Source organism: Pseudomonas yamanorum (assembly GCF_900105735.1).
GTDB lineage: Bacteria > Pseudomonadota > Gammaproteobacteria > Pseudomonadales > Pseudomonadaceae > Aquipseudomonas > Aquipseudomonas yamanorum.
This window is the reverse complement of record NZ_LT629793.1, coordinates 955,915-1,179,855: the sequence shown is the minus strand read 5'-3', so window position 1 is coordinate 1,179,855 and position 223,941 is coordinate 955,915. Positions and strand designations below refer to the sequence as shown.

The following is a 223,941-nucleotide window of genomic DNA, read 5'->3' as shown; positions in this document are numbered from 1 at the left end:
TTAAAAATGATCTCCTGCAGCAATCGTGGTCTTGCTGGAATGAACAAATCTCAACGAGCGCCTTGCTGCAACGGCAGCTGTGCATGATCAGGCACGTTGTACGGCACCTAAGTTTGGCCAGACATCGTCGGGTGCTAGTTCAAGGGCGAAGTATGCCAGCAGTTGGAATTGGTAGAACGCTGCTGAGGCAGAAGTGGTCGGCGGTCTGAAGGAGCCGAAAGCGTAGCCTGAGCTCGTATAGGCTTGAGCCTTAGCTTTGATGGTGCAATGGGTTCCGTATACGGCGCCGTGTCGTTGCTTGCTGTGAGACGTTACTGGTAATGCCATCAGGGGGTAGATAGCCGTGGTTATCGTTCGGCTATGGAACTGAATGGCGATGAGTCACCACCTATACAATGCGTCGATCATTGCACTTAGGGTGAGATGTGCTTGAACCGTCAACCCGTCGGAGGTGGATCATTTGTCTGAACAAGCTTGGCAAATCTGGTGGGTCAGGCCTTGGCTTGATCTAGGGGCGGGCTGGCTGCCTGCCCCATTGAGTGAACTGTCCCTTGACGCCTTGCATTGCTGGGCGGAGATGCACCCGTTGGTCTTAGGTCGCGCGCTGCAGGTCTCGGTGGAGAATGCCCCGATTGTGGCCCCTTGGCTCAGGCAATTAATGCTGGCCACCCCCAGCGTTCGTCGTGAGGCTTTTGAGCGCATGCGTGGGATATATTGCGTTCGCGCGCGCGACCAAATGGATTATAAGGCGCGTGAGTGGTGCGAGCGTGTAGCACGTGGAGTGCGGCCGGCGCCGTTGAGCACGCCGATTAGCGGCGAAGTGTTGCTGTGTCGCGCAGTTGGGCCTTGGTTATGGTCGCGCGTGCGTTTGAGCTTTGCTCGCGAGGATGCCTGTTTCGAGCTTCAGGCCGCGGCTGACAAACTGCCGTTGCTTTGGGCTGCCGCGTTGTGGCAAGCGCAGTATCGCGATGGGGGGGGGCGTGTTCGTAAAACGTCAACTGCAAAGTGGGGCTGTGACCCCGCTACTGCTGCCGGCACTTCTTAGTCGCCAGCATATACATGGCTTTGTCCAAGCCGAAGCTGTTCGGGCGGAAGCGCAGGTGCAGGCGGAGGCTGGGATGCACGCTCAGGTCGCACAGGCCAATCAGGCCCAAGCCGATTTTTTGCGACGTGCGCTGGCCTGCAGTGAGTCCTGGGATAGAGCGCATCAACAGCACCAGCAATCTTATCAGGAAACAGCCGTGCACCTAGTGAACAAGGCGTTACGACTGCTGTTAAGTAAAATTCCAACGGCTGAGCGGATTGAGGGATTACTTATGCAACTGTTTGATGAGTGTCCCAGCGGGCCCTCGCTGCAAGTCTGCTGTCATCCCGCGGTACAAGATCAAGTTCAGCATTGGCTGAATCATCAGACTAATTGCACCTGGATCTTGTCGATCGATAGCGCGCTAGCTGAAGATGCCTTGTATTTAGTGATGGAGGGCGGAGAGCTGCACCTCAATTGGAACGACTGTATCGCTCAGTTGTTGTTACCAGAAGCAGTTTGAGTCGCATATGAGTCGCTCGGGCTTTAGCGGGCCGGGGCAGAAGGAAACTTTCGGTTATACTTAATGAGATGCCATTGTATTAGCTTGCATGTGTCAAGAAAATTAGATGGGATAATTTAAGGTGAAGGCATTGCCTGTATAGCCTAGCGGACTTTATACCTTTTTTTAAATACTCTGGAGTTTAATGATGTACCTTGAAAGTGCAGCCACCCAGCGGGCGATAGATCGACGCTTTGAGCGTAACTATGAAGACAATCAACGGATCGCACTTGAAGCGTCGAATGACGGAATGGTTACTCTTCAGGATATGGCCGATTTTTTAATTTCCACGCAAAATTTGTCAAGTAGCACTTTCGCCGTCAACCAGCATGTAAGAATACAGCATAACCTCACCAAGGCGATTATTGATGCTATACCGTGATCTCGCATACGCCATCATGTTTTGGGCCAATGCAGGAGGTACTGCGTTGTTGCACAGAATTTATGGGCTGGGTCACGATTTTTACGATTAAGTCAAGGGGGGTGACCTTAATAATGCGGCTCATTCAGCCCCGTGACTTCGAACGCTTTCTGCAACTGCAAACGTTGGCTCAGGCCGAGTTCGGTGGTCAGCTCACGGCCACCGTGGATCTCGAAAAGTTTGGACTCTTCAAGTATGTTCCCGGGGCTGTAGATGCCAGCTTGCTGAACGATGCATTTGGGCGCCTATTAAATCAACGTGATTCTTTAATCTATGGTGTGGCCCAGCTTGAGTGAAGTAAATGATCTTGCGTAATCTACGACGGTGGTGCCAGTGCGTGCTGCTAAGTGTGCTTGGTTTCGGTTCGTGTCTCCCGATGCCACTGCTGGCTGCGCCGCTCGTCAATAAGTGGCGTGAAACTGCTTATGCCTACGACGCGGAGTACGAACCGCTCGAACAGGTTCTGCAGCGTTTCGCCGACGGGTTTGGTTTTCGCTTGGCATTGAGTGGTGAATACGGCAGGGTGAATGGTTACTACCGTAGCCATCAGGCTAGTCAAGTGCTTGACCGCTTGGCTCTGGAACAGCGCTTTGACTGGTTTTTTTATAAAAATACGCTGTTCATCAGTCCTGGTGGTGAGTACGTTTCGGCGCGCCTGTTGGTGCAAGAAGATGCCGCTGAGCTCCGCCTGGCCTTGACTGAGATTGGCCTGCTGGATGTAAGGTTCGGATGGGGTGTACTCGATAGTGGAAAATCCGTGCTGGTGTCTGGGCCGCAAGCCTATATCGAGTTGATTCAGAGCTTCGCGGACGAGCAGTTGCACACAGAGGAGAATGAGCCACAGGAACCGGTTTTGATCAGCTTGCCGCTGCGCTACATCAATGCCGATGATCGCAGCGTCCAGTACCGCGCGGAAAAGGTCTTGATCCCTGGCGCCGCGACCTTGTTGCGGCGGTTATTAGACGATACTTCTTTCGAAGAGCTTTCACTCCAGAATATGAATCGCGGGGATAATATGAGCGACGCTTTAATCATGGCTAAGGCCGGGGCGTCAAAGAGCTCGCGATCGGCAGCAATCCGCCCGAAGACATACTTTCGAGTAGAGCCGGACATACGCAACAATGCGGTTTTAGTGCACGATCAGGCCAGCCGGCGGCCTATGTATGAGGCACTGATTGCCCAGATCGATCAACCGAGCCGTTTGATTGAAATCGATGCATTAATCCTAGATATAGATCGGCGGGATTTATCGGGTTTGGCGGTTGACTGGCGCACCAATAATGGCCAGGAGCTTGGAGGTGTTAGCCTTTTGCCTTCGGGAGCTACGTCGACTTTTTTTATTGGCAATCGAAAGCGCTTTATGGCGCAGTTACACGCATTAGAGGAGTTTGGGCGGGCGTCCTTGATCGCCAGCCCATCGGTGCTTACACTAGAAAACCATCCTGCCATCATTGACTTCAGTCGGACTGAGTACCTGTCGAATGTTGGGGAACGGGTAGCTAGCCTCGAGGCGGTAACTGTTGGCACCAGTTTGCAGGTAACCCCGCGTATAATCGAGGGAGGCCGACGCAAGCAGATGCAATTGCTGATCGACATTGAAGATGGCCAGTTTGAACCGCGTGCGCAAGGTCCGGTGCTCTCGAGTACGCATAAAAGTGTAGTCAGCACCCAAGTGTTGATCGAGGAGAGTAGGGCGCTCGTAATCGGTGGGTTGCAGCAGCAACAAAACCTTGAAAGTGCGCGCCGAATCCCGTGGCTCGGTCGCATCCCGGTGCTAGGCCCGTTGCTGTTCTCCGACCGTGAGCATAGTCAAAGTCGACGGGAGCGCTTGTTTATCCTGGTTCCGCGCTTGATCGGCGATCAACACGACCTGCGCCGCTATGTGGACAGCGGCGAGAGGCCGCTGGAGCGCGAAGTGGTTGAGTCCGTGCAGGAACTTCTGGCGCCGCGCGGCCGAGTCCAATTCATTGAGCTGAAGGGCGAATGAGGTCGGGAGGCGACTAATTTAAGTCATCCGACCTCAATAGAACTGTTTTCTTATATGTTCAGAGTCTTACCACCGGGCTTACTCGGCGGGCTGATCTGCAGGCGTTTTAACCGATGGTAGAACGTTCGGCTGGGGATGCCCAGTTCGTCAATGACGTCGGCAATCGATTGATTATGACGCTTGAGCGACTCCTCGATTAAATTTTTCTCTACTTGCTGCAACTGGTCTCTAAGATTGGCAGGTGCCGGGCTTTGGATTGCGGCGTCATTACCTTGCAACGGTGGCAGGCCCAGAGCATAGCGGCGTGCCGCCGAGCGAAGCTCGCGCAGATTGCCTGGCCAAGGATGACTAACCAGCTCGCTCAATACATTAGAAGGGGGCGGTAGAAAAGGACAATTCAATAGGCTCGCTTCGGCTTCAAGCATTTTTAGAAAGCACGGGATAATGCGCGCTTTTTGAGTTCTCAATGGCGGTAATTGGATGGTCAGTGCGTTGAGCCGGTAAAACAAATCGCTACGAAAGCGCTGCGTTTCGACCAAGTGATTCAACGATCCTTGTGCGGAGGCAATTATACGCAAGTCCAAAGATATAAATTCAGTCGAACCAAGTCGCTCAACGCCGCGAGTTTCGATGGCTCGCAGTAGTTTGGCTTGGGTGTGCACTGGCATACTGTCGATTTCATCCAAATACAGAGTGCCTTGATGGGCGGCTTCAAAGTAGCCAGCGCGTGCACGGGTGGCGCCGGTGAACACGCCGCTGACTGTTCCGAACAGCAGGCTCTCGGCCAGACTTTCGGGAATAGCGGCACAATTTATTGGAATAAATTTACCGGTGCGCCCCGATCGTTCATGAATGCGTCGCGCCATATTATCTTTACCGGTACCGGTTTCACCACACAAAAAGATGTCCAACGGTAGGGGGCCGACTTTATCGACCAGGAGATTGACTGAAGATTGTTCGGGCTGAGTTGGCTGTGCTTTTAAAAGACTCTTCATAAGTTCTATTGTTACCGCTGACTATATACCGTGAGAAGTGGACAATCCCTGCCGTCATTGCATAAGCGTTCAGCTTAAGATTTGACATCAATTGCTTCAGTTAGTTCGATCTCCATGGCTACATCGCTTTCTAATGGATCGAATGGAGCATGATTGGCGGTCGATAGTGGCGGGGCGCTTGTTTTCAAACTCTTTGATAAGGGGATTAGTGTATCCATGTCCAGCGGCCCGTGAAAACTATTGCGGTCGAGGGTTTTTAAGGTTTGATAGAGAGTGGCGAGGATGCGGAGTGTCTCACGCGGAATGTAACTGCCGAGTGCGCCAGGATAGAGAGTGCGCGCTAGCCATCGGTAGCGGATGACTGGAACTTTCGCCTCATTAGCGCGCGCTATCAAAGCCAAGCAGCCTCGATCTTCACCCTTCGCCGTGATCTGTGGCAGCGGCGTCTGCCCAGGTCGGTAATACAACGCAACCGCAAGGTGGGTGGGGTTTACGATGAGCATGTCCGATTGTTCTAATGACGGTGGCGCGATGAGAGGCTCCTCCAGCCATTGTGCCATGAGTGACCTGCGATGCGACTTCAGGCTGGCGTCGACTTCGGATTCCTTGTATTCCTTTTTCACCTCTTCATGGGTCATGCGTTGACGTTTATTATAAAAATAACGTTGCATCAACATATCAATCAGGGCTACTACCGCCAAGGCCCCGAAACAAGCGCGCAGAATACGCTGAAAAAGCAGTAGCGCTCCGTGCAAGTAGTCGTATAAGTCGGTCTCCACCAACATGATCAGCGTCCCTACTGCCGGTAGACTCAAGCTTAATACCAAGCCGCTGATAAGCGCGGCTTTGAGCAGCCCTGCAATTAAGTTGAATAGGGCTTGCGCGGAAAACATTTGCTTAAGTTGGGCCAGCGGATTGAGTCGATTAATGTCCGGGCGCAGCGCTTCAGGAGCCCACAAAAAACCGAACTGCATCCATCCACCGATTAGCCGAATCGCCACTGCGGGTGCCAGCGTGGCAGCGAAAAAATATAGCAGGACACCTCCGGCCTGCGCGCTTACCTCCAATAGGCTGCTAGGTGTCAGCGGGGCGAGGCGCCCCAAACCATAATGGATGAATCCGTTCAGTCGGTTCAGACTATCGTTGGCCGAGTACAATGACAGCTCGCACATTAGGCTCAGGGCTAGCAGACGAATCAGATCTTGGCTCTGGGCCACCTCGCCTTTTTTGCGCGCATCGCGCAGACGCTTAGGTGTGGCGGGTTGATTCCTTTCCCCACTCATCCTACCGTTCCCAGCAGCACCTTTATGCTCGGTATCAGATCCGTGAACGTCTGCAGGCGCAGGCTCATGTGTTCCCACAGGGTAGGTAGGTAAATAACCAAAAAAGCCAGTCCAATCAGGCACTTGGCTGGAATGGCGAGAACAAACACTTGCAGCTGCGGGCTGTACACGCTGAGCATGGCCATGGAAAAATCCGCAATTAGCAATACTGCAACAAACGGCGCCGAGTATAATATTAAGTAAGTAAATGTTCCGTTAATAAGGGCCATAAGGCCCGCAAAACCGCCGGCGGGCAAGGGCATCCAGGCCATTGCCGGCCAAACTTCATAACTGCTCCACAGCACCTGCAGAAGCACGTCGAAACCAAGCAGCGTCATCATTACAACCACAGTCATCTCTTTAAACAGGTGTCCCAATGGCGTTGCATCGGCGCCTAGTGCAGGGTTGAGTTGCCCTCCCGTAAGCGCCCCTCGCTGGTTGTCGAGCAGTGCGCCTACGCTTTCGAAAAGCCAGAATGGCAGGCTCAGTATCACGCCAATCAGCAGTCCTAGCGCGACCTCCTTGAGCAGCAAGGCTATCCAATAGTAACCAGGCTCGGCGAAGGCGAACGCTAGCTGGCCTTGCAACGACACCGCGGGAAGTACCGCTAAGGCTACGACAATGGCGTGACGCGCTAGCCCGCGAATCAGCGTAAAGCCGAAAGCAGGCACTAAATAAGCACAGGGGTATAACCGCGCCATACTCAGTGCCAGCGCCAACAGGCCCTCGAAATAGCTGCTCATGAGCGCGTCCAAGCTCGACATCGGCTCAATGACCCCGTATGGCGATGCTGTCAAATGCGATCGTGGTTAGGTTTAGCAGCTCTACTCCCATCCAGCGGCCAGAAATCAGCAGTGCCATCCCCACCGCTGTGAGTTTGATCGCATATGGGAGCGTCTGATCCTGAACTTGCATTAAGGCTTGCACCATCGAAATAAGGATCCCGCTGAGCACTGCAGTAATCAGTGCCGGAGCCGAGAGCAGAACCACCAAGAACATTGCTTGCTTGAACAATTCTAGACTTTCCATGGCTACAGATACGAGTAGAACAGGCCGTCGAGCAGTCGCGTCCAGCCCTCGGCAAGCACGAACAGCAGCAGCTTCAATGGCAGCGAGAGGGTCATAGGAGCCACCATCTGCATACCTAGGGCGAGTAAAAGGTTCGAGACAATTAAGTCAATGACGATGAAGGGGATGTAGACGATAAAGCCTATGTGAAACCCGGCTTTGAGTTCTGACAACATAAAACCGGGCATCAATAGATATAACGCGTCAGGCTTTAAGTCGGCGGTCATTTGCGCCGGCCACATGGTCAGGGCGTTGTCGTGAAGGTGATTGAGGATATCGGGATCGGTATTGCGTTGCATAAAGCGAACCAGTGGGGCGACCACCGCGCTCGCAGTACCCATTAACGTATCGCTCGTGGTGAAATCCAGAGGCGCACGCTGCCCGACCTGCACCATTTCTTGGCCCACCGGCGCCATAATAAAGAGGGTCGCCGCGAGGGCAATACCATACAGGGCCAAATTAGGGGGGACCTGTTGAATGCCGATCGCGTTTCGGGTGATCATGAGTACGATAACGACTTTTAGAAAGGCCGTGCTGGTCATCAGCAATAATGGAATCAGTGATAGGCTCGCTAGCAACAACGCAAGCATCATTGGGTCAAGGCCTTGCGATGTCATGCTAAGGTATCCAGCCGGGTGATCTGCATCCCCAAGCCATCATCAATTTGTACCAGCTCGCCGTACGCTAGGCGTCGTTCGCCATGATATAGCGCCGCTTCACCTGGCGCAGCACCTAGGATAGGTAATACGCTGCCAGGAGCCAGACGTTGGAGTTCGTAAAGTGACAACTGCAGGTGGCCGCAGCGAATGCTGAGGGGCAGCAATAGGTCACTAAAGTGCCCGAGCGCGCTTGACTCCCATGGCTTGTTGTCCTCAATGTCGGCGTGATCCTCGTTACTAACGTGTCCGTCTTGCGGGTACGCTTCGTGGGTCATATCAGCGTAGGGCTCATACGCCGCTTCGTTGGCCTGAATCATTTCGGGATCGAATGCCGGATCCATATGCGTGTCTCCTGTTGTCAGGTGCAGCCACACTTGCTGTCGCGCGTGGGTAATACGAACCGGCCAAGGGGTGCGGCTGGGCAGCCAAACCCCCACACCTTGGGGAGTGAAACGTAGATGCTCGGGCATGAGCACATCACCCGGACGTAATCGCTGAAGCTGTCCCATGCTCAGGTGTAATTCCCCAATAATTACAGGCAAGAAGACGCGTAAAAGTAGATTGGAAGCTGGGATCATCGGCCTCCAGCATGCACGAGTCGTCATTGCAATAAGGGTTGCCGCCGGTAGTTGAATCGTGCATTCATGGCGCTGTGTACCAAGCTGGACTTGGAGGCGACAGGGGGGGCCGTGAAACGGGCCGTCGGCGGCGGCGCCTAACGACCCGAATAGCTCCTGTAGTACAGGGCTGAGGCCTGTGTTATACAGCGCCCATACCCAGTCGTCAGCAGCGGCGGGTAAGCGAATTGGACAGCGGCCAAGCAAGCTCAGCACCTGGCCGTTGTCGTGCAGAATTAGGGGGCCGCAGATACTGCTGATTCGGCTGCCCGTTATCGACTCGGTGCCACTGCTGACGTTGTCGAGGAGTAACTGACCGTCTAAACCGTCGACTTCGAAGGGCAGAGATAGGCCGCGTCCTATGGTGTTGAAGACTTGCATTTCGCTGCGCGCCAGTCGGCGAAGAGGGAGGTGCACCTGACTCATGCGAGCTGTTCCTGCAAGATGCTCAGATACACCGGCGCATCCAGCGCGCGTGAGAAAAGTGCCTCGTAGGTGTCCCGATGCTGCTCCAAGTGTTGGCAACAGCACGCCTGTGTACTGCGTATCAATAGTAGCCATAGACCAGGCTTGTATTCGCACGCCCTCAGGGTCAAGCGGCCCAGCAGGGGAAGGCAAACCGTCATCTCAATGCTACGAGTGCTGCTCAGCAGCGGAGCCAAGGTCGCGCACAAGGCTTCGATACTGTCGGCGTTCCATGCTGCTGCCTCGCTTTCGCTGCCAGCATGCGCGATGGTACTCACGGGGGGTACCGCCCTACATCGATTGGCGGCTTTGGCAGCACTTATGTGTACGCGTTCATGCCGCCACATTGGTTCAATCCTCTTGATTATCGCTGTCTGATCTTTCATAGACCAGTTGTTCGATTAGCTTTTTGAGTGCCTCATGAGCACGTGTTCGGTCTCGTAATAAGTGGTTAAGCTGAGCAATCTGGTTCCCTTGCTCGTCATATTGATTACCTAATTGCTTCAGCTCAGTAAGTCGTTTGTGATGCATCAGCAGCGTCTGCTGGTGTGCGTCCTCTTGTTGCTTCAGAGCGGTACCGCTGAGCGGGGCCGGGGCGAGGCTGACGATAGGGGAGTGCAGGGCTGCTCGTAATGTCTCGATATGAAGTTCCATCGCCTGAAGTGCTAGGTCGGCCCGACGGCAGTCTTGTTCGGCGCGGGCGCGTCGGTACTCGCGGAGCTTCAACAGCGCCTGCGCTTTAGTCAGGGACATCGGAAGTCAGCATGTGTAGTTCATGTACGGTGCTGTCGGGAGCGCTGGGCCGTCGCAACGCCTGACGTAAAAAAGTCAGCGTCGCCGGGCGTGTATCTACCGCCAGATCCGTCAATGGATCGCCACCGCTCTGGTACTCACCTAAACGCAGCACAAACTCGACCTGCTGATAAGCGCTGAGTAATCGCCGCAGTCGTCGCGAAGCCTCGATGTGCGCGGTGTTGACGACCTGCGCCTGTACCCTCGACAAACTCGCCAGCACATCTATGGCCGGAAAATGCCCCTGCTCGGCCATAGCTCGTGAAAGCACCAAATGACCATCAAGTAACGAGCGGGCCTCTTCGGCAATCGGATCGCGCATTGAGTCCCCCTCGACCAGAACGGTGTACAGCGCAGTGATGGCCCCGCTGCGGGTCTGGCCTGCGCGCTCAACTAGGCGTGGAAGCAGCGTGTAGACTGACGCCGGAAGTCCGCTGCGGCCAATGGGCTCGCCCACCGCCAAACCGATTTCACGCTGAGCGCGCACAAACCGCGTTAAAGAGTCGATCAGTAGCAGCACATGCTGGCCTTGATTACGCAGCCCTTCGGCAATAGTGGTCGCTGTAAAGGCCGCGCGGGCGCGCTCCATGCTGGAACGGTCGGATGTGGCACATACAATAATTGAGCGTTGGCGTAGTTCATCATCCAGCTCATTGTCGAGGAATTCGCGCAGCTCGCGGCCGCGCTCACCGATTAGACCAAACACGATGGTGTCGCATTGGATATTGCGCGCCAGTTCGGCCAATAGAACGGTTTTGCCACAGCCTGGGCCTGCGAATAATCCGACTCGCTGGCCTTCGGCCAGGCTGTTGGGCCCATCAATGGCGCGAATGCCAGTGATCAGCCAGCGTTTTAACGGGGGCCGCTCGGCCGGCATCGGAGCTTCAGCGATGACAGGCATCAAGATGCCGGCGTCGGGCTGATCGGAAACAGAATCTGCGCCCAGCGGTGCGCCGAAGCCGTTGAGCACTTTCCCTCGCAGGTGCGAACCCACGTGTAGTTGATGGGGTTGACCCAGTGGTAGGACGGCGTCACCCGCCGCGATGCCTTCCAAGTGGCCGAGGGCGCACAACAACGCCAAGTCTTGTTCAAAGCCGATGACTTCGGCCAGTACTGGCGGTTGTCCGAACTTGAGCAGTTGGCACAGCTCACCAATGCGAGCGCGCGGCAGTCGGCAGCGCAGCAGGATGCCCTGCACCGAATGTACACGCCCCCGCCACTGCGCCGGGGCATACCGGATCCAGTGTGCCAGCTGACGCTGGCGCCATGCCGCATGCATGTCAGTGTTGGACTGAGCGCTCACCAGTCCACTTCCAGCGGTGGGCTGCCGTCAAAGCGTAATTTTGTGGGGTCGATGGCAATGAGGCGAACGCCCTCTGATTCATCGCCAATAAACATACGCGTTCCTTGATCCGTCAACAGGTGAGGGATTCCGCCGGCAACCACCTGGACTACCCGGAAAGGTAGAGTCTGCACGGTAGGACGCAGATCCAAGGAAACCGCTATTGCGCTCCTGTAGCGCTGCTGGAAGACTCTGAGTACCCGCCTCAGAATCGGTTCCTGGGTAGGGTCGGCACTGAGTAATACAACTTTATCCGCGTCGTTCAGGGTCACCGTATGCAGGCCTCGCTCGTCGAGTAGCAGCCGCAAGGCCGTGCGTACCTGCTCGGCGGTTTCCAGCGCCGGCTTGGACGGGGACAGTGCTTGCGGCATTAGCGGCGTTACCTGCGTTAGCGGAGTGGGCGTCCATAGCATCCCTCCGGCCGCCATTACAGCCATCAGAACTGGCAGCAGTACCCACAGCCAAGGCCAGTGAACTAGAGGTTGTGCGGACGACGGCGCTAGCGGTGGCACGGGCTTGAGCGCTGGCATCTCAAGGGGGACGGTTTCGCTTGCCCAGGGCGCATCGCATGGAGCGACGCATAGCCAAATATTCGCCGCGCGGAAGAGCTGTTCGGGGAGGATGGTGCCAATCAAAACCTCGCCCTCGGCATCGTAAAATGCCCCTGCGTGCGCCTCAAGCCGCCACTGCTCTGCTTGCAGGTGCAGCGCGCCATGGTGGGCTTCGATCCCGGGATCGAACAGGGCCAAATCCGCCTCTTCGCGAGCCCCGACGTACCATTCATCTCCCACCAGTGGCAGCGCAGCCTGCTGGTGAAGGCCGCTTAATACGCGCAGTTCAAACACCGTGGTATCCACGCTCGCCACTATTACGCCGCATCGTGCGCACCCGGGTCGTCAACGTCTATCCGCCCGAGCACTTGCACTTTGGCACTGCCGAGCAGCTCGGCAAAAGATAAGACGGGAATGTGATTAAATTCGTCGCAGATCAAATCGCGCAATGGGCTACGTATGTCTTGAGCGACCAGCAGCACGCATTTTAACGTGGCCGGCTGCGGGAAGGCATAACGCAGTTGATGTGCCAGCATCTGCGATTTTTCGGCTTCGAGGGCGAAAAATGTTTCGGTCTGCGTCTGCCGTCTGAGTTCGCGCAGCGATGCCTCTGCTTCGGGCGACAATAACCACGCGTTCAAGCCTTCTAGCTCTTTAAACTCGTCGTAGATTTGTGCTTTGAGTGCAATTCTCGCGTAATCGGTTAGGGCGGGCACTGAACGCTCATGAGGGCCGTGCTCAATCAGGACATCGGCAATTAACCCTATTGCCCTAATTGGCACACGTTCTGAAACCAGGCGTTGAAGAACGGCCGCAAACCGGCTCAGTGGTAGGGTGCGCTGAAGTTCCTGTGCCACTTCTGGGTGTTTGGACTCCATCCAGTTCAAGATGTGCTTGGTTTCTTGCAACCCCAAAAACTGCGGCCCGCTTTTCAGCATGCACTGCTCCATACGCTCGGCGAGTAAAGTCAGAGCAGTGCGCGGTTCAAGGGTCGCCAAGATGGGGTGGTCGGGGGCCAGCCACATCCACTCCTCTTCCTGACGCTCCTCTTGCCCTAACAGGACACCTTCAGGTGGTTCGTCCAGCGCGGTCAATGGCACCGCGACCATAGGGCCAAAGGTAGCGGTAAGTACGGCAATCTCGTGTACCAGAAACACAAAGGTGTTCTCCGCCAGTTGATTGTTGTATTCAATTTCGAAACTCGGCAGGGTCAGGCCGTAATGTTGAACTAGCCGGTTGCGGGTCAAGCGTATGGCGTGCAGCAACTCAACCACCGACTCGGAGTCTCGCTGGGAAGCGGGCAAGTGAATTAGAAATGCCCTGGCGGCGTTGAAATTCCGGAGATCCTCCACTCCGTTGTCCCGCATTGAAAGCGTTTGGACAATCTGGTTTGCTTGCCGGTACTCCTTTAACAACTGGTAGCCACCGATTGATGCCGCCAGCGCGGCAATTACGATAAAAGTTGAAGTTGGCATCCCTGGCAGCGCGGCAAACCCCAGTGAACCTAATGCCGAGCCTATCCAAGCCTTGGGCTCACTCGTTATCTGCTGCGCAATCTGTCGTCCTATATCAGTGCCTTGGTTTGTCGCGTCGGGTGAAACGCGTGTAATCATCATCCCTGCCGTCAAAGAAATCATTAGTGCAGGAATTTGAGCGATCAAGCCATCGCCAATGGTCAGTACCGAATAAAGGCGGGCTGAATCACCTGCGCTCATGTCGTGCTGAAGCATGCCAATGCTGAAACCTGCAATCATGTTGATCAGCACGATAACTATGCCGGCGATCGCGTCCCCTTTAACGAACTTGATAGCGCCATCCATCGCGCCGAACAGCTGGCTCTCCCGCGCGAGTGTCTCACGTCGCAAAATGGCAGTCTCAGCCGTGATAAGGCCGCCGCGCAAATCGCTGTCGATCGACATCTGCTTACCGGGCATGGCATCGAGGGTGAACCGCGCAGCCACTTCCGCGACACGTTCGGAGCCCTTAGTGATGACCAGAAAGTTGACTAGGGTCAGGATCAGAAACATGACTAGGCCGACGGCCAGATTACCGCCAACAACAAAGTTGCCAAAAGCCTCGACAATGCTACCGGCATCCTGCTCAAGCAGAATCAGGCGGGTGGTAGCTACTGATAGGGCAAGGCGGAAAAGGGTCGAAAGCAGCAAAACCGCCGGAAAAGAGGAAAAGGACAGAGGGCTGGGTAACAGTAATGCCAACACCACCAACAGCGTGGCAAAGCTGATGTTCGCCGCGATCAATACGTCCACCAGCCACGTTGGTAGCGGAATAATCATCATGAATACGATCGCCAGCGCTAGGCTGCCGGTGACCAGCTCGCTGCGCTGGGCGGCTAGCAAGGCAAACCGATGCAATGGGACGATGTATGGGGGCATTCGCCTAGATCCTCGACCGGTCTTCGAACAGCGTTTGTATCGCCGCAAGGGAGCGCTGCCGATGATTCAGGTCACTCCACAAACTCAGCGGCAGGCTTCGCATCAGTCCGTACACCGTGGACAAAGTCTGCTGTTGATTCGCATGCTCACCACCATTGAGTTCTTTGCTCAGACGTTCAGCTTCGAACGCGTTTACGCCACTGAGGGGCAAACCCACCACGCGGCGGCTGAGGGTCACGGGGGTGTAGGGCACGCTTTCTGGGCAGCGCGCCAGCACGGCCCGACAGGCGTGAATTAAACTTGACAATTGTCCGGCAGATTCCAAGCCGGCCAATAATTTGCGCAATCTTACACTGGGTCGAGATGGCGTTTCTGAGGCGATATCGTCTGCCAACGCGCGGCGTAAAACCTTCAAGCCAGTTTCAAAATGTTCTTCTAGGAACAATTCAAGTAGCTGCTGTAACAACTCAACCAATGATTGTTTGAGCACAATTTTGTCGTAATACAGGCGAAGCACGGACTGCCGTAAGGTTGGGTCGTCTAGGCCTGCTAGTAACGCCCCGCCGATATTTAGTCCCGCCGTAATTTCGGCTCCATGGGCTTTGTGCAACCGTGCGAGACAAGCCCTGAGCCTCAGTGCTTCAGTTTTGCGCGCGTTTGCCTCCGCTTGCTCGGTCAGTCGCTCCAGTAGTATATGGGCCTGTGCTGGGTCACCGTCGGCCAGATGGACGATCCGATCCACCGGTGTGCATCGTTCAGCTAGTTGCTGCACCGCCAACAGCCGTTGAGCGACTGTACTTGCATCCAGATGCGATAACTGCTCACACCAGGGCCTTAAGTGCTCCGGCGCCGCGATCTGAGGCAAGGCCTGTTCCAGTTTGGGCAGTTGAATGCGACGCTGATGCAGAGCCTTACTACTGCGTTCTACGTGCTGGCTAAAGACCATGGCGATTTCCTCCATGTTCTGACCAGTCCCCGGTGGCTTCGGTTGCGGCACATGGGGGGGAATAAGCGCGCTAGGAGGAGGGGCGGGACGCGGCGCATCGGTTTTCATAGTCACACTTGGTAATTAATCAGGGTTTGAGTAAGTGGTTCTAGGAGCCAAAGCGGTTCCATCGGAATGAGACAACTGTATAAGCGATTTGGGGTGGTGTGCGATAAGTGGCGACATGGTCGCGTCCAGTACGCCGCTTCTGGCGTGAAATTGATGTACAACATCAGTATTTTACCTTGGTTACTGGGCAGCTGAGGGCTTGGCACGCATCTTGTGTAGAGGCACAGTCCAACTAAAGGACATGTCTATGCAACAGAAAAAAGTAAAGCCCGCCGAGCGCGATATGCCGATTACATTTGAGCAACAGGTTGTTAGAGTTTTTTTATCCAGCTATAATCATGAAAGTTTGCGTAAGTTTATTCGCAGTCGCGTCATGAATCCCGAGGATGCGGAGGATCTGTTGCAGGGGACTTACGTGGAGGCACTGCGAAATTGCAATAAATTCAATGGCGATTCCAAGCCGGAAACATGGATGTTTGGCATTGCACTCAATTTAATTCGCAGTCATTTCCGTCGAGCGTATACGCGTCCTCCGCTGTGCGAGCTGGATACATTGGATATGGAATCGAATGAACTGGCGTTCGACTTGGATCGCCAGGTCGACGCGCTACGACTGTTAGAGCGTACGGCGCGCGCCACTGCGGCATTGTCGCCGGACATGCGTCGGGTGCTCACCGTGATGCTCGAAAATCCGGGTAACTACCATGCTCTAGCTGAACGCTTGGGCATTCCAATAGGAACGGTGCGCTCCCGCCTTTCTCGCGCGCGAGCCATGCTAAGGCGCGAAGTATTTACGTGAATTTTCCACAAATATTGCCACATCTTGCGTCCACTGATGACGAAAAATGGCCGACGACTTGGTGTATTTCGGTTGTTGTCTCAGGCAAATAAAGTGCTAGAGGTTCAGGGTTACAGTTCCAAGAATTGGGCTGTAACCCGTGTTTGCCTCTGAAAGAAACTGATCCAACCTATTGGATTCAGATACAAGGGTAACTTTCGTAGCGCTTTCCAGGCAACTACAGGGGCCTTATAAAGGCTTTTGAGTTCGCCGGCCGCCAGTGATCATAGCCCGCGCACCAAATGCTCAGTCACAATTTAATATTTCGCGGCCTCACGGTTTGACGGTTGAAGTTGTCGATCAGTTGAACCTTCAAGAACTGCGCTTGTCGGTCAATCAGTCGTCCATTATATCCATCGACAAACAATGGTTCCTGATGCCTGGATTAGCAGCAGTTCGGGTCTCTCGCGTATGAGATATTTACGCTGTTTGATGCTTAGACTCATTTCTAACGCGCTGTAAATCTGTCACGCCCACCTTTGATTACAGTAATGAACATCCACTGCCCTAGTTTGCAAAGAGCAGGGCAAAAACACTATTTTTCTGATAGGTCGAGAGGTGGAGAAAGGGTGGGCGTCACGATGTAAGCATGCGTCGAGTCCGAGTTATTGCGATAATAGGAGACATTGATCGCGAAGGTAAATCTCCTAAGCTGATGCTGTGGCATGACCTAGCCGCGTCCTACGCCTGCTCTTTTGGCCGACATTACGAATGATTTTCATAGTTTTCTAAGGTGGTTCTAATAATTTTTTCGAATTTGGCAAAATCACGGGACACCAATTCCGAATTTTTTGATGATGAAGCAGTTAACCTTCACTGGTGCAGATTCGCGATCAAGCAGGAGCCCCCGCAAGGGACAGTTTCTGATCAAGATGGATCGAGTAATGCTCTTGAAAGATTTAGCCGCTCACACGCACCCTCCAGTAATTGAGGGGGGGCAGTCGTCGAGCATACCTTTTGATGGCCATGCGTCGAATTAATGCAATGCATAACTGCTTCGGTTGCCGCGATCCGGCAGTGCAAGAAGAGGAGCGAAACCACGATTCTGCGAAGTTTATAGGGTGGTATTTAAATTACTGATAAATGCGACATCCTTTTCGTGCGTGGTTTTCTGGAAAAGCATAAGTTGACCGTCGGGATTCCAGATCCGATCAACGGTGAGCCAGGCTGTTACGCCAGCGCACCTTCGTCGATTACGCATTGATCCGTGCGCCCAACGCGACCAAGGAAGCGGATGGTAAACCCGGACAGATGTCAGACGGAAACGGGTGCAAAGCGCATGTCGGCGTCGACTCTCCGTCGGAGTGGCGTTCTGCATTGTGGGCAACGCGTCCGCGTCGCGATGTGACTTGAGTCGAAAACGATTTACGAGTGCCGAGATCTTGCACTCAAACCTCACTAGATGCTGCTGTGTGGCTTATTGGAATCAATGAAATGGCAATGTCCCTGCATGCTCCGGTAGACGGCACTACGTACTCAGAAGGCCTTCGTGCAGTAGTTCATTGTCCGTCGTCAGCGGTAGTCTGAACCGCGTAGGCGTTGCATTGTGGCGGCCTACTGGTCTCGATCAACCTGGGCGGCGTTAAACTTCATGTCGGATCAGAGGGTGAGACAGCGTGCTGTGGCCAGTCACGTTAAGTGTTGCCTCTCTATTGCTTAGATTTTATCAGCTGCCGGTCAACATTATTTGATGGGATTTTCTTCGCCTGAGGAGATCCTTCCCGACGCGGGGAGATAGCAACTGGCGCGTATGAAGGACTGGTAATGGAATAAAACTTTGAAGCCAAGCCGATGATAAAGCGAACGGGCTTGCTCCGAGGATTCGAGGAAACACCAGCGTGCCCCCAAATCTGTGGCATGGACTAATGCGGCGCATATCAACCGCGTCGAATAACCTTTGCCCCGATGGGCGGGGTCGGTACCGACATCATTAAGGCGTGCCAGCCCGTTGTGCAGCGTAAGGGTCAACGAACAGACAGAGTTTCCGTCGAGTGACATGATGAAGTGGTACAAACACTCACCCTTGTCAAGTGCACGCTTGTGTTGGGTTTGGTAGTGCACTGCAGCTTCGGAGCTAATTCCAAATGCGCTTACGATGGGAGTCGCCCAATCGTCGAGATTGTCAGTTAATCGGATTACCCCTTGGTCAGACAACCGAGGATATATGAGAAGCCTTCTCATATCCAGAACCATGGCTGTGGTCGTCTCGGTCGCAACACACCCCCACGCGTTTAAGCTGTGGGCTAAGGGCTCAATCTTTTCCTGCCGCACTACTACGGCAACTGGTATCACGCTTCGCCGTATTAATCTGTCGGACGCTACAAGGGCCTCGCCTAACGGCGCGCTCCCCACGCGGATAAATAGCAGGTTCCATGGGCTCGGGCCGCTATCAGTCTGATATGCATTCACGCAGCTATTGATGCGCAAGTGCACGGACGTGGTGACTGCAAAAAAATGTTCTTCAGTTAAGTGGAAGCGCTCTTCTTCGATAGTAGGCATCGGCTGGTCTCAGCAACAGCTTGGTGTGTGTGGGGGGGGGCATTCACACACAAGTGGCTGGGCACGGGGTTGGGGGTGGGTTAAGTGTATTAATTAAGACCGTCATGAAAATCAGAATTGCCTCAAAAACTGGTAAAGCCTCAGTCTGCGGCGCCTTCAAGAGCAGCGCCACAGTCTGAAATAACCGCGTGGTGTTGTGTTGACCACGTCCAGAAGTCGGAATAGGCCGTCGTTGGCAAAAAAGCGTTCATCTGCACAATGTAGAAAGGCTGCGCGTCACTGCTGCTAACCACTGGCATAGTTCAAGCGAGCCTCGGTGTGCCCCCGCGCGACAAGCGTCACGAAAACAAATACTGACCGGTAATCCGCGCACTGTTACACCATTGCGAGGTATAGCACTTCTTGGAATTCATTAGGTAGGAGCTATTGGTAGGAGGCATCTCCACTGTCCGCCCCTATACGGTATCGCTCTGCGGGGTCTCTGCTTTTTTGTGTCGATGGTGCTGAATATCCGAGTGAGGTGCGCCAGTTAAAGTTGGCGGAGTATAGTCGGTAAAGTTTTGATATTGGCAGGAACTGGCGAATCAACCACACTAGATCTAAGCAAGTTGAGTCATGTGATTCAAAGCAAGGCATTGGCAGCGGAAACAGGTAAGTCAGCCTATGATCCGACTAATCAGGTATTCGGCATTTCTATGCTTTCGAGTGAGGTAGAATGCAGGTCAGGATGCGGGGTTGTTTGCCAATAGCAAACATTTGCTTGGCCGTGCATTTGTCAAAAGCAGCCCGCCTTGTACTGTATTTTGATAATTCTTTCCAGGCGTAAATTGGCAAGCTCATGCGAGGGTTTTTTTTCATCTTCCGAAAAAAAGTGTCTTTTGGGCTGAGTGGCTTCTGAGGAAAAGTTTCGATTTTGCCGCAGACGATATCGCCGCCGGGCATTGCTCTATGCTAACGACTTGGTTTCTTGTCATTACTGCGCCTATCGCAGCAGCATAATTTTCCAGTACGATCAAAGGTTGTTTGAGATTCTTCAGCTCGTTGAGCAATCCAAATTGATCGTAAGATAGATGAGCTGACGTATGATCCGCACTCATCAATCGCAGCTGAAATGAATCTGTCTTGTTAGTGAGTTTATAGTGAGACTTCGGTCACTACATTGCATCGATGTTGAGTAAATAAAAAGCCCGCACTAGGGCGGGCGCATGATCAGCACTGTTATAGGGGGTAGTTTGAATGGTCTAGAGTGATTCAATCTCTTGGGCTTTCGGGCATTCAGCCGATCAGATATAGCACCGGGACGCTGAGTATAGGGAAAAGCGTCATGAGAGCGAAATAACTAGATCTGTTCGGTAAATCCCGTGTCGATGATAGTCATCACCTCATCCGTCCTGTTCATTTCTCCGGCCCGACATAGTGCTGAAGTTATGCAAGGTTGCGGCGAGGTCGTACTTAGAGGTAGTCAACATTGTTGTGGTCAACCTAGCGATTTAAAACCGGTCGACTCATAAGCTCTCGAGCCATATAGATACCCATATCTTTAGCAAACTGCCCGGTCTCTGGTTGATTTGCAATACTGCGAAGATTTGACTGTGACATATGGTTAGTCCAGTAACCATCATTGAAATCGTCAAAATTGTTGATAAACGCATTGGTCAGCGTTCGATCTGACATCTCACTGACTGCGCGCTGAAGTGATGAAGGGGGCATCGCTTGAAGGTTCTGCAGAGGCTGCATCCCATGCATGCCTAGCATACTTATCAGGGCGTGAAGGCCCTGCTCGATGCCATGCATGCCCTGCTGCGTGCCCTGAATAGCCTGCAAAACCTGCATGAGATCCATGGCGCCTCTAGACATCCCCTGCATGTTTTCACCATGAGGAGACGCATGCAGTTCGAGAGGGGGGCGGGGTGAAGGGGGCGTGTCATTCGCGTTATGAATTGCGATATCTAGATTTGAAGAATGTATCCAGCCGTCATGCACCTTACTTCCGTGGAAGTCATTATCAAGCGCGTCGTTTAAGCCCGGGCGGCTCAAAATTTCTTGCGCCAACCCTGTGAGACGATCCTCAGAAAACTGTCCGGTGACAGATCTGTTCGCGAACTCACGTAGCTTGCCCTGGGTCATATAACCCGTCCAACTGCCGTCTCTAAATACATCAAAATTGTTCCGCAGCTCCATTAAGAGTGATTTATCTGAATACTGCTTGAATCCCTGTATTTGGCTGCTTCCGTGCGCCACATGGTCGCGAGTCGTGACCGACAATAGGCTTGTCAAGTTATTATACTGGCTCCTTAGTGCCCCTTGGTTGCTGGGTGCGTCTAGCGTAGTTCCATTTGTTTGGTGATAAAGCGGGTTCAGCACTGGTATTTGAAAAGACATGGTATTCTCCGACGAAAGAATGGCGACAACCAAAAGGGGGGCATCGCTCCAATAGTGAGTGGAATATTTTAGAAAGTGGTTCCCGATCGGATGCGATTGCGCCGGCAGAATCCGCTGAATAAATGAGAGACCCCTGCGCTTAGGGTTCGGAGGTGATGCTGACGCTGAAGTGGTATGTCTCGAAGCCATCATCGGCCCACCATTGCCCAATGCCGGACGACCATCGTTACGTATGCCCACTTCCTCTGCGAGAATCTGATAAGTAAACAACTTGGGCGTTCGCTCTTTTTCTAATCTGTCAGGCAGGTCGCCCAAAAAAAAGTAAAATGTACGGGTGTCATATTCGTTAGCTTCGGTAGTTCACTGTGTTTCTAAGGCTGGCGCGTCTGCGCACTGAAAGGCGAGCCGCCAGTCGCACGCGCCACAGCAACTGCGAAGACTTTTTAAGCAGCGTGTACTCGGGCTAGTTGGCGCATTGTTTTCCGAAGCGACGCCGTGCTCGCGGTCTTACTGGCAAAATACAATTACGTGAAGCTCAGTGGCGGGCCGGCGCGCTGCTCGTTTGAGCGAGCCTAGGTGCGGATGTTAGACTGCCGGCTGATCTGGCGGAGGCTATCAAATACGCTTAATGTGTGTTGGAAATGTGGTAATCCCCCCTGAAAAAATACTCATCAGAAGTAGAATTTTCTCCTAATCGGATCAAGGAAATTTTGCGTGAAGAGATCACGTTTTTCAGACAGCCAAATCATGGCCATTCTCAAGCAAGCCGAGGCTGGAAGCCCGGTGCCAGAGCTATGTCGCGAGCACGGTATCAGCTCGGCCACCTTCTATAAGTGGCGCACCAAGTTCGGCGGCATGGACGCATCGCTGATGGCTTGGTTACGCGAGTTGGAGGATGAGAACCGGCGTCTCAAAAAATGTACGCCGAGGAGCGGCTCAAAGCCGAAATCATCCAGAGGCCATGGCAAAAAAGTGGTGAAGCCATCGCGGCGACGAGAGATGGCGCAGGAAGCGGTTCGTTCAGGTCGCGATGCAGTATCAAGCTCGCGTGCCTGGCCTTCGGGGTCAGCATCACGTGCTATCGCTATCAATCGCGCCTATCGCCTGAAAACGCCGAGATCGCCGATCACCTGATCCGACTCACGCATAACCAGCGCAATTGGGGGTCTGGCTTGTGTTTTCTGTACCTGCGCAACGTGAAGGGCTATGGCTGGAACCATAAACGGGTGTATCGGATCTACCGCGAGCTGGAACTGAATCTGCGGATTAAGCCGCGTAAGCGCATCGTGCGCGAGAAGCCTGAACCGCTGGCCGTTCCGCCGGCAGCCAACCAGTGTTGGTCGATGGATTTCATGCACGATCAGTTAGCTGATGGACGCAGCTTTCGGGTTTTTAATCTGATTGACGACTTCAACCGCGAAGCCCTGGGCATGGAGATTTATTTATCGCTACCAGCTGAGCGCGTGGTGCGTACTCTGGATCAGGTCATTGAATGGCGTGGTAAACCGCAGGCGATCCGCAGCGATAACGGCCCAGAATTCATCAGTGCCAAGCTCGCTGAGTGGGCGAAGAAACGAGGCATCCGTCTGGACTTTATTCAACCGGGTAATCCACAGCAGAATGCTTACGTTGAACGTTATAACCGGACTGTGCGCTATGACTGGCTGGGACATTACTTGTTTGAGTCGATAGCCGAAGTTTAGGACTATGGTACGAACTGGATCTGGACATACAATCACGAGCGCCCGAATATGGCCCTCGGCGGCATTACCCCAAAACAGAAGTTGGCCCTGGTGGTCTGAGGTCTACTTCCGGTGAGGTTTAGGAATTGGGGGATTACCGCCCCATATTGATCCAAGGTGGATTCAGTCAGCACGTACACTCGATTGCATGCTTGAGTTGAACTCTGCCTTGTCAGTACGACGAGCGATGTCCATCGTGTGTGGACGGTACGTTAGTGAGAATTTGTTGCTTGCCCGTCCCGTTGGTCTGGCGTATGAGCTAACCATTTTCAATGGTTCAAGTGTCCCGATGTATGAGCGATTTAAATTAGTGGCTGATTGACTTTGCAGCAGCAACAATTTAGTCGGCGCTATAGCGTGAGCTTTCCAATCATCAGGAGAGCTAGGTGCAGTATTGGGTATGAGGTCGCAAGCCATTGTGCTGCCGTCCTACGAGTCTATCGGCACGTTGCGCACCAAAAGTAACAAACACCCTGATCGGGAGGGGTCATTGATCATCTAAGTACCTGCGGTTCGGATATCCCTTAGCTAGCCGTTAAAACGCAGACTTGGTCAAAGCGCAGCGTCCCTGTCATGCCTCTTGCGTCCGCCAGCTCTTATGTACGTACGTCCGGTAAATGCACCAAGCTAAGCCTGACAGCTAGATCCCAAGGTTTGTTTTAAGATGCAGGCGATATTCGGTGCTATCCGCTGACCATTTCAGATCAGATGAGTTGCTATTTACGCTAGTCGGAACTTCAGGCGCCCGGTACGCCGGTGAGACATGCCTTTGAGCGAAATTTCTGAAAGTAAAGATTGCTGAGAGTAAACCGCGTTGGCAATGGCAGATCTACGCGATAACAGGTTGAATGCGGCTGTCAGCGTTTGCCGTGTGATTACTCATACATGGTTGCCATATCTAAACGATCACGCTTGGCCGCTCCGTCAAAATGAGAGACACGAACTGCTGCACTGAGCGCTGAAAGCATCGGGATTACAGGCACCTGCGGAGAGTGTGGAAAGTCAGTCTTAGTCTTTGAATATTTCATCCAAAACTTCTACGGGCTCGACCGCACGTAATCATTGTTCAAATGAAGAGTTTTAATGGGGCTAGCTCATTTCAGGGAAGGGCGCTAATCAACTGAAGGAGGTGGCTGATGTGTGCCGGAGACTGTGTCTCTGCAGCTTATGTTTGGGGAAATTTTTGATGTTAGCGCAGAAGGCCTAATGAAATAACATTGTTTGCCGCGAGCTTGAACAAACGAGAAAATTCAAATCAGTTAGCGATTGATAGCCTATATGTTAGGCAAAGTGAAAGGGCTCGCTTAGTGCCGGAGATGAATGAGTCATTGCCCTGTCTATAGAGATTCCGACCCTACCCTGCCTCTGAGCGATAACTTCTTCTGCTTAGTACAGCTTGTTTTGGGGTTGTGTGTAAACTTGTTTTGGCTGCTGGGAATACCAGTTGCGGATAGGTCGATCTGATGTTTATATCCTCAAACTTTATCATTACTTTCGGGCTGAGCCTGGAGGCGACTATATTCAACCACAGCTTTGTCCGAAATCCTGGCGTACAGACTGTCGGCACGTGCTTATAACTTTTGGATCTGAGGTGTCAGCTGCAGGTCGGCTGGTTGCATTTAGTGCTACCAGAGGTCCCAGCAATGGTTGTTAGAAAAGTTATTGCCTTTTACTTACTTTCGAGAAAAGGCCGTCCTTAGAAACAAGGACGGCCTTTTGCCATACGCTTACACAAGCCACCGTCCTTGGGAGGCAGCAGCAGTATTGCTTACATCAGAGGGGAGGGCTATGAGACCTGTCTTGATTTGTTTGTTGGCGCTGATGCGGGATTGCCCCACTGGGTCAGTTTTCGGTCAGCGGCAACAGCTATGCTGTCGACACGCCAAGACGCGCCGCCACATCAGCGACAGGCAGCTTTTTTTCGGTCACTTGATTGACCGCTTGGATTTTGAATTGTTCGGGATAACGTGGGTTGCTCATGGCACCTCCTGATTGGCCTCAGTTTAAGGCAAACAGGTGTCTACGAAACTAGGGGCGATTCATAGTTGGGATAGGAGCTTTATTCTTACGCCTTTGTTTAAACCATGACCATGCTTCAACGTAGTTGCCTTTTTCAAGTGAAGTCATGACATTTGCTAGGCTTTCAGCAGCGCATTCTTTTGTAATTTTACTTGTTTTGTAAGCTTCTAGCAGTTTCCCAAGAAAAGCGCCCGTGTTTTCGTAGTCGCAATTGCTGAGTTCAGTTTTGCTGGTCATGTTTTTTCTTTTTCAGTAATCAGCACACTACAAGGATTCTGGTTCGATTGGCCCTGCCGGGATCCGGCAGGGGGGGGGGGCGATATCTCAATGAGAGGGTCTATTGTGTTGGTTTTAAGCCGAAGTTCAACTCCAGTCGCTCGATGTAGCTCTCCAAAGTATCTTTCAGCCCAATTACGTGAAAAACAACGATGTCTTAGCGTGAACTTTTGGGATGCGTTCGGCTTGAAATCCTCTCTCAAGATTGCAGGTGATGCGCGCCCCGGCGATCGCCTATGAGAACTACAATTTACATATCCACACTAAGGGCTGAGCTAACGTTCAGTGATGGAATTCATTGAATGAACCTGGCGGGGAGTTCGTATCAGGTTCTGCAGGTGCAAATCCATCTCAATAATCAATAACTCTTGATGTGGAAAGAAAGGCTAGCTTCAAGATATGTTGCATCGTGTGTCCGTAGATCAGCGCTGGGAACTGAGGGCTCAATTTCGACTTGCACAGATAGTACCGAACCCACAGCGGGAAGCCCCGCGCTGATGGGAATCACCACATCATCCGGCTGCACTTCAATCGAGTGGTCGGATGTGCCATGGATTACAGTGCCTAGCTGGTACTGAGCGAGTTCGACCGCTCGGCCGTCGAGTAGGGCACTGCTTAAGCGCACGTGCACCTTCCCATTTCTAGAGAATTTAAATGTATTATTTGAAGAGGCTCCGTTCAACGTCAGCAACAGCTTAGTAGGTCTCGGGCAACTGGCGTGGAGACCGATTACGCGCCTACCTATCACTTGCTGAGCACCCGGCTTCAGAGCATCATTCGAATTTAGTGGTATGATTTGCCCAAAATCCACGGTTGGATCACTTAAGCTAATCTTGCATTCCTGCGCCCATATTTGTCCTGTTGCGGACAAGCCAACAATGAAGCTGGCAAACGATATAATCTTTTTGAAATCCAGCAAAATTGAGTTCATAATAATTCCTACGCAGGCTGGCTGTCAATTAATCAGGTGTACAGGTGGCTTTCGCCATTTCAAAATAGACATTCAAATCTGGCTGGTCCGAAAGTTTAAAATCTACTTTGCAGGATTTTCCATTTCCCAAGCTAATATTTAATGCCTTGTCCAATTTGACGTTAGTAATGAAGATATTTCCACCGTCCACAACAGTCGTGATAAAGTTCCCATCTGCGTCAAGCACGACAGCCCCCTTGTTGAGAGGTTCTCCCAAGGAGTTGGAAACTTGCAGTAATGCACGTCGAGATTTAATCACATCAAATTCTAGCTTGTTAACCGAACCACGTCCGGCGGATATAGCTTGGAACCCATTTTTAATATCTATATTACGTGGTAAGGACTTAGTTTCGACTTCCACCCGAGTGTTCCGATATGCATTGATCTGAGGAATAACTGCGTTGCCCCACGCATCGGTCCATACTGGGCCGACGGGTGTTCGGAGCTTAACCCCGGCCAGATCCCCTACCTTCGCCACCCCAAAAGTATCGGTCAATGGATAAGGAGAGAATGTTACGCCATTATCATGAACTGCTATTCCACCTCGTAGCTGACCACTATAAGTATTGCTATAAGAACCGCTCTGTGAATATCCAAGATTGACTTGAGCAAATTTTGGCAATAGTTTTATACTGCCGCTGAAGTCTTTCGCTTTATCATTGCTATTAAGTTCCGCGCTTAGACTGTACATCGCTAAATTGTTGGTGTTGTTGTCGTAGGTCGTGCCGAATCGTGTTGCACCATTACGTTTTCTGGCATAGCCTTTTATACTTTTATTGTTACCCAAGGGTATACTAATATTAAAATAGATAGTAGTGTCTTTACCGTATAAATTACGACTGTTGCGAAAGTTACTGTCGTTACCGTCATGCTCTGAAATATCACGCTCTAGGTTCAGACTGATAGTTGCATGTTTAAAAGGCTTGCTCCATGAAGCGCTCAGGTGGCTGGACATAGCGCTGTCGAACCCTTTGGAAACTGAATAACCAGCTGTCCAGCCTCCAAATATTTCATCGTTCCAAGTAAGATAAGCGCCATATTCGTCCTTGCGAGCACTATCGACGATGCTAGGTGTCCGTTTACGCGTTGTATCGAGCAAAGTACGAAAGCCACGTGTTTGGCGGGTGTAATTTATATTTGCACTTATTTTTTCAGTAAGGGGAGTAGTAATGCTGAGGCTTCCTTGGATGCCCCTGGCCTCTTCGTCACTGGTACTTGATATAGTATTCCGAAAACTAACCGAAGTGTTTGGGAGAGCCGTCGAAAATAACGTCAACCCCGCCGCATGATAATTATTGCTACTCGTTAGTAAACCAACTGTGAGCAGATTGCTGCGATTCAGGTTCCAACCGTCACTCGCTGTTACTACGAAAGGAGCGTCCATCTCTCGGCTTTCAAATGTACGAACTTTACCCGCAGCGAGGGATAAGCCTGGCGCGATCATTAAATTTTGATTTAGTGACGCAGCAGGCACGGTAAAATTGCGCTGTTGGCCGCTGGTTTCAAAAACCCGTACATCCAGATCTGTGAAATTATTGAGCAACTGTACATTAGACAAAGTGAAAGGGCCGGCTGGTACCAGCGAAGTATGAATTACTGCCCCAGCCTGTCGAACTTCGACCCTAGCCTGACTCTGTGCGATACCCTCAACGACTGTACCAACTAAGCTTCTGCCCAGCAAAGCTTCTTCTGGCGTCACTTGCAAGCCTGTTATAGCCGTCCCAGGGAATACAGAGTTACGGATGTTGATTTCCCCAAATTGGAGTATCTGTTTCGAAGTTACGATAGTTTTTTGGGCGTAAGTATATAAAGATTGAAAATTACTTACTCCGCTATTGACTGAAAAGGTCTGGCGACTACGTATTATCCAGTCGTCAGCGTTGAACCCCAGCTCCACATTACTTAAATAAAAATCACTCGACGAATGAGAGAGTCTGCTGGATTGCCCCAGAACTTCATAGTTTAGCAGACCACCAACTCCACCATTTTGGAAAACGCCGATGTCTTCTTTTGCCGGGCAAATGGCGTCGGCACTGACGACGATAAAAACCTCTTCCAGACTGGGCCTCAGTGTTACTTCGGTTTGAGGATGCGCTGAGTTGAAGTCGTAACAATTCCCTTCACTGCCTAGTTTGAACCGATCGTCCGGGACTCTTAAGTTTGCTTGTTTCATCAGTGCTTGATTAAAACATAGTTGGCCATCGTCATCGAATTGCACTTCCACACTGCCGCGTGGGCTACCATTGACAACCAATCCAACCCTGCGATTCCCCCCGGGAAAACGCGACTCTCGACTGAATAGTTCAGCGATCTTTGGGTCTAGGCCGCGGCTCTTCAGCATGGCAAAATCGAACGCAACTGAAGGGGCGACATCATTAGTGGACGAATTTTCCGACGTTGAACCTTTAATTGATGCTGCATTTGCGCTTTGCGCCCCCAAAATGGCGAGCCCCGCGAGGTGCATGCTCAGATGAATAAGGAGCCGAAATGTAATTTTCGGGATACTCGTAATTAGTTGAGCTAAATTGAAATAAGCAATATTCGAAATCACGAAAATCACCGCTCTAACGTTCCGACTTGTCCTTTGTCAAGCCTCACATCAAAAGGTTTTACTGCGAAACCATAATTACTTACTGGATAAATACGAAGAATGGCATCCGATCTCAACAATTTATCTGTTGGTAATGGAAGATATACCGATTGCCCTGGCAGTATATATGTTCTCGGCAATAATAAACGAATTTCGGACGGTGTTATATTTAATTGTTGATTCAATCGGACAACGTAACGGCTATCATTTTTAACTACAAGATTTTTATCTTCTATAGTCCATTTCAACAGGGTCCAAGGGTCGGCCTTCAGTGGTAAGTCGCTTGGAGTAATTAAAACAGGTAAGTTTTGGCGCACAGTAACACCTACCTTTGCGTTCGAATCAAAGAGCTTCTGTGGAATTCCTTCAAAATTCACCCGTTTGAGGCGCTGCGTAGTTATTGGTTTTTCTGATTGGAGGATGAATCTGACCAGCTGCTTTTCCCCAGCTTCGACCCGAGATATAGGGGGGGTCACCAGAACTAGGTTCTCCTGATCTTCAGGTACATTGTCCATCGAGACATAGAGTAAGGCGGCCTTGTCATCCGTATTTGTCACATTGATTGTTCCTTCTCCATCTCCAGCGTTGATTAATACAACAGAAGTTTCAGGCACCATTCCCGATGCATGTATGATTCCACTAAATAATGTCCATATCCCAGCCAATACAAAACGATTTTTGCTAATGTATGAAAAGCTCATAATTCACTCTGCGAAATCAATGCGTCATAAACTTGCCACCAGAAAACTCAGTTAAATATCTTCTGACAAGATTGTTATGTTAGTTGTAGGGCTGGACTCACCTTTCATGAGTACAGCCCCGACATGCTTACAAATAATTAACGATCATCGTCGAAAGTCCGTCAAGTTGGATGGCAGTGTTCAATTCGAGCCTGTCGGTTCGGCCAATAGACGCAGTGACGATCAAGCCGCCTGAGATAACTCTATAAGCGCCAGGTGCAATCGTGCCAGGTGGGGCGAGGGCAAAGGTACGAGCACCGTTAGGTATAACGTGTCCCGTACTAGCTGAAGGGGCCCAGACACCATCCTTACCAATGCGGTAAATCAAATCTGCTTTTTCGCCATCTGCAATGGTGCTAGTCCCGTCAAAGGCAATGTCATACCGCCCAATTTTCACGCCCTCATGCAAACCTAAACCAAAATCAGTAGCATAAATATGTTCATCGTCGTTTACTGTGGGCCCACGCGAATCTAGCCAAGATAGACCAATACTGATCGGTGCATCACAAGTAACGGTATAAGAGATATTCTTAGGCGCAAGTTTTGTCATGGCTGTTGGACTGAGGTCTGTGAGAATTATGGTGCCATAATCAACCACCCCCCCACCTGAAAAAACTGGTGTACATGCGGTTGGTACAATGGAGCCAATGACTTTCAAGTCCGCGGTATCAGCCGCAAATGCGCTTGTTGCAATAAGTGAGGCCAACGTCAATAGTAGTGATTTTTTAACATAGCTCATGGTCGATTCCGAGTTAGTAGTTTTGCATTAAAGAAAGGGGCGTCTTTGGTATGGGCTCTTACATATACTTACAAAAGACACCATATTCGGGTGCTTTTTACATGATCCCCTTGAGATAGGAGGGGATAACATGAGACTTGTCTTAAAAATTTGCTGGCCGTCTCCCATACGTATGGAAAGGGTTGCATCAGATGGTTGAACGAGCCCCATGAACGAGCCCTATGAAAGACAGGACACCGTTTCCCCCTTACGATAAGGGATAGGCAAACGGTTATGTTTATGACTAACAGCAACGATAAGAGTGGGGAGCTTTTGGGCCAGTAGCGGCGGCGCCGCTGGAGCCCGGAGCAAAAGCTGGCGATGGTTCGCGAGAGCCTTGAGCCAGGACAAAGTGTGTCGGTCGTCGCTCGGCGCAACGGCATCAATGCCAACCAGTTGTTCCTGTGGCGCAAGCTCTATCAGGACGGCAGCCTATCGGCGGTCAGTGCTGGCGAAGCCGTCGTGCCTGCCTCCGAGCTGAGCGATGCGCTCAAGCAGATCCGTGAACTGCAACGGATGCTGGTCAAAAACGATGGAAGCAGAAATCCTCAAAGAGGCCGTGGAGATCGCCCGGTCGCGAAAATGGATTGCGCACTCATCCTTTTTGCCGGGGGACGACCAGTGAAGCTGGTCAGCGAATGTCTCGGTTTGGCGCGCTCGCAATTAACGGTTCGAATCAAGCAATCGGTATCGCCCAAGACACGGCGAAGCAGGCCTGTGGACGATGCTGAGCTGGTGGTTGAAATTCAGCATCAGGCGTTGGTGCTCGGACGGCTTTGAGTTTCGTTGCGAGGACGGCGCCAAACTGGCCGTGACCTTCGCCCTGGACTGCAGTGATCGCGAAGCTATCGGCTGGGTCGCGAGCCCGACCGGTTACAGCGGCGATGATATCCGCGACCTGATGCTGGAAAGCGTGGAGAATCGTTTTGGTGATCAACTGCCCGCCACGTCAGTTCAATGGCTCAGCGATAACGGTTCGGTCTACACTGTCGAGCAGACGCGCTTGTTTGCTCGACAGATCGGCTTGCATCCGGTGACCACACCGGTTCGCAGCCCGCAGAGCAACGGCATGGCCGAGAGCTTCGTGAAGACGATCAAGCGCGATTACGTGGCGCAGATGTCCAAACCGGATCGAGAAACGGCGCTGCGTAACCTGGCAATTGCCTTTGAACATTACAACGAGCAGCATCCGCACAGTGCCTTGAACTATCTCTCTCCGAGGGAGTTCAGGCGCTTGGCAGTGGCATCAATTTAACGGGGAGTTGGTGTCCGGCTTTGTAGGGGCAAGTCCAATGGTCAACACTCGCTGATAGCTGATAGCTGATAGCTGATGGCTGATGGCTGATAGCTGATGCTTGCCCTTCTAACCCGCTCAAAAAGCACATACTGCTGGAGGAGAAACGTGTTCATTTTATTGGCGCCGAATATTTCATTTATGGCGGCTGAAAGCTGTTTTTTCGCACTTTTGGCATCAGCGTCATGAATTCCCAGTTGATTTCGGGCGTAGCAATGGCCTATCAGTATGTTAGAGGGGCATCTTTGAACTCGACGACAAGGCCAGGCTAATGCGTCTTCAAATAGAGCCTACCTTTTTTGGTGTTGGCAAGTGGCTTCAGGCTGAAGCAAGAGATAGAAGCGTAGCTGGTTGCGGTACCGCTCCTTGATCAAGGTTGTGTCAGGGTTGCGTCTCTGTTTCAATCAACCTCATCAGAAGTACAAAGTGTTATTCCGCAGTGCAGGGCGCTGATGTCTGTGCAGCAGAAAATACAGGAATTGGCAGCTCTAACCGCTCGCCTACGACTGCGAGAGATCCTTTTAGCTACCGTGCGCTTGATTTCGGAAGAGTACGAGGACAGCAGTAATTGATTAACTGAGCCCCCAGAAGCCGTTCAATTGACTTTGTGCGTTCTCTGATACCTCTCGCTCGTGTTACTATGTCTATCGCCTCAGGCGCCGAACTGTAGACGTTAATCGGCTTCGGTCACGCATTCGGGCCAACGAACTTTTTTACGCGCAGTCGAAGAGCCTCCGGTAGCTGGAGCATCGAATCGATGATGTAGGATGACGGTTAGCAGATGGGGATTCTCAAGGAGCGAAGCGCTGTGCCGGAAGTGCAGTTTGTCCGCAATCAAATGGGATCACATGCCTACAAACAAGCAACGGTTGAACGGCCTGACATTCCGAACATTTGAATCGGGAGTTAGATGTGCTGGTACCGAATCAAGCCTGGAGGGGGCACGTCACTTTCATCTGGGCTCAATGGGAATGGCATTCACTGACTGGCGTTCTGAATCTCGGCCGAAGTCGAAGAAGAGTCAGGTGTACGAGTGGGAAGTTATGCTGGAGTTACAAATGGTGTCAATGGCTATGCGATCATCTCAAGTGCTCAGCCTTACCGCTCCAACTGGGTAAGCTTGGGCACAAGTGATCTCGGGGAAGATATCAAATTGGAACGACCAGTCGGCGAGTAGTTTCTAGGCGGGCGCGGTTGGTTGATCACTATAACTCACTTATCTTTCATTTTTTTATTCGTCCTGTATTTAATTTCTACTTGCGTCAGCAACAAATTTTACTGTTTCTTTCCCCTGACGCTATAGTTACGGGAATGTTGATGGCGCTATAGCTAACGTCTGCTTAGTTTTTTCTTTGCTGGAGGCGGCTCCCACATCCCTGTGTGCACCAATTGCTGGACTTGTCCAGTATGTTTCGTGGTCAGGGCTCATAGAAGAGTGAGGGGAATCAATCTGCCGTTGACCCACCTGTCGATCGCAGGAAAATACATCTTAATGAGATCCGCATATTAAGCAGATTTAGCTTCTCACACGCGGTATGGCTATAGCCGCCGTTTCCAGTAGTGCTTTTGCTGAAGCCGGTATGCTGACATTCTCTGGCAACCTGAACACTTCGACCTGCGCCGTCACCCCGATTGTGACGCTGACTCTGGCGGCGGCGCAGGTATGATCGACGATGCTATGGGGGCTTTTCAGAAAGGCAATCAATATTTCTTCGGGATAAAAGCGTACAGCGGTGTCGATGCCGAAATCCCTTTGGTGCGTGGCGTGGTGGATACGGCGGAGAATGTAGCGGGCGTAGCTCCGGTCGATCATTTACTGCGCGTAGGAGAAAATTACGTCTCTGGCGACGCTGGTTACACCGGCGTCCAAAATCGTCCCGAGCATCATGATTGCCGGATAATCTGGTCGATTGCAGCGCAACCCAGCTGTAAAAAAGTCATGCAACGAGGAGTCTGATCGGGTGTATGCGTCGCAAAAACGAATACGCGAAAGCCCGGGTGCGCGCTAAGGTTGAGCATCAGTTAGGGTGATAAGACGCCAGTTTGGTTATACGAAAGTACGCTTCCGAGGTCTGCTGAAAAGCACTGCGCAGCAGACCACGCTGTTTGTTCTGTCGAGCCTGTGAATGATGCGAAAACGATTAGTGAATGCAGGAGAGGTGCGCCTGTAATTCGGACAATGGGCACTGAAAGCATCTTATCGCCGAAAAAGGGATTATTGAGAGAGGGGAAGGTCTGGTTTACGATTGAATCGACGTTTTTTGAAACTGAAGCAGCGGGCCATTTAAAGCGGCTGTCTACCTCAGGCCTTCTTTAGATCGCGGCCTTCACATACAATTTGCTACAAAAGTTAGACAAAAAAATAAGGAACGAAAAGTGCACTTCTTTTGCTGATATTGACACAATCCCATGGATCTTTAAGTTCAAACCAATTGAAATCTAAGCGTTTGGCACGAGTGCTACCTAGCGCCCAAGCCTATCCGGATTTTTGCCGTCCTAACGTAAGGATATCGCTTTAAGACGCGAACGGAGACAGCGCGTATCAGAAACAATACATTCGGCTTGCGTCTTCTCTGACATCCATCACATTGACATCAGAAAGGCGTGCCAATGGAGTTTTAGTGTGCAATGCTATTCTATGGCTCAACTGTAAGCGTCCGGTGAAGTCGCCTTTACTGTCCAAACATCAAGACAATGGTGTCCACTTCAGTTTTCCGGACTGGTCAATTAATTGGCTGGGGCTGGCAAGTCAAGAACTGGGGAGCGGCTGGCTCATAGGTCTTGCACCTCAGTCTTTTAGGATTGCATCCAGCAAATGGGTCGGCTGCTCGACTAGCTTGTCGGCACCGCACTCGATCAGCTCATTGCGGGTGCCGTAGCCCCAGAGGACGCCAATGGCAAGTAACCCGTTTTGATGGGCGGCGATAATATCATCGCGTTTGTCACCGATCATGCAGGCGGATTTAGGAAGGATCGCTTCTTTCGCCAGCATTGTATCCAGCAAGTGGGATTTGTCGTCCAGTTTACCGTCCGGCGAAGTACCGAAAACGCTTTGGAAATACTCTCGCAGCCCTGTATCGCTCAGAATGCGCTCGGCAAACCCCTGACGTTTAGAGGTAGCAACGTACAACGCATATCCTTGTGTAGCCAGCGAATCAATAACTTGTCTTATTCCCGTGTAAGCCACTGATCCAGAGATACCGTCCTGCCCATAATGTGTCCGGTACAGCTCGACGCCCTCATCGACCCGGTCATCTCCATAAGGCTCTAGCAATTGCGCCATTACCTGAGTCATCGGCGGCCCCAAAAGGTGCGTGATTCCGGCATAGGGCGTGAAGTCATGACCTAGAGCCCGAACAGCGTGAGTCAGACTGACGACAATACCTGGTGCGGAATCAACAAGAGTGCCGTCTAGGTCGAAGATGAGTTTTTTCATAGCTTTCCTTTGTCGAACTGTGCGCTCTTGGGTGTGCGCCGGGCATAATGTCTTGCTTGATTAAGCCAGTTGCCACTTATGCGGAAGCAGTTGCTCGATCTCGCTGGCCCGCTGCGTCGGCAGCCGCGTCAGTACATCCTTGAGATAAACATACGGATCGTGCCCGTTGATGCGCGCTGACTGGATCAAACTCATGATCGCCGCCGCCCGTTTACCACTGCGCAGCGATCCAGCGAAGAGCCAGTTCGACCTACCAAGCGCCCACGGCCTGATCTGGTTCTCCACGGCATTGTTGTCGATGGGCACGGCACCATTATCCAGGTAGCGCGTCAGCGCTACCCAGCGTTTCAAGCTGTAATCCAGTGCTTTGGCCGTGGCCGATCCCTCGGGCACAAGCGCGCTCAGCCAGCATCCACTCATACAGTTTTTCAGCGATGGGCACCGCTATTTTCTGACGTAATTGCCTGCGGTCTTCATCGCTCATTTCTTTGGCCTGCCGTTCGACTTCGTACAGGCCGCTGATGGAGTGCAACGCTTGCTCTGCCAACTGGCTTTTGTTCGCCACATGCAGGTCGAAAAACCTGCGCCGGGCATGGGCCATGCAACCGATTTCGGTGATGCCTTGCTCGAAGCCGGCCTTGTAGCCTGCGAAGTCATCGCACACCAGCTTGCCGTTCCAGGTGCCCAGGAAGTTGCGCGCATGTTCGCCTGCACGGCTGGGACTGAAGTCGTAGGCCACCGATCTAAGTGCCGAGAATGGTGTCGTGCAGTAGGCCCAGACGTACGCTCGATGTGTTTTCTTTTCGCCCGGTGCCAACATCTGCACCGGTGTTTCATCGGCATGGACGACTTGCTGTGCCAGCACGGCTTCGCGCAGTGCATCTACCAACGGTTGCATTTGTACGCCAGTTTGGCCGACCCACTGAGCTAGCGTCGAACGCGGAATCGCCAGACCGGCACGGCCGAAGATCTTTTCCTGCCGGTACAGCGGCAAATGGTCTGCGAACTTCGCCACCATCACACGGGCCAACAGGCCTGCGGTCGGGATGCCCTTGTCGATTACTTGGGCCGGCACCGGGGCCTGGATCAGTGTTTCGCACAGACGGCAGGCCCACTTTCCACGCACATGTTGCTCAACCGTAAACACGCCAGGGGTGTAATCCAATTTCTCGCTGACATCTTCGCCGATGCGTTGCAACTGGCAGCCGCAGGCACACTCGGTGTTCTCCGGCTCGTGATGAATGACGGTAGGTGGAAACTGCGTTGGTAACGGCGTGCGCTTGGGTTGTTGGCGTGCTTCGTCCGGTGCCGGGGCGGGACGAAGTGCTTTCAACTCGGCGTCGATGGCTTCGAGGTCGGTGTTAAGCAAGTCATCCAGCAAGCTGCCTTGCGCCGGGCTGATCTGCTCACTGCGCTTGACAAACTTGTGGCGTTTGAGGACGGCGATCTCGTGAGAGAGCTGCTCGATGACGGTCTTGTCGCGGCGGCTCTCTCGGCCCATGATATCGACCTTCGACAGCAACTGCGCTGCGAGTGCACGCAGTTGATCGGGGGGCATTTGGTTGAGATCGGGCAAGGAAGTCATGCCGTGGATTTTACCAAAGCAGCCCACCCGACGCAGCTGGAAGACCCGATTCAGAGCAACGTAATTACGCCGTTAGCGCCAACCCGCTGCCAGGGCAGGCCCAGCACTAGCGCTTGAAGTTGTTCGGCGTCGAGTTCAATTTCGTGGCCTCGATGCGTGCCAGGCCAACGGAACTTGCCTTGGTTCAGGCGGCGCGCTGCCAGCCAGATCCCCACGCCGTCATGTACGAGCACTTTCATTCGATTGGCGCGGCGATTGGCAAACAGATAAGCGCAGTGCGGCTTCGCAGCTCCGAACACCGCGACCACACGAGCCAGCGCCGTATCAGTGCCAGCACGCATGTCCATAGGTTCAGTGGCGAGCCAGATGGCGTCGATGCGGATCATTGGAAGAGGCTGTTGATAAAGCGGGCACAGCCGTCCGGGTCGCAGGTCGGCCAGTTCACAGTGACTGTTCGCTGTGCGCAAGAAATATCGATGCGGGCTACATCGTGCTGAGCAGGCGTCGCCACAGCGGTCTCAAGCTTCAGCGGTACAAATGCGGGCAAGGCAGAAGCCTGCCGGTCACGATAGATAGGAATCTACTTGCGAACCAGATTGGCGTTGATGCCGTGCCGCAGGGCCACGCTGGCGATGGACACGTCAGGGTTGAGGTATTCCTGGACAACTTGGTTCTTAAAGGGTTTGGGATAAGAGGTGCGCTGGCGCATGGTGTTCCTTGAATTAAGGACAATGGTGTCCACGTATTTTTAGGTGGACACCATCGCCCCTAATCTGGGGATTTTGAAGGTGTGTTCGCCATCCGCTTACGCTCAACTCGTCAAAACGCTAAATTGTAATTTTTCGAGGTCAAAAATCTCAAATGCTTATCATGAAATCTTAACTAGACCACCATGTCTATTTCAAATAGACCCAACCTAGCACCTAGCACCTAGCACCTAGCACCTCTAAAGTAAGGGCTCAACATTCGGAACCTAAAGCTGCACATATATGCAATCACGTCAACTATTACTTAAGGGTGCTGGCACCACCGTAGCCTATTTTTCTTGCGCTCTGTCGTCACGCAGGTGTGGTTGTGCAGCGGCGTTGTCAGCGCTAGAAACGAAAAAGTTATTACGAACTTAACCGGCCTGCAGTACTAAGCATTTTAAGTAGCGATGGTTGACGCAAACGACTTGTATATCTTGTACATGGCTAGCGTGGAGTGCAAGTGCTTAGATGGCTAGCTGCTAGTGTAAAAGATGTGGTTGCCTATTTTTTGCGTGCGTTGTAATTCATTCCTCCATGCCGGGCTCACGCTCGGAGTATGGAAATGCGTGGCACCTTGTGTATTGTCGCTGTATTCCCCCTCAAGAATAGCGCGAGCAACGCGCCGCGCATTTTGCCAAGCATAGGGTTCTTTCAACTGGCTATTTCGAAGTGTTCGGGTCCAAGAAAACTGATCAGGCGCATAGACCACTTCGCACACAGCGTCTGAATCCCAGAGGGCTCGGTTCATTGTCACCATTCCAACTGCGATCTGCCCCTGTTTAGGTTCGCCGCGCGCTTCGTGGTAAATATTTAAGGCTAGACACAGCAAGGCACTGGTTGCAGGCATTTTGCTCATCTCGGTTATTGAAAAGTTGTCGGGAAATTGTCCCTAGGGATAGCGATAGAAGGTATAATTTTGCGCAGGACTTCGGGTGGCCGCCATGGGATTTGTCTGGATTGCTCCCTGCTGAGCCAAAGTGGATTCAGTCAGAACGCTCATTCGATTGCGTGCTCGAGTTGAACTCAGTATTGTCAGCACGACGAGCGATGTCCACCGTGTGTGGGTGATACGTTAGTGATAAGCTTTTGCTAGCCAGTCCCATCGGACTGGCGGATGGGCTAACCATTTCCTAGGTTCAAGAGTTCCGATGTATGAGCGACTTAAGTGGGTGGCTGATTGAATTTACGGCAGCAACAATTTAGTCGGCGTTATAGGGTGAGACGTCCAATCATTAGGAGTAAGTGGTGCAGTACTGGCATGAGTGATTTGGTGGCGCAATCGCAAACCGTTGTACTGCCCTCATCTAACGCCTTACGAAATTATCGACACGGTGCTCACAAAAAATAACGAACATTCTGCTCAAGAGGGATCATTGTTCGTATGAGTACCTGCGGTTCGAATCTCTCCTTCACCGCCAAATTTGGGTCGTAGGTGGTGGCACGGCTGGTACTGTTCCAACCGCTCATGATCCGGTTCAGTGCTTGCGCCTTGATGATCGCGTCACGAATACGCGCCTGGAAGTCCTTGAGTTTCGCCCACTGATCCTGCTTCTGATAGCGCAGAACGGTATCGAAGTTGGTCTGGGTGAACACATCCCGCGATTGTCCAGACCGCTTGGGTCACGTGGCACACGGTCTTTCAGGGGGGGCGGTGGTACTCGCGACAGTCCCGTCGATACCGATGTCGACTTTTTCACCTGACTGCTCAGACACACCGTAGATATTGATGGAGCGCAGAAACGCGCTGGAATCCTGAATACGGGTTTCCAGTGTCTGGGCAACGCTTGGCTCGGCGGTGAACTTGGTGGTTACGTCGCTCACGCCATGCAGCTGTGCAAGCTGTTTCAGGTAGGCGTTGAATAAAACTCGTGTGTCATTACGCATAGTGATCGTCCTTCGTGATTCGGGGGGGGGGCGGTAGTAAGCTGACTGTCAGCAGTCGGTTACGACCAGGTCGCGGCCGCGCCGGACACCTGGGGGGCGTTCTTGTTGGCTGTGGTCCTGGGTGTTGGAAAGTTTGGTTTTCAGGGCCTGAAGATCAGTGCTGACCTGATCGAGCTGAGTTTTCAGCACTCCTGAGAATTTCTTCTCGGCTGCCAGTTGCTCGGGCAGATCCTTGACGTGCTCGGCGAGGGTTTGTACGGCTTCGCCGATCTGGCTGAATTCTGTGTCGTCCTTTGCCTGCTTGCCGGTGGGCAGCCCTTTGACGGTGCTGAGCAGTTGGGCGCCGATGCCGGGCTTTTCTTCGAACTCTTCGAAAGTAAGTTCGGTTTCGACGGCCTCGGTGAACATGGAGGTCGCGGAGTAATGGCGGTCCTTGAACGGGCTGCTATCGGGTTTTTGCGCAGAGAAGGCCAGCACGTCGGTGCCCAGGCTGGCAGGGGAGTCGGTCACCGCCAGACCTGCGATGTAGGCCTCTCCGGTGTCGGCGAAGCTCTCGTCGATTTCGATGGAGGTGTAGACCTTCTGCTTGGCCTTGTTCATAGCGATCAGCTCGGGCGTCGGCTCGACCTTGGCGAACATAGCCAATTTCTTCTGGCCGTTGATTTCGACCTCTTCGGTATTGACCGCCAGCACGTCGCCGTAGGCTTTGAATGGACTGTCGTACAACAGGCTACGGAAGTGCTCCAGCCAGATGCGGGCGCCATAGGTGGCAGGGTTGAAGTTTTTGGACGCCTGTTCGAGCCAGCTGCGTTTGATGGTGCGTTTGTCCGAGGTAGCGCTCTCGACGGCGACACGGAACCAATTGCTGCGAAATTTTTTCATGCCGGGAATCCTCAATGCTTGGGCGCTAAGTGCGGTGCAATGAGGGGCATGGTCGGGAGGCGTGCGAGTTGCGGCAACGGGGGCGGGGTTGTAGGAGGCGATCCTACAAGGGGCGGCACTACTGACTCGTAGGCGCGGGCGGCAGCATCGCGGCCATGACTACGACTGAACTGCTCGCTATCGATCCACGGCGCCAATCCAAATTTCTGTACTGGATGGGCTGGCGCATCTGCGAGATTGCAGAGGCTACGGGCGAAAAGGAAAAAACGCTACACAGCTGTAAGGTCCGTGACGAGTGGGACCGGGCCGATAACGTGGCGCTTATCGGCGGGGCGCTGGAGGCGCGCCTGGTGCAATTGATCCTCAAGGAGCGCAAGTCTGGCGGCGACTTCAAGGAAATTGACCTGCTGCACTGCCAGCTAGAGCGCCAGGCCCTATACACCGCTTCCAGAGCGGCGGTACCGAAACCGAACTCAACCCGAACCTGGCTAAACGCAACGAAGGCCCGAAGAAAAAGACCCCGAAAAACGACATCAGCGAAGAACAGATTGAGCTGCTGCGCGAAGCGTTTATCGACGGCTGTTTCGACTACCAGAAAGACTGGTACCGGGCTGGCAATCAGCGCACCCGCGTCATCCTCAAGAGCCGGCAGATCGGCGCGACCTACTATTTTGCCCGTGAGGCGTTTCTTGATGCTCTGGAGACCGGGCGCAATCAAATCTTCTGGTCCGCATCGAAAAACCTTGCCTATCTGTTCCGGGGGTATATCCAGGCATTTGCCCGCGAGGTGATCGGCGTCGAGCTGACGGGCGATCCCATCGTATTGCCCAGCGGCGCCGAACTGCTTTTCTTGGGCACCAACGCACGCACCGCCCAGGGCTACCACGGCAATTTCTACTTTGACGAATTTTTCTGGACGTTCAAGTTTGAGGAGCTGAACAAGGTTGCCTCGTGCATTGCGATGCACAAGAAGTGGCGTAAAACCTACTTTTCGACGCCGTCCAGCATGGCCCATGGCTGAGCGCCGAGAAATCCGACATGGCGCAGGTAGTACGCGCCCGGTACCGGATTGCCCGGTGCATCGGGGTGATAGAAAGAGGCGGAGATTTTTTTGTAGCTGCCTTTGCTCAACTGTTCAGCGAACGCGGCGTCCACCTGTTGTGGTTCGGCGTTCAACCCTTCGGCGGTGGCGGACAACGACTTGACCCAACCGGCTGCGGGCGCATCGTGTTTGGGGTGACCAATGACCAGAGGTGCTTCGTGCAAGATCGGGTCGTAAGCCCGAACCGTGGCGGCGATATCGGACTCGCTGAACTCGAAGGCGACACCACTCATGGCGGTGTGCGTTCCCGGCTTGAAAATGTGCAGTGGTTTCATGGCTGTGCGCTGCCTGGAAGTGATACGCACAGCCTGAACCGCTGAGGGACGCGGGGCTTTTAAACGAGTTTAAAGGGTGAACGTTGAATCGACGGACAGGCGTCACCAAAGTGAAATATGTAACCCAAGATTTAGATGGCGATGTTTTGGGACGTGTCTGGGAGAGCAGCAGGGCTTTGCGGATCTAGGGTGACCGTTCATCCACTGTGTAGTCCGAGATAACAATGAAGCCACAACCTCCGACATTACTCGCAGCCCTCGTTATTTTATTCCTGATTTGGTTCGAAACTTTTCTCAGGTGTCCGCTATGACTGAACGTCAGCCCCCCACCAGACCTGTTCTGAGCCCTGCAAGGTTTTATAAAGCGTTTACAGCAACATTCTCCCCTCAGGTTCGATGAACCGCAGCCGCTCGCTGACAGCGAGGCCACAAAAGGCCTCACAGGCGAGCGGCTTTTTCCAGATGGCCCAGCGCCAAATCCAGAAGCGCTTCCTCCGTCTCCGGTTGCAGCTGCCCCTCGGTATCCATGGGCAGATACGGACGCCCCGGTATATCGCCCCACAGGTGCGGGAAGTCGGACTGACTTCCACCGAACTGCATCATGGCGGCATAGGGTTTGTTGCTGCCAACCATCGCCGAGCTGTCATCGGACTGCGTGCTAATCGAAGCGGCGAGACCTGCCGAGCTGACCTGCAGGATCTGTCCCGGCCAGTTACCCCGCTTGGCCCGGCGTTCCGTGGTGACATCGGACAGTGGCTGCCACTCGGGGCGTCCTTGCTCCTCGAAGTTTTCCTCGGTCTGGCTGAGCAGTTCGGTGGCCATGCCACGCATCAGCGGCGCAACGTCACTAATGGCCCACTCGACTTGGCGCAATGTCTCCAGCAGGCGTTGGTGATCCAAATTGACTGTGAGCATTTCAAATCTCCTAAGCGGCGTCTTCTTTGCGTTTGAGCATGTCGGCCAGTCCGGTACCGGGCGCATGGTTGAAACCCGGATCGGTACGGAATGTGATGGGCTTGCCTGCCGCATCGGTTAAACGAATGCCAGTGACCGGCGCGGTGCGGATCTCACCAGTGCGCTTGTCGACGCCGGTTTCCACAGTCTCGGTGAACATTCGGCCTTCACTGGAGACCACCTTCAAACCACGACGGCGTACCGCCGCCTCGCTCAGCGCTACCACTCGACAACGGCAGTTGAACCCGTTGGGCGGGAAGATCGCGGCCCAGATCGGGTCGTCATGACGAAACACCTGGCCATGCAGCGCGCGGTGACTGGGCCGGGTCTTGCCATCGAGGATGGCGATGTACATCCAGTACGGATGGGTGTCGGCGCTTTCTTCCATGTTGGCCTTACGACCGGCCATGTAGGCGCTCTGCAGGTTGGTCTGGTAGATGGTGCGTAAGCGGCGCGGGCTGCCCAGTTGCACCAGCTCGCCGTTGCCCTGACTGTCGACGATGACCTGTTTACCCCACCAGCCCTGGGCTTCCAGTACCGGTTGCAGGTTGGCCGTGAACTGGGTGAGGGTCTGGCCGTCCAGTGCTGCCGTTTCCAATGCGGCGCGAATATCCGACAGCAGATCCAGGCGCATCGCCTTGGCCACGGTGAAGGACTGGTCATGTGCCTGGTCGAGCATGTCGCGCCAGTCCCAGGTGATCGTGTACCCCTTGGATTTCAGGTAGGCAACTGCAGCGGCGGGCTCCAGTCCGAAGATGGCTTTCAGATCCGCAGGGTTCGGGGTTTTGAAGTTGGCCATGTCAGTCTTCCCGATCCGCCAGAGCGCTGAGACGGCCCCTGGTGTTGGCGATGAACAGCAGGTTGGTCAGCTTCTGCTGCAGCGCCTGATCGTCCAGTGTCGGAAAGGCTTCGGCGAGCAAACCCAAGGCATCGCTATCGGATCGGGCCTGCAGCAGGGCATCGATCAGCGGCGCCATGATCTGCTCGGCCTGCTCCTGCAGCAGCTCGGCGGGCAAGCTGTCGATGGCCTGATCAAGGGCGAACTGATCGAGTACAGGTTTGAGGCCTGACTCGGCAAACTCCGCCGTCTGGGCCACCGGTGCCGGTGGCTCGATCAGATCACCTTCCTGCAGGTTGTAGGTGCGCATCCAGTACTGGGTGGTGAACTGCACGCCGGACTCGGTCAGCGACTTGTCCCGGTCGGCCAGTACCTTGTCGATTTCCTCCTGTTCCCAAAGCTGGTACACGGGCGCCGCTACGTCCGTGCCAAAGTTCAGGTCGACCACCAGGCGGATAATGGCGTTCATCGTGGCCGTGACAATGCCCTTGTCGCCGTCACGAATATCCTTGGTCACCTCAAAGCCTGCCGTGGCGCTGGCCTTGTTGGCCGAGGCTTCGGTGGTCTGGTTCTGGCCCAGCAAGGCGATGTTGATTTCGCTGCGGCAGTACATCAGCAGGTTTTCATAGACGTCGGCGCTGGCACCTTTGCCCGAGGCTTCCTTGATCTCGACACTGGAATCGTTGGGGATCACTGCCACGGCGTCCTGCACCATGGCCTCCAGGCTGTCGAGCAGCAGATCGGTCTCGCTGGTGGTCGCCCCGCGTGGATGCTTGCCGATCAGCCAGGGCGAGCCGTATTTCTCGGTGAACTGCACCCAGAACTTCAGGCCACCCTTCATGAAAATCACCGGCCAGAAGCACATCGACAGGTCGGCAAAACCGTAGGGATTGTTGTAGGTCGCATCCTGACGTGCCACGACAAAGCGTTTTGGGTCGCACAGCTCACCGCTCAACCCGGCGTCATCTACATGAACATTTTCATCGCAATGATTACAAACAAAACCATCTCAGTAGAGTGTGACCCTTCCGATACGATCGAGAATATCAAAGCAATAATTCAGGACAGGGAGGGGATACCGCCAGATCAGCAACGGCTGTATCTTTCTACAAGGTTGCTCGAAGATGGATACACGTTGTCGGATTATAGTGTGGGGGGCAATGCGACATTACTCTGCAAGCTGCAACTGTGAGGATGAAACTAGTAGGCGGCGCATTGAACTCCCCCCAGTAAGGTGATGACCATGGACGGTGTGGGTGATCATCTGACTTGACTGTCCTGCTGATATGACAACGAGCCGCCCATGAGGCGGCTTTATGCTGGCCGTATTGAATATGGCAACGTAGAGGGTATCCCCCCATTCCTAAACCTCACCGGAAGTAGACCTCAGGCCACCAGGGCCAACTTCTGTTTTGGGGTAATGCCGCCGAGGGCCATATTCGGGCGCTCGTGATTGTATGTCCAGATCCAGTTCGTACCATAGTCCTAAACTTCGGCTATAGACTCAAACAAGTAATGTCCCAGCCAGTCATAGCGCACAGTCCGGTTATAACGTTCAACGTAAGCATTCTGCTGTGGATTACCCGGTTGAATAAAGTCCAGGCGGATACCTCGTTTCTTCGCCCACTCAGCGAGCTTGGCACTGATGAATTCTGGGCCGTTATCGCTGCGGATCGCCTGCGGTTTACCACGCCATTCAATGACCTGATCCAGCGTACGCACCACGCGCTCAGTTTGTAGCGATAAATAAATCTCCATGCCCAGGGCTTCGCGGTTGAAGTCGTCAATCAGATTAAAAACCCGAAAGCTGCGTCCATCAGCTAACTGATCGTGCATGAAATCCATCGACCAACACTGGTTGGCTGCCGGCGGAACGGCCAGCGGTTCAGGCTTCTCGCGCACGATGCGCTTACGCGGCTTGATCCGCAGATTCAGTTCCAGCTCGCGGTAGATCCGATACACCCGTTTATGGTTCCAGCCATAGCCCTTCACGTTGCGCAGGTACAGAAAACACAAGCCAACCCCCCAATTGCGCTGGTTATGCGTGAGTCGGATCAGGTGATCGGCGATCTCGGCGTTTTCAGGCGATAGGCGCGATTGATAGCGATAGCACGTGATGCTGACCCCGAAGGCCAGGCACGCGAGCTTGATACTGCATCGACCTGAACGAACCGCTTCCTGCGCCATCTCTCGTCGCCGCGATGGCTTCACCACTTTTTTGCCATGGCCTCCTGGATGATTTCGGCTTTGAGCCGCTCTTCGGCGTACATTTTTTTGAGACGCCGGTTCTCATCCTCCAACTCGCGCAACCAAGCCATCAGCGATGCGTCCATGCCGCCGAACTTGGTGCGCCACTTATAGAAGGTGGCCGAGCTGATACCGTGCTCGCGACATAGCTCTGGCACCGGGCTTCCAGCCTCGGCTTGCTTGAGAATGGCCATGATTTGGCTGTCTGAAAAACGTGATCTCTTCACGCAAAATTTCCTTGATCCGATTAGGAGAAAACTCTACTTCTGATGAGTATTTTTTCAGGGGGGGATTACCAATCTGCTTCCACACGTATAGCCCTACACCGATATACTTACCCCGTTAGTTCGACCTGCCACTGCCCACTGGCGATCGGCTCAATCATGAAGAAGGGCAGGTCAGCATTCCACTGTCCGTCGTTCACGATGGCACTGTAGGCGCATTTCTCTAAGCCATGCTCATCAACCACCCGCCAGCCTTGGCGCTCGCCATGGGCCTTCCCACTGGTGCCACGAATGGATTGATAGCTGGCATTACTCCCCACATGAAAACTTTCGCTCCGCCATCGAATCGGCGGATGCGATGGGAAAGGGACAGCGTTGTGAAAATCAAACATATCGTCGTGGTTTAGTACGCTCCGGCTGAGCGTTGGCCAAACGAGCTCTCGCAGAAACATCTGGTCAGCAAATCGGGTAACGTCAGTCTGTTGTGCCAGCCAGGCTTGCATGAGTGGCTTCAGTGTCATCAACCCACCTCGACAGCCTCCCCACAAACCTGCTAGAATCAACTCAGTATGGGTGAAGTAATCGCGCATATGATGAAACCAAAAGTCGCTAACGACCCATTCTTCCACTGCGGCTTGCTCGCGCTCAGACAATAACGAATCCGCGTCCCGAATCAAGTAACGATCAACGTTTGGATCATCCGCCACTAGAAAGCGCCACATTAAGGGGTGTATGCCCTGTTGAGCGGCGCCGCTCATGTCTACGATTTGAGCGCCTGCGCTGTGCAGGCGCTGTCGAATAGATATCGGAACCGTATCGTCAAGGTAAATCCGACAGCGCCAATGAGGAAATAGTTCCTTGGCGACAAGAACGTTGGCAACTGCCGACTCACTATAACGCGGGCTTTCACCGAATAAGGTGAAAGCGATGATATTGCGTTGCGGTTGCCCATGCTGGAATGCGGGTGGGTTTGTAGTCAATGCGTTATACGGGGTATTAGCATGACGCAAGCTTGAGCGCTCCAGCGATTGTTTGCCGTAACGCCGGGTATCCTCGTGTAGGCCTAGCCAGCCACAGACCTCGGTAAGGCCGTCAAGCCAGGTTTGACTGGCTTGGGCCTGGAGCGCCGGCGAAGCAGCGTAAATGCGCATGTACAATGTATGGGCACGGGTGTACTGCTGTTGACGCATCAAGCATAAAGCAAAGTCAGACATCACTCCCATATGTTGAGGCACGATCTTTAGTGCATTCTGCGCTGCGATAGAGGCTGCGTCGTAATCTCGGCATGCCATGGCGGCTGTAAAGCTACGCGCAAGTTGTTCGAATTTTCGTGCGTTGGGGAGTTGATATTTTTTTGAGCGGGTCAGTAGTCCGCCTGATTTGCATTTGCTCATGATTCACCTTAGAAATAGCAGGCCTTACCAGCAGGCTGGCGGGCAAAGATATCTACTTGGTTGTCAGCAATCGTTGTTCCAATGATTGCATGATTAAAATGATTGTCTCAATTTGTTGACCGCATTCATCGGTATCGCCCTTATGGACAAACGATTCCAGCTGTACACAGGCTCCTATCAAATCCTGCGCATCGGCAAGCTGGGCGCCCCCCTTGATTTTGTGGGCCAAACCACCGAGTTTTTTTAGCTCTCCATCAGCCAGCAGTTGTTGCAGGCGTTCAGCATCTTGATGGTTGGTATTGATCAGTTCATCTACAAGTGGGGCATAGGCATCCGGACAAAGGACTCGGAGCTTCTCCAATTCTCCGCCAGTGCTGCGCGAAGCGATAATCTGGCGATCAATCTGTGCGGTGACCACGTTGATTTGCTCGGTAAGTATTTCGATGCCTATGGGTTTGAACAAGCACTGGGTCATTCCTGCATCAAGACAATCTTGGATAATGTGTGATTGAGCATTCGCCGTGAGACCAAAGATGGGGTGCATGCTGAGGCCATGCGACTGTTCAAGGGCTCGGATACGGCGAGTAAGCTCGTAGCCGTCCATGCGGGGCATGTTACAGTCGGTAATGGTTAAATCGAAGGGAGGGGTCGCAGCCTTCCACTGGACTAGCGCGGCTTCGCCGTCATCGCAAGGAACTACCCTATGCCCAAGGTATTCGAGTTGCTGACACAACAGCAAACGGTTGGCGGCATGGTCTTCGGCCACCAGAATTTTAAGGCGCGTGCCTGCTGCTGCCTGCGACTGGCTTACTCCGGGGTTGTCTACCATCAGTGTGCGCTCCGCCTCAAACGCCAGTCGGAAGCATGAGCCTTTTTCCAGCTGGCTGTTTACGCTCAACCTCGCATTGAGTAGCTCCGCTAGACGTACACATATGCTCAAGCCCAGACCGGTGCCGCGCGCTGTCGTAGCTGATACCACCTGAACGAAGGGTTCAAAAATAGCCTTTTGCTGCTGGTCACTTAAGCCGATGCCAGAGTCCCGTACTTCAATGACATAGTGTGATAAGTCCGATGCCGATTCAAATTGTAATTGTTTGAGTGTCAGATTTATGAAACCTTGATCGGTGAATTTGATCGCGTTGCTGACTAGATTGGAGATGATTTGGTTAAGCATCAGCGCATCAATGATGACGTCCTGATCCTGGACGTCAATCACCAAGTCGAAAGCCAGCTGCTTGTTCCTGGCATTGATTTCAAATAGATTGTGTACTGAATGGAGCAACTCGCAGAGTCGGGTAGGGCGGGGCGACAGAACCATGGCGCCTGCCTCGATTTTCGATAGGTCGAGAATGTCACCGATTAATAACAGCAACGACTGTGCAGAGTTATGGGCGACCGCTAGATTTTCATTGATTTGCTGTGGCGTACCACCCCGCACGCGCAGCATTTCTATCAGGCCAATGAGGGCGCTGATAGGTGTGCGAATTTCGTGGCTCATGCTGGCCAGGAAAATTGATTTGGATTCGTTCGCCTCATCGGCAGCTTGCTTGGCTATACGCAGTTGCTCAACCAGTTGCTCGCGCTCGCTGATGTCCAGCCATCCGCCAATGACTCCGGAGAACTCCCCTGCACTGCTCTGGAACGGAAGTGTCCAGTGATAAATGCGGCGCGCCAGCCCATTTACTTCGATTTCCAGATCGGCAAAAACGGGCTCGGCACGCTGCTCACTAGCTTGGTAAATGTTGTGATATTGCAGGCTTAACTTCGTGGGTAAAACTTCAGCGTCTGGTAGTGTCTTGCCCAGCACGTCCTCATGAGTGGTATGCAAAAAATCGAGATAGGCACGATTGCAATGAACCAGCTTTCCCAATTTGTCGCGAACGTACAAAGCAATGGGCGACCCGTCGATCAGCGTCTTGCTGAAGGATAACTGGTCGCTGAGGGCGGTTTCGGCCTTCTTACGTTTCTTGATTTGAGCCTGCAAGTAATAATTCCAGATCAGGAACGCTAACAGGAACAACAATGCCGCGCCAATGACTTTATAAACGCTGCTCTTGTAAGTGCTCCAGGAGCTGGCTACAGCAGGCGCCGCATGATTACGCCATCGGTCACTCAGGGTTTTGAATTCTTCAGGAGGGATTTCAAGCAGTACCTTATTGATAATGCCTTTCAATGGCATGTCTTCATTTGAAACAACCATGCCAATGCGAGCAGGATTGGGGCCAACCATGGAGGAAATCACCAGATCGTTTTGAAAATGGTGCTTGATGAAATAGTTGGCGCCCAGCTGAGTATGGACACTGGCGCTGACATCCCCGCTGGAGACGAGCTCGACGCCGAGAGTTGCTGTTTCCACGGGTACCAGAATGACTCTCGGGTACTGCTGTTGAAGCCATGTAAAAAGCGGGTTGCCTACGGGAATCGCCAATCTTTTACCGTTGAGTTCATTCATGTCTCGGATGAGGGAGTGATGTTTGGTTATTACGACGAAAGGGCTGACGGTATAGGGGCGTGTGTATTGCCATGGATCGAGACGTAGATCTCCGATACTCAAGGCGGCGATCAAGTCTGCGTCATTGTCTTTCAGTCGATTAAGCATGTCCGACACGCTATCACTTCGCACGATTTCTAATTCGAGCCCGGTACGCTGCGCAAGGATGGTTAGCAAGTCTGCGGTCAAACCTTGTAGCTTGTTATTTTGGTCGTAAAACGACAGAGGAGCATAAGAGGCAGCCAAGAGAACTTTGATTTTTTTGTGAGCTTGAATCCACGCTAACTCCTCCTGATTCAGTTGAAGCGGCGACCTATCCGCAACGAAATGGTCACCCAATCCCCATCGACTTGTAATTCGCTTCATATCGTTTTGCGGGAGCGCATTGAGAGTGTCGTTAATGGTTGCTAGGAGCAGGGGCTTTCGATCGCTCACAGCGAAATTGATGTCTGCGGACATCGTTGTCGCGTCACCGACGATATAAATATCATTGCTGTACAGCATTCGGATCAGGTACTCGGCAACAATGTTGTCGGTCCAGAACGCGTCAGCTTGATCGTAAATCAAAGAAGTCAGGCCGTTCAGGTGGTTGGAGTAACGGATCAAAGTGGCTTGCGGATATTGCTGTCTCAGCCTCTCGCCGATTGCATCGTTGCCCACATACCCGAGACGCTGTCCGGCGAGATCGGACGATGGCTGACGGGTTTCGCTTATACGTCGAGCAACGACTTTGTTGTTAAGCAGGTACGACCTGGACTGGGTGATCGCACCTTCCTGGCCCTCGCTCACCTCGTGCAATGCCAACATATCGACACGCCCTTGCAGCAAGGCTCGCCTTGCTTCGGTACGTGTGGCAAAACGCAAGATTTTCAGGCGGATCCCACTGGCTGCTTGTATGACGCCAAGGTAATCAGCCGCTACACCCTCGAATTGGTTCTGCTCAAAGCCCATGTGCAAGGGGGGCCATGCGCCCGTCCAGATCGCGGCTTTAACCTCTGGACGAGTGCTGAGCCAGGCGCGGGTTTGAGGAGCGAAAGTGACCTTAGGTGTGTTGACCGGAGCATGAACCTGCAGTTCCGCCAGTTCCGGTTCCACTGCGAACAGCGAGGGTGCCAAGAGACACGTTATCAAGCCCAGCGACCGGACGAACAACAAACGAAGGGTTTTCAAGGGGTTGATTTCCGTTGAGAGCAGTAATGACCAGGCGGTTCCTGGAAAAGTCGAGTGGGTATGCGTAACCCAGTCTGAGAGACTATAGTCTCAAACCCTGAATCGCTGTGTTAAGAGGATTCTTACAGATTTAACCTGTGCAGATGAACGGGATTTGTCCCAAAGGCTTATTCCACAGGGTGTTTCCTTGGCTTGCTGCGCTGGAGTGTGTAGATCACAAGGACTGATGTTTATTTCCAGAAATGGATGAGCTATCGTGCAGCTGCGGGGCAGTTTGTGGGGTTAGGTTGATATCATGGTAGTAAGAATAATGGAGTTCTAATAATGCAATGGTCGGTCGTGTCCCCCCTCCGTATTTTGATACTTGATGACCACGCATTGATTCGTGAGGCTCTCAAAATTCGACTGAGCAACGAAGCGGATTTCCGCGTGGTTGGCGTTTATCCCGGCAGCCCAGCATTGCTTGCGGGCGTGCGCACCGTTGATGCTGATTTACTCATACTCGATTACCAATTGGCAGATGGGGAGTTGGACGGATTACGGTTAATCCAGCTGTTGCGCAGCCATTACCCGAATTTACGCATCCTGATTTTTTCCTCCATTGAACGACCTGCCACGATCAATATGGCAATTCGAGCGGGAGCTAATGGCTTTTTCGGCAAGTCGCAAGCCACTGAAGAGCTGGTGAGAGCGATCCGTATGGTCGCTTTGGATCGGTTATACCTTTCGCCCGCTATGTCCGCAGAACTCGATTCCGCACCGGTCATGTCAGCAGCTGCACCAAAGGGACTGGCGGGTGCAGATGTTGCACAAGCGTTGATCAATTACCCAGCACTGTCACCCAAGGAGCGTGAAGTCTTACGCTGTTGTCTGGGAGGGATGTCGGTATCGCAGATTGCTGAAAAATTTCTGCGCAGCCGAAAAACTATCAGTGGCCAGAAGCAGGCGGCAATGCGTAAATTGAATGTTCGGACTGACTCTGAGTTATTCAAGTTGCACTTGGACTTGCGAGATATCTAGGTTCGTATGAGGCTTAATATCTCTTCGGCGACAAGTCACCTAATATAATCCTGGTAGTGGCAAGCATTAAGTTTAACCAGTAGTCGTGCTTTGCACGCAATGATGGTTTTTTTGCTCAGCGACATACGCTCCGCGATCTGCTGGCTAGACAGGCCTTGAGACAATTTTTGCAGCACATTGAGTTCGCGTTTGGAGAGTTTTTTGAAAAAAGCCTCTTGCCCCTGTTGAGGTAAATCGATACAAGTCCAGGATAACGCCTTTTGCCCTAGGAGGTTCGCGGCGCCAATGGCTTTGACCAGTTCAAAGAGATCTTGATGTTTGTTGACAAAGCCGTGAGCGCCGGCTCGCATGCAGTGGATTGCAATATTACTGGACTCTCTCGCTGTAAGGACAATGATCTTAACTGGTAGGCGCAGGGCGGTCAGCTGATGGATAAACGATAGATCATCAACGTTAGGTGAGCCGATACCCAGCACGAGTGTATCCGGTTGCCGCGCATGAGTAAGGCGCAGAGCATCTGTGCTGTTGTCGGCCTCCCCAACGATAGTGCATCCTTCATTTTCCAACAGGTGACGCACTGTCATGCGCACTGCCGGGTGGTTATCGATGATTAATATTTGATTGTCCATGTGACTGAGTCGCTTGCGAAATAAAGAATGATCGAAGTTAGACGTATGTTCGAGGATTAGCAATTCCCAAATTTTGTTTTCAGACAAATCTCGGCGAGGGCTCTTGATAAAGTTTGTATGATGCTCGCGCGGGTAGTGGGGTTAGCAGCTTAAGTGTTTGATTATATGATGAAACGAAAGGGGAGCTTCAGGCAAGTGCCCGCTCGTCGAGCTATCTTCAGTCGAATGGGAGCTGAGATAAATCCTATTTTGCGTGTTGCGTACTATCACTACCATGTGTCCGTCTTTTTCTAATTAATTGGCGGATACCTATTGTGTCGAAAGTGAAATTTATCATTGCGTTGTATGGTTTGTTCTCGGGGGCTGCACTCGCGTCTCCGAAGTCGGCTGACCCAATCAATATAGCTTCTACAATTCTTGGCTTCGGTACTTCTTCCTTCAAGTCACCCAATCATGCTGGCATGATGGTGCGCCGTGCGCACGAACTTATCGGTACCCCCTACAGCTGGGGTGGCGCTTCGGTCAGTAAAGGGTTCGACTGCAGTGGATTGCTCGTATATCTATTCAAAAGTAAAGCGGGCATCCATATTCCGAGAACAACGTCCTTAATGCTTGGCTCGGCATCAAAAATGGTTGATCGAGCACATTTGAAATCGGGTGATATAGTTTTTTTGAGCATAATGGCCCTCAGCGCACGAGTCATGTAGGTATGTATATTGGTGGTAATAAATTTATTCACGCTCCGAGAGCGGGGGGGGGCATGTTCGTATCGACTCGTTGAGCAGTAAATATTGGTATAAAAGCTACTTAACGGCTAAGCGATTCCATTGAAAGTTACTCTAGTCTTCAACGAATAGGGCTATGGAGGCGGTATGCGATGTGATAGTCATTGCCACATGCTTGGCTGTCATCGTTCAGCGTGAGATACGATAACAGGCGTTATTTTATACTTTTTCAACGTTGATTCTTTCAAGCACTCCTACGGTGATGGGTGGGTGACCCTTGCTGTTCTATGTTGCTGTCGTCTACAAAGACGGTTTTCATGTTTGTCTGGTTTTCTACTAATAGCTATTAGCGACCGTTGCTTTAAAAGTGTAAATGATGTCTTGATTTGTGCGCGTAAGTCGCCAGGGTGTTGAATGGGCAGAATTCAAAAATATAGCGTGCACTGTTTAAAGTGTTCATGATTGCCGCCGCCCGTTTACCGCTGCGTAGTGATCCGGCGAATAACCAATTCGAGCGTCCAAGAGCCCACGGCCGTATCTGGTTTTCGACCGCGTTATTATCTATGGGCACTGCCCCGTCCTGGATATATCGAGCCAGTGCGCCCCAGCGCTTTAGGCTGTAATCCAGCGCTTTGGCGATAGCCGATCCTTCGGGCACAAGATCGCGTTGGGCCAGCATCCAGGCATGCAGTGCATTGAGTATTGGCGCCGCTTTTTCCTGACGTATTCTCCAGCGATCTTCGTCAGTCATATCTCGCGCTTGCCGTTCGATTTCGTACAACCCGCCAATCGAGTGAAGCGCCTGTTCGGCCAGCTGGCTTTTGTTGGTCGCATGCAGATCGAAGAACTTGCGGCGGGCATGCGCCATGCAGCCGATTTCAGTGATGCCTTGCTGGAAGCTTGCTTTGTAGCCGGCGAAGTCGTCGCACACCAACTTGCCATTCCACTGGCCAAGGAAGTTGCGCGCATGTTCGCCCGCACGGCTCGGGCTGAAGTCATAAACCACTGCCTTGAGCGGCGAAAACGGCGTAGTGCAGTAAGCCCAAACGTAGGCACGATGGGTCTTCTTCTGGCCCGGCGCGAGCATCTGCACCGGCGTTTCGTCAGCGTGGATCACGCCTTGGGCAAGTACCATCACGCGTAACGCATCGACAAGCGGCTGGAGCTGCACGCCGGTTTGGCCGACCCATTGCGCCAGAGTCGAGCGAGCAATTGCCAGGCCGGCACGGCCAAAGATTTTCTCTTGCCGATACAGCGGCAAATGGTCAGCGAACTTGGCCACCATCACATGAGCCAACAGGCCTGCGGTCGGGATGCCTTTGTCGATCACCTGCGCCGGTACCGGTGCCTGGATAAGCGTTTCACACCCGCGGCAGGCCCATTTTCCACGTACGTGTTGCTCGACCGTGAACACGCCCGGCGTGTAATCCAGCTTCTCGCTGACGTCTTCGCCGACGCGCTGAAGCTGGCAGCCGCATAAGCACTGGGTGTTCTCTGGTTCGTGACGGATCACAGTTCGTGGAAACTGCGGCGGCAACGGCGCACGCTTGGGCTGCTGACGCGGTTCGGCTGGTGAGGCAGGCGGATTGACCGCCTTTAACTCAGCCTCGATTACTGCGATATCAGTATCAAGCAGGTCGTCGAGCAGGCTGCCCTGATCAGGGCTAAGTTGCTCGCTGCGCTTGGCGAACTTGTGCCGTTTGAGCAGTGCAATTTCGTGGGTGAGCTGTTCGTTGACCGTTTCGATCCGCTGGATCTTCTTGCCCATCGTGTCGACCTGCGACAGCAACTGCGCAGTGAAGGCACGCAGTTGATCGGGGGTCATATGATCGAGATTGGGCGAGAAAGTCATGCCGTGGATTTTACCAAAGCAGCTCGCTTGCGGCAGTAGGTCAAGGCGCGAATTACAGCCTTTTAAAGCAGTGTGATTGCACCGCCAGCCCCAACCCGTTGCCAAGGTAGGCCGAGCACCAAGGCATGAAGTTGCTCGGCGTCCAGCTCGATTTCACAGCCTTGTCGAATGCCTGGCCAATGAAACTTGCCTTGGTTCAACCGCCGTGCAGCCAGCCAGACGCCAATCCCGTCATGCACCAGAACTTTCATGCGGGTACCTAACTCGGCAAGTACGTCTCTGGAACGTTTTAGGTCGCGTTCAACTCGCTGGCGACCGCCCTCACCAATGTCCGGGCAATGGAGTAGCCCTTTCAGATCATCATAGAGTCGTTGATAAATGGGCGCGTGGCTGAGCCCGATTACAGCGTTGTGGCAGCCGCCGCCACAGCGGGTGCGCTCAAGGGTATTACCGACGCAACCATCACTATCCGCCGTGCACCAGGCATGGCCGTTGCTGCGAATTGCGGTACTCTCTGAAATGGACTTCAGTATTGAAGCGTGATCCTTGAAAATCAGTAAATTCTGCGGCTCCCGCTGCCATTGTTTGATCGCGCCGCCATAACCACCGGCAAGGGGGGCATCACCTAGCCACGTATCGACGACGCCGAGTTTTATACCCTCCAACTCACCCTGAATATCGGCATACAGCTCAAGGTCAAGATGCTGTCCCCAGGTATCGTCCATGGCATAACCCAAACTCATGTCCAGCGTCCAGTGCGCGTAATGCTCTTTGAGGTAGCGCAGGTCGCCGAAGCGGCTGTGCGCAGCGTAGTTGGCGAACTTGCGGCGGAACTGGTGGCTGGCGAGCTTCCAGTCCAGTCCGCAGTTCTTGGCGAATATTTTGAGTTTTACATCCCAAGTCATGCCAGAAAGCGTACGTACTTGGTTGCCCTCATTTGCATAAACACCGAGAAAGAGCGAATGGCGGTGCTTCTGTGCCTCTGCGATCTGCGGATCATGCACGTTAACTCGGCGGCGCTGCATGATCTCGGCGGAGATCATGGCTTGATAGGGCATACACCAACGTTCCATGAGACGCAGGGCACGCACAGCGACCTCCGGGATCATCCAGTCATGGATACCTGCATCCGTCTTGTCAGATTTAGATCGCATCCAGTGATAGATGGTGCCCTCGCTGTCGTGAGTACGGTGGTGTGCGCCCGCCTGAACGTTGGCCAGCTCGTGGTTGCGGCAACCGGAGGTGCTGGCCAGGACGATGTAGCATGCTGTGCGCAGTTCGGTCAGTGTTGAGTTGAATGTCCTCAAACTGCCCTCCCAGCCAAGGGCGTTCAGGTGGCTTGCCTTGGCCCGACTAATGTAATCTTTTGTTTGCCCCTTTCGGTACAACGCAGTAGCGTCCAGCGCATCGCGAAGATCAAGCAATTGTTGTCCGCGTTCAATTTGTTCGTAGGCTGGGTTGAACAGGATGCAAAAAACATCATCGGGGATCAGTTGCGTCTTGGCACCTTGAGTGATACTGCCGCGAAGCTGCCCTGCCATTGCCTTCGCGGAAGTCTCGGGCCAAGGGGGCTGAGACATCCGGTCGTCGGTGTACTGGCTCAGCTCGTGGAGTGCTTCGACCGCGCTAAAACGAGCTTCCAACCCACGCGGCGATAATGGCTTTCCTTTAGAACGGTTGGTCTGGAGGTGCGCCTTGCAGGATGCCACATAGGTTGTACAGACCAGAGGCGTCACTGCGCTTAAGTGATCGAACTTCAGCCCTTCTAGGTAGCGCAAGAATGGCATTGCATTTGAGAAGACGCTTCGAACAACCGCGCCTTTAGGCCTAGCCGACCCGACACGCCCTCGTCGAAGGTAACGGTACAGCATCGCCTTCATTACCGACCGAAATGCCGGTGGTACTCGGTCGAAGTCCAGCAGCTTCTGATTGGCCTGTACGTTGCTGCTGAAACCGTCGAGCTGCCAGATGTCGTCGCCGTAGCGGCTAATTATGATCCAGTGCCTATCGACCTGAGTAGCGGTGATGATCAGGGCGTTGCATTCGGATTCGGAGAGTCGACGTACATCGCTTGGCTGGACTGTAACGGGTGCATAGGGCAGCGCTGTCAGTGTGTTGTCGTTCATGTGAAGACCTCCAGGCTGACGATCAGATCAACCGACCAAAACGGGTGCGGTTGGGATCGGGCGTGCTCACGAGCTGTCTCAACAGCTGCGGTCTTGAAGGTTCCACGCCTTAGTCCCTCAGCGACGATATAGTGGTCAATCAGGCGAGGAATGTGGGCGTAGTCTCGTGCCCAGCGCCGCTTGTCCATTCGAGAACGCTCGGCAAGCACGCGGAAGTAGAAGCTGAACAGCTTGTACAGGTCCTCGGCGGTTACAGCATATTGTTTACAGCGCAGGCAGTTAACGAAGCTCATACAAGTTGCATCCTCACGCTTCGGCGCGAACTGACCGTTTACCGGATCCGTGCATCGTCCTAGGGGGGTATCCTTATAAGTCGCTCCGATGGTTACAGTCAGCAACTCCTGCACCAGTAGCTCACCCATGAACTGCCAGTTGCGACGGGTATTCTCGCTGGGCGCCAAATAGTTTCTTTCGGCCACCCGTGCGGTATTGCCAAGGGCTGCGGCTGTGGTCGCGAGATCGCCATCGGTCAGTTCGAAGATGCGGTTGGCAAAGGTCTTGCGCAATCGAGAGATGTTCATGCGCATTGGCTTCCCGTCGCTATCGGTCAGACCGTACTGAGCTACAAGTTTGCTTGTAGCCTTTTTCAACATTCCGTCGCTCAACGCTGTGACTTGACCCTCTGATATCGAAGCGCGACTACGATAAAGCCAAACACGCCCCTTGATCTCGTCCGGAGCCTCTGAGTCGAGGGGCTCGGTTAAATCCATTACGCGACGTATCAGACGCTCCACATTGGTTCTCACGCGGGGCGTAGATTCTTGAAGGCGTTCGGCATCCGATGCTGGACGCAGTGCCACTTTGCTGGCGTTGTAGCCGCGCCGCTTCCATAGAATCAGGAATACAGTGTTGTCTTTGGGGGGCGGATGCAAGCAATCGCGGCCCATTTCAAGCAGTGGCGTGGTATTGCGTCCGGTGTACAGCGCCACGACCAGGAGAGCAAAGACCAGCAGCTCGCCGGTCACAGTTATGTTGTCGATCCATATTGGCTTGATGGCCTGTTGCAGCGCCACAGTGAACTCTTGCTGCTCGCGCTTCGATAGCGCAGTCTCGCCCTTTGCCTTACGGCCGCTATTTGGAAAGGGGTTGCGTGGGAAGGTGCCTGCATCGCCGGAGATGACCAAGGGGAACAGCCCTCTCCACGCCATGGCGCGAAGCACGGATTTGGTTTTTGAATAGAAACTGCACTGAGTGGTAGTCGACACTCCCAGCCCAGCTAAGTAGCTGAGGTAGCCGTCGATCAGGTCCCGTGTCACATCGGCCAAGACCAAGTCGCGGCTAAAAGCCGTCCTCCGAAGCATGCAGTAGTTGAGGAAGTTAGGCAGCGCATTCGTGCAGTAAGAAATCACTGTATTGACTGTGAGGGCGCTCTCCTGTCCGGCGAGAAACCGCTCAATTTGACGCTGGCAGGCATAGGTAATGGGATCGATGCCTACACCATACCAGCGTGAAAGCTCGAATTTTCTGCTGTAATTTTTATTTTCTCTAAACTTGATTATGGTGTTCGCCGGAGGGATAGCCTCGGGCAGAATGAGCACGTTTCCTATGGCGTCGTGGCTGTGCTCAACTTGCGGGATGCTGAGGTCGGTCTTGGTAAATACCTTGCGTTTGCCCATCAGGGTGCCTCAGCCATCGCGTTTAATTCATCGTCGTAAGCCAGCACCGCCTCGTCAGCCATTTCGTTGACCAAGTGCAGATACACCATTGTCGTCTGAATCGAGCTATGGCCGAGTTGCCGCTGGACGAAGACCAGAGGATCCAGCCCGTTCGCACGGTCGCGCTGGAGGCTAACCAGGGTATGGGTGGCAAAGGTGTGCCGGAGGATATGCGTATGCACTTTGAAACCAGCCCGTTTGCCGGCCTGACTGATGATCCGGTTGAGGCTCTTCCCATCCATGCCATAGCGTTCCCCTGCCTGGTTAAGGAGCATCGACTTTTGCGGGAGCTTGTTCAATGACGCGCGCTCGCCACGCACCTTGGTGACATAGCGGTAGAGTTCAGCCATAAACTTACGGCTGACGTAAATATCTCGCGGTTTACTACCTTTGGTTACCATGCCGTTGCCGTCGGACGGATCGAGCCGAATGCGGAGGTTGCGTTCCGTTCGTCCCGCCTCGTCGGGGTTGAAGACATAAACTAGTGGGAAAGCAGCGACTTCCTCACGGCGCATGCCAGTATGCAGCGCCAGACATATGATCATTCGGTGATGGGGGTTTTCAGTTGCCGCCAGGAGGGATTTGACTTCGCCCATGCTCAAGAATTTGGGTATGGATTTGTGGCTACGTGGCATCACGTCGTTTGCTATTGCTTTGCCGCCGCTGGCATCGATATGTCTAAGGACGTTTGGTTCACGCTTTACAGGGCGCTCTTCATAGTTGAACGGCAGGCGCGTCACCCATCTTTCCCTCAGGGCGAACTCGTAGAATTTGCAGATGTAAGTGAGGCGTTGGCGAGTGGTGTTTAGTGCCAACTCGCATGTCACCAAGCAGTAGTCCCGATAGGCCGCGACAAGGCTTTTGGCCTCACCACGATCCACGTCGCGCCAGTCAATCTCATGGGCCTGTAGAAAACTGAAGAAGTCGTACAGTGCACGTCCGGTGTTGGGCCAGGAATCATTGGAGCCAATGGCCCCGCGAAGCAAGTAGTAGCGAAAGAACTGATTAGCCTCAGTGCAACTCTCCATCGAATCCCACAACAGGATGGGAAATCCTGGGTAAGGTTGCCCAGCGATCACGAAGTCTTCAGATGCCCACACAAGCTCCATCTGCGGTTCCCCTGCACTTGCCGCCCGGCTCTATAAGGTTGCTCTCTCAAGCTCCAGCTCAGCGCCATACCTGCGAGCTTGTAAGAACCTAATTCTTATATAGTACAGATCTAACACCTGCAAGGAGCCGGATCAGAACACAACTTTCCAAGGCAGGGCTTTCCATGAACATCAAACGGCTGTCGAGACCCTATCGATGGGGCGCGCTTGTTCTGCTTTCCAGTGCAGCACTTAATGCAATGGCAGATTGCGGAGAGATTCTGGAGTCAGGGTTGAGGAATACCTATTCGTTGACTCAAGCGGGGAATTTTAAGAACTCATTCAGTAATAATTTTTGCAGTTCGAATTTGCAGAAGGGCACCAACAGTGCAGGAGGGAATGCCGATGTCGCACTCAAGATTCCAGGGGTTGGGCCTATCGGATTCGGGGGCGGTTACAATGAAAAACAAGCCAAGGAACTTCAGAACAGCGCTTGTGGTGGTGGTACTGGTGCCCTGAGTAATGAGCAGTATTTGAACGTTCTCCAGAGGATTGCTGATCCCAATATCGTCCGCGCCTGGTCCGAGTGCAACAAGACAGCGGGAGGTCTTTTGTTGAATGGCGAATTACTCGATGCCACCAACATAGAAGTCAGCCTGGAGTTTCGAAATGCTGCTGCAATCCATCAGGCAACGCTTACTGGCAAGCCAGGCGTAATCGGCGCAACGTGTCCGAACATGACTTGGGATAAGGGGACGTTGATTACCGGTAGTCGCCAATACGTACAGTGCACTCGGCAGGGCAACAGCCCTGTTTCATTCATCGTGAATTCTGATTACAACGGTGCGAGGTTCTATCTGCCGCAGCCGCAGACAATCACCATCGCCGGCCCTATTAGTCAGAACGACGATATTCCCCCACCACCACCGCCAGCACCTCAACCGACTCATGACGATGGATATACTGTGGATGCTTTGATCTGCGTTCCCAGCAATGCAGGCCCTGGGCCAACATTCCCTAATACGATGCCACGGTGCCCAGCCGCTTGTAACGCAACTGTGGGTTCCGCCTGCTCGTGTAAAAGTCCCGGTTTCTCAGGGCGTGTCGCAAAAATCAGCATTTCTGGAGTGTTGAGGGCGCCTGGCCAACCGCCTACAGGTTCGGATTGCCCTTAGGATCTGCCTTCCAAACGGGTGTTGAGCCGGGCCCGGACTCAATACGTGTAAGCACGAAGCGGTGATCCAGGAGAACGAGCCCCCGGCCACTGAACCATTCTGGGAATGAATCCGGAGTTTGGCTGAACGTTATACCCGACCCGGTCTTGGCCGGGTCTTTTATGCTTAATGCAAAATTGAATTCCACTTGACCATCTACTTACAACCGATCTAACCAGTCAATTGCATTCATTCTGACCGTCGATTACATCGGATTGACCAACGCGCTTTGCAACAATGATCGGTAGGAACTGCCAGAAGCGGTCACTGGAAGTGCCTGGAAAACTAGTCGACTCACTGGGCATTAGAAATGACTGTGTGGGCCGACACGATGGCTGATATGTTTCCCGCGGACCTGATCGCGCTCAATCGACGCCGACCCATCATGGAAGATACAAGCAATGAAAACAGTACTTGGCGCCCTGTTCCTTATCTGTCTGAACATAAACGCTTTCGCTGGCGACAACCCTATCGGCTTCCGGACCTCGACGTTGCCAGGCAAGCAAAATGACCGTCCGCTGGAATTGGTCGTCTGGTACCCGAGCGCCACCACAGCCACACCGCATTTGATCGCTGATACTCCGGTGTTCGTCGGTGCGCTTGCCCGTGCCGACACTGGTGATCGCAGCAGGCGCACCCTCTGAAGACCTTCCCGCACAGTTGGAGTCCGCCGACCTAAGCAAGCGTTTGCCTCCGACGACGAATCAATACGTTGAGATCATGGACGCCAGCCACTTCAGTTTTTTGTCTATGTGCAAACCTGGCGCGGTAGCGTTGCTCGAAGAAGACGCACCTGGCGATGGCATCATTTGCAGAGATGGCGACAACGCTCGACCACGGTCGTTGATTCAACTGCAGATTGCATCGCTGATCACCGCGTTTTTGGCGCAGTCATTTCGCAACTAAGAATGGGTGATTCAGTTAGCGGTTAGCGCGTACTGCCTGCGTACAGATGGGTGGACGTGCCTCAGGAAAGGAAGACTTGTGATCTTCGGACATAGTGATTTCCTTGCGTGATGCACGTTTGTGGCGCTAACAACATGGCCTGGTACAGGTCGACTTGGCATTTGATAAAAAGGCTTCGTTCAGAAGCCTATGCCAGCGTTTTTTACTGGGCCAGCCAGCTTTCGACTTCGGCAGAACCATACTCGGCTTTCCAGCCTTTAAGGGTGCGATGATTGCCTCCTTTGGTTTCGACAATTTCTCCTGAATGCGGGTTTTTGTAGACCTTGACCTGCCGTGGCTTGCGAGTCGATTTTTCTGCTGTTCCCGATGCGGTGCGGCCATGAGAGGTCTGCGGATCGAGAATGCTAATGATGTTTTTCAAACTGAAACTATATTCCGCCAAGAGACCACGGAGCTTGGTTTCAAATTCAATCTCTCGCTTTAGCCCCGAATCGTTTTTTAATGATTCCAGCTCCGCAAGCTGAGCTGCAAGCTGCTGTTCCAGTTGGCGAAACTCTGCAAGTTTAGACATGATCGTCTCCGATAAAATGAGTGATTATTATGGATTTTTGATTCTTGCGCAGTCCACCTGGCCACCATAGAAGCGCGAGGAAATGACACCGACACGCCCATTATGGAGTAGTCGTTGCGACCCGTGGATATGCTTTGGTTTCGGCGGCATCAATTTTGTAATGTCGAAGTTGATCACAGCTGGCGAGCGTCTCAACGCTTATCGCCAAGGGCGGATGATCCGTCGTCTGTTGGAGATCGAAACCTACCGGATGATGGCCTCTTTGTCCTTGACCATGGCGAAGACTTTGAGCTCGCAACTCGATGTTTTTGACAAGACCTTAGTCACTCTCTCCGAACGTAATGCCGACGCTGACAGTGATAACGCAAAAGCTCTGCTAGCGGATATCTCCAGTCTTTCAGCTCAAGTGGTCAGCAGTACTGCGAAAAGCCGTCATCGTTTTAGCGCTACGCACGCATATGCTCAACTGGTATTCGAGCGCATGGGCGAGTTACGGGAAAGTCACGTGGGAGATTGCCAGCGCCTTGGAGTATTCATTGAGCGACGTTTCAAACCTACCCTCCGATACTGCACCGCTACGGAACAGCGGTTGGAGCACCTGGCAAAAAGCGTGGCCAATCTCGGCGATCTTTTGCAAGCCAGGATCCAGGTGGAAATGGAGGAGCAGAACTCGGAAATTCTCAAAAGCCTGAATGCTCGTGCCGATGCTCAGATAAAGATTCAGCGTGCCGTGGAAGGCCTGTCGATTATCGCCATTACCTACTATCTGCTGAACCTGCTCAAGCTTGTCTACTCGGGGTTGCACATGCTCGGCGCTAAGGTTGAACCACGGGAAGCTATGCTTGCCATGACGCCCATCGCGATCGCAATTCTTGCGTTAATCTTACTTCGTATCAAAAAAGTAAAAGAGCATTGACGCTAGTTTCCTTAATTGGGCAATTCTGACATCTGAGCGAATGCAGCAATGTAGCGAGCCACCCCTAGCGAAACGGTATACGCATATCGCCAGAGCTATGGATGGCTGTGTGCCGCCGGTTTTATATTTCAATAATCGTGAAAAATTTTAATTTATCTTGAAAATGACCGTCAAGGGCTTGACGAGCCAGGCGTTCATCCCTACCGCCAGGCAACGAATGCCTTCCTCGCGCATGGCGTTCGCGGTGACCCCTATGATCGGCAACTGAGGGTCATGCTCCCTGAGTGTACGCGCCAGGTCGTAGCCGTTCATCAACGGCATATTCACGTCCGTCAACACCAGGTCGAAGGCGTTGGGTTGCCACAGGTGCATCGCCTGCTCGCCATTGGATGCCAAGGTCACCGTGCAGCCGAGTGCTTCCAGTTGTTCCTGGATAATGGCCTGGTTCACCGGGTTATCCTCGGCGACCAATATGCGCAGCCCCAGTGGCCCGGCGCTCTGTTGTTCGGGCTGCAGAGGTGGTTCGTGCTTGCCTTGTTGCGCCAATGAAACGGTGGCCGCAACGGCGCGCACATCGTGCATGTCCACTTCCCAGCCCTGTGCGGTGTACAGCGGCGGGCTATGGGCCCCGGGCACGCACAGCACGCGCTGGCCGGCCCAGGGTTGCAGCGGGCCGGTGGGTAGCACATCCACCAGCACCGCCTGGGGCGATTGTTGTTCCAGGGGCAACGCGGCCAGTGCCGCTTGAATGCCCAGGCGGTTGAGCCAGTCGCACATCGACTCTGCCAACTCACGCACCGGCGCCTGCACATACACCGGTGCTGCGCCTGGCTCAATCGGCGGCAGCCCCGGCACCTCGCTGGCGCACACCAGCAAGCTCATCTTCAGGGTGAAACTGCTGCCGAGGCCGGGTTCACTGACCACCTTGATCTCGCCGTCCATCATCTCTGCCAGCCAACGGCAAATCGGCAGGCCCAGCCCGGCGCCGCCTTGGCCTGCGGTGTCTGGGGCCTGGTAAAACAGGTCGAACAGCTTGATCTGCTGGGCTTCGCTGATCCCAACGCCGGAGTCGGTGATTTGCCACTCTAGGTCGACCTGGTCCGTACCGCGCCGGGTCGCCCTGGCACGAATCACCACGCGGCCGATGTCGGTGAACTTGAGGGCGTTGCTCACCAGGTTGTTCAGGATCTGGCGAATCCGCATCGGGTCGCCCAGTACGCAGTCCGGCAGTTGCGCATCAATGCAGGCATAGAATTGCAGGCCCTTGCGCTGGGCGAACGCGGCGTAGGTATGCAGGGTGTCTTCGAGCATGTCCAGCGGGCAAAATTCGACGGCTTCGATTGCCATCTGCCCGGACTCGATTTTCGACACGTCCAGCACATCGCTGATCAACTGGAACAAGGTGGCAGACGAACGCTGGATGGTGTTCAGGTAGGTTTTCTGGCGCGGGTCCAGCGGCGTCAGGCCCAGCAACTCAAGGGTGCCGAGCACACCGTACAAAGGCGTGCGAATTTCATGGCTCATGGTTGCCAGGAACAATGTCTTGGCCTCGTTGGCCGCGTCGGCGGCGCTCCTGGCCTCTTCCAGGGCCTGCGCGTCCTCGATATGCCGGGTGACGTCATTGAACGCATACAGCCGCACATCCTGGCCCTGATAGCGGGTCGAGACGAAGCCGATTTGCAGGTGGCGGCCGTCGATTTCCAGATGGGTCTCGCCGGTGTCGGCGCTGTCGTTATAACGGTTGAGCGAGGCCACCAATTTGGTGGTGCCCGGCCATTGCTGGGCGCGCTGGTTCTCGATCAACACCTGTTTATCTTCACGGCGCACCACACACAGCCCGGTGGGGGCGGTATCGATGATCACCCGGCTGAATGCAACGGCTTCGGCGATGCGTTCATGGGCCTGGCGCGCCGGGCGAATCACTTGCTTCCTGTACCAGCGGCTGCCGGCCCAGCCCATCGCGAGCACACTGCACAGCACCAGCGCCAGGCTGCTCAGTGGCCACAATGCAGAACGGAAAAAATGCCTGAAACTGATCCCGTAGATCGCCGTCCACTGCGGCCCGGCGCTGCTGGTGATCTTGAACGCCAGGCCGTCAGGGCGGAAGTTGAGGCCCTCACCCAGTGACGCTTGGTCAGCCGGCGGCCCGGTCAGGGTCTGGCCGGCGGGTGAGATCAAGGTGAAACGGTCATAGGTCGACCACTCCATGGTGCGTTCCATATCGTTGACTTGGGCCATGTCCAGCAGGGTGGCAACCACCACCTGGTGGTTGCCTTCGCCTGCACGTAGCACCTGCGGGGTCAGCGGGATGCCGATGTACGCCAGCAGCCGGGGCGGCGCTAGGGCGCTCTCGGCTGGCCGGTAGGTTTCCCAGTACAACTGATCCTCGGCCAAGGGTTGAGAGAGCTCGCTGAGCTGATCAAGCGCGGCTTCAACGTTTGCGTCGGCCGGGGCACCGGCGGCGATTTTGTCCCAGCTCCGGAACCCGATTGCCGGCACCGCCAGGCGGTAGTGAACGAGACGGTTGGTGATAAAGGCCTGTGGCGACTGATAGGGCGACGATGACCAGAACGCACTGTAGTAGTTGGCCAGGTGGGCCCCCAGGGCAAAGATCTTCTGCTGCTCGCTGGCCGTGACGTGTTGTGCATCGAACTGGGCGCTGAACGGCACCGAAAAGCCAAACTCGCGGCCTTCATACAGCGTACCGCGGGCGTCGATGCGCTGGTTTTCAAGGGTGAACTGGACGTTCTTGTCACTCATCAGTTCGCGCTGGGTAGCGGGCTGCGCCAGGATCCTCAGGAAGGCCTCCTGTTCATGGATGTTTTCCATCAGCCGTGCGAAGTGAAAACGCACGGCCGCGTGCTGCTCGTCGATCACCCGATGCAATGCCCAGTAGCTGGTGCCCGCCAGCAACAACGCGAGTCCAAGCACCACCATCAGCCCTTTGTTCAGGCGCAGCGAACTGCGGGTGAATGCTTCCAGGATCGCGTTGTTGTGCTTCATTGATGATTTCCGCAGACGGATGAGAAATCGGCGCTGGATGGAGCTTACTCCTTTATAGATTAAACAAAGCCAGGCCGCGGACTAGTGAGATGTCGCGGGGCCATCATTGTTCAATAGTTGCTGGAATTGGTCTGAAGAGACCGCGTGGGAGATCAGGAAACCCTGCACCTGGGTGCAGTCGATTTTGCGCAAAAGGGCCAGTTGCTGGGGCGTTTCGACACCTTCGGCAACCACCGTCAGTCCCAGCTTGCGGCCCAGTGCGATGATGCTGGCCAGGGCCGACGCCATGCCTTCGTTGTCGTGGCAACCCTGCACCAGCGCCTGGTCGATCTTGAGCTCGGTAAACGGGGTCGAGACCAGGTTCAGGTAAGAACTGTAGCCCTTGCCGAAATCGTCCTGGGACAGGCCGAACCCCTTGATGCGCAAGCGGCATGCGCCAGCGTAGAAGTTGCTGATGTCCTGGGGCACCGAACACTCCATCAGCTCAAAGCAAATCATCCCCGGGATGCCCTGGTGGTGCAGCACAAACTCCAGCAGGCGGTCTGCCAGGTCGTGGCTGTTGAGCAAATGGGTCGGCAAGTTGATCGACACCGGAATCTCGTAACCGCGCTGGCGCCAGCGTTCCTGGGCATGGATGGCCTGTTTCAGCACGATCCACAGCAGGCGCTCTTCCAGCTCGAAAGCTTTGATGGCCGGTAAAAACGAGGCCGGCAGCATCACGCCTTGCTCGGGATGCATCCAGCGCACCAGCGCTTCGGCGGCGACGATGCGGCCGTTGGCCAAGGATTTTTTCGGTTGGAACCAGGCCTGGAATTGGCCGTCGCCCATCGCCTGGATGATCGTCTGCCGGTCTATTTCCAGGTGGGCGGGGAGCATCGGCGGCGAAGGGCTGCGGTCCTTGTCGTTGAGTTGATTCACCAGGTTGCGCAGGGCTTCGGCCGCCACCGGTTTTGAAATCAGCCCTATCACTTCCACGTCGAGGTTTTTCGCCACCAGGCTGGCCGCCATCAACATGCGCCGGGACGCGGCACTCATGATCGCCAGGGCGGGCTTGCACCGCAGGCTCGCCAGGCTCTGGATAAACTGCACGCCATCCATGCCCGGCATCAGCAGATCCGTCAGCACAAGGTCGAAATCGCGCTGGCGCAACCGCTCCAGCGCTTCCTTGCCATCTTGGGCCGCTTCAAGGAGGAAATCCCCCAGCTCACTGAGCAGGTTCTGCAGGTAGATGTGCTGCAGGGGATGGTCCTCGACGATCAAAATACTATAAGGCTTCATGGGGGATCCGTGCGTAAGGCGCCAGGGAATTGAAGAGGGCCCGCAACGCAAAGGGTTTGACCAGGCAATGGTTCATCCCGGCGGCCAGGCACAGGTCGGCCTCGCCTCGCATGGCGTTGGCGGTGGCCCCGATGATGGGCAGCGAACAGCCTTGACGGCGCAGTTCCCTGGCTAACTCGTAACCGTTGACCCGGGGCATATTCACATCCGTCAGCACCACGTCGAAACGTGAGGCTTTGCACAGCAGCAACGCTTCATGACCATCGCCGGCCAGCTCAACGGTGCAGCCGAGCTCTTCGAGTTGGTCGCGCAAAATCAATTGATTGATGACGTTGTCCTCGGCCACCAGCACGTGCAGGTTGAGCTTTTGCAGTTCACGCTTTTTTGACTGCTCATCGACCCGCGCGACCCACAACCCTTGTACCTGGCTGACCGCCTGGTGAATCGCGCTCAATTGGTTGAGGTTGACGTGCCACGCGCCGGCCTCGGTCTGCTGGGTGTTGCAACTGCTGCTGCTCACCAGGATTACCGGGCCCGGCCAGTCAGGCACCAGCGGTTGTTCGACGGTGCCGGGATGCAGCTCCAGCAGCAGTTGGCCGTCCGGCTGGGTGGGTTGGCCGGTCTGTGCACGGGCGCCCCAGCGCCGCAGCCAGCCGCTGATGGATTGTGCGAGTTCGGGAATCGGCGAGACCACGTAAATGGTCTCTGCCAGCAAGCTGCTCATCGGTGGGCTGGGCGCTTCTTCGAGGGGCAACGTCAGGCTGAAACTGCTGCCCAGGCCCAGCTCGCTGACCATGCGAATATGCCCGTTCATCAATTGCGTCAGGCGCTGACAGATCGGTAACCCAAGCCCGGTACCGGCCACCACATTGGTGTTGCCTTCGGTTTGATAGAAAGGCTCGAAAATCATCGACTGATCTTCCTGGGCGATACCTTTGCCGGTGTCGGAGACTTGCCACAACACGCTGGAGCGTTCGTCATCGCGGTCGAGCAATTTGACCCGCAACACCACACGCCCGTAATCGGTGAATTTCACCGCGTTGTTCAGCAGGTTGTTGAGGATCTGGCGGATGCGCGTGACATCGCCAATCAACCGCTCAGGCAGCTTGGGGTCGAAGCAGGCATACAACTGCAAACCCTTGCCGAGCGCGGCAGCGGCATAGCCCTGGATGATTTCATTGACCAGCTCCAGCGGCGAGAACTCGCTCAGTTCCAGGGCCAGTTGCCCGGCCTCGATCTTCGATACATCCAGCACGTCGCAGATCAATTGCAGCAGGGTTGCCGATGAGCCTTCGATGGCATGCAGATAGTCTTTCTGCTGGGCGTCGAGTCGGGTACGGGCCAGTAGTTCCAGGGTGCCCAGCACGCCATACAGCGGCGTGCGAATTTCGTGGCTCATGGTTGCCAGGAACAAGGTTTTTGCAGCATTCGCCGCGTCCGCCGATTGCCGGGCTTCTTCCAGTGCGGCCTCCACTTGTTTGCGTGCGCTGATGTCGCTGAACGCACAAAACAGCACGTCCTCACCCCGGTAACGGGTGGGCGCGCTGCTGAGGTAAAGGTGGCGGCCGTCGATGGTTTCGAAATAATCGCTGTGCTCGGACGCAATGCTGTGGAACGCCTGGCGAATCCAGCCGGCGCACAACGCCTCGCGCTCCGGGCCGTCCCCCAGCCACTGCTGGGCCAGGGTGTTTTCCAGCACCACCTGGCCATCGGTGCGGCGCAGCACACACAGCGCGACCGGCGCGGTCTGGATCACGTCACGGCCGAATGCCTCGCTTTCAATCAGCGCCTGGATGCGATTGATCGAGGGGATGATGAAACGCTGATCAACCCGGCGCATCACCAGCCAGATCAGGGTCACACTGAACAGGCAAAATACCAACGACCCCAGCAGTTCCCGCCACAGCCCGCGCACTACGTCCCGCAGGTTGATCGAGTACACCAACTGCCAGTCCGACGACTTCAGGTGTTTGCGAATCACCAGGTGATCAGGCACCAGGCCGCTGCCCACAAAGCCGAAAAAATTATCGCCCTTGGGCTTGAGCAGTATCTCGCTCAGCCTGGCGTCGTGGCTGTTGGTAAACACCAGCATGCCCTGGGAGTTGAGCATCATGAACTCGCCCGCACTCTGGTCATTCAGGGTGCTGGAGACTTCCCGGCTTTCCATTTCCAGGCCCAGCCAGCCGGACTCGGGGTCGCGTTCATCCAGGCGAATGAACAGGTACAGGTGCGCGTGCTCTTCGGTCTGGTCGCTCAGCCACAGTTCGCCAACGTCCGACAGGTCGCTGACCCGCAGCGCTTTGAGCCGGTCGAGCATGCACATGGAAAACGGCAACACCTGCGTCGTGGAATTGTAGAGGCGCGTCACTTGTGGGTTTGGGCCGGCGTTCACGTAGAGCAGGTTGACCTGCTTGGCCTGCAGGTAATCACGCATGCGTGAGGTCAGCCAGATGCTCCATTGATTGCCCGGCGTGTCCCCCAGCAGCAGGCGCTGTTCTTCGCTGGAGGCCGGGTAAATCTGCGACTTGGCCTGCCTGGATTTGCGTACCGCCGACAGGCTCAAGCTCTCCAGCAGCGCTTCACGGTTGGTGAAAAACGTATGGGCTTCGGCAATCGCGCTGCTCATGTAGCCGCGTCGCTGGGAGATGTCATTGTTGAAGGTGGACAGCAGGAACGTGTAGACACCGCTCAGGATCCCCACCAATAGCACGGTCGCAAACGTACGAAGCAGCCTTCTGGCTGCTTCGGGTCGGGAGAGGACGGGATTGAGTTGGAGCAGGTAACTTTTAAATCGCATCGGCGGATTTTAAAGGTCCGCCTACGGCGTGGGCATAAGACGATCCTTAAAAGCTGCCGCGCGGTTACTTGTAAAACATGTCGACAATCACCGCTGCGTCGAAGGCTCCAGGGATCGGTAACGTACGCCACTTCAAGTCGGCCCTGAAGTCATGCCGGGTCTGGCCGGAAGCATTCAATTTGGCCAGGGCGAACCACTGATTGAAGGCCAGGGTTTGGCTGGTGTCTTCGCGGGACAGTGAGATGCCCACGGAGCTGTTGTTGTCCGGCACCAGCAAACCATTGATCAAGCTGCCGCCTCCCGGTGTGGTGGCGAACCGTGCGTCCACCGTGTACGGAGTGTCGCAGGCTTTGCGCAGGCTCAAGTTGAACGTGGCGGTACTGGCCACTTCGCCGATCTGTGCCTTGCGCGACGGTGTGGGGAAGTTGACCACGCTGGGGGTGATGGTCAGTTCGGGCGCGCAGGGCACGAAGCGGATGTCGTTGACCCCGGTGACGATGTAGTTGAGGTTGCTGTTGGGTTTGTTGTTGAGGCCCTGGATACCGTCGAGTTGAAACACTCGATATTGAGTGAGGTTACTGGCCTGGCCGTTTTGTGGGGTGGTGCCAAACTTTTCGATAAACACGCTGAAGTTGAGGGTGAACCGAGCTTGGTCCCAGCCTGTGCAATTGGCCCAGGTGCAGCCCCGATCGGAGAAGAAACCGGTGCCGTACTTGCCGGTGCTTTGGGTGATGGGCACCGATTTGTAGCGAATCCCGGCGCGTATGCCCTGGCCGATGCTGACGTTCGCCGGGTTCAGGTAGAAGTAAACTTCCTCGCGCCCGTGGTTAAAGTCGTCCTTGCAGATCACGTTGGTGGAGCGTGGGCCCGACTCCCAGATAATTGTGCCGTCCGGCGCATCGGCGCTCACCGCCAATGCCGTGCCGAGGGGCGCGATGTCGACGGTCGATCCGCTGCCGTCTTCCCGGCAGGCCAGCGCATAACTGGTGGCGGGGAGGGCGGCGCAAGTGCACAGGGCGGCCAGTAGCAGGTGTTTAACGTGTGGCATGGGTCGGTGTTCCCCGCGATCTATCACTTGAGGGCTGCGCTATGGCGCGCCTGCAAGCCGATATCGGTGATTTCGGTAAAGTGGATTTGGGTCCCGGCATTGATAGGCGCTTGGGTGTCGAGGACCTTGCGCTCCCCGGGCTTGAGCAGCAGGTAGTCGTCCAGCGCGTGAGTCTTGCCGGCGGTATCGGTCTGGAGATTCACCAGGGACAGGTGAAAGGCACTCTGGTTGGTCACGGCAATGGAGTGCCCGTCAGAGCTGCTCCACGCCAGTTGCCGCACGGCTTGTGCCGAGCCGCCCGCGAGCCCGGGCGGGCGATAGAACAGCTTGAGGCGCTGGCGCACCGCAAACTGCACGCTGTTGGGGCTTTCCGGCTTCAGCGGGATTTCCATGACGTTGAGCCAGAACAGCGACTCCCTATCACCGGGCAACCCTTCACCGGCATACAGGACCCGCAGCACGTGATGTTGCCCGGCATCCAGTTGCACCAGCGGCTGCACCACGGCGAAGGGTACCGCCCGGGTTGCATCTTCGTCTTCGCGGGTGATCCAGCTTTGCACCACCACCTGGCGCGGCTGCTGATTGACCACGTTGAGGCTGGCTTCTTTATCCTGGCCAAAGTAGATCAGGCGCGTGCCTTCAATCTTCACCGCCGACTGCGCGCAGGGCGCCACGGCCAGCAGTGAGGCGATCAGCGCAGCGGCGAACAGCAGGGCCCGGCAGGCCCGAAAAGTGGACGAATGATTGAGCGATGACATGTGGGTGTGCTGCGTCCCGGGAGTGACTTCGGGGCGCATGTTAAGGGGCAGGCGAGGAGGGTTTCTCTCAGGCGATTCTTAAAAACCGGCCCGGGTGCGTGGTTATTTCCAAAGGCGTTGAAAAAACACGGCTTAACATCAGACAAATCTTAAAAGAACCCGCCGACCGGCCGATAGCCTGACTAAGATCTGTTCACCTCGGGAGTATCGGTATGAGCATCAAGGGAATGCCTGCAATCTGTGCGGGCCTGTTGTTCGGCGTATCCGGTGTCTGCATGGCTGCCAGCTCGGCGGGCCAAGGTGTCATTTACTTCCACGGCAGCATTGTCGAGCCGTCTTGCACGCCGCTCGCCGTGGCCAATGGATTGAAGCTCAACGACTGCCCGGCATTGGCCCGCGGCAGCGCCATCAGCGTGCGCAGCGTGGAGCCGGTGAGTTCGGTCAGTGCCCTTGATCACAGTGCCGTGAGTGTGAAGCTAGTGTCCGATAGCGGCCGCGAGAACTCTTATTACCAGCAGCAATACTCGCTGGTGGATAGCCAGGGGAAACCCGTGAACTCAGGAAAGTACCTGGTCACACTGACTTCGCCTTGAAGAGGGCGGTGGTTTCAGAATCGCCTTAGAGTCAGGTGCGTGGCGCAGGGTTAACTTGGCGGCTGGTGAATGATTACTGAACATTCATGGGCCCAGCTGTCAGGTTTTCCCTATGTCAAATAAAGCGCTACGCATATTGATTGCTGATGGAGAGCTGTTCCAGCGGATCAAGATCGAGAAAATGCTCAACCAGCTGGGCTACTTTCGAATTGCGCCCATGAGCTCATTCAATGAAGTCCAGTCGATCGCCCGGATTCAGGGGGTGGCGATTGACCTGTTGATTATCAACGCGGCACTGGTGCGGTCGATGGAAGTGAACTTGCTGAAGTTCTGCCATGAGAATCCGCAGATCCGCCACGCCCTGATCTACGACGGCCAATGCGCACAAAGCTCGGTGGTGTCGGTGTCCGTCAGTGTGGCGATCCACCTGTCCCTGTCCCAATCCCCCGACTTCGACTCGCTGCGCCGCTGCCTCGACGTGGTTGACGCAGCGCGCTGCATGCCAACCGTGGAGCGCACCGGGGGGCCGGCGACGGTGACGCCGTTGATGGTGGCTGATACTCAGCAGCGGCGGCTTCCGTCAAACATCGCGAGCTTGCGGTCGCGTCGGTGAGTCTCAACTGCCCTTAACGAGCATGTACTTGTTGAAATTGTTGATGTGATCATCAAGATTATCCTCAAGCATCATCCGGTACTGATCACAGAAATACTTCAGCATCGCCTCACGCGCCTGGGCCATTTCTTCGCCGGATTTAAAGCTGCGTGCGCTGACCCAGGCATTGAAGCGTGTGGTGCCGAACATCATCGAGGCGCTGACTTTGCCCAGGTCGGCGAACGCCCTGAACTGCTCGTTGGACAGCTCGATGTGCGCGTCCGCGCGATCATAGAAGCCGTTGTCGGTGGTGTCTGGCATTGCGGTTACCTTCCTGTTCGTGAGTGCGGCGAAGGTACCGCCGCGCTCCACAGGAAGGCAACCACGTCGGCCGTTTCAGGCCTTATTTATTGCGCGTCACCCTCCACACCGTGTTGGCCAGGTCATCGGCAATGATCAGCGCACCCTTCGGATCAACCGTGACCCCCACCGGCCGCCCGCGAGTCTTGCCATCGTCCCCGCGGAAACCCGTGGCGAAGTCCAGCGGCTCACCGGCAGGCCGGCCATTGCTGAACGGCACGAAGATCACCTTGTAGCCCACCGGATTGTCCCGGTTCCAGCTGCCGTGCTCGCCGACGAAGACGCCGTCGGCATATTTCTCGCCCATGGCCGGGATGGAAAAATCGACGCCCAGCGCGGCGACGTGGGAACCCAGGCTGTAATCCGGCTTGATCGCGGCGGCGACCTTGGCCGGGTTCTGCGGTTGGGCGCGGGTGTCGACGTTCTGGCCCCAATAGCTGTAGGGCCAGCCGTAGAACTCGCCTTCGCGCACCGAGGTCAGGTAATCCGGCACCAGGTCCGGCCCCAGTTCATCCCGCTCGTTGACCACCGCCCACACCTGCCCGGAGCCCGGTTGAATGGTCAATGCCGTCGGGTTGCGCAAACCGGTTGCATAAGGCTTGTGGGCACCGGTGGCGGCGTCGATCTGCCAGACCATCGCCCGGTCGATCTCGACCTCCATGCCGCGTTCGGTGATGTTGCTGTTGGACCCAATGCCCACATACAGCGAGCGGCCGTCGGGGCTGATCGCCAGGGATTTGGTCCAGTGGTGATTGATCGCGGCGGGCAGCTCGGTGACGGTGGTGGGCGGGCCACCGGCCTTGGTCTGGCCGTCTTCGTAGTCGAAGCGCACCAGCGCATCCTGGTTCGCCACGTACAGCTTGCCGTCGGCAAAGGCCAGGCCGTAGGGCGCGTTGAGGTTTTCGGCGAACACGGTTTTCAACTCGTAGGTGCCGTCACCGTCGGCATCGCGCAGCAGGGTCAGGCGATTGCCGCCCTTGACCTTGGTGTTGCCTTCGGCCTTGATCACGCTGGCGATCACATCCTTGGGCTTGAGTTTCGCTGCGCTGCCGCCCCGGCCTTCGGCGACGAGAATGTCGCCGTTGGGCAGCACCAGGGTCTGGCGCGGGATCCGCAGGTCGGTGGCGATGGCGGTGACGCTGAAACCCTCGGGCACGGTGGGTTTCTGCTCGCCCCAGGCCACCGGTTCGGCGATCTTCATGCTGGGCAACAGGCCGCGTTGAGGTTCCGGCAGCTTGGGGTCGGGGCCGCGAGCCTGGGTGCTGTCGGCTTCGCCACCACAGGCGCTCAACAACATCGCCATGCTTAAAACGGTCAGCGTGCTGGAAGGCTTCATTGGGCACCTCCCGAGCGCAGGTTGGTCAGCCCGACCCACGTGGTCACGCAGGCCAGCAGGGTCACGACGGAAGACAGCACCAGGCCCGAAGGCATTACGGCCCAGGCATCCTTCGCATGCTCAAAGGCATTCACCAGGCCCAGCGCCCAGGTCACCAGCAACAGCAGGAAGTACACCGTGGGGCGCCCGGCCTTGCGGTCGGCACGCAGCAGGTTGACCAGTGCAAACAACCCCGCCAGCCCGCAGAACAGCAGGGCGCCGGCAATCAGCCAGGCGGCGAAGTTGCTCCATTGGATCTGGTAGGTCTGGTAGTAGGCAATGTCACTCAGCAGAGCGCCGAGAAACAGCGGGACGGTACCGGCAAGCAAGGTCGCGTGAAGCGGGCCAGGCGTGCAGCGGTAGGTGAGGGTGGTGGTGACGGTCACGGGCGGCTCCTTATCGTTGAGCGGCCCTGATGAGGCTCATCAGGGCCGCGCTGACTGCGCTTAAGGAAGGAGCGTGCTGCTTGCGCGTTAGTTCACCGTCTATTCGTTTCTAAATATTTTGCGTCAGTTGATGCGGGGATGCTGCTGCACCAGGTTTTCGCGCTTGGCTTCCAGTTCGGCGATTTGCGCGTCGATGTCTTCGATCTTCTGCTCGATATTGTCTTCGTGCTCCTGCAGCAGCTCCTTGGCTTCCTCGATATCCGACGCCGCCGGTGCCGCACCGCGCAGGGGTCTGTTGGCGGTTTCCTTCATGGTCAGGGCGGTGAAAAGCCCCAGCACCGCGAACACCATCAGGTAGTAGGCCGGCATGTACAGGTTGTTGGTGGTCTCTACCAGCCAGGCCATGGCAGTTGGCGTGAGGCCGGCAATCAGGATCGAGATATTGAAGGCGCTGGCCAGCGCGCTGTAGCGGATGTGGGTAGGGAACATCGCCGGCAGGGTGGACGCCATCACGCCGATAAAGAAGTTGAGCACCACCGCAATGATCAGCAGCCCCGAGAAAATCAGCCCGAGCTTGCCGCTGTTGATCAGCATGAACGCCGGAATGGCGAGGAAGAACAGCGCGATGCTGCCGAACAGAATGAAGGGTTTGCGCCCGATCTTGTCGCTGACAAAGCCAATCATCGGCTGCACGAACAACATGCCGACCATGATCGCGATGATGATCAACACGCCATGGTTTTCGCTGTAGTGCAGGTTGTGGGACAGGTAGCTCGGCATGTAGGTGAGCAGCATGTAATACGTGACGTTGGTCACCACCACCACGCCGACGCAGGTCATCAGGCTGCGCCAGTGCTTGGTGGCGACTTCCTTGAACGACACTTTCGGGCCACCGGCCAGGCCTTCGCGATCGCCTTGTTCGAGTTGTTCCACATGCTGTTGGAAGGCGGGTGTCTCTTCCAGGGCGTGACGCAAGTACAGCCCGATCATGCCCAGCGGCAGCGCGAGGAAGAACGGCAGGCGCCAGCCCCAGGACTGGAACGCCTCTTCGCCGATCACCGCCGAAATCAACACCACTACACCGGCGCCGAGGACAAAGCCGGCGATGGAGCCAAAGTCCAGCCAGCTGCCGAGGAAGCCGCGCTTGCGGTCCGGGGCGTATTCGGCGACGAAGATCGAGGCGCCGGTGTACTCACCGCCCACCGAGAAGCCCTGGGCCATCTTGGCCAGCAGCAACAGGATCGGCGCCCAGATGCCGATCGAGTCATAGGAGGGGATCAGCCCGATGGCGAAGGTGCTCAGGGACATGATCACGATCGTCGCTGCCAGGACTTTTTGCCTGCCGTATTTGTCCCCTAGCCGGCCGAAGAACAGGCCGCCCAACGGGCGAATCAGGAACGGCACCGAGAAGGTCGCCAGGGCGGCGATCATCTGTACGCTGGGGGATGCCTCGGGGAAGAACACCTTGCCGAGTACATAGGCGACAAAGCCGTATACGCCGAAGTCGAACCATTCCATGGCGTTGCCCAGCGCAGCGGCGGTGATCGCCTTGCGCATCTTGGCGTCGTCGACGATGGTGATGTCATCCAATCCAATCGGATTGACGGTTTTCTTGCGTGATTTCATGGGAATACTCAGCCGCAGGTCCATTTCGATGCCACTGTTTTGGTGGCATGCGCTTAATGGGTCAGATACATGCGGACACTGAATAATTCACCGTTGGCTGGATTTTTTTGTTAACGGCCCGGCAAGGATTAACGGATCCGCTCGCCCCCCAGGGAATCACGCTGCATCGACTGCAGGTTTTTCTCGATGGTTTCGCAAAGGGCTTCCATCTGGATCTGGTGCTCGCTGTCACGGAACGGGCTTTGCAAATCGGTGCCGATGCGCTCAATGGCCAGCAGCATGAAACCCACTACCGTGGACGCCAGCGGGGTGAACCAGCCCAGGGATTCCACCAGGCCCACCGGCACGATCAGGCAGAACAGCGAAATGAACAGCCGTGGGAAATACACGTAAGGGTAGGGCAGCGGCGTGTTGGCGATGCGCTCCATGCCGCCCTGGCTGTTGGACAAATCCACCAGGGTCGATTCCAGCCGCGCCAGGCGAATGCTGTCCAGGCGCCCGGCCTTGTATTCCTGGGCCAACAGGGCGGCGGAGCCGTTGAGGATGTCGTTGGAAAAGTTATTGGTACTGGTGCTGCGGGCGAACTCGTCGGCCGGCAGGAAGGCGCGGATTTCCTCCGGGCAAGGCTGGCCTCGCAAGTGCGCCGCCAGGCAGTTCACATACGCCACGTGACGGCGCAGCAAGGTCGACTTTATCGGGTTGACCTCATTGTCCGGGTCATCCAGCAGCGTCAGTACTTGCCGCGCAAAGCTGCGGGAATTGTTGACCATCGCGCCCCATAACGTGCGTGCTTCCCACCAGCGGTTATAGGCGCTGCTGTTGCGGAAACTGATCAGCACCACCAGCGCCGAGCCGAGCAGGGTGAGTGGCATCAGCGGCAGGTTGATCTTGCTGTTGAGGAACAGCATGAAGTCCACGGTGACAGCGATATCCCAGAGCAACAGCCAGAACAGCGCCCAGCCTACATAGCCCATGGTCTTGATGATCAGGCGGTATTTTTTGATGATGGCAGCTTTCAAACGGAAACCTCGCGGCGAGCGGTAAACATCAATGCCCTAGCTCGGACGGTGTTTACCGGGTAAAGGTTCGCCGGGGTGCTGCGTGTTCAGGCTTGAAGCGACAGGACGAAGCGTTTTTCGCTGTGGGGCATGCCGTCTGGTGCGGGCTGTTCAGGCACGAAACCGCAGCGGCTCAGGACTTTTTGTGAGCCGACATTCTCCGGGTACACGTACGCCACCAATTGCTTGAGTGCCCAACGCGCCTGTGCCTCGTGGATCAGATGCTTCAGCGCCAGGGTTGCCAGCCCTTGCCCGCACGAGCGCTCGCCCACGCGGTAACCGACTTCGGCAGAGCCCTTCGGTGAGTCGATGCTTTTCAGATTGGCGCGACCGACGATTTCGCCGCTGGCGTCCTCGATCACGAACGGGTGCCAGGCACCGGTGGCAAGGCCAGATAGATAGCCTTCAATATGCTCGGCGACGCCCTGCATCGAGTAAAACGATGGGTCGCGCGCCTCGATATGCGACTCGAACCACTCACGGTTACGGGTTTCGAAGGTCAGCAATGCTTCAGTGTCCGTACTGCTCAGCTCGCGAACGCGAAATGACGTCATTGCTCAAATCTCCCGGGTTGTTCTGTGCATTTAGTCATGTTTTCGTCATAAAGGCGTGTGAAATTTGCCTGCCAAAAATATGAAATCATGGAGTTCTTCCGATGAGGGTAGTCACCTCCGGTTCGGCGTATTTGGACATCGATGCGTACGCTTGTTGCATTGCGTACGCCGAGTTGTTGAATCGCCAGGGTGTCGAGGCGCGTGCCGTCAGCAGTGCTCCGCTGAATGCCAGCATCTCCAGGACCGTGCTCGGCTGGCCATCGTCACTGGATGACTACCGGCCCGAGCCCGGTGATGAGTTTGTGTTGGTGGATATCTCTGACTTCCACCACTTCGACCCGGTGGTCGTGCTCGATCAGGTGGTGGAGGTGATTGACCATCACCCGGGGTTTGAAACCTATTGGGCGCAGAAACTCGGACCTCACGCCGATATCCGATCCATTGGCGCGGCGGCGACGCAGGTGTTCCTGCGTTGGGAGGCGGCCGGTTTGCTGCCACTGATCAGTGAACACAGTGCCGCGTTGCTGGCCACGGCAATCCTGGACAATACCCTGAACTTTAGTGGGCAGTTGACCACCCTGGCGGATGTTCGGGCTTATGAAAACCTGGCGCTGCGGGCGAAACTCGCGGTGGACTGGCCTGAGCGATATTTCCATGAGTGCCAGGCCACTATCGAGTCAGACCTGACAGGCGCGTTGGCGGGTGACATGAAGTGGCTGAAAGCCGACAGCAAACTGCCGCAGGTTTTCGCGCAGATGACGGTGTGGGATGCCGGTGCGCTGATCCGAAAGCATCACTCGACCATGGTTCATTGGTTGGCGGCCCAGGGTGAGGACTGGCTGGTGAATATCATCAGCATCCGTGAGTGCAAAAGCTATTTCCTGGCTGAGCCCAAGGTCAGCCAGGAAAAAGTGAGCCAGTTGCTTGCCATTGACTGGCAGGCCGGGATGGCGGTGCTGGAGCGTTCGCTGTTGCGCAAGGAACTGGTAAGGCTGGCGGCCACTGATTGACGGCGCTCACCAAAGTGACGTTCCTCTTTGGTCAACCCGCAATACAATGGCCAGGGTATTACCGAAAAGGAACGGCAGTTGAACGAACACACATTGTCCATGCGCCTGGAGCGTGTGGCGGCCCATATACCCGCCGAGGCGCGCCTGGCGGATATCGGCTCTGATCACGGCTACCTGCCGGTGGCGTTGATGCGTCGTGGCGCCATCACGGCGGCGGTGGCGGGCGAGGTGGCCTTGACGCCATTCCGCGCAGCCGAGCGCACGGTGCGCGAGAACGAGCTGGAGCAGCACATCACCGTGCGCCTGGCCAGTGGCCTGGCGGCGATCGAGTCGGCAGACGGGATCACCGCGATCAGCATCTGCGGCATGGGCGGCGAGACGATCCGCGACATCCTCGACAGTGACAAGGCACGCCTCAACGGCAAGGAGCGCCTGGTGTTGCAACCCAACGGCGGTGAGCAACCGTTGCGCCAATGGCTGATGGAAAACGGCTACCGCATCGTGTGCGAAGAGCTGCTGCGGGAGAATCGCTTCTTCTACGAAATCATCGTTGCCGAGCGCGCCGGGCCGGTGAGTTATACCGCCGAGGAGCTGTACTTCGGCCCGCTGCAAATGCAGGCGCGCCGCCCGGAATTCCTGCTCAAGTGGCAGCACATCCTGCGCCACAAACAGCAGACCCTCAGCGACTTTGCCCAGGCGCGGCAGGCGGTGCCCGAGGACAAGGTGCGAGAGGTTGCCCAGCAGGCGCGGTGGATTACCGAGCTGCTCAGCACTAATGTGAATAGTGATGGTCAATAAGCCCCGCACGGAGCCGGCCGGCTCCGCATTGGTATTTTTGATCAAGGACAATGACAGAATGCTCGCCGCAAAGTGATCAGCCACTGCCCCCATCTGACCCTGTAAATCGGGCCTCGCCTTACGTTTTTCCTTCCTACCATTTGAAGATTTAACCCATGCACCTACGCAAAATTGCAGTTGGGCTGTCAGCCCTTGTTTTGCTCTCCACCGGGGCAGAAGCCCGTGGCCTGCTGGACCTCATCAAGCTGCCTGCCGAGCATCAGCAACACACCTCCCGCTCGGGTTCCATCAGCCAGAGTGCCGCTCTAAATCTCTATTCAAACAAACAGCAACGGGCTTCCTTCGATGGCTGCGCCGATCTGTTCCCGTCCGCGCAACCGATCAACACGGCCACGGTGCCGGCCACCCTGAAACCCCTGGCGCTGTGCTCGGATAATTTTGCGGTGCTGTACTCGCAAACCAGCAAGACCCCGTTGGTAGTGGTCGAACGCCTGAATGCCCGCCAGTTGCAGGACGCCAAAGGCGAAGAACGCACCAACCAGTTCTACCCCGACCCGCGCATTCCCAAGGGCGCGCGCGCCGAGTTGAGCGACTACCGTGGCCAACACCCGGCGGTGGACCGTGGCCATCAATCCCCGGCCGCCGATGCGCCGAGCACCAACGCCATGGCCCAATCCTTCGCACTGTCGAACATGGTGCCCCAGGACCCGACCAACAATCGCAAGATCTGGAGCAAGGTCGAGGCGGACGTGCGCAAGTTTGCCAAGCGCGCCGACGGCAACGTGTTCGTGTTCACCGGCCCGTTGTTTGACCCTGGCTACAGCACCATCGGCGACAACAAGGTCTGGGTGCCGACTCGCCTGTTCAAGCTGGTGTATGACGTGTCGTCCAAGCGGGCTTGGGCGTATGTACTGCCCAACGCTGAAACCCGTATCCAGAAGCCGATGGATTACGAAACGTTTGTGAAGACTACCGGTCTCAAGCTGCTGGGGAATTTGCCGGTTACCGGTTCGGTGGGCCGTACTTGATGGCTTGACGTGTTGGTGTCACTTGCCCTTTTTCAACGCCTTCAACCGCAACGTTGCGCGCTGCACAGCGGCCATCTTCTCTGGCCGCTTCATCTTTTTCCATTTGCGAATATCGTCCTTGGTGCGTCCACAGCTGACGCACAGCTCACCACTGAGCTGGCAGATTGAGACACATGGATTCTCGATATCCTTAGCCAAGGCTTCGCCCCTTTACCGCATACAGTTTGGCCAGGCGCAGACGCCAATTGCCGCCATGCTGGAGGTGACATTCTTCTTCGGAGTCGAAGCGCACGTAGCGGTCTGAAGAGGGGAGATCCACCCTGGCATCCTCCAGCGCGGTGGCTGTCAGCTCGCGCATCCGCAGGTCCAGCCCGGTTGAAAGGGCCAGTTCCCTGTTTGCCCGGGTATCGAAGACCCAGATGACCACCAGGCTTTGCGCAAAGGCCTGGTAGTCGACTTCGTGGGTCAGCCAGTCGAAGCCGGTGATTTCCGCCTTGGCGATTTCACAGGCTTCGGTCAGGGTCGCGACCAGGCGACGCTCGATGCGTGCGCTGTCGCGTTTGGTTGAAGACATGGGGATTCCTTGAGGAGCGAGGAGGGTGATGATACGCGAGAGATCAACTGAGGGAGCTGTCGAGGTGATCGTTCCCACGCTCTGCGTGGGAACGCCGTCTCGGACGCTCTGCGTCCAGCTGACGATGCAAGGTTCAAGTCCTGCGCAATGGTGACGCGGAGCGTCACAGGATGTATTCCCACGCAGAGCGTGGGAACGATCAACTGTGCGAGCCTGCGAAGATCAACTGTGGGAGCTGTGTTGCCCATCAGCTATTTTTGGGCCGATCCAGCTTGCGCGTCATGGTGTACACCGCCACTCCGGCGGCCAGGATGCCGGAGGCGGCGCCGACCGCCAGTGCCCAGCGTGGGCCCAGGTGGTCGGCCACCCAACCCACTATCGGTGCTCCAATCGGTGTGCCGCCAAGCGCCACGCCCACCCGCAGGGCGATCACCCGGCCGCGCATGGCGGGCTCGGTGGTGAGTTGCATCAGGCTGTTGGTGGTGTTGCTGAAGGTCAGGGCGCCCACGCCGATGATCACCAGCGCCCCGGCGAACAGCCAGTAATTCGGGGCAATCGCCGCCAGGGTACAACCCACCCCGAACACCAGCGCGCCGTAAAGCAGCGACTTGAAGTGCGGCCGCTCGCGACCGGCGGCGATCAGGGCCCCGGCGATGGTGCCGATGGCCAGGGTCGACGTCAGCAGGCCATAGCCACGGGCATCGGCGTGGAACACGGTGACGGCCATGGTCGAGATAAAGATCGGAAAATTCATGCCGAAGGTGCCGATCAAGAACAGCATGATCAGGATCGCCATCAGGTCCGGCCGCGCCCACACATAGCGCAGGCCTTCAGTCAGGCTGCCCTTGGTGCGCAGCGCCCGCAGGCGGGTGTGCAGCCCGGAAACCCGCAGCAGAAACAGCGACGCCAGCACCGCGAAAAAGCTCGCACCATTGAGCAGGAAGGCCCAACCGGTGCCCACCGACGCGATGGTCACACCGGCCACCGCCGGGCCAATCATGCGTGCCATGTTGAACGAGGTGGAGTTGAGCGCGATGGCGTTGGACAAGTCTGCCTCGCCCACCAGATCCGCCACGAAAATCTGCCGCACCGGCGCATCGAACGCCGAGGCGCAGCCGGACAACAACGCGAACACATACACGTGCCACAGCTGCACGATGCCGGTCAGGGTAAACACCCCCAGCATCAGCGCCAGCACACCCATCACGCCCTGGGTAACGATCAGCAGCTTGCGCTTGTCGTAGTGGTCGGCGGCGAAGCCGGTCCAGGGCAGCAACAGCAATTGCGGCCCGAACTGCAACGCCATGACGATGCCGACGGCCGAGGCGTTATGCGGGGTGAGCTGGGTCAGCACCAGCCAGTCCTGGGCCGTGCGTTGCATCCAGGTGCCGATATTCGACACCAGGGCGCCGGCGGCCCAGATGCGGTAGTTGACGCTGCGCAGCGAGCGGAAAATGCCCATCGAACTCACACCGGCCTTGAGGGATGACCACCATTGAAGCGCCCGAAATGCTGCGCCAGGAAAACACTCAGCGCCAAGGCCCCAAGCCCGAGGGCGAGCACATCAGCGGTGCTTTTGAGGTCGAAATCCCCGACCCGGCAGACCAGCACGTAGCCGATCACCAGGTTGAGAAAACCCCAGAGCACATTCAGCGTCGAGGAAGACCGCCCTTCGCCGCGCGGCTTGGCAAACGGCGTCTGGAAAGACTGCCCCATCAAACCACTGACGCAATGGGGCAGCGCGTTGGCGAGCAATACGCCGCCGAAGAAGTAAGACACCAGCTCATGCCATTGCATCGTCACGCACCCCTTGTTTCAAGCAAACCGATGATGTCTTGCGCCGTGCCGGTTTCCCCCAGCTTCGGGAATACCTGGTTCAGGCTGTAGTGATGGGCCTCGGCGTTCGCGTCGGTCATGGCGTCGACGGCCAGGGTCACGTTGAAGCCGGCCTCGTAAGCCTGGCGCGCGGTGGACTCCACGCCGGTTCCGGTAGCAACGCCGGTGATCACCACTTGGGTCACGCCGAGTGCTTTGAGTTGCGCCTCAAGATCGGTGCTGGCGAAGGCGCCCCAGGTGCGTTTGGTCACCCCAATGTCGCCGGGTTGCTGATCGAGTTCGGGCAGCAGGTCGGCCCATCCCGGTGGAAATACATCGCTGCGCCGTGGCCGCTCGGTGCGCCCGGGGGCGAAGCCTGTGACGTTGACCAGCACCACCGGCATCCCGCGCTCACGGAACGCGTTGAGCAGCGCACGGGAGCGTTCCACCACGCCGTCGATGGGGTGAATGAACGGGTATTCGGCGATGCCTTTTTGCAAGTCCACGATGATCAGCGCGGTGTTGGGATCCAGCAAGGTGACGGCCATGGGATGTCCTCGAACGGGTGGAGAGGTTCAGAAATCGGCGAGGCGCTCCAGCAGCTTTACCGCTGCCGCGAGTTCAGCTTGTTCTTCGGCAGACAGTTGCTCCTGCAGCGCCCGCAGCAGCCAATCGTCCTTGGCTGCCCGGCTGGCGATCAGGTGCTTACGAAAGCCGGGAGTCAGCTCGATCAGGGTTTGCCGCCCATCGCTGGGATCGGGTTTGCCCCTGATCGCTTTCATGGTCTCAAGCCCGGCCACGGTGATGCGCATGGACTGCGGCCGCACGCTCTCCGCCCGGGCCAGGGCCGATACAGTGCTGGGCCCGTCACGGTCCAGGCGCAGCAGCACCGACTTCTGGGCCGAGGTGAAATCATTGGGATGGGTCTGTTCCCGCAGCCGGCGTATCAGCTTGCCCAGGGAGATGCGCAGCTCGGCGGCCAGGGCGGCGGATTGGGTTTCGGAGGTGATGGAGGGTTTGTTCATGCTCGGACGTTAGCATGCGTGCAGAAAAACTGTACAGTTTAGCTGTATGAATTTTTTGTCATAAATTCGGCTCTAACCGCAAAGCTCCGACAAAATGGCTACCCCAGGTTTGCCTTACGGTATTCATCGGGTGTCTCGCCCGTGAGCTTGCGAATTTCGGCCTTTACGGTGGCCAGCCTGGCCTTCCAGATCCTGACACCACCGCCTCCCTTAGATCGCCTGTCGCCGGCTGGCCCCCGGCGGCTGCCCGGTAACGCGCTTGAACGCTCGGCTGAACGCCGCCTGGGAGTTATAGCCAAGGCGCTGCGCCACGGTTTCGATCGGCAGCCGTTCCAGCGTCAGCCACTGGCTGGCCAGGCGCATCCGCAGTTCGGTGGCGTAGCGCAGCGGTGGCGTGCCGATGGTGGTTTGAAAGTGCTGGGCGAACACCGAGCGTGAGGTATGACATTGCGCTGCCAGCTCCTCCACCGTCCAATCGCGCCCGGGTTGCTGATGCAACGCCAGCAGGGCCTTGGCGAGGCGTGGGTCGCGCAACGCCGCCACCAGGCCGGACGCATTCCCGCACGCACATTCAACCCAACCCCGAACTACCATGGCCGCCACCACCTCAGCGAGGCGCGCCAGGATGCCGGCGAAGCCAATGCGGGCGCTGCTGACTTCACGCTCCATGGCCGCCAGGATCGGCATCAGCCCCGGATAACGCTGGCCCTTGGCGTCGATCAGCATCAGGTCCGGCATCAGGCGGCCAAGGCCGTGCAAACTCCCCAGTTCAAACTCCATGCAGCCGCTGAAGAGCAGGGCGCTTTGCGTCACGGCCACATCGGCCCGGGCATCCACGGCACACACCGCATCACCGAGGGCTGCCGCGTTGAAGCTGTCGATGTCCTGTACCGGCACGTCCGGGCTGGAGAGCAACTCATGGGCACCGCCATGGGAGATGAACACGGCATTGCCTGGCGTCAGTTCATACAGGGTGCCGTCCTCGGTACGCAGGGTGACGCAACCGGCAGCGATAAGGTGGAAATAGGCGTGCCCGGGCTTGGCCGGGAAGCCCAGGCCAAACGCCGGTCCAGTCTGGATACGCCGGTACTCGACACCCCGCAGGCGCATGCCGCGCAGCAGTTCGTTGATGAGGTCAGAGGACTGGTCGAACGGATCGGTGGGCATCATTTCCGGGGTTTCGGTAAAGGATTCGAGATTTTGCATCATAGATCATCCCGATCGTCGCACCTAGACTGCCGGTCGCAATAACTTTTGAAGGATGACCGTGATGAGCAGTTGTGTGTGTGACGCCGTAACCGGTGCAGATGTAGCGCCCGCGACGCCGGCCTGGATGGCGGTGTTTTCGTTGGCGATGGGCGTGTTCGGATTGCTGACCGCGGAGTACCTGCCGGCCAGCCTGTTGACGCCGATGGCAGCCGAGCTGGGTGTTTCGGAAGCCTTGGCAGGGCAGGCGGTGACCGTCACGGCGGTGGTCGCCTTGTTCGCCGGGTTGCTGGTGCCGGGCCTGACCCGCGGGATCGACCGCCGCGTGGTGTTGCTGTGCTTCAGCGCATTGATGATCTGTTCCAACCTGCTGGTGGCGGTCTCGTCGAGCCTCACGGTGTTGCTGCTGATGCGTATCCTGTTGGGCATCGCACTGGGTGGCTTCTGGAGCATGGCGGCGGCGGTGGCGATGCGGCTTGTACCGGCGGCGTTGCTGCCGCGTGCCCTGTCGATCATCTTCAGCGGCATCGCGGTGGGCACGGTGGTGGCGGTGCCGCTGGGCAGCTTTTTAGGTGGGCTGTACGGATGGCGCAGCGCTTTCTTGGCGGCTGCCGCAGTGGGCGGCGTGACCCTGGTGTTCCAGCTATTCACCCTGCCGCCACTTGCACCCCGCCGGACGGCACGCTTGAAAACAGTGCTTGAGGTGCTGCTGCGTCCAGGCATTGCCGTGGGCATGTCGGGATGTGTGCTGGTGCATACCGGACACTTTGCGTTGTTCACCTACATCCGGCCATTCCTGGAAAGCACCACCGGCGTCGGCGCCGAAGGGCTGGCGTTGATGTTGCTGGGTTTCGGCGTTGCAAACTTCGCCGGCACGCTGCTGGCCGGGTGGCTGCTGGTGCGTCTGCCGCGCGGCACCTTGGTGTTGATGCCGGCCCTGGTCGGTGTGGCAGCACTCGCCCTGGCGCTGTTGCCGGCGACGGTGACGGGCCAGGTGTGGTTGTTGATGCTCTGGGGCCTGGCGTTTGGCGGCGTGCCGGTGGCCTGGTCAAACTGGGTTGCACGGGCAGTGCCTGATCAGGCCGAAAGTGCCGGCGGCATGGTGGTGGCTTCGGTGCAGTCTGCGATTGCAGCGGGTGCGGCGGCGGGCGGTGCGATGTTCAGCTTCAGTGGTATCGACGGTGTGTTTGTCGCGGCAGGTATCTTGATGCTGCTGGCGGCAGTGTTGATTGCGTTGAGGGTGAAGGTAGAAGCGCCTCCACAAGGTGCAGAGGCGGGGCCGGTGTTTCATCTCTGAAACCGTGTTAGAGGCAGGGGGCGAGAATAAACGCATGCGCTTCGCCCCCTTTCAGTTCGCTTGATCAATCTTGCTGGTTTTGGGCTCAGGTCCAGCTCCGAGCAATCGTAGCTGAACAACCGCCTGCTGATCATTGTCCTGCAGCGACCCTCGTATCTCTCTTTACTTCAGTAGCTGCGCAAAATAACCTCTGCCTCGCAGGCACCGTCCTGCCCCTTCAGGTTTGGCAAGGCGCCTCACACTCACCAGCACCGCCTGGCAGGTGTCATGGTGCTTGCACGTTGAGGTTCTGCGATGAGCGCAGTCGTTGATCATGGCGTCCGTTTCGGACGAATTGCAGTAACGCTTCCCGTAAAGGACATGGGCAGGGCCCATAATTTTTACACCAGGGTCCTGGGGTTTACGAAAACCTTCGAAAACGGAAACCCGGTCGGCTTCATGATTCTGAAACGCGACCAGGGTGAGCTGCATTTGACCTTGCAACCCAACCACCCAGCCGCCGCTTTCGCGATTGCCCATCTGATGGTGGCGGATGTCGACAGGCTGCACGCCGCTTGCGTGCAGCATGGAGTGAGGATCATCAAGCGCCTCAAAGACCAGGATTACGGGTTGCGGGCGTTTGTGTTCGAAGACCCGGACGGGAATCGTATTGATGTAGGTCAGCCGCTCTAACCGAGCATTCAGGGAAGATAATGTTGACGACTACCGATGTTGTTCACACGCTGCGTGCACCGTCAGAGCTTGATTACTACGACACCCGGTCAGCCCCGCTGCCTACTGAAATCACCGCGCTGGATGCCTGGAACATCATGACCGGCGAACCGGGGCCGTTGATGCAGGTGGCTTTCCGAATCAGGGATGCCATTTCCTCGCTGTTTGATGTGAAGCGTATCGGTGGGTTCTCCGGCACCTTGCGCGAGGCTGTGCAGGTCGGCGACCGGCTGGACTTCTTCCTGGTGGAACGCAGCGCGCCCGACATGCTGGTGCTGACCGAGCGTGACCGGCATCTGGATGTGATGATCTGCCTTTCAATCGCTGACCGTGTACTCACGATCACCTCGTCGGTTGTCACCCATAACACCTATGGGCGCCTCTACATGCTGCTGGTGGGGCCAGCGCACAAACTCATCGTGAATGCTCACCTACGACGACTTAAACGAACGCTGCAAGAGACAGCCGCAACGCCCGGCGGGTAGGCGCGTTCACCGCCCGCCGGGAGGTGGATCAATTGCCTTTTTCAGCCGCCAAAAAGTACGCAACCAACGCATTGGCGTGACCATGGCCCATGCCGTGTTCAGTCTTGAGCAAGGCCACAAGCTCCATATGCTTCCTGGAACTGGCGGCCTTGAGCAGATCCAGCCAGTGGCTAATGGGCTGCCCATAGTTTTTTTCGATGGAGGGGAAGTACGACGCTGGCCCTTTTGTTTTTGTATCGTCGGTCATGATGCAAACTCCCTTTTTGCTGAGGTGATAATGCCCGGATAACGTTACCGCTCTGGACTCACCGGGTCCACCGTACGGCCCGTCACTACACGCCTCCGCTGGCCTCGCCAATCAAAATATCCTCGAAGAACGCCCCGATCGGTTGTGTGGGATGGCACAGCTGAATCTCCAAAACCCAGACCATCTCGCTCGGTACGATCTCGACCTCAGCCAGCTTGTCCTGCCCGAACAGGGCATGCGGGAAGTCGGCGATGCGGTGTCCTGCCAGGTTGCGCTCAAGGCGCCAGCCCTTGGAGAGGGCGCTACCCTCAGCGAAGTCATACAGCTCGCGTCCGGTCAGCCCGTGGTGCCAGGCGTCGCGGGTTTCGTCGAACACTTCATGCAGTGCCTTCACGCAGGCGTCGTGCAACCGGTGCTCGCCGAAGACGAAGGTGTCGCCATAATCGCCTTCATAGCCATCCCAAACCGGGCCAAGGTCGACCACGGCGATGTCGGTGGCGCGCAGCTTGCGTTGCGGGTCGATGCCTTGGCGCGGTGTGCGGATGGTGTCGTCGCCAAAGCGGATATAGGTGGGGTGCCAGGTGTGGGACGCGCCCATGGCCTGCAAGGTTTGACTGGCCATGTCGAGGGCTTGCGCGGTGGTCATGCCGACTTTCAATTGGTCGGCGATGGCGGCCAGGGCTCTTACCGTCTGCTCGCGGGCAGCAAGCATGCCGTCCAGCGAGTAGCGCGGGCCGACTTTTTCCAGCACCGGGTGGCGCGTGTTGAGCGACTCCGCCTGGGTCAATGCGCCGCTGGGGACGAAGGCTTCGGCAACAAAACGATGAGCCTGGGCGCCCGTTGCCAGACAGGTTTCGCGGACTTGGCTGATCATCTTGCTGTTGCCGCAGGCATAGATCTGGCTCTCCGCCCAGTGGTGGGGCTGTGTCAGCGCGACCTGTTGCACGCGGGCGTCTACCGACTGCACTCGATGCCAGTGAAAGCGTGGATGTGCCTGGCTGACGCGCTCGAGAAACTCAGCGTCGTAGAAGTCCGCCGGCGACGAGTTCCCCCAATACAGGGTGACTTCGGCCTGGCGGGCCAGGGCCGTCAGCAACAAGGGCTTGATGCCGGCATAACCGGTCCCGGTGGCGAACAGCACAACAGGGCGCTCATCGTCGTGTTGCCAGGTGCAGGCGCCTACGGGGCCTTCGAGTTTCACCGCATCGCCCACTTGCAGGGTCGGCAGGATGCGTTCGGAAAATAGCCCGCCGGGGACCTGGCGAATATGAAACACCAACCGGCCTTGGTCCTGCGCGGGCAGATTGGCCACGGAGAAACAGCGGCTGTCGCCATCGTCGAGGCGAAACCTGAGGTATTGGCCGGCTCGCACGTCGAGTGGCTGGGCGGTCAGCAACACCAGCTCGACGATGTCGGCGCTCAATGCGTGCTTGCTGATCACCTGTGCGCTGACTTCCAACGTTGGCGTGTCCAGTGACCAGCCGGGAATTTCCAGGCGCATATCGCTGCAGGCATGGCTCTGACACAGCAACATCTCGTCAGCCGCGAGTGGGTAGGAGGGCGCCGGGGTGTCGGGTGTGAGCACCTTTTCGCGGAACTCGCCCGACACCACCTTGACCTTGCACGACCCGCAGGCGCCGCGCCGGCAGGAGAAGGGGACGGCAAGACCGCTGGCCAGCATGGCGTCGAGCAGCAATTGGTCGGCGGCTTCGAAGGATTTGCCCGAGGGCAATAATTCAACGACATGGCGGTTGTGCATAAACACCTCGGGGCAATTGAGGTTCGATTGTTGCGTTAGACTAGGACCAGAAGAACCTCCAGTTTTGGATAATTCACATGGTCCAGCTCCGCAAATGGCGCCCGCTGCTCAAGCTCGATGGCGCGCAGCCGCAGGCGTCGTACAGAAAGATCATCGAAGGATTGGTAAGCGCGATTGCCGAGGGCCGCCTGCGCCCCGGAACGCTGTTGCCCGGCACGCGGGAAATGGCGCAACTGCTGGACGTCAACCGCAAGACGGTAATCCTTGCCTACGAAGAAGCGGTGACCAAAGGCTGGCTGGTCAGCATTCAACGTCGCGGCACTTTCGTCAGTACGCAACTGGCGACAGGCGCGGTGACTGTCGCCGGCGCGCCGAAGTCGTTTGCCCCGGCGTTGCGGGGCGTGCCTGCGGCTGCCTATTTCACCCCGGGCGAGCAGGTGACAAAACTGCAACACCGGCCGGGCGCGCTGTTTTTCGATAATGGCGCCTGTGACCATCGTCTGCTGCCCCAAGCCGTCCTGCATCGCTATTACCGCAACGCCTTGCGCAACAGCTTTACCACCAACACCGTGCGCCATGGCACCGAAGGCAGCGGCCAGTACCTGCGCAACGCCCTGGCCGAAATGTTGCGCCACAATCGCGGCCTGAATGTCGATGCGCAGCAGATCTGCCTGACCCAAGGCGTGCAGATGTCGCTGTACCTGACCGCCAGCGCGCTGCTCAAACCCGGTGATGTGGTGGTGGTCGAACGCCTGAGTTACCCACCGGCCTGGGAGATTTTCCGCCAGTTGGGCGCGCAACTGGTGACCGTGGACCTGGACGACGAAGGTTGCCGGGTCGACCAGCTCGACGAACTATGCCGCCGGCACAACGTGCGGATGATGTATGTCACCCCCCATCACCAGTTTCCTACCACCGTCAGCCTGCGTGCCGGGCGTCGCCAGCAACTCCTGGAATTGGCCCGACTGCATGATTTCTGCATCATCGAGGAAGATTACGACCACGAGTACCACTTTGCCGGGCGGCCCTATTTGCCCCTGGCCAGCGACAGCGCGCAGCGTCATGTGATCTACATCGGCTCACTGTCCAAGTCCCTGGGCAGCACGTTCCGTTGCAGCTATATCGTTGCCCCGTCGAACCTCATCGAAGTGCTCGAGCGCACGGCGGCGGTGAGCCTGGGCCAGGGCGATGCCGTCATGCAGCGGATGCTCGCGGACCTGATCAACGATGGCGAGTTGAAGAAGCATCTGCGTCGGGTATCCAAGGAATACCGTCGGCGGCGGGAGACACTGCTGAGTTGTTTGCTGGAGGCGTTTGGCGAGCAGATAGCCGTGCAGGAGCCGGAAGGCGGGCTGGCGTTGTGGGTCAGGTTCTGCGACTCAATCGACGTCAATCAACTGGCTGAAAAAGCCCTGGAGCTGGACCTGGTGGTGCGCAGCGGTCGCCTGTTTTCACCCTTTGATCATCCCGAGAATGCCTTGCGCCTGGGCTTCGCCTCGCTCAACCCGGAGGAAATCCGCGCCGCCACGCAGCGCTTGGCTCAGGCGGCGCGGGCGATTGGGGAAGCGGCTAAATAATGATGCCGGCTGAAAGGTGAATGTGTAAGGATATGTTACTTAGCTTTTGATACTGCCCATTACAGGAACCGACTCTGATGCTCGCTGCCTTCAGACACTACCCGTTTTCGGTCAATCTGCTGCTGTCGTCTGCGTTGTTCCTGACACTGGGGCGCGCCATTACCCTGCCGTATATGGTGATTTATCTGTCATCCAACTTCACGTTGGGCATCAGCGAAATCGGCCTGGTCGTGGGCGGTGCAATGCTGGTCGGCTCGTTGCTAAGCCTCTACGGCGGCTACCTGACTGACAAAATCTCCAGCTACCGATTGATCCTCAGCTTCACGGGTTTTTTCACCGTTGGCTTCATCGGCATGTGCGTCACGTCCCACCTGTGGCTGTTTTTCCTGTTTCTGGTGTCGTTCAATTTTGCCTATTCGGTAATCGATATCGTGGTCAAAGCCGCGTTTGGCAAACTGCTGCCGGAAGCCGAACGCGGCAAAGTGTTTTCGGTGCGCTACACCCTGATCAACGTTGGCTACGCGGTGGGCCCGTTCATTGGCGCCGGGCTCGCGCACATGGACATGAAACTGCCGTTCCTGGTGTCTGCGATCCTGGGCATGGGCTTCTTCCTGACCTATATGGTGTGGGGCGACAGGAGCCTCAGCTCCGCCGACCCGGCCAATGCCCCAGTGTCGTTTGTCGCGGTGGGGCGCATCCTACTCAAGGACTATCGCCTGGTCTGCTTCACGGTTGGCGGCGCGTTGAGCGCCGTGGCGTTCGGCCAGTTCACCGGCTACATCTCTCAATACCTGGTGACCACAAGCACACCGGAATTTACCTACCGGGTCATCAGCTCGGTGGTGGCCGTTAATGCGACGGTGGTGATCTGCCTGCAGTACATCGTGGGCAAGCGCATTACCAATGAGTATTTGAATCAATGGCTGACGGCGGGCTTCAGCCTGTTTCTGCTGGGCGTCGTCGGTTTTGCGTTGTCCACCACCGTGCTGCATTGGGCGTTGGCCGTGGCGATCTTCACCGTGGGCGAAATCATCGTCTTCCCGGCCGAGTACATGTTCATCGACCGCATCGCGCCGGACCACTTGCGCGGCATGTATTACGGCGCGCAAAACCTGTCCAGCCTCGGCGGCGCGCTGGGGCCGGTGTTATGCGGGTTTGCCCTGGCAACGCAGTCGGCGCATTTCATGTTCTACATGCTCGCGGCGTTTATCGTGGCGGGCGGGTGCTTCTATCTGATGGGCGCCTCGTATTCCAAGCGTCACGACACTGCAGGCGACGATCGCGGCCAATGAGAAAAATAGAGAAGGAAAAAGCGCACGCTGAAGCTGGCTATCTTGCAGGTGCGTAGTGTTTGATTGACCGTTACCTTCCCTCGAAATCGCGTAATAAGGACGACGCACATGGATGTTGGAATGGCTCATGCGATCGAGACCGCAGAAAGCGAGTATCTGTGTTCCCGCGTTGAGAGTTTGTCTCGGATAAGTGGAAACCCTTTTGGTGCTCGTGTGTTTTTCAACGAAGCGTTTCCCTGCTTTCAAGTGAAGGCATCGCCCAGTCCGATGTCCTTAAAGCTGATGGACAGGTGGTTTCAGGAGCGTTGATGTACCTGATTTGCAGCGTGCAGGGCTAGGGGCATCTCACGCTCAAGCGCTGTATCGCTTGGTGGGTAGTTGAGGTGTGTCAGCGTGGGAGCGCCTGATTTGGCCGATCGCTGCCTATCCTAAAGAGTCGCCACCGCCTCATTACTCAGAGCCCCAGCCATCCGATGCCGGTAGATCAGGTCATCAAACACCTGCCCATTAATTTGATAAGCATCGCCCTCACGTTGCTCAAACACGAAACCGCACTTCTCCAGCAGCCGGCAAGAAGCCGCATTACCCTCTGTCACAACAGCCTTCAGCACCTTCAACCCAAGTATGTCGTGGGCGTAATCCATAACCCGTTGCAGCGATTCAACGCCGTATCCCTTCCCGTGTTGCCCGCTGAGGAACAAGTAGCCGACTTCTGCCGTCGCTTCTTCATCCGGCTCCAGCTTCAATCCCGTGACCCCAACGGCACAACCACTTTGCCGGTCGAACACGACCAGGCACAACCAGTGCCTGGAGCCAGGCAACCAGTGCGGTAACCGGGATTCAAATCTCTCGCGGGTTTCGGCTTCGGACGGGGCGTCGCAGACGTACTGGATCACCGTCGGGTCGGTGTGCAACGTGAGGAATAAATCCCAGTCGCCGGCTTCCAGTTGCCGCAGGTAAAGCCGCTCGGTGTATAGCTCCATGATTTGACGCCCCCTGTTGATCCTGGCTCAAGCGGTTAAACAAATCGGGTATCTTTAGCCGCCTCAGCCGCCAGTCTGCCTCAGGCTCAGCGCATGATCGATAGTTTAGGGAAAAATGGAATGACACTCAGGGTGATGGTGGTCGGTGGCTACGGCAATTTCGGCAGCATCGTTTGCCGGCATTTGGCGGTAGCGCCGGGCATTGAACTGGTGATCTCGGGCCGCGACCCACACAAGTTGCAGCGCAAAGTGGATGAGCTGAAAAGCCAGTCGGGCACTGGGTGCGAAGGCTGGTGTGGCGATGCCATGGGCGCCGGGTTCGCGTCCGTGTTGCGGTCGATGAACATCCAGTGGGTGATCCACACCGGCGGGCCGTTCCAGGGGCAATCCTATGCGGTCGCCCAGAGCTGCATCGACGCGGGCGTGAACTACTGCGACCTTTCCGACTGCCGCACCTTCGTCAACGGCGTGAGCGTGCTGGATGCACAAGCCCGGCAGGCAGGCGTGGCGATCCTCAGTGGTTGCAGCTCCGTGCCGACGCTGTCGTCCGCCATCATCGATCAGTACCGCTACCGCTTCACCCGCATCGACGCGATCGAACACGGCATTTCCTCCTCGGCCAAGATGCCGGGCCTGTCCACCGTCGAAGGCGTGCTGGCTTACGCAGGCAAACCGATCAAGCAACTCCGGCATGGCCAGGTGCATGAAGTGCTGGGCTGGCAGGACCTGACGCTGCGCAAGATGCCCGAGCTTGGCATGCGGGTGTTGGCGAATGTGGACGTGCCCGACATGGACATCTTCGCCAGTCGCTATGGCGCCCACACTTTGAGCTTCAAGGCTGGCGCGGGGCTCAAGCTGGGTGGTGTCGCCAACTACCTGCTGGCCCAGGCGCTGCGCACGGGAATCGTGCGAGACCATGTCGCCTGGGCCGCGCGCCTGCATCGGCTGGGCACCTGGTTCGAGCGCTTTGGCGATGGCAAAAGCGCGATGTACATCGACGTGAAGGGCCTCGGCACTGAAGGGCAACCGCTGTCCCTGGCGGTGCAACTGACGGCCCTGAATGACAAAGGCCCGGAAATCCCCAGCTGCGCCGCCGTTGCCCTGGCCCTCAAAATCGCCCAAGGCTACGTGCCTGAACCCGGTGCGCGGCCGTGCGTTGGCGAAATCACCGTCGACGAATACATGGCTGCCATCAACGACCCGGCGAACCTCAGCCTGGCCGTCCAATTCTCTGACGGGCAGGGCTGACCCATGCTCTACCTGGGCCTGAAGTACATTCACATCATCGCGGCGATTTTCCTGTTCGGCTTCGGCATGGGCTCCTACCTGTACCTGATCGCCGCAAGCCGCACGGCCAACCCGCAAGTGATCGCCCAGGTGGCGCGGATGGTGGTGCAGTTCGATACCTGGATTACCACGCCGGCGGGTTTTATCCAGATCATCACCGGCTTCCTGCTGATCAAGCTAGCCGGGCTGCCGTTGACCACTGAATGGGTGCTGACGTCGCTGATCATCTTCCTGTGCGTGGGCGCGCTTTGGCTACCGGTGCTGGTGCTGCAGAAGCGGTTGCAGCAGATGGCGCTCAGTGCGGTCGAGGCGGGCAGGGCGCTGGATGATGGATACTGCGGCGTTTACCGAAAATGGTTCTGGATGGGCGTTTTCGGGTTTTCGGGGATGTTTGTGATCGTGCTGATCATGGTGACGAAGATGACGCCGTGGCAGTTGATCGGGCTGTGTTGCTGATAAGAGGAACTGCCAATGAGTGAAACCGAAGTCCAATCCACCTCACCGGATGATCACTACCGGGTCGAGGTGGCGCCCTGGGAGGCGCGGAATACGCAGTGGGTGTGTTCACCGAGGATTGTGGATACGTGGCAGGGGAGCTGTGTTTTTCAGTTTGAGGACGCTCGTTGGTCGGCGGATCAGTCGGTGTGGTTAAACCCGACCACAGTGGAGCTCAAGTTGCGCAAGTTCCCGGGAGATAAAACGGGGCAGGGCGTGTGTGTGGTGATTGATTGTGCGGGGCTTGTTGCACGCTTGGGCGATGGCAGCGTGGTTGAGTTATCAGTGCTGGAAGCTGCGCTTGATGCCATTGAGCTGAAATAAACACCCGTTCAGGGCTTGGTATTCCAAGCCACTGCACACAACGCCAACCCCGCCACATTCAGCGACACCGGATTAAACGCCTCCCTGAGCATCAGCCGGGCTGAACACCGCCACATCCACCAGCAGCCCCGCCAGCGCCAGCGCAGCCACTGCAATCGGCCAGGCGCTGCGTGGTGAAAGCAGTATCCATACCGCCAGGACAATTTCCCCAACCCCCGCCAGCGTGGCGAACACCTGCACTTGCTCGATCCCGTGAGACTGGATCATCGTCCGCTCGCCCTGGCTCAACCACAGCAGCTTCGGTACCAGCCCATGGTAGGCAAACATGAACGCCAGACCGCCTCGGGCGATCCAGTTAATGCGCACCAAGGTATTCATGGCTGTTCCTTCAAAAAGCGCTGCTCATGATCCGGATCGGGCAACAGGCAGGTGTCGTATTTCCCGAAGAGCCGATAGCGATTACGCGCGATGCGGTCGTAAGCCCAATCCCGAAGAAAGCGCGGGATGGCGCGCAGGAGCAGCAATGGGCGCCAGCGGGCAGGCAGTTGCGCAATGATTTCGAACACCGCCTCCGAACGCTCCCAGTAATGCCTGTCGCGGATCACTGCGATGGTGTCGAACTGATCCAAAGGTAACCCGGCCCAGGCCAATAGCGCCTGACCTTCGGGCGACTGAACGGCCGCCAACCGCACACGCCGGTCGTGGTCGTGGCGAATCAGGAACCTTGCCCAGCCGTTGCACAGCTTGCACACGCCGTCGAACAGCACCACGGTTTCGCCGGGCTTGAGGAGTGGTGCGGGAGTAGGGCGGGTGTGGGAGGCGGGCATGTGTGTGGGTCCAGTCGGGCCGGTTTAGCCTGGATCATACCCGCGTTCACCCACCTGTTCAGTCCGAAAGTGGAGATCTAATAGGAAAAGAAAATCCAGTGTGGGAGCGGGCTTGCTCGCGAATGCAGTGGGTCAGTCAGCACATTTTTCACTGACAGACCGCATTCGCGAGCAAGCCCGCTCCCACAGTTGATCTTTGTTGGATTGGGCATTGTGTTCACAACAGTCGAACCTAACGCGACAACACCGGCGCCGCGCCTTTTTCCTCCGCGCCCACCTCATGCAGCGAAATCCGCGAGGTCTCCGGCAACGCCAACCCACCCGCCAGCGCCAGCAACGCCACCGCAATCAGATAAAACGTCGGCGACAGATTGCTGCCCGTGGTGCTGATCAACCACGTCGCCATCAACGGCGCCGTACCCCCAAAGATCGTATAAGCCATGTTGTAAGTAATCGCCGAAGCGGTATACCGCGTGCGGGTCGGAAAGGTCTCCGACAGCAGCGCCGCCGTCACCACCCCACACAACACCGCGCCCACCGCCAGCAACATCACTCCGACGACCGACGCCGCGAACGAGCCGGAACTGGCCATCAGGAACGACGGATACACCACCACCATCAACAACACACACGCCGTCATCACCGTGACCCGACGTCCCACCCGATCCGAATACAACCCCGCCAGCGGGCAAATCGCTGCCGCGAAGATCAGTGCAATCAGCGACACCAGCAACGCCATTGCACGGCTCAGCCCACCCGCCACCTGCAGATACGTCGCGAAGTAGGTGGTGAACATATAAAACGACAGCGCCGTGAGCGACACAAAAGCGCCCAGGCAGCAGATTGCCGCACCATGGTTGCGCAGGGTTTCCTTGAGCGGGGAGTGGGCGACCGCGTGTTCCTGCTTCACCGCCTGGAACGCCGGCGTCTCATCCAGCTTCCAGCGCAGGTAAAGCCCCACCAGACCCAGCGGCGCGGCAATCAGGAACGGCAGGCGCCAACCCCAACTGCCCATCGCCTCGGCGGACAACGACGCTTCAAGTGCATAAGCCACCACCGCTGCAGCGGCGAACGCGGAAAAGGTCGACACCGGCACAAAGCTGCCATACCAAGCGCGCTTGTCGCTCGGCGCGTGCTCCATCAGATAGGCACAGGCGCCGGCGTATTCACCCCCAGCGGAGAAGCCCTGGGCGCAGCGGATCAGCGACAACAGAATCGGCGCCGCTACACCAATGGCGGCGTAGGTGGGCAGCAGGCCGATCAGCGTGGTGGCGCCGGCCATCAGCAAAATCGTCATGGCCAGCGTGCGTTTGCGGCCGATCCGGTCGCCGAGCATGCCGAAGAAAATCCCGCCCAGAGGCCGAAACGCGAAGGCCACCGCGAACACCGCGAAGGTCTTGAGCAGCGCCGCGCTGGCGTCGCCGCTGGGGAAGAATTGTTGGGCGATGGTGGTGGCGAGGAAGCCGTAGACGGCGAAGTCGAACCACTCGACGAAGTTACCGATGCCGGCGGCGATGATCACTCTTCGCAGGGTTTGCGGGCTGACCTGTTCGGTGGAGGGGCTCGTCATGGGGGAAGGCCTCGGCGGTGGTAGGGGGATGCTTGATTATCGGGGGCGGCCGTTGGGCGGCGGGGCTCAAAAGAGTCGTCCGCGTAGTCAGTAGCGACTTGATGGGGTAGGGCAGAGGCAGGAATTGGGCCAATACATGTGGCCCGCAGGGTGAAATGATTTGAATCCAGCGCGCGCCTTGTAGAGAATCCCCGCCTTTGGCTCGAAATGATGCGTGCGATGAAGTTCGATGGGACTTTCCAATACCTGGGCAATCACGGGATCGTTTTCAACGTCTCGCAGATCACCCTCACCGACAGCGACCGCGGACGCCTGAGCGAGCTGCATTTTGGCGAAGCGAAAAGCGCCCACTATGAGGTCAACCGTAAGGTCGTCGAGGTGTACGACAAGATGTTGGCCAAGAACCTGCCGTGCCAGATGATGATCGGCATCTCCAAGCCGCTGACCCGGCAACAGGGCGATACCCTCAATGCCCAGCGCACCAAGATCGCTAACCTTGCCGCCACCGCCTTCGGCTCTGCCGCCACTGTGGCCTCCCCCTACGCGGTTGCTCCTGTAGGGGGCGGTGTGCGGATGTACGTGAATGAAATCTTGCCCACCTATCATGCAGGCGACGTATTGGTCAGCATCGAGGCGCAGGTCAACGGCGGTATCGGTCCGCAGCGCACCGTTTCGACACTGATCATCAAGACCTGACTGGAGAAACACATGTCCGAAATTATCCAGTTGGTCATTGCCCTGGTGCTTTACTTTCTGTTGGATCGTTTTTTAAAGCCGTATCTGCTTCGCAAGTGGCTGGGGATGTTGCTGGTAGCGGGTGGTGCGGTGGGCTGCGTTGCTGCAAGTCAGATCCACTTATCAGGGTTTGATCTGGGGCTGATGTCGATCTTTGCCGTTCCGCTGGGTTTAGGTTTGTTCAAGAGGCGGCGACGGTTCGAGCCGATTGGCTGACGAGAGGCAGGCATTTCCGCTGATTGGCGCCTGTTCAACCTTGGTATTACTCAACCCGGCCCCATAACTAGGGCTGTATCCATCCAGGGGAAGAACACGCCATGAGCAACCAAACTGAAACCGCCATCCTCGCCGGCGGCTGCTTCTGGGGTATGCAAGACCTGTTGCGACGCTACCCCGGCGTGCTGCAAACGCGCGTCGGCTACACCGGCGGCGATGTGCCGAACGCCACCTACCGCAACCACGGTAACCATGCTGAAGCCATCGAGATTGTTTTCGACCCGGCGGTGATCACCTACCGGCAGATCCTCGAGTTCTTTTTCCAGATTCACGACCCGAGTACGCCTAACCGCCAGGGCAATGACCTTGGCCCCAGCTATCGTTCGGCGATTTACTACCTCAGCGAACAGCAACGCGACGTGGCGGAAGACACCGCCGCGGATGTGGATGCCTCGGGGTTATGGCCAGGCCGTGTCGTGACGGAAATCGAACCGGCGGGGCCGTTCTGGGAAGCGGAGCCGGAGCATCAGGATTACCTGGAGCGTATCCCCAACGGCTACACCTGCCACTTCATCCGCCCCAACTGGAAACTGCCGAAACGCGGTTAAAAATGTGGGAGCGGGCTTGCTCGCGAATGCGGTGGGTCAGTGAAGAATTTGCTGACTGACACACCGCATTCGCGAGCAAGCCCGCTCCCACATAAAGCAGCTCCTGCATAAAGCGCCTCTCTCACAAGGCGCCTTTCCCCTCAGCGCATCTGCAGAATGATCGGGCTACTGCTCGCCGGGCCCGTGTGCTCACGCAACTTGCCCACCGCCTTCGCATCCACCGCACCGCCCTGATTGCCCCAAGTACCGCGCACAAACGTCAGCACTTCAGCAATCTCCTGATCCGACAACTGCTCCCTGAACGCCGGCATGCGATAAGCATCCGCCACATTCGCCGCTACCACCCGCTGTGAGCCATTCAGGGTGATGTTGATCGCCGAGGCATTCTCCTTGGCCAACGCCGAAGTCGCACCCGCCAGCGGCGGCATCCAGTCCGGCTGCCCTTTGCCTTCCAACCCATGGCACGAAGCACAACGGGTCACATAGGTATGGGCGCCCGGCGCATCCAGGCGTTCCGCAGCCGACACTGCCTGATACTGCCAGGCCTTACCATCACGCTGCTCGTCACCCGGCAACGACCTGAGATAGCGCGCAATCGCCGCCAGGTCATCGTCGGTCATGAACTGAGTGGAGTTGTTGAACGCCTCGGTCATCGACCCATAAACCACCGCATGCTTATTGCGACCGGTCTTCAGGAACTGCACCACCTCCGGCTCGCTCCAGTGCCCCAGGCCCGTGTTGTGATCGTCCCGCAGGCTCGGTGCGTACCAGCCATCCAGCAAACCACCGGCCAGGTACGGCTTGCCGCTTTCATCCAGCGCCTTCTCGTTAAAGGCCAGGCCCCGTGGCGTGTGGCAACTGCCGCAATGCCCCGGCCCCTGCACGATGTAGGCGCCGCGGTTCCACAGTTCATCCTTCCCGGCCTTCGCTACGTACGGCTTGCTGTCGGTAAACACGCCATTCCACAGCGCGATGGGCCAACGCATATTCAATGGCCAAGGGATCGAACTCTCGATATTCGCCTGCCGCACCGGCGCCACGCCCTTCATGAAGAACGCATACAAGGCACGCACATCATCGTCACTGAGCTTGGCGTAGGACGGATACGGCATCGCCGGATACAGCCGCCGCCCACCCGGCGCGACACCCTGGCGCACCGCGCGGTCGAAGTCGGCGAGGCTGTAGTGGCCGATACCCGTTTCCGGGTCCGGCGTGACGTTAGTGGCATGGATCGCCCCCAGCGGCGTGGCCATTTCCAGCCCACCGGCAAAAGGCGCGCCGTTGGGCACGCTGTGGCACGCCACACAGTCGCTGAGCCGGGCGACATACTCGCCTCGGGCGATCAGCGCCGGGTCTGCGGCGACAGGCTCGGCGCCCAGCGGCGAAACCGGCTCACGGGTGACATACCAGGCCAGCAGGCCTGCCGCGACCAGGCACGGCAGCGCCAGCCAGCCAACGGTTCTTGCGAATCGACGGTTGTTCATAAGTGCTAAGGCCCCGGTCAGGTGAAGGAGTAGCGGCTTAACGGCATGCTGCGAATGCGCTGCCCCGTCAAGGTCGCCACGGCGTTGGCCACGGCGGGTGCCACGGCTGGCAGCGGCGGTTCGCCAATGCCACCCATTTTTTCCCCGCTCTCGATCACGCGCACATGCACCCGCGCCATCCGCGAAGGCGGCAGCACTGGATACAAATCGTAGTTACGCGCCCGAGGCAAGCCGTCCACATACACCGCCTCTTCCAACAGCACCTGGGACAAGCCCAAGGACACCGCCCCATTCACCTGCGCCTCGACAATCGCCGGGTTGACGATGCTGCCCGGGTCGATTGCCTGCCAGATGTCATGCACCTTGACCTGCCCGTTCTCGATCGACACCTCGGCAATCACCGCCGTCTGCGTGCCGAACGGCGACGCCATCGCCACCCCACGGGCGCGCTTGCTGCCGTCTTCGGCGACAAACGGGCCACGTTTCCAGCCTCCCGACAACTCGCCCACCGCCTTCAGCAGCGTGGTCAGCCGCGGGTTATCCCGCAACAGATGCAGGCGCAACTCGAACGGGTCTTTGCCGCCCTTGTCAGCCAACTCATCCAGAAAGGCTTCATAGAAAAAGTCATTCAGCGAGTTACCCACCGACCGCCAGTAACCCAGCATCACCGGGCCCTTCACATAAATCTGCGCGATGCGCTTGTTGGGAATCGCATACGACTTACCGGACAACCCCTCCAGCGCCGTCGGGTCGAGCTTCTCGCCCTGTTTACCGGCCAGAGCCTCGGTCGGCCCCTCTGTGGCACTCACCGCTTCAATCGCTACCGGCCAGCCGTCACTGTCCAGCGCCCCACGGAAATTCACCGCCGCCACGGGACGCAGCACATCCCGCAGAAACTCTTCTTCACGGCTCCAGATCAACTTCACCGGGCGTCCGACCGCCTTGGCCAACTCAATGGCCTGCGGGTAAGGGCTGGCGGAGTCATACAGAAAATGCCGGCCGAAAAACCCGCCCAAGAGCGGCGAATGCAGGGTAATCCGCGACGGGTCGAGACCGGTGCGCTTGGCGATATCGGCCAGGAACATGTCCTGCGCCTGATTCGGCAACCAGATCTCCAGCGAACCATCAGGATTGAAACGCGCCAGCGCCGAAGGCGGCTCCAGCTGCGCATGGTGCAGATACTGGTTGTGGTAAGTGGCCTCGATCTTGGTCTTGGCATTGGCCAGCGTACCGGCCACATCACCCTCGTTCTCATCATCCCGGGCCGGGCCGGTTTCAGCGGCCAGGCGCTTGAAATGCTCGTCGCTGGAAAAGTCCTTCGGCATCCCGCGCACTTTCGAATCCGCCGTCGGCTCCAGCCAGTCCACCTGAATCGACTCCACCGCGCGCTTGGCATGCCACCAACGCTCAGCCACCACCGCCACCGCACCCGGCAGGCGATGCACCGAATGGACCCCCGGCATGGCCTTGACCTGGTCCTCATTGCGCAGGCTACCCACCATCATGCCCAACCGGGGCGCATGCTGCACCGCCGCGTGGAGCATGCCGTCGACCTTCATATCAATGCTGTACAGCGCCTTGCCGGTGGACTTGTCATACGCATCCAGACGCTTCACCGGCTTGCCGATCCAACGGAACTGGCTCGGATCCCGCAGCTTCACGCTGGCCACGTCCGGCACCGGCAGGTCCATCGCCCGCCCGGCCAACTCGCCATAGGTAAGGGAACGCCCGGACGCCGCGTGTACCACTTTGCCCGGCTCGGTCGACAACTCATCCACCGGCACCTTCAACGCCTGTGCCCCGGCCTCCAACAACATCGCCCGGGCCAGCGCGCCCAGCCGGCGCATCGTCGGGTAACTCATGCGCACCGACATACTGCCGCCGGTGATCCGCATGCCATTTTCCATCACCACAAAGGCTTCGCCGGGCGGGGCGCACTCCACCAGGAACGTGGCCGGGTCGGCGTCCAACTCCTCGCCGACAATCTGCGCCATCGCCGTGAACGTACCCTGGCCGCCTTCAATAAAGGGGCTGAGCAAACGAATCGTGTTATCAGGACGAATCTCCAGGAACGCCGGCACCTGCGTACCGCGCTCACCAGCCGCCGCCGCAGTGGCCGCCTGCACCCGGCCAGAACCCAACGGCAGACCAAAGCCAATCACCAACGCACCCACGGCCGTACTGGCCAGGAAACGACGGCGAGACAGGTTCACCGGGTCATTCAACGCCGCGACCAAAGGCAGGGCAGCGGGATCAATGCGAACGTTCATCAGGCCTCTCCCTTCGCAAGGTCATGCACCGCCGCATGAATCGCGTTATAGGTGCCACAGCGGCAGAGATTGACCATCGCCGCGTCGATCTGCGCATCGGTCGGCTTGGGCGTTTGCTTGAGCAGCGCCGTCGCCGCCATCACCTGGCCGGACTGGCAGTAACCGCACTGAGCGACCTGATACTCGACCCAGGTCGCGACCACCCGCTTGCCGACATCATCGGACTCGATCGCCTCAATGGTCGTGATCTCCCGACCGACCACACCGGAGACCGGCGTGACGCAGGAACGGACCACATTGCCGTCCACAAGCACAGAGCACGCACCACACTGCGCCAGACCGCAGCCATATTTGGTGCCGGTCATGCCCAGGTTGTCGCGGATGACCCAAAGCAGAGGCGTGTCGGGTTCTGCATCGACTTGGTGGGTCTGCTGGTTAATTCGTAATTCCATGGCTCACCCGCTGATCATCGGTTGGTGTTGCATTTTTTTAGTATTTTTGGGCGGTGAAGTGGGGCTTCGCCGCAGGGCATCGTTGGCCCGTTAGGTTCACGCGCGCGTGGTTTGAGTAGTTTAGCGGGCGTTTGGATTGACTCTAGACCGTAGGTCAGGGGGGCGCTATGCGGGGAATGAAAGGTCGGAGGATTAGGCAAGTATTCGACAGGATTGCGATAGGGGAGGCGGGCATATGCGCGTAAGCGTCAATCGGTGGACGTTCGATCTACCAAGCTTCGTGGTTGCTCTGGTCAGCACAGTAGCTGTAACTTCGTCCTAGTTAGCGAGGATATTTCATTGAACGACTCTGAACATCTGAAAGAACTTTGCGCCCGTTTTAACGCTGGAGAACAGCTGAGTTATACGTTTTTCTGGGGGCACCAACGCAGCAAAACGGCCGTCACCGCTTCGTGCTTCAGCCAATGGTTCGAGGCTGGGTTCATTGTCGAGGGGGAACATTACCCTACAGCCGAACACTTCATGATGGCCGAGAAAGCGGCCTTGTTCGACGATCAGGAAATCCGTGCGCAGGTGCTCCGCGCCCCTACACCTAATGCCGCCAAAGCACTTGGCCGCAACGTGCGCGGATTCAATGACAAGGTTTGGCTGCAACACCGATACGACATCGTCGTTCGAGCGAACCAGGCCAAGTTCTCTCAGAATCCACCGTTGAACGAATACCTTCTACAAACCGGTTCGCGGGTTATTGTCGAAGCCAGCCCGGTTGATAGCATCTGGGGTATAGGGCTCGCACAGGACAATGCGGATGTGAACAATCCGAATCTGTGGAAGGGGTTGAATTTGCTGGGGTTTGCGCTGATGCAGGTGCGGGACGGGACAAGTCTGCCAGCCCCAAGGTAGTGCCCTGAGCTTACTCAAGGAAAACGCAAAAGCCCTGGTGTACGCCAGGGCTTGTTGCATGCGGCCTTATCTAAGACAGCGCGTTAATCAATAAAAGCTGAGTCGCCCCAATTTTCGTCTATACCTTCGAGCGGGAGCTTCTGGCTGGTAGCTGCCTGCCGCGTCGGACAGCAACCGGCCAGAAGCGGTTACTACCCAAACCACAGTCTCAATGCTCCGCCAAATAGCGATTTGGCGCGTCGCATTTAAGGAGCAAGTCAAACACCCACTGCCCGCAAGAATTGCAGCGCCAATTGCTGCCTGAAAACGCCAGCCCCGCCTGTATTCACGCCGCACATAGGTTCTGAGACCTTGGGTTGAATTTTGCGCACGAGGTAACCTCGTAACTGTGGTCTGGTTAACTAGCCCCAGTGGCAACCATCTGGTAGTAGCTAAGGTAAATTTGCCCGGTCTGCGCAGCATGTCTTTTTTTCCGGAGCAGCAAGCTTACGAAGTCGATCCGCTCTTCCAAGATGGCCATCAAGTCACCCCCATCAACCAGCAATATCGAGGCTCCTCCGGCCTGATGTGCGGCAACGCCTTCTGAAGAGAAGCCGTTGATGGAGAGGAAGATCCCCAAGGTGTTTTCCAGCTTGGTTCTCACCTTATCGGTGAAGATGGCCAGGTCAGCCTTGTTGACTGGTTCCTTTTGCCACTTGGCTTCGAACAGATACTCGGTTCCCTCCAAGGAAAAGGCCCCGTCGATCTGTTCACCGAGATTCTTAAACGAAGCTTTAGGGTCAAGGTCGAAAAGTTCGAACACCTCATACATGACGCGCTCCAGTTCGAAGCCACGGGCCTGTGCACTATCAGAGCCAATCAGAGCCAGATAACGGGTGTTGATCGCTTGGAGCTTCTGCCGTACGGCAGCGTTTTCGCGAAGCTTCTTCGCGGCGTCTTCCTGCCTGCGCCTGATTTCATCTTGCTCTTTTTTGACGTCTTGGTGCGGCTCAACTAACGATTTGAGCTGGTTGACGGCACTTTTGGCTTTCACCACCTTTTGGGCACCATCTTCCAAGCGCTGGAGGTGTGAAAAGTCAGTCAATTTGCAAAGTTCGTAACAAATTTTTGTCAAATCACCGAGATGGGTGTCGGGATTCGCACACAAAAAATCGACAACGTCGGAGGCGATTTGGCGTTTGTAATTTTCCCAGTTAAAACGGGGGAGGATGGCTGGAGTGGAGAGACAAAGCTGTAGAAAACCGCGCAGCTCAGATTTATACCAGTACACCGAGCACAGGGCTTCTTTGAGCGCCATGACTCCTGCGGGGGAAAGCTGCTTGGCCATGTAATTCACCAGATATGTGGGTCATATGCGCCTCCCACGGCGGCGGTAGCCCGTGTGATGCATCTACCATGCGTAGCTGAACGCGGTTCGTTATAGCAGTTAATGCAGATAACCACCCTACCACTACCGCGCTCGGAACAAGCCTATGACATAGTATGCTCACAACGTCTGACTTAAGTGTGCTAGTTCGAATCCACGGCCCGCACACGACAGGAAATTGAACCATGGATGATTTTGAAAAAAGTGCAAGTGAACGGTGGCTATATGCGAATGCACCGGGGTTTAGGGAGCTACCTGATCAAGATCGCCGGGCCATTTTCGACTTCTCCTTTCTCTGGAGCCTTTTCGAAGCGCAGGTCATGGACAACTTTGCCCAGGCACGAACCATCTCAGATCGGGTCAACGGCTGGGTCGCTGAAAACAGGATTTACCCTGAGGTGTATGAAGAAGCACTAGCCTACTTCAGGAACCGTTACTCCCTGAATGGTGAAACAACTGATCACTATGATTACCTAAACCTTCGTAGAACGGACTACCCCGAGTTGGTAAGCCGCGTCATCAATGGCAAAAGTGACGACCCCGGCGAAAGCATGTTATGCATCCTGATGATCGTCTGGCGGCTTAGAAATAACCTTTTCCACGGATCAAAGTGGGCATACCAAATTCGTGGTCAGCTAGAAAACTTCACGCACGCCAATGCTGTACTTATGAAAATACTGGAGCGGTACGGAAGGGGCTGACAACACCAGCCCACAGGCTAGGTTCATGGCTTTGCCTCGGTCAAATAGTCCAAGGCATGTGAGAGTGCTCACTGTAGGTGTTGCATACTACAGGCCGCTTGGGTCGACTACTGAATCGCCCATGGTTTCGTGGACATTTCCTACTGGCTGCTTATGGCCGAATGCTGCCTATCGCCCATTTGGGCTGCACCCTTCACGATCATGATTGGGCGGGCGAAGCAACCTTGCAGACGCCATGCTTACTGGTGGAGAAGATTCAACCAGGGAAATTTTTCCCAGGTTGGCGTTCGTGCCTCTGCTACTGTCAGCGCAAACTCGCATGGATGAACGTTGATGGATACCCAAAACTCGGCGCTGCTCAAAGACCTTCTGTCCACCAGGCGAAGTGTCAGATCCTTCAGTGAAGAGCCGCTGAGCCTGCCCGTTCTGGAGACGTTCCTTTATGCGGGACAGGGGTGTACTTCTGGGGACGGAAGGCGAACCGCGCCATCGGCACACGCTTTGCACCCACTTGTATTGAGGGTGGTTGTGCGTCAAGTGGAAGGCCTCGCCCCTGGGGTATACACATACGATTGCCAGGCAGGAAAGCTCTCACGTGTTGCAGGTCCGATCGCAAATGGATCGTTGAACTCAGCGGCTTTGGGCGATGAAAAGTGGTTGGAAGACGCACCTGCCGTCATCGCGATCGTCGCTAAACGAGGGCTCGCAATAGATCATTTTTCGGCTCAACAGGCAGACGGTCTAAGGGGCGGGCGCTACGTTGATTTCGAAGCTGGAGCATCCGCTCAAAATATGTATTTGGCGGTCACCGCAGCGGGTCTTGGCGGTGTAGTCGTGATGGGTTTTGACGACATTAAGATGAAGCAAGCCTTGGGTCTTGAACGGGCCCTTTTTCCGATCGCCCTTTTCTGCGTAGGGAATCCTCTCAAATAGAGCTTTGGCGCGAGAGGTTGTTGCCTCCAGTATCGATCATGGGCGTTGTAGTGAATGACCGCATATGGCCGAAACCGGCCCTTTAATTCCCATACCGGTCTACCATGGCCCCCCGGCAGTGGTTCCACGCGCTACCGACCTCAATCTCAAGGTATCGCCCATGACCTCGTTCACCCGCACCACCCCATCCCGCATCTCATCCGAGGCATCCCAATGAGTATCGACCAAATCAGCCTCCCAAAAGGCGTAGGTCCTCAGGCCATCAAGCTCCTCGACGCCATCACCGGTGCTGACACCAAAGAAGACCTGAACCGCGCAGGCGGCAAGGCCGAAGGTTTTGTATTGGGTCTGGAAAGCGCCAAAGCCATCAAAAGCCAAATCGCCGAGTCGCTGTATGTGGCATACGACGACGCGGCGAGTAATCGGTTGGGTGAGTTGAAGGGCTAGTCCTGCAGGACCGCGTTGGGTTCTACGCCCGAGGTGTTTCGCGGTCCATCAGTTTGCCGATCAGCAGTACGCTCAATTCGCTCAGTTGGTGTATGGCCAATGCCACGTCGCGGTCTTTGCCGGTCAGTTCGTCGGACAGGTCGAGCAGCAGGGCGCTGACGGAGGAAACGGTTTCGTAGCTGTTGGCGATCAGGATCTCGCTGCTGACGCCGGAGGTGACGCTGAAGAGGGCGGTTGTCTCTAGGACTGTCTCGGCATCGGTGCCGGGATTGAGGTAGTGATCAATGGCGCGCTGGGCAGCCTGGTGGAGTTTTAGATCCGGCTTGTTTGGCGGATTCGGCGTTATCTTGAACATATAAGTATTCCTGAGTCGGGCCGCCACCTCGTCGCTACTAAACGATAGGGTGGCAGCTGTGCGCAGGTTAGTAGACCGGTGAATACTTAAAGCCGGCGCGCCCGAGGGCGCCCTACGCACAGCCACCATCAAGCACAGACAGGACGTCTGGAAGATGAGGTTCATGCACGTAAGTATTCAAAGCAGGGCTACTAAACCCGATCACTGAGTTTTCAGCGACCGAGCAACCTTAGAGATGGCCACCCAGGTGCACAAGCCGGCGGATTCTGACGCAAGCGTAGGCAAAGGAGCAAGGTGCTACGGCCTACGCAAATTCTCCTTTATCCCGAAAATGGAAGCACCAGCCGGTACGCCCTCAACCCCAAATCACTCAACCCCTCCAGGCTCTCGCCCTGGCCAGGCATGAGCAGGCTGATCCCCAGATAATGCTCTAGGTGCAGGGTGAGGGTCTGGCCTTCGACGCACAAATCCCAATAGCGCTGATCCAGCCCGTCGGCCTTTACGGTCCATTCGCCTTTCAAACCGTGCTCCAGCACTTCGGCGATGGCCGCGAACAATTGCCAGTCAGACGTTTCCGAAATCTGTATTTCCATAAGGGATCATCGATAGGGTGAAAAGGCGTGTTTCGCCGTGAGATGCTTGTCATAGAATGTGACAGAACCTGCGCAGCTTTCAAAGGAATGAGCCCCTGGCAAGCCGCGCCCCACCGCACGGAAGCCTGTTTATGAAAATCCCCCACTGGATTGCCCTGTTCCTGGGCTGCCTGTTACCGCAACTGTGCACGGCCAACACCCCGCACATCGACCCCCACGCCGAGAGCCTCTATCAGCAGGCTGTGCCGTACCTAAAACAAGCAGATGCCAAGCTGGAAGCGGTGCCTGCGAACTTTCCCACCGCCAGCGCAGACGAGAAAAAGCGTACCCAAGTGCTGGTGGAGGAGGCAGGCGAGTTGCTCAAGCCGGCGATCAAGCTACTTGAACAAGCTGCCGCGCTGGACCACCCGGTGGCCCAGCATCGCCTCGCGATGATCTACGTGATGTTCTACCCGGTCGACGAGATCAAGGAAAAGGCCTGCCCGTTGTTCCAAAGCAGCTTCCTACAAGGCTTTGCACCACCGGCACTGCAGCTTTCATCCTTTTGCTTTGAATTTACGGACACGCCTGAATTCCAGACAACGCTGAAGGCCATCGCGACCGGCGCGCCCGCGTATGAGCAATATTTTCCGCAGCCTGCGGTGAAGCTTGAATGCAGGGCCGAGATGCCTCAGGGCATGGCGTTGCAGTGGGGCAGCAGTCGGGATTATCAGGCTGAAATGTACCGGCTGCTGGGGGACAGTAACCGTGCGCAGCGTGCGGAGTATTACCAGCGGGCGATCGCGATCAATGATTGCTACAAGGCGAAAAAGCGCTTGGGGTTAAGTCAGTAAAAATTTCGGACTTTTGCCGCTGCCTGGCGTCCAACCCTGAAACCGCCGTCAAGGCTTTCATCTCCAGGCAGCTGCTCTCAGCTAAGGACCGATTATGGTGACGTTGTTTATTTTTCTTCTGGCCTGCGGTGCTGCGGCGAGCACCGGCATTATCTTCAAACCGGGCGACTGGTACGCCACCCTGGTCAAACCCAGCTTCACGCCTCCCAACTGGCTGTTCCCGGTCGCCTGGACCATCATCTACCTGCTGCTGGCTTGGGCCGGCTACCGCCTGGCCCTGATCCCCGGCAGCGAAATCGTGCTGGCTCTATGGGCTGCGCAGATCGCACTCAACACCCTGTGGACGCCGGTGTTCTTCGGCGCCCACCGGATTTTCGCCGGGATGGTGATCATCACGCTGCTGTGGCTGGTGGTCGCCGCCATGGTGTTGCTGACGGTGCGGCTGGATTTGATCACCGGGCTGATCCTGTTCCCGTACCTGGTGTGGCTAAGCGTTGCGGCTGCGTTGAATTTCTCCATCCTGCGCAATAACCGCTGAGCCTGGCGGCGTGGGCAGAGGGCGGAAACATCATTGCCATGATGCCCACGCACACTGGCCAAGGTGAACATCTCGTTTAGAGATAGAGGAAATACAGATTGGGAACTCATACGCTGTGGCCTGCTGAAGAACATGAACTGGCGCAAATGCAGCGCTTCAACCAAAGGCTCGCGTGGTTACCGCGTTTTCGCATCCGCAACCGCGTGACGCCCCGGGTGATCCAGGCGCTGTTGCGCTCCGGCCAGATGGTGGCCGGCAACAAGTTGCTCAAGCATGGCCTTCAGGCAGAAAGCCGGCGGGTGGGCTCTGTGCCGGTGCGCATCATCCGGCCGAAGGGCAAGGCCAAGGGCGTGGTGCTGGATATCCATGGCGGCGGCTGGGTGATCGGCAATGCACAGATGAATGACGACCTCAACGTGGCCATGGTCAACGCGTGCGACGTGGCGGTGGTGTCGGTGGATTATCGACTGGCGGTGAACACGCCGGTGGAAGGGATTCTGGAAGACTGCTTGGCTGCGGCGCGCTGGTTGCTCGCGGACTGTGAGGAGTTTGCTGGCCTGCCGGTGATCGTCGTCGGCGAGTCTGCCGGTGGGCATCTGGCAGCGGCGACGTTGCTGGCGCTGAAGCAATGGCCCGAGTTGCTGGCGCGGGTGAGCGGGACGGTGCTGTATTACGGCGTCTACGATTTGACCGGCACACCGAGTGTGCGCACGGCGGGGCGGGAAACGCTGTTGCTGGACGGGCCGGGCATGGTAGAAGCGCTGCGCTTGCTGACGCCGGGCTTAAGTGATGAGCAGCGTCGGCAGCCGTCGTTGTCACCGTTGTATGGCGACCTTGCGGGGCTGCCGCCGGCACTGATGTTTGTGGGGGATCTGGACCCGCTGCTGGACGACACGCTGCAGATGGCGGAGCGATGGGCGGGGTCTGAGGTGTATCTGTTACCGCAGGCGGCTCATGGGTTTATTCATTTTCCGACGGCGATGTCGGGCAGGGTGCTGGCTTACAGCCGTGAGTGGATCACGGGTCGTTTACGCTCGGTTAGTTGATATCGGATTTTTACAACAAGGCCACATGGAAAGATGAGCATAAGAAAAACATTCATCGCGTCGCTGGGGATTTTATCGCTGGTTCAAACGTCACTGTCCTTTGCGGACAACGTTAACGGGAAAAACATTTATCTGCAGCGATGCGCCATGTGCCACGGTGCGGATATCAAAGGCACGGGGCCCTTGGCGAATAAAAGCAATCCGCCTACGCCTGACCTGACAACGACTACTTTCAAAAAACGCTTGAGTGATTATCCGGGCGTTATCGTGTCGTCCGTCATTCTTCGTCCAAATGGCGACCTGATTCCCAGAACGTTGCGGGAGAACGGTGTGAAGCTGTCGCCGTTCACCTGGAAAGTTCAGGACTTCCGCGACTTGAATCAGTACATGAGTGGTGTGATTTCAAAAAGCCGATGATGCTGCTCGTTCCCACGCTCCGCGTGGGAATGCATCCCGTGACGCTCCGCGTCACCAACAGCGGGACGCAGAGCGTCCCCGGCGGCATTCCCACGCGGAGCGTGGGAACGATCAGTCAGCAACCGCTCAATGCCACTTGCGGGCGCTCACCTGCAAAGAAGAACGGCCGCAACCGCACGCCCACGCTGTTGCCGATAAACGCCGCCACCAACCACACCCAGCCATGCAGGCTACCCGACGCAATCCCGCTGAAGTACGCGCCGATATTGCAGCCGTACGCCAGTCGCGAGCCGTAACCCAGCAGCAACCCACCGATCACCGCGGCGAACAGCGAGCGTGCCGGAATCTTCAGGCTTGGGGCAAAGCGCCCGGCCAATCCCGCAGCCAACAGCGCACCAAGGATGATGCCGATGTCCATCACGCTGGTAATGTCTTCCCATACCGGCGCTGCCAGGGCCTTGGCGTTGCCCGGCATTTGCCAGAACACCCAGCTACCCACGTCCACGCCCAACCCGCTGGCGACCTTGGCGCCCCACAGCGCGAACGCGGAAGTGATGCCCCACGGCCGCCCGGCCAGTGCCAGGGTGGCGTAGTTGAGCAGGGCCAAGCCAATTGCGCCCCACACCAATGGCCACGGCCCGCGCAGGAAGCGGCGCAGGCCCTGGTGTTCGCTGGTGACGCCGGCTTCGAGCTGCCCGTGACGGCCTTTTTCCAGGCGCACGGTGACTGCCGCGATGATCCCGAACACCGCCAGGCTCAGCAGCAAGGCCGGCACCACGCCGAAGCTTTTGACGATGGAAACCGCCGGGAACGAAGGCAGCGAGAACCACCAGTCGACGTGGTGAGTCGCGATCAACGAACCGCAGATAAAGAAGAACAAGGTCACCAGCATGCGCGCATTACCGCCGCCCACGGTGAACAGGGTGCCGGACGCACAGCCGCCGCCCAGCTGCATGCCGATGCCGAAGATGAATGCCCCGAACACCACCGACACCCCGGCCGGCGCCACCAGCCCGACCACGGGTTGGCCGAACAAGGTGCCGGCTCCCAGCGCGGGGAAGAACAGCAGCACGGCAATCGCCAGCATCACCATCTGTGCACGCAAGCCCGCGCCACGTCGGTCGGTGATGAACACCCGCCAGGCCGAGGTGAAGCCGAAAGCGGCGTGGTACAGCGTCAGGCCCAGTGCGGCGCCGACCACCAGCAACAGCACTTGGCGCGAGCCGACGCTGTTTTGCAGGAAGATGGCGCCGAACAGCAGAATGACAAACGCCAGCAGGGGCGCGAGCGGCTTGCGCGCAGGGGTTGTAGAGAGGGAAAGGCTCATCGGGTATCTCGGTTCGTAGGCCGTGGGTTAAAGGCGAGGGTGCCGAGTATAAACCGCGCACCCTTCCACTGGCGTCTCGAATCCTCCAATGAGGGGTATTAGCCGAGGCGAACTGACAGCTCGACGTCGTCACCGATCGGCACCGACAGGTAGCCGTTTGCCGGCGAGCGCACCCGGGCCAGGTAGTCGGGGCAGTAGTTGGTGTTGTCGGCGATGATCAACGCGCCGGGCTTGAGACGGCTTTCCACCAGGTTCAGTACATCGCCATACAAGGCTTTGGCGCCGTCGAGCAGCAGCAGGTCGACGCTGTCGGGCAGGCCGCTGGCCAGTGTGACCAGGGCATCACCTTGGCGGATCTCCACGAGGTCGCTTACGCCGCCTTGTTCCAGGTGTTGCCGCGCCAGGGCGATCTTCGTGGGCTCGAACTCGCTGCTGATCAGCGCGCCGCCGCCGTTGTCCCGCAGGGCGGCCGCCAGGTGCAGGGTGGACAGGCCGAACGAGGTGCCGAACTCGACAATGGCCCGGGCTTTGGTGCTGCGGGCCAGCATGTAGAGCAGGGTGCCGGTGTCGCGGGAGACCGGTAGCCACAGGTCTTTCAGCATCCCGTAGAGTTCCAGGTAGTCGGTTTTGCTGCGCATCAGGCGATCACGCTCTTCAGGCGTCACGTTGTTGAGGACGGGGCTCGTGACGGCATCGGCTTGTGTGTACAAGCGTTCAATCAGAGCCGCCATTGGGGCCGAGGTAAGCGTATTCATGGGGAGGTCCTGTTGCAGGTTGAGCGCCGTGAGGCACCGGGCTAGTATGCGAATGATTCGTCGCATTTAAAGTATGCGAACAATTCGTCACATTCGCTATTCGCATTCAAACCGCAGCAGGCACGCCCCATGACCGACCGCCAGACCTCGCAGATTTCCTCACGCAAAGAGCCCAAACAGGCGCGATCCACCGAGTTGGTGTCGGCCATTCTCGAAGCGGCTATTCAGGTTTTGGCCAAGGAAGGTGCCAGCCGTTTCACCACCGCTCGGGTTGCGGAGAAGGCGGGCGTGAGTGTGGGCTCGGTGTACCAATACTTCCCTAACAAGGCGGCGATCCTGTTCCGGTTGCAGACCGATGAATGGCAGCAAACCTCGCAAATGCTCAGCCGGATTCTGGAAGACGTAAGCCAGCCGCCCCTTGAGCGGCTGCGGGCGTTGGTGCATGCGTTTATTCGTTCGGAGTGTGAGGAGGCGCAGATGCGGGTCGCCTTGAGCGACGCGGCACCGCTTTATCGAGATGCGCCCGAAGCCCATGAGGTTCGGGCGGGAGGGCAACAGGTCTTCCAGACGTTCATGCTGGAACTGCTGCCGCAGGTGCCTGAGACGACCCGCGACCTGGCGTGCGACTTGATCGTCACCACCTTCAGTTCGGTGGGCAAGGAATTCTCGGGAAGCCCGCGCACCGAGGCGCAAATTACTGCCTACGCGGACGCGATGGCGGATATGTTCGGAGCGTATGTGACGGTGCTTAACCAGACAGCACGATGACCCGCTGTACGGGCCATCGTTTGCAGTGCTTGCCTTAGCGGCGGTTCAGCCAAACGGTCTGCGCATTGCAGAATTCCCGCACACCAAAGTGCGACAACTCCCGCCCGAATCCACTCTTCTTCACACCCCCAAACGAGACCCGAGGGTCGGACACGCTGTAGGCGTTGATAAAGATCCCGCCGGTTTCCAGCTGGTTGGCGATGTGGCGCGCCTTTTCCGGGTCGGTGGTGAACACGCTGGCGGTCAGGCCGAATTCACTGTCGTTGGCCAGGGCCACGGCGTGGTCGGCATCGCGTGCGGTGATGATGGAGGCGACCGGCCCGAACAGTTCCTGTTTGAACGAGGTCATCTGGTCGGTGACGTTGGCCAGCACGGTGGGTGCGTAGAAGTTGCCTGCGCCTTCGACTTTATGGCCGCCCAGCAGCAAGGTGGCGCCTTCGGCCAGAGTGGCCTGGACCTGGCCGTCGAGTTCGTCCCGCAGGTCGAAGCGAGCCATCGGGCCGATGTAGGTTTCGCTGGCGGTCGGGTCGCCCATCACCAGGTTGCGGCTGGCTTCGAGGAATTTGGCGGTGAAGGCTTCCACCACGCCTGCCTCGATGATCAGGCGCTTGGCAGCGGCGCACACCTGGCCGGAGTTCTGGAAGCGGCCGATCAGGGCGGCTTGCACCGCTTCGTCGAGGTTGGCGTCGTTGAGTACGATAAACGGGTCGGAGCCGCCCAGCTCCAGTACGCATTTCTTCAGCGCGGCACCGGCCTGGGAACCGATGGCCATGCCGGCACGCACGCTGCCGGTGAGGGTGACGGCGGCGATACGTGGGTCGGCGATGGCTTTGGACACACCGTCCTGGGTGACGTTGATCACTTCGAACAGGCCATCGGCGAAGCCGGCGCGCTGGAAGGCTTGCTTCATCAGGTAAGCGCTGCCCATCACGTTAGGCGCGTGTTTGAGCACGTAGGTGTTGCCGCTGAGCATGGTCGGCACGGCGCCGCGCAGCACTTGCCACACCGGGAAGTTCCACGGCATCACGGCGAGGATCGGGCCCAGCGGGCGGTATTCGATTTGCGCGGTGCCGTTGTCCACCAGGGTGGCTTCCGGGGCGAGCATGGCCGGGCCGTGGGCGGCGTACCACTCGGCCAACTGGGCGCATTTCTCGATTTCGCCACGGGCCTGGGCGATGGGTTTGCCCATTTCCAGGGTGATCATCTGAGCCATCTCTTCGGCCTGGTCCCGCAGGGTGCTCGCCAGGGCCAGCAGCAACTCGGCGCGCTGGGCGACGGGGGTAGTGCGGCCGTTGCGGAAGGCGTTGATCGAGCGGGTGAGGGCGGCGTCCAACTGCGCCTCGGTTTCGTACGGGTAGCTGGCGACCGTTTCACCGTTGGCGGGGTTGATCGACAAGGCGTGGGTCTGGGAAGAAATGGGGTTCATGGCACCGTCCTGCGCAGTGAATGGGATGGAGGCCAGCGTACGGGGCTGTATCTTTTTCGGAAACTGAATAATATTAAGCAATACGTTCACGTTTGGAGAATGACTTGGATCTGGTCCAGCTGGAAATTTTCAAAGCCGTTGCCGAGCAAGGCAGCATCAGCGCCGCCGCGCAGTTGATCCATCGCGTGCCGTCAAACCTGACCACGCGGATCAAGCAGTTGGAGCAGGACTTGGGCGTGGATTTGTTTATTCGCGAAAAGAGCCGATTGCGGTTGTCACCGGCCGGGTGGAATTTCCTCGGTTATGCGCGGCGGATTCTTGACCTGGTGCAGGAAGCCCGGGCGACGGTGGCGGGGGAGGAGCCTCAGGGCGCGTTTGCTTTGGGTTCGCTGGAGAGCACGGCGGCGGTGCGCATCCCTGCGGTGTTGGCGGCGTATAACCAGAAGCACGCCAAGGTTGAGCTGGACCTGACCACCGGGCCATCCGGGACCATGATCGAAGGCGTGTTGTCGGGGCGGTTGGCGGCGGCGTTTGTCGATGGGCCGGTGCTGCACGCGACCCTGGAAGGCGTGGCGGTGTTTGAAGAGGAGATGGTGGTGATTGCGCCGCTGCATCACGCGCCGATCACCCGGGGGCAGGATGTGAGTGGCGAGAGCATCTACACATTTCGCTCGAACTGTTCGTACCGGCACCACTTTGAGCGCTGGTTTTCACAGGATGGCGCGGTGCCGGGGAAGATCTTCGAGATGGAGTCTTATCACGGGATGCTGGCGTGTGTGAGTGCCGGTGCGGGATTGGCGCTGATGCCGAGGAGCATGCTGGAGAGCATGCCGGGGTTCAGGACGGTGAGTGTGTGGCCGTTGACGGATACGTTCCGGATTTTGAATACCTGGCTGATCTGGCGCCGGGGCACGGTGTCACAGAGTTTGAACAGTTTTGTGCGGTTGCTGGAGGAGCGCGGCCTGGCCCTGGCATCGTAGCCGTAGCAGCTGTCGAGCCCCAGCGAGGCTGCGTTGGCCGCGCTGCCGCTATCGAGTCATACACTCAAACCGAGTCGCGCCTGACGCAGCCTCGCTGGGGCTCGACAGCTGCTACGGGAAGTTCAACTCAGGGGGTTAACCGCCAGATTGCGGGGTGTTTGCTTGCACCGAGTTGCACAAACCATGGTTGCCGGAAGAGAGTGGACTGAAGGCGGAATAGGTCCCCGGTGGGAGCTGTCGAACTTTAGCGAGGCTGCGATGACGTCGGCACCGTCGACATTGATGGTGCCTGACCCACCGCTATCGCGGCCTCGCTAAAGCTCGACGGCTCCCACATTTGGTTTTGGTCAGTTGCCAAATTGCAGGGTGTCTGCTTGTACCTAGTTGCACCGGCCACAAGAGCGCGGACTGAAGGCGGAATAGGTTCTCTGTGGGAGCTGTCGAGCTTCAGCGAGGCTGCGATGACGTCGGCACAGGCGACAACGATGCTGCCTGACCCACCGCTATCGCGGCCTCGCTCAAGCTCGACGGCTCCCACATTTGGTCTTGGTTGGTCGCCAAATTGCTGGGTGTCTGCTCGCACCGGCCACAAGAGAGCAGACTGAAGGCGCAGTAGATCCCCTGTGGGAGCTGTCGAGCTTTAGCGAGGCTGCGATGACGTCGGCACAGGCGACAACGATGGTGCCTGACCCACCGCTATCGCGGCCTCGCTAAAGCTCGACGGCTCCCACATTTGATCTTTGTCAGCCGCCAAATTGCAGGGTGCCCATGGCCGATTTGGCGATCAGGGCGCCGGTATCCAGTTGCATCAGTCACACAGGTCCCGTGTGGGAGCTGTCGAGCTTTAGCGAGGCTGCGAAGGCGTCGGCACAGTCGATATTGAGGGTGCCTGACCCACCGCAATCGCGGCCTCGCTAAAGCTCGACGGCTCCCACATTGGTCTTGGTCAGCTGCCGAACTGCAGGGTGCCCATGGCCGATTTGGCGATCAGGGCGCCGGTACCCAGTTGCATCAGTCACACAGGCCCCCTGTGGGAGCTGTCGAGCTTTAGCGAGGCTGCGATGACGTCGGCACCGTCGACATTGATGGTGCCTGACCCACCGCTATCGCGGCCTCGCTAAAGCTCGACGGCTCCCACATTTGGCCTTGGTCAGCCGCCGAACTGGAAGGTGCCCATGGCCAGTTTGGCCATCAGGGCGCCGGCGCCCAGTTGCACCAGCCACAAGGCCAAACCGCCGAGGAATACCCCGAGGGCGATTTGCAGTACCAGGCTTTTCTGGCGCTTGACGGGGGGCGGGCGCGGGGTGAAGTGGTCCAGTTCGTCGCGGTCGGCACGCAGGTCCAGGTCGTCGTTTCTCATAGGCTACTCAAGGGAAGGGACTGTCTTGCTGTCAGTCTAGGGGTAGCGGACTGAAAGCAGCGAATTTTTAGGGGGGATGCACTCATCTATTGAAGCAATCTGCTCACCCTGTGGTGAGGGAGCTTGCTCCCGCTGGGGCGCGAAGCGGCCCCCATTCAGGCAGCGCATTCATTCAGAAAGTTCACGGTGGCAGGTTTCAGGGCCGCTGCGCAGCCCAGCGGGAGCAAGCTCCCTCGCCACGTTGGGCGCGTTCGCAGAATGAAAAAGGGGAAGCCACCGGCTTCCCCTTTTTTTGCATCACAACAGGCTTACAGCACCTGAACGATAGCCTTGGTCACAGCATCGATGTTCTTCTGGTTCAACGCCGCCACACAGATGCGGCCAGTGTCCAGCGCATAGATACCAAACTCGCTGCGCAGGCGCGTCACTTGCTCAACGCTCAGGCCGGAGTAGGAGAACATCCCGCGCTGGCGACCGACGAAGCTGAAGTCGTGGCCCGGTGCAGCCTTGGCCAGGTCAGCCACCATCTGCTCGCGCATGCCGCGAATGCGCAGGCGCATTTCGGCCAGTTCGGCTTCCCACTGGGCGCGCAGCTCAGGGTTGTTCAGCACCGCTGCAACGATCGCCGCGCCGTGGGTTGGCGGGTTGGAGTAGTTGGTGCGGATCACGCGCTTGACCTGGGACAGGATGCGCGCGCTTTCTTCCTTGGAGTCGGTAACGATGGACAGGGCGCCCACGCGCTCGCCGTACAGCGAGAACGACTTGGAGAACGAGCTGGACACAAAGAAGGTCAGGCCCGACTCGGCGAACAGGCGCACCGCAGCGGCGTCTTCGTCGATGCCGTCGCCAAAGCCCTGGTAGGCCATGTCGAGGAACGGTACGAGGTTTTTCGCCTTGACCACGTCCAACACTTGTTGCCAGTCGGCCGGGCTCAGGTCGACGCCGGTCGGGTTGTGGCAGCAGGCGTGCAGCACGACGATGGACTGTGGCGGCAGGGCGTTGAGGTCTTCCAGCAGGCCGGCGCGGTTGACGTCGTGGGTGGCGGCGTCGTAGTAGCGATAGGTCTGTACCGGGAAGCCGGCTTTTTCGAACAGCGCCTGGTGGTTTTCCCAGCTCGGGTCGCTGATGGCGACGACGGCGTTGGGCAGCAGTTGCTTGAGGAAGTCTGCGCCGATTTTCAGGGCGCCGGTGCCGCCGACCGCTTGGGCGGTGATGACGCGGCCGGAGCTGATCAGTGGCGATTGGGCGCCGAACAGCAGCTTTTGCACGGCCTGGTCGTAGGCGACAATACCGTCGATCGGCAAGTAGCCACGGGCGGCGTGTTGCGCCACTCGAATGGCTTCCGCTTCGGCAACGGCACGCAAGAGTGGAATCTTCCCCTCCTCGTTGCAGTAAACGCCCACGCCAAGGTTCACCTTGGTGGTTCGGGTATCGGCGTTGAATGCTTCGTTGAGGCCCAGGATTGGATCGCGTGGTGCCATTTCGACAGCGGAGAACAGGCTCATTTTTGCGGCAGCTCTATAGAGAGTGGAGGGACGTGTCGCGCTCCAGCCGAATGCACTAGAGCGGTGCACAAACGGGGAGCTAGTATAGAGGCCATCACGGCTCGCGGCGACAGCCGAAACGGCTTTTCGGCCAAGTTTTTCGGTTTATTTGCCGACCGTTAGTCTTATTGCAACGTTGTCCGGTCATGGCATGTAGCACGATTGCCTTGAAACCCGTGACATTTGCCTCCACTTCTACAGCTATCATGGTTTTTTCCTGCAACCTGCGCCGAACAGTCGCGGGTCGCGGTCTTTTTCGTCCCCGTTGCTTTTTCCGGCCTCGGGGTGACTCAAGAGGTACGTTATGTCGGATTTCCAGCTAGTCACCCGCTTTGAGCCTGCCGGCGATCAACCGGAAGCCATCCGCCTGATGGTCGAAGGCATCGAAGCCGGCCTGGCACACCAGACCTTGCTCGGCGTGACCGGCTCCGGCAAGACCTTCAGCATCGCCAACGTGATCGCCCAGGTGAACCGCCCGACCCTGGTGCTGGCGCCGAACAAGACCCTGGCCGCGCAGTTGTATGGCGAGTTCAAGGCGTTCTTCCCGAACAACGCGGTGGAGTACTTCGTTTCCTACTACGACTACTACCAGCCCGAAGCCTACGTACCGTCGTCCGACACCTTTATCGAGAAAGACGCCTCGATCAACGACCACATCGAGCAGATGCGGCTCTCGGCGACCAAGGCGCTGCTGGAACGCAAAGACGCGATCATCGTCACCACGGTGTCGTGCATCTACGGCCTGGGCAGCCCGGAAACCTATTTGAAGATGGTGCTGCACGTCGACCGCGGCGACAAACTCGACCAGCGCGAACTGCTGCGTCGCCTGACGAGCCTGCAATACACCCGCAACGACATAGACTTCGCCCGGGCGAGCTTCCGCGTGCGCGGCGATGTGATCGACATCTACCCGGCGGAATCCGACCTGGAAGCGATCCGCATCGAGCTGTTCGACGATGAAGTCGAGAGCCTGTCGGCCTTCGACCCGTTGACCGGCGAGGTGATCCGCAAGCTGCCGCGCTTCACCTTCTACCCGAAAAGCCACTACGTGACCCCGCGCGAAACCCTGATGGGCGCCATCGAGGGCATCAAGGCTGAGCTGGTGGAGCGCCTGGAATACCTGCGTTCCAACAACAAACTGGTGGAAGCCCAGCGTCTGGAGCAACGCACCCGCTTCGATCTGGAGATGATTCTCGAGCTGGGCTACTGCAACGGCATCGAAAACTACTCGCGCTACCTCTCTGGCCGTGAATCCGGGCAGGCGCCACCTACCTTGTTCGATTACCTGCCGGACGATGCCTTGCTGGTGATCGACGAGTCCCACGTCAGCGTGCCGCAGGTGGGCGCAATGTACAAAGGTGACCGCTCGCGTAAAGAGACCTTGGTGGAATACGGCTTCCGCCTGCCGTCGGCGCTGGATAACCGGCCGATGCGTTTTGACGAATTCGAAGGCATCAGCCCGCAGACGATTTTTGTCTCGGCCACGCCGGGTAACTACGAGGCCGAACACGCCGGGCGTGTGATTGAGCAACTGGTGCGCCCGACGGGCCTGGTGGACCCGCAAATCGAAATACGCCCGGCCCTGACTCAGGTGGACGACTTGCTCTCGGAAATCACCAAGCGCGTGGCCCTGGAAGAGCGGGTGCTGGTCACCACACTGACCAAGCGCATGTCCGAAGACTTGACTGATTACCTGGCCGACCACGGCGTGCGCGTGCGCTATTTGCACTCGGACATCGACACCGTGGAGCGCGTGGAAATCATCCGCGACCTGCGTTTGGGGGCGTTCGATGTGCTGGTGGGGATCAACCTGCTGCGTGAAGGTCTGGATATGCCGGAAGTGTCCCTGGTGGCGATTCTGGATGCCGACAAGGAAGGCTTCCTGCGGTCCGAGCGCTCCTTGATCCAGACCATTGGCCGGGCGGCGCGGAACCTGAATGGCCGGGCGATTCTGTATGCGGACCGGATTACCGGTTCCATGGAGCGCGCGATTGGCGAGACCGAGCGGCGTCGCGACAAGCAGATTGCCTACAACCTGGAACATGGCATCACGCCGAAGGGCGTGTTCAAGGATGTGGCCGACATCATGGAAGGCGCCACCGTGCCGGGCTCGCGCAGCAAGAAGCGCAAGGGCATGGCCAAGGCGGCGGAGGAGAACGCGAAGTACGAAGCGGAATTGCGTTCCCCGAGCGAGATCACCAAGCGTATTCGTCAGTTGGAAGAGAAGATGTACCAGTTGGCGCGGGATCTGGAGTTTGAAGCGGCGGCGCAGATGCGGGATGAGATTGGCAAGTTGCGGGAGCGGTTGCTGGCTGTGTGATTTGTAGCGACTGCCAAGGCCTCTTCGCGAGCAAGCCCGCTCCCACATTTTGACCGCGTTCGCCTGAACAGCTCGGTCAAGTGTGGGAGCGGGCTTGCTCGCGAATGGCGGCGCCTCGGTCTAATGAGATTCCCCAGCCTTGAGCCCCGCCGGCAACGCCTTGGTCAACAAAATCGCCACCATACTGATCCCCAACGCTAACCCTACAAAATGAAACGCATCGTTGTAGGCCATGATCTGCGCCTGCTGATGGGCAATCTCACTCAACTTGCCCAACGCCGCCGTCTCACTGCCAAACGTCTCCGTCAGCCTGGCCATGCGCTCCGCCACCTGCGGATTGGTCGGCACAATCGCCTCGCGCAGATAATCAAAGTAGGTTTTGGTGCGCGCATCCAGCAGCGTTGCCAGCAGCGCAATCCCGATCGCCCCACCCAGGTTTCGCAAAATATTGAACAGACTCGACGCCGACCCCGCGTCCTTCTGCATGATGTATGCCGTGGCAATCAGCGAAATCGTCACCATGATCAGCGGCTGCCCCAACGCGCGGATGATCTGGATGCGGTTGAACTGGTCGCCGGCAAAGTCCGGGTTCAGCACTCCCGATGAAAAGCTCGCCAATCCAAACAACCCGAACCCCAGCGTACACAGCCATTTGGGCGATACGTATTTCATCAGCTTGGGCACCAGCGGAATCAGGAACAGCTGCGGAACCCCCATCCACATGATCACTTCGCCGATCTGCAGGGCGTTGTAGTTCTGGATCTGCGCCAGGTACAGCGGCAACAAATAAATCGAGCCATACAACCCCACGCCCATCCCCAGGCTGGAGATGCTCGACAGCCCGAAATTGCGATTGCCGAGGATCCGCAGGTTGATCAGCGGGTTTGGCTTGGACATCTGCACGATCACGAAGGTGATCAAACTCAACAGGGCGACGGTACCCAGGCTGACAATCAGGTTCGACTCCAGCCAGTCCTTGCGATGGCCTTCCTCAAGAAATACCTGTAAACACCCGAGGCCCACGGCCATGGTGACGATGCCGAGGTAGTCGGTGCTTTTGAGCAGGTCCCAGTTGGAATCCTTTTTCTCCAGGCCGTACAGCAGCCCGGCGATCATGATCAGGCCCGGCGGGATGTTGATGTAGAAGATGTATTCCCAGCCCCAGTTCTCCGTGAGCCAGCCGCCGATGGTCGGGCCGATGGAGGGGGCGAAGGTGGCGGTCATGGCGAACATGGCCATGCCTTTGGCGCGGTGATGTTCGGGCAACTTGATCAGGGTGAGGGTGAACGCCAGCGGGATCAGCGCACCGCCGGTAAAACCCTGCAAGGCGCGGAACACGATCATGCTTTCCAGGCTCCAGGCCATGGAACACATCAGCGAGGCGATCAGGAATCCGCCGGACACCCACACCGCCAGGCGACGCGCCGACAGCAGCTGCACCAGCCAGGCGGTGAGAGGGATCATGATGATTTCGGCCACAAGGTAGGAAGTGGATATCCACGAGCCTTCTTCCAGGGTGGCCGACAGTGCGCCTTGAATGTCCTTGAGGGACGAGTTGGTGATCTGGATGTCGAGCACTGCCATGAAGGCGCCGAGCATCACGCTCATGACCGCGATCCAGTCGCGCCGGGTCGGTTCGCCGACCGGCGGCAGCAGTTGATCACCGGCCATCGTGCGGGTCTTGGATATTCACTTTGACCGTCACCGACATGCCCGGGCGGATTTTGCCCTGCAGCGGGTTGTCGGCGGCGAAGGTCAGTTTGACCGGAATCCGTTGTACGACTTTGGTGAAGTTGCCCGTGGCATTGTCCGGTGGCAGCAGGCTGAACTGCGCGCCGGAGGCGCCGAACAGGTTGGCCACGCGGCCTTCGATCGGGGTATCGCTGTAGGCATCAAACGTCAGTTCGGCCTTTTGCCCGGGCTGCATGTGGCCGATCTGGGTTTCCTTGAAGTTGGCCTGCACCCAGATGTCCTGGTCCGGGACGATCGACAGCAGGTAGGCACCGGCTTGCACATATTGACCGTTGCGCGCGGCACGCTGGCCGATCAGGCCGCTGATGGGCGCGTGGATTTCGCTGCGGGTCAGGTTCAGTTCGGCCTGGGCCAGGTCGGTCTTGGCGTTGGCGATCATTGCGTCGAGGCGCTTGATCTCGGCGTTCAGGGCGTTGACCTGCTGGCGCTGGCCCTGCAGGTCGGCCTGGGCCATGGTCACTTGGGAGCGGGCGATGTGGTTGTCGGCGTCGAGGGTGGTGACCCGTTCTTCCGAGACGTAGCCGGGCTTGCGCAGGGTTTGTGCGCGGTTCAGGTCGATCTGCGAGCGCCCGAGGGTGGCCTGGCTGGAAGAAACCTTGGCTGCACCGGCGGCGATCAGGCTGGCTTGCTGGGTGAGTTTGCTCTGGGCCTGCACGCGCTCGGCTTCGCGCATGGCCAGGGCGGCGTTGGCGCGGTCGACGGCGAGGTGGAAGTCATCGCCTTCGAGCTTGACCAGCAATTGGCCTTTTTCCACGTGTTCGTTATCGCCCACCAGCACCTCGACGATGCGCGCGCCCAGTTGGCTGGAAACCCGGGTGATCTCGCCCTGGACGTAGGCGTTGTCGGTGCTCTCATAAAAGCGGCCCTTGAAGAACCACTGGGCGAAAAAGCCCGCGGCAATCAGGACCACGATCAACAGGAAGATAAACAGGCGGCGTTTGAGCGGGGCAGGCATGGCGATAAGGTCGTCGACAAAAGGTAATGGAATATAGCCAGCGAATGATCTGGCAAATAGCCATGGCGGGACTTGAGACCGGAGCTTGTCTCATATGCCCTTTGTTCGCCTCCCCACGCTGGAGCCCAAGGGCTTGGGGCTGTTACCATTCGCCCCTTGTTTCATTTTCAGTTTTATCGCCAATTCGAGACCCGCCATGACCACCGTCCGCACGCGCATCGCGCCATCGCCTACTGGGGATCCCCACGTAGGTACTGCTTACATCGCCTTGTTCAACTACTGCTTTGCCAAGCAGCATGGCGGTGAATTCATCCTGCGGATCGAAGACACCGATCAACTGCGCTCCACCCGTGAGTCGGAACAGCAGATTTTCGATGCCCTGCGCTGGTTGGGCATTACCTGGGCTGAAGGCCCGGATGTCGGCGGTCCCCACGGCCCGTATCGCCAGAGCGAGCGCAGCGACATCTACAAAAAATACACTCAGCAGTTGGTCGACATGGGCCACGCCTTCCCGTGCTTCTGCACCGCCGAAGAGCTGGACCAGATGCGCGCCGAGCAACAGGCCCGTGGCGAAACCCCGCGCTATGACGGCCGCGCACTGCTGCTGTCGAAGGAAGAAGTGGCCCAGCGCCTGGCCGCCGGCGAGCCGCACGTTATCCGCATGAAGGTGCCGAGCGAAGGCGTGTGCGTGGTGCCGGACATGCTGCGCGGTGACGTCGAGATCCCGTGGGACCGCATGGACATGCAAGTGCTGATGAAGACCGACGGCCTGCCGACGTACTTCCTGGCCAACGTGGTGGACGACCACCTGATGGGCATCACCCACGTACTGCGTGGCGAAGAGTGGCTGCCATCGGCGCCGAAACTGATCCTGCTCTACGAGTACTTCGGCTGGGAACAACCGCAGCTGTGCTACATGCCGCTGCTGCGTAACCCGGACAAGAGCAAACTGTCCAAGCGCAAGAACCCGACTTCGGTGACCTTCTACGAGCGCATGGGCTTTATGCCTGAGGCGATGCTCAACTACCTGGGCCGCATGGGCTGGTCGATGCCGGACGAGCGCGAGAAGTTCTCGTTGCAGGAAATGGTCGATAACTTCGACTTGTCCCGTGTGTCCCTGGGCGGGCCGATCTTCGACATCGAGAAACTGTCGTGGCTCAACGGCCAGTGGCTGCGTGACCTGCCGGTGGAAGAGTTCGCCAGCCGCGTGCAGCAGTGGGCGTTGAACCCCGAGTACATGATGAAGATCGCGCCGCTGGTGCAGGGCAGGGTGGAGACGTTCAGCCAGGTCGCACCGTTGGCGAGCTTCTTCTTTGCCGGTGGCGTGAACCCGGACGTGAAGCTGTTTGAGTCGAAGAAGCTCTCGGCTGACCAGGTTCGCCAGTTGATGCAGTTGATCCTGTGGAAGCTCGAAAGCCTGCGCCAGTGGGAGAAGGATGCAATCACCGCGACTATCCAGGCGGTGGTTGAATCCCTGGAATTGAAACTGCGCGATGCGATGCCGTTGATGTTTGCTGCGATCACCGGGCAGGCGAGTTCGGTGTCGGTACTCGATGCGATGGAAATTCTGGGCCCGGACCTTACCCGTTTCCGTCTGCGACAAGCCCTTGATTTGCTTGGTGGTGTGTCGAAGAAAGAAAACAAGGAATGGGAAAAGCTGCTGGGCGCTATCGCTTAAGCCCGCGGTTGTAATGGCCAAACCCCGGTTTTCCGGGGTTTGCTCGGTAAGTGATTGTTATCTCGGCAAAAAATTTTGAAAATTGTTGAAAATAAATTTGACACGTTTCGAATACGCCATTAAGATTCGCCCCGTCCTCACCGACGAGGGGCTATAGCTCAGCTGGGAGAGCGCTTGCATGGCATGCAAGAGGTCAACGGTTCGATCCCGTTTAGCTCCACCAATTTACAGGTTCAAGGTCTGGCCACACCGTCCTTGAATTCGATCAGACTCAGCCTGATCATGTTGTATAGAAGGTTTGTGTCCCCTTCGTCTAGTGGCCTAGGACACCGCCCTTTCACGGCGGTAACAGGGGTTCGAGTCCCCTAGGGGACGCCAGTTTCAACAAGCAGTTCGAAAGGTCTGCTGCGCCGCGAGGCGAAAAATCCGGGGCTATAGCTCAGCTGGGAGAGCGCTTGCATGGCATGCAAGAGGTCAACGGTTCGATCCCGTTTAGCTCCACCAATTTACAGGTTCGAGGTCTGGCCACACCGTCCTTGAATTCGATCAGTACTCAGCGCTGATCAGTTGTACAGAAGGTTTGTGTCCCCTTCGTCTAGTGGCCTAGGACACCGCCCTTTCACGGCGGTAACAGGGGTTCGAGTCCCCTAGGGGACGCCACGATTACCCGCTCTGCGGGATTTTTAAGGGTCATTCAATTATTGAATGGCCCTTTTGTTTGTCTGGCGTTTGGCCAATCTTCCTTCCTCTTCCTTGAATGTTCTTCTGACCAATGGTCATGCCGGTGGCTTGCGAAATATTATTATGGTAATAATATTCGAAGCATGAGATTCGGAGGCAACGATGAACGATAAAAAAGCGCAAACCCGCGAACGTATTCTGCAAGCTGCCAGCGCTGCCCTGGTGCAGCGTGGCCCGGCCGAGCCGAGTGTGGGCGAAGTGATGGGCGCGGCGGGGCTCACCGTCGGTGGTTTTTACGCGCACTTTGAAAGCAAGGATGCGCTGATGCTGGAGGCCTTCACCGCGTTGTTGGCCCGGCGTCGCGCGTCCATCGATGACATGGACTCGACCTTGACCGGTGAAGAGCGCCGCGCCCTGGTGGCAGCGTTCTACCTGTCGCGCAAGCACCGTGACTCTACCGACCAGGCGTGCCCGATCCCGGCCACCGTGGGCGAGATGAGCCGCCTGCCGGACGAATTTCGCCAGGCCTTGAACGAACACTGCGAGCTGATGGCCGCACAGCTGGCCGCCAGCCCGGAAGACACCGACAAGGCCCTGGCCGACATGGCGTTGATGATCGGCGGCTTGTCGCTGGCTCGCGCCTTGGGCCCGGGTGAGTTGTCGGACCGTGTGTTGCGTGCGGCCAAGTCCGCAGTGCGTTAAGAACGGCTTCTGGCCTGAGGAATGAGCGATGGGCACGTTGAAATGGATTCGTGGCGTCAATGGCACCTTGGGCCGGCTGGCGCCGCACACCGTTGCCAGCAAGATGCGTCGAGTGTTCATGACGCCTCGTGATCTGCCACCCCGTGACTGGGAGCTGCCGCTGCTGGCGCAATCCGAGCGCATCACTTTGCGTTTCGGCCTGTCGGCGCTGAAGTGGGGCCAAGGCCCTGCAGTGTTGTTGATGCATGGCTGGGAAGGGCGTCCGACGCAGTTCGCCAGCCTGATCACGGCACTGGTGGAGGCGGGCTATTCGGTGGTTGCGCTGGATGGTCCGGCCCACGGGCGTTCGCCGGGGCGCGAAGCCCATGTGCTGCTGTTTGCCCGCGCTATGTTGGAAGCCGCGGCCGAGCTGCCACCGCTGCATGCGGTCGTCGGTCACTCCATGGGCGGCGCCAGTGCGATGCTGGCGGTGCAGTTGGGCTTGCGCACCGAGGCCTTGGTCAGCATCGCGGCACCCTCGCGGTTTCTCGACGTATTGCGCGGCTTTGCCGGCATGGTCGGTCTGCCAGCGCGAGCGCGGTCGGCGTTTATCCAGGAGGTGGAACTGACGATGGGCATGCCCCTCAAGCACCTCGACGTCGCCCACTATCAAATGAATATCCCGGGGCTGATCGTACATGCCGAAGACGATACCTTCGTCTCGGTCAAAGCCTGCCAGGTGATCCACGACGCCTGGTTCGACAGCCGCCTGCTGCGCCTGGAGCAAGGCGGGCACCAAAAGGTGCTGGCAGATCCGCGCGTGATCGAAGGCGTCCTGGCGCTGCTCGCCGGTCGCCACGTGCCGGAGCGCCAAACCGCCTGAACCATGGGTTACACTGCTCGCCGCCGACATTAATCGACCGGGAGCACTGCATGGGCTGGGATTTGGCAACGCCGTTTATCATCGATCTTCAGGTCGGTGCCGAAGACATCGACGGCCTGGGGCACGCCAACAACGCGGTCTATGTGTCCTGGCTGGAACGCTGCGCATGGCGCCATTCCCAGCGCCTGGGGCTGGATCTTACCGAGTACCGCCGACTGGACCGCGCCATGGCCGTGGTGCGCCATGAGATCGATTACCTCGCCGCCGGCTACGAAGGCGATGAGCTGCAATTGGCGACCTGGATCGTCGACTGGGACCAGCGCCTGAAAATGACCCGGCGCTTCCAACTGGTACGGCCCCGTGACGGCGCCACGTTGCTGCGGGCGCAAACCACCTTTGTCTGCATCGAGTTGTCCAGCGGCAAGCCCAAGCGCATGCCGTCGGAATTTATTGAAGGTTACGGCCCGGCGCTGCAAGGCGAGTTACCCTCCGGCGCCTGAAACCCGTAAACTGCGCCACGTTTTTCGTTGAGTGTTTTCCATGCAAATTGCTTTGGCGCCCATGGAGGGGTTGGTCGACAACATCCTGCGGGACGTGCTGACCCGGGTCGGCGGTATTGATTGGTGCGTGACCGAGTTCATCCGGGTCAACGACCGCCTGCTGACGCCTGCTTATTTCCACAAACTCGCCCCTGAGTTGCTGCACGGTGCCAAGACCGCTGCCGGCGTGCCTCTGCGTGTGCAGTTACTCGGTTCAGACCCGGTGTGCCTGGCGGAAAACGCGGCCCTGGCGTGTGAGCTGGGCTCTCAGGTGGTGGACCTGAACTTCGGTTGCCCGGCCAAGACCGTCAACAAGTCCCGTGGCGGTGCGGTATTGCTCAAGGAGCCGGAACTGCTCAACCAGATCGTCGAGCACGTACGGCGTGCGGTGCCGGCGCACATTCCGGTGACTGCCAAGATGCGCCTGGGCTTCGACAGCCCGGATGGTGCCCTGGTGTGCGCCACGGCCCTGGCCGAAGGCGGCGCGGCGCATATCGTCGTACACGCACGCACCAAGGTTGACGGCTACAAACCCCCTGCGCATTGGGAGTGGATCCCGCGCGTACAGGAGGTGGTGAAGGTGCCGGTGTTCGCCAACGGTGATATCTGGAGCGTTGAAGACTGGCGACGTTGCCGTGAAATCAGCGGCGTCGAAGACATCATGCTCGGTCGCGGCCTGGTGGCCCGCCCCGACCTTGCCCGGCAGATTGCTGCCGCGCGAGCAGGGGAAGAGGTGATAGTGATGACTTGGGCACAGATGCAGCCAATGCTTCACGAGTTCTGGCGGCAATCCGTCGAGCAATTGACCGAGCGCCAGGCGCCGGGGCGCTTGAAGCAATGGCTGGCCATGTTGACCCGCAACTATCCTGAGGCGGTCGAACTATTTACGCAGATGCGTCGGGAAACCGACCTGGAGCAGGTAGGACGATTGTTGGGAGTACCTGATTCGGTGGCGTTGCAAAATTAAGTTCATATATATAATCGTTTCAATACAGTAATTGAGGGCGCGGTGGGCGCCCTTTTTTTGCTTGTAATAAAACGTTGAGCCGTGAGAGGAACGATCGCTGCTGGGTTGTAGTTTGGTTTTTTAGTTGCTTTATATATGTGAGCAGGCTTCTTGTTTGCTACAGGATCTTGCGGTGTTAGATGGCGGTATTTTGAATTTTTATTAGTTTGGATATTAAAGCGCGCGCAATAACACAGGCTTGATGGATTTGTGTGAGTGAGTGATTTCAGCAATTTGCCTTAATACCTGACTGTTGCCTGATATATCTGTTTTGCCCACTGCGAAGACCGGTAAGGCACGATGTATTCCGGAAAGTCCATAGGATAACGTCTCGATTTTCATTTGATTTCCTTATGTGAAGGCTAAGTTTCGGAACCCGATGCCCGCAACACCCACGAAAGTAGCGAGTGTGCAGCACTTGGGTTTGTTTCCAGTCCAGAACCCGGACGGTTTGTTCCAGGCCGCTGACGGTGTTTTGGCAATCACTGAATAAGGATTTATTTATGTCTCATTTTTCGGTCAATAACTTCTCTCGCTTGAATAATGACTTCAATCAGCCGAGTACGGAGCTGCCAGGGTCTGTCGATAAGAGTGCGGGTGAAAAGCCGGCACCTGCAGCCGGTACATTATTGAAAAACAATCCCGCCGTTGGGTCGGACGGAACAGTTACCTTAAATAAAGATGCACTCGAGAAGTTGTTCGAGATGTTTGAGTATGCCTTTAAGGCTATACGGAACATGCTGTCCGGTCAGGGTGGGATGCCCAGGTTGATACCCGATGCAGGTCCACAGCCTAAACCCGAGAGAGAGGGCGATGCCCAGGTCAAGGATAAGGCTGGCAGTCATGCCACTGTGCTGAACACGACACTCAAGGACAAGGCCGGGACTCAACCGGAAGTGCTGAACACGGCACTCAAGGACAAGGCCGGGACTCAACCGGAAGTGCTGAACACGGCACTCAAGGACAAGGCCGGGACTCAACCGGAAGTACTGAAGACGGTACTCAAGGACAAGGCCGGGACTCAACCGGAAGTACTGAAGACGGTACTCAAGGACAAGGCCGGGACTCAACCGGAAGTGCTGAAGACGGTACTCAAGGACAAGGCCGGGACTAATCCTGAGGTGTCTACGCAGAAAGACACGCCGGCAAACAATCCAGCGGTCCTGAATTCCACGCTCACCGTAACGCCAAAGCCCCAGACATTGACGGAATTCCGCTTGCGGGAACCCGCGTTGCCCAAAGACGTGCAAGTGAACAACAGGAGCAATTCCGATGTAAACGTCACGGTCCAAGTGATGAACTGCCATTGCCCTCACCCGGATGTACCGAATCCACGCGCCCCCGTCCCGCCGAAGCCCAATGCACCGACGGTACTCGTCTCGCCGAAGCCAGACGCGCCGGTCTCGCCGAATCCAGACGCACCGGTCTCGCCGAATCCAGACGCACCGGTCCCGCCGACGCCAGGCGCCCTCGTCCCACCGAGCCCGGACGCGCCAATCCTGCCGACGCCAGATACACCGACGTCGGACGTTACCGCACCCGGCCCGGCCAAGGATGATTTCTTGCTGGAAACCACAGGCCGGCGCCGGGTTTATGACAACGACTGGCGTTCCCATCCTGGTCGCCGAATGAGCAGGTAAGTCAGCGACTTCCTCTGGTTTTTTCAATAAAGCGCTTCCCGGTCAATAAACGCCGGGGAGCCCTTGAAGAAGGATAGTTATATGTCGTGTTCAGAAATTAACAATGCGGGAAAGCTCGGCAACTATTACCAACACCTGGAAACCTGCACACCACGGCGATCGGTTCCGGTTGAGCAAGTAAGCGTAGATAGGCAGCCCCCCTCATCACTCGGTAATAAAGGTCAAGGTAGCGTTGGTAATACAGTCAGCGACGCCCCGGTATTAGCGAAGCTCCTTGAACTGTTCACCCAGTTTTTTACGCAGTTGCAAAGTCTGCTCACAGGCAAGGAGCAGACGAACATCGTTCCGACTCGGGTAACGCCTGCGCCCCAAACCACTGTGGTGCCCAAGCCGGACGCACCACTACCTGCTCCAACGCCACAGCGGCTTCCTGATCTGTCGGATAAGCGCAATGGCGCCAAGCCCGACAATATATGGAATGGATTTCGCCAAGGCCCCGACGGCAATTGCGTGACCATTTCGGCGATCAAGGCGGCGATGATGAAGTTCGGGCAGAGCCCGACCGATATTTTCAGGTCTGTTCAAGCCGTAGGTGACGGTTATCACGTCGTGATGCGGGACGGATTCAGGCTGGACTTGAAAAAACATGAATTGGCCACTGCGATAAGGGGCTCAAAGTTTGTCCCGATGCGTGATCCCGGCATGCTCAAGGACGCGCACTTTCTGTTTGCTGTCAGTGCCAAACGGGCACAAATGGAAAACAACGATGGGCGTGCTGCGAGGAGCTTTGATGCCGCCGTACACAGCCTGAACGATGGTGAGGATGAGCGCGTGGCAGGGGAAGGCTTCCTGCGACTGGGCTTACGCAGCCACATGAAGAAAGTATCGGTAAGCGCCTTTCAGGATAAGTCGTTGATAGGGATGGTCAACAGGAGTGCTCATTCGGTGGCCGTGGTCGATGGATGTGAGGAGTTCTACGGCAGGAAAGGAGGACCGCCGCGTTTCGGGGATGCAATCGCATTGGTCTGACGTTCTTCCTGGGCTAACAGCAGGCCCGGCATGTGGTGGTTTTTTAGAGGGGCATGACCTTGAATGTTTTGAACGTGAATATCGGCCTCAACGTTTTCCCTGGTGAGCAGGAAGCTGAAGAAAGGCCCGCCGACAGTGTCAGTGCCTTCAGTTCTACCGAGGGAAGGTTTGCTGAACACTTTGATACCAGCAGCCATTCGGCGGTCATCAAGATGATGATGGTCACGTTCGGCCCACGCCCCGTGGATATGTTTAGCGAGGTCAGGCGCGTCGGCGACGGTTACGTTGTCACTCTGAAAGACGGCTACACGTTGCATCTTTCCGGGCATGAGTTACGCCGCACCACAGCAGCGGCGAGATTTGTCGGCAGTGATTCAGGCGCGATGGAGAATGCGAATTTTGCGCTGGCGGTCTTTGTCAAACGCAAACAATTGTGCAGCGCTGACAGCAGTATCAACCGCCACTTTGATGCGGCCTTGTCGGCGTCTCTCCAGGGCGAGACTGCCTTTAATCTGCTCAAAGGCATGGGGATGAAGCGGTTTATGCGGCGGCTCCCTTCGCACCAGCTAATCGGCAAGGACGCCGTTGGCGTTATGGAAGCTCATGACTTTGGCGCCTCGTTGATCCGTAATGGGGTCGCGCATCGGTTTGACCGTCAATACCGCCCCGACCGGCCTTACGTCTACGTGCTGGAAAACGCCGGGCAGACGAGACACCACGCCGAGAAACCCGCGGGCATCCTGAATGGTTTTAATGCGGTTGAACCCAGGTTTGGCGAGTCGTTCGACGTCAGCAGCCATGCCGCGGTGATCAAGATGATCATGCTGAGGTTTGGCCAAAGTCTCACGGACATGCTTGAGAGCGTCACCCCGGTAGGCGGTGGCTATGAGATCACGATGAAGGATGGTTTTGCGCTTCACCTTTCCCAACAGGAATTGAAACAGGCGAGCCAAGCGTCGCGGTTCGCCGGGCCTGACCGGGAGGCCGTGAGCCAGGCCAACTTCATGTGGGCGGCCTATGTAAAACGCAGGCAACTGACGCGCTTTGATCCTGCCCCGGACAACTCCTTTGAACGGTCTTTATCAAGCGCGCTAAAAGGCGATACGCCCTACAGGGTCTTGAAGGATCTTGGAATGATTGGCTTTTTGCGCTTGGTTGCCGCCGACAAGATGCAGGCGCGGGGTGCTGCCGGGGTGATCAATACCTTTGGCTATTCGAGCGCCTTTGTCCTGGAGGGCGTACAGCACAGCGCTGGAAGTAAAGCCCCTGTCGCCAGGTCGTATGGCTACATGCTCGCCGGTGAGATACCTGCCGGATTACCGATTGATTCAAGCGCGGTCGTTTCGCCAACCTCCGATGTGCCGGTGGGTATCAAGCCTGCCGATATCTGGGGCGGATTCTATCAAGGGGTCGAGGGGAATTGCGTCACGGTGTCCGCGATCAAGGCGGCGATGATGAAGTACGGTCAAAATCCCCGAGGCATCTATAAAAGCATCACCCCGACACGGGACGGTTTTACTGTGACCCTGCGCGATGGCTGTACGGTGCACTTGACCCATGACGAGCTGAAAAAGGCCCGGGAAGGCTCACATTTCAAGGGCGCTGACAGCGGATTGCTCAAGGACGCGAATTTCCTGTACGCCGTCAGTGCCAAGCGGGCGCAAATGGAGAATCACGAGTTTCGCGCCGCCGCGAGTTTTGAGGCGGCTATGGGCACGCTCAATGATGGCGAGAGCCCGGGTGATGCGCTGCGGCGTCTGGGGTTGTACGCCTTTACGCGTCAGAGCAGCGTGCAGGAGTTGGCCGGTGGTGTGATTGGGACGCTGGCGAACTTTCGGCACTCCGTGGTCGTGGTTGATGGCGCGTTAGATGCTTACGGGTCCCCAACCCGACTGCGGACATCAGGCTGGATGCGTGAAGATGGCACCGCGCTAAAGTTGGTTTAGAGACCGCGGCCCGGCCTGGACCAGCAACTGCCGGAACCCCTCCACCGGCAACGGTCGGCTATGCAGATATCCCTGGTACAAATGGCACCCCAGCCCCTGCAGGAACGCCAGTTGCTCCGGGGTCTCCACGCCCTCGGCGATCACCGCCAGATTCAAGCTGCGGGCCATGGCCACAATGGCGCGGATGATTTCCGCATCGTTGGGGTCATGGGTGGCGTCGCGCACGAACGACTGGTCGATCTTCAGCGCATCCACCGGCAGGCGCTTGAGGTAGGTCAACGAGGAATAGCCGGTGCCGAAATCATCCATCGCAAAACTCACGCCGAGCTTTTTCAGGCGGCGCATTTTGCTGATGGTGTCGTCCAGATTCTGGATCACGATGCCTTCGGTGATTTCCAGTTTCAGCAATGTATAAGGCAGATGGTGCTCACGCAGGCTGCGTTCCACCCGCTCGACAAAGTCGTTTTGGCGGAACTGCCGGGGGCTGATGTTGACGCACAGGCTGAAATTCAGCGGGTCTACCAGGCCCTCGCTGATCAATTGCGCGAAGGTCCCGCAGGCTTCGTCGAGGATCCAGGTACCCACTTCCAGGATCAACCCGCTGTCTTCCAGCACCTTGATAAATTCAGTCGGTGATTGCGCCCCGAGCTGCGGGTGCTGCCAGCGCACCAGGGCTTCAGCGCCGACGATCCGGTTGCCCCGGGCATCCACTTGCGGCTGGTAATGCACGCTGAATTCACCGCGGGACAGGGCCAGGCGCAGGTCGGTTTCCATGCGCAGTCGCTCACTGGCGGTTTTCTGCATGCTGTTGTGGAACATCTGGATCGTGTTGCGCCCCGAGTCCTTGGCCCGGTACAGCGCAATATCGGCGCGCTTGAGCAAATCCGCCGGGGTTGAGCCGTGATCGGGGATCAGGGCCACGCCGATGCTCGGCGTGACTTGCAGGCGCTGGCCATCCAGAAACATCGGTTCGGACAACAGTTCGCGCAGGGTATCGGCCAACTCCGAAACCTGGGCACTGACCTGCTGACGCGAACCCTCCAGCCCGCTGAGCAGCACCACAAACTCATCGCCGCCCAGGCGCGCCACGGTGTCTTCCATGCGCACGCTGGCTTCGAGGCGTGCGGTGACGATTTTCAGCACGGTGTCGCCCACCGGGTGGCCGAGGGAATCGTTGATGTGCTTGAAGTGGTCCAGGTCGAGGAACAGCAGGGCGCCCCGCAGGTTGTGGCGCTTGAGCAGGGCGATCTGCTGGCTCAGGCGGTCCATCAGCAGGGCGCGGTTGGGCAGGTTGGTCAGCGGGTCGTGATAGGCCAGGTGGCGAATCTGCGCCTGGGCGTTTTTCAGCAGGCTCACGTCCCGGGCGGTCAGCAGCAGGCACGGGGTTTCATTGAGGGTGATGGGTTCCACCGACACTTCAACCGCCAGCACTTCACCGCGCTTGTTGTGCCAGAGCATTTCCAGGTGATGAATGCGGCCCTTGATCTGCAGCTCGGCCAATAAAGCTGCGCGCTGGTTTTCATCGGCCCAGATGCCGATCTGATACAGCGTCAGGCCGATCGCCTCTTCGGCGCGGTAGCCGGTCAAGCGGCAGAAGCCGTCGTTGACCTCGACATAGCGCCCGGTATCTCGCTCGGTGATCGACACCGCGTCGGGGCTGGAGTGAAAGGCCTTGGCGAACTTCTCTTCACTGGCCTTGAGCGCCGCTTCCGAGCGTTGCTGCTGGGTGATGTCCCGCAAGGTGGTGACGATGCAGGGTTGATCGCTGACCTGGATCAGGCGGCTGGAGATCATGCAGTTAAGGATCTGGCCGTTCTTGTGATGAACGGTGATGGCCACGTTGCTCAGGGACTGTTCGCGAATCACCTGCTCGATGCGTTGCAGGCGCTTGCTGGGCTCATCCCACAGGCCGATCTGTTCGGCGTTGTTGTTGAGCACTTCGGCGGCGGTCCAGCCGAAGGTCTGGGTGAAGGCCGGGTTGATCTCGATAAACTGGCCGGTTTCCAGGCGTGTCACGCAAATCGGGTCGGGGCTGGCGAGAAACAGGCTGGCGAACTTTTCTTCCGACGCAGTCAGGCGTAGTTCGCGCTCGACCTGGTCGGTGATGTCGAGCAGCGTGCCGGCCATGCGCAGGGGCACGCCCAGGTCATCACGATACAGGCGGGCGCGGCTTTCCAAGTAGCGGGAGCTGCCGTCTTCCAGTTGCACGCGATAGGTCAGTTGGTAGTTGCCCGCCGGGCCTTCGCGCAGGGTGCGGTAGGCGTTGCGCATGTTTTCGCGCTCTTCAGTGGGCATGCCTTCAAAAAACGCCTCGAAGGATTCGTGAAACGGTTGGGGTTCCAGCCCGTGCAACTGGGCGGCGCGCGCCGAGCCGTAGAGCATGCCGCTGGGGATGTGCCAGTCCCAGGTGCCCAGTTGTGCCGAGTCGAGGGCCAGGTCCAGACGTTCCTGGCTGTCCTTGAGGGCTTGTTCGGCATTTTTGCGTTCAGTGGTGTCGAGAAAGGTGCTGATCAGGTAGTCCTCGCCGTCCAGCTCGACTTTCTGGGCGCTGAGGGTGCCATCGTGGATCTGCCCGTTGCTGGCGCGAAACTGCACTTCCATGGTGATGGGGGCGCCTTTGCGATGGGTAGCCTTGACCAGATGCGCGCGTTGTTCGGGGTGTACCCAGAGGCCCAGCTCCAATGTGCTGCGGCCAATGGCATCGGCCAGCGGCCAGCCGAACAGGCTCTCGAAATACTGGTTGGCTTCGCTGATCAGGCCGTCCGTCTGGCGGGTCAGTAGAACCATCAGCGGGCACAGGTGAAACAGCGTGGCGAAGCGTTTTTCCGAGTGGCTGAGGGCGTGTTCGCGTTCGCGCTGGTGGGTGATCTCGCGGATTACCCCGATCATTCGCCGACGCCCGGCCTTGTCCGGTAGCAGGTTGCCATTGATTTCCAGCCAGTGCAGGCTGCCATCGGGCCATTGGATACGGTGGTGCATGGCTTGGACAGCGGGCTCGCCGGCCAGCACCGCATGAAAGGCCCGGACTACCTTGGCGCGGTCCTCGGGAGCCAGCAGGTCCAGGTACTCCAGGTCTTCAGGCAGCGGCTGGCGCGGGTCGAAGCCGAACAGGGCCTGGGTGCCTCGGGACCAGCTGATCCGGCCGGTATCGATTTCCCAGCTCCAGGCGCCCAGCCGGGCAGCATTGAGGGCCGCCAGCAGTTGCGGCGCGCTGTCCCAGCTCTGTTCCGCCTCCTGTGGGTCCAGGGCGTAGATGCGGGGCAGGGGTGGCACGGTATCGACGGGGTTGCGCATTATCAAAGGGCCTTGGCTCAATGGGCGTTCGGCGCGGGTTCACGGTCTAGGGGCCACGGCGATTCAAGCCTGATTCCCTGGCAGATCGACCTGTGCATCCAATAGGCTCATGAAAGCCCGCGCAGCGTTCGACAGCGTCCTTTCGGTGTGCACGATATAGCCTAGCTGGCGACTGAGCTGTATGCCCGGCAAAGCGATGCGTGCCACCTGATCATCGAGCATCGTGCGTGGCAGCACGCTCCAGGCCAGGCCGATGGAGACCATCATCTTGATGGTTTCCAGGTAGTTGGTGCTCATGGCGATGTTCGGCGTCAGGCCCTGGGCCTCGAACAGCCGCTGCACGATGTGGTGGGTAAAGGTGTTGCCCCCGGGAAACACCGCCGGGTGCCGGGCGATGTCCGCCAGGTTGACGCTGCCGTTGCTGATCAGGCTGTGTTCCGGTGCCACCACGAAATCCAGCGGGTCGTCCCACACCGGGGTGGCCCGCACCAGCGTGTGGGGCTCCGGCGCGAGGGTGATCACGGCCACCTCGGCGCGGCCATGGAGGATTTCTTCGTAGGCCACTTCCGAATCGAGAAACTGAATATCCAGGGCGACGTTCGGGTATTCCCGGGTAAACGTACGCAGTACCGGCGGCAGGCGGTGCAGGCCGATATGGTGGCTGGTGGCCAGAGTGAGGCGCCCGCTGACCTCGCCGGTGAGGTTGGTCAGGGCGCGGCGGGTGTCGTCCAGCACGTTGAGAATCTGATATGCCCGCGGTAGTAATGCGCGCCCGGCTTCGGTGAGGCCGACTTCGCGCCCCAGCCGGTCGAACAGGCGCACCTTTAATTGCTGCTCCAGGCCGGCGATGCGCTTGCTGATGGCGGGTTGGGTGAGGTGCAGGCGTTCGCCGGCACCGGAGAAGCTGCCGGTCTCGGCGATGGCGATAAAGGCATTGAGGTTGGCCAGGTCCATTGTGCTATTCCAGTTGGTAATCCAAAGCATAAAAAATATGAATTTGAGTTATTTAATGTAGCGCCATACCATCAGCCTCACAAGCCAAGGGGTTATTGAATCGTTCAAGGCCCGGGGCATAGAAACACCTGATGAGGACCGCGTGATGGCCGGCAAAACGCTTTACGACAAGCTTTGGGATTCCCATGAAGTGAAACGGCGCGATGATGGGTCGTCGCTGATCTACATCGACCGTCACATCATCCATGAAGTGACCTCGCCTCAAGCGTTCGAAGGCCTGCGACTGGCCGGGCGCAAGCCTTGGCGCGTCGACTCGATCATCGCCACCCCGGACCACAACGTGCCGACTACCCCGGAGCGTAAAGGCGGGATCGACGCCATCGTCGACACCGTGTCGCGCCTCCAGGTGCAGACCCTCGATGATTACTGCGACGAATATGGCATCACCGAATTCAAGATGAATGACGTGCGTCAAGGCATCGTTCACGTGATCGGCCCGGAGCAGGGCGCCACCTTGCCCGGCATGACCGTGGTCTGCGGTGACTCCCACACCTCCACCCACGGTGCGTTTGGTGCCTTGGCTCACGGCATCGGCACTTCCGAGGTGGAGCACGTTTTCGCCACCCAGTGCCTCGTTGCCAAGAAAATGAAGAACATGCTGGTGTCGGTGGAAGGTGAACTGCCTTTCGGCGTCACTGCCAAAGACATCGTCCTCGCGGTGATCGGCAAGATCGGCACCGCCGGCGGTAACGGCCATGCCATCGAATTCGCCGGCAGCGCGATTCGCGACCTGTCCATCGAAGGCCGCATGACTATCTGCAACATGTCCATCGAAGCCGGTGCCCGCGTGGGCATGGTAGCGGCGGACGAGAAGACCATTGCCTACGTCAAGGGTCGTCCATTCGCACCGAGTGGCGCCGATTGGGACGCGGCTGTCGAAGCCTGGAAAGACCTGGTGTCCGACGCCGACGCGGTATTCGACACCGTGGTCACCCTCGACGCCGCCCAGATCAAGCCGCAAGTCAGCTGGGGCACTTCGCCGGAAATGGTGTTGGCCGTTGATCAGAACGTGCCGGACCCGGCCAAGGAAGCCGACCTGGTCAAACGCGGCTCCATCGAGCGCGCCTTGAAGTACATGGGTTTGAAAGCCAACCAGGCGATCACCGACATCCAGCTGGATCGCGTGTTTATTGGCTCCTGCACCAACTCGCGGATCGAAGACTTGCGCGCTGCGGCCGTCATCGCCAAGGGCCGCAAAGTCGCCTCGACCATCAAGCAGGCGATCGTGGTGCCAGGTTCGGGTCTGGTTAAAGCCCAGGCTGAAGCTGAAGGCCTCGACAAGATCTTCCTCGAAGCCGGTTTTGAATGGCGCGAGCCGGGCTGCTCCATGTGCCTGGCAATGAACCCGGACCGTTTGGAGTCGGGCGAGCATTGCGCGTCCACCTCCAACCGTAACTTCGAAGGGCGTCAGGGCGCCGGTGGCCGTACCCACCTGGTGAGCCCGGCCATGGCCGCTGCGGCTGCCGTCAACGGTCGTTTCATCGACGTTCGCGAATTGATCTGAGGAATACCCGATGAAAGCTTTTACCCAACACACCGGTTTAGTCGCGCCGTTGGACCGTGCCAACGTGGACACCGACCAGATCATTCCCAAGCAGTTCTTGAAGTCGATCAAGCGCACCGGCTTCGGCCCGAACCTGTTCGACGAGTGGCGCTACCTGGACGTGGGCTATGCCTACCAGGACAACTCCAAGCGCCCGTTGAACAAGGAGTTCGTGCTCAACGCCGAACGTTACCAAGGCGCCAGCGTATTGCTGGCCCGGGAAAACTTCGGTTGCGGCTCCAGCCGTGAACACGCGCCGTGGGCCCTGGAAGAATATGGCTTTCGCAGCATCATCGCGCCGAGCTACGCCGACATCTTCTTCAACAACAGCTTCAAGAACGGCTTGCTGCCGATCATCTTGAGCGATGCCGAAGTGGACGAGTTGTTCCAGCAAGTGGAAGCCGATGTGGGCTACCAGCTGACCATCGACCTGGCGGCGCAGACCGTGACCCGTCCGGACGGCAAGGTGTATCACTTTGAAGTGGACGCCTTCCGCAAACACTGCCTGATCAATGGCCTGGACGACATCGGCCTGACCTTGCAGGACGGTGATGCGATTGCAGCGTTTGAAGCCAAGCACCGGGCGAGTCAGCCTTGGTTGTTTCGCGACGCTTGATTCTATGTAGACCGGACTGGCCCCTTCGCGAGCAAGCCCGCTCCCACATTTGATTGCATTTCAACTGAAGAAACTCGGTCGAATGTGGGGAGCGGGCTTGCTCGCGAAAGGGCCAGCAGCAGCAACACAAAAACCAGGACACCATCATGACCAGCACCGCCCACACCCAAGTCGTGCAAAAACAATTCGGCGAGCAGGCCTCGGCCTACCTGAGCAGCGCAGTTCACGCTCAAGGCAGCGAATTCGCGCTGCTCCAGGCCGAACTGGCCGGGCAGGGCGCTGCGCGACTGCTGGACCTGGGTTGCGGCGCCGGTCATGTGAGTTTCAACGTTGCACCGTTGGTTAAAGAAGTGGTGGCCTACGACCTGTCCCAGCAGATGCTCGACGTGGTCGCCGCCGCTGCCGTGGACCGTGGCCTGGGTAACATCCGCACCGTGCACGGCGCCGCCGAGCGCCTGCCGTTTGCCGATGGCGAGTTCGACTTCGTGTTCAGCCGCTACTCGGCCCACCACTGGAGCGACCTCGGCCTGGCCCTGCGTGAAGTGCGTCGGGTGCTCAAGCCGGGCGGTGTGGCCGCGTTTGTGGACGTCTTGTCACCGGGCAGCCCGCTGTTGGACACTTACCTGCAAACCGTCGAAGTGCTGCGCGACACCAGCCACGTGCGCGACTATTCCGCCGGCGAGTGGATGCGCCAGCTCAGCGAAGCCGGTTTGCATGTACGCAACAGCAGCCGCCAGCGCCTGCGCCTGGAATACACCTCGTGGGTGGAGCGCATGCGTACCCCAGAGGTATTGCGTGCCGCGATCCTGGAGTTGCAAAAGGCGATGGGCCAGGAAGTGCGCGATTATTTCGAGATTCAAGCCGACGGCACCTTCAGCACCGACGTGCTGGTGGTGTGGGCCGAACGCTGATTAATTTTTCCCGACCTGCCCCTGGGCGGGTCGCTTGATGAAATGAGGAACGCATGAGCAAGCAGATTCTGATTCTCCCTGGCGACGGCATTGGTCCGGAAATCATGGCCGAAGCGGTCAAAGTCCTGGAAGTGGCAAACGGCAAGTACAGCCTGGGCTTCGAATTGAGCCACGACGTGATCGGCGGCGCGGCCATCGACAAACACGGCGTGCCCCTGGCCGACGAGACCCTGGACCGTGCCCGCGCAGCTGACGCCGTGCTGCTGGGCGCCGTGGGTGGCCCGAAATGGGACAAGATCGAACGTGACATCCGCCCTGAGCGCGGCCTGCTGAAGATCCGTGCGCAACTGGGCCTGTTCGGCAACCTGCGCCCGGCGATCCTTTACCCGCAACTGGCGGACGCTTCCAGCCTGAAGCCGGAAATCGTCGCGGGGCTGGACATCCTGATCGTCCGCGAACTGACCGGCGGTATCTACTTCGGCTCGCCACGGGGCGTGCGCGAGTTGGAGAATGGCGAGCGTCAGGCCTACGACACCCTGCCGTACAGCGAGAGTGAAATCCGCCGTATCGCCCGTGTCGGTTTCGACATGGCCCGCGTGCGTGGCAAGAAGGTCTGCTCGGTGGACAAGGCCAACGTATTGGCGTCCAGCCAGCTGTGGCGTGAAATCGTCGAGGAAGTCGCCAAGGACTACCCGGACGTCGAGCTGAGCCACATGTACGTCGACAACGCCGCCATGCAACTGGTGCGTGCACCCAAGCAATTCGACGTGATCGTCACCGACAACCTGTTTGGCGACATCCTGTCCGACCAGGCCTCGATGCTCACCGGTTCCATCGGCATGCTGCCGTCGGCGTCCCTGGATGCCAACAACAAGGGCATGTACGAGCCGTGCCACGGTTCTGCGCCGGACATCGCCGGGCAGGGCATTGCCAACCCGTTGGCGACCATTTTGTCGGTGTCGATGATGCTGCGTTACAGCTTCAACCTGACCGACGCGGCGGATGCCATCGAAAAGGCTGTGAGCCTGGTGCTGGACCAAGGCCTGCGCACCGGCGACATCTGGTCCCAGGGTTGCACCAAGGTCGGTACGCAAGAAATGGGCGACGCAGTAGTCGCCGCGCTGCGGAATCTGTAATCTCTCGGGCCCGCTTGCAGATGTTGCTGCAAGGCGGCCCACTTTTGAACAAGGTGTAGTTGCGATGAAACGTGTAGGTCTGATCGGTTGGCGCGGTATGGTCGGTTCCGTGCTCATGCAGCGGATGCTGGAAGAGCAGGATTTTGATCTTATTGAGCCGGTGTTTTTCACTACCTCCAATGTAGGTGGTCAAGGGCCGTCCGTGGGCAAGGACATTGCTCCGCTCAAGGACGCCTATAACATTGAAGAACTGAAGACCCTCGACGTCATTCTGACCTGCCAGGGCGGCGACTACACCAGCGAAGTCTTCCCCAAGCTGCGCGAAGCCGGCTGGCAGGGTTACTGGATCGACGCCGCCTCCAGCCTGCGCATGCAGGATGACGCGGTCATCGTCCTGGACCCGGTCAACCGCAAGGTGATCGACCAGCAACTGGACGCAGGCACCAAGAACTACATCGGCGGCAACTGCACCGTCAGCCTGATGCTGATGGGCCTGGGCGGCTTGTTCGAAGCCGGCCTGGTGGAGTGGATGAGCGCCATGACCTATCAGGCGGCCTCCGGTGCCGGCGCGCAGAACATGCGTGAACTGATCAAGCAAATGGGCGCGACCCACGCGGCGGTGGCCGATCAACTGGCTGACCCGGCCAGCGCGATCCTCGACATTGACCGCCGTGTGGCCGAAGCCATGCGCAGCGAGGCCTACCCGACCGAGAACTTCGGTGTGCCACTGGCCGGTAGCCTGATCCCGTGGATCGACAAGGAACTGCCTAACGGCCAGAGCCGTGAAGAGTGGAAGGCCCAGGCCGAGACCAACAAGATCCTTGGTCGCTTCAAGAGCCCGATCCCGGTGGACGGCATCTGCGTGCGCATCGGCGCCATGCGTTGCCACAGCCAGGCGCTGACCATCAAGCTGAACAAAGACGTGCCGATCGCCGATATCGAAGGGCTGATCAGCCAGCACAACCCTTGGGTCAAGCTGGTGCCGAACAACCGCGATATCAGCATCCAGGAACTGAGCCCGAACAAGGTGACCGGTACCCTGAATGTGCCGGTTGGCCGTCTGCGCAAGCTGAACATGGGGACGCAGTACCTGGGCGCGTTCACCGTCGGCGACCAATTGCTGTGGGGCGCGGCTGAGCCGTTGCGTCGCATGCTGCGGATCTTGCTGGAGCGGTAATCGCTGCTTGTAATAAGAAGCCCGCGTTCTGGTGACAGGCGCGGGTTTTTTATTGCTCTTCAGGGCCTCATCGCGGGCAAGCCCGGCTCCCACATTGAACGGTGTTTGCCTGAACAACTCGGTCGAATGTGGGAGCCGGGCTTGCCCGCGATGGGGCCATCAGCCACACCACAAGCCCCAGCCAATTGCCTCACCCCCAACCACCCGGTAAAGTGCCGCTCCCCCCGCAATGCCCGAGGCAGCCCCCATGACCCAGACCTTTGATATTGCCGTGATCGGCGCTACCGGCACCGTTGGCGAAACCCTGGTGCAGATCCTCGAAGAGCAGGACTTCCCGGTAGGCAACCTGCACCTGTTGGCCAGTAGCGAGTCGGCCGGGCATTCGGTACCGTTTCGGGGCAAGAACGTGCGGGTACGGGAAGTCGATGAGTTTGATTTCAGCAAAGTCCAGCTGGTGTTCTTCGCCGCCGGCCCTGCGGTCACCTTGAGTTTCGCTCCACGCGCCACCGCCGCCGGCTGCACGCTGATCGACCTGTCTGGCGCCTTGCCGGCCGATCAGGCGCCGCAAGTGGTGCCGGAAGCCAATGCCCGCGTCCTGGATGGCCTGACAAAACCGTACCAGGTCAGCAGCCCAAGCCCGTCGGCCACCGCCCTGGCCGTGGTGCTGGCGCCACTGCGCGGCGTGCTGGATATCCAGCGCGTCAGCGTCACGGCCAATCTCGCCGTTTCCGCCCAAGGCCGTGAAGCGGTCAGCGAACTTGCCCGGCAGACCGCCGAGTTGCTGAACGTGCGCCCGTTGGAGCCAAAATTCTTCGACCGGCAGATGGCCTTCAACCTGCTGGCCCAGGTCGGCAAGCCTGACGCCCAAGGCCACACTGCCCTGGAAAAGCGCCTGGTGCACGAATTGCGCGCCGTGCTGGAAATGCCGTTGCTAAAGATTTCCGCAACCTGCGTTCAAGCCCCGGTGTTTTTTGGCGATAGCCTGACTGTGTCACTGCAATTGGGGGCAGCGGTCGATCTTGCCGCCGTCAACCTTGCCCTGGACTCGGCGCCGGGTGTCGAACTGGTAGAAGAGGGCGATTACCCTACGGCGGTTGGCGATGCGGTCGGTCAAGACGTGGTCTACGTTGGCCGGGTGCGCGCCGGTGTTGATGATCCGGCGGAACTAAATATGTGGCTGACGTCAGATAACGTACGCAAAGGTGCCGCACTGAACGCCGTACAACTGGCGCAGTTGTTGATAAAAGGCCTTGTGTAAAAGATACTTGGCGGCAATTTGTAGATTGATTCTAGCCAAGCGCTATGCTTGGCCCCAAGCTGGAAAGATTGCGCGTCGGTGACCTATCGGCTCGCCATGCCTTATGGCAGCGGTTACCACCCTTCTCGCAGGCCGGGGAGTGTTCAAAAAGGATGAGGCTATGGTTCAAGTTCGCAAACTGGTGTTAGCAATAGCGGCCGCCTCGGCGCTGTCCTCCGGTATGGCGCAAGCACTGCAGCTTGGGGAGATGACCCTCAAGTCGAAGCTGAACCAGCCGCTGTCGGTGGAGATCGAATTGCTCGACGTCGGTGGCCTGACCGCCTCCGAGATCACCCCCAGCCTCGCTTCGTCCCAGGCCTTTGTGGATGCGGGCGTTGATCGCCAGGCGTTCCTGAATGACCTTACGTTTACCCCGGTGGTCAACCCGAACGGCCGCAGTGTGGTGCGTGTCACCTCCAGCCAGCCGTTGCCTGATTCCTATGTGCGTTTCCTGCTGCAGGTGCAATGGCCCAACGGCCGCCTGATGCGCGACTACAGCGTATTGCTGGACCCGGCCAAGTTCGACCAGTCGACCCCGGCTGCCAGTGCACCCGCGCCCGCGCCACGTTTGAGCGCGCCTGCGACGGCTCCGGCTATCAGCAAGCCCAAGGAACACACCACAACTTCCCATGACACCTTGTGGGAAATCGCCGCGAAGAACCGTAATGGTGCCTCGGTGCAGCAAACCATGCTGGCCATTCAGGCACTGAACCCTGATGCCTTTGTCGACGGCAACATCAACCGCATGAAAACCGGCCACGTCCTGCGCCTGCCGGATTCGGGGCAAAGCACCAGCCTGCCGCAGCCCCAGGCGATTGCTGAAGTGACTGCGCAAAACGCGGCGTGGCGCGAGGGGCGTCGCGGCGGTAATCAGCCCGCCGGCAAGGCGCAACTCGACGCCACCAAGCGTACCCAGGCCGGTAACGCGCCTGCGCAGACCAACACCAAGGACAACTTGAGCCTGGTCTCGGCCGAAGCGGCCAAGAAAGGCGTAAAGGGTGGTGCTGGCGACAGCCGGGCCTTGAACAACAAGCTGGCGGTGACCCAGGAAAGCCTGGATTCGACCCGTCGCGAGAATGAAGAACTGAAAAACCGCATGGCTGACCTGCAAAGTCAGCTGGACAAGCTGCAGCGGCTGATCGAGCTCAAGAACAACCAGTTGGCCAAGTTGCAGACCCCGGGTGGCGCTGCGGCGCAGCCTGCTGCCACGGCTGCGATGCCGGCTGAAGTGGCTGCACAACCGGCGGCGCCGGCTGCGGCAACCCCGGCAGCAACCCCCGTGGCTGCGCCGGTCGAGACGCCGGTCAAGGCGGACGCGGCGCCGGCCAGCACCGAAGGCAAATTCAACGACCTGCTGACCAACCCGATCGTGCTCGGCGTGATCGGTGGCGCGGCGGGCCTGCTGGTGCTGTTGCTTCTGCTGCTGTGGGCGCGTCATCGCAACGCGCGCCTTGAAGAAGAGAAGCACCTGCGCATGGCGCGGGCCCTGGCTGAAGAGCCGGAATTTGCGCCGAACATTGATCACGATCTGCCATCCGACAGTTTCGAAGGCCTTGATGTACCGCCGCCGAACGTCAAGCTGGCTCCAGCTCCAGCTCCGGCCCCGGCGGCAGTGGTTGCTCCGGTGATCGCGCCGGTCGTCGCCCCTGTTGCTGCGGAGCGCCCGGCCGACGCCCTGGCGCAAGCCCAGTCGCACATCGACCGTGGCCACCTGAACCAGGCCGCTGAAGTGCTGGAAGATGCAATCAAGCAAGAGCCTGCCCGCAGCGACCTGCGCCTCAAGCTGATGGAAGTCCACGGTTTGCAGGGCAACAAGGACGGGTTTGTCACTCAGGAGCGTCAACTGGTCGCCAATGGCGAGAATCACGCCCAGGTTGAACAGCTGAAAAGCCGCTTCCCGGCCATGGCCGTGCTCGCGGCCGGCGTCAGCGCTGCCGTTGCCGCCGCCGCCCTCGACGCTCAATACGTCAAGGACCTGCTCAAGGACGAACCTGCACCGCCAGCACCAGAACCTGCGCCGGAGCCGGACGCGTTTGACACCGACTTCGACCTGAGCCTGGACGATCTGGAAGCTGCTTCCCCGGCCGTGGTCAATCCGCAGTCGGACGACCTGAGCTTTGAGTCGGTGCTGCAACAGCAGACCGAGGCCAAGGCCAGCGAGGAGGACCTCTCGGACTTCGACCTGGACCTGCAGCTTGATCCGCCATCCTCGACCCAGTCCGACGACGACTTCCTCTCCGGTCTCGAAGACCAGATGAAGGACCTGCCACCAGTAGAGCCGCCGACCCTGACGCCGGCTGACCTGGACGACCTCGACCTGCCGGAAGATTTCGACCTGTCCCTGGCCGACGAGCCCGAGGCGCCTGCCGTGGCCAAGCCAGATGCATTCGCCTCCAAGCTTGATGACGTCAACGCCGAGCTGGATCGCCTGTCGCAAAGCCTGGAGCATCCGCCGATCGAGCCGTCCTTCACCGAAGAAGACGCGGCATTGGGGGGCGATGAGCCGGAATTCGACTTCCTGTCCGGTACCGATGAAGTGGCAACCAAGCTTGACCTGGCCCAGGCCTACATCGACATGGGCGATGCCGACGGTGCGCGGGACATCCTTGGCGAAGTGCTCAAGGAAGGCGACGACGGTCAGAAAGGCGAAGCCAAGGAAATGCTCAGCCGGCTGGCTTGAGATACGTGGTAAATACAACGGCAGCCTTCGGGCTGCCGTTTTGCCATCCAGGCACCAAACCCATGGCGTCCCCGGCGCGCGGCCTTATAATGGCCGCCTTTGCGCAACTCATCAGGCTCTCAGTTCTTGGCAAATATAGATAACGCGGCCGCCGAAATGGCGGCCGCAGGCTTTTTCAGAATCGCCCTGGGCGTGGAATACAAAGGCTCACGCTATCGCGGCTGGCAGCGCCAGGCCTCCGGCGTGCCGACGGTGCAGGAAACCCTGGAGAAGGCCCTGTCGAAGGTCGCCGACTCACCGGTGTCGCTGATGTGCGCCGGGCGTACCGACGCCGGCGTGCATGCCTGCGGGCAAGTGGTGCACTTCGATACCCAGGCCGAGCGCTCGATGAAGGCGTGGGTGATGGGCGCCAATATCAACTTGCCCCACGACGTCAGCGTCAGTTGGGCCAAGGTGATGCCGGCGGATTTTCATGCGCGCTTCAAGGCTATCGCTCGGCGTTACCGCTACGTGATCTACAACGATCAGATCCGCCCGGCCCATCTCAACGAAGAAATCACCTGGAACCACCGCCCGCTGGATGCCGAGCGCATGGCGGAGGCCGCCCAGCATCTGGTGGGTATCCATGATTTCAGCGCGTTTCGTGCCGGCCAGTGCCAGGCCAAGTCGCCGATCAAGGAAGTCCATCACCTGCGGGTGACGCGCCACGGCAAGATGATCGTGCTGGATATTCGCGCCGGCGCCTTCCTGCACCACATGGTGCGTAACATCGCCGGGGTGCTGATGACCATCGGTACCGGCGAGCGTCCGGTGGAGTGGGCCAAGGAAGTGCTGGAAAGCCGGATTCGTCGCACCGGTGGCGTCACGGCGCATCCGTTCGGCCTGTACCTGGTGGATGTGGAGTACCGCGACGAGTTCGAATTGCCCCAGCGGTTCATCGGGCCACACTTCCTCACAGGTTTCAGCGAACTTGGCGGCTGACGCCCTCAAAAGCATTTGTTACCATCCGGGACTTTCTCGGACACGCCCTGAGGTTTCATCGACATGTCTGCCGTTCGCAGCAAGATTTGCGGGATTACCCGCATAGAAGACGCGTTGGCGGCGGTCGAGGCGGGGGCCGATGCCATCGGTTTCGTGTTTTACGCCAAAAGTCCGCGGGCGGTGAATGTGTTGCAGGCGCGGGCGATCATTGCCGCTCTACCGCCGTTCGTGACTACCGTGGGGTTGTTCGTCAACGCCAGCCGTTGCGAACTCAATGAAACCCTAGATGCCGTACAACTGGACATGCTGCAGTTTCATGGCGATGAAAGCCCTGACGAGTGCGAAAGCTACCAGCGTCCGTATATCAAGGCGTTGCGGGTCAAGGCCGGCGACGATATCGCGGTGGCATGCGCAGCCTATACCGGGGCGCGCGGGATTCTTCTCGACACCTATGTCGAAGGTGTTCCCGGTGGCACCGGCGAGGCTTTTGATTGGTCGTTGATTCCTGAAGGCCTGAGCAAGCCGATCATCCTGGCGGGCGGCCTGAATCCGGGCAACGTGGCCAGCGCCATCCAGCAGGTGCGGCCTTACGCCGTGGACGTCAGCGGTGGGGTAGAGCAGGCCAGGGGCATCAAGGATCACGCAAAGATTCGCGCATTCATGCAGGCCGTGCGCGACAGCAGTGGGACGATGTGACGGCTGGCAGTCTGCCGCCGTCCATAACTACCACTGTGTAAAACAGCCCGGCGCCGCCTGTGGGAGGCTCGGAAATGAAGTGGCAACCCTGCACGGCAGGTTGTCTGGAAGGCTGAGGACACAGGCAGGAAATGGCAGGTCGAACGTCTGACCCCGTCCAGTTTGTGTCATCGCCACATATGAATTTAGCTCAAGGGCATACGCGGGGCTGTGTTCAAGCCACCGGTACTGGAGAAAGAAAGCATGAGCAACTGGTTAGTAGACAAACTGATCCCCTCGATCATGCGTTCCGAGGTGAAGAAAAGCTCGGTTCCTGAAGGTCTTTGGCACAAGTGCCCATCCTGCGACGCGGTGTTGTACCGCCCGGAGCTGGAAAAGACCCTGGACGTTTGCCCCAAGTGCAACCACCACATGCGTATCGGCGCCCGCGCCCGCATTGATATCTTCCTCGACGCTGATGGTCGCTCCGAACTGGGCGCTGACCTGGAGCCGGTTGACCGTCTGAAATTCCGCGACGGCAAGAAGTACAAGGACCGCCTGACCGCTGCGCAGAAGCAGACCGGTGAGAAGGACGCGCTGATTTCCGTCAGCGGCAAGCTGCTGGGCATGCCAGTAGTGGTTTCCGCCTTCGAATTCTCCTTCATGGGCGGTTCCATGGGCGCCATCGTTGGCGAGCGTTTTGTACGTGCCGCCAACTACGCCCTGGAAAACCGTTGCCCGATGATCTGCTTCGCGGCGTCCGGCGGCGCGCGGATGCAGGAAGCGCTGATTTCCCTGATGCAAATGGCCAAGACCTCCGCGGTACTGGCGCGTCTGCGCGAAGAGGGTATTCCGTTCATCTCCGTGCTGACCGACCCGGTCTACGGCGGCGTTTCCGCCAGCCTGGCGATGTTGGGTGACGTTATCGTCGGCGAGCCTAAGGCCCTGATCGGTTTCGCCGGCCCGCGTGTTATCGAGCAAACCGTTCGTGAAAAACTGCCGGAAGGTTTCCAGCGCAGCGAGTTCCTGCTGGAACACGGCGCGATCGATCTGATCATTCCCCGCGGCGAACTGCGCCCACGCCTGGGTAGCCTGCTGGCCCAGATGATGGGCCTGCCGACACCTGTGTACGTCGCGCCTAAAATTGAGCCAATCGTCGTGCCACCGGTGCCTGCAAACATATGACCCAACGTACCCTGGGCGAATGGCTCGCCTACCTTGAGCAGTTGCATCCGTCAGCCATCGACATGGGCCTGGAGCGCTCGCAACAGGTAGCGGCCCGCCTCGGGTTGGGCCGGCCGGCGCCGCGCGTGATCACGGTGACCGGCACCAACGGCAAGGGCTCTACCTGCGCCTTTGTCGCGGCCTTGCTGCAAGCTCAGGGCCTGAAGGTCGGCGTGTACAACTCGCCGCACCTGCTGCGCTATAACGAGCGGGTGCAACTCAATGGTGTCGAAGCCACTGACGAGCAACTCTGCGAAGCCTTCGCCGCACTCGATACCGGGCGTGGCGAGATTTCCCTGACTTATTTCGAGATGGGCACCCTGGCGGCGTTCTGGCTGTTCGAGCGTGCGCAACTCGATGTGGTGGTGCTGGAAGTCGGCCTGGGCGGGCGTCTGGACACGGTCAACGTGGTAGATGCCGACCTGGCGCTGATCACCAGTATCGGTGTCGACCATGCGGACTATCTGGGTAACACCCGTGAGTCCGTGGCCTATGAAAAGGCCGGGATTTTCCGCCAGGGCAAGCCTGCACTGTGCGGCGACCTGGATCCGCCGCATACCTTGTTGGATAAGGTGCGCGAGCTGGATTGCCCATTCTTCCTGCGTGGGCGTGATTTCAATCTCGAGGTTGGCGACCGGTTCTGGCAGTGGCGCGGAGTTGATGCGCGCGGCCAAACCGTTGAATTGCACGACCTGCCGCTGCTGAACCTGCCAATGGAAAACGCCGCGCTCGCACTGCAAGCCTATTTGTTGCTGGATCTGCCCTGGCATGCCGAGCAGATTGCCGCTACGTTGCAGGCGACTCGCGTGGTGGGGCGCCTTGATCGACGCAGCTTCGACTGGAAGGGCAAGCGCCTGAACCTGCTGCTGGATGTGGGGCATAACCCTCACGCTGCTGAATACCTGGCCAAGCGCTTGGCACTTACGCCGCCCGCCGGTCGCCGCCTCGCGGTGTTCGGGTTGCTGTCCGACAAGGACCTGGACGGTGTGGTTGCACCCTTGTTGGGCGACGTCCAGGCCTGGGCGGTTGCGCCGCTGGACACATCCCGCAGTCGTCCTGCCGTCGAGTTGCAGGCCGCGTTGCAGAACCTTGGCGCGTCGGTGACGTCCCATGCAAGCGTGACGGCCGCCCTGGAAGCCCAGTGCGCGGTTGCGACGTCTGAGGATGAGATTCTGTTGTTCGGATCATTTTATTGTGTTGCCGAGGCACTCGAGTGGTTGGCCCGGCGCTCCACGGAGGAAGCTGCACATGGCATTACTGGATAGCGCATACAAGCAGCGAATGGTTGGAGCCCTGGTTCTGGTGGCATTGGCGGTGATTTTTCTGCCGATGCTGTTTTCCCGTCAGGACGAGCAACGCCAGGTGACCGTCGAGGCCCCGGCTGCGCCCCAGGCGCCCGCGGTACCTCAGGTTCAGGTCGAGCCGGTGGTGGTTCCCGAGCCGCAAGCGCTGCCGGAAGAAGAGCCGGTGCCGACCGATGACGAAGTGGCTGCACAGCAAGCGCCGTCGATGCCGATTCAGCCGAGCGTACCGGTGGTGAAGCCTGCGCCTGCTGCGCCTGCTGCGCCTGCTGCTCCGGCAGTCGCGGCCAAGCCTGCGGCCCCGGCGCCAGCACCAAAACCTGTGGCGCCACAACCGGCTGCACCGGGCAAGCCGGACGTCGGTCAAAGCCGCATTGATCCGAATGGCTTGCCGATCAGTTGGTCGATCCAGTTGGCCAGCCTGGCCAATCGCGAAAGCGCCGAAGCCTTGCAGAAAACCCTGCGCAGCCAGGGTTACAACGCCTATATCCGCAGTGCCGACGGCAAGAACCGGGTATTTGTCGGGCCGCTGATCGAGCGCGCCGAGGCGGATCGCCTGCGTGACTCGCTGGATCGCCAGCAAAAGCTCAAGGGTTTTGTGGTTCGCTTCCAGCCCGAAAAAGGCTAAGGCTGCAAGGATTCAAGCTGGAATGCGGTCAATGTGGGAGCGGGCTTGCTCGCGAAGGCGGTGTATCAGTCAGCAGATTTATTGGCTGGCCCACCGCCTTCGCGAGCAGGCCCGCTCCCACAGGTGTTTTGGGTGTGCCGCGACAGGCCGGTTTCCATTCCCCTATAACTCATTGATTTCAAATGCACAGCCAATCACAGCTTACCGATAGCCCGACGCTCTGCTAAAATGCGCCGCCTTATCCGTCTGTAGGCTGAACTGTGCCATTTACCTGGGTTGATTGGGCGATCGTTGCAATCGTCGCCATCTCCGCTTTGATCAGTCTGAGCCGCGGCTTCGTTAAAGAAGCATTGTCGCTGCTGACATGGATCATCGCAGGAGTTGTAGCCTGGATGTTCGGCGGTTCATTGTCCGTCTACCTGGCCGGATACATCGAAACACCTTCGGCTCGCGTCATCGCGGGCTGCGCCATCATGTTCATCGCCACGTTGTTGGTGGGGGCAATGGTCAATTATCTTATCGGCGAATTGATACGCGTCACCGGCCTTTCCGGGACCGATCGATTTCTCGGCATGGCTTTCGGCGCCGCGCGTGGCGGCTTGCTGGTGGTCGTGGCGGTCGGGCTGTTGAGCCTGGGGCCGGTACAGCAGGATTCGTGGTGGCAGGAGTCTGTACTCGTGCCAAAATTTCTATTGGTTGCAGATTGGTCCAAAAACCTCATTTTGGGGTGGAGCAGTCAGTGGCTGGCCAGCGGGATCAGCGTACCCGCTGATCTTCCGTTCAAGGAACACCTCTTGCCGGCCAAAACGCCTCAGTAAGTTGTGTTCAGTCAAGATTCATTAAGTAGGGGTTGCGTCGCATGTGTGGCATCGTCGGTATCGTCGGTAAGTCGAACGTGAATCAGGCGCTGTATGACGCGCTAACCGTCCTCCAGCACCGCGGCCAGGATGCTGCCGGTATTGTGACCAGCCACGACGGCCGGTTATTTCTGCGCAAGGACAATGGTCTGGTGCGCGACGTGTTCCATCAGCGCCACATGCAGCGCCTGGTCGGGCACATGGGCATTGGCCACGTGCGCTACCCGACAGCGGGCAGCTCGACCTCGGCCGAAGCCCAGCCGTTCTACGTCAACTCGCCGTATGGCATCACCCTGGCGCACAACGGTAACCTGACCAACGTTGAACAGCTGGCCAAGGAGATTTACGAATCTGACCTGCGCCACGTCAACACCAACTCGGACTCCGAAGTCCTGCTGAACGTGTTCGCCCACGAGCTGGCCCAGCGTGGCAAGCTGCAGCCGACCGAAGAAGACGTGTTCGCTGCCGTGACTGACGTGCACAACCGTTGCGTCGGTGGTTATGCTGTCGTAGCGATGGTGACCGGCTACGGCATCGTCGGTTTCCGCGACCCCCACGGCATCCGCCCGATCGTGTTCGGCCAGCGTCACACCGACGAAGGCGTCGAGTACATGATCGCTTCCGAGAGCGTGTCCCTGGACGTGCTGGGCTTCACCCTGATCCGCGACCTGGCGCCAGGCGAAGCGGTCTACATCACTGAAGACGGCAAGTTGCACACCCGTCAGTGCGCACTGAACCCGAAACTCACCCCGTGCATCTTCGAACACGTCTACCTGGCGCGTCCGGATTCGATCATCGACGGTGTTTCGGTGTACAAGGCGCGTCTGCGCATGGGCGAGAAGCTGGCGGACAAGATCCTGCGCGAGCGTCCTGACCATGACATCGACGTGGTTATCCCGATTCCGGACACCAGCCGCACCGCAGCGCTGGAGCTGGCGAACCACTTGGGCGTGAAATTCCGCGAAGGCTTCGTCAAGAACCGCTACATCGGCCGTACCTTCATCATGCCCGGCCAGGCCGCTCGCAAGAAGTCGGTACGCCAGAAGCTCAACGCGATCGAGCTGGAATTCCGCGGCAAGAACGTGATGCTGGTGGATGACTCTATCGTGCGCGGCACCACCTGCAAGCAGATCATCCAGATGGCCCGCGAAGCCGGGGCGAAGAACGTTTATTTCTGTTCCGCCGCGCCTGCCGTGCGTTACCCGAACGTGTACGGCATCGACATGCCGAGCGCCCACGAACTGATCGCCCACAACCGTTCGACCCAGGACGTTGCGGACCTGATCGGCGCCGACTGGCTGATCTACCAGGACCTGCCGGACCTGATCGAGGCCGTCGGTGGTGGCAAGATCAAGATCGATGAGTTCGATTGCGCAGTGTTCGACGGCAAGTACGTCACCGGGGATGTCGACGAGGCCTACCTGAACAAGATCGAGCAGGCGCGTAACGATTCCTCGAAGATCAAGACCCAGGCGGTCAGCGCGATCATCGACCTGTACAACAACTGAGTAGACACCGGCCCTGAGGGGCCGGTTTTGTATCTTTGATAAAGCATTCGAGTTGAGGAGTAGAGCATGAGTCAGGAATGGGATGCCGGTCGTTTGGACAGCGACCTTGATGGCGTAGCTTTCGATACCCTGGCTGTGCGCGCCGGCCAGCACCGCACCCCGGAAGGTGAGCACGGTGACCCGATGTTCTTTACCTCCAGCTATGTGTTCCGCACAGCCGCCGACGCGGCTGCGCGTTTTGCCGGTGAAGTGCCGGGGAACGTGTATTCGCGCTACACCAACCCGACCGTGCGTGCGTTCGAAGAGCGTATCGCCGCGCTGGAAGGCGCCGAGCAAGCTGTCGCCACTGCCACGGGCATGGCCGCGATTCTCGCGGTGGTCATGAGCCTGTGCAGCGCCGGCGACCATGTCCTGGTATCGCGCAGTGTGTTTGGTTCCACCATCAGCCTGTTCGAAAAGTACTTCAAGCGCTTTGGCATTGAAGTCGACTACGTGCCACTGGCGGACCTGTCCGGTTGGGACGCGGCCATCAAGGCCAACACCAAATTGCTGTTTGTGGAGTCACCGTCCAATCCGTTGGCCGAACTGGTAGACATCGCCGCATTGTCCGAAGTGGCTCACGCCAAGGGTGCGATGTTGATCGTCGACAACTGCTTCTGCACCCCGGCGCTGCAACAGCCGCTGAAGCTGGGCGCGGACATCGTCGTGCATTCTGCCACCAAGTTCATCGACGGCCAGGGTCGTTGCATGGGCGGTGTGGTTGCCGGTCGCAGCGAGCAGATGAAGGAAGTGGTGGGCTTCTTGCGCACTGCCGGCCCGACCCTGAGCCCGTTCAATGCCTGGATCTTCCTCAAAGGCCTGGAAACCCTGAGCCTGCGGATGAAGGCCCATTGCGCCAACGCCCAGGCCCTGGCCGAGTGGCTGGAGCAGCAGGATGGCATCGAGAAAGTCCACTACGCCGGCCTCAAGAGCCACCCGCAACACGCGTTGGCCCAGCGTCAGCAGCGTGGTTTTGGCGCGGTGGTGAGTTTCGAGGTCAAGGGCGGCAAAGAGGGCGCCTGGCGCTTTATCGATGCAACCCGCCTGATTTCCATCACCGCCAACCTGGGTGACAGCAAGACCACCATCACGCATCCAAGCACTACCTCCCACGGCCGCCTGGCGCCGCAGGAGCGTGAAGCGGCCGGTATCCGCGACAGCCTGATCCGCATTGCCGTCGGCCTGGAAGACGTTGCTGACTTGCAGGCCGATCTGGCCCGTGGGTTGGCTGCCCTGTGATCGAGTGGTCCATGGAAGCTGCGGGCGCCAGTAACGGGCGCGTCGCATTGGTGACCGGCGCGGCGCGGGGCATCGGCCTGGGCATTGCCGCCTGGCTGATCAGCGAAGGCTGGCAGGTGGTGCTCACGGATCTTGATCGTGAGCGCGGTTCCAAGGTGTCCAAGGTGCTGGGCGACAATGCCTGGTTTATCACCATGGATGTCGCGGATGAGCGGCAGGTTGCCCAGGGCGTGGCCGAGGTGCTTGGCCAGTTCGGGCGCCTGGATGCATTGGTGTGCAATGCGGCGGTGGCCGATCCGCGCAATATCACCCTGGAAAGTCTCGACCTGGCTTACTGGAACCGCGTAATGGCGGTGAACCTCAGTGGGCCGATGCTGCTGGCCAAGCACTGTGCGCCTTACCTGCGAGCCCACGGTGGTGCCATCGTTAACCTGGCGTCGACCCGGGCCCGCCAGTCGGAGCCGGATACGGAGGCTTACGCAGCGAGCAAGGGCGGTTTGCTGGCCCTGACTCACGCGCTGGCCATGAGCCTTGGGCCGGAAGTGCGGGTCAATGCCGTCAGCCCGGGCTGGATCGATGCCCGTGATCCGGCTGCACGCCGTGCCGAGCCGCTGACGGATGCCGATCACGCCCAGCACCCGGCGGGCAGGGTAGGCACGGTGGAAGACGTGGCGGCGATGGTGGCGTGGTTGCTGTCGCGCAATGCCGGGTTTGTGACTGGCCAGGAGTTCGTGGTTGATGGTGGCATGAGCAAGAAGATGATTTACAGCGAGTAGGGCGGGTCGCGGTGCTGAAGCAATTTTGTCTTTTTCAGAAAAACTTCAAGCAGGCTATTGACTTAGGTCCGCTACCTGCGTAAATTTCGCGGCCTCAACGAAGCAAAGGGTGATTAGCTCAGCTGGGAGAGCATCTGCCTTACAAGCAGAGGGTCGGCGGTTCGATCCCGTCATCACCCACCACTTCTTGAGAGTTTTGCCTTCGGGCAAGACGCAACGTTAAAGGTTGCACCGACGCGCAGCGGTAGTTCAGTCGGTTAGAATACCGGCCTGTCACGCCGGGGGTCGCGGGTTCGAGTCCCGTCCGCTGCGCCATATTTTCCAGGTCTGATGTTTCAGATTTGAGATTGAACAGCCAAGGCTGATCAGTCAGATGTTTGAAGGCGGTTGAAGGTGACACTTCAGCAGTCTGAGCGATACGCAGCGGTAGTTCAGTCGGTTAGAATACCGGCCTGTCACGCCGGGGGTCGCGGGTTCGAGTCCCGTCCGCTGCGCCATATCTGTTCCAAGGCCCACTGAACGCCTTGAGACGCCAAAGCAAGCCTATGGCTTGGTTGGATCGATAGCAAAGACCCTGGTCGAAAGACCGGGGTTTTTTGTGTCTGCGATTTGGCTCGGTGCTTGATGCGGGGCCGGCAAGCCAGCCCCGCGATCCGGGATCAGAACCCCAGCTTGTCCCGCAGCCCGTAATACCAGGCCCCCAACGCCGCAAACGGCGTGCGCAACAGTTGCCCGCCCGGGAAAGGGTAGTGCGGCAGGTCGGCAAACGCATCAAAACGCTCAGCCTGGCCTCTCAGTGCTTCCGCCAGTACCTTGCCTGCCAAGTGGGTGTACGTCACGCCATGGCCGCTGCAGCCCTGGGAATAATAGATGTTGTCCCCCAGGCGGCCGACCTGCGGCAGACGCGACAGGGTCAGTAGGAAATTGCCGGTCCAGGCGTAGTCGATCTTCACGTCCTTGAGCTGCGGGAATGCTTTGAGCATCTTCGGCCGGATGATCGCTTCGATATTCGCCGGGTCCCGCGCGCCATACACCACGCCGCCGCCGAAGATCAGGCGCTTGTCGCTGGTGAGTCGGTAGTAATCCAGCAAATAGTTGCAGTCCTCGACGCAGTAATCCTGCGGTAACAGCGTCTTCGCCAGCTCGTCACCCAGTGGCGCAGTCGTGATGACCTGCGTACCGCACGGCATCGACTTGGCTGCCAGCTCCGGCACCAGGTTCCCGAGATACGCATTGCCCGCGACGATAATGAACTTGGCCCTGACCTTGCCGTGGGCTGTATGCACCACCGGATTGGCGCCACGTTCAATGCGAATCGCCGCCGACTGCTCGTAGATCGTGCCGCCGAGTGATTCCACCGCCACCGCTTCGCCCAGCGCCAGGTTCAGCGGGTGAATGTGCCCGCCGCTCATGTCCAGCAGGCCGCCTACATAGTTGTCACAGGCGACCACTTCGCGAATGCGGCGCTCGTCCAGCAACTCCAGCTGAGTGTGCCCATAGCGCTCCCACAGGCGCTTCTGCGACTCCAGGTGGCCCATGTGCTTGCTATTCAGGGCGGCAAACACACCGCCGTCCTTCAAGTCGCACTGGATCTGATACTTGGACACACGCTCCCGAATGATTTTGCCGCCTTCAAACGCCATCGCGCCCAGCAACTGCGCCTGCTTGGGGCCGACGCTGCGCTCGATCACATCGATATCACGGCTGTAACTGTTGACGATTTGCCCGCCGTTGCGACCCGACGCGCCAAACCCCACCTTGGCGGCTTCCAGCACTGTTACGCGAAAACCGTTCTCCAGCAGGAACAGCGCGCTGGAAAGCCCGGTATAGCCGGCACCAATCACGCACACATCGGTTTCGACTTCACCTTGCAGCTCAGGGCGAGGAGGTACCGCATTCGCAGACGCGGCGTAATACGACTGGGGGTAGGGGGTGTTCGCCATCCTGGAACCTCTGTTTTATATTTTTTACGAGTGCGCCGATCCTACCTGAGTTGAAAATCCGCTGCCAGCCACTGGAAAAATACCGTCATGCCGCTCACAAATAAAAAATTCGCATATTCATAGGCTTAGCTGCAAAAAAGGTGTTGACACCCCTCGGGAATTCCGTAGAATGCCGCCTCACAGCAGGCACGTAGCTCAGTTGGTTAGAGCACCACCTTGACATGGTGGGGGTCGTTGGTTCGAGTCCAATCGCGCCTACCAAACAAAATCCGCTCTGCTGGGCGGTCTAGAAGGGCTCACCGAAAGGTGAGCCCTTTTTTGTTGTCTGCGATTTGCAAAACTTTTGCAAAACTTTTGCAAAACTCCCACCTCAGAACGCCAATTCGGCGCCCACCTCCAGGTACTCGATCTTCTTTTCGTCGTGCCCCTCCTGATAGTGCTTCGTCATCTTCTCGTCCGCGTGCCCCATGAGCGCCTGGATGTATTCCTGTGGGAATTTCTGTTGTTCATACAGCCAGGCACCCAATGCGCGGATCTCGTGAAAAGTGGGTCGCTCACCGGCCGGCACATGGTCGTAGGCATGCGCTGCGTCCCTGGCTTTGCTGAACTCCTTGGTCAGGTAGTCAGGCGTCACCGATGTCCAGTGGTCCTTTGCGTCGATCTGTTCCCGCCGGCGGGCCTTGGGCTTGTAGTGGATCAGGTAGGGCGACGCGAGCGGCGAGCGCAGGCATTCCCCGACCACCTCCCGCAGCGCGGCGCCCATTGTGATTTTGAGGTGCACGGGGTTTTCATAACCCTGGGTCTTTCCAGGAGAGACGGTGAGCGTGTTCTTCTCCATATCCGCAGCGGACTTGAGCCAGGTGACGATGTCGTCCCGGCGCTGAAGGCTGGCCAGGGCCAGGCGGATTGCCCGCTTCAGCCAGGGTGGCGTGGTCACCGCCTCGATGATCAACTTCAAACCGTCGAGTGTGTGGCGCTGCCTCTTCTTCTCGGCTTCTTTCTTCACCAGGGTCAGCTCGGCGTTGTTACGCTCGGCCAGGCCCTTGGCCACCGCAAAGGCGAAGATCTGCACCCACAGCCCGCGGTGCTTCGTGTAGGCGTTGTTGCTGAAGTTGTCGAGGTACTCGGCCATGGCCAGCACGTCCAGCTGACCTATCAGCCGGTCACCCAGATCCTGCCGGTACCGCTCAAGCTTGAACTTGATTTCCTCCAGGGTGCGCGCGGCATATGACCGGTCCGGCAGCCACTCTTCTTCGAATCGCGTGAGCAGGTTGCTCACGATAGGCAAGCGGTCGCCGGTCAGTACAGCCAGAAGCGAACCGTCATCGACGACCAGTTCGGCGAACTTGAGATTGGCCGCGCGGGCCAGCTTGATTGCCTCCTCCAAGGGGCGGTTGATGCTGGTCATCACGCCGGTGACCGGGTTTCGGTACCGCCAGTACTTCCCGTTCGGGTACAGGTTGGCCGGCAGCTTTCTGTTTTGCAGCGTGCGGGGCCGGGCCGCCATCACCCGAGCTCCAGCATTTTGGCCAGCAGCGGGTCACTCGAACCCATCACAGCCGCCTGCACGTCGACGAAATACATCCCTCCTTTCACCTCCCCAATCACTTCGCCATCCTCAATCCATTTTTTCAATTGCTGCAGGCTCGGCTTTCCGCCGACGTACCGCAACTTCCTGTATTCGCCGGCCTCCATGAGGCGCGGCAGCTTGACCGTAATCTGCGCCAGGACCTTTGCCATAGCTACCTCCTGCAGGCCGTGGGCCGCGCTGTCTTGATGATGTGAATGACCAGGCTGAAGGTGATCAGCATCCAGCCGCAGGTGCCGGCGAAGGCGTAGAGGATGTCGGCCGTTTCGCCGTCCGCCAGAAGGCGTGGGCCGAGCCAAAAGAACCAGCCTGCGGTGCCGACCAGGTACAGCAAAGCGCCCAGCAGGATCAGGGTGAGTTTGATTGCGAACATGGGGTGTCCTTGCCGCGCTGGGCGGCAGAAGGTGGGGTAGGGTTATGCTCTTTCGCAGAGGTCCAGGCCGATCTGGCTTACGCGATCGACACAGGCGGGGTTCAACCAGATGCACTCGGTTCGGTTGGCCGTGCCGCGCCTGGCGCTGATGCGGGCGGATGTGCTGTAGCTCGCCCAGCCTGGTAGAAGCTCCGCGTACAGGTCACTCGGGTATCCCGACAGCACGACCATTCCTTCTAGCTCGAGCAAAAAACCGAGCAGCTCGCGGTGTGCGGCATCATCCATTTCGTGCTTGTAGTACCGGCCGCTCGACGCCCCTTTGTACCTGGTGTCATGCACGTAGGGAGGGTCGACGTAATGCAATGTCTGCGGGCCGTCGTGCGCCTTGATCACCTCGATCGCGGGGCGGTTTTCGATTAGCACGCCGCTCAGCCTCTGGCCAACCTCGGCAAGTTGCTCCGGATAGGAGGCCCAGAGTGACTGGGCTGTGCCGTATTGGCGTTTGGTGTCGATGCGGAAGCCGGTCACGCCCTTAGTCGCACCGGCGGAGCCGAACCCCATTTGCGCCCTGATGATAGTCCGTCTTGCACGCTCGATCGGCTCGGCGCTCGGCTCCCAGGACAGTTCGAACTCTTCGCGGGAATAGGGTGTGAATACCAGGCGCTCGACAAGTCCCGATCGCGAGTCCTGATCCTGCAAGACCCTGAACAGATTAACGATGTCGCCATCGAGGTCGTTGTACACCTCGGCATACGACCGAGGCTTTTGCATCAGCACCCCAGCGGCGCCGCCGAACGACTCTACGTAGCAGGTGTGTGGTGGGAAGTGTTGCAATACCCACGGCGCAAGCCGGAACTTGGCGCCGTGGTACCGGATGACCGGGGCGGTGATGGTCATAATTATTTTCCAGGCGTGCGCCCGCCGCTCACCGGCAGGCATGTAGGGGGATTGGGTTTAGATGAGTTCGGCGGGGACGCTGACGGTGTTGCCGATTGTTGCCGCCAAAACTGCGCGGCACACTGCAATCGCCTTGGTTTCACCATGCTGGCGCTCGAAAGGATCGCGCTTTGTGTCGGCCAACCAGTTGAAGCGATGGCCCGGTTCGACCCAGACGGCATACTTGGCTATCAGCTTCTCGCACTGCACGTCGTCAATCGGGCTGGCGTAGAAGACCAACTGCAGCTGACCTCTTGCCGGCCGTTCAGGCTCTTCGATTGATCCGATTGCCCACCCAAGCGCTGGGCCGGCCAGTTCTTCAGTTCGGACGTTGACCATCCTGTTCATGGCCTATGCACCTTGTAGATGAAGACGTAGGCGAACCAGAGGGTGGCGATCATGGCCGCCTCCCAATCTCGGCGGCAGCCTCGACGATTGCGCGGCGCGTTGCGCCGAACGGATCGGCGTGGTGGTACATCGTGTGCTCGCCGAACTTCTCGGCGTCCACGTAGGTGTAAGGCCCGGTGTCGCCGTCGAACGGCTCGACGATGTGAATGGCCACGCCCAGGCGCTCCATGCGGCCCATGACCACCGCCAAGCGCAGCGCATCCCCGTCGTTGATGAGCGGGTTCCAATGCCCACGGACACCGGACTTGCCAGCCAGCCGGAAAGGCCACTTTGGATCGCTGCAGGTGCACGGTTCGATATCGATGCGGGCGGAGTGCGCAGCTTGAATGAGTAGCTTGCGGTCAGCTTCAGCCAAGTCGTGTTTGTTTTCTTTGGGCATGACTTCGTCCTTGCCGCTATAGCGGCTGACTTTGAAGGGGGAGGGGTTACAGGATTTGCGAAAGGGTACGGATGTACTCCTTTCGGGATTTAGGCAGAATTTGCTCTGGCTGACAGCTCGCCTATGGCAAGCGTTGCAATCTCGAAAGGCTTTTCGTACATGGCTGAGACCTTGACGACCTCATTGAGTGCGTCCACGGCGCAGGCCAGCTGCGCTTCCAGATCTCGAACCCGCTTCGTCCGCCGGGAAACCGCCGCGTTCAGGTCGTCTATCGTTTGGTCCGCGGTGTTCAAACTCACCTGCAGGCCGTCACGCTCCCTGACCGCGATCGCGTGCTTGTTGCGCCAGTGCAGGACGGCGTCGAGCTCTTCGGCGGCGGTCACCTTCAGCACCGGAGAGGTTGCTGGCACTGGAGTCCGCGCCTTGCCTGCGCCGGATCGGCCTGGGCAGTCTGGGGCGTGGCGCTCAGGCTCAGCCGAGAAGCCCGCCGGGCAGTTACAAAAACAGAAACGGCTCATACAGCCTCCCTCGTTACCAGATCATGGGCTTTCACAACCGTCATGCCGAGGCGTTCGGCGATCAGGACTTCCAGGCGGGCACCCTTTGAATGCTCCCAGCCGGGCAGGGTGGCCACGGTGTCGCAGTCCATCAGGGCAGCAATGTCGCGGCGCATGCAGTCGTTCCAGGAGCCGCCGTCGGGGTTGATCTCGGCGGGGTTGGTGACGGTGTGGCCACCGGCGCGCAGGTTGGTGGTCATGGCGTGGAAGGCGGCGAAGTTGAGGCCGGGCAGGCCGGTCATGGGGCCGCTGAGGTAGATGCGCTTCATGCGGCCACCTGCTGCTGTTCCTGGCGCAGCGCCTGCTGCACAGCTTCGACAACCCGCCGCAGGTAGGTGAACTCGTGATTTTCTTCGACAGCTTTACCGTCGAGCGAGTAATGCCATTCATCCCCGAACAGCTCAGTCAGCAGTTCGCTCTGATGCCAGCACTCGTTCGGGCTCTCGATGCTGCGTAATGAGTCGATGTCGTGCCAAAGGTCGCGCGCCTCATCCTTGCTCAGTTCGCCCAGCTCCCATTCGTGACGCCCGGTTTGTTGCCGGCGGCGCTGTACGATGCACTTTTTGGCCAGGGTGTGAAGCGCGTCTCCGCTGAATACAGTTGGGCTGATCCCACGATCCAGGCAGTTTAGGACGTAGTCCCAGCCGCAGTCGGCGACGAACTCGGCGACGGTTCGCGGGCCCATCCCGCCCCAGTAGGCATTCCAGCTGTTGTCCCAGCAGTTGATTGTGATCTTGCCTTGAGCTGTCTGGTAGTTCGGGTCGGATTCGGTCGGGCAGTCGCGTCGGCCGAAGTCCTCGAGGAAAACGGTGATCGGATCGAGCCTTGGCGCGCCGGTGATTACCAGCTTCGTTACTGTTGAGCGCTCCACCTGCAGGGGCGCGGCGGCTTTGTTTTCTGTAGGCATGGGGAGTCCTTGCCGGGCCATGCCCGGGCGGTGGAGTGGGGGGGCCTGCGGTGGTCAATAACGATTAGGACTTACCCACAGCCTTGTGCGTTGAGCAGCGGGCTGGTAAGGGCCCAACATGCGCTCATCAACCACCTGGAGCGCTGCCGGATGAAACGACTGACCGAGTGGATAAACCTGATCGCCGCCACCATTCGCCTGATCACTGTGATCATCCGTACCGGCTGGCTTTGAGCTACGATGGCTCCTTCCTCTAAATGGGCTGGGCCATGACAAAGCACGATATTTACGATGAGATCGAAGGCTTTCAGGTTTGGAACTACATGGAGTGCGACAAGGACGAGGAAGGCCGGGAGACCTGGCGTATCAACGTCGAGGTAAAGCGTGGTGGTGAAGTCGTGGTGCCGGTTGTTGCGGGTGACCGAACCTATGTTGACCGTGGCCTGGCGCAAGTGGCTGGGCGTGAGGTTGGGGCCAGGCTGATTGCTGGCGTGATTCGTTGATATAAAGGAATATCGATCCAATATTTCGAAGGATAGAATCTTATGATAAACACTGATCGTAGCATTCAAGACCGATATCTAGGGTTTCTATTGTTTTCAGTTTTCGCCGTAACCCTCGCATTAGTTATTGCCGTGGTTTTATATAGGTCAAAATTTGGAGGTGGCCTGTCTATAACTTCCGGAGAGTGGTCTAATTTTGGAGGGTATATAGGTGGGATATTTGGCCCTCTTGTCTCGTTTGTAACTTTGCTCGCTGTCTTGAAAACCGTTTATATGCAGCGTGAGTTGCTTGAGGTGCAGAAGGCGGAGTTCAAGAGCATGAACGTACTACAGCAGCAAACATTCGACACTCAGCTCAACCAAATGACTAAGGCGGCCAGCGATGCGAGGGTGCTCCAAGTCAGCGCTGCACAAGACACAGCTATAAAAGTGGTTGATCAACATATCTCTATCTATGAGCGCGTGTGGGATCGGCAAAACGAATCAGCTTACAGATTTGATCGTGATGAAGGTCATCGATCATCTCTTCCAGGTGATGAGGCATTTTTCGATAGCATCCTTCGGCATCGGGATGAGGCCCGATTTGCGATTGATCAGCTTGCACGACTATCAGTTGAGTTGGCCGTGACGGAGTTTAGAAATGTTCATGATGTAAGGAAAAGTTTAGCTCTGGGATTGGACCGAATTCGAACCAGCATATTAAGCGGGCATAACGATGAGTCCGATAAGCGTCCTGAGGTGGGATAATATTCTCGCCAAAGCGTCGAATATCCGTATAAATTATTTGCCGCTTGGGTTCCGCTAGGGTATTACGGGTGACCGGCATGGAGCCGGAACAAGGAGAGAAACAGATGTCTACTGATCGTGAAATTGCGCTGGAGCAGGCGCTCATCGCCGTTATCGCCGCATCAGAGGCGGCTGGCGCCAGGACCAAGGATTTATTGGACCTTGCACACGGGCTGATCATAGGACATAGCCCGTTCCGCCAAGTAGATCATCCGTATGTCGCGATGGCGTGTCAGGAGATCAGTGAAGCGCACGCCACGGTACTGGCATTGAAGCCAGATTAATCGCAATAGGTGAGGGCGGGTCAGGCGGCCACAGCGTCTTCGAATTTGATAAGAAGGCTGCGCGTGTCGTTCGTGCATCCATCTTCTTTGACGCAATACATCGCCGGCTGATATGCGTAGATGTGCGTGATCACGCCCTGCTTCACCCTTGTACCGATAGGCAGTGGAGGTTCCGGCTTGAACTTTTCTGCCCACGCCTTCACTGCCAAATCCTCGGCGCGGTCTACGAGATAGTCGATCTCATCTAGTGCTTCCATGTCATCCCGAGTGGTATCCCAGGACGCGTACTTATCGAGTTCCTTTGCCAGCTCAAAACCATCCATGTGGCGGCGGTAGTGCTGGGCGATGGTTTCGGCGTCCGCGTTGATCTTCTCGGCCACAACAGCGCAAGCGGCGAGGATCATTGCTTTGTCAGCTTTCGGGCGTGGAGGAATGTTGCTCATGGATTATCTCCAGTCAGGCGCCGCCCTCCGGGTTACCGGATGCAGCGAGTAGGGTGGGTTATGCTGGCTCGATGATTTCGTCGCCTGGGTCTTTCTGAATGGCGAGAAGGCTTTTATTGCGGAATTCCCGCGCCACGTTTTCGGATATCTGGATTTTGTGGCGCGGCGGATCAAGCAGGAATGTGGCTTTCGAGCCCAGCGCATGCAGGTGATGAATCATCAGCGTCATCGCCTCACCTTGCTCAGTAATGCCTGACCACTCCATCAGATCGGCCAGGGCCTGCCGGGTGCCTGGGCGAACCCTGAGCCTCAATTCCTCTTCGGCAAGTGCCACGCGCTTCCTGGCAGTTTTTGCCGAGCGTTCCTGCACAGTCTTTGCCATGGCCTACCTCTTCTATTCCGCTGGCCGGCAGTGCGAGCCAAGTTTGACGTTTGCGTTGCTGGATGCGGGCTATGCGGCGCATGAAGTGCTGCCCTGGCGCGCTTTGGGGTAGTCGATGTCGTGGGCGGCGATGATCCGTTCGAAGGTCTTATTACTGATAGCGAGCCTTCCGCAACACTGGCGGCGAGTGATGCCCAGCTCCAAGAAGGCACGGATACGCTCTGCAAACTTGGCATCGCGCTCTTCCATCTGCTTTTGGCGCTCAGGGTCTTGATTGCCGCCGCGCACCGCTTTCTTGAACTTGATCCCAAACTCTTGCGTGATGCCGCAGAGTGTTCTGCGGCTGACCTTGAGCAACTGAGCAACTTCGCTTTGGGTGTGAGTCGCTGCCAGTTCTGCCACCTTCTCAATCAGCTTTGTGCGCTTCTCGGCGCGCGCGTTGATTGGTGCATAGGGCAGGGGTGTCGCATCGACGCGCCGGCGAACAAACGGCTTCGGCGCTGGCGGCTCCTGGGGCACATACACGACGGGCTTCGGCGGCGGCGGAGGCTCGGCAATTTCGATTTCGCCGCCGGCCGCCACAAACTCGGCGACCTGTGCCGCCAGTTCATCCGAGGCCGGGCGAAGCGCCTCGACCAGGTTGAGGTGGTTGCTGATCATGCTGCGATCCCCAAGACCCGATTCATCCGGTCGTCCAAGATTTCGTAGAATGTGCTGACCCGCTCCGACAGCTTGCGGATCATCGCCTCGTCCCGGTAGGCGCGCTTGATGAACAGCGGCATGCCAGGCCAGTAGCACACAAAGTCGATCCACTCGCGCTCCGACACCCACAGGCCGCCCTGGCACTGGGCGACGTGTTCCTTTGGAATGTCGCCGGACAGGATCACTTCGACCTGAAACTTCGGAAGCTTGGTTTTGATTTCCGTCAGGCCCTTAGCCCCTACCAGCGAGTCGGGCGAATAGCCCGCGCCGTGGTTCAGGATGATTGCAACCTGCTTGGTCTCGACCTCTTCACGCTGTTCGTACAGCTTTCGGGCAACGCCTTCCAGCTCATGGCCGCGCTCGGTGTGACGGTTCCCCATGAACGGGTCAGCAGCTTCGCCGGTGATGCGCTCGCCGATGAGCGTGTTCATGTAGGTGAAGGCGCCAGTGCCGAAACCTGCCTCGCCTTTGCCGTTGACCAGCAGACATTCCAGTTCTGAGCATGTGACGATACCCAGGCGCAGGGCCAGCCACTCAGGCGAGCCCTGTTCAACCTCAGTGATTATTTGCATGGCTGTTTACCCCGCTTGCTGCGCCGCTTTGGCGGCTTTTGAGATTGAGTTGTTCAGCCCCGCAACCACGCCGTCAAACGCCGACTTCGCAATCTGGCCAGGGTCGCCGTACATCTTTTCAAAGTTGGCGTGGACAGCCTCGCTGCACTTATCCAGCAGAGCCTGAACCTGCCGTGCCTGGGCTGGGGTTACCAGCTGATCGGACGGTTCGACATAGCCGTCATTGTCGTTGTCGTCGCCGCTGGTGATGTTGAGCAGGGCGCACATGACATAACGCTTGCCGTAAGTAGTGGTTGAGCCAACTGACTGCACGGCGCTACGCCCGGCGCCGGTATCAAGCGGCAAGATCATGGTCGTTTCTTCGCGGTGTCCGGCCTTGTGCATCAGGATTCCGGTAATGCTGACGCCATTGGCCTGGTTGACGATCTTGAACGAGACGCCAAAGCCAAACTTGGCCATTACCGGGCGGACCGCGTAGTTGATGTCGTCCAGATCGGCGTACATCTTCTTGGTGTGCGTGTTCTCGGTGCGTTTCTCAACAGAGGGCATTTCGCACTGCATTTCTGCAAAGGCGGCGTTGAACGCCTCCAGCGCGCTCTTCGCTTCCATCCGATCCTGAAGCTTGATCAGGCGCTCCAGCTTGTCCATGTCGCAGCGAGGATCAAGGGCAAGCCGGCTGATGGTCGACAACATGCTGATTTCTTGCGCTGGCTGGGCGGCCATTTGGCGATCGCGCTCCAGCGGCATGATGATTTCTTGGGACATGCGGGAAGCCTCAGTAAGAAATGTAAATGGCGGGGATCTTGCGATTGGCGATCAGCTTGATGGCTTGCTTCGCGCACTCCTCGGTCATTCCGCCAGCGACAAAAGCTTTCAGCGCCGCGCCGTTGATTGAACGCTGATGCTCAAGGTCAGCCTCACGCGCAGCAGCCTGGCGCAGGATTTCGTCAGCCGCAGCGTTCGCCCGGGCAATCTCAGCCAGTCGCGCCTGCTCCACGGCTTCCTCTTGTCGACGGATGGCCGCGAGTCGGTCTTGCTCGGCGCGCTGCTCGGCGGCCAACCGGTTTACTTCGGCCTGTGCCGCTGCTGCGCGGGACTGTTCGGCCTGGAGTTCCAGTTGCAGGCGCTGGCGTTCGGCGGCGGCGTCGGCATCCAGTGCAGCTTGTGCGGCGGCGCGCTGAGTGGCGGCGGCCTGGTCCAGCAGTTCCTGCTCGCGGCGCGCTGCGGCATCACGTTCGGCCTGGGCCTGTTGCTCGGCCTGGAGTCGTGCTTGTTCGGCGGCGACTCGGGCAATTTCCGCGTCGCGGTCGCGTTGGGCCTGCGCTTCAGCTTCGGCGCGCAATCGCACAAGCTCGGCCTGCTCAGCCTCGTATTGTTCGCGCTTCACCAGGGCGGCACGCAGCGCTTCTAAGGTGTCCGCCTTCAAGCGCAGCGCCTCGGCCTCGTGATCGCCAAGCCACTCGCCGTCAATCACGACTCCTTCAAAGGCGCCGATGCTGATTTTCAGGTATTCGGAGTCGGCAGTGCTGATGGTCAGCGGGTCAAGGCGTAGTTCGCCCACCCATGCTTCGATCTCCCGCTTCTTGGCAGCATCAGCAGCTTCCCATTCAGTCAGAGGCTTGCGTGTCTCGTCCCGCAGCGCATCCATAGCGTCGACGAACTCGCGTAGCTCAGCCTCAACCACCTTGGGCATTTCCTTCAGGCGTTTCAGGTAGTCGCGACCAGGTGTCTCGACGGCCTTTTTGGACTTGCTCACCGTTGCGGCCAGGGAAGCGATGCGAGCGCGACCTTTCACCGTGGTCAGGTCGGGCACCTCGCCGGTTACTTCTGCCTTCACAGCGTCGAAGAACTGGCCAAGGCCGCCAGCTACGTAGATGGCCGGCGCGTTGTCGGCGCTGATGTCGTCGATGGTGATGACCTGCTGTTGTGCGGACATGGGGATTCCTTGCCGCGAAGCTCGCAGCGATTGAAGGTGTTGGTTATTGAGTGATTCGGTCAGCGAGGGCGCTGAGCAACATCAGGAAGGTGCAGAGGGATAGGGCGGAGAAGGAGCCGCGCCAGATGAGTAGGCGCCGGGTGCGCTGGTGGGCGGTCATGGCGAGCACATCGACAAGGCGCTGTAGCAGTAGTAACGCCGCTCGGTTCCGTCGTCGTAGTTCACCTCGCCCTCGGCGCCGCAACCACAAGCGGCAGTTTCAGGCTCGTCCGGCTCTGGCTGATCAACCAACTGGCAGTTGGTGCCACCGCAGTGCGGGCATTCGGTATGGGTCAAATTGCTGAATGGGCCGACCCACCGAATCCCGGCCTGATTGCAGCTTCCGCAAATCATCGTCATGGCCGAACCCTCACCGCGATCCGTCCGCCCTTGATCGCAGCAGCAAGCTTGGGCGGCAGTGCCGATACCGGTAGGTCGCGCGGTAGGCCAGCACCGAGGATGATCGGGCTGCGTTCAATCTCGGCGATCTGCTCGTCGACCAGTGATTTAACCGGTGCGGTGGTCATGCTGCGGCCCTCTTGAGCTCTGCATTGCGATCGACGAACTTGGCGTCCAGCGCATCGCGGTAACGGTTGGCGGTAGGGGTGTTGATGATTTCGGCGAACTCCGCCATTTCGATCATGCCCATGACGAAGGTGCGATCCGGCACCGGGGTGCACGACTTCTTCATCTTGGCGATTTCCAGGCCCAGGCGGGCGAGGGCGGTGTGCTGGTTCATAGGTCACCCTCCACGTCGTCTTCTGCCTCTTCCCGCTCTGCTGCTACCGCGTCGGTGGCATACGGCCTCAGCAGCGCTACAGCGATCTTCTCGACTGCCGCTATCGGCTGTTGCTCCCCGAGCAGGTCGGCGGCATGAGCGCGGGCATCGCCCTGACCTCCCAGCATTGCCGACAGCAGCAGTCGGGCAAACGAATCGCGCTGATCCAGACCGTCTATCTGGCGCTGGTTTAGGTGACCCTGCAGCACCGTGCAGAACCGGTCGAACGTCACGACCTGCGGCTGGCCGTAGCGGCGCTTCCACTTGATGTCGACGCCGCACACCAGGCGCTCCGCCGAATGCTCCAGCCAGTCCGTCACCTCGTCGCTCTCGCTGACCTCTGGAGGCAACTGAGCGTCGTAACGCTCTTGGCATATCTTCAATACTGCGTTCATGGTCGCCTCCAGGGTGGCGTTATTCAGTGGGCGGGGCGGGGAGCGGCTGCCAGTGCGTGATCCACCAGTCATCGCCGTGCGGGGAGCTGTAGCTGTCGAAGTAGGAGAGGTCGCGGCCGTTGCAAACGGGCACGTACTCGCCCATTGCTACTTCACTTCCCTCTTCATCGTTCGGGGATCCGTCTTCGTTTTCATGGCGGCGGATGTACTTCACGGAAACCAGCAGATCGCAGCGATGCTCAGGCCTGCGGTCGTCGTTGACGCTGATCCAATCGCTCATGGCGACCTCCAGTGTTTGGGGTTAGGCGGAGACTGCGACCTGAACAGCTTCACGAAAGCGCGATGGGCTCCAGTCGCACGATTGGTCAGCCGGGATATGGCCGAACATCGTGGTGCAGCGCTTGCAGTGCACACAGTCGCCGCAGGTCTTGCCCTCGGGCAGGTTCATCTGGCCAGCGTTATCCGCCGACCGTGGATATGGCGCTCGTTGCTCAGGCATGACTCTCTCCATTCGTTGGTTCACCTGTATTCGTTCAACACTCATGCCTCCCGCTGGTTGCCGATGGGCGCGGGGGAAGAGTGCTGACGTAATAGAGGTGGGGAAGGGTAGGTGCCGGTCTTTCCCGGCTGTCATAGCGCTGGTCGTCCTACTCGGCGTCCTGCTCAAGCCAGGCAATCTTTGGCGCCTCTTTGCGAAGCGCGAAGTACTCGACTTGCACCTTGGCGCTGTTGATCATCTTGCCGCCCAGGTTTGCCAGCTCGGATGCGTCTTTGGCGTTGATTTCACCGGCTTGCAGCTGGCGAAAAACGTCAGCCAGATTTTTTCGTAATGCTTCAGCATTTTTCATCAGGTAATTTCCTTTGCTGCTCTCAATATCTGAATCTGCAACCGCTTTATCTCAATAAGCGATTCGGGTATTTCTTCAAAACTTAGAGGTGATCCTCTGGCAATGAGGCTTTTGATGTAGGACGAGCTCAGTCCCGTGACTATCAGTCGGGCTCGCTCTCTCGCCCTACGCCTCACTGCTTCATTGCCACTTCGGTAGCGCCTGCCTTTTTCTATAAGCGTCGATCTGTTTTTTTGCGAGTACTCGGCATATCGAGCGTTGATTCTTTCTTTGTTCTCAGCCCGGTAGCGCGCATGACGCTTTAGAATCTCTGTCTTGTTTTGCTGGTAATGCTTGGCATGCTGCGCCCGAGCCGCATCTTTCCGGCGCCGATAAGATTCGGCACTTTTTGCGTTATACGCCTGGAGATCTTTATTTCTGCGAGCTTTGCTCTTTTCCGCTATCTCGCTCTTGTTGAGCGCGTAATATTTTTTACTGCATTCCTTGCATGAGCTGGCAAGCCCATCACTAGATGTTTTCCTCTTGTAAAAACCACCCTCAGGAAGGGAGTGCTGACACTTCGTACATGTCTTCACCTTCTTCACCTCTGCCTCTGATTTCCAATGCCGCCTCATAGAAGCGGCATCAGTAAATCTGTGGCGCCTTGACCCGCTACTGGCGTCGGTCACCGGCTTGAATCACATATCACTCCAGCCGCGGGCCTTTCGGCTTGTTCTCCCGCTGGATAACTGTTCTTGGCGCTTTACGCTGCACGCCCGGGTCAGTTGCCAACCCTCTGAACCGTTTAGGCCGGTTCATCGCTGCCTTTGAATCTGGGCCGGTGGTGATCCGGCAAGGGGTGAAACCAAAGAGCGGCGGGCGGAGGCCCTTCGCAGGCCCTCGTAAGTCGCTGCGATGCCGCCAATTTAGAAAACTAAACAAAATTTGTCAACACTTATTTTAAGAAAACTAAACAGTAGGACCGAAGCTTACCCGAGAGGCGTGTAGGCAAATGGTGGTTTACGCGTGGGAAAACGGCAGGGTATGATCGCTCCATTACTGTATAAACATACAGCTAGAAGGAGCTTAGAAATGGCAAAAAAGAAAAAGCAGGAACAGCAGGAGAGGGTGGTAATGACTGGTCTTGAGAGCCTTGGGCTGCGCGTATCCTCAATGATCAATCACCCAGTCGCCCAGCAGCAGCGCTGGGTAACTATCCATCGCCTGGACAGCGACGGTGATCGGGAGTGGGACGAAGTGATGGGGCTGCTATCGGATACCGACGGCATAGAAATGACGTTCAATGACGACGGGACTGTCACCTTGAAATGGGAAGCGTCGACGGAGAATGACCCGGCCGTCCAGCAGCATGAAGAGCTTTCGGTAGTGGAAGACGAGCCCGCACCTTTTTGACATGCAATAAAAAGCCCGCGCATGGCGGGCTTTCGACCTCTCGCCAAGCCTAAGCTTTGCGAGCGTTCCAAATCAGCAAAACCTTTGCGTGGATCGTCACGTCATCAATGCGCGCAGTCTGGTTTTCATAGTGCGGATTGTCGGATATCAGTCGGTAGTGGTCTTCATCGAGTCGCATCATGCGCTTAATGTAGAGCTCCTGGTGCCAAGTGATCACATAGATACCCTCGCCAATGAACTCGACGATTCCCCGATCCACAATCACCAGATCCTTGTCGTTGATTGTGCCTTCCATGCTCTGACCCCAGCCGGTAATCATCGCCAGGGCTGTGGTGGACGTATAGGTCACGCCTTTTTCGCGCAACATCTCCTCTCGCACCACCAGGTTGCGCACGGCCTCGTTATAGTCGGCCGGCACCTGTCCATGGCCCATGGCCCCGCGTACGTCGTACTGGGGAATCAGGATCTCTTCTTTGAGCGGGCGCAGCGACGCAATATTTGCGGGCATGTAAGATTGATCATTCGCATCCGTGCTGTCGGCCTCGACCGCTGCGGCCAGTACCATTTCTCGCGCCTTGCTCGATAGGTTTTTACCGGCCTTAGACGCCAGCATGTGTGCTACCAGCTCCGCGCTGGATGAGCCTGCCTTGGGTCCATCGACCGCCACCGCATCGCCCGGCTGACCGGTTCCTTCAGAAAGCCAGTCCGGCGAACACTCCAAGACTTTCGCCAGCGAAAGAAGGTTTTTCCCCTTTGCGCCATTTATTCCGCCCATCCAAAAGCTCACCGTCGCCTTAGAAACGCCAGTGAGTTTGCTGATGTCGGTCGCGTTGAGGTTTAGCTCTCTCATGCGCGCCGCTACACGGTCTTTGAATTCCATATTTAGGATTCTAAACACAAGAGTGTTTAGATAACTTGCCTTGTGCTGTTAAGAACTCTAAACTCGGCGTAGACACTGGAGACATAACCATGACCTACGACCAAGCACTTGAACATTTCGGCACCGGCCGCGCTATCGGCGACGCCCTTGGCGTGACCGGTAGCCGGGTATCTCAGTGCCGGACAACTGGCGGGTTCTCCTACCCAATGCAATGCGTTCTGGAGAAGGAGTCGTGCGGTGCGCTTGTCGCTAAGCGCGAAGACGACCCCGCCCAGTCGATCAAGAAATCCGCCGCTTAAACCCAATTCATCAGCCAGGAGCATCGAAGTATGTACATGGACCCCAATCAAAAGCGCGCCATCCCGGTGAAGGTTCGTTTCGAACCAGTGCTTGATCGGATTCTGCGTAAAGCCGCCAGCAAAACCCGTATGCAGCACGCCACGTATCTCTACGAAATCATCGAGTGGGCAGTTTCCAACGGTGTTATCGAAGAACTCATGCAGGACAAACAAGAAGATATCGCGGGCTAGAGGCCTTTTGGAGGCCCGAATGAGCATTGAGCTTGAAAAGTTGCCGCCTAAAACGCGGCAAGCAGTGGAGGGGTTGATGCGCCAGAACGGGTGGAGTTTTGCCCAGGCCATCAACGCAATGATGGAAACATCAATCGCAAGCGGGGCGCTTTCAGAGGTCGGCCGGAAGAAGGCACCAGTCCTTCAGTTGGTTACCCCAATGAGGGCCTCTGGCAGGGACTCTTAAGGGTAATCCAGAGGGCCTCTGCCAAATTCAAGGCAAAAAAAAGCCGGGGTAGTGACCCGGCTATCTTCAACGCGTTGTGGAGCAAATCATGCACCATCCAACAGAAACGATCAATACCCCAATCAATTCCGCGCCACGTTTTTCGATTGCTGAAAACGTGGCGCGCAAAACTATGTCGACGCGGGAAATCGCTGAGCTGACCGGCAAGGCGCATTTTCATGTGAAGCGCGACGTCATTTCGATGATGAAAGAGCTCGGCAAGGATGCATCCAGTTTTGGATGTATCTACCTCGACCCGCTGAACCGCGAGCAAACCGAATACTTGCTTGATCGAGAACACACCGATTGCCTGCTGACCGGCTACAGCGCCGCTATGCGCATGACCGTGATTCGCCGCTGGCACGAACTGGAGTCTCAGGTGGCTCAGCCTCAGCCGCTCTCCACCATCGAAATCCTGCAGATCGCCATGGAGTCTGAAAAGGCCCGATTAATGCTCACCGCCCAGGTCGAGCAGCAGGCCACCAAGATCCACTCCTTGGAGAACCTGTTCAAGGAAGGCATGACCCACACCCAGTTCTGTAAGGGCCTCAATGGGGTCAACGTGATGCAGGTAGGGAATTACCTGGAGTCGCGCAGCTGGCTCTACAACGAGAGCAAGTCGGGCACTCGTCACCGCGTTGGCTCGTACGCCCGCGACAAGTACATGACCGAGCACCAGGTCGAAGTTACCCCGCACGGCAAAGACCCGTTCATCTCCTACACGCCCGTTCTGCTGAAGAAGGGCGCCGCACGCCTGTACGACCTGTACCTGGCCGGCGAGCTGCCCATGAAGAAGACCTGGGACGGCCTGTTCACCCATGACAAAGCATTCAAGGGGGCCGCGTGATGGCTCGCATCCGTACCGTTAAGCCCGAGTTCTGGTCGAGTGAGCAGGTAATGTCCTGTACGCCGCTGGCTCGCCTCCTATTCATTGGAATCTGGAACTTCTGCGACGACGGTGGCAATCACCCGTTGTCGCCGCGGACCATTAAGGCCCTCGTGTTCCCTGGCGACGACATCACCGTTGAATCGATTGATGGGCTGCTGGGCGAGCTGAAGTCATCCAACCTGATTGCTCTCTACTCAGTCGAGGGCAAAACCTACCTGCATGTGCAGGGCTGGAGTCACCAGAAAATCGACAAACGCACCTTCAAATATCCTGCTTTTGTTGCTTCACCTGACGATAGTTCGGCTAGTAGTCGTCGAGTCCTCGACGAGCAGTCGTCGAATGGTGGTCGAGTCCTCACCCCCGGAAGGGAAGGGAAGGGAAGGGATCAACACCACTCTCTCAACGCGGGCGAAGAAATTCCGGGCTCGGGCTTCGAAGGCTTCGATGATCTCGAAGACCTTCCCCCGGAAGAGGCCGAGCCACCCGTTGACCCAAAGGCCCCTGTCGAGATGACCCTGGATTGGATGCCTGACGCCAATCTGCTGAAGACCTACTGTGTCCACTTCGGCGTCTCGACTGACCTATTCACCAAGGACGCTGTAGCCCCATTCACCGCTCACCACGAAACAACCGGACTCCTGCAAACCCAATCTAAATGGGTCTCCTTGCTGGTGAAATGGGTCAAGGACGACAAGAATCGGGCCAGTAACGTTCGCCAGTTCCCGGCGCGCCGCCAGAACACCGAGCCTGACTTCGACAGCAATGCCTGGGCTGAAGGCCTTGTGGTGAGCCCATGAAGCCAGTCAACCGACTGATGGCGACCATGGGCAACCTTCCGCCAGCCATTCACGCCCAGCCGCTCCAGGTGACGCCACAGACGGCAGAAGTGGTGAACGACCTGTTCCGCCGGCTGCGCGGGATCTTCCCAGCATGGCGCCAGGCCTGGCCATCCACCGAAGCACTCGACGCCGCCAAAGCCGAGTGGATCAAGGAGTTCGCCGACGAGGGTATCCGCACTCTGGAGCAGATCGAGTTCGGCATCCAGAAGTGCCGCAAGCTCAAGAAGCCTTTCGCGCCGAGCGTTGGTGAGTTCATCGCCATGTGCGCGCCCGGGCCTGAAGACTTCGGCATGCCGGCTGTTGGTGACGCCTGGATCGAGGCGCTGATGGCCACGTACAGCCACGAAGCGGTGAAGCTGGCCGCCGAGGCTACCGGTCTTTTCGATCTGCGCGGCGCGCGCCAGGAGGACAAGGGGCTGCGCGCCAGGTTCGACCGCAACTACGAAATCATCCTTCGCCGCGCCCAGGCCATGCAACCGCTCGACGGCCGGATCGCCACCGGCATCGGCCACGACAGCCAGAAGACGGCCTTCGAACTTGCCAACGAGCTGGCCGACCAGCAGGCCCAAGCGCGAATCCTTCAGCAGGGCATCCCGACTGACGGCAAATCAGCGCGTGCGCTGCTGCTGGCCAAGTTCGGCAAGAAGACAGCGGAGCAACGGACATGAGCGACAACAAAAATCTGAAAGCATTGTGCGAAGCGGCGCCGACTGGCCCTTGGTTGGTCGAGAACGACTCCCTGTATTTCAAGGATGACGGATACACCCGGCACCTGCTCGATGCTGATGCAGGACATGACGTGGAAGACGAGGCGTATTACGCGGCGCTGAAATTCATTGCCGCCGCCAACCCTGCCGTAGTTCTGGCCCTGATCGCCGAGAACAACGCCCTGAAAGGTCCGCATGACTGGCTGGCCGAAGACCTGATCAAGGAGTTGGTCGATAACGCTCAGGCGCTACAGGAGAATTCGGACCATGGCGATTCAGACCCGTTTGCCGTTGTGTTGCTCGCGGCGGCTTCGCGCATTCGTCGGCAGGAAGCGAACCTTGATCACCTCAAGACTGAGAACAAAAGGCTTGTGCCGTTTGAAGAGGCGTATGCGACTGCTTGCAATGTCCGTAATCGCCTGATCAAAGAAAATGAGTTGTTGGATCGACTCATCGTCACGAACAAGGCGCTCAGTGATTCGTTCCGTGCCGAGCGCGACCAGCTCAAGGCCGAGAACGAGGCGCTGGTTTCCGCGATGAACGACATTCTGCGAGTAACCCCGATGGGCGTCGAGGCTTTCGGTATTGCTGCGCTGGTGCTTGGCGAGCTTTCTTCGGCCGCCATGGGCCAAGGAGAGCAGTCATGAAGACCAATTACGGGAGGTTCAGTGACGAATACCGCGGCGACGGCTACATGGTCAGCTTCGGATTCAAGCGGGGATGGCTGCTCTTCGGGTTCCGCCCGCGCAACTGGCATTTCTATTTCACGAAGCTCGACTCCAAGCCTGCCGTCCGGGTTTACGTCGGTCCATTCGAAATTGAATTCTTTCGGGTGAAGCCATGACCAAGCCAGCGAAGCCTCGCCCGATGCCCGTGTACCTGGTTCTGCGCCGCCTGGTCGATCCAGCCACCGGCAAAGAGGTCGCCGCGTTTGTGCCGTCCTCAGACGCCGACCGGTCGATCCTGCGTGAGCGTGAATTCAAGATGAATGCGAAGATCCGCGCCGACCTCAAGCAGCCGCGCAACCCCCGATTCAACGGTTTGGTCCACGGCCTGGGCCGTGTGCTGAGCCAGAACATCGACCGGTTCTCTGGGAAGCAGTCCCACGACGCGATCAAGGCCCTGCAACTGGAGTCGGGCGTGTACTGCGACGAGGAAGCGTTCGACATCCCTGGCCTGGGCCAGCTCACCCGCAAGACACCCCGAAGCCTTTCCTACGACTCGATGGGAGAGGAGACCTTCCAAGACTTCTGGCGGCAGTGCTGCGCGTACCTGGTGTTGCATGACTGGCCAACGCTCACGGAAGAGCGACTTACCGAGATGGCCGAGTTCGAAGCATTCAAGGAGGCCGCATGAAGCGCACCCCACTACAGCGTAAAACCCCGCTCAAATCTGGCGCACCACGTCGCAAGCGCTGTCCGGAGTGCCGAGTCATGTTCGTGCCTGCGCGCAATGGCCAGGCAGTGTGCGGCGAGATCGAGTGCGCCATTGCTCACGGCCAGTCGGAGAAAGGCCGTGCGATCGCTGGGAAGGCCTTGGCCGAAGTAGGGCGCCGCGAGATCAAGGTCCGCAAGGAGAAGCTGAAGAGCAGGGCGGATCATCTGCGCGAGGCCCAGGCCGCCGTGAACGAGTACGTGCGCCTGCGTGACGCGCACCTGCCCTGCATCAGCTGCGACTCCACGCCGAACGACAACGATCTCATGACTGGCAGTCGGTGGGACGCTGGACATTACCGCTCCGTCGGCGCCTGTCCGGAGTTGCGCTTCGAGCCGCTGAACATCCACCGACAGTGCGTGAAGTGCAACCGCAACCTGTCCGGCAATGCGGTGGAGTACCGCATCCGCCTGGTGCAGCGCATCGGTGCCGAGAAGGTGGCATGGCTGGAAGGGCTGCACCCTCCTTGCAAATACACCGTGGAAGAGATCAAGGCCCTCAAGGCCAAATACCGGGCAATGATCAAAGAGCTGAAGAGGGCGGCAGCATGAACTATCAAAACGTCATTTCGGCAGTCGTCCGTGCTCTGGCAGCGGAAACCATCAACAGCGCCGGCGGCTGCAACGTCGAGCCGCGCGTGCAGACCAGCAAGCTCAAAGGCGAGATCACCGGCAAGGATGCGGCGCTTCTCGCTGACTGCATCGTGCACAAGCTACTGCACGCCCAGCTTAGTCCGCGCCATTGGAATGCACTGGTGGCCAAGTACAGCACCCACCGCGGGCGCAAGATCGATTCAATCGGTCGCCTTGTTGCGGTTGTGCCTACGCCGGCGCCACTGCGATTCACCCAACAGGCCGTGCTGGTCTGGGCGGTTCCGCAGCAGTCGAAGGGTGTTCAGCGCGCCGTGGTCGAGGTCAAAGCGCCAAAGCACCGGGAAAACAAGGAGGATGGCCAGTGGGATTGGCGCAACAAGGCGGCTGATGCCGACGTGGCCCGCGCCAACAAGCACGCCAGGTCTGTCGCCGAGTCGAAGCCGGGGGAGATGATCGTTCTGGCCGAGTCGAACTACGACATGACGAACTGGGATAGCCAGGGGCTGACCGATCGCACCTACCGGCGCTGGAATCAGGCGATCAAGGGATCGCTCGAGGCTTTGGTGAATGAGGCCTTGGTCGATGCACAACACATGCTGGAAGCAGTAGGAGTGCTAGGCAGCGAGGCAGCTTAAAAATAGGGCCTCAAAAGGGCTTGCATTTCATGTCCGCATGTCCGATTATTTGCCCATCCTGTCATTCCTGCGTGTGTAGGACTGACTAACAAGAACCCGGCCGCCGCGCCGGGTTTTTTATTGCCATCAGAAACCCGCCGAAAGGAATGCCGAATGATGAAGCGAATGTCCGCTTACCTGGGCTTGGCGCTTGCCGCCTGCCTGTCCTGTTTCTCCCTGTCGGCATTCGCCGAGCCAATTGCCAGTGCCTACCGCTCCGTGCACTGCCTGACCGCTCTCACCGAGCCGCAGGGTGTCGCCATGCAGCGCCTGGAGCTGACCCTCGCCATGTGGCGAACGGGTAGTCAGTCCGCTGATGAAAGCTTGGCATCCAATCTGCGCGCATCCAGCAACCACTTCGTGATGACCTCCGCCAAGCCCGAACCCGAAGGTGTTGGCCTTGGCGAAAGTGTCGCGATCGGCTGAATAGGCCTGGAAGCAATAGAAAAAGCCCGGACATACGCATCGGGCTTTTTTGTACCTCCGAGGAAAGCCGCTACCCAAGTGGATGCTTTCCCAGATGTACCAAACAAACGCAGGCGAAAGACCGGAAAGACCCTCCTGCTCATTCGATACAGAGGATCTACCGATGACCAAAATTACCCGCTGCAAAATGACACTCCGCTCCAAAGGGCCTGTTCAGGGCTCGACGGAATCACTGACCCGCTTGCACTTCGGTGCTGTGTGGTCTGCCAATCCAGCGGAGGAAGACGCGATCTACGGCAAGTACACCCCATACGGCGAATACACCGTAAACGTGGCTGCCGATCGTGCCGAGCATTTCGAAGAGGGCAAGGATTACTACTTCGATATATCGCCCGCTTTCTGATTTTCCTGTAGCCAGGGCAGCCTCACGGAAGGCCTGGACGCTGATAAGCCGGTAGTGCAGCGCTACGGAAAAACACCGGCAGCCCGTGCACTCTGACCTCACATGCTTGTGGAGTGGCGCGAGACAGGAAGGGCGAGATCGATGCATTGGGGCGTCGACACATGGATCGTCTTCGGCAGACAGCGCGGAAAGACGCGCACACCTATTCAGGGCCTCAGCATTCGCTGGGGCTTTTCTCGTTACGAGGCACGGAAAATGTCCCGCACGATCCAATCCAGCAATTACGTGCCGGGCGTTTCCGGCCTGAAGATCGACCTGAAGACGGGCGAGTTCGAACTGAGCTCCTGCACCATCGGCAGCGCGGCTAAATCGCCAGAGCGCCAGATGGTGTCGGTTGAAGTGGCCAGCTGGAGCAAGTGGGACTTGCCCAAGAATGCCGCAAACCTGCTCCAGTTCATGCAGGCAGAGCTTGAGCGGGTGCCGGAGCAGTATCGTCACGCCGCTGAGTTTGAAGAGTTCGACGCGAGCTACGGCGATGAGTCGTTCAATGCTCGTCTGTTCCTGAGCTACTCCCGCCTCGAAACCGAGGAAGAATTGGCTCAACGCCTGGAGAAGGCGAAGGTTGCCGGAACGCGGATCGTGAGCGCGGGTGGTTGCACTACGATAATTTGCGATGGTGTTGTGCGGGCCAGGTTCGGCAATCTGGACCAGCCTGACCCGGTAACCGAGCAGTCCCAGTCCTTCAAGGTTGATGGCGATAAGGTCTACCTCAGTGAGGCCGCCATCAAGGACGGCATCATCAACTCGCCATGGCCCGCTGCCTGGGGTGTGCGGATGCAGCTTGGCGAGAATGGCAAGTACTACGCGGCGGGCATCGGTTCGGCGCTGCCGTCGCAGTTCCTGGTGTCGGCTGATCGCTTCGCCATCAACGGCCGCGATGCATCGGACATTCTTCGGGACATCGCCGGCATGATCGGCGAGACCAAGCTTGGCCAGGATCTGAAAGAGCAGGCAGACCTTATGGCCTCGAACCGCGCTGACCAGGTCAAGGCAGTGATCCGCAACGAACTCATGCCTGGCGGCCTGCTTCACCGCTCCAGCTAATCCATTCCTTCACTCCCTAACCGGGAGGGACTCAGCAGGGATTGAGCTGGAAGTTTTGCTTACCCAGCTCAATCACAAAGGCGATCGCTATGGGTGATTTAGGATCTTTTCAAGGAAAACGGTTTGGCGGCCCAATTCGGCACGCATTTGAGCTTCATCCAGGGCCTGAATGTGAAATTGAATATCCGCCGTGTGCACCCACAGTTCCTCCTCTTTCAGCCAATGCCTATGGAGCCGCACTTCAAATGGAAGGGCGTTATCGGGGAACTCCTTACTTTCCGCAACCCCAGTCAGAATGCCTCGAATCAACACCATGTAATTGTCCAGGCTCGCAGCTAGTTTGCGATCCCTGAAGATCACGGCGACGTACATGGTGCGAATGACATGACCATGATCCGTGCCCGTACGGTGTGAGCATCGGAACGTTTCAAAATGCAATCCTGGCCCGTTGATTGCGCGTACAAGCTCTTTCAGCTCTGGCTCGCCTTCAAACTCAGGTATCTCATCGATGCGCTCCGGCTCCCTGGAAAGCCAAATCATTGGGTGGTGATCTTCTTCAAGATTTACGGCGTACGGCAGGTTCCTGTGCCCTGTAGTGAATGTCACCTGAATACTTGCGGTCTTGTCTGTTCCCTTTTCCATGAGCTTCGTGCGTCCGTTTAGTGTGGAAGCCGAACGATAGCACGGAGCCATATGCCCGCCACTGAGCGGGCTTTTTTATTCCTCATGCCCCACGGAGTCGAGCGCATGGAGTATCTACAGCGCCTGCTCGACAAGATCGACAGGTTCGAATTGCTGATCGCAGGACTGGTCGGCGCCGTGATCGCCAGTTGGTGGCACAAGGACGACCTGAACGACTGGCGAGCCTGGATGATCTTCCTCATCACCGGCATGGCCTGCTCGATCTACCTCACGAGCATGGTCAGCACCTACCTGGGCGTGACCGAGCCGAAGATCGTCGCCGGTATCGGCTTCCTGTTGGGCGCATTCGGCGGCTCGCTCCTGGCAGCCATCAATCGAGCCATTAAATCCGCTGACCTCTGGGCGCTCATTCGCCAGCGGTTCGGGGGAGGCAATCCACCATGAATCTTGAACTGATCAACTCCATCGCCTGCGGCCTTATCGCGGCCTGGGCGACTTGGTGCGTACTGAGCGGGAAGGTGAGGGACGGCATCCTCGGGAAGCTGATCTACTCGACGATCGCCATCAGTGGCTTCGTCGTCATGGCGCGCAGCCAGAACATCTTCTTCGGTCCGACCACTGCCGGCTTGACGCTGCATGTCGCCCTGGCCCTGGCCGGTGCCCGGCACATCTTCATGGTCACGTACTGGCAGCGGGTGAAGGTCTGGCTGTGTCGGACGCTGAACTGCGAGCACTGCATGAGCTGCCCGAAGGCGCCCGAAGGTATAGAGCGCCGCAAGCAGTAATCCGCGCCACGAAATCGAATGCGCCAAATCGTGGCGCGAGACAGGTCACATGAAAGAAGTTGACGCAGCCTGGATCAAGGGTTTCTGCACGGCAATTAGCATCGTCTGTCTTGTCGTAGCGATGTTTGGTTTCTTCGGGGCTTAGACCAATGAAAGTAATCGTCACCAAGCTACTGGGATCGGCTGAAGTCGAGTTTCTGCGTGATGGTGTGGTCGTTCATCGCGAGCGGTTCACCGGCAAGACCAACTCCCGGTATGAGCGCACCATTGCGACCCGGGAAGAGTTCGACGCCCACCGGTGCCGGTTTGTGACGGCCATGCCTGCTGATCGGGCATTCCAATATGAGGTAGCACCGTGACTCCCGCCAGGTGCGCCGCTTGCAATGGGTGCGGAGTGTCGTTGATTACGGACCAGCGCATTCCAATGTGCGGTACGTGCCAGGCAGTTAAGCCTCCCGAGCCACCACCCATGCGCCAACCGCTGGAATCGATGACCCCAAGCATTGGCTCGCTGCTGGTCGTGCTGGTGTTCGTCGCCGGTATGGCGGTAGGGGCCAAGATGGTCGGCGGCTGGTGAGGGGAAAATCAATCGAATGATCATTGAATGACGTTCGAATGCATTGAATGAATCGTTCTGCGAAAACCAACCCCATGAATGAGGCTGACTATGGCCCTATGCGGCGCATCCAAGCGCGGCAACGGGGAACCATGCAAGCGTCACGCGATACCGGGTTCCTCTCGCTGCAAGCTACACGGCGGCAAGAGTTCAGGTCCCAAGGAACAGAGGGGCAACAAGAACGCTGCAAAGCCCGGCTCGATCTACAGCCGATTCCTGACTGACGAAGAGAACGACATGCTTGCCAGCATTGAGCTGGGGCGTGTGGATGATGAGTTGCGGCTGACGCGAGTGCGCTTGATGCGTGCGCTGGCCAGGGAGAGCGAGTTCGGCAACACGCTTGAGGTGGAGTCGGAGAAGGAAGAGCCGATCCTGGTCAGCGGCAAAGAAACCTCGCTCACCTCAATCACGACTACGAGCAAGGTGCGCGACTACTCCAGCCTGATCGACCGGCTCACAGCGCGCGTTGAAAGTCTTGAGCGCACCAAGGAAGACCTTGAGACCCGCCGCCTCACCAACGAGAAGCTGCGCCGCGAACTGGAAGACCCGAATAAGGGCCTGCCCGAGCCCAAGCAAGTAATCATCGGGGTGGAAGATGCAAGCTGTCCTGATGCTGAATAAGCCCCAGTTCGAATTCATCAAAAGCCACAAGAAGTTCATGGCGTTCGTTGGTGGCTACCGGAGCGGCAAGACGTTTGTAGGTTGCGTGCGCATGTGCGTTAACGCGCTGGAGTTCCCGGGCATACCGCAGGGCTACTTCGCCCCGACCTATCCGCAGATCGCCGACATCTTCTACGACACCATGCCGGTGGTCGCTGAGGCGTTCGGCCTGTTCGCCGACATCGTGCCGAGCAAGAAGCGCGTGTACCTGCGTGACAACCGCGGCCGGTGTCTATCGACGATCGTCTGCAAGAGCATGGAGCATCCCCACCGCATCGTCGGCTTCAACATCGCTCATGCCCTGGTCGATGAGATCGACTGCATGCCGATCAAGAAGGCAGACAGCGCCTGGAAGAAGATCATTGCGCGGATGTCGACCGTTTGGCCGGGCCGCGACATGAACACCATCGACGTCACCACGACGCCGGAGGGCTTCAACTGGGTTTATCGCAAGTTCGTCAAGGAGCTTGCCGCCAACCCGAGCCAGCGCCCGCTGTACGGCATCGTCCACGCCTCGACACGGCAGAACGCGAAGAACCTGCCGAAGGACTACATCAAGTCGCTGCGTGAGTCGTACCCGGCCAACCTGGTGGACGCGTACATCGACGGCCTGTTCGTCAACCTCACCTCTGGCAGTGTGTACCCGAGCTTCTGCCGCAAGCAGAACCACACGCACGCAACGATCCGCCCGGGCGAGCAACTGCACATCGGCATGGACTTCAACATCAACCGGATGGCCGCGACGATCCACGTCATCCGCGACGGCCTGCCCATGCTGCTGGAAGAGGCCACAAGCCTGTTCGATACGCCGGCGATGATTATCGAACTGAAGCGCCGGTTCCCAGGACACAGCATCACGGTATATCCGGATGCCAGCGGCAAGAACCGCAAGAGCGTGAACGGCAGCGAGTCGGACCACAGCTTGCTCCGCGCCGCCGGCTTCATGGTGATGGTGAATCCTTCCAACCCGCTGGTGCGTGACCGGGTGCTGGCCGTGAACGCGATGCTCCTGAACATCGACCAGAAGCGTCGCTATCTGGTGAACACCGACAACTGCCCGGTCACCACCCAGGTGCTGGAGCAACAGGCTTACGCCGATAACGGCGAACCCAACAAGGACGGCACTGAAGACCCGATCGACGCACTCGGGTACTTCATTGTCCAGCGCTTCCCGATTGCGGGCAGCTACACACTCGCAAACGTGAGCAACTCATGAGCGCACTCAGCTACCTGAAAGACAGCCTGCAGAACCTGGTCGCAGGACTGGGTACTGCGCGCGACAAGGCGTCGCACTCGCACTACGCCATCCCTGAGATGGACGACCAGCAGCTTCTGAACGCCTTCCGTGGCTCTTGGACAGCACAGAAGGGCGTGACCATCCCCGCGGTGGACGCGTGCCGTAACTGGCGCAGCTGGCAGGCTGACAAGGCCCAGATCGAGCTGATCGAGGCCGAGGAAGAACGCCTGAACGTCAAGGGCAAGATCCTCGAGGCCCTATTGAAGGCCCGTCTGTTCGGTGGTGCTGCGGTGTTCATCGGCACCGGTGAGCGCGATACGGCATCGGAACTGAATCCTGAGCGTGTGCGGCAGGGTGGCGTGAAGTACCTCACCGTCATGACGCGCCGGCAACTCAGCGCGACCGAGATCGAACAGGACCCGCAAAGCCCGCGCTTCGGCAAGCCCAAGGCTTACCGGCTGCCGGGCAGCGTGGTGGAGATCCATCCGTCGCGCCTGGTCATCTTCATCGGAACGCCGCACCCTGACCCTGAGCTGGCGATCGGCACCGGCTTCGGCTGGGGCGACTCGGTGCTTCTGGCTGCTATGCCCGCCGTGCGGCACTACGACGAGACGGTGGCCAACGTGGTCAGCCTGGTCTACGAGGCCAAGATCGACGTCATCAACATCCCTAATCTGATGGCGAGCATGCAGGACAAGAATTACGAGCGCCTCCTGCTGGAGCGCCTGCGTCTTGCTGCGACCGCCAAGGGCATCAACGGCACGCTGATCCTCGACGGCGCCGAGACGCACAGCTCCAAGTCGGCCAGCTTCGGAAATCTGCCTGAGGTGATCGCCAAGACAGAGCAGGGCGTTTCTGGTGCGTTCGATATCCCTGGTACCCGCATGTTCGGCCAGTCCTCCACTGGTCTGGGCGCCAACGGTGAAGAGAACACCCGCAACTACTACGACAACGTCGCATCACGCCAGAAGCTGGAGATCAAGCCAGCAATGGGCGTTCTAGATGAGTGCCTGATCCGCTCAGCACTGGGCAGCCGGCCTAAGGAGATCCATTACGCGTGGTCGCCATTGTGGCAAGCAACGGCCAAAGAGCGGGCAGACATCGGCAAAACCACGGCGGATACCATCAAGACGCTGAAGGATTCCGGCCTGTTCCCTGCGGATGCGCTATCGGCGGCCTCGGTGAACCTGCTGGTTGAGCTGAGCGTTATGCCAGGACTGGAGGCCGCCATCGACAAGTTTGGCGATGAAATGCCGGACGAAGAAGGTGGTGACGATCTGCCTGTAAGCGAAGTCGATTCGGTGGCGGGCAGGAAGGATCTGTCCGACGCCGCTCCGCGCACGCTGTACGTCTCCCGCAAGGTCACCAACGGGGCCGACATCATCGCTTGGGCCAAGGCGCAGGGCTTTGAATCGACCGTGTCCGCCAATGAGCTGCATGTCACCGTCGCCTACAGCCGCAACCTGGTCGACTGGATGAAGGTCGGCGAGTCATGGTCGGGTGATGGCAAGGGCGAGCTCAAGATTGCACCTGGTGGCGCGCGGCTCATCGACAAGTTCGGCGAAGGCGCGGTGGTGCTGCTGTTCAACAGTTCCGAGCTGGCCTGGCGTCACGTCACCATCGTTGAGGCTGGCGCCTCTTGGGACTGGCCGGACTATCAGCCCCACATCACCTTCACCTACGAACCTGGCAGCGTCGATATCGACAAGGTCGAGCCCTACCGGGGTTCGATTGAGCTGGGCCCTGAGATATTCGAGGAGCTCGCCCCATGATCTTCACCGACTCCGTGCCAGTCACGGGCGTGCGGCGCACCGAGGACGGCTACCTGGTAGCCGAAGCACGCGTAGCCCGCACCGGCATTCAGGACTACCTGGGCACCGAGATTGACCCGGACAACGAACACGGCCTGCGCGATAAGCCGATCGTGCGCGTCTACCGTCCCGAAAGCGCGGTATTCCACGCTGATGCCATGCACTCCTACGCATACCGGCCAATGACCAACGGCCACCCGGGCGGTGAGGGCGTCAACTCCAAGAACTGGAAGGACGTCGCCATTGGCCAAACAGGTGGCGAAGTGGTCCGCGACGGTCAGTTCGTCAAGGTTCCCCTGGTGCTGATGGACGCCAAAGCAATCGAGGACTACGAGTCAGGCAAGCGTGAGCTCTCCATGGGATACGGCGCCGAAGTCGTGTTCCAGGATGGCGTAACCGGCGAGGGCGAGCAGTACGACTGCTACCTGGGCCCCATGAAGATGAATCACCTCAGCCTCGAGCATCGCGCTCGGGGCGGCATCGATCTACGCATCGGTGACCACAAACCAGACACCCCCAAAGGAGGCCATGACATGGCTGATGCACTGCGAAAACTCCTTGTCGATGGCATCTCCATTGATGTCACTGAACAAGGCGCCCAGGCCATCGAGAAGCTGAACACCAAGCTTGCCGATGCTGCCACCGCTACCAAAACCCTGACCGACGCGCACGCTACTGCGATCGCGCTGAAGGACGGCGAACTGGCGAAGAAAGACGCCGAGCTCGACGCCCTCAAGGCCAAGCAACTCAGCGATGCCGACATCGACAAGCGCGTAACTGCCCGCGCCGACCTGCTCACCAAGGCCAAAACCATCGCCGATGCCGACTACACCGGCAAGACCGACGCCGAGATCCGCAAGGCCGTCGTGGTCGCCAAGTTGGGTGACGCGGCCGTAGCCGGTAAGGCTGATGCCTACATTGACGCGCGTTTCGAGATCCTGGTGGAAGACGCCGCTAAAGACCCGGCTGGCGACCCCTTCCGCAAGCACATGATTCAGCAGGACGGCAAGACCACCGGCAATCCTGCGGCCGAAGCGCGCGCGAAGATGCTGGCCGACTTCAACTCCATTCAGCCCGCCAAGTAAGGAGCCATCATGGCCGCTTATCAAACGACTTACCCTGATCGTCCAGCCAAGGGCCTGCATGGCGCCTCGGCGAACGAAGAGATCAAGAACGACATCAGCCGCACCATCGAAAACGCCGCCGGTGTTCGCTTCGGCGAGCCAGTCCAGCGCGGCGCCGGTGACCATGGCGTTGTCCCATTCGCGGCCGGCGGCAAGTTCGTCGGCATCGCCAAGCTGACCCCGGCTGTGCCGGCGGTGAAAGCAGGCTCGACCCTGATCGACGGCTACCCGCAGTACTTCACCGCGCCCATTCGTGAACGCGGCCAGATGTACGTCACGGTGAGCGCCCCTGTAGTCGATGGCGATCCCGTCTACTACGTCACTGCCTCCAACACCTACACCAATGCAGCCGGCACCGGCATCGTTGGCCCGTTCGCGAACGTTTTCTTCGACACCACCGGTGCTGCAGGCGACATCGTGGAAATCTCCATCAAGAACCGGAGCGCTTAACATGCCCCAAGCATTCGCAGACGCTCAAGCAGCGTTGCCATTCGTTGTAGCCCAGGGCCGCAACATCGAAACCGCGATCTACGAGGCTCGCTATCCTGAGTACTCCTACCGCGACCTGATGCCTGTCGTCACCGAAGGCAACCAGTGGGCGATCGGCACCCAGTTCTACAGCATGCAACTCGCGGGCGAAGCCAAGTTCCTGTCCGGCGCCGCGAACGACATGCCGTTCAACAACGTTTCGTGGGGCGAAGGCTCGCACGACTACGCCATGATCGGCTCCGGCTGGGAATGGAACCTGGAAGAAGTCAATCAGGCCGCCCTGTATGGCCGCAACCTGAACGACCTGAAAGCCATGTCTGCCAGTCGCTCCACTGAGCGCCTGCTCTACGACATCGCCACTACCGGCAGCACCGAGAAAAACTGGCGCGGCTTCGTCAACCAGTCGAACGTGCAAACCATCACAGCAGCGGCCACCGGCACCGGCAGCTCCACTCTGTTCGCGAACAAAACTCCGCAACAGATCCTGATCGACCTGAATGGCCTGCTCAAGCTGGTGCCACAGGCTTCGAACAACGTCGAATTGGCCGACACGCTGTCTTTGCCTTTGGAGGTGATGGATTACATCGCCACCGTATTCGTGGGCGCCGAAGCAAACAGCCCGACCATCCTGGAGCGCTTCCGCACCTCCAACGTTTACACGGCGCGCACCGGCCGACCGCTGAACATCACTACCGCCGACTCCCTGTCGACCGCTGGTGCTGGTGGTGGCGGCCGTATCGTGGCCTATCGCAAGGCTTTGGACGTGATCCGCTTCCACCTGCCAATGCCTCGCATGGTGCTGCCGGTTCATCAGAAGACCATCATGGGCTTCGAGACCGGCATCATCGCGCGCACCGGCGGTGTTGAAGTTCGCTTGCCAGGCGCCATGGCGTACATGGACGGCGTGTCCGAGCCTGCATAAGGGGGTTGTCATGAAAGTTAAAGTCACCAACAGCGGGCTTTGCCCGCGCGCTGTGTGGGCCATGGGTGCGATCAAGCTGATCGGTATTGGCGCAAGCCGTGAACTCATCCTGGCCGAGGCTGAGCTCGATCAGATCAAGAGCATCGACGCGCTCAGCTTCGAGGTTTTAGAAGCCCCCGCCGGCGATGAAAAGGCCGATCTGATCGCCAAGCTGAAGGCGCTGGGCATCGATGCTGCCGGCAACAGCAAAGTCGAAACCCTCCAGAAGAAGCTGGACGAAGCCCTGTCCACCGCCGAAAAGCAGAAGGTCATGGATGAGCTGACCGCGCTGAACGTCGAGTTCGACAAGGAAGCGAGCCTGGAAGCGCTGCAAGCTGCACTGGCTGCCGCCAAAGCGTAACACCACGCAAAACCCGGAGCGCACGTCGCTCCACCTATTCGAGATATCCCGATGCCAGACTTTTACGGAATCGTCGCTGCTGCCGACGCCTATCACGCTGCGCGCGCGAATGCCGCATGGACCGGCGATGAAGTGGCGAAGCAGGCCGCGCTGATCCGGGCATCGGTCTACATCGACGGCCGCTACCGGAAGCTACTGGCCTCTGGTGTGTGGCAGTCATTGTTCCCCGGCGTGAAGACCGAGGGCAGAGGGCAAGCCAGGGAGTGGCCGCGGACCGGTGCCTATGACTACGAAGGCAATGCTATTCCGGCTGACCAGGTGCCCGTCGAGGTTGAGCAGGCCACGTACGAAGCGGCTCTTCGCGAACTGGTCGAGCCTGGCAGTCTCAGCCCTGACTTCGTATCGGCATCACTGGTCAAGCGTGAGAAGGTCGGCCCGCTTGAGACAGAATTTGCTGTATCGGTTGGCGCGGACGCCGCCGATTCGGTTCGCCCGGTGATCAGCATCATTGACGAGATGATCGCTCCCGTTCTGGTGGCTCGCTATACGCTGCCTGCGGTGTTTACGGTATGACCCCGGCGCAAATCATCCAGGCCATCGAAGGAATGGAGCCTGCGATGCAGCGGGCCTATCTGGAGCAGGTAAAGACGGTGGTCGGCGCGGCAACTGTTACGGAGGTTGAGCGGCTGATTGCTGAAGAGGATGAAGATGGCTTGGTGGCGCTGCTCAGCCTGGGCGCACTGTCTGCATTCCTTGAGCTGGCGCGATCGGTGTTCATCGCCGGCGCCAAGTTCGAGGTTAAGGCGATCGTGATCCCCCGTGAGCTTGGGCGTTTCGAGTTCGATGCCAGGCAGCCTGCTGCTGAAAAGTGGGTGTCGGCCAAGGCGGAAGAGATTCGCGCCAACGCATCCATCGATGTGCGCGCCGCTATTCGCGAAGTGATGGGTAGTCGCCGACGCATTGTCGGGTGGCCCAGTGCACAGCCTGCTGCGGCACAGGTCGAGGTCAGCGCCACACCAATGGTGCGCACGCCACGACAGGCAGCACTTGACCTGCTGGGTCGTGTAAGCGCGCAGACCGGCTCTCGGTCCGGTGGCGTTATCGGACTGCCTGGCAACTATGCACAGTACGTGCTGAATGCCCGGTCCCAGCTGCTGGGCGGTAACCCCGACGAGATGCGAAAGTACTTGCAGCGCAAGCGCCGAGACCGCCGCTTCGACGGAATCGTCAACAGAGCAATCAAGGCCGGAACGCCCGTCGCCCAGGCTGACGTGGACAAGATTGCCGGTCGCTACGCTGATCGCCTGATGAAGACCTATGCCGAAATGCTGTCCAAGGCCGAGGCGCTGGAGTCATTCGGTGCCGGCCGCGACCAGGTGTATGAGCAGTTGATTGCTCAGGGCCTTGATCGTGATTCGGTCACGAAGACCTGGCGCGACCGAGGCGACAAGAAGGTCCGCCACACGCACTCCGTGATGGGCGGCCAAGAGGTGCAGAAGGATCAGCCATTTCAGAGCCCTACCGGGGCGCTGCTTCGCTACCCGGGCGACACCAGCCTGGGAGCGGGGTGGAGCGAGCGCGCCAACTGCCGGTGCTCGGCCATCTACAAAATAAGGCGCAAGTGATGCTAGACATTTATGACCGCGCGAAGGCCCTGGCCACGCGCATGCTTGCGCCGCGTAGCAAGGGCGGGAAGGGGCTGGAACTGATCCTGCGCCGCGAGACCCTGGGCGAGTACGACCCAGATGCACCTCCGGTACCCAGCGAACTGGTAGTGAACGGCTCCGGCTTCCGTGAGGAATACGACAACAAGTACATTGATGGCACGCTGATCGTTCGCGGCGACGTCAAACTGCTGGTATCGCCGGTTCAGCTCAACGGGGCTGACATGCCTTTGCCCTTGAGCAATGACCGTATTCAGTTCGACGGCACCACCTACACGGTGATCGCCGTCGGCCCATGGAATTATGCCGGCCTGGCGGTTGGCTTCGAGCTGCAGGTGCGTAAGTAATGGCCAAACCTCACCACATGACCAGCCGCTACGGCGGGCTGAAAGGAAGTTTCGCTGAGAGCCTGGCAGCGTTCGCGGAACAGACCAAGGAAGCCATCGACGATGTGTTCCGTGAGGTGGTGATCGAGATCGGCACTTCGGTCATCCGCCTGTCACCGGTGGACACTGGGCGCTTCAAAGGCAACTGGCAGTTTACCGTGGGCGCCCCTTCAAGTCAGAGCCTGGACACTTTCGACAAGTCCGGACACGAGACCATTGCCACCCTGGTGTCCGAGGTCAGCAAGCTGGAGGCCGGGCAGGTGGCATACATCGTCAATAACCTGGTGTACGGCGTGCCGCTTGAGTATGGGCATTCCGACCAGGCTCCCGCCGGCATGGTGCAAATCACTCTGGCCCGCTTCCAGCAGATCGTCGAAGAAGCCATCAGGAATAACCAGGTATGAGCCACAACATCATCGCCGAGGCATTTGAGGCGCGATTGCGAGCCTGGGCCAAGGCACGAACAAAGCCGTTAAAGATTCAGGCCGAGAACGAGACCTACACACCAGCTTCCGGCGAGACGTACCTGCGAGCCTTCACGCTGCCGGCGGTGACAGCCAGCAACACGCTCGGCGGCGACCACCACCTGTACGTCGGCGTTTTCCAGGTCAACATCGTGGCACCGTCCGGCAAGTACCGGACCGAGGCGAGCGGCATTGTTGATGAGCTGGCCGCGCTATTCCCGGTGAATCTACGCATCCCTCGCGCTGGGCTGGTCGCTATCGTGCTTACGCCGGTCGGCCCGGGGCCAGGCATCCCTGACGGCAACACCTTCACTGTGCCGGCCTCGTTCCAGTATCGAGCCGACACCAACTAATTCGCCCGTTGGGCAAACCCAGAACCCGCCACTGAGCGGGTTTTGTCATTTCTGCAAAGAGGAAAAAACACATGGGCTTTCGACTCCCCAACGGCGCGACCCTGCAAATCGCTTCGACCTACGGTCCGGCGATCCCGGTCACCGCGCTGAGCAATGCTAACCCAGCGGTGGCGACCGCCGCGGCGCACGGCCTGACTGATGGCGACATCATTGCCGTCACCTCCGGCTGGACCCGCCTGAATGACCGCGCAGCACGCGTGGACAACAGCCTGACCGGCACTTTCGCCCTGGAAAACATCAACACCACCAACCTCCAGCCATACCCGGCCGGCTCGGGCCAGGGCTCTGTGCGCGAGGTGACCGGTTTCGTTGAAATCTCGCAGATCACCGATGTAGCCACCACCGGCGGCGACCAGCAGTTCCTGACCTTCGGCTTCCTGGCTGACGATGACGACCGCCAGATCCCGACCACCAAGAACCCGATCAGCATGTCGTTCACCGTAGCGGATGACCCGTCCTTGCCGTACGTCCCGGTGGTTGAAACCGCTGACGATGACAAGGTAACCCGCGTACTGCGCCTGAACCTGCCGAACGGCGACAGCATCCTCTACAACGCGTACGTGACCATCACGTCGACCCCGGCCTTGTCCCGTAACAACCTGATGACCCGCGTCATCACCCTGTCGCTGGCCGGCCGTCCAACCCGTTATTCCGCAGTGGTGGCGTAACCCATGGCCAAGATCAAGATCGCTCCAAACCCAACGTTCAAGGCCAAGGTGCAGATCCCCCGCGTGGGCGGTGATGCGGTGCCCGTGGACTTCGAATTCAAGTACCTGGACCGCATCGCGCTGTCGGCGCTGTTCGACCGCTGGAACACCGCGCGGGACGATCACGCAACCAAAGTGCAGGACGAGGGCATCTCCTGGCAGGACGCCACGGCCTCGGAAATCGCGCTGCAGGTCGAACAGCTTAAGGATATCGTCAGTGGCTGGGGCTTCGATGAGAAGCTGTCCGACGAAGCAATGACTGCGCTGGTCACCACGTGCGTGGGTGCACCCCAGGCGGTGTTGGCCGCCTATCAAGCCGCCTACCAGCCGGCACGCCTGGGAAACTGACCGGCGTCGCCCGCATCCTGTACGAGCAGGGGCCGTCAGAGGCTGAACTGGCGGCCTTCGGCATGACCAAGGCCGATATTCCCGATGAAGAGTACGAGGTCTGGCCAGACAACTGGCCGGCCTTTCTGCTGTTCGAGGCGATGTCCACGCAGTGGCGTGTGGGTATGGGCGGCGCCGTGGGCCTGGACTACAACGTCATCAAGCCGGTGGCCAGCATGATCGGTATCAAGCGGGGAGAGCTGTCACAGGCTTTCCCTGACCTTCGGATGATGGAAGCCGAAGCGATGCTGGTGATGAGCGAGAGCAAGTGAGCAGCCTATCGGAGTGTTCTTTGGTGCTACCCGTGGATGGTGGTAGATTGCCGGTATCTACCGGAAGGGATTTCATATGTTCGTTTTAAGGCTGATTGTTCTAGCGTTTCTTGCATTCTACAGTTACTCCATGGGGCAGGAGCGCGGAGGCCTGAATGCGTTCGGTGAGTTCGTAGTATTCAGTGGGATCGTATTCATTCCCGCCCTGTATATGCTCCCAACATTCGAGGCATGGCTGAGAAAACACTCCAACCTCACATCAATCGCACTGTTAAACCTTTTCCTTGGCTGGACGTTGCTGGGCTGGGTAGCGGCTATCGTGTGGGCTTTTAAGAAGCAGGAGCCACAGGTTTTGGCGAAAGCCGAGCCAGCGTACGCGCCTGTTTTTCCGCCGAAGGAGTTGCGCGAAACTAAAGCCTGCCCTTATTGCGCCGAAGAGGTGCTGGCTGCGGCTGTGAAGTGCAAGCACTGCGGGAGCGAAATCCCCGCATCCTGATTAGAAAAAGACAAATGACCCGCTTCGGCGGGTTTTTTTATGCCTGGGGAAAAAGATGACCTCCATTTCCGAGCTCGGTATCAAGGTCGATTCGACCGATGCGGTACAGGCTTCAACCGACCTCGATAAGCTGACTGCGGCCGGAGATCGCGCTGAAAAGTCAACGAACGCTCTAGGCGAGACGTCCGATCAGGCAAAGGCTCGCATCCTAGAACTAGCTAAAGCGGCAGTGGCCGCCCGAGAATCTCAGCAGAATCTATCCAGTGTCGCCACCGGCTTATCTGAAGCCCAGCAAGGCCTGATTACCTCAACGAATGGGTCTGCGCAGGCTCAGGCTCAGGCGGCGGCAGCTCAGCGCGCTACTGTGGTCACTACAGATCGCCTCGCAGTATCAAGTACAAAAGCGAACGCAGTAACTATCACCCAACAAAACGAGCTTCAACAGCTTCTCGAGCAGATTGATCCTACGACCAAGGCGTTGAACCGCCTCGACGAACAAGAGCGCAAACTCGCTCAACAGAAGAAGCTTGGGCTTGAGGCTGAGGTGTTCAGCGCTTACCAGGGGAAGATTCAGCAGACGAGAGAGTCGTTGACTCGATTTGATGACTCCCTGACGCGCACCGGAAATACCGCAAAACAAACAGCCGCCGCACTGCGCGGTGTTCCCGCCCAGTTCACGGATATTTTTGTATCTTTGCAGGGCGGACAAGCCCCGCTGACTGTTCTGCTACAGCAGGGCGGCCAACTCAAAGATATGTTCGGGGGTATCGGTCCTGCCGCCAGGGCGCTTGGCGGATACGTTCTCGGCCTGATAAATCCATTTACCCTCGCAGCAGCAGTGGTTGCCGCTCTGGGTCTCGCCTATTACAAGGGGAGCGAAGAGGCTGACTCCTACAACAAAGCTCTTATTTTTACCGGAAACGCTGCCGGAACTAGTGCCTCACAACTTGCCGTAATGGCACAGCAGGTCAGCTCCACAATCGGCACGACAGGGGCCGCTGCCGAGGTGCTCGCAAAACTGGCGGGTAATGGGAAGATTGCCAGCGGCAGTTTTGAGCAAATCACGGAAGCCGCTCTGCAGATGGAGCGTGCAACTGGCCGATCGATTGATGAAACCATCGCAGAGTTTGCCAAAATCGCGAAGGATCCGGTCGCCGCGGCCAAAGAGCTGAACGACCAATACCACTTTCTGACAGCGTCTGTGTACGCCCAGATCGTAGCCCTCAAGGAGCAGGGTGACACGGTAGCCGCGGCAAACCTGCTGACTGATACCTATGCCAGCACGATAGCCGCCCGGGCTGGACAGATCACTCAAAACCTCGGCTTGATTGAACGTGGCTGGAACTCCATTCGTGACGCCGCCAAGGCTGCGCTTGATGTGCCTTTGTCGATTGGGCGAGAAAAGGGGCTTGCTGATCAGCTTGCAGAAGAGCGCGCAAAGTTAGCGGACCTGGAAAAGAAATCCAGCGGCAACAGCATCGTTGCGAACAGTGCTGCAGTTACGAAAGAGAGAGAGCAGCTCCAACAGTCTATTCGCCTCAAAGAGGCTTACATTGAGATCGAAAAAAGGCAGAACAAGTACGTTGGAGATCGGCAGAAAATTCAAGACGAGGGTATCGCAGCTACGGAACGGGCCGATGCTCGTCATCTTGCAACGATGTCCAACGCAGAAAAGCGTGCGCTGGAAATCAAAAAGATCAACGAGGACACCGCGAAGATCAGGGCGGCGAACCCCGATGACAAGAGGGTAGACCCAAAATACGTTGCCCAGCAGATCAAGGACGTAAACGAAAAGTACAAAGACCCAAAAGGGTCGAGTACTCCGGTCGACCTAACCTCGTTCAACGACTCGAAGAATCAGCTCAATGCTGTCCTCAGCTACTACAAAAGCGCGGATAAGGAGCTGGAGGCGGCACAGAAGGCCGGGATCATCTCCCAGGAGAGCTACACGGCCCAGCGCATAGCTTTGCTCCAGCAGCAGGCGTCAGAGGTCAAATCCTCCTACGAGGCCGAGATCTCGGCTCTTGAGGATGCCAAGGGCAAGGCCGGCACCTCGGCTGCGCAGCGTATCCAGCTGGACCAGAAGATCGCCGACGCCCGGGCCAATATGGTCAAGGCTCAACAGGAGTCGGAAAGCGAGCTGGCGGTAATCGCCACCAATGAGCAGGGACGACTCAAAAAGCAAGAACTGGCCATCAAGTCGTACACCGACGCGCTTGATCAGCAGAACGCGGCGTTGCAGCGCGCTGGAAGCCGAGCTGCTCAAGGTGTGGGCCAGAGTGACCGCCAGAACGCCATTAACGGCGACCTCAACGGTATCTCTGATCGCGCCAACCAGCAGCGCCTGGACCTCGCCCGCGACAAGGCCGACGCTTCTCGCAACATGAGCGCAGAGGAGTACCAGGCCAAGCTGGAGGCGATAAACCGCAGTGAGCGCGACCTGACGCAGACCACGCTCAGCAACTACGAGCAGATGTCTGTGGCCCAGAGCGACTGGCGCAACGGTGCAACCTCAGCATTCAGCAACTATCTCGACTCTGCCAGGGACGTCGCCGGGCAGGCTCGAAGCCTGTTCACCAACGCCTTCAGCTCTATGGAGGACGCTGCGGCCAACTTCGCCACCAGCGGGAAGCTGTCGTTCTCGGACTTCACCAAATCGGTCCTGGCGGACATGGCGAGGATCGCCACTCGGCAGGCTGCATCCAGCATTTTATCGAGCGTAGCGTCAGCGTTTGGCGGTGGGGGCGCCAGCTTCGGCTCCAGCATCGGCAGCGCTCTCGTAGAAGGTAGAGCGTCCGGCGGCCCCGTCGATCCCAACACCTTGTACGAGGTGAACGAGAAGGGTCCTGAGCTTTTCAGCCAGGGCGGGCGGTCGTACCTGATGACTGGTGCCCAGGGTGGCAGCGTGACGCCGCTTATGACTGGTGGTGCTTCTATCGCTGCGGCTTCTGGAGGTGGTGGCGGGGGCGGTGGTGGTAACACCTACAACTTCCCCGTGTCGGTATCCGTGCAAACGGCAAGCGACGCCGGGAATGCAACGCAGGAAGACACCACGCAACTGGGCAAGGGCATTCAGCAGGCAGCCAAAACTGAGGCTGAAACCGCAATTGCCAAGGGCCTTCAGCCTGGCGGCTCAATCTGGCGAGTCATCAACGGGAGGTAACCATGGCGATTGAGACATTTACCTGGGCCACCCAGAACGGGGAGGCACCCGATATTACCTATCGGGTGCGAACCTCTCAGTTCGGGGATGGCTACAAGCAAGAGGTCGGGGACGGGATCAACAACAAAGTCGATTCCTACCCGATAACCCACACGGGCGGACAGACAAGAGCGCTGGAAATTATGGCGTTCTTCGACCGACACCAGGGTGCCAAGGCGTTCCTGTGGACCACGCCATTGGGACAGCTTGGCCTGTTCACCTGCAAGAACCCAACTCCTACGCCCATGGGCGGAGGCGTATTCAAAGTGACAGCGACGTTCGAACGCGCTTTCCATCCGTAAAGGTCAATCCATGTCGCTGATCAATGCTATCCAGACTCTTGAGCCTGGCAACGAAGTCATGCTGTTCGAATTGGACGGCAGCGATTACGGCGCCGATGTCCTGCGCTTCCATGGTCATGCAATCCCGCATACGCCTGCCGAACTGTTGGCTGCCGGCGTCGACTCCGACCAACTACCGGCCAAGTCGATCTGGTGGCAGGGCGAAGAGTACGGCGCCTGGCCCATGCAGTACGAGGGCAGCGAGGCGAACGGCGACGGCACGGCGGTGCGGCCCAAGTTGTCGGTAGGCAACGTGAACGGGCGAATCACTGCGCTCTGCCTGGCCTTCGAGGATCTGCTCGAGTTCAAGCTGACCATTCGTAACACGTTGGCCGAATTCCTCGACGCAGTGAACTTCGAAGGCGGCAACCCGACGGCGGACCCTACTCAGGAATCGATTGAGGTCTGGTACGTCGACCAGAAGACCAACGAGGACGGCGAGTCAGTCAGCTGGGACTTGGCCAGCCCAGGCGACGTCGGTGGCGAAACGATCGGCCGGCAGATGACCACGCTGTGCCACTGGTGCCTCACCGGTGGCTACAGAGGCGAAAACTGTGGCTATACAGGCCCTTACCGCGACAAGGACGGCAATCTCACGGACAACCCAGAGGAGGATGAGTGCGACGGCACGCTTGGCAAGGGATGCGACCCGCGCTTCGGTGTAGGCAACCCCGCGTCCTTCGGTGGATTTCCTGCTGTTTCACTCATTGCCCGGAGCTGAAAATGCGCAAACACATTATTGCGGCCATCCAGGCTCACGCGGCAGCCGAGTACCCGAAAGAGTGCTGCGGCCTGTTGCTGGCCGTGGGCCGGGCGCAGAAGTACTTCCCATGCCGGAATATCGCGACCGAGCCGAACGAAGAGTTCCGGCTTGAGCCTGAGGATTACGCCGCGGCGGAAGACGTGGGCGAGGTGATCGGCATCGTTCACTCGCACCCGGACGCCACCAGCCGGCCGTCATCGCGCGACCTGGCTATGTGCGAGGCTACGGCGCTGCCGTGGCACATATTGTCTTGGCCAGAGGGAGATTTGCGGACGATCACTCCGACGGGCAGCACGCCGCTGCTCAAGCGACCATTCGTGCACGGCGCCTGGGACTGCTGGCAGGTCTGCGCTGATTGGTATCAGCGCGAGTGGGGCTTGGAGTTCGAAGCCTTCCAGCGCGCCGATGGCTGGTGGGAGAGCGCAGACAACACCGGTCTCTACGAGGCGTACTACGCCGCCGCCGGCTTCGAGCAAGTCGACACCCCGCAGCGCGGCGACATGGTCGTGATGGAGGTAGGCCGCACGGCTCACCCAAACCATGCAGGGATCTACCTCGGCACTGACCCGGAACTTCCCGGCGAAGAGTCTGGCGTCTTCGGCCCCGGGCCTTTCGTCCTGCACCACCTTTACGGTCGGCCATCAGAGGTAATCGTCTACGGCGGCCCCTGGGTACAACGCACACGCCTAATTCTTCGCCACAAGGAGGCCAGATGAGCGCCATCGTCTACTCACCAATGACCACTATCAAGCTGTCCGGCTCGCTGGCCCAGAAGTTCGGCAGGCTGCACCGTCGCCAGGTTGCCTCGGGCGACACTTGGGAAAGTTTCCGGGCACTGAACGCCACCATTGAAGGATTCGAGGCCGAGATCCGCCGTCTTGCCCGCCTGGGTCTTCGCTTCGCCATCTTCCGCAACAGGAAAAACGTCGGGCCTGATGAATTCGGCATGGGAGGGGCCAGGGAGATCAGGATTGTTCCAGTCGTAGAGGGCAGCAAGCGCGGAGGGCTGATACAAACAATTATCGGTGCAGTGCTTATTGTGGCGGGTTCATATTTCGGGCAGGCCTGGGCTGTGCAGCTCGGCTTAGGCCTCGTAGCGGGAGGCGTCATACAGATGCTAAGCCCTCAAGCCAAGGGGTTATCACAAAGCGCATCCCCAGAAAACATGCCCAGCTACGCATTTGGCTCAGCCAAGAACACCACCGCCAGCGGCAACCCGGTGCCGATTTGCATCGGTGAGCGACGGTGGGGCGGGGCGATTATCTCGGCATCGATCTACGCCGAAGACAAGACATAACCACGACGCATCGAGCAAGCCGCCCAAGAGGCGGTTTTTTATTGCCTGGAGGAAATCATGGGCGCAGCAAAAAAGCTGGAAATTCACGGCGCCAAGGGTGGCGAGAGCAAGCCAAAGTCGCCTGTAGAGTCACCCGACAGCCTGCGCTCCACCAACGTGGCCAAGATCCTGATTGCCGTAGGCGAGGGCGAATTCGACGGCACGCCAACCGCGCGCGATATCTTCCTCGACAACACTCCAATCCAGGATGCCAGCGGTAATTTCAACTTCACCAACGTGAAGTGGGACTGGCGGCCAGGTTCTGTGGAGCAGACCTACATTCCGGGTATCCCGTCTGTCGACAACGAGACATCGCTGAATATCGAACTGCGCAACGGCACGCCGTGGGTTCAATCGCTGACCAACCTGCAACTGTCGGCGGCTCGCATCCGCCTGGCCACGCCGCGACTGGCGAGCCAGGACGCAGAAGGGAACATTGGTGGTTACAGCATCCAGTATGCTGTTGATGTGGCAACTGATGGCGGGGCGTATCAGGAGGTTCTGGTCGGAGCCATAACTGGCAAGACCACCACTCGCTACGAGCGATCCTTGCGCGTTGACCTGCCGCCGGCAACCAGTGGCTGGCTGATCCGTGTTCGCCGCATCACCCCAAACCAGAACACCGACAAGATAGCGGACAGCCTCTTCATCGCCGGCTACACCCAGGTGATCGACGCAAAGCTGCGCTACCCAAACACCGCGCTGCTCTTTATCGAGTTCGATGCCGAGCAGTTCACCAACATCCCGGCCGTGACCGTGAAGTGCAAGGCCCGCCGCTGGCAGGTGCCGAGCAACTACGACCCGGTGGCCCGCACGTACTCTGGCGCATGGGACGGCACCATGAAGGAGGCTTGGACCAACAACCCTGCCTGGATCACCTTTGGCATTTGCACCCAGGACCGTTTTGGCCTGGGCCGCCGCATCAAACCGTGGATGGTGGACAAGTGGGAGCTGTACCGCATCGCTCAGTACTGCGACCAGATGGTGCCAAACGGCTCCGACGGCGTTGAGCCGCGATTCCTGTGCGATATGAACCTGCAGGGTAAAGCCGACGCCTGGTCGTTACTGCGGGATATCGCCGGGATCTACCGCGGCATGACGTACTGGGCCCAGGGCCAGCTGGTCATGCAGGCTGATATGCCTCGCTCACAGGACATCGACTACGTCTTCACCCGGTCCAACGTCATCGACGGCAAAATTTCCTACGGCAGTGCATCGGCGAAGACTCGCTTCACCCGCTGCCTGGTCAGCTACGACAACCCGCTGAACAACTACGACACCGACGTCACCGTATATTCAGACTTGCCGCTACAGCGCCGCCTGGGCGACAAGCCAACTGAAATCAGTGCCATCGGCTGCACCCGGGCATCTGAGGCCCAGCGCCGCGCTAAATGGCTGGTGCTGAGCAACAACCAGGACCGCACCATCAGCTTCCGGACCGGCATGGAAGGCCGCATCCCCCTGCCTGGGTTCATTATCCCCGTTGCCGACTCGTTGCTGGCGGGCCGGGAGATCGGCGGGCGCATTGCGGCCGCGGCGGGGAAGGTAATCACCCTGGACCGCGACACGCTGGCCAAGGTCGGCGACCGACTTGTGATCAACCTTCCCGGCGGGCGTGCTGAAGGCCGTACCGTGGAAAGCGTGAGCGGCCGCAACGTAACTGTGACCGTTGCCTACAGCGAAGCGCCGGCAGCACAGCTTCAGTGGGCAATCGACGCTGACGACCTGGCAATCCCTCTTTACAGGGTGATGAGGACTGCGAGGACGCCAGAGGGCGATTACGACATCAGCGCCTTGCAGTACGAGCCAAGCAAGTTTGCCAGCATTGATACCGGCGCACGCCTGGAAGAGCGCCCAATCAGCGTGATCCCGATCACCGTGGTGCCGCCGCCGGAAAGCGTAACCGTCACGTCGAACGTGTCTATCGACCAGGGCCTGGCCATCAGCACCATGAACATCTCGTGGCCTGCTGTGAACGGCGCGGTCGCCTATGACGTGGAGTGGCGCAAGGACAGCGGCAACTGGATCAAGGTGCAGCGCACAGGTTCGACGAGCGTCGACGTCACCGGCATCTACTCGGGCGCCTATGTGGCCCGGGTACGCTCGGTGAGCGCCTTCGAAATCTCGTCGATCTGGAAAAGCTCAAACCTGACCAACCTGGAAGGGAAGGTCGGCCTGCCGCCGGCGGTGTCGTCCCTGACTACCACCAGCGAGCTGTTCGGTATCGGCATCAAGTGGGCTTTCCCGCCTGGAGCCGAGGACACCCAGCGCACCGAACTGTGGTATGGCCCTGCAAACGATCTGGGGGCTGCTACCAAGCTCGCCGACCTGGCGTATCCGCAAGCAGACTATCGCATGCAGTCTCTGCTTGCGGGGGCCAGTTTCTTCTTCTGGGCGCGCCTGGTGGACCGTACCGGAAACATCGGACCGTTCTACCCGGTAGTGAATGGTGTGGTTGGACAGGCCAGTTCAGATGCCGGGCCGATACTTGAGCAGATCAAGGGGCAGATCAACGAGACATCACTTGGCCAATTGCTCAACGAGCGAATCAACCTGATCGACGGGGATGGCCCTGGCTCGGCGAACAACCGCATCAGTATCGCGAAGCAGGAGCTGGAGGACCTGATCGACGAGGTTGTCGACTCGCTGGAGTACGACCCCGCGAAGGCCTACGCCCAGGGCGAGATCGTCCGGGTAGGTCAGCGGCTATACCAGGCGAACGCAGCGGTGCCCGCGAACACCGCACCACCGAACGCCACCTACTGGACCGACATCGGCACAGTGGTGCAGACGGTCAACGCGCTGGTGACCCAGGTTCAGCAGAACTCGGCCACGATCAATCAGCACGGCCAGGACATCACCGCCCAGGCTTCGCAGCTGAACGCGGTAAAGGCGACGGTGAACGATCCTGTCACCGGCGTGACCGCTACGGCCAGCGGGCTGAGCACCCTCAAGGCGTCGGTGACTACGCTCGACGACAAGGTCACCACCACGGCGCAGCGGGTTGACGGCATCTATCTGCAGGTCAACCCGCCGCTTCAGGGTGACGATAGCGCGCTGATGGGTTCTGAAGCCAGCTATGTCGGCGTCTGGTCCACTCAGTCCGCTCTGATCGAGGGCGATCTGGTGCAGGGCCAGCGCACGGATGTGGTGGAGGTAAGTGTTGCGAATACCGCCGCCGCAGTCATCGCCGAGCAAACCGCCCGCATCACTGCTGACGGCGCCCTGTCGTCCAGCATCGAGACCGTCAAGAACTCGGTGAACGGCAACACCCTGGCTATCCAAACGAACACCACGGCCATTCAAACGGTCGATGGCAAAGTGACGGCGAACTGGTCGGTGCGGATGCAGTATGAAACCGCAACCGGGCTCTACAAGTACGCCGGGGTAGGCCTGGGCCTGGAGAACGGCCCTGGTGGGTTGCAGTCGCAATTCATCATCGACGCCGACAGGTTCGCCATCGGCCAGGCCGGCACGGTGCCGTTTGCAGTGCAGGGCGGGCAGACGTTCATCAACTCAGCGTTCATCCAGGACGGCACGATCACCAACGCCAAGATCGGCAACTACATCCAGTCGAACAATTACGTGGCAGGGCTCTCCGGCTGGAAACTGTTCTTCGACGGGACGTTTGAAATCAACGGTTCGTTCGGGGGGCAGGCCCGCCAGGTCATCAACAACCGTGGCGGCAAAGTTTTCGATGCGGCTGGCAATAAGCGTTATCAGTGGGGAGATCTCGACGCATGAGTTTCGGCGCAAGGGTGTGGGGGCCTACGGGCCTCCTAGAACTGGATGAGACGTCGTTCACGGTCAGGGTTATATATTCTGGATTGGTCACAAGGACAGCAGGTGCTAACTATCTAGATATAGCCGTTTCTGGTTGTGATCCGTCCACATGTAACGCTGTTTCTATTCCCGTATCCCCATATCCCGCTGATCCAAGTTCACAAGATCTGAACGCAGTGCAACAGGAACCAGAGGTTTTAACTGGACTTGTACGGGTGTGGTTTATAAACAGAAACATTGCAGGTAGTGCGTCTCCTGCTCCCGCACTTGCGACCCAAAGATTGTTGGTTATGAGGTACAAGTAATGGGCTATGGAATGCAGTTCACAAACAACGAGAATACTGTTGTTTTGGATTCTGAGTTTTCCCGCTTGGTCGTGCTCCATCGGGGCGACTATAGCGGGCCGATCAATTTTCCGACCCCTATTACTTCTCAGGAACCGCCGCTTGTATTCATCCGACCAAACGGCTCTTTCACACTGAGCTATGCGAGGATCAACGGAAGCGCAGGCAACTGGACTGGATTTTCGTTTGTAGGGGGAGGGGCTGGCAAATACTTCGCCGCGGCGTTTTTATCGCAGCCGACAGCAAAATACGGCTTCCGCCTCTGGGATGGCAGCTCCAAACTTCTGTTTGACAGCGGCACACCTTGCGCGCAGTTCACCCGAACCATTTCGAGCTGGACGTTCATAGGTTCAAGTTCAACGGGACAGGGCACAACACAGATTAATTTTTCCGCAACCTCGCCTTTAAATACAGGCGACTACATGATGATAAATAATATCGGCATGGATGTAAGTGGGGCGAATATTCGCACAGCGAAGCTTTATTGCACTTGGGACTATGCGAATAATCGGATTGTGATGTTTACCGTTGGTGTATCAAACGTCACGTCTTTGTTTGTGCCGGTAGTTTTTGCAAAGCCAGTCATTTGAAAACGCAGAGAGTATTTAATAATGGCAAGACAAGAAATTAACCTGGGAACAGCGCCAACTGGTGCAGGCGGAGACACCACTCGAACCACTGGCGTTAAAATTAACGCAATGACGACTGAGCTGTATGCCCGCAATGCGTTGTTGGGCACGGCTTCAAACCGAAACGTTGGTATAGCAGTAGGAAATATTCAGGATGTCGGCGCCCCTGCGGCAATGGTCGGCAATTCGGCCTTTGCAGAAGTTGGTAGCCACTTCGTTGCCTATGGGGACAACACAACCAACGCACCTTCTACCGGCGTGTATTGGGCAGGTATGCGTGCGCAGTTTCCATTCCAGAACTGCGCTATGGACTTGGTTGGACAAGTTCTGTCGACCGGCAGCATGAATCTGATGTTTCGAACCGTCGCAGGTAGTGGCGCGCCAGATCCATGGCGCAAGATCTACCACGACGGCAACACCACCCGTGCCGCTGACGGCACCTTGAAGGCGATCTGATCATGACAAGAGCAGCAATCAACGTTCTCGGCGCAACCGGTGCGACGTACGACTTCGTCACCCAGGGCGACACCGCTGTAACTTCGGCGCGACTTTCGAAGGGGGTATACCAAATCACCGGCTGCCTTGGCATGGTCCCGTTCCCACCTATCGACGACGGATGGGGTTACACAGTGAACCAGGTGGACGGTCGGGCTGACGTGGAGACGGACTTCGCGGACGGCCTCCTGACCGTGACAGTGACCAAGGACGGCCAGCCGTACGACCTGAAACACATGATCACCCTGCACATCCTGGTGCCGGACTCGCTGGCCGTGGAGATGCCGGTACCCGAGCAGCAGCCAGTCTTGCCCGCTGACGGCTGATCTCAGCCCAAACACCGATGCCCGCCTTGAGCGGGTTTTTTATTGCCTGGAGAAAGCCATGCCAATCACTGAGCAGCAGCTGCTGCAGATCCTCCCGAACGCCGGCCGCCAAGCTGGCGTTTTTGTTCCTGTACTGAATACGGCCATGGCCAAGTACGCAATCGTCACGCGGCTGCGCATTGCTGCGTTCATCGCCCAGATCGGGCATGAGTCGGGACAGTTCCGCTGGCTGAAAGAGTTGTGGGGCCCCACGGCGCAGCAGGCCCGCTACGAAGGGCGCGCCGACCTGGGCAACAAGGCCAATGGCGATGGCTTCAAGTACCGTGGCCGTGGCCTGATCCAGATCACCGGCCGGGCCAACTATGCTGCATGCGGGGAAGCCCTGGGCCTGGACCTGATCAACAATCCGGACCTGCTCGAGCTGCCCCAACACGCGGCGATGTCGGCCGCCTGGTTCTGGTCTACCAAGGGGCTCAACACGCTGGCAGATCAGGGTGAGTTCACGAAGATCACGCGGCGCATCAATGGTGGGCTCACAGGTCAGGCCGACCGACAAGCCCTGTACGACAAGGCGCTGAAGGTGCTGGCATGACGCCGGTACAGAAGATGGCCAGCCTGGCGGTGCTGATCCTGCTGGCCATGGCCGTGAGCTTCGGCGCCGCCTGGCAGGTGCAGGACTGGCGGTATGACGGGAAGCTGGCAAAGCAGGCTGGTCAGTTCCAGACGGACCTCGACGCGATCGGCAATGCCGCGACCGCCCAGGCCCGTGCCGAACAAGACAAGCGCCTGGCCACCGAACAGCAACTGGCCGCTGCCGATCAACAACACACCAAGGAATTATCCGATGCCCAGCGCAACCAGGCTCTGCTGCGTGACCGCCTTGCTACTGCTGATGTGCGGTTGTCAGTCCTTCTCGACGCCACGGATTCAGCCAGTGGCTGCTACGTGCCTGCCACCCCCGGCGCCGTCGGCGTGGTTCATGCAGCCCGTCGAGCCCAACTTGACCCGGCGCATGCTCAACGAATTATCGCCATCACCGACACCGGCGACCAAGGATTGATCGCGCTACGGGCATGCCAGGCGTACGTCAGGGCTGTGGCCCCCTGAGTACGCTCAACTCCAGCAGTAACCGCTGATTCTCCCTGAGCAGGTGATCGCGCTGCCCAGCAACCAGGTCGATGGGGCGAAAGTTTCCTGTCTCAGGAGGCTCCTGATGAACCCCTGATAAGCGTTCCCGGGCGTCCTTGAGAGATCTTTCGGCACGAGCCTTGGCTATGAGCAGCGTGTCATTCATCTGCACCAGCCCGGCAATATTTGCCCGAGCCTTGGCCAGGTGCCTCTGAAGGTCGTTTATCTCATCCTCGAGCATGGCCGCATGGTGCTTGTACATTTCCAGGGGCGTAGGGCATCCAAGCCACTCGCAGGTGTCTTCATCGATGTTCATGGGGTGTGCTTCCGAATGCTGTATGCGCATACAGTAATCGAGGTTTGAAGGTTGTGCGATTTGAGGCGACGAGCTGTAGGGGTTTTGGGTTGGTGTTCGGTCGGCAGGACGCCGGGGAAGGGGGAGATACTGTAGGAATATACAACGCTAAGTTATTGATTCTTATAGGGTGAAACGTGGACTTTGGCAGCTTCCGAAATGGTGTATTTTCCATTATAGATCAAAAGGTTACTGATGTTTCGTGGTCACCTTGACATGGTGGGGGTCGTTGGTTCGAGTCCAATCGCGCCTACCAAACAAAATCCGCTCTGCTGGGCGGTCTAGAAGGGCTCACCGAAAGGTGGGCCCTTTTTTGTTGTCTGTCGTTTGGGTGTGTCGCTAGGAAAAGCCAGGCAAACCTCTCAGGTTCGGTCGGTATCCAACAGCGCGTACATCTCAAAGTCCCCGGGGCTGCCACGCACCATACGGAATGACCTCAGCGTTCCTTCGTACTGAAACCCGCATTTTTTCAGGACGTTGGCCGAGCGAGGGTTCGTCACGAGAACGGTGCCTTGTACCCGCACAAAACCATATTCCAGGAATGCCCACTGAGTTATCGCAGCGCAAACTGCACTGGCAATGCCTTTGCCCCAGTAAGCAGGTGAGAGGTCATAGGCTATCTCCGCGCTTCGGTTCTTGTCGGAGATCGTGTGGAACCCGATTGTGCCGATGAGTTCGCGGTTTGCCCCATGAGTGATGGCCAGGCGCCTGTTTGAAGAAGGACGGGTCGAGTCCAGTTCGTCAAATAATGGCAAAAGGTCATTCTCGTTTTTCAGGTCCCAGCTTGTGTGTTGAATGACTTCTCTTTGTGAAAGGTAGGCATACCACGCAGGTATATCTGATCGCTCCAGTTGTCGCAGGGAGATATCCAGATGGTCCACGGCTGGAGGTTTTTGAATTTGCATGTTGGCGCTGATCCTTAGCCTGAGCGGAAAGCAGTCAGGGTAACGCCGTTGCATGCCATTTATGAAGACGTACCGCCTCGTCGCTGCCTGACTGGAATCACAGGCAAAGAAAAGCCCGCGATGGGGGCGCGGGCTTTAGAGTTTCACCAGGAGCAGGCAAACCATAGGTGTTCATCTGTGAAAGGAATGTGAAAGGGTTTCAGCGCCCAACGTTTTCACCCGCCAGAGCCAGGTTACCCAGCACCTCATCAATCAGCCCAAGCTGCCAGTTGAAGTACGGATTGAACGTCAACCGCGCGTGCATCTTGCCCGGCTCGCGATAACCCCAGTCCGAATACCACACCTCTGACCCCTGTTCGCAGGCGCGGGTGGCGTCTTCCGTCTGGCCGTTCCAGCAAAACCGCAGGCTGCCCTGTTCGCCGTAGAGCGCGTTGTCGGGTGAGAACAACAACCCCATGTGTGAGAACTGGCTGATCCGCAGTTCCGGCACGTAGTCGGTGCGCGCTTTTATCCGCTGTGTGTCCCAGGCGCTCTCCGGCAGTGTTCCGTACCAGGCCAAGCGGCTGTAGGGATTACTGAAGCGTTGCTGGAAGGTCTCCAGCACATAGTTCGTATCGAGCACTGAGTCGTGGGCTGCGACGGCAATGAACACCGGTTTGGCGTAGGGACGACGCTCCAGGTCCTGGCGAGCCACTCGGCTGCTGCGGTAGAACTGGGCGAAGCCATTGGTGGGGACGGTCATGTAGCGCACCAGGCTCTGTTGTGGCCGGCTTGCGTCTGGCGCCAGCAGCCACGGGCGTGCCCAACTGATCAGGGGGGGCAGCCAGTCGTAGGTCATGCTGGACTGGAAGGCGGGGGAGAACAGCAGCAGCCCGGCGACGTCGTCGTGTTTGTAGGCGTAGTCGAGGACCAGGTTGGCACCGGTGGAGAAGCCACCGAGGTAAATCTCGCCCACTTCTGCGCGAAGGATCGCGGCCTGTTCGTCCACCACCCGGCGCCAGTCTTCCATACGTACTTGCAGCATGTCGGCCGGTTGTGTGCCGTGGCCGGGCAGCAGCACGGTCCTTACCAGGAAGCCGCGGGCAGCCAGTGCGCTGCCGATATCGTGGAAGGACCAGGGTGAGTCGCCGAGGCCGTGCACCAGAATGATCCCGCGCTTAGGGGCGCCTACGGGGCGCCATTCTTGTGGTGCGTTCCAGTTGAGTTCGGCTTCCCTGTCGGTGCCCTGGAAGTCGCGATGGTCCCGCAGCCATTGCAAAGTATCGAGACGGTACGCTTCGAATGATTTCTGGCCCAGCGGCATGCCCGGTTCTGCGATGGCGCTCGTGCAGAGCAAAAAGGCGAGGATGCCGCCAGCAACGCTCCAGAGCGTTTTGCGGGGCTGCATATAAGGTTTTTTGTTCAAGACAGGTTCTCAGCGGAGCGTAACCGTAAGGTCATGCACGATAATGACCTGCCTTGTATCGCCGATAGTGCGAAACAGTAGCAAGACGTTTCTTATGACCTCAGAAACGGTCTAACCGATAGGGCTCAAGTGCCAGCAACTCGTTGGGCGCAGACGTTGCCAGCTGTGCAATCAACTCCGCCGTCACCGCCGCCTGCGTCAGCCCCAGATGCTGGTGCCCAAACGCAAGCAAGACCTTGCCATCGCACACCTTGTCGATGATGGGCAGCGAGTCCGGCAGGGAGGGGCGAAACCCCATCCACGGCGTCGCATCTTCGGCACTCAAATCACGACGAAACAGCCCCTGACTCAGCCGGTGCAACTGCCACGCGCGCTCCATGTTCGGCGGGCGATCAAGGCCTGCAAACTCGACGGTACCTGCCAGCCGCAATCCTCCATCCATGGGCGTCATGATGAACTTGCGCTCCAGTGACGTGACGGCGAACGGTAGCCGCCCTTGCTCATTGGGTAGCATCAAGTGATAACCGCGCTCTGTATCCAGCGGGACCTTTTTACCGGTCAGTTCGGCGGTCAATTTGGCCGAATGCGCACCGCAGGCGATCAACACCTGACGCGCCGCGACCGCGCCTTGGTCGGTCCTCAGCGAAACACCGTGCTCATCCAGCTTCCCACCCAAAACCGAGTGCTTGAGAAATTGCACCCCGCAGGCCTTGGCCGCTTCCACCAGTTCACACACCACCCGGTAGGGGTCGAGAAAATGCCCGGTGCGGGGAAAGAACAACCCGCCCTGAATTCCTTCGCTGAGTTGCGGCGCTACCTTCTGTACCGCACTGGCCTGCCAGTAATCCACCGGCACTGCTTGCTGGCGCATGCGTGCCTGCAAGGCGTCGATGGCCTGACGGGAGTCGGGGCGCTCGAAGATCAGCAACGAGCCGTCTTCGCGCATCAGCCCGGGACGATTGATGCTTTCCAGCAGCCGGTGCCAGGCGCCCAGGCTACTTTCGTTGAGGGCACGGATCCCGGCGACGGTGCGCTGGAAGGCCGCCGGGCGCAGGTTCAACAGCAGTCGGGTAAACCACGGCAGCGCACGTGGCAGGTATTTCCAGTCCAGGCGCAGCGGGCCCATCGGGTCCATGAGCATGGCTGGCAAGCGTGTAAGGATCGACGAATCCGCGATGGGAAACACTTGCTCGGTTGCCAGGTGCCCGGCGTTGCCGAACGAGGCACCGTGGCCGGGTTGCTGTTGGTCGATGACCACCACTCGCCGCCCCTGGCGTGCCAGTTGCAGCGCGCAGGCGACACCGATGATGCCGGCCCCGACCACGGCGATGTCTGGAATGACGTTATCGCTCATGGCCTAGGCTTCTCTCTGACCGTCGAGCAAGCGCCGCAACAACAATGGATTGCCATGTTGCAGTGCCGTCGGCAGCAAGCCGTCCGGGAAATCCTGATAGCACACCGGCCGCAGGAATCGCAGGATGGCGGCGGTGCCCACCGAGGTGGTGCGCGAGTCCGAGGTGGCCGGGAAGGGCCCGCCATGCACCATTGCATCACAGACTTCCACGCCGGTCGGCCAGCCATTCACCAGCAAGCGACCGGCCTTGCGTTCCAGGGTCGGCAGCAATGCGCGGGCGGCGTCCAGATCGTCGCCATCCAGATGCAGGGTGGCGGTCAACTGGCCTTCCAGGTGTTCGCTGACCTGGCGGACTTCATCGGCGTTGGCACATTGCACGATCAAGGAGGCGGCGCCGAAGATCTCGGCCTGCAGGCCGTGGTTCGCGAGAAAATCTTTTGCGTGGGTCACAAACAGGTGGGCCTGGCCTTGGTTCGGGCCTTGCGCCGCCAACCCTTTGCCCGCGACATGAGCCTGCTTCGCCAGCACGCTGATGCCGTCTTCATAAGCCTTGAAGATCCCCGGTGTAAGCATGACCTGGGCAGCGCTGCCCTGAAGCAGATTGGCAGCGCTGTCGATGAAGTGGTCCAGCGCCTGCCCCGCAACAGCAATCACCAGTCCGGGATTGGTGCAGAACTGGCCGGCGCCTTGGGTCAGGGATGCGACAAATCCCTGGGCCAAAGCTTCACCGCGTGCGCTCAACGCGGCGGGAAACAGGTAGACCGGATTGATCGAACTCATCTCCGCATATACCGGAATCGGCTCGGGACGCGCCTGGGCCGCTTGGCACAAGGCGATGCCGCCGCTGCGCGAACCGGTGAAACCCACGGCCTTGATACGTGGGTCACAGACCAGCGCAATACCCACTTCGCGTCCCGAGCCGTATAACAGCGAAAACACACCGTCAGGCAAGCCACATTGCTGAACGGCCTTGGCCACTGCGCGACCCACCAGTTCGCTGGTGCCAGGATGCGCTCCGTGAGCCTTCACGATTACCGGGCAACCGGCCGCCAGTGCCGAGGCGGTATCACCGCCGGCCACCGAGAATGCCAGCGGAAAATTACTCGCACCGAACACCGCCACCGGCCCCAGCGGCACCTGGCGTTGGCGCAGGTCCGAGCGGGGCAGGGGCTGGCGATCAGGCTGCGCGGTATCAACCCGCACATCCAGCCATTCACCCGCGCGCACGGTGCGGGCGAAGGTGCGCAGTTGGTGACAGGTGCGCCCGCGCTCGCCCTGGATGCGTGGGCGGGGCAGGCCGGTTTCGGCCATCGCCCGTTCAATCAGCTCATCGCCCAGGGCTTCGAGTTCATTGGCGATGGTTTCAAGGAATTCGGCGCGAGCCGCCAATGGCGTTTCGCGGTAGGTATCGAAGGCACTCCATGCCAACGCGCAGGCTTGTTCCACATGCTCGGTGGTGCCGCCGGCGTAGGCGGGTTCCAGTGCAGTGTCGGTGGCAGGATTGATCGCCCGGATTGCCTCGCGGCTGCCTGGAATGGAATGCTGACCAATCAGCATGGTGCCCGTCAGAGTCATGGCGTAGTCCTGAAAGTAAAGATGGGCTTGGCAAAGAGAATCCACTGTGGGAGCTGTCGAGCCCGAGCGAGGCTGCGATGCAGGCGCTGCGGTCTGGCAGGTACAGCGCGGTGATCCCATCGCAGCCTCGCTGGGGCTCGACAGCTCCCACATTTGATCTTTGCTGCCTTGAGTAGTGTTAAACGACGTTTTGCTCAGCCGACCAGTTGGCATACCACTGGCGGAACAGCCCGTACTGGTTCTCGGCATAACGACGCTGGGCATCGCTCAGGGCATCGGTCTCGTTGAAGTGCAGGGTGTATTCCTTGTCGCCGTTGAGCACCATCAGATGCTTGTAGAACAGCACCAGGTCGCAGCCTTCGTCAAAGGACGACAACACCGCCAGTGCCGACTCCAATTCACGCGCCTGGCGGCGTGCGGTGGCGTCGCCCTTGGCGGCTTTCTTGCTCAGGGCCACCAATTGCAGGACTTCCCGTGGCAGCGCGTTGCCGATGCCGGTGATCGCGCCGGTGGCGTTGCAGTTGACGAAACCGTGGACCACCTGGGTATCCACGCCCACCATCAAGGTCACCGCATCATCTTTGGAGGTGATGTGTTCGGCCGCGTAACGCAGGTCTGCAGCACCGCCGAATTCCTTGAAACCGATCAGGTTCGGGTACTCGCGACGCAGCTCAAAGAACAGGTCGGCGCGGGTGGCGAAGCCGTAGTAAGGGCTGTTGTAGATCACCGCCGGCAGGTTCGGCGCTGCCTTGAGGATGGCCGCGAAGTGATCCTTCTGCGCCGTCGCCGAGGCGCCACGGGACAAAACGCGCGGGATGACCATCAAGCCGTGGGCACCGACCTTCGCCGCATGCGCCGCATGGGCCACCGCTTCACGGCTGTTGACCGCGCCGGTGCCGACGATGGTCGGTACCCCGGCAGCCACCAGGCGCGCCACGCCTTCCTGGCGCTCGGCTTCCGTCAGCAACGGCCAGTCGCCCATGGAGCCGCAGTACACCACCGCGCTCATGCCGATATCGATCAGTTCGCGGCCCTTGGCGACCAGGGCGTCAAAGTCCGGTTTGCGCTGGGCGGTGCACGGGGTCATCAGGGCGGGGATGCAACCGGTGAAGATATTGGTGTTCATTGTTTCAGCTCCAGTTTGATTGAAGGGGCGGGGGCGGTTCAGATGCCCCACGCGAAGGGATCCTGTTCGTCGATCAGCAAGGTGCTGTCGGCGGTCATGTAGGCGCGGCCGGTGATGGAAGGGCGTACACGCTCGCCTTCCCATTCATAGCTGCCTTCGAATTGGCTGCCGGTGATGCTGGCTTGTATCCACGGTTCACCGGCGGCGAGTTTGCCGTCGGCCGCCAGGCACGCCAGCTTGGCGCTGGTGCCGGTGCCGCAGGGCGAGCGGTCGTAGGCTTTGCCCGGGCACATGACGAAGTTGCGGCTGTCGGCCTGGGCGTCGTCGGCGAACAGTTCGATATGGTCGATCAGCGCGCCGTCTTCACCGTGGATGCCCTGGGCTTCGAGGGCCTTGAGCATCGCCCAGGTGTAATCGGTCAGGGCCTCGACGTTGTCCATTTGCAGCGCCTGCCCGTGTTCGGAAACCAGGAAAAACCAGTTGCCGCCCCAGGCGATATCGCCGTAGACCCGGCCATGCCCGGGTACGTCCACTGGCACCTGCTGGCGATAGCGGTAGGCGGGCACATTGCGCAACGTCACCGCGCCGTCGGCGTGCAACGTGGCGCTGACCGGGCCGACCGGCGTGTCTATCTTGTGCACCCCCGGCGCGATCTGCCCCAAGTGATGCAGCGAGGCAACCAGGCCGATGGTGCCGTGGCCACACATGCCGAGGTAGCCGGCGTTGTTGAAGAAAATCACGCCGCAGGTGGCATCGGCCGAGACCGGCGCGCAATACAGCGCGCCCACCAGTACATCGTTGCCACGGGGCTCCAGCAGGCACGCTCTGCGCCATTGGTCATGGTGAGTGCGCAGGTTGTCGAGCTTGTCGGCAATGGTCTCGCCGGCCAACTCGGGAAAACCTGTCATCACCAGGCGCGTGGGTTCGCCGCCAGTGTGGGAATCAATGATGTGAACTCGTTTCATAGAACAATCCATTCAGTGGTTGGCTGAGGCTCAGGAAGCCAGCTGCACGCGGCCGATGTCGGGCTCAGGGGCTTCACTTTCGTCATCTTCGGTTTCCAGGCGAACCAGATGCGCCGGCACGCCGGTGGCCGCGCCCCAGTAATAAATACCCAGCGCGCAAGCGGCGACGACCAGGGTGTCGAATGGATGGCTGAGGATGCCCAGGCCACCAAAGCTGCCGAGCTTCGACAGGATGATGGTCACGGCATAGAAGCCGATCAGCCAGGCGGAGGAGCGAACCTGGCGGCCCAGGCTCAGGTGCAGGGTCGGCACAAAACGGCCGCACAGCAGGTACACCACAAACATCAGGATCTGCAGGCCGAGCAGCCACGACACGGTGCTCCAGCCCGACCAGTAGACGATCAGCGCGGCGATGATGAACGACAGTGGGCCGAGCAAACCCATCCACTTGACCCGGAACGGGCGCGGCAGGTCGGGCGCATTGCGGCGCAGTGCAGCCACGGACACTGGCGCCACGGCGTAGCTCAGCACCAGTGCGGCGGACACCACGTTGATCAGCGCTTCCCATGACGGGAAGGGCAGGGTCCAGAACACCGACAGGCCAAAGGTCAGCCACAGCGCCGGGCGCGGGATGCCGGACTTTTCATCAATGCGCGTGAAGATTTTGAAGAAGGTCCCGGTTTGCGCCCAGCCGTAGATCACCCGTGGCGTGGCGTTCATGTAGATGTTGCCGCAACCGCTGGGGGAGATCACCGCGTCGGCCACGACGAGGTAAGCCAGCCAGCCCACACCCAGGGCGAGGGCGATGTCGCGGTATGGCAGGGCCAGTTCCTTGGCGACGCCGGCCCAGCCGTTGGCGAGCATTTCGGTGGGAATGCCGCCGAGGAATGCGGTCTGCAACAGTACGTAGATCGCGGTGGAGAGCAGCACCGACAGAATCAGCGCAATCGGAATGGTGCGTTGCGGGTTCTTCACTTCGCTGGCCACCGAGATGATCGGCGTCAGGCCCAGGTACGCGAAAATCACCCCGCCGGCAGACACGGCCATTTCAATGCCCGACAGGCCGAACGGCGCAAAGCCTTGGGTATGGAAATTCTCTGGCTTGAAGAAGGTGAACAGCACGCCGATCACCAGCAGCGGCACGATGAACTTGAACACGCTGACCAGGTTATTGGCCATGGCGAAGGTCTTCACGCTGCGGTAGTTGAGGGCGAAAAATAGCGAGAGCAGCGCAAATTGCACGAACCAGCCGAGGACGGTGGGGTTGCTGGAACCCGCCTGCGTCAACTCGGGAAACCAGGCCGCGGCGTATTGGCGCGAGGCGACCACTTCAATCGCCACCAGGCTTGAAAACGCGATCAGCGTGATAAAGCCCATCAGGTAGCCCAGCAGCGGGCCGTGGGAGTAAACCGGGTAGCGCACCACGCCACCGGCGCGGGGCAAGGCCGCCCCCAGTTCGCAGTACACAATGCCCAGCAGCAACACGGCGAAGCCGCCCAGCAACCAGGAAAAAATCCCCGCCGGCCCGGCGATGGCAGAGACGTGACTGGCCGCGAACAGCCAGCCCGAACCGAAGATCGCTCCCAGTCCGATAAAGGTGAGGTCGATCAATGAAAGCTGTTTCTTGAACTTGCCTTGGGCTGACATGGCGGCGCCTTCTTGTGGGTTATTGGATAGGCATGCAGTGGCCATACAGTGAACCCATCAACGGCGCTGCGATTGATGTTTTGCGCAAGCTGCGATGACGAAATCAGCACAGTTTCGATCACTCGACACGCAGGCGCCCATGGGGCAATCTGCTCGCCAGGCACCGCCCGCCGGGCGTCTGGTCTATCCGCTGAAAGCAGGAGAAAGCGTCATGATGCAGAGCGCGTTCGCAACCCTGTGCCAAGGGCGCGAGTCCGACCGTCCGCACACCATCGAAGAATTACTGGCCGGCGTCAGGCTGCTGTTGCCGATGCTGGACGTGATTCCCAATGCCGCGATCTTTATCAAGGATGTGCAGGCGCGCTACGTATTGGCCAACCGCACCCTGGTGCAGCGGTGCGGGTTGAAGGACTTGCAACCGTTGCTCGGGAAAACCAGTGCCGAGGTCTTTCCCGCGCAGTTGGGGCCCGGCTATACCGAACAGGATCGACGGGTGCTGGAGCAGGGATTTGTGCTGGAAGACCAGCTGGAATTGCACCTCTACGGCACCCGCGAGCCGGGTTGGTGCCTGACCCACAAATGGCCGCTGTACAGCCGCGACGGCGCGATTATCGGCCTGGCGGGCATCTCGGTCGACCTGCAAACCGCCAGCGAAACCCACCCGGCTTATCAACGGCTGGCGGCGGTGGACGAGCACATCCGGGCGCATTTCAATCGGCGTGTCACCCTGGGTGAATTGACGCGGATTGCCGGGATTTCAGTGGCGCAGCTGGAGCGCTACTGCAAGCGCGTATTCCACCTGACGCCGCGCCAGATGATCCAGAAGGTCCGCCTGGAGCATGCGCATCGCTTGCTGCATACCGAGCTGCCGATCACTGACGTGGCGTTGCAGTGTGGGTACACCGACCATAGTGCGTTTACCCGGCAATTCAAGGCGTTGACCGGGTTTACGCCGCGCCAGTATCGTCAGGCGACCGGTGGGCAGTGATGTCTAATTGGATCTACGTGAATGTCATGAGCAGCGGTGGCGCCAACAAGGAGGGTGCCAACGCTCTTCGCAGTTGCGCAAATCTGGTCAGTTTTATCCCTGCCGTTGGCGCGATTTATCAAGTCATCCAGTCCGTGCCCGTGAGTGGCTGCGTGGTGGATATCACCGACAAAACTACCGGGCACTCTCCTGATTCGTTCAGAAGAGAAGCGGTCGTGCCCGTCTTCAACCATAGCCGTGTTCAAACTGTCAGGAGTCCAACGAGATGGAATCGGCGATAGAGTTATCTTTCGAGGTTACCGAGCAAGAGCGCCAGGCCATTCTCCAGCCGCTGCGGGAATACAACATCAGCCAATGCGGCGAGAACCCGTTCGAAACCTTCGGGTTGTTGTTGCGCGATCCCGTGAGCGAGGAAGTGGTAGGCGGCCTCTACGGGAAAATCTCCTATGGCTGGATGTTCGTTGAGCTCTTGAGCGTGCCGGAATCGCTGCGCACCCAAGGCATGGGGTCGCGGCTGATGCGCGCGGCGGAGGCGCTGGCACGAGAGAAGGGCTGCGCGGGGATCTGGCTGGACACCTTCAGCTTCCAGGCGCCCGGGTTCTACCGGAAGCTGGGTTTCAGCGAGTTCGGGCATATCGCCGACTACCCGCCAGGGCACACGCGCCACTTTTTCCAGAAGCATCTGGCTTAGCGCTTACAGGCAAGGCTCACCGTGACACACAACCCGGTGTTGTTGATTTCATCGGTGAAGCCCAATTGCACCCGCGCTCCGGTTCGCTCGGCGATCGCCTTGACGATCGAAAGGCCGAGCCCCGAGCCGGCTTCTTCAGTCCCCAGGCTGCGATAAAACGGATCAAACACCCGCGCTTGTTCATCGGCCGCGATTCCCGGCCCGGTGTCCTTGACCTGCAACCGCGCGAAGCCCTGCACCTGCTCAACCGACAGATCCACTCGCCCGCCTTCGGGGGTATAGCGGATCGCGTTGTCCACGAGGTTCTTGACCAGGGTGAACAGGTCCAGCTCGTTGATAATGACCTGCACGTCCTCGACACTTTCCACACCGATATCGATGCGCTTGCGTTCCGCCAATGGCAGCAGGTCTTCCAGCACCTGGCGATACACCGTGTGTACGGAGACCGGCGCCTGTGGCCGGTTTGCGGCAGATTGCGCGGCGGCCAGGGTCAGCAACTGATCGATCAATTTGCGCCCGCGCTCAATGCCCCGAATCAACGGCAGCAGGCGGTCGCGGGCTTGGGTTGGCATCTCGCTGGCCGACAGTCGCTCGGCTTGCAGCGACAGCGCCGTCATCGGCGAGCGCAGCTCATGGGCGGCGTCGGCAACAAAGCGCCGCTGGCTGTCCATGGACTGCGCAACACGTTCGAGCAGGCGGTTGATGGCGACGACAAATGGCCGTACCTCGGTGGGCAAATGCTGTTCATCAATCGGGTGCAGTTCCTGTTCGGCTCGCTGGTCGATTTCCGCCGCCAGGGTGGCGATGGGGCGAAACAGTTTGCGCACCAGGTCGCTGACCACCAATAGCAACACCGGAAACAGGATCAGGAACGGCAACAAGCTGCGCCAGGCGCTCTCGCGGGCGTCCTTGTCGCGGCCGCCGGTTTCCTGGGCGACGGCAATGCGCTCACCGCGTGCGGTGGTGCGGACCAGCACGCGAAACGCTTCGCCGCCGACCTCGACCGTGGACAAGCCATCGGCCAGGCTCGTGGGAAGCGGCAGCGGTATCACCTCATCGTTGCCGGCCACTGCATGCTTGCCATCGGCCAGGTATTGAATGATCACCCTAGACTCTTCGTCATCGCCTTCGATGCCTTGGCCTTCGGGGTAGCGCAGGGTCATGTGCTGGCGGTCGAACAGCACGGCGACCTGGCGCAGGGTATCGTCCTGCAGTTCGTGGGCCTCATCGAAAGCCGAGACGAACGCGAACACGCTGGCGAGTGCCGCTACCAGCAGAATCGCCAGCGCCAGCGCCACGGAAAGCCTGAGCTGGACGGACTCGGTCAAACGTTTTTTGAAACCATCCATCCCATGCCCCTGACGTTCTTGATGACGTGGCTGCCCAGCTTGCGCCGCAGGGCGTGGATTAGAAACTCGATGGCGTTGCTTTCCACCTCATTGCCCCAGCCATACAGGCGGTCTTCGAGTTCGCTGCGCGAGAGGATTGCTCCCGGACGGATCAACAAGGCCTGCAATAGCGCGAACTCGCGGCTGGAGAGGGCCACGCCGCTGTGTTCGTCGGTGCTGGCTTCCTTGGAGAGCAAGTCCAGTGAGACCACGCCATTGCCCAGCAAGGGCAGCGCGGCGCCGCCCTTGCGCCGCAGCACCGCGCGCATGCGCGCCAGCAGTTCGGCCATGTCGAAGGGTTTGAGCAGATAGTCGTCAGCGCCGCCGTCGAGGCCGCGCAACCGGTCGTCGAGGCTGTCCCGGGCGGTGATGATCACCAAGGGCACAGGGTTGTTGCGCGCGCGAATACTGGACAGCACGTCGAGACCGTCCTTGCCGGGCAGGCCGAGATCCAGCAGCACCAGGTCGTAGGCATGGGTGTCCAGTGCGGCGAGGCCGGTGAGGCCGTTCTTGACCCAGTCGGCGGCGTAGCTCGCGTCGGTGAGGGCGCGCTGGATTGCGTCGCCAATCATCGGGTCGTCTTCAACCAGCAATATCCGCATGAAGCGCTCCTGCATGAAAGAGGCGCGAGGGTGGACCGTCGCGCCTGTAGTGAAGCACCTATGGGGCGGTTTGTCCGCCGAGGGGTTATGGCTTGGCCTTCATCGAGTCAAACGCTTGCATCAACGTGTCCATGGCGGCCTTGCAATCGACCTGGTTCGGGGTGCCGGCACGCAGCGCGTCCAGGGCGTGGTCGATGGCCTTGTCCAGCACATGCCAGTCACTGGCGGCGCGGGGTTTGATCCCGGCTTCGGCCGAGTCCCAGGTGGTTTCCAGGTCCTTGATCCGGGCTTTGGCGCCGGGAAGGTCATTCTTGCTGACGAGGGCGGTCACGTCCGCCGCGATGGTGCGGAACTCGCTCAGGTCGCCCAGTTTCGAGCCCGACTGACTTTGGGTGGACACGGCATTGCCAGTGGTTGCAGCCGGCTTGTCGGCAGGTTTCGAACAGCCGGCGGCGATGCCCAGCAAAGCGATCGACGAGACGATGGCAACGCGGCGAATAAGGTTGTGTGCAATACGCATGAGGACGTTCCTGATGGAGTTATTGAGTGATGGATTTACGGTGGCCGACGCTGATTTGGGCGGCGGTCACCAGCAGGACGATGACGCAGAGGAAGATCGCGCTGGTCCAGGTGGCGCCCATGCCCAGGCCGCCATAGGTCTTGGCCTGGGTCAGCAAGTCACCCAGTGACGCGCCGAACGGACGGGTGAGGATGTAGGCGATCCAGAAAGCCGGCACCACGTTGGCCCCCATGCGCCAGGCCAGCAGCATGGCGGCGATCAGGGCGGCGAAGATCACGGCACCAAGGGTGAAACCCAGGCCCAGTGCCTCGGTAGCCAGGTCGCCGGCGGCGGTGCCGAGGGCAAAGGTGCAGAGCACCGTGGCCCAATAGAACAACTCCCGTCGCGGGGTGACGATTTCACGGATCGAGAGGGTGTGCTCCGACCGGTACCAGACCAGGAAGTTGACTGCCAGTAACACCGAGAAAATCGCCGTGCTGGTGTAGAGGCTGACGTCGAGTTTGTCGGTGAGGATGTCGGTAATCTGCGT

At 58.3% G+C, this 223,941-nt stretch carries 222 protein-coding genes, 8 tRNA genes and 15 pseudogenes (1 of these 245 only partly in view); 128 read left to right on the top strand and 117 right to left on the bottom strand.

Features of this window, described 5'->3' with window-relative positions:
* The first annotated feature begins 980 nt into the window (after positions 1 to 980).
* From BLU46_RS05895 to sctC, 4 genes are all read left to right on the top strand, one after another.
* Positions 981 to 1,547 (top strand): HrpE/YscL family type III secretion apparatus protein, encoded by a 567-nt coding sequence (locus BLU46_RS05895; protein ID WP_157721282.1) that lies wholly within the window; start codon positions 981 to 983, stop codon positions 1,545 to 1,547.
* Positions 1,548 to 1,734: 187 nt separating this feature from the next.
* Complete coding sequence (locus BLU46_RS05890; protein WP_157721281.1) at positions 1,735 to 1,968, top strand: type III secretion protein HrpF; 234 nt, start codon at positions 1,735 to 1,737, stop codon at positions 1,966 to 1,968.
* 113 nt (positions 1,969 to 2,081) lie between these two features.
* Positions 2,082 to 2,303 (top strand): hypothetical protein, encoded by a 222-nt coding sequence (locus BLU46_RS05885; RefSeq protein WP_157721280.1) that lies wholly within the window; start codon positions 2,082 to 2,084, stop codon positions 2,301 to 2,303.
* A gap of 80 nt (positions 2,304 to 2,383) precedes the next feature.
* Positions 2,384 to 3,994 (top strand): type III secretion system outer membrane ring subunit SctC, encoded by a 1,611-nt coding sequence (sctC, locus tag BLU46_RS05880; protein WP_157721279.1) that lies wholly within the window; start codon positions 2,384 to 2,386, stop codon positions 3,992 to 3,994.
* A gap of 50 nt (positions 3,995 to 4,044) precedes the next feature.
* Here the strand turns inward: sctC and BLU46_RS05875 are convergent, their stop codons facing one another.
* From BLU46_RS05875 to BLU46_RS05825, 11 genes are all read right to left on the bottom strand, one after another.
* Positions 4,045 to 4,989: a sigma 54-interacting transcriptional regulator gene (locus BLU46_RS05875; protein ID WP_093199719.1), complete on the bottom strand. Its 945-nt coding sequence runs from the start codon at positions 4,987 to 4,989 to the stop codon at positions 4,045 to 4,047.
* 74 nt (positions 4,990 to 5,063) lie between these two features.
* A complete protein-coding gene (locus BLU46_RS05870) occupies positions 5,064 to 6,272 on the bottom strand; it encodes an EscU/YscU/HrcU family type III secretion system export apparatus switch protein (RefSeq protein ID WP_093199716.1) in 1,209 nt (402 codons plus the stop codon).
* Positions 6,269 to 7,054 (bottom strand): type III secretion system export apparatus subunit SctT, encoded by a 786-nt coding sequence (gene sctT / locus BLU46_RS05865; RefSeq protein ID WP_093210136.1) that lies wholly within the window; start codon positions 7,052 to 7,054, stop codon positions 6,269 to 6,271. Before sctT ends, BLU46_RS05870 begins: the two co-directional genes overlap by 4 nt.
* Before the next feature lie 25 nt (positions 7,055 to 7,079).
* Complete coding sequence (sctS, locus tag BLU46_RS05860; protein WP_093199712.1) at positions 7,080 to 7,340, bottom strand: type III secretion system export apparatus subunit SctS; 261 nt, start codon at positions 7,338 to 7,340, stop codon at positions 7,080 to 7,082.
* A 2-nt stretch (positions 7,341 to 7,342) separates the two neighbouring features.
* A complete protein-coding gene (gene sctR, locus BLU46_RS05855; RefSeq protein WP_093199709.1) occupies positions 7,343 to 7,996 on the bottom strand; it encodes a type III secretion system export apparatus subunit SctR in 654 nt (217 codons plus the stop codon).
* Positions 7,993 to 9,081, bottom strand: a complete 1,089-nt coding sequence (locus BLU46_RS05850) for a FliM/FliN family flagellar motor switch protein (protein ID WP_157721278.1) — start codon at positions 9,079 to 9,081, stop codon at positions 7,993 to 7,995. Before BLU46_RS05850 ends, sctR begins: the two co-directional genes overlap by 4 nt.
* Before the next feature lie 390 nt (positions 9,082 to 9,471).
* Complete coding sequence (locus tag BLU46_RS05845; protein ID WP_093199702.1) at positions 9,472 to 9,873, bottom strand: hypothetical protein; 402 nt, start codon at positions 9,871 to 9,873, stop codon at positions 9,472 to 9,474.
* Positions 9,860 to 11,191: a FliI/YscN family ATPase gene (locus BLU46_RS05840; protein WP_093210135.1), complete on the bottom strand. Its 1,332-nt coding sequence runs from the start codon at positions 11,189 to 11,191 to the stop codon at positions 9,860 to 9,862. Before BLU46_RS05840 ends, BLU46_RS05845 begins: the two co-directional genes overlap by 14 nt.
* A 20-nt stretch (positions 11,192 to 11,211) precedes the next feature.
* Positions 11,212 to 12,111, bottom strand: coding sequence for an FHA domain-containing protein (locus BLU46_RS05835; protein WP_157721277.1), 900 nt, complete (start codon positions 12,109 to 12,111; stop codon positions 11,212 to 11,214).
* An 11-nt stretch (positions 12,112 to 12,122) separates the two neighbouring features.
* Positions 12,123 to 14,198: a type III secretion system export apparatus subunit SctV gene (gene sctV / locus BLU46_RS05830; protein WP_093199696.1), complete on the bottom strand. Its 2,076-nt coding sequence runs from the start codon at positions 14,196 to 14,198 to the stop codon at positions 12,123 to 12,125.
* Between the two features lie 4 nt (positions 14,199 to 14,202).
* Positions 14,203 to 15,159: an HrpJ domain-containing protein gene (locus tag BLU46_RS05825; RefSeq protein WP_157721276.1), complete on the bottom strand. Its 957-nt coding sequence runs from the start codon at positions 15,157 to 15,159 to the stop codon at positions 14,203 to 14,205.
* 340 nt (positions 15,160 to 15,499) lie between these two features.
* On the opposite strand from BLU46_RS05825, the gene BLU46_RS05820 reads away from it, so the two are divergent.
* Entirely contained in the window at positions 15,500 to 16,051 is a 552-nt protein-coding gene (locus tag BLU46_RS05820; protein ID WP_231988874.1) for an RNA polymerase sigma factor, read from the top strand.
* Positions 16,052 to 17,773: 1,722 nt separating this feature from the next.
* Here the strand turns inward: BLU46_RS05820 and BLU46_RS33365 are convergent.
* Entirely contained in the window at positions 17,774 to 18,271 is a 498-nt protein-coding gene (locus BLU46_RS33365) for a GNAT family N-acetyltransferase (RefSeq protein ID WP_269458735.1), read from the bottom strand.
* Between the two features lie 1,800 nt (positions 18,272 to 20,071).
* Positions 20,072 to 20,971: a hypothetical protein gene (locus tag BLU46_RS05810; protein ID WP_157721275.1), complete on the bottom strand. Its 900-nt coding sequence runs from the start codon at positions 20,969 to 20,971 to the stop codon at positions 20,072 to 20,074.
* A 747-nt stretch (positions 20,972 to 21,718) separates the two neighbouring features.
* On the opposite strand from BLU46_RS05810, the pseudogene BLU46_RS33475 reads away from it, so the two are divergent.
* A pseudogene (locus BLU46_RS33475) lies at positions 21,719 to 21,829 on the top strand (transposase); the annotation flags it as partial.
* A 59-nt stretch (positions 21,830 to 21,888) separates the two neighbouring features.
* Positions 21,889 to 22,674, top strand: coding sequence for an IS3 family transposase (locus BLU46_RS05805; protein ID WP_408003270.1), 786 nt, complete (start codon positions 21,889 to 21,891; stop codon positions 22,672 to 22,674).
* Between the two features lie 1,911 nt (positions 22,675 to 24,585).
* On the opposite strand, the pseudogene BLU46_RS05800 reads toward BLU46_RS05805, so the two are convergent.
* The 6 genes and pseudogenes from BLU46_RS05800 to BLU46_RS05780 form a co-directional block, all read right to left on the bottom strand.
* Positions 24,586 to 24,693: pseudogene (locus BLU46_RS05800) on the bottom strand (transposase); the annotation flags it as partial.
* A gap of 48 nt (positions 24,694 to 24,741) precedes the next feature.
* Entirely contained in the window at positions 24,742 to 24,969 is a 228-nt protein-coding gene (locus BLU46_RS32800) for a hypothetical protein (RefSeq protein ID WP_157721274.1), read from the bottom strand.
* Between the two features lie 397 nt (positions 24,970 to 25,366).
* Entirely contained in the window at positions 25,367 to 25,939 is a 573-nt protein-coding gene (locus tag BLU46_RS05795) for a DUF1120 domain-containing protein (RefSeq protein ID WP_093199682.1), read from the bottom strand.
* 28 nt (positions 25,940 to 25,967) lie between these two features.
* Complete coding sequence (locus BLU46_RS05790; protein ID WP_157721273.1) at positions 25,968 to 28,529, bottom strand: fimbria/pilus outer membrane usher protein; 2,562 nt, start codon at positions 28,527 to 28,529, stop codon at positions 25,968 to 25,970.
* A 5-nt stretch (positions 28,530 to 28,534) separates the two neighbouring features.
* Positions 28,535 to 29,269, bottom strand: coding sequence for a fimbria/pilus chaperone family protein (locus BLU46_RS05785; protein ID WP_093199675.1), 735 nt, complete (start codon positions 29,267 to 29,269; stop codon positions 28,535 to 28,537).
* Between the two features lie 127 nt (positions 29,270 to 29,396).
* Complete coding sequence (locus BLU46_RS05780; protein WP_093199672.1) at positions 29,397 to 30,047, bottom strand: DUF1120 domain-containing protein; 651 nt, start codon at positions 30,045 to 30,047, stop codon at positions 29,397 to 29,399.
* 360 nt (positions 30,048 to 30,407) lie between these two features.
* Here BLU46_RS05780 and BLU46_RS05775 point away from each other — a divergent pair.
* The 3 genes and pseudogenes from BLU46_RS05775 to BLU46_RS33165 all read left to right on the top strand — a co-directional run.
* Positions 30,408 to 31,341: pseudogene (locus BLU46_RS05775) on the top strand (integrase core domain-containing protein).
* A gap of 1,036 nt (positions 31,342 to 32,377) precedes the next feature.
* Entirely contained in the window at positions 32,378 to 32,557 is a 180-nt protein-coding gene (locus BLU46_RS32795) for a fimbria/pilus outer membrane usher protein (protein WP_157721327.1), read from the top strand.
* A 483-nt stretch (positions 32,558 to 33,040) separates the two neighbouring features.
* Positions 33,041 to 33,506, top strand: a pseudogene (locus BLU46_RS33165) (transposase); the annotation flags it as partial.
* Positions 33,507 to 34,168: 662 nt separating this feature from the next.
* Here the strand turns inward: BLU46_RS33165 and BLU46_RS05765 are convergent.
* The 7 genes and pseudogenes from BLU46_RS05765 to BLU46_RS05735 form a co-directional block, all read right to left on the bottom strand.
* Positions 34,169 to 34,816 (bottom strand): HAD hydrolase-like protein, encoded by a 648-nt coding sequence (locus tag BLU46_RS05765; protein ID WP_093199661.1) that lies wholly within the window; start codon positions 34,814 to 34,816, stop codon positions 34,169 to 34,171.
* Positions 34,817 to 34,876: 60 nt separating this feature from the next.
* Positions 34,877 to 36,401 (bottom strand): annotated as a pseudogene (gene tnpC / locus BLU46_RS05760) (IS66 family transposase).
* A gap of 50 nt (positions 36,402 to 36,451) precedes the next feature.
* Positions 36,452 to 36,787, bottom strand: coding sequence for an IS66 family insertion sequence element accessory protein TnpB (gene tnpB, locus BLU46_RS33160; RefSeq protein WP_157721271.1), 336 nt, complete (start codon positions 36,785 to 36,787; stop codon positions 36,452 to 36,454).
* A gap of 194 nt (positions 36,788 to 36,981) precedes the next feature.
* Positions 36,982 to 37,110: a transposase gene (locus BLU46_RS05750; protein WP_093199657.1), complete on the bottom strand. Its 129-nt coding sequence runs from the start codon at positions 37,108 to 37,110 to the stop codon at positions 36,982 to 36,984.
* A 512-nt stretch (positions 37,111 to 37,622) separates the two neighbouring features.
* Complete coding sequence (locus tag BLU46_RS05745) at positions 37,623 to 37,997, bottom strand: cell wall hydrolase (protein ID WP_093199648.1); 375 nt, start codon at positions 37,995 to 37,997, stop codon at positions 37,623 to 37,625.
* 488 nt (positions 37,998 to 38,485) lie between these two features.
* A pseudogene (locus tag BLU46_RS05740) lies at positions 38,486 to 39,034 on the bottom strand (P2 family phage major capsid protein).
* Positions 39,035 to 39,082: 48 nt separating this feature from the next.
* A complete protein-coding gene (locus BLU46_RS05735; protein ID WP_093199644.1) occupies positions 39,083 to 39,916 on the bottom strand; it encodes a GPO family capsid scaffolding protein in 834 nt (277 codons plus the stop codon).
* Between the two features lie 155 nt (positions 39,917 to 40,071).
* Here BLU46_RS05735 and BLU46_RS05730 point away from each other — a divergent pair.
* Positions 40,072 to 40,931: pseudogene (locus BLU46_RS05730) on the top strand (terminase large subunit domain-containing protein); the annotation flags it as partial.
* On the opposite strand, the gene BLU46_RS05725 reads toward BLU46_RS05730, so the two are convergent.
* The 4 genes from BLU46_RS05725 to BLU46_RS05710 form a co-directional block, all read right to left on the bottom strand.
* Complete coding sequence (locus BLU46_RS05725) at positions 40,901 to 41,293, bottom strand: hypothetical protein (protein WP_331717202.1); 393 nt, start codon at positions 41,291 to 41,293, stop codon at positions 40,901 to 40,903. The pseudogene BLU46_RS05730 and the gene BLU46_RS05725 overlap by 31 nt on opposite strands.
* A gap of 438 nt (positions 41,294 to 41,731) precedes the next feature.
* On the bottom strand, positions 41,732 to 42,208 hold the full coding sequence (locus tag BLU46_RS05720; protein WP_093199639.1) for a phage virion morphogenesis protein: 477 nt from the start codon (positions 42,206 to 42,208) through the stop codon (positions 41,732 to 41,734).
* A 10-nt stretch (positions 42,209 to 42,218) separates the two neighbouring features.
* Positions 42,219 to 43,046 (bottom strand): phage head morphogenesis protein, encoded by an 828-nt coding sequence (locus tag BLU46_RS05715; RefSeq protein ID WP_093199634.1) that lies wholly within the window; start codon positions 43,044 to 43,046, stop codon positions 42,219 to 42,221.
* A gap of 1 nt (position 43,047) precedes the next feature.
* Complete coding sequence (locus BLU46_RS05710; RefSeq protein WP_093199631.1) at positions 43,048 to 44,040, bottom strand: phage portal protein family protein; 993 nt, start codon at positions 44,038 to 44,040, stop codon at positions 43,048 to 43,050.
* A 15-nt stretch (positions 44,041 to 44,055) separates the two neighbouring features.
* Between BLU46_RS05710 and BLU46_RS05705 the strand changes: the two genes are divergently transcribed.
* Positions 44,056 to 44,277 (top strand): ubiquitin-like protein, encoded by a 222-nt coding sequence (locus BLU46_RS05705; protein WP_093199628.1) that lies wholly within the window; start codon positions 44,056 to 44,058, stop codon positions 44,275 to 44,277.
* A 194-nt stretch (positions 44,278 to 44,471) separates the two neighbouring features.
* On the opposite strand, the pseudogene BLU46_RS05700 reads toward BLU46_RS05705, so the two are convergent.
* The 3 genes and pseudogenes from BLU46_RS05700 to BLU46_RS05690 all read right to left on the bottom strand — a co-directional run bounded on the left by BLU46_RS05700 (position 44,472) and on the right by BLU46_RS05690 (position 50,611).
* Positions 44,472 to 45,559 (bottom strand): annotated as a pseudogene (locus BLU46_RS05700) (IS3 family transposase).
* 107 nt (positions 45,560 to 45,666) lie between these two features.
* Positions 45,667 to 46,950: a tetratricopeptide repeat protein gene (locus BLU46_RS05695; RefSeq protein WP_197680875.1), complete on the bottom strand. Its 1,284-nt coding sequence runs from the start codon at positions 46,948 to 46,950 to the stop codon at positions 45,667 to 45,669.
* Positions 46,951 to 47,002: 52 nt separating this feature from the next.
* Positions 47,003 to 50,611, bottom strand: coding sequence for a transporter substrate-binding domain-containing protein (locus tag BLU46_RS05690; RefSeq protein WP_093199624.1), 3,609 nt, complete (start codon positions 50,609 to 50,611; stop codon positions 47,003 to 47,005).
* 324 nt (positions 50,612 to 50,935) lie between these two features.
* Here BLU46_RS05690 and BLU46_RS05685 point away from each other — a divergent pair, with 324 nt between their 5' ends.
* Complete coding sequence (locus tag BLU46_RS05685) at positions 50,936 to 51,631, top strand: response regulator transcription factor (RefSeq protein WP_093199620.1); 696 nt, start codon at positions 50,936 to 50,938, stop codon at positions 51,629 to 51,631.
* Between the two features lie 35 nt (positions 51,632 to 51,666).
* Here the strand turns inward: BLU46_RS05685 and BLU46_RS05680 are convergent, their stop codons facing one another.
* Positions 51,667 to 52,260 (bottom strand): response regulator transcription factor, encoded by a 594-nt coding sequence (locus BLU46_RS05680; protein ID WP_093199618.1) that lies wholly within the window; start codon positions 52,258 to 52,260, stop codon positions 51,667 to 51,669.
* A gap of 461 nt (positions 52,261 to 52,721) precedes the next feature.
* On the opposite strand from BLU46_RS05680, the pseudogene BLU46_RS05675 reads away from it, so the two are divergent.
* Positions 52,722 to 53,041: pseudogene (locus BLU46_RS05675) on the top strand (C40 family peptidase).
* Positions 53,042 to 53,421: 380 nt separating this feature from the next.
* Here the strand turns inward: BLU46_RS05675 and tnpC (BLU46_RS05670) are convergent.
* From tnpC (BLU46_RS05670) to BLU46_RS05655, 4 genes and pseudogenes are all read right to left on the bottom strand, one after another.
* Positions 53,422 to 54,837: pseudogene (gene tnpC, locus BLU46_RS05670) on the bottom strand (IS66 family transposase); the annotation flags it as partial.
* A 62-nt stretch (positions 54,838 to 54,899) separates the two neighbouring features.
* Positions 54,900 to 56,963: an IS66 family insertion sequence element accessory protein TnpB gene (tnpB, locus tag BLU46_RS05665; RefSeq protein ID WP_093199614.1), complete on the bottom strand. Its 2,064-nt coding sequence runs from the start codon at positions 56,961 to 56,963 to the stop codon at positions 54,900 to 54,902.
* Positions 56,960 to 58,639, bottom strand: coding sequence for a hypothetical protein (locus BLU46_RS05660; RefSeq protein ID WP_093199610.1), 1,680 nt, complete (start codon positions 58,637 to 58,639; stop codon positions 56,960 to 56,962). Before BLU46_RS05660 ends, tnpB (BLU46_RS05665) begins: the two co-directional genes overlap by 4 nt.
* Positions 58,639 to 59,787, bottom strand: a complete 1,149-nt coding sequence (locus BLU46_RS05655) for a tyrosine-type recombinase/integrase (protein ID WP_093199606.1) — start codon at positions 59,785 to 59,787, stop codon at positions 58,639 to 58,641. Before BLU46_RS05655 ends, BLU46_RS05660 begins: the two co-directional genes overlap by 1 nt.
* A 164-nt stretch (positions 59,788 to 59,951) precedes the next feature.
* Between BLU46_RS05655 and BLU46_RS32785 the strand changes: the two genes are divergently transcribed.
* The 3 genes and pseudogenes from BLU46_RS32785 to BLU46_RS33680 all read left to right on the top strand — a co-directional run.
* Positions 59,952 to 60,941 (top strand): hypothetical protein, encoded by a 990-nt coding sequence (locus BLU46_RS32785; RefSeq protein ID WP_157721270.1) that lies wholly within the window; start codon positions 59,952 to 59,954, stop codon positions 60,939 to 60,941.
* A gap of 440 nt (positions 60,942 to 61,381) precedes the next feature.
* Positions 61,382 to 61,624: a hypothetical protein gene (locus tag BLU46_RS33685; RefSeq protein ID WP_456291202.1), complete on the top strand. Its 243-nt coding sequence runs from the start codon at positions 61,382 to 61,384 to the stop codon at positions 61,622 to 61,624.
* Positions 61,569 to 61,886 (top strand): annotated as a pseudogene (locus BLU46_RS33680) (dienelactone hydrolase); the annotation flags it as partial. The gene BLU46_RS33685 and the pseudogene BLU46_RS33680, both read left to right, overlap by 56 nt.
* Positions 61,887 to 62,088: 202 nt before the next feature.
* Here BLU46_RS33680 and BLU46_RS05645 read toward each other — a convergent pair.
* Entirely contained in the window at positions 62,089 to 62,457 is a 369-nt protein-coding gene (locus BLU46_RS05645; protein WP_093199602.1) for a histone-like nucleoid-structuring protein, MvaT/MvaU family, read from the bottom strand.
* Positions 62,458 to 62,620: 163 nt separating this feature from the next.
* On the opposite strand from BLU46_RS05645, the pseudogene BLU46_RS05640 reads away from it, so the two are divergent.
* A pseudogene (locus BLU46_RS05640) lies at positions 62,621 to 63,373 on the top strand (DUF3422 domain-containing protein); the annotation flags it as partial.
* 147 nt (positions 63,374 to 63,520) lie between these two features.
* On the opposite strand, the gene BLU46_RS05635 reads toward BLU46_RS05640, so the two are convergent.
* From BLU46_RS05635 to BLU46_RS05615, 5 genes are all read right to left on the bottom strand, one after another.
* Positions 63,521 to 66,376 carry a response regulator gene (locus BLU46_RS05635; protein WP_093199598.1) on the bottom strand — a complete coding sequence of 952 codons (2,856 nt, stop codon included), beginning with the start codon at positions 66,374 to 66,376 and terminating at the stop codon, positions 63,521 to 63,523.
* 81 nt (positions 66,377 to 66,457) lie between these two features.
* Positions 66,458 to 67,654 (bottom strand): EAL domain-containing response regulator, encoded by a 1,197-nt coding sequence (locus BLU46_RS05630; protein ID WP_063031880.1) that lies wholly within the window; start codon positions 67,652 to 67,654, stop codon positions 66,458 to 66,460.
* Positions 67,641 to 70,451, bottom strand: a complete 2,811-nt coding sequence (locus tag BLU46_RS05625; RefSeq protein ID WP_063031878.1) for an ATP-binding protein — start codon at positions 70,449 to 70,451, stop codon at positions 67,641 to 67,643. Before BLU46_RS05625 ends, BLU46_RS05630 begins: the two co-directional genes overlap by 14 nt.
* Before the next feature lie 64 nt (positions 70,452 to 70,515).
* Positions 70,516 to 71,499: a fimbrial protein gene (locus BLU46_RS05620; protein WP_093199595.1), complete on the bottom strand. Its 984-nt coding sequence runs from the start codon at positions 71,497 to 71,499 to the stop codon at positions 70,516 to 70,518.
* A 23-nt stretch (positions 71,500 to 71,522) separates the two neighbouring features.
* Positions 71,523 to 72,257 carry a fimbrial biogenesis chaperone gene (locus BLU46_RS05615; protein WP_093199590.1) on the bottom strand — a complete coding sequence of 245 codons (735 nt, stop codon included), beginning with the start codon at positions 72,255 to 72,257 and terminating at the stop codon, positions 71,523 to 71,525.
* 212 nt (positions 72,258 to 72,469) lie between these two features.
* On the opposite strand from BLU46_RS05615, the gene BLU46_RS05610 reads away from it, so the two are divergent.
* Together BLU46_RS05610 and BLU46_RS05605 are read left to right on the top strand one after the other, a co-directional pair.
* Positions 72,470 to 72,850: a type 1 fimbrial protein gene (locus BLU46_RS05610; RefSeq protein ID WP_093199587.1), complete on the top strand. Its 381-nt coding sequence runs from the start codon at positions 72,470 to 72,472 to the stop codon at positions 72,848 to 72,850.
* Between the two features lie 112 nt (positions 72,851 to 72,962).
* A complete protein-coding gene (locus BLU46_RS05605; protein WP_231988871.1) occupies positions 72,963 to 73,463 on the top strand; it encodes a chemotaxis protein CheY in 501 nt (166 codons plus the stop codon).
* A 3-nt stretch (positions 73,464 to 73,466) separates the two neighbouring features.
* Here BLU46_RS05605 and BLU46_RS05600 read toward each other — a convergent pair whose 3' ends face one another.
* The 6 genes from BLU46_RS05600 to BLU46_RS05575 all read right to left on the bottom strand — a co-directional run bounded on the left by BLU46_RS05600 (position 73,467) and on the right by BLU46_RS05575 (position 78,801).
* Entirely contained in the window at positions 73,467 to 73,763 is a 297-nt protein-coding gene (locus BLU46_RS05600) for a DUF3144 domain-containing protein (protein ID WP_093199584.1), read from the bottom strand.
* Between the two features lie 82 nt (positions 73,764 to 73,845).
* On the bottom strand, positions 73,846 to 75,138 hold the full coding sequence (locus tag BLU46_RS05595; protein WP_063031868.1) for a PQQ-dependent sugar dehydrogenase: 1,293 nt from the start codon (positions 75,136 to 75,138) through the stop codon (positions 73,846 to 73,848).
* The gene (locus BLU46_RS05590) at positions 75,135 to 75,563 is read right to left on the bottom strand and encodes a DUF2231 domain-containing protein (RefSeq protein WP_093199581.1); all 429 of its coding nucleotides are present in this window, start codon (positions 75,561 to 75,563) and stop codon (positions 75,135 to 75,137) included. The genes BLU46_RS05595 and BLU46_RS05590 overlap by 4 nt, the downstream gene beginning before the upstream one ends.
* A gap of 123 nt (positions 75,564 to 75,686) precedes the next feature.
* Positions 75,687 to 77,189, bottom strand: coding sequence for a glycine betaine/L-proline transporter ProP (proP, locus tag BLU46_RS05585; RefSeq protein ID WP_093210132.1), 1,503 nt, complete (start codon positions 77,187 to 77,189; stop codon positions 75,687 to 75,689).
* A 128-nt stretch (positions 77,190 to 77,317) separates the two neighbouring features.
* A complete protein-coding gene (locus tag BLU46_RS05580) occupies positions 77,318 to 78,208 on the bottom strand; it encodes a bestrophin family protein (protein WP_063031864.1) in 891 nt (296 codons plus the stop codon).
* 86 nt (positions 78,209 to 78,294) lie between these two features.
* A complete protein-coding gene (locus tag BLU46_RS05575; protein ID WP_093199577.1) occupies positions 78,295 to 78,801 on the bottom strand; it encodes a GNAT family N-acetyltransferase in 507 nt (168 codons plus the stop codon).
* Positions 78,802 to 78,902: 101 nt separating this feature from the next.
* Here BLU46_RS05575 and BLU46_RS05570 point away from each other — a divergent pair, with 101 nt between their 5' ends.
* The 3 genes from BLU46_RS05570 (at position 78,903) to BLU46_RS05560 (ending at position 81,637) form a co-directional block, all read left to right on the top strand.
* Positions 78,903 to 79,811, top strand: coding sequence for a DHH family phosphoesterase (locus BLU46_RS05570; protein WP_093199574.1), 909 nt, complete (start codon positions 78,903 to 78,905; stop codon positions 79,809 to 79,811).
* Positions 79,812 to 79,889: 78 nt separating this feature from the next.
* Positions 79,890 to 80,609, top strand: coding sequence for a tRNA (adenine(22)-N(1))-methyltransferase (locus BLU46_RS05565; protein WP_093210131.1), 720 nt, complete (start codon positions 79,890 to 79,892; stop codon positions 80,607 to 80,609).
* Positions 80,610 to 80,764: 155 nt separating this feature from the next.
* A complete protein-coding gene (locus BLU46_RS05560) occupies positions 80,765 to 81,637 on the top strand; it encodes a DNA/RNA non-specific endonuclease (RefSeq protein ID WP_093199571.1) in 873 nt (290 codons plus the stop codon).
* A gap of 18 nt (positions 81,638 to 81,655) precedes the next feature.
* Here BLU46_RS05560 and BLU46_RS05555 read toward each other — a convergent pair whose 3' ends face one another.
* The 7 genes from BLU46_RS05555 to BLU46_RS05525 all read right to left on the bottom strand — a co-directional run bounded on the left by BLU46_RS05555 (position 81,656) and on the right by BLU46_RS05525 (position 86,257).
* Positions 81,656 to 81,835 carry a DUF1289 domain-containing protein gene (locus BLU46_RS05555; RefSeq protein ID WP_093199568.1) on the bottom strand — a complete coding sequence of 60 codons (180 nt, stop codon included), beginning with the start codon at positions 81,833 to 81,835 and terminating at the stop codon, positions 81,656 to 81,658.
* Positions 81,828 to 82,211 carry a hypothetical protein gene (locus tag BLU46_RS05550; RefSeq protein ID WP_093199564.1) on the bottom strand — a complete coding sequence of 128 codons (384 nt, stop codon included), beginning with the start codon at positions 82,209 to 82,211 and terminating at the stop codon, positions 81,828 to 81,830. The genes BLU46_RS05555 and BLU46_RS05550 overlap by 8 nt, the downstream gene beginning before the upstream one ends.
* Before the next feature lie 247 nt (positions 82,212 to 82,458).
* The gene (locus tag BLU46_RS05545; RefSeq protein WP_093199560.1) at positions 82,459 to 83,673 is read right to left on the bottom strand and encodes an MFS transporter; all 1,215 of its coding nucleotides are present in this window, start codon (positions 83,671 to 83,673) and stop codon (positions 82,459 to 82,461) included.
* Positions 83,674 to 83,678: 5 nt separating this feature from the next.
* On the bottom strand, positions 83,679 to 84,008 hold the full coding sequence (locus BLU46_RS05540; protein ID WP_063031852.1) for a hypothetical protein: 330 nt from the start codon (positions 84,006 to 84,008) through the stop codon (positions 83,679 to 83,681).
* Between the two features lie 2 nt (positions 84,009 to 84,010).
* The gene (locus BLU46_RS05535) at positions 84,011 to 84,574 is read right to left on the bottom strand and encodes an isochorismatase family protein (protein ID WP_093199557.1); all 564 of its coding nucleotides are present in this window, start codon (positions 84,572 to 84,574) and stop codon (positions 84,011 to 84,013) included.
* Between the two features lie 27 nt (positions 84,575 to 84,601).
* Positions 84,602 to 85,051: a MarR family winged helix-turn-helix transcriptional regulator gene (locus tag BLU46_RS05530; RefSeq protein WP_003214523.1), complete on the bottom strand. Its 450-nt coding sequence runs from the start codon at positions 85,049 to 85,051 to the stop codon at positions 84,602 to 84,604.
* A gap of 210 nt (positions 85,052 to 85,261) precedes the next feature.
* Positions 85,262 to 86,257, bottom strand: coding sequence for an AraC family transcriptional regulator (locus BLU46_RS05525; RefSeq protein WP_093210130.1), 996 nt, complete (start codon positions 86,255 to 86,257; stop codon positions 85,262 to 85,264).
* A gap of 64 nt (positions 86,258 to 86,321) precedes the next feature.
* Here BLU46_RS05525 and BLU46_RS05520 point away from each other — a divergent pair, with 64 nt between their 5' ends.
* The 3 genes from BLU46_RS05520 (at position 86,322) to BLU46_RS05510 (ending at position 88,750) form a co-directional block, all read left to right on the top strand.
* Positions 86,322 to 87,554 (top strand): MFS transporter, encoded by a 1,233-nt coding sequence (locus tag BLU46_RS05520; RefSeq protein WP_093199552.1) that lies wholly within the window; start codon positions 86,322 to 86,324, stop codon positions 87,552 to 87,554.
* Between the two features lie 294 nt (positions 87,555 to 87,848).
* Complete coding sequence (locus tag BLU46_RS05515) at positions 87,849 to 88,226, top strand: VOC family protein (RefSeq protein ID WP_093199548.1); 378 nt, start codon at positions 87,849 to 87,851, stop codon at positions 88,224 to 88,226.
* Between the two features lie 20 nt (positions 88,227 to 88,246).
* A complete protein-coding gene (locus BLU46_RS05510; RefSeq protein ID WP_093199544.1) occupies positions 88,247 to 88,750 on the top strand; it encodes a DUF2867 domain-containing protein in 504 nt (167 codons plus the stop codon).
* 28 nt (positions 88,751 to 88,778) lie between these two features.
* On the opposite strand, the gene BLU46_RS05505 is transcribed toward BLU46_RS05510, so the two are convergent.
* Positions 88,779 to 88,997, bottom strand: coding sequence for a DUF4287 domain-containing protein (locus tag BLU46_RS05505; protein WP_003214516.1), 219 nt, complete (start codon positions 88,995 to 88,997; stop codon positions 88,779 to 88,781).
* An 85-nt stretch (positions 88,998 to 89,082) separates the two neighbouring features.
* Positions 89,083 to 90,756 carry a M24 family metallopeptidase gene (locus BLU46_RS05500; protein WP_093199541.1) on the bottom strand — a complete coding sequence of 558 codons (1,674 nt, stop codon included), beginning with the start codon at positions 90,754 to 90,756 and terminating at the stop codon, positions 89,083 to 89,085.
* 77 nt (positions 90,757 to 90,833) lie between these two features.
* Here BLU46_RS05500 and pdxR point away from each other — a divergent pair, with 77 nt between their 5' ends.
* From pdxR to BLU46_RS33155, 3 genes and pseudogenes are all read left to right on the top strand, one after another.
* Entirely contained in the window at positions 90,834 to 92,333 is a 1,500-nt protein-coding gene (gene pdxR, locus BLU46_RS05495; RefSeq protein ID WP_093199535.1) for a MocR-like pyridoxine biosynthesis transcription factor PdxR, read from the top strand.
* Positions 92,334 to 92,410: 77 nt separating this feature from the next.
* A complete protein-coding gene (locus BLU46_RS05490) occupies positions 92,411 to 93,625 on the top strand; it encodes an MFS transporter (RefSeq protein ID WP_093199531.1) in 1,215 nt (404 codons plus the stop codon).
* 108 nt (positions 93,626 to 93,733) lie between these two features.
* Positions 93,734 to 93,895: pseudogene (locus BLU46_RS33155) on the top strand (GNAT family N-acetyltransferase); the annotation flags it as partial.
* 158 nt (positions 93,896 to 94,053) lie between these two features.
* On the opposite strand, the gene BLU46_RS05480 reads toward BLU46_RS33155, so the two are convergent.
* The gene (locus BLU46_RS05480) at positions 94,054 to 94,608 is read right to left on the bottom strand and encodes a GNAT family N-acetyltransferase (RefSeq protein WP_093199524.1); all 555 of its coding nucleotides are present in this window, start codon (positions 94,606 to 94,608) and stop codon (positions 94,054 to 94,056) included.
* 120 nt (positions 94,609 to 94,728) lie between these two features.
* On the opposite strand from BLU46_RS05480, the gene BLU46_RS05475 reads away from it, so the two are divergent.
* From BLU46_RS05475 to BLU46_RS05465, 3 genes are read left to right on the top strand one after another with little or no spacing between them, the layout of a single operon-like run.
* Positions 94,729 to 95,856, top strand: a complete 1,128-nt coding sequence (locus BLU46_RS05475; RefSeq protein ID WP_093199520.1) for a saccharopine dehydrogenase family protein — start codon at positions 94,729 to 94,731, stop codon at positions 95,854 to 95,856.
* A 3-nt stretch (positions 95,857 to 95,859) separates the two neighbouring features.
* Positions 95,860 to 96,351, top strand: a complete 492-nt coding sequence (locus tag BLU46_RS05470) for a DUF2269 domain-containing protein (protein ID WP_093199515.1) — start codon at positions 95,860 to 95,862, stop codon at positions 96,349 to 96,351.
* A 15-nt stretch (positions 96,352 to 96,366) separates the two neighbouring features.
* On the top strand, positions 96,367 to 96,714 hold the full coding sequence (locus BLU46_RS05465; RefSeq protein WP_093199510.1) for a hypothetical protein: 348 nt from the start codon (positions 96,367 to 96,369) through the stop codon (positions 96,712 to 96,714).
* Positions 96,715 to 96,722: 8 nt separating this feature from the next.
* On the opposite strand, the pseudogene BLU46_RS05460 reads toward BLU46_RS05465, so the two are convergent.
* The 3 genes and pseudogenes from BLU46_RS05460 to BLU46_RS05450 all read right to left on the bottom strand — a co-directional run bounded on the left by BLU46_RS05460 (position 96,723) and on the right by BLU46_RS05450 (position 99,111).
* Positions 96,723 to 97,092, bottom strand: a pseudogene (locus BLU46_RS05460) (DoxX-like family protein).
* On the bottom strand, positions 97,089 to 97,541 hold the full coding sequence (locus BLU46_RS05455; protein WP_093199506.1) for a thiol-disulfide oxidoreductase DCC family protein: 453 nt from the start codon (positions 97,539 to 97,541) through the stop codon (positions 97,089 to 97,091). Before BLU46_RS05455 ends, BLU46_RS05460 begins: the two are co-directional and overlap by 4 nt.
* Before the next feature lie 232 nt (positions 97,542 to 97,773).
* Complete coding sequence (locus tag BLU46_RS05450; RefSeq protein WP_093199501.1) at positions 97,774 to 99,111, bottom strand: MFS transporter; 1,338 nt, start codon at positions 99,109 to 99,111, stop codon at positions 97,774 to 97,776.
* Between the two features lie 219 nt (positions 99,112 to 99,330).
* Here BLU46_RS05450 and BLU46_RS05445 point away from each other — a divergent pair, with 219 nt between their 5' ends.
* The 3 genes from BLU46_RS05445 to msrA all read left to right on the top strand — a co-directional run bounded on the left by BLU46_RS05445 (position 99,331) and on the right by msrA (position 100,670).
* On the top strand, positions 99,331 to 99,807 hold the full coding sequence (locus BLU46_RS05445) for a hypothetical protein (RefSeq protein ID WP_063031801.1): 477 nt from the start codon (positions 99,331 to 99,333) through the stop codon (positions 99,805 to 99,807).
* A 12-nt stretch (positions 99,808 to 99,819) separates the two neighbouring features.
* Positions 99,820 to 100,062, top strand: coding sequence for a hypothetical protein (locus BLU46_RS05440; RefSeq protein WP_063031799.1), 243 nt, complete (start codon positions 99,820 to 99,822; stop codon positions 100,060 to 100,062).
* Positions 100,063 to 100,163: 101 nt separating this feature from the next.
* Complete coding sequence (gene msrA / locus BLU46_RS05435; protein WP_093199497.1) at positions 100,164 to 100,670, top strand: peptide-methionine (S)-S-oxide reductase MsrA; 507 nt, start codon at positions 100,164 to 100,166, stop codon at positions 100,668 to 100,670.
* Between the two features lie 140 nt (positions 100,671 to 100,810).
* Here msrA and BLU46_RS05430 read toward each other — a convergent pair whose 3' ends face one another.
* From BLU46_RS05430 to BLU46_RS05420, 3 genes are read right to left on the bottom strand one after another with little or no spacing between them, the layout of a single operon-like run.
* A complete protein-coding gene (locus tag BLU46_RS05430) occupies positions 100,811 to 102,154 on the bottom strand; it encodes a c-type cytochrome (RefSeq protein WP_093199493.1) in 1,344 nt (447 codons plus the stop codon).
* 17 nt (positions 102,155 to 102,171) lie between these two features.
* Complete coding sequence (locus tag BLU46_RS05425; RefSeq protein WP_093199489.1) at positions 102,172 to 104,424, bottom strand: xanthine dehydrogenase family protein molybdopterin-binding subunit; 2,253 nt, start codon at positions 104,422 to 104,424, stop codon at positions 102,172 to 102,174.
* Positions 104,424 to 104,876 carry a (2Fe-2S)-binding protein gene (locus tag BLU46_RS05420; protein WP_063031790.1) on the bottom strand — a complete coding sequence of 151 codons (453 nt, stop codon included), beginning with the start codon at positions 104,874 to 104,876 and terminating at the stop codon, positions 104,424 to 104,426. Before BLU46_RS05420 ends, BLU46_RS05425 begins: the two co-directional genes overlap by 1 nt.
* 339 nt (positions 104,877 to 105,215) lie before the next feature.
* On the opposite strand from BLU46_RS05420, the gene BLU46_RS05415 reads away from it, so the two are divergent.
* On the top strand, positions 105,216 to 105,779 hold the full coding sequence (locus BLU46_RS05415) for an NADAR family protein (RefSeq protein ID WP_093199485.1): 564 nt from the start codon (positions 105,216 to 105,218) through the stop codon (positions 105,777 to 105,779).
* A 397-nt stretch (positions 105,780 to 106,176) separates the two neighbouring features.
* On the opposite strand, the gene BLU46_RS05410 is transcribed toward BLU46_RS05415, so the two are convergent.
* The gene (locus tag BLU46_RS05410; protein WP_093199480.1) at positions 106,177 to 107,106 is read right to left on the bottom strand and encodes a hypothetical protein; all 930 of its coding nucleotides are present in this window, start codon (positions 107,104 to 107,106) and stop codon (positions 106,177 to 106,179) included.
* Between the two features lie 224 nt (positions 107,107 to 107,330).
* Here BLU46_RS05410 and BLU46_RS05405 point away from each other — a divergent pair, with 224 nt between their 5' ends.
* From BLU46_RS05405 to BLU46_RS05395, 3 genes are all read left to right on the top strand, one after another.
* Positions 107,331 to 107,846 (top strand): hypothetical protein, encoded by a 516-nt coding sequence (locus BLU46_RS05405; protein WP_093199476.1) that lies wholly within the window; start codon positions 107,331 to 107,333, stop codon positions 107,844 to 107,846.
* Between the two features lie 333 nt (positions 107,847 to 108,179).
* Positions 108,180 to 108,779: a nitroreductase family protein gene (locus BLU46_RS05400; protein WP_093199471.1), complete on the top strand. Its 600-nt coding sequence runs from the start codon at positions 108,180 to 108,182 to the stop codon at positions 108,777 to 108,779.
* A gap of 213 nt (positions 108,780 to 108,992) precedes the next feature.
* Positions 108,993 to 109,226, top strand: coding sequence for a hypothetical protein (locus BLU46_RS05395; protein WP_003214497.1), 234 nt, complete (start codon positions 108,993 to 108,995; stop codon positions 109,224 to 109,226).
* Positions 109,227 to 109,248: 22 nt separating this feature from the next.
* Here the strand turns inward: BLU46_RS05395 and BLU46_RS05390 are convergent, their stop codons facing one another.
* Both BLU46_RS05390 and BLU46_RS05385 read right to left on the bottom strand, forming a co-directional pair.
* Positions 109,249 to 109,581, bottom strand: a complete 333-nt coding sequence (locus tag BLU46_RS05390) for a DUF6124 family protein (protein ID WP_093199468.1) — start codon at positions 109,579 to 109,581, stop codon at positions 109,249 to 109,251.
* Positions 109,582 to 109,901: 320 nt separating this feature from the next.
* Complete coding sequence (locus BLU46_RS05385; protein WP_093199463.1) at positions 109,902 to 110,174, bottom strand: DUF3630 family protein; 273 nt, start codon at positions 110,172 to 110,174, stop codon at positions 109,902 to 109,904.
* A gap of 131 nt (positions 110,175 to 110,305) precedes the next feature.
* Here BLU46_RS05385 and BLU46_RS05380 point away from each other — a divergent pair, with 131 nt between their 5' ends.
* The 4 genes from BLU46_RS05380 to BLU46_RS05365 all read left to right on the top strand — a co-directional run bounded on the left by BLU46_RS05380 (position 110,306) and on the right by BLU46_RS05365 (position 113,008).
* A complete protein-coding gene (locus BLU46_RS05380; protein WP_093199459.1) occupies positions 110,306 to 111,007 on the top strand; it encodes a hypothetical protein in 702 nt (233 codons plus the stop codon).
* A gap of 97 nt (positions 111,008 to 111,104) precedes the next feature.
* Positions 111,105 to 111,545, top strand: coding sequence for a tryptophan-rich sensory protein TspO (gene tspO / locus BLU46_RS05375; RefSeq protein ID WP_093210129.1), 441 nt, complete (start codon positions 111,105 to 111,107; stop codon positions 111,543 to 111,545).
* 146 nt (positions 111,546 to 111,691) lie between these two features.
* Positions 111,692 to 112,591, top strand: a complete 900-nt coding sequence (locus tag BLU46_RS05370; RefSeq protein WP_093199454.1) for an alpha/beta hydrolase fold domain-containing protein — start codon at positions 111,692 to 111,694, stop codon at positions 112,589 to 112,591.
* Between the two features lie 33 nt (positions 112,592 to 112,624).
* Complete coding sequence (locus BLU46_RS05365; RefSeq protein ID WP_093199451.1) at positions 112,625 to 113,008, top strand: c-type cytochrome; 384 nt, start codon at positions 112,625 to 112,627, stop codon at positions 113,006 to 113,008.
* 115 nt (positions 113,009 to 113,123) lie between these two features.
* On the opposite strand, the gene BLU46_RS05360 is transcribed toward BLU46_RS05365, so the two are convergent.
* Together BLU46_RS05360 and BLU46_RS05355 are read right to left on the bottom strand one after the other, a co-directional pair.
* On the bottom strand, positions 113,124 to 114,335 hold the full coding sequence (locus BLU46_RS05360; RefSeq protein WP_093199447.1) for a YeeE/YedE family protein: 1,212 nt from the start codon (positions 114,333 to 114,335) through the stop codon (positions 113,124 to 113,126).
* A gap of 98 nt (positions 114,336 to 114,433) precedes the next feature.
* Complete coding sequence (locus tag BLU46_RS05355) at positions 114,434 to 115,090, bottom strand: O-methyltransferase (protein ID WP_093199443.1); 657 nt, start codon at positions 115,088 to 115,090, stop codon at positions 114,434 to 114,436.
* A 129-nt stretch (positions 115,091 to 115,219) separates the two neighbouring features.
* On the opposite strand from BLU46_RS05355, the gene BLU46_RS05350 reads away from it, so the two are divergent.
* Positions 115,220 to 115,858, top strand: coding sequence for a TetR family transcriptional regulator (locus BLU46_RS05350; protein ID WP_093199438.1), 639 nt, complete (start codon positions 115,220 to 115,222; stop codon positions 115,856 to 115,858).
* Between the two features lie 34 nt (positions 115,859 to 115,892).
* Here the strand turns inward: BLU46_RS05350 and BLU46_RS05345 are convergent, their stop codons facing one another.
* Positions 115,893 to 117,284, bottom strand: a complete 1,392-nt coding sequence (locus tag BLU46_RS05345) for an aldehyde dehydrogenase family protein (RefSeq protein WP_093199433.1) — start codon at positions 117,282 to 117,284, stop codon at positions 115,893 to 115,895.
* A 104-nt stretch (positions 117,285 to 117,388) separates the two neighbouring features.
* Here BLU46_RS05345 and ptrR point away from each other — a divergent pair, with 104 nt between their 5' ends.
* On the top strand, positions 117,389 to 118,264 hold the full coding sequence (ptrR, locus tag BLU46_RS05340; protein ID WP_093199429.1) for a putrescine utilization regulator PtrR: 876 nt from the start codon (positions 117,389 to 117,391) through the stop codon (positions 118,262 to 118,264).
* 1,150 nt (positions 118,265 to 119,414) lie between these two features.
* Here the strand turns inward: ptrR and BLU46_RS05335 are convergent.
* Together BLU46_RS05335 and BLU46_RS05330 are read right to left on the bottom strand one after the other, a co-directional pair.
* Positions 119,415 to 119,624: a hypothetical protein gene (locus tag BLU46_RS05335; RefSeq protein WP_093199424.1), complete on the bottom strand. Its 210-nt coding sequence runs from the start codon at positions 119,622 to 119,624 to the stop codon at positions 119,415 to 119,417.
* Between the two features lie 308 nt (positions 119,625 to 119,932).
* Positions 119,933 to 121,129, bottom strand: coding sequence for an amino acid aminotransferase (locus BLU46_RS05330; RefSeq protein WP_003214471.1), 1,197 nt, complete (start codon positions 121,127 to 121,129; stop codon positions 119,933 to 119,935).
* 343 nt (positions 121,130 to 121,472) lie between these two features.
* On the opposite strand from BLU46_RS05330, the gene uvrB reads away from it, so the two are divergent.
* Complete coding sequence (gene uvrB / locus BLU46_RS05325; protein WP_008438773.1) at positions 121,473 to 123,488, top strand: excinuclease ABC subunit UvrB; 2,016 nt, start codon at positions 121,473 to 121,475, stop codon at positions 123,486 to 123,488.
* A 120-nt stretch (positions 123,489 to 123,608) separates the two neighbouring features.
* Here uvrB and BLU46_RS05320 read toward each other — a convergent pair whose 3' ends face one another.
* Both BLU46_RS05320 and BLU46_RS05315 read right to left on the bottom strand, forming a co-directional pair.
* The gene (locus BLU46_RS05320; protein WP_063031752.1) at positions 123,609 to 125,159 is read right to left on the bottom strand and encodes an MDR family MFS transporter; all 1,551 of its coding nucleotides are present in this window, start codon (positions 125,157 to 125,159) and stop codon (positions 123,609 to 123,611) included.
* A complete protein-coding gene (locus BLU46_RS05315; RefSeq protein WP_093199419.1) occupies positions 125,149 to 126,195 on the bottom strand; it encodes an HlyD family secretion protein in 1,047 nt (348 codons plus the stop codon). Before BLU46_RS05315 ends, BLU46_RS05320 begins: the two co-directional genes overlap by 11 nt.
* A gap of 196 nt (positions 126,196 to 126,391) precedes the next feature.
* On the opposite strand from BLU46_RS05315, the gene gltX reads away from it, so the two are divergent.
* The 9 genes from gltX to BLU46_RS05270 all read left to right on the top strand — a co-directional run bounded on the left by gltX (position 126,392) and on the right by BLU46_RS05270 (position 131,624).
* Positions 126,392 to 127,873, top strand: a complete 1,482-nt coding sequence (gene gltX, locus BLU46_RS05310) for a glutamate--tRNA ligase (RefSeq protein WP_093199413.1) — start codon at positions 126,392 to 126,394, stop codon at positions 127,871 to 127,873.
* Between the two features lie 147 nt (positions 127,874 to 128,020).
* Positions 128,021 to 128,096, top strand: a tRNA-Ala gene (locus BLU46_RS05305).
* A 79-nt stretch (positions 128,097 to 128,175) separates the two neighbouring features.
* Positions 128,176 to 128,251, top strand: a tRNA-Glu gene (locus tag BLU46_RS05300).
* A 50-nt stretch (positions 128,252 to 128,301) separates the two neighbouring features.
* A tRNA-Ala gene (locus BLU46_RS05295) sits at positions 128,302 to 128,377 on the top strand.
* Positions 128,378 to 128,457: 80 nt separating this feature from the next.
* A tRNA-Glu gene (locus tag BLU46_RS05290) sits at positions 128,458 to 128,533 on the top strand.
* A gap of 183 nt (positions 128,534 to 128,716) precedes the next feature.
* The gene (locus BLU46_RS05285; protein WP_093199409.1) at positions 128,717 to 129,256 is read left to right on the top strand and encodes a TetR/AcrR family transcriptional regulator; all 540 of its coding nucleotides are present in this window, start codon (positions 128,717 to 128,719) and stop codon (positions 129,254 to 129,256) included.
* Positions 129,257 to 129,284: 28 nt separating this feature from the next.
* Positions 129,285 to 130,118: an alpha/beta hydrolase gene (locus tag BLU46_RS05280; RefSeq protein WP_093199405.1), complete on the top strand. Its 834-nt coding sequence runs from the start codon at positions 129,285 to 129,287 to the stop codon at positions 130,116 to 130,118.
* Positions 130,119 to 130,168: 50 nt separating this feature from the next.
* Positions 130,169 to 130,618: an acyl-CoA thioesterase gene (locus BLU46_RS05275; protein ID WP_093199400.1), complete on the top strand. Its 450-nt coding sequence runs from the start codon at positions 130,169 to 130,171 to the stop codon at positions 130,616 to 130,618.
* A gap of 40 nt (positions 130,619 to 130,658) precedes the next feature.
* Positions 130,659 to 131,624, top strand: a complete 966-nt coding sequence (locus BLU46_RS05270; protein WP_093199396.1) for a tRNA dihydrouridine synthase — start codon at positions 130,659 to 130,661, stop codon at positions 131,622 to 131,624.
* A 213-nt stretch (positions 131,625 to 131,837) separates the two neighbouring features.
* Here the strand turns inward: BLU46_RS05270 and BLU46_RS32780 are convergent, their stop codons facing one another.
* Positions 131,838 to 132,005: a hypothetical protein gene (locus BLU46_RS32780; RefSeq protein WP_157721269.1), complete on the bottom strand. Its 168-nt coding sequence runs from the start codon at positions 132,003 to 132,005 to the stop codon at positions 131,838 to 131,840.
* A 416-nt stretch (positions 132,006 to 132,421) separates the two neighbouring features.
* Here BLU46_RS32780 and BLU46_RS05265 point away from each other — a divergent pair, with 416 nt between their 5' ends.
* The 3 genes from BLU46_RS05265 to BLU46_RS05255 all read left to right on the top strand — a co-directional run bounded on the left by BLU46_RS05265 (position 132,422) and on the right by BLU46_RS05255 (position 136,278).
* A complete protein-coding gene (locus BLU46_RS05265; RefSeq protein WP_231988870.1) occupies positions 132,422 to 133,303 on the top strand; it encodes an adhesin in 882 nt (293 codons plus the stop codon).
* 81 nt (positions 133,304 to 133,384) lie between these two features.
* Complete coding sequence (locus BLU46_RS05260) at positions 133,385 to 134,332, top strand: hypothetical protein (RefSeq protein WP_063031736.1); 948 nt, start codon at positions 133,385 to 133,387, stop codon at positions 134,330 to 134,332.
* Positions 134,333 to 134,385: 53 nt separating this feature from the next.
* Entirely contained in the window at positions 134,386 to 136,278 is a 1,893-nt protein-coding gene (locus BLU46_RS05255) for a hypothetical protein (RefSeq protein ID WP_093199386.1), read from the top strand.
* On the opposite strand, the gene BLU46_RS05250 is transcribed toward BLU46_RS05255, so the two are convergent.
* Complete coding sequence (locus BLU46_RS05250) at positions 136,264 to 139,572, bottom strand: bifunctional diguanylate cyclase/phosphodiesterase (protein ID WP_093199381.1); 3,309 nt, start codon at positions 139,570 to 139,572, stop codon at positions 136,264 to 136,266. The two genes, BLU46_RS05255 and BLU46_RS05250, sit on opposite strands and share 15 nt — an antisense overlap.
* A 63-nt stretch (positions 139,573 to 139,635) precedes the next feature.
* On the bottom strand, positions 139,636 to 140,526 hold the full coding sequence (locus BLU46_RS05245) for a LysR family transcriptional regulator (RefSeq protein WP_017478796.1): 891 nt from the start codon (positions 140,524 to 140,526) through the stop codon (positions 139,636 to 139,638).
* A 145-nt stretch (positions 140,527 to 140,671) separates the two neighbouring features.
* Between BLU46_RS05245 and leuC the strand changes: the two genes are divergently transcribed.
* The 19 genes from leuC (at position 140,672) to BLU46_RS05150 (ending at position 159,671) form a co-directional block, all read left to right on the top strand.
* Entirely contained in the window at positions 140,672 to 142,090 is a 1,419-nt protein-coding gene (gene leuC / locus BLU46_RS05240) for a 3-isopropylmalate dehydratase large subunit (protein ID WP_063031730.1), read from the top strand.
* 10 nt (positions 142,091 to 142,100) lie between these two features.
* Complete coding sequence (gene leuD, locus BLU46_RS05235; RefSeq protein ID WP_017478797.1) at positions 142,101 to 142,745, top strand: 3-isopropylmalate dehydratase small subunit; 645 nt, start codon at positions 142,101 to 142,103, stop codon at positions 142,743 to 142,745.
* A gap of 146 nt (positions 142,746 to 142,891) precedes the next feature.
* On the top strand, positions 142,892 to 143,656 hold the full coding sequence (locus BLU46_RS05230; protein ID WP_093199374.1) for a class I SAM-dependent methyltransferase: 765 nt from the start codon (positions 142,892 to 142,894) through the stop codon (positions 143,654 to 143,656).
* A 53-nt stretch (positions 143,657 to 143,709) separates the two neighbouring features.
* Entirely contained in the window at positions 143,710 to 144,792 is a 1,083-nt protein-coding gene (leuB, locus tag BLU46_RS05225; RefSeq protein ID WP_093199370.1) for a 3-isopropylmalate dehydrogenase, read from the top strand.
* A gap of 64 nt (positions 144,793 to 144,856) precedes the next feature.
* On the top strand, positions 144,857 to 145,969 hold the full coding sequence (gene asd / locus BLU46_RS05220; RefSeq protein WP_010175747.1) for an aspartate-semialdehyde dehydrogenase: 1,113 nt from the start codon (positions 144,857 to 144,859) through the stop codon (positions 145,967 to 145,969).
* Positions 145,970 to 146,216: 247 nt separating this feature from the next.
* Positions 146,217 to 147,227 (top strand): aspartate-semialdehyde dehydrogenase, encoded by a 1,011-nt coding sequence (locus BLU46_RS05215; RefSeq protein ID WP_093199364.1) that lies wholly within the window; start codon positions 146,217 to 146,219, stop codon positions 147,225 to 147,227.
* Positions 147,228 to 147,387: 160 nt separating this feature from the next.
* Positions 147,388 to 149,946, top strand: a complete 2,559-nt coding sequence (locus BLU46_RS05210) for a FimV/HubP family polar landmark protein (protein ID WP_093199360.1) — start codon at positions 147,388 to 147,390, stop codon at positions 149,944 to 149,946.
* A 156-nt stretch (positions 149,947 to 150,102) separates the two neighbouring features.
* Positions 150,103 to 150,927: a tRNA pseudouridine(38-40) synthase TruA gene (gene truA, locus BLU46_RS05205; RefSeq protein ID WP_017478802.1), complete on the top strand. Its 825-nt coding sequence runs from the start codon at positions 150,103 to 150,105 to the stop codon at positions 150,925 to 150,927.
* 63 nt (positions 150,928 to 150,990) lie between these two features.
* Positions 150,991 to 151,623 (top strand): phosphoribosylanthranilate isomerase, encoded by a 633-nt coding sequence (locus BLU46_RS05200; RefSeq protein ID WP_063031722.1) that lies wholly within the window; start codon positions 150,991 to 150,993, stop codon positions 151,621 to 151,623.
* Positions 151,624 to 151,866: 243 nt separating this feature from the next.
* The gene (gene accD, locus BLU46_RS05195) at positions 151,867 to 152,787 is read left to right on the top strand and encodes an acetyl-CoA carboxylase, carboxyltransferase subunit beta (protein ID WP_003212675.1); all 921 of its coding nucleotides are present in this window, start codon (positions 151,867 to 151,869) and stop codon (positions 152,785 to 152,787) included.
* A complete protein-coding gene (folC, locus tag BLU46_RS05190; RefSeq protein ID WP_093199356.1) occupies positions 152,784 to 154,091 on the top strand; it encodes a bifunctional tetrahydrofolate synthase/dihydrofolate synthase in 1,308 nt (435 codons plus the stop codon). Before accD ends, folC begins: the two co-directional genes overlap by 4 nt.
* Complete coding sequence (locus tag BLU46_RS05185) at positions 154,075 to 154,755, top strand: SPOR domain-containing protein (protein WP_093199353.1); 681 nt, start codon at positions 154,075 to 154,077, stop codon at positions 154,753 to 154,755. Before folC ends, BLU46_RS05185 begins: the two co-directional genes overlap by 17 nt.
* Positions 154,756 to 155,015: 260 nt before the next feature.
* Entirely contained in the window at positions 155,016 to 155,573 is a 558-nt protein-coding gene (locus BLU46_RS05180; protein ID WP_003212681.1) for a CvpA family protein, read from the top strand.
* A 41-nt stretch (positions 155,574 to 155,614) separates the two neighbouring features.
* Positions 155,615 to 157,120 (top strand): amidophosphoribosyltransferase, encoded by a 1,506-nt coding sequence (gene purF / locus BLU46_RS05175; protein WP_017478807.1) that lies wholly within the window; start codon positions 155,615 to 155,617, stop codon positions 157,118 to 157,120.
* 66 nt (positions 157,121 to 157,186) lie between these two features.
* Positions 157,187 to 158,398 carry an O-succinylhomoserine sulfhydrylase gene (locus BLU46_RS05170; RefSeq protein WP_017478808.1) on the top strand — a complete coding sequence of 404 codons (1,212 nt, stop codon included), beginning with the start codon at positions 157,187 to 157,189 and terminating at the stop codon, positions 158,396 to 158,398.
* An 11-nt stretch (positions 158,399 to 158,409) separates the two neighbouring features.
* Positions 158,410 to 159,174, top strand: a complete 765-nt coding sequence (locus BLU46_RS05165; protein ID WP_081253187.1) for an SDR family oxidoreductase — start codon at positions 158,410 to 158,412, stop codon at positions 159,172 to 159,174.
* A 107-nt stretch (positions 159,175 to 159,281) separates the two neighbouring features.
* Positions 159,282 to 159,357, top strand: a tRNA-Val gene (locus BLU46_RS05160).
* A gap of 55 nt (positions 159,358 to 159,412) precedes the next feature.
* A tRNA-Asp gene (locus BLU46_RS05155) sits at positions 159,413 to 159,489 on the top strand.
* 105 nt (positions 159,490 to 159,594) lie between these two features.
* Positions 159,595 to 159,671: transfer RNA gene (locus tag BLU46_RS05150), tRNA-Asp, on the top strand.
* A gap of 162 nt (positions 159,672 to 159,833) precedes the next feature.
* Here the strand turns inward: BLU46_RS05150 and BLU46_RS05145 are convergent.
* On the bottom strand, positions 159,834 to 161,117 hold the full coding sequence (locus BLU46_RS05145) for an NAD(P)/FAD-dependent oxidoreductase (protein ID WP_093199349.1): 1,284 nt from the start codon (positions 161,115 to 161,117) through the stop codon (positions 159,834 to 159,836).
* A 184-nt stretch (positions 161,118 to 161,301) separates the two neighbouring features.
* On the opposite strand from BLU46_RS05145, the gene BLU46_RS05140 reads away from it, so the two are divergent.
* A tRNA-Val gene (locus BLU46_RS05140) sits at positions 161,302 to 161,378 on the top strand.
* Positions 161,379 to 161,487: 109 nt separating this feature from the next.
* On the opposite strand, the gene BLU46_RS05135 is transcribed toward BLU46_RS05140, so the two are convergent.
* From BLU46_RS05135 to BLU46_RS05095, 9 genes are all read right to left on the bottom strand, one after another.
* On the bottom strand, positions 161,488 to 162,624 hold the full coding sequence (locus tag BLU46_RS05135; protein ID WP_093199346.1) for a tyrosine-type recombinase/integrase: 1,137 nt from the start codon (positions 162,622 to 162,624) through the stop codon (positions 161,488 to 161,490).
* A complete protein-coding gene (locus BLU46_RS05130) occupies positions 162,624 to 162,857 on the bottom strand; it encodes a hypothetical protein (RefSeq protein WP_076014692.1) in 234 nt (77 codons plus the stop codon). Before BLU46_RS05130 ends, BLU46_RS05135 begins: the two co-directional genes overlap by 1 nt.
* 2 nt (positions 162,858 to 162,859) lie before the next feature.
* Positions 162,860 to 163,078: a hypothetical protein gene (locus tag BLU46_RS05125; protein WP_093199343.1), complete on the bottom strand. Its 219-nt coding sequence runs from the start codon at positions 163,076 to 163,078 to the stop codon at positions 162,860 to 162,862.
* Between the two features lie 42 nt (positions 163,079 to 163,120).
* On the bottom strand, positions 163,121 to 163,975 hold the full coding sequence (locus BLU46_RS05120) for a DNA adenine methylase (RefSeq protein ID WP_093199340.1): 855 nt from the start codon (positions 163,973 to 163,975) through the stop codon (positions 163,121 to 163,123).
* Positions 163,976 to 164,032: 57 nt separating this feature from the next.
* Positions 164,033 to 164,362, bottom strand: a complete 330-nt coding sequence (locus BLU46_RS05115; RefSeq protein WP_093199335.1) for a hypothetical protein — start codon at positions 164,360 to 164,362, stop codon at positions 164,033 to 164,035.
* Positions 164,363 to 164,411: 49 nt separating this feature from the next.
* Positions 164,412 to 164,801: a hypothetical protein gene (locus tag BLU46_RS05110; RefSeq protein WP_093199330.1), complete on the bottom strand. Its 390-nt coding sequence runs from the start codon at positions 164,799 to 164,801 to the stop codon at positions 164,412 to 164,414.
* Between the two features lie 89 nt (positions 164,802 to 164,890).
* On the bottom strand, positions 164,891 to 165,319 hold the full coding sequence (locus BLU46_RS05105) for a hypothetical protein (protein WP_157721268.1): 429 nt from the start codon (positions 165,317 to 165,319) through the stop codon (positions 164,891 to 164,893).
* The gene (locus BLU46_RS05100) at positions 165,316 to 165,627 is read right to left on the bottom strand and encodes a DUF4406 domain-containing protein (protein WP_093199324.1); all 312 of its coding nucleotides are present in this window, start codon (positions 165,625 to 165,627) and stop codon (positions 165,316 to 165,318) included. The genes BLU46_RS05105 and BLU46_RS05100 overlap by 4 nt, the downstream gene beginning before the upstream one ends.
* Entirely contained in the window at positions 165,624 to 166,265 is a 642-nt protein-coding gene (locus BLU46_RS05095) for a hypothetical protein (protein ID WP_093199320.1), read from the bottom strand. The genes BLU46_RS05100 and BLU46_RS05095 overlap by 4 nt, the downstream gene beginning before the upstream one ends.
* A gap of 269 nt (positions 166,266 to 166,534) precedes the next feature.
* On the opposite strand from BLU46_RS05095, the gene BLU46_RS05090 reads away from it, so the two are divergent.
* The 3 genes from BLU46_RS05090 (at position 166,535) to BLU46_RS05080 (ending at position 167,838) form a co-directional block, all read left to right on the top strand.
* Positions 166,535 to 166,768: a hypothetical protein gene (locus BLU46_RS05090; RefSeq protein ID WP_093210128.1), complete on the top strand. Its 234-nt coding sequence runs from the start codon at positions 166,535 to 166,537 to the stop codon at positions 166,766 to 166,768.
* 42 nt (positions 166,769 to 166,810) lie between these two features.
* Positions 166,811 to 167,515, top strand: a complete 705-nt coding sequence (locus BLU46_RS05085) for a hypothetical protein (RefSeq protein WP_093199316.1) — start codon at positions 166,811 to 166,813, stop codon at positions 167,513 to 167,515.
* Positions 167,516 to 167,619: 104 nt separating this feature from the next.
* Positions 167,620 to 167,838, top strand: coding sequence for a hypothetical protein (locus BLU46_RS05080; RefSeq protein WP_093199312.1), 219 nt, complete (start codon positions 167,620 to 167,622; stop codon positions 167,836 to 167,838).
* A gap of 20 nt (positions 167,839 to 167,858) precedes the next feature.
* On the opposite strand, the gene BLU46_RS05075 is transcribed toward BLU46_RS05080, so the two are convergent.
* The 14 genes from BLU46_RS05075 to BLU46_RS05015 all read right to left on the bottom strand — a co-directional run bounded on the left by BLU46_RS05075 (position 167,859) and on the right by BLU46_RS05015 (position 174,517).
* Positions 167,859 to 168,281, bottom strand: coding sequence for a hypothetical protein (locus tag BLU46_RS05075; protein WP_093199307.1), 423 nt, complete (start codon positions 168,279 to 168,281; stop codon positions 167,859 to 167,861).
* Between the two features lie 58 nt (positions 168,282 to 168,339).
* Positions 168,340 to 168,663, bottom strand: coding sequence for a hypothetical protein (locus BLU46_RS05070; protein ID WP_093199303.1), 324 nt, complete (start codon positions 168,661 to 168,663; stop codon positions 168,340 to 168,342).
* Between the two features lie 69 nt (positions 168,664 to 168,732).
* Positions 168,733 to 169,323 carry a hypothetical protein gene (locus BLU46_RS05065; protein ID WP_093199300.1) on the bottom strand — a complete coding sequence of 197 codons (591 nt, stop codon included), beginning with the start codon at positions 169,321 to 169,323 and terminating at the stop codon, positions 168,733 to 168,735.
* A complete protein-coding gene (locus BLU46_RS05060) occupies positions 169,320 to 169,937 on the bottom strand; it encodes a lambda exonuclease family protein (RefSeq protein WP_093199298.1) in 618 nt (205 codons plus the stop codon). Before BLU46_RS05060 ends, BLU46_RS05065 begins: the two co-directional genes overlap by 4 nt.
* 6 nt (positions 169,938 to 169,943) lie before the next feature.
* Complete coding sequence (locus BLU46_RS05055) at positions 169,944 to 170,702, bottom strand: ERF family protein (RefSeq protein WP_197680874.1); 759 nt, start codon at positions 170,700 to 170,702, stop codon at positions 169,944 to 169,946.
* A 10-nt stretch (positions 170,703 to 170,712) separates the two neighbouring features.
* Complete coding sequence (locus BLU46_RS05050; protein ID WP_093199294.1) at positions 170,713 to 171,873, bottom strand: hypothetical protein; 1,161 nt, start codon at positions 171,871 to 171,873, stop codon at positions 170,713 to 170,715.
* Between the two features lie 156 nt (positions 171,874 to 172,029).
* Positions 172,030 to 172,272: a hypothetical protein gene (locus tag BLU46_RS05045; protein WP_157721267.1), complete on the bottom strand. Its 243-nt coding sequence runs from the start codon at positions 172,270 to 172,272 to the stop codon at positions 172,030 to 172,032.
* Positions 172,269 to 172,439, bottom strand: coding sequence for a hypothetical protein (locus BLU46_RS33025; RefSeq protein ID WP_172834519.1), 171 nt, complete (start codon positions 172,437 to 172,439; stop codon positions 172,269 to 172,271). The genes BLU46_RS05045 and BLU46_RS33025 overlap by 4 nt, the downstream gene beginning before the upstream one ends.
* Entirely contained in the window at positions 172,436 to 172,651 is a 216-nt protein-coding gene (locus tag BLU46_RS05040; RefSeq protein ID WP_093199288.1) for a hypothetical protein, read from the bottom strand. The genes BLU46_RS33025 and BLU46_RS05040 overlap by 4 nt, the downstream gene beginning before the upstream one ends.
* A complete protein-coding gene (locus BLU46_RS05035; protein WP_093199285.1) occupies positions 172,648 to 173,085 on the bottom strand; it encodes a hypothetical protein in 438 nt (145 codons plus the stop codon). Before BLU46_RS05035 ends, BLU46_RS05040 begins: the two co-directional genes overlap by 4 nt.
* Before the next feature lie 19 nt (positions 173,086 to 173,104).
* The gene (locus BLU46_RS05030) at positions 173,105 to 173,365 is read right to left on the bottom strand and encodes a DUF551 domain-containing protein (protein ID WP_093199282.1); all 261 of its coding nucleotides are present in this window, start codon (positions 173,363 to 173,365) and stop codon (positions 173,105 to 173,107) included.
* Between the two features lie 21 nt (positions 173,366 to 173,386).
* Positions 173,387 to 173,584 carry a hypothetical protein gene (locus BLU46_RS05025; protein ID WP_093199279.1) on the bottom strand — a complete coding sequence of 66 codons (198 nt, stop codon included), beginning with the start codon at positions 173,582 to 173,584 and terminating at the stop codon, positions 173,387 to 173,389.
* Between the two features lie 148 nt (positions 173,585 to 173,732).
* Complete coding sequence (locus BLU46_RS05020; protein WP_093199275.1) at positions 173,733 to 173,933, bottom strand: hypothetical protein; 201 nt, start codon at positions 173,931 to 173,933, stop codon at positions 173,733 to 173,735.
* Positions 173,933 to 174,517, bottom strand: a complete 585-nt coding sequence (locus BLU46_RS05015) for a hypothetical protein (protein WP_157721266.1) — start codon at positions 174,515 to 174,517, stop codon at positions 173,933 to 173,935. Before BLU46_RS05015 ends, BLU46_RS05020 begins: the two co-directional genes overlap by 1 nt.
* A gap of 487 nt (positions 174,518 to 175,004) precedes the next feature.
* Here BLU46_RS05015 and BLU46_RS05010 point away from each other — a divergent pair, with 487 nt between their 5' ends.
* Positions 175,005 to 175,325, top strand: a complete 321-nt coding sequence (locus BLU46_RS05010) for a DUF1654 domain-containing protein (protein ID WP_087715906.1) — start codon at positions 175,005 to 175,007, stop codon at positions 175,323 to 175,325.
* Between the two features lie 49 nt (positions 175,326 to 175,374).
* On the opposite strand, the gene BLU46_RS05005 is transcribed toward BLU46_RS05010, so the two are convergent.
* On the bottom strand, positions 175,375 to 176,205 hold the full coding sequence (locus tag BLU46_RS05005) for a S24 family peptidase (protein WP_093199269.1): 831 nt from the start codon (positions 176,203 to 176,205) through the stop codon (positions 175,375 to 175,377).
* A gap of 89 nt (positions 176,206 to 176,294) precedes the next feature.
* Here BLU46_RS05005 and BLU46_RS05000 point away from each other — a divergent pair, with 89 nt between their 5' ends.
* The 13 genes from BLU46_RS05000 to BLU46_RS04935 all read left to right on the top strand — a co-directional run bounded on the left by BLU46_RS05000 (position 176,295) and on the right by BLU46_RS04935 (position 184,069).
* Positions 176,295 to 176,504, top strand: a complete 210-nt coding sequence (locus BLU46_RS05000) for a hypothetical protein (RefSeq protein ID WP_093199266.1) — start codon at positions 176,295 to 176,297, stop codon at positions 176,502 to 176,504.
* A gap of 30 nt (positions 176,505 to 176,534) precedes the next feature.
* A complete protein-coding gene (locus BLU46_RS04995) occupies positions 176,535 to 176,735 on the top strand; it encodes a hypothetical protein (protein WP_034120602.1) in 201 nt (66 codons plus the stop codon).
* A 314-nt stretch (positions 176,736 to 177,049) separates the two neighbouring features.
* Positions 177,050 to 177,847: a Rha family transcriptional regulator gene (locus BLU46_RS04985; protein ID WP_172834518.1), complete on the top strand. Its 798-nt coding sequence runs from the start codon at positions 177,050 to 177,052 to the stop codon at positions 177,845 to 177,847.
* Positions 177,847 to 178,686 carry a DnaT-like ssDNA-binding domain-containing protein gene (locus BLU46_RS04980; protein ID WP_093199263.1) on the top strand — a complete coding sequence of 280 codons (840 nt, stop codon included), beginning with the start codon at positions 177,847 to 177,849 and terminating at the stop codon, positions 178,684 to 178,686. The genes BLU46_RS04985 and BLU46_RS04980 overlap by 1 nt, the downstream gene beginning before the upstream one ends.
* The gene (locus tag BLU46_RS04975) at positions 178,683 to 179,396 is read left to right on the top strand and encodes a replication protein P (protein WP_093199261.1); all 714 of its coding nucleotides are present in this window, start codon (positions 178,683 to 178,685) and stop codon (positions 179,394 to 179,396) included. Before BLU46_RS04980 ends, BLU46_RS04975 begins: the two co-directional genes overlap by 4 nt.
* A complete protein-coding gene (locus tag BLU46_RS04970; RefSeq protein ID WP_093199258.1) occupies positions 179,393 to 180,082 on the top strand; it encodes a hypothetical protein in 690 nt (229 codons plus the stop codon). The genes BLU46_RS04975 and BLU46_RS04970 overlap by 4 nt, the downstream gene beginning before the upstream one ends.
* Positions 180,079 to 180,279, top strand: coding sequence for a hypothetical protein (locus tag BLU46_RS04965; protein WP_093199255.1), 201 nt, complete (start codon positions 180,079 to 180,081; stop codon positions 180,277 to 180,279). The genes BLU46_RS04970 and BLU46_RS04965 overlap by 4 nt, the downstream gene beginning before the upstream one ends.
* The gene (locus BLU46_RS04960; RefSeq protein ID WP_093199252.1) at positions 180,276 to 180,791 is read left to right on the top strand and encodes a hypothetical protein; all 516 of its coding nucleotides are present in this window, start codon (positions 180,276 to 180,278) and stop codon (positions 180,789 to 180,791) included. Before BLU46_RS04965 ends, BLU46_RS04960 begins: the two co-directional genes overlap by 4 nt.
* Entirely contained in the window at positions 180,788 to 181,420 is a 633-nt protein-coding gene (locus BLU46_RS04955) for a recombination protein NinG (RefSeq protein WP_093199250.1), read from the top strand. The genes BLU46_RS04960 and BLU46_RS04955 overlap by 4 nt, the downstream gene beginning before the upstream one ends.
* Positions 181,417 to 182,097: a hypothetical protein gene (locus tag BLU46_RS04950; protein ID WP_093199248.1), complete on the top strand. Its 681-nt coding sequence runs from the start codon at positions 181,417 to 181,419 to the stop codon at positions 182,095 to 182,097. The genes BLU46_RS04955 and BLU46_RS04950 overlap by 4 nt, the downstream gene beginning before the upstream one ends.
* Before the next feature lie 153 nt (positions 182,098 to 182,250).
* Complete coding sequence (locus BLU46_RS04945; protein WP_093199245.1) at positions 182,251 to 182,562, top strand: hypothetical protein; 312 nt, start codon at positions 182,251 to 182,253, stop codon at positions 182,560 to 182,562.
* 163 nt (positions 182,563 to 182,725) lie between these two features.
* Positions 182,726 to 182,965, top strand: coding sequence for a hypothetical protein (locus BLU46_RS04940; RefSeq protein ID WP_093199243.1), 240 nt, complete (start codon positions 182,726 to 182,728; stop codon positions 182,963 to 182,965).
* A 255-nt stretch (positions 182,966 to 183,220) separates the two neighbouring features.
* Positions 183,221 to 184,069: a phage tail tip fiber protein gene (locus BLU46_RS04935; RefSeq protein WP_093199240.1), complete on the top strand. Its 849-nt coding sequence runs from the start codon at positions 183,221 to 183,223 to the stop codon at positions 184,067 to 184,069.
* Positions 184,070 to 184,156: 87 nt separating this feature from the next.
* On the opposite strand, the gene BLU46_RS04930 is transcribed toward BLU46_RS04935, so the two are convergent.
* Positions 184,157 to 184,711 carry a hypothetical protein gene (locus tag BLU46_RS04930; RefSeq protein ID WP_093199237.1) on the bottom strand — a complete coding sequence of 185 codons (555 nt, stop codon included), beginning with the start codon at positions 184,709 to 184,711 and terminating at the stop codon, positions 184,157 to 184,159.
* Between the two features lie 105 nt (positions 184,712 to 184,816).
* Between BLU46_RS04930 and BLU46_RS04925 the strand changes: the two genes are divergently transcribed.
* From BLU46_RS04925 to BLU46_RS04775, 31 genes and pseudogenes are all read left to right on the top strand, one after another.
* On the top strand, positions 184,817 to 185,155 hold the full coding sequence (locus tag BLU46_RS04925; protein ID WP_003218335.1) for a hypothetical protein: 339 nt from the start codon (positions 184,817 to 184,819) through the stop codon (positions 185,153 to 185,155).
* A complete protein-coding gene (locus BLU46_RS04920; protein ID WP_093199234.1) occupies positions 185,152 to 185,496 on the top strand; it encodes a hypothetical protein in 345 nt (114 codons plus the stop codon). Before BLU46_RS04925 ends, BLU46_RS04920 begins: the two co-directional genes overlap by 4 nt.
* 149 nt (positions 185,497 to 185,645) lie before the next feature.
* Complete coding sequence (locus BLU46_RS04915; protein ID WP_093199231.1) at positions 185,646 to 185,855, top strand: hypothetical protein; 210 nt, start codon at positions 185,646 to 185,648, stop codon at positions 185,853 to 185,855.
* A gap of 296 nt (positions 185,856 to 186,151) precedes the next feature.
* A pseudogene (locus BLU46_RS33360) lies at positions 186,152 to 186,235 on the top strand (HGGxSTG domain-containing protein); the annotation flags it as partial.
* Between the two features lie 114 nt (positions 186,236 to 186,349).
* Positions 186,350 to 186,733 (top strand): hypothetical protein, encoded by a 384-nt coding sequence (locus BLU46_RS04910; RefSeq protein ID WP_230961994.1) that lies wholly within the window; start codon positions 186,350 to 186,352, stop codon positions 186,731 to 186,733.
* Positions 186,723 to 187,988, top strand: coding sequence for a terminase large subunit domain-containing protein (locus BLU46_RS04905; RefSeq protein ID WP_093199228.1), 1,266 nt, complete (start codon positions 186,723 to 186,725; stop codon positions 187,986 to 187,988). Before BLU46_RS04910 ends, BLU46_RS04905 begins: the two co-directional genes overlap by 11 nt.
* Entirely contained in the window at positions 187,985 to 189,781 is a 1,797-nt protein-coding gene (locus BLU46_RS04900; RefSeq protein WP_093199226.1) for an anti-CBASS protein Acb1 family protein, read from the top strand. Before BLU46_RS04905 ends, BLU46_RS04900 begins: the two co-directional genes overlap by 4 nt.
* Positions 189,778 to 190,905, top strand: a complete 1,128-nt coding sequence (locus BLU46_RS04895) for a DUF2213 domain-containing protein (RefSeq protein WP_093199222.1) — start codon at positions 189,778 to 189,780, stop codon at positions 190,903 to 190,905. Before BLU46_RS04900 ends, BLU46_RS04895 begins: the two co-directional genes overlap by 4 nt.
* Before the next feature lie 9 nt (positions 190,906 to 190,914).
* On the top strand, positions 190,915 to 191,394 hold the full coding sequence (locus tag BLU46_RS04890) for a structural cement protein Gp24 (RefSeq protein WP_093199216.1): 480 nt from the start codon (positions 190,915 to 190,917) through the stop codon (positions 191,392 to 191,394).
* A gap of 1 nt (position 191,395) precedes the next feature.
* A complete protein-coding gene (locus BLU46_RS04885) occupies positions 191,396 to 192,355 on the top strand; it encodes a DUF2184 domain-containing protein (protein WP_093199210.1) in 960 nt (319 codons plus the stop codon).
* A gap of 10 nt (positions 192,356 to 192,365) precedes the next feature.
* The gene (locus tag BLU46_RS04880; protein WP_093199206.1) at positions 192,366 to 192,755 is read left to right on the top strand and encodes a hypothetical protein; all 390 of its coding nucleotides are present in this window, start codon (positions 192,366 to 192,368) and stop codon (positions 192,753 to 192,755) included.
* 51 nt (positions 192,756 to 192,806) lie between these two features.
* The gene (locus tag BLU46_RS04875) at positions 192,807 to 193,328 is read left to right on the top strand and encodes a DnaT-like ssDNA-binding protein (RefSeq protein ID WP_093199201.1); all 522 of its coding nucleotides are present in this window, start codon (positions 192,807 to 192,809) and stop codon (positions 193,326 to 193,328) included.
* On the top strand, positions 193,325 to 194,380 hold the full coding sequence (locus BLU46_RS04870) for a structural protein (protein WP_093199196.1): 1,056 nt from the start codon (positions 193,325 to 193,327) through the stop codon (positions 194,378 to 194,380). Before BLU46_RS04875 ends, BLU46_RS04870 begins: the two co-directional genes overlap by 4 nt.
* Positions 194,380 to 194,766 (top strand): hypothetical protein, encoded by a 387-nt coding sequence (locus BLU46_RS04865; RefSeq protein WP_093199192.1) that lies wholly within the window; start codon positions 194,380 to 194,382, stop codon positions 194,764 to 194,766. Before BLU46_RS04870 ends, BLU46_RS04865 begins: the two co-directional genes overlap by 1 nt.
* Positions 194,766 to 195,209 (top strand): HK97 gp10 family phage protein, encoded by a 444-nt coding sequence (locus BLU46_RS04860; RefSeq protein WP_093199189.1) that lies wholly within the window; start codon positions 194,766 to 194,768, stop codon positions 195,207 to 195,209. The genes BLU46_RS04865 and BLU46_RS04860 overlap by 1 nt, the downstream gene beginning before the upstream one ends.
* The gene (locus BLU46_RS04855; protein ID WP_093199185.1) at positions 195,206 to 195,622 is read left to right on the top strand and encodes a phage tail terminator-like protein; all 417 of its coding nucleotides are present in this window, start codon (positions 195,206 to 195,208) and stop codon (positions 195,620 to 195,622) included. The genes BLU46_RS04860 and BLU46_RS04855 overlap by 4 nt, the downstream gene beginning before the upstream one ends.
* 71 nt (positions 195,623 to 195,693) lie before the next feature.
* Positions 195,694 to 196,350, top strand: coding sequence for a phage tail protein (locus BLU46_RS04850; protein WP_093199181.1), 657 nt, complete (start codon positions 195,694 to 195,696; stop codon positions 196,348 to 196,350).
* A 3-nt stretch (positions 196,351 to 196,353) separates the two neighbouring features.
* Positions 196,354 to 196,737: a phage tail assembly chaperone gene (locus tag BLU46_RS04845; protein WP_093199177.1), complete on the top strand. Its 384-nt coding sequence runs from the start codon at positions 196,354 to 196,356 to the stop codon at positions 196,735 to 196,737.
* 62 nt (positions 196,738 to 196,799) lie between these two features.
* Positions 196,800 to 197,048 carry a DUF1799 domain-containing protein gene (locus BLU46_RS04840; protein ID WP_093199174.1) on the top strand — a complete coding sequence of 83 codons (249 nt, stop codon included), beginning with the start codon at positions 196,800 to 196,802 and terminating at the stop codon, positions 197,046 to 197,048.
* 76 nt (positions 197,049 to 197,124) lie between these two features.
* Positions 197,125 to 197,544 carry a superinfection immunity protein gene (locus BLU46_RS04835; RefSeq protein WP_231988869.1) on the top strand — a complete coding sequence of 140 codons (420 nt, stop codon included), beginning with the start codon at positions 197,125 to 197,127 and terminating at the stop codon, positions 197,542 to 197,544.
* 55 nt (positions 197,545 to 197,599) lie between these two features.
* Positions 197,600 to 200,707 (top strand): phage tail tape measure protein, encoded by a 3,108-nt coding sequence (locus tag BLU46_RS04830; RefSeq protein ID WP_093199170.1) that lies wholly within the window; start codon positions 197,600 to 197,602, stop codon positions 200,705 to 200,707.
* Positions 200,708 to 200,709: 2 nt separating this feature from the next.
* Complete coding sequence (locus BLU46_RS04825) at positions 200,710 to 201,048, top strand: phage tail protein (RefSeq protein ID WP_093199166.1); 339 nt, start codon at positions 200,710 to 200,712, stop codon at positions 201,046 to 201,048.
* A 10-nt stretch (positions 201,049 to 201,058) separates the two neighbouring features.
* Entirely contained in the window at positions 201,059 to 201,808 is a 750-nt protein-coding gene (locus tag BLU46_RS04820; RefSeq protein ID WP_093199162.1) for a phage minor tail protein L, read from the top strand.
* Positions 201,809 to 201,810: 2 nt separating this feature from the next.
* On the top strand, positions 201,811 to 202,566 hold the full coding sequence (locus BLU46_RS04815) for a C40 family peptidase (RefSeq protein ID WP_093199157.1): 756 nt from the start codon (positions 201,811 to 201,813) through the stop codon (positions 202,564 to 202,566).
* On the top strand, positions 202,563 to 203,147 hold the full coding sequence (locus BLU46_RS04810; protein WP_093199152.1) for a tail assembly protein: 585 nt from the start codon (positions 202,563 to 202,565) through the stop codon (positions 203,145 to 203,147). The genes BLU46_RS04815 and BLU46_RS04810 overlap by 4 nt, the downstream gene beginning before the upstream one ends.
* A 57-nt stretch (positions 203,148 to 203,204) precedes the next feature.
* Entirely contained in the window at positions 203,205 to 206,930 is a 3,726-nt protein-coding gene (gene gpJ / locus BLU46_RS04805) for a TipJ family phage tail tip protein (RefSeq protein ID WP_093199148.1), read from the top strand.
* Between the two features lie 343 nt (positions 206,931 to 207,273).
* Positions 207,274 to 207,903 carry a hypothetical protein gene (locus BLU46_RS04795; RefSeq protein WP_093199139.1) on the top strand — a complete coding sequence of 210 codons (630 nt, stop codon included), beginning with the start codon at positions 207,274 to 207,276 and terminating at the stop codon, positions 207,901 to 207,903.
* Between the two features lie 21 nt (positions 207,904 to 207,924).
* On the top strand, positions 207,925 to 208,398 hold the full coding sequence (locus BLU46_RS32770) for a hypothetical protein (protein WP_157721264.1): 474 nt from the start codon (positions 207,925 to 207,927) through the stop codon (positions 208,396 to 208,398).
* Between the two features lie 2 nt (positions 208,399 to 208,400).
* The gene (locus BLU46_RS04785) at positions 208,401 to 208,763 is read left to right on the top strand and encodes a hypothetical protein (protein ID WP_093199133.1); all 363 of its coding nucleotides are present in this window, start codon (positions 208,401 to 208,403) and stop codon (positions 208,761 to 208,763) included.
* 58 nt (positions 208,764 to 208,821) lie between these two features.
* Positions 208,822 to 209,355: a glycoside hydrolase family 19 protein gene (locus BLU46_RS04780; RefSeq protein WP_093199128.1), complete on the top strand. Its 534-nt coding sequence runs from the start codon at positions 208,822 to 208,824 to the stop codon at positions 209,353 to 209,355.
* Entirely contained in the window at positions 209,352 to 209,870 is a 519-nt protein-coding gene (locus BLU46_RS04775) for a lysis system i-spanin subunit Rz (protein ID WP_093199122.1), read from the top strand. Before BLU46_RS04780 ends, BLU46_RS04775 begins: the two co-directional genes overlap by 4 nt.
* On the opposite strand, the gene BLU46_RS04770 is transcribed toward BLU46_RS04775, so the two are convergent.
* From BLU46_RS04770 to BLU46_RS04735, 8 genes are all read right to left on the bottom strand, one after another.
* Positions 209,851 to 210,207, bottom strand: a complete 357-nt coding sequence (locus BLU46_RS04770) for a hypothetical protein (protein WP_093199119.1) — start codon at positions 210,205 to 210,207, stop codon at positions 209,851 to 209,853. The two genes, BLU46_RS04775 and BLU46_RS04770, sit on opposite strands and share 20 nt — an antisense overlap.
* Before the next feature lie 401 nt (positions 210,208 to 210,608).
* Positions 210,609 to 211,151, bottom strand: a complete 543-nt coding sequence (locus BLU46_RS04765) for a GNAT family N-acetyltransferase (RefSeq protein ID WP_063031716.1) — start codon at positions 211,149 to 211,151, stop codon at positions 210,609 to 210,611.
* Positions 211,152 to 211,350: 199 nt separating this feature from the next.
* Entirely contained in the window at positions 211,351 to 212,454 is a 1,104-nt protein-coding gene (locus BLU46_RS04760; RefSeq protein ID WP_093210123.1) for an alpha/beta hydrolase, read from the bottom strand.
* A 202-nt stretch (positions 212,455 to 212,656) separates the two neighbouring features.
* Complete coding sequence (locus BLU46_RS04755; protein ID WP_093199116.1) at positions 212,657 to 213,910, bottom strand: NAD(P)/FAD-dependent oxidoreductase; 1,254 nt, start codon at positions 213,908 to 213,910, stop codon at positions 212,657 to 212,659.
* A 3-nt stretch (positions 213,911 to 213,913) separates the two neighbouring features.
* A complete protein-coding gene (locus BLU46_RS04750; protein ID WP_093199112.1) occupies positions 213,914 to 215,485 on the bottom strand; it encodes an aldehyde dehydrogenase (NADP(+)) in 1,572 nt (523 codons plus the stop codon).
* Positions 215,486 to 215,663: 178 nt separating this feature from the next.
* Positions 215,664 to 216,611: a dihydrodipicolinate synthase family protein gene (locus BLU46_RS04745; RefSeq protein ID WP_093199109.1), complete on the bottom strand. Its 948-nt coding sequence runs from the start codon at positions 216,609 to 216,611 to the stop codon at positions 215,664 to 215,666.
* A 38-nt stretch (positions 216,612 to 216,649) separates the two neighbouring features.
* Positions 216,650 to 217,576 (bottom strand): 4-hydroxyproline epimerase, encoded by a 927-nt coding sequence (locus BLU46_RS04740; protein WP_093199105.1) that lies wholly within the window; start codon positions 217,574 to 217,576, stop codon positions 216,650 to 216,652.
* Positions 217,577 to 217,606: 30 nt separating this feature from the next.
* The gene (locus BLU46_RS04735) at positions 217,607 to 219,223 is read right to left on the bottom strand and encodes an APC family permease (RefSeq protein WP_063031706.1); all 1,617 of its coding nucleotides are present in this window, start codon (positions 219,221 to 219,223) and stop codon (positions 217,607 to 217,609) included.
* Between the two features lie 211 nt (positions 219,224 to 219,434).
* Here BLU46_RS04735 and BLU46_RS04730 point away from each other — a divergent pair, with 211 nt between their 5' ends.
* Together BLU46_RS04730 and BLU46_RS04725 are read left to right on the top strand one after the other, a co-directional pair.
* Positions 219,435 to 220,211, top strand: coding sequence for an AraC family transcriptional regulator (locus tag BLU46_RS04730; RefSeq protein WP_172834516.1), 777 nt, complete (start codon positions 219,435 to 219,437; stop codon positions 220,209 to 220,211).
* Positions 220,212 to 220,476: 265 nt separating this feature from the next.
* A complete protein-coding gene (locus BLU46_RS04725) occupies positions 220,477 to 220,902 on the top strand; it encodes a GNAT family N-acetyltransferase (protein ID WP_063031704.1) in 426 nt (141 codons plus the stop codon).
* Here BLU46_RS04725 and BLU46_RS04720 read toward each other — a convergent pair.
* From BLU46_RS04720 to BLU46_RS04705, 4 genes are all read right to left on the bottom strand, one after another.
* A complete protein-coding gene (locus tag BLU46_RS04720; RefSeq protein WP_063031702.1) occupies positions 220,899 to 222,251 on the bottom strand; it encodes an ATP-binding protein in 1,353 nt (450 codons plus the stop codon). The genes BLU46_RS04725 and BLU46_RS04720 overlap by 4 nt on opposite strands.
* Positions 222,227 to 222,892, bottom strand: a complete 666-nt coding sequence (locus BLU46_RS04715) for a response regulator transcription factor (RefSeq protein ID WP_063031701.1) — start codon at positions 222,890 to 222,892, stop codon at positions 222,227 to 222,229. Before BLU46_RS04715 ends, BLU46_RS04720 begins: the two co-directional genes overlap by 25 nt.
* Positions 222,893 to 222,977: 85 nt before the next feature.
* Positions 222,978 to 223,412: a hypothetical protein gene (locus BLU46_RS04710; protein WP_093199101.1), complete on the bottom strand. Its 435-nt coding sequence runs from the start codon at positions 223,410 to 223,412 to the stop codon at positions 222,978 to 222,980.
* Between the two features lie 19 nt (positions 223,413 to 223,431).
* A protein-coding gene (locus BLU46_RS04705; protein ID WP_093199097.1) for a COG4705 family protein crosses the window boundary here: on the bottom strand, positions 223,432 to 223,941 show its 3' portion. It continues 255 nt past the right edge of the window; the window shows 510 of its 765 coding nt (coding positions 256–765); the start codon falls outside the window, past its right edge; its stop codon occupies positions 223,432 to 223,434.

Coding starts and splice junctions, on each gene's coding strand:
- BLU46_RS05030 (WP_093199282.1), bottom strand. CDS start 173,365: ATGAGCGATTGGATCAGCGTCAACGACGACCGCAGGCCTGAGCATCGC.
- BLU46_RS04785 (WP_093199133.1), top strand. CDS start 208,401: ATGACAAGAGCAGCAATCAACGTTCTCGGCGCAACCGGTGCGACGTAC.
- BLU46_RS04900 (WP_093199226.1), top strand. CDS start 187,985: ATGAGCGCACTCAGCTACCTGAAAGACAGCCTGCAGAACCTGGTCGCA.
- BLU46_RS04825 (WP_093199166.1), top strand. CDS start 200,710: ATGGCGATTGAGACATTTACCTGGGCCACCCAGAACGGGGAGGCACCC.
- BLU46_RS05480 (WP_093199524.1), bottom strand. CDS start 94,608: ATGGAGCTATACACCGAGCGGCTTTACCTGCGGCAACTGGAAGCCGGC.
- BLU46_RS04715 (WP_063031701.1), bottom strand. CDS start 222,892: ATGCGGATATTGCTGGTTGAAGACGACCCGATGATTGGCGACGCAATC.
- BLU46_RS05625 (WP_063031878.1), bottom strand. CDS start 70,451: ATGCGATTTAAAAGTTACCTGCTCCAACTCAATCCCGTCCTCTCCCGA.
- BLU46_RS04725 (WP_063031704.1), top strand. CDS start 220,477: ATGGAATCGGCGATAGAGTTATCTTTCGAGGTTACCGAGCAAGAGCGC.
- BLU46_RS05120 (WP_093199340.1), bottom strand. CDS start 163,975: ATGACCATCACCGCCCCGGTCATCCGGTACCACGGCGCCAAGTTCCGG.
- BLU46_RS04815 (WP_093199157.1), top strand. CDS start 201,811: ATGCGCAAACACATTATTGCGGCCATCCAGGCTCACGCGGCAGCCGAG.
- BLU46_RS05210 (WP_093199360.1), top strand. CDS start 147,388: ATGGTTCAAGTTCGCAAACTGGTGTTAGCAATAGCGGCCGCCTCGGCG.
- BLU46_RS04845 (WP_093199177.1), top strand. CDS start 196,354: ATGGCCAAGATCAAGATCGCTCCAAACCCAACGTTCAAGGCCAAGGTG.
- BLU46_RS05330 (WP_003214471.1), bottom strand. CDS start 121,129: ATGAGCCTGTTCTCCGCTGTCGAAATGGCACCACGCGATCCAATCCTG.
- BLU46_RS05750 (WP_093199657.1), bottom strand. CDS start 37,110: ATGCGCCAGCGCACCTCTTATCCCAAACCCTTTAAGAACCAAGTTGTC.
- BLU46_RS05445 (WP_063031801.1), top strand. CDS start 99,331: ATGAAGTTCGATGGGACTTTCCAATACCTGGGCAATCACGGGATCGTT.
- BLU46_RS05385 (WP_093199463.1), bottom strand. CDS start 110,174: ATGGAAATACAGATTTCGGAAACGTCTGACTGGCAATTGTTCGCGGCC.
- BLU46_RS05125 (WP_093199343.1), bottom strand. CDS start 163,078: ATGTTCGCAATCAAACTCACCCTGATCCTGCTGGGCGCTTTGCTGTAC.
- BLU46_RS05520 (WP_093199552.1), top strand. CDS start 86,322: ATGAGCAGTTGTGTGTGTGACGCCGTAACCGGTGCAGATGTAGCGCCC.
- BLU46_RS05200 (WP_063031722.1), top strand. CDS start 150,991: ATGTCTGCCGTTCGCAGCAAGATTTGCGGGATTACCCGCATAGAAGAC.
- BLU46_RS05425 (WP_093199489.1), bottom strand. CDS start 104,424: ATGAACGTTCGCATTGATCCCGCTGCCCTGCCTTTGGTCGCGGCGTTG.
- BLU46_RS05050 (WP_093199294.1), bottom strand. CDS start 171,873: ATGTCCGCACAACAGCAGGTCATCACCATCGACGACATCAGCGCCGAC.
- BLU46_RS04935 (WP_093199240.1), top strand. CDS start 183,221: ATGTCCCGCACGATCCAATCCAGCAATTACGTGCCGGGCGTTTCCGGC.
- BLU46_RS33685 (WP_456291202.1), top strand. CDS start 61,382: ATGAAAACAGTACTTGGCGCCCTGTTCCTTATCTGTCTGAACATAAAC.
- BLU46_RS05185 (WP_093199353.1), top strand. CDS start 154,075: ATGGCATTACTGGATAGCGCATACAAGCAGCGAATGGTTGGAGCCCTG.
- BLU46_RS05100 (WP_093199324.1), bottom strand. CDS start 165,627: ATGAAGCGCATCTACCTCAGCGGCCCCATGACCGGCCTGCCCGGCCTC.
- BLU46_RS04865 (WP_093199192.1), top strand. CDS start 194,380: ATGCTAGACATTTATGACCGCGCGAAGGCCCTGGCCACGCGCATGCTT.
- BLU46_RS05395 (WP_003214497.1), top strand. CDS start 108,993: ATGAGTATCGACCAAATCAGCCTCCCAAAAGGCGTAGGTCCTCAGGCC.
- BLU46_RS04965 (WP_093199255.1), top strand. CDS start 180,079: ATGAAGACCAATTACGGGAGGTTCAGTGACGAATACCGCGGCGACGGC.
- BLU46_RS32780 (WP_157721269.1), bottom strand. CDS start 132,005: ATGAAAATCGAGACGTTATCCTATGGACTTTCCGGAATACATCGTGCC.
- BLU46_RS05035 (WP_093199285.1), bottom strand. CDS start 173,085: ATGAACGCAGTATTGAAGATATGCCAAGAGCGTTACGACGCTCAGTTG.
- BLU46_RS05215 (WP_093199364.1), top strand. CDS start 146,217: ATGACCCAGACCTTTGATATTGCCGTGATCGGCGCTACCGGCACCGTT.
- BLU46_RS05810 (WP_157721275.1), bottom strand. CDS start 20,971: ATGTCTTTTCAAATACCAGTGCTGAACCCGCTTTATCACCAAACAAAT.
- BLU46_RS04860 (WP_093199189.1), top strand. CDS start 194,766: ATGGCCAAACCTCACCACATGACCAGCCGCTACGGCGGGCTGAAAGGA.
- BLU46_RS05720 (WP_093199639.1), bottom strand. CDS start 42,208: ATGCTCACAGTCAATTTGGATCACCAACGCCTGCTGGAGACATTGCGC.
- sctS (WP_093199712.1), bottom strand. CDS start 7,340: ATGGAAAGTCTAGAATTGTTCAAGCAAGCAATGTTCTTGGTGGTTCTG.
- BLU46_RS04820 (WP_093199162.1), top strand. CDS start 201,059: ATGTCGCTGATCAATGCTATCCAGACTCTTGAGCCTGGCAACGAAGTC.
- sctV (WP_093199696.1), bottom strand. CDS start 14,198: ATGCCCCCATACATCGTCCCATTGCATCGGTTTGCCTTGCTAGCCGCC.
- BLU46_RS05610 (WP_093199587.1), top strand. CDS start 72,470: ATGAGCATCAAGGGAATGCCTGCAATCTGTGCGGGCCTGTTGTTCGGC.
- BLU46_RS04915 (WP_093199231.1), top strand. CDS start 185,646: ATGAAAGTAATCGTCACCAAGCTACTGGGATCGGCTGAAGTCGAGTTT.
- BLU46_RS05105 (WP_157721268.1), bottom strand. CDS start 165,319: ATGAGCCGTTTCTGTTTTTGTAACTGCCCGGCGGGCTTCTCGGCTGAG.
- BLU46_RS05355 (WP_093199443.1), bottom strand. CDS start 115,090: ATGAATACGCTTACCTCGGCCCCAATGGCGGCTCTGATTGAACGCTTG.
- BLU46_RS05245 (WP_017478796.1), bottom strand. CDS start 140,526: ATGGACCTGGCCAACCTCAATGCCTTTATCGCCATCGCCGAGACCGGC.
- BLU46_RS05430 (WP_093199493.1), bottom strand. CDS start 102,154: ATGAACAACCGTCGATTCGCAAGAACCGTTGGCTGGCTGGCGCTGCCG.
- BLU46_RS04985 (WP_172834518.1), top strand. CDS start 177,050: ATGCACCATCCAACAGAAACGATCAATACCCCAATCAATTCCGCGCCA.
- leuC (WP_063031730.1), top strand. CDS start 140,672: ATGGCCGGCAAAACGCTTTACGACAAGCTTTGGGATTCCCATGAAGTG.
- BLU46_RS05545 (WP_093199560.1), bottom strand. CDS start 83,673: ATGGGCATTTTCCGCTCGCTGCGCAGCGTCAACTACCGCATCTGGGCC.
- BLU46_RS05595 (WP_063031868.1), bottom strand. CDS start 75,138: ATGAAGCCTTCCAGCACGCTGACCGTTTTAAGCATGGCGATGTTGTTG.
- BLU46_RS05475 (WP_093199520.1), top strand. CDS start 94,729: ATGACACTCAGGGTGATGGTGGTCGGTGGCTACGGCAATTTCGGCAGC.
- BLU46_RS05265 (WP_231988870.1), top strand. CDS start 132,422: ATGCCCAGGTTGATACCCGATGCAGGTCCACAGCCTAAACCCGAGAGA.
- BLU46_RS33365 (WP_269458735.1), bottom strand. CDS start 18,271: ATGAGAAGGCTTCTCATATATCCTCGGTTGTCTGACCAAGGGGTAATC.
- BLU46_RS05695 (WP_197680875.1), bottom strand. CDS start 46,950: ATGAGCAAATGCAAATCAGGCGGACTACTGACCCGCTCAAAAAAATAT.
- BLU46_RS05075 (WP_093199307.1), bottom strand. CDS start 168,281: ATGAGCAACATTCCTCCACGCCCGAAAGCTGACAAAGCAATGATCCTC.
- truA (WP_017478802.1), top strand. CDS start 150,103: ATGGCGGCCGCAGGCTTTTTCAGAATCGCCCTGGGCGTGGAATACAAA.
- BLU46_RS05890 (WP_157721281.1), top strand. CDS start 1,735: ATGTACCTTGAAAGTGCAGCCACCCAGCGGGCGATAGATCGACGCTTT.
- pdxR (WP_093199535.1), top strand. CDS start 90,834: ATGGTCCAGCTCCGCAAATGGCGCCCGCTGCTCAAGCTCGATGGCGCG.
- BLU46_RS05455 (WP_093199506.1), bottom strand. CDS start 97,541: ATGCCCGCCTCCCACACCCGCCCTACTCCCGCACCACTCCTCAAGCCC.
- BLU46_RS05605 (WP_231988871.1), top strand. CDS start 72,963: ATGTCAAATAAAGCGCTACGCATATTGATTGCTGATGGAGAGCTGTTC.
- BLU46_RS04740 (WP_093199105.1), bottom strand. CDS start 217,576: ATGAAACGAGTTCACATCATTGATTCCCACACTGGCGGCGAACCCACG.
- BLU46_RS04850 (WP_093199181.1), top strand. CDS start 195,694: ATGGGCTTTCGACTCCCCAACGGCGCGACCCTGCAAATCGCTTCGACC.
- BLU46_RS05500 (WP_093199541.1), bottom strand. CDS start 90,756: ATGCACAACCGCCATGTCGTTGAATTATTGCCCTCGGGCAAATCCTTC.
- BLU46_RS05170 (WP_017478808.1), top strand. CDS start 157,187: ATGAGTCAGGAATGGGATGCCGGTCGTTTGGACAGCGACCTTGATGGC.
- BLU46_RS05410 (WP_093199480.1), bottom strand. CDS start 107,106: ATGGCCAAGCAGCTTTCCCCCGCAGGAGTCATGGCGCTCAAAGAAGCC.
- tnpB (WP_093199614.1), bottom strand. CDS start 56,963: ATGAACGACAACACACTGACAGCGCTGCCCTATGCACCCGTTACAGTC.
- BLU46_RS05825 (WP_157721276.1), bottom strand. CDS start 15,159: ATGGAGGAAATCGCCATGGTCTTTAGCCAGCACGTAGAACGCAGTAGT.
- proP (WP_093210132.1), bottom strand. CDS start 77,189: ATGAAATCACGCAAGAAAACCGTCAATCCGATTGGATTGGATGACATC.
- BLU46_RS05315 (WP_093199419.1), bottom strand. CDS start 126,195: ATGCCTGCCCCGCTCAAACGCCGCCTGTTTATCTTCCTGTTGATCGTG.
- BLU46_RS04870 (WP_093199196.1), top strand. CDS start 193,325: ATGACCCCGGCGCAAATCATCCAGGCCATCGAAGGAATGGAGCCTGCG.
- BLU46_RS05470 (WP_093199515.1), top strand. CDS start 95,860: ATGCTCTACCTGGGCCTGAAGTACATTCACATCATCGCGGCGATTTTC.
- BLU46_RS05380 (WP_093199459.1), top strand. CDS start 110,306: ATGAAAATCCCCCACTGGATTGCCCTGTTCCTGGGCTGCCTGTTACCG.
- BLU46_RS05360 (WP_093199447.1), bottom strand. CDS start 114,335: ATGAGCCTTTCCCTCTCTACAACCCCTGCGCGCAAGCCGCTCGCGCCC.
- BLU46_RS04930 (WP_093199237.1), bottom strand. CDS start 184,711: ATGGAAAAGGGAACAGACAAGACCGCAAGTATTCAGGTGACATTCACT.
- BLU46_RS04905 (WP_093199228.1), top strand. CDS start 186,723: ATGCTGAATAAGCCCCAGTTCGAATTCATCAAAAGCCACAAGAAGTTC.
- msrA (WP_093199497.1), top strand. CDS start 100,164: ATGAGCAACCAAACTGAAACCGCCATCCTCGCCGGCGGCTGCTTCTGG.
- BLU46_RS05255 (WP_093199386.1), top strand. CDS start 134,386: ATGACCTTGAATGTTTTGAACGTGAATATCGGCCTCAACGTTTTCCCT.
- BLU46_RS33025 (WP_172834519.1), bottom strand. CDS start 172,439: ATGACCACCGCACCGGTTAAATCACTGGTCGACGAGCAGATCGCCGAG.
- BLU46_RS05795 (WP_093199682.1), bottom strand. CDS start 25,939: ATGAACTCAATTTTGCTGGATTTCAAAAAGATTATATCGTTTGCCAGC.
- BLU46_RS05515 (WP_093199548.1), top strand. CDS start 87,849: ATGAGCGCAGTCGTTGATCATGGCGTCCGTTTCGGACGAATTGCAGTA.
- BLU46_RS05850 (WP_157721278.1), bottom strand. CDS start 9,081: ATGAGTCAGGTGCACCTCCCTCTTCGCCGACTGGCGCGCAGCGAAATG.
- BLU46_RS32800 (WP_157721274.1), bottom strand. CDS start 24,969: ATGACCAGCAAAACTGAACTCAGCAATTGCGACTACGAAAACACGGGC.
- BLU46_RS05110 (WP_093199330.1), bottom strand. CDS start 164,801: ATGCCCAAAGAAAACAAACACGACTTGGCTGAAGCTGACCGCAAGCTA.
- BLU46_RS04735 (WP_063031706.1), bottom strand. CDS start 219,223: ATGTCAGCCCAAGGCAAGTTCAAGAAACAGCTTTCATTGATCGACCTC.
- BLU46_RS05620 (WP_093199595.1), bottom strand. CDS start 71,499: ATGCCACACGTTAAACACCTGCTACTGGCCGCCCTGTGCACTTGCGCC.
- BLU46_RS05345 (WP_093199433.1), bottom strand. CDS start 117,284: ATGAACCCCATTTCTTCCCAGACCCACGCCTTGTCGATCAACCCCGCC.
- BLU46_RS05575 (WP_093199577.1), bottom strand. CDS start 78,801: ATGACGTCATTTCGCGTTCGCGAGCTGAGCAGTACGGACACTGAAGCA.
- BLU46_RS05440 (WP_063031799.1), top strand. CDS start 99,820: ATGTCCGAAATTATCCAGTTGGTCATTGCCCTGGTGCTTTACTTTCTG.
- BLU46_RS05090 (WP_093210128.1), top strand. CDS start 166,535: ATGACAAAGCACGATATTTACGATGAGATCGAAGGCTTTCAGGTTTGG.
- BLU46_RS05230 (WP_093199374.1), top strand. CDS start 142,892: ATGACCAGCACCGCCCACACCCAAGTCGTGCAAAAACAATTCGGCGAG.
- BLU46_RS05010 (WP_087715906.1), top strand. CDS start 175,005: ATGGCAAAAAAGAAAAAGCAGGAACAGCAGGAGAGGGTGGTAATGACT.
- BLU46_RS05005 (WP_093199269.1), bottom strand. CDS start 176,205: ATGGAATTCAAAGACCGTGTAGCGGCGCGCATGAGAGAGCTAAACCTC.
- BLU46_RS04960 (WP_093199252.1), top strand. CDS start 180,276: ATGACCAAGCCAGCGAAGCCTCGCCCGATGCCCGTGTACCTGGTTCTG.
- sctR (WP_093199709.1), bottom strand. CDS start 7,996: ATGACATCGCAAGGCCTTGACCCAATGATGCTTGCGTTGTTGCTAGCG.
- BLU46_RS05450 (WP_093199501.1), bottom strand. CDS start 99,111: ATGACGAGCCCCTCCACCGAACAGGTCAGCCCGCAAACCCTGCGAAGA.
- BLU46_RS04750 (WP_093199112.1), bottom strand. CDS start 215,485: ATGACTCTGACGGGCACCATGCTGATTGGTCAGCATTCCATTCCAGGC.
- BLU46_RS05285 (WP_093199409.1), top strand. CDS start 128,717: ATGAACGATAAAAAAGCGCAAACCCGCGAACGTATTCTGCAAGCTGCC.
- BLU46_RS05550 (WP_093199564.1), bottom strand. CDS start 82,211: ATGTCTTCAACCAAACGCGACAGCGCACGCATCGAGCGTCGCCTGGTC.
- BLU46_RS05535 (WP_093199557.1), bottom strand. CDS start 84,574: ATGGCCGTCACCTTGCTGGATCCCAACACCGCGCTGATCATCGTGGAC.
- BLU46_RS05260 (WP_063031736.1), top strand. CDS start 133,385: ATGTCGTGTTCAGAAATTAACAATGCGGGAAAGCTCGGCAACTATTAC.
- BLU46_RS05560 (WP_093199571.1), top strand. CDS start 80,765: ATGCACCTACGCAAAATTGCAGTTGGGCTGTCAGCCCTTGTTTTGCTC.
- BLU46_RS04810 (WP_093199152.1), top strand. CDS start 202,563: ATGAGCGCCATCGTCTACTCACCAATGACCACTATCAAGCTGTCCGGC.
- purF (WP_017478807.1), top strand. CDS start 155,615: ATGTGTGGCATCGTCGGTATCGTCGGTAAGTCGAACGTGAATCAGGCG.
- BLU46_RS05365 (WP_093199451.1), top strand. CDS start 112,625: ATGAGCATAAGAAAAACATTCATCGCGTCGCTGGGGATTTTATCGCTG.
- gpJ (WP_093199148.1), top strand. CDS start 203,205: ATGGGCGCAGCAAAAAAGCTGGAAATTCACGGCGCCAAGGGTGGCGAG.
- BLU46_RS32785 (WP_157721270.1), top strand. CDS start 59,952: ATGAACATCAAACGGCTGTCGAGACCCTATCGATGGGGCGCGCTTGTT.
- BLU46_RS04755 (WP_093199116.1), bottom strand. CDS start 213,910: ATGAGCGATAACGTCATTCCAGACATCGCCGTGGTCGGGGCCGGCATC.
- BLU46_RS04885 (WP_093199210.1), top strand. CDS start 191,396: ATGCCCCAAGCATTCGCAGACGCTCAAGCAGCGTTGCCATTCGTTGTA.
- BLU46_RS05600 (WP_093199584.1), bottom strand. CDS start 73,763: ATGCCAGACACCACCGACAACGGCTTCTATGATCGCGCGGACGCGCAC.
- BLU46_RS05645 (WP_093199602.1), bottom strand. CDS start 62,457: ATGTCTAAACTTGCAGAGTTTCGCCAACTGGAACAGCAGCTTGCAGCT.
- BLU46_RS05505 (WP_003214516.1), bottom strand. CDS start 88,997: ATGACCGACGATACAAAAACAAAAGGGCCAGCGTCGTACTTCCCCTCC.
- BLU46_RS05040 (WP_093199288.1), bottom strand. CDS start 172,651: ATGAACCAGCACACCGCCCTCGCCCGCCTGGGCCTGGAAATCGCCAAG.
- BLU46_RS05130 (WP_076014692.1), bottom strand. CDS start 162,857: ATGGCAAAGGTCCTGGCGCAGATTACGGTCAAGCTGCCGCGCCTCATG.
- BLU46_RS05370 (WP_093199454.1), top strand. CDS start 111,692: ATGCAGCGCTTCAACCAAAGGCTCGCGTGGTTACCGCGTTTTCGCATC.
- BLU46_RS05655 (WP_093199606.1), bottom strand. CDS start 59,787: ATGGAGCTTGTGTGGGCATCTGAAGACTTCGTGATCGCTGGGCAACCT.
- BLU46_RS05025 (WP_093199279.1), bottom strand. CDS start 173,584: ATGCCTGAGCAACGAGCGCCATATCCACGGTCGGCGGATAACGCTGGC.
- BLU46_RS05020 (WP_093199275.1), bottom strand. CDS start 173,933: ATGAAAAATGCTGAAGCATTACGAAAAAATCTGGCTGACGTTTTTCGC.
- BLU46_RS05400 (WP_093199471.1), top strand. CDS start 108,180: ATGGATACCCAAAACTCGGCGCTGCTCAAAGACCTTCTGTCCACCAGG.
- BLU46_RS04835 (WP_231988869.1), top strand. CDS start 197,125: ATGTTCGTTTTAAGGCTGATTGTTCTAGCGTTTCTTGCATTCTACAGT.
- BLU46_RS04995 (WP_034120602.1), top strand. CDS start 176,535: ATGTACATGGACCCCAATCAAAAGCGCGCCATCCCGGTGAAGGTTCGT.
- asd (WP_010175747.1), top strand. CDS start 144,857: ATGAAACGTGTAGGTCTGATCGGTTGGCGCGGTATGGTCGGTTCCGTG.
- uvrB (WP_008438773.1), top strand. CDS start 121,473: ATGTCGGATTTCCAGCTAGTCACCCGCTTTGAGCCTGCCGGCGATCAA.
- BLU46_RS05820 (WP_231988874.1), top strand. CDS start 15,500: ATGCAACAGAAAAAAGTAAAGCCCGCCGAGCGCGATATGCCGATTACA.
- BLU46_RS05510 (WP_093199544.1), top strand. CDS start 88,247: ATGTTGACGACTACCGATGTTGTTCACACGCTGCGTGCACCGTCAGAG.
- BLU46_RS04775 (WP_093199122.1), top strand. CDS start 209,352: ATGACGCCGGTACAGAAGATGGCCAGCCTGGCGGTGCTGATCCTGCTG.
- BLU46_RS05070 (WP_093199303.1), bottom strand. CDS start 168,663: ATGGCAAAGACTGTGCAGGAACGCTCGGCAAAAACTGCCAGGAAGCGC.
- BLU46_RS05805 (WP_408003270.1), top strand. CDS start 21,889: ATGTACGCCGAGGAGCGGCTCAAAGCCGAAATCATCCAGAGGCCATGG.
- BLU46_RS04940 (WP_093199243.1), top strand. CDS start 182,726: ATGACCAAAATTACCCGCTGCAAAATGACACTCCGCTCCAAAGGGCCT.
- BLU46_RS05320 (WP_063031752.1), bottom strand. CDS start 125,159: ATGGCCGGTGATCAACTGCTGCCGCCGGTCGGCGAACCGACCCGGCGC.
- BLU46_RS05250 (WP_093199381.1), bottom strand. CDS start 139,572: ATGCGCAACCCCGTCGATACCGTGCCACCCCTGCCCCGCATCTACGCC.
- BLU46_RS05525 (WP_093210130.1), bottom strand. CDS start 86,257: ATGCAAAATCTCGAATCCTTTACCGAAACCCCGGAAATGATGCCCACC.
- BLU46_RS05420 (WP_063031790.1), bottom strand. CDS start 104,876: ATGGAATTACGAATTAACCAGCAGACCCACCAAGTCGATGCAGAACCC.
- BLU46_RS05275 (WP_093199400.1), top strand. CDS start 130,169: ATGGGCTGGGATTTGGCAACGCCGTTTATCATCGATCTTCAGGTCGGT.
- BLU46_RS05065 (WP_093199300.1), bottom strand. CDS start 169,323: ATGATCAGCAACCACCTCAACCTGGTCGAGGCGCTTCGCCCGGCCTCG.
- BLU46_RS04770 (WP_093199119.1), bottom strand. CDS start 210,207: ATGAACATCGATGAAGACACCTGCGAGTGGCTTGGATGCCCTACGCCC.
- BLU46_RS05490 (WP_093199531.1), top strand. CDS start 92,411: ATGCTCGCTGCCTTCAGACACTACCCGTTTTCGGTCAATCTGCTGCTG.
- BLU46_RS05840 (WP_093210135.1), bottom strand. CDS start 11,191: ATGCATGCGGCATGGCGCCAGCGTCAGCTGGCACACTGGATCCGGTAT.
- tnpB (WP_157721271.1), bottom strand. CDS start 36,787: ATGATCCGCATCGACGCCATCTGGCTCGCCACTGAACCTATGGACATG.
- BLU46_RS05145 (WP_093199349.1), bottom strand. CDS start 161,117: ATGGCGAACACCCCCTACCCCCAGTCGTATTACGCCGCGTCTGCGAAT.
- BLU46_RS05630 (WP_063031880.1), bottom strand. CDS start 67,654: ATGAAGCCTTATAGTATTTTGATCGTCGAGGACCATCCCCTGCAGCAC.
- BLU46_RS05390 (WP_093199468.1), bottom strand. CDS start 109,581: ATGTTCAAGATAACGCCGAATCCGCCAAACAAGCCGGATCTAAAACTC.
- BLU46_RS05165 (WP_081253187.1), top strand. CDS start 158,410: ATGGAAGCTGCGGGCGCCAGTAACGGGCGCGTCGCATTGGTGACCGGC.
- BLU46_RS05735 (WP_093199644.1), bottom strand. CDS start 39,916: ATGAAAAAATTTCGCAGCAATTGGTTCCGTGTCGCCGTCGAGAGCGCT.
- BLU46_RS04720 (WP_063031702.1), bottom strand. CDS start 222,251: ATGGATGGTTTCAAAAAACGTTTGACCGAGTCCGTCCAGCTCAGGCTT.
- accD (WP_003212675.1), top strand. CDS start 151,867: ATGAGCAACTGGTTAGTAGACAAACTGATCCCCTCGATCATGCGTTCC.
- BLU46_RS05280 (WP_093199405.1), top strand. CDS start 129,285: ATGGGCACGTTGAAATGGATTCGTGGCGTCAATGGCACCTTGGGCCGG.
- sctC (WP_157721279.1), top strand. CDS start 2,384: ATGCCACTGCTGGCTGCGCCGCTCGTCAATAAGTGGCGTGAAACTGCT.
- BLU46_RS04890 (WP_093199216.1), top strand. CDS start 190,915: ATGGCCGCTTATCAAACGACTTACCCTGATCGTCCAGCCAAGGGCCTG.
- BLU46_RS04875 (WP_093199201.1), top strand. CDS start 192,807: ATGCCAGACTTTTACGGAATCGTCGCTGCTGCCGACGCCTATCACGCT.
- BLU46_RS05845 (WP_093199702.1), bottom strand. CDS start 9,873: ATGTCCCTGACTAAAGCGCAGGCGCTGTTGAAGCTCCGCGAGTACCGA.
- BLU46_RS05060 (WP_093199298.1), bottom strand. CDS start 169,937: ATGCAAATAATCACTGAGGTTGAACAGGGCTCGCCTGAGTGGCTGGCC.
- BLU46_RS05780 (WP_093199672.1), bottom strand. CDS start 30,047: ATGAGCTATGTTAAAAAATCACTACTATTGACGTTGGCCTCACTTATT.
- BLU46_RS05115 (WP_093199335.1), bottom strand. CDS start 164,362: ATGAACAGGATGGTCAACGTCCGAACTGAAGAACTGGCCGGCCCAGCG.
- BLU46_RS04795 (WP_093199139.1), top strand. CDS start 207,274: ATGGGCTATGGAATGCAGTTCACAAACAACGAGAATACTGTTGTTTTG.
- leuB (WP_093199370.1), top strand. CDS start 143,710: ATGAGCAAGCAGATTCTGATTCTCCCTGGCGACGGCATTGGTCCGGAA.
- BLU46_RS04950 (WP_093199248.1), top strand. CDS start 181,417: ATGAACTATCAAAACGTCATTTCGGCAGTCGTCCGTGCTCTGGCAGCG.
- gltX (WP_093199413.1), top strand. CDS start 126,392: ATGACCACCGTCCGCACGCGCATCGCGCCATCGCCTACTGGGGATCCC.
- BLU46_RS05875 (WP_093199719.1), bottom strand. CDS start 4,989: ATGAAGAGTCTTTTAAAAGCACAGCCAACTCAGCCCGAACAATCTTCA.
- BLU46_RS05540 (WP_063031852.1), bottom strand. CDS start 84,008: ATGCAATGGCATGAGCTGGTGTCTTACTTCTTCGGCGGCGTATTGCTC.
- BLU46_RS05615 (WP_093199590.1), bottom strand. CDS start 72,257: ATGTCATCGCTCAATCATTCGTCCACTTTTCGGGCCTGCCGGGCCCTG.
- BLU46_RS04830 (WP_093199170.1), top strand. CDS start 197,600: ATGACCTCCATTTCCGAGCTCGGTATCAAGGTCGATTCGACCGATGCG.
- BLU46_RS05000 (WP_093199266.1), top strand. CDS start 176,295: ATGACCTACGACCAAGCACTTGAACATTTCGGCACCGGCCGCGCTATC.
- BLU46_RS05765 (WP_093199661.1), bottom strand. CDS start 34,816: ATGAAAAAACTCATCTTCGACCTAGACGGCACTCTTGTTGATTCCGCA.
- BLU46_RS04895 (WP_093199222.1), top strand. CDS start 189,778: ATGATCTTCACCGACTCCGTGCCAGTCACGGGCGTGCGGCGCACCGAG.
- BLU46_RS05680 (WP_093199618.1), bottom strand. CDS start 52,260: ATGGACAATCAAATATTAATCATCGATAACCACCCGGCAGTGCGCATG.
- BLU46_RS04730 (WP_172834516.1), top strand. CDS start 219,435: ATGATGCAGAGCGCGTTCGCAACCCTGTGCCAAGGGCGCGAGTCCGAC.
- BLU46_RS05405 (WP_093199476.1), top strand. CDS start 107,331: ATGGATGATTTTGAAAAAAGTGCAAGTGAACGGTGGCTATATGCGAAT.
- BLU46_RS04920 (WP_093199234.1), top strand. CDS start 185,152: ATGAATCTTGAACTGATCAACTCCATCGCCTGCGGCCTTATCGCGGCC.
- BLU46_RS04745 (WP_093199109.1), bottom strand. CDS start 216,611: ATGAACACCAATATCTTCACCGGTTGCATCCCCGCCCTGATGACCCCG.
- BLU46_RS04980 (WP_093199263.1), top strand. CDS start 177,847: ATGGCTCGCATCCGTACCGTTAAGCCCGAGTTCTGGTCGAGTGAGCAG.
- BLU46_RS04955 (WP_093199250.1), top strand. CDS start 180,788: ATGAAGCGCACCCCACTACAGCGTAAAACCCCGCTCAAATCTGGCGCA.
- BLU46_RS04765 (WP_063031716.1), bottom strand. CDS start 211,151: ATGCAAATTCAAAAACCTCCAGCCGTGGACCATCTGGATATCTCCCTG.
- BLU46_RS05785 (WP_093199675.1), bottom strand. CDS start 29,269: ATGAGCTTTTCATACATTAGCAAAAATCGTTTTGTATTGGCTGGGATA.
- folC (WP_093199356.1), top strand. CDS start 152,784: ATGACCCAACGTACCCTGGGCGAATGGCTCGCCTACCTTGAGCAGTTG.
- BLU46_RS05660 (WP_093199610.1), bottom strand. CDS start 58,639: ATGGGCAAACGCAAGGTATTTACCAAGACCGACCTCAGCATCCCGCAA.
- BLU46_RS04970 (WP_093199258.1), top strand. CDS start 179,393: ATGAGCGACAACAAAAATCTGAAAGCATTGTGCGAAGCGGCGCCGACT.
- BLU46_RS05885 (WP_157721280.1), top strand. CDS start 2,082: ATGCGGCTCATTCAGCCCCGTGACTTCGAACGCTTTCTGCAACTGCAA.
- BLU46_RS05635 (WP_093199598.1), bottom strand. CDS start 66,376: ATGAAGCACAACAACGCGATCCTGGAAGCATTCACCCGCAGTTCGCTG.
- BLU46_RS05135 (WP_093199346.1), bottom strand. CDS start 162,624: ATGGCGGCCCGGCCCCGCACGCTGCAAAACAGAAAGCTGCCGGCCAAC.
- BLU46_RS05465 (WP_093199510.1), top strand. CDS start 96,367: ATGAGTGAAACCGAAGTCCAATCCACCTCACCGGATGATCACTACCGG.
- BLU46_RS04760 (WP_093210123.1), bottom strand. CDS start 212,454: ATGCCGCTGGGCCAGAAATCATTCGAAGCGTACCGTCTCGATACTTTG.
- BLU46_RS05270 (WP_093199396.1), top strand. CDS start 130,659: ATGCAAATTGCTTTGGCGCCCATGGAGGGGTTGGTCGACAACATCCTG.
- BLU46_RS05335 (WP_093199424.1), bottom strand. CDS start 119,624: ATGAGAAACGACGACCTGGACCTGCGTGCCGACCGCGACGAACTGGAC.
- BLU46_RS04910 (WP_230961994.1), top strand. CDS start 186,350: ATGCTTGCCAGCATTGAGCTGGGGCGTGTGGATGATGAGTTGCGGCTG.
- BLU46_RS05350 (WP_093199438.1), top strand. CDS start 115,220: ATGACCGACCGCCAGACCTCGCAGATTTCCTCACGCAAAGAGCCCAAA.
- sctT (WP_093210136.1), bottom strand. CDS start 7,054: ATGAGCAGCTATTTCGAGGGCCTGTTGGCGCTGGCACTGAGTATGGCG.
- BLU46_RS05095 (WP_093199320.1), bottom strand. CDS start 166,265: ATGCCTACAGAAAACAAAGCCGCCGCGCCCCTGCAGGTGGAGCGCTCA.
- BLU46_RS04855 (WP_093199185.1), top strand. CDS start 195,206: ATGAGCCACAACATCATCGCCGAGGCATTTGAGGCGCGATTGCGAGCC.
- BLU46_RS04925 (WP_003218335.1), top strand. CDS start 184,817: ATGGAGTATCTACAGCGCCTGCTCGACAAGATCGACAGGTTCGAATTG.
- BLU46_RS04975 (WP_093199261.1), top strand. CDS start 178,683: ATGAAGCCAGTCAACCGACTGATGGCGACCATGGGCAACCTTCCGCCA.
- BLU46_RS05715 (WP_093199634.1), bottom strand. CDS start 43,046: ATGGCCAACTTCAAAACCCCGAACCCTGCGGATCTGAAAGCCATCTTC.
- leuD (WP_017478797.1), top strand. CDS start 142,101: ATGAAAGCTTTTACCCAACACACCGGTTTAGTCGCGCCGTTGGACCGT.
- BLU46_RS05080 (WP_093199312.1), top strand. CDS start 167,620: ATGTCTACTGATCGTGAAATTGCGCTGGAGCAGGCGCTCATCGCCGTT.
- BLU46_RS04840 (WP_093199174.1), top strand. CDS start 196,800: ATGACCAAGGCCGATATTCCCGATGAAGAGTACGAGGTCTGGCCAGAC.
- BLU46_RS05705 (WP_093199628.1), top strand. CDS start 44,056: ATGAACATTTTCATCGCAATGATTACAAACAAAACCATCTCAGTAGAG.
- BLU46_RS05745 (WP_093199648.1), bottom strand. CDS start 37,997: ATGCCTGCAACCAGTGCCTTGCTGTGTCTAGCCTTAAATATTTACCAC.
- BLU46_RS04780 (WP_093199128.1), top strand. CDS start 208,822: ATGCCAATCACTGAGCAGCAGCTGCTGCAGATCCTCCCGAACGCCGGC.
- BLU46_RS04945 (WP_093199245.1), top strand. CDS start 182,251: ATGATGAAGCGAATGTCCGCTTACCTGGGCTTGGCGCTTGCCGCCTGC.
- BLU46_RS05530 (WP_003214523.1), bottom strand. CDS start 85,051: ATGAACAAACCCTCCATCACCTCCGAAACCCAATCCGCCGCCCTGGCC.
- BLU46_RS05870 (WP_093199716.1), bottom strand. CDS start 6,272: ATGAGTGGGGAAAGGAATCAACCCGCCACACCTAAGCGTCTGCGCGAT.
- BLU46_RS05055 (WP_197680874.1), bottom strand. CDS start 170,702: ATGTCCCAAGAAATCATCATGCCGCTGGAGCGCGATCGCCAAATGGCC.
- BLU46_RS05085 (WP_093199316.1), top strand. CDS start 166,811: ATGATAAACACTGATCGTAGCATTCAAGACCGATATCTAGGGTTTCTA.
- BLU46_RS32770 (WP_157721264.1), top strand. CDS start 207,925: ATGGCAAGACAAGAAATTAACCTGGGAACAGCGCCAACTGGTGCAGGC.
- BLU46_RS05570 (WP_093199574.1), top strand. CDS start 78,903: ATGAGGGTAGTCACCTCCGGTTCGGCGTATTTGGACATCGATGCGTAC.
- BLU46_RS05685 (WP_093199620.1), top strand. CDS start 50,936: ATGCAATGGTCGGTCGTGTCCCCCCTCCGTATTTTGATACTTGATGAC.
- BLU46_RS04710 (WP_093199101.1), bottom strand. CDS start 223,412: ATGCGTATTGCACACAACCTTATTCGCCGCGTTGCCATCGTCTCGTCG.
- BLU46_RS05045 (WP_157721267.1), bottom strand. CDS start 172,272: ATGACGATGATTTGCGGAAGCTGCAATCAGGCCGGGATTCGGTGGGTC.
- BLU46_RS04880 (WP_093199206.1), top strand. CDS start 192,366: ATGAAAGTTAAAGTCACCAACAGCGGGCTTTGCCCGCGCGCTGTGTGG.
- BLU46_RS05725 (WP_331717202.1), bottom strand. CDS start 41,293: ATGAAACCACTGCACATTTTCAAGCCGGGAACGCACACCGCCATGAGT.